This window comes from Streptomyces tagetis (assembly GCF_018069565.1).
GTDB classification, from domain to species: domain Bacteria; phylum Actinomycetota; class Actinomycetes; order Streptomycetales; family Streptomycetaceae; genus Streptomyces; species Streptomyces tagetis.
In genome coordinates, this window is record NZ_JAGPNL010000001.1 from 969,514 (window position 1) to 1,195,581 (window position 226,068).

The 226,068-nt window shown below is 73.7% G+C and carries 204 protein-coding genes, 2 tRNA genes, 2 pseudogenes and 1 riboswitch (2 of these 209 cut by a window edge); of the genes and pseudogenes, 105 read left to right on the forward strand and 103 right to left on the reverse strand.

Annotated features, from left to right (window positions below; translation table 11 throughout):
• The 4 genes from J5Y05_RS04125 to J5Y05_RS04140 all read right to left on the reverse strand — a co-directional run.
• Positions 1-178 carry the 5' end (the start) of an ATP-binding protein gene (locus J5Y05_RS04125; RefSeq protein ID WP_210868351.1) on the reverse strand. It extends 947 nt beyond the left edge of the window, so only the first 178 of its 1,125 coding nucleotides appear in the window; its start codon is at positions 176-178; its stop codon lies off the left edge, out of view.
• Between the two features lie 79 nt (positions 179-257).
• Positions 258-1,850 carry a VWA domain-containing protein gene (locus tag J5Y05_RS04130; protein ID WP_247614022.1) on the reverse strand — a complete coding sequence of 531 codons (1,593 nt, stop codon included), beginning with the start codon at positions 1,848-1,850 and terminating at the stop codon, positions 258-260.
• Positions 1,847-3,247, reverse strand: a complete 1,401-nt coding sequence (locus J5Y05_RS04135) for a hypothetical protein (protein WP_210868352.1) — start codon at positions 3,245-3,247, stop codon at positions 1,847-1,849. The genes J5Y05_RS04130 and J5Y05_RS04135 overlap by 4 nt, the downstream gene beginning before the upstream one ends.
• Positions 3,247-3,720, reverse strand: coding sequence for a hypothetical protein (locus tag J5Y05_RS04140; RefSeq protein WP_210869689.1), 474 nt, complete (start codon positions 3,718-3,720; stop codon positions 3,247-3,249). Before J5Y05_RS04140 ends, J5Y05_RS04135 begins: the two co-directional genes overlap by 1 nt.
• A 258-nt stretch (positions 3,721-3,978) precedes the next feature.
• Between J5Y05_RS04140 and J5Y05_RS04145 the strand changes: the two genes are divergently transcribed.
• Positions 3,979-4,767, forward strand: a complete 789-nt coding sequence (locus J5Y05_RS04145; RefSeq protein ID WP_210868353.1) for an SAM-dependent methyltransferase — start codon at positions 3,979-3,981, stop codon at positions 4,765-4,767.
• Between the two features lie 192 nt (positions 4,768-4,959).
• Complete coding sequence (locus J5Y05_RS04150) at positions 4,960-6,009, forward strand: alpha/beta hydrolase (protein ID WP_372450455.1); 1,050 nt, start codon at positions 4,960-4,962, stop codon at positions 6,007-6,009.
• Between the two features lie 48 nt (positions 6,010-6,057).
• Here J5Y05_RS04150 and J5Y05_RS04155 read toward each other — a convergent pair whose 3' ends face one another.
• Positions 6,058-6,618, reverse strand: coding sequence for a pyridoxamine 5'-phosphate oxidase family protein (locus J5Y05_RS04155; protein ID WP_210868354.1), 561 nt, complete (start codon positions 6,616-6,618; stop codon positions 6,058-6,060).
• 307 nt (positions 6,619-6,925) lie between these two features.
• On the opposite strand from J5Y05_RS04155, the gene J5Y05_RS04160 reads away from it, so the two are divergent.
• Entirely contained in the window at positions 6,926-8,815 is a 1,890-nt protein-coding gene (locus J5Y05_RS04160) for a DUF2075 domain-containing protein (RefSeq protein ID WP_210868355.1), read from the forward strand.
• A 198-nt stretch (positions 8,816-9,013) separates the two neighbouring features.
• Positions 9,014-11,128, forward strand: a complete 2,115-nt coding sequence (locus J5Y05_RS04165) for a DUF2075 domain-containing protein (protein ID WP_210869693.1) — start codon at positions 9,014-9,016, stop codon at positions 11,126-11,128.
• 55 nt (positions 11,129-11,183) lie between these two features.
• On the opposite strand, the gene J5Y05_RS31545 is transcribed toward J5Y05_RS04165, so the two are convergent.
• On the reverse strand, positions 11,184-11,312 hold the full coding sequence (locus J5Y05_RS31545) for a DUF6408 family protein (RefSeq protein ID WP_247614023.1): 129 nt from the start codon (positions 11,310-11,312) through the stop codon (positions 11,184-11,186).
• A 222-nt stretch (positions 11,313-11,534) separates the two neighbouring features.
• On the opposite strand from J5Y05_RS31545, the gene J5Y05_RS04170 reads away from it, so the two are divergent.
• A complete protein-coding gene (locus J5Y05_RS04170; RefSeq protein ID WP_210868356.1) occupies positions 11,535-11,822 on the forward strand; it encodes a L,D-transpeptidase in 288 nt (95 codons plus the stop codon).
• Complete coding sequence (locus tag J5Y05_RS04175; RefSeq protein WP_210868357.1) at positions 11,819-11,962, forward strand: hypothetical protein; 144 nt, start codon at positions 11,819-11,821, stop codon at positions 11,960-11,962. The genes J5Y05_RS04170 and J5Y05_RS04175 overlap by 4 nt, the downstream gene beginning before the upstream one ends.
• Before the next feature lie 178 nt (positions 11,963-12,140).
• On the opposite strand, the gene J5Y05_RS04180 is transcribed toward J5Y05_RS04175, so the two are convergent.
• Both J5Y05_RS04180 and J5Y05_RS04185 read right to left on the reverse strand, forming a co-directional pair.
• Entirely contained in the window at positions 12,141-12,647 is a 507-nt protein-coding gene (locus tag J5Y05_RS04180; RefSeq protein WP_247614024.1) for a hypothetical protein, read from the reverse strand.
• A gap of 171 nt (positions 12,648-12,818) precedes the next feature.
• Positions 12,819-14,645 (reverse strand): alpha/beta hydrolase, encoded by a 1,827-nt coding sequence (locus J5Y05_RS04185; RefSeq protein ID WP_210868359.1) that lies wholly within the window; start codon positions 14,643-14,645, stop codon positions 12,819-12,821.
• Between the two features lie 405 nt (positions 14,646-15,050).
• Between J5Y05_RS04185 and J5Y05_RS04190 the strand changes: the two genes are divergently transcribed.
• The 5 genes from J5Y05_RS04190 (at position 15,051) to J5Y05_RS04210 (ending at position 22,143) form a co-directional block, all read left to right on the forward strand.
• Positions 15,051-16,763 carry a PASTA domain-containing protein gene (locus J5Y05_RS04190; RefSeq protein ID WP_210868360.1) on the forward strand — a complete coding sequence of 571 codons (1,713 nt, stop codon included), beginning with the start codon at positions 15,051-15,053 and terminating at the stop codon, positions 16,761-16,763.
• Positions 16,764-16,865: 102 nt separating this feature from the next.
• Positions 16,866-17,402 carry a GNAT family N-acetyltransferase gene (locus J5Y05_RS04195; RefSeq protein ID WP_210868361.1) on the forward strand — a complete coding sequence of 179 codons (537 nt, stop codon included), beginning with the start codon at positions 16,866-16,868 and terminating at the stop codon, positions 17,400-17,402.
• 167 nt (positions 17,403-17,569) lie between these two features.
• Positions 17,570-19,075 (forward strand): ABC transporter substrate-binding protein, encoded by a 1,506-nt coding sequence (locus J5Y05_RS04200; RefSeq protein WP_210868362.1) that lies wholly within the window; start codon positions 17,570-17,572, stop codon positions 19,073-19,075.
• Positions 19,076-19,078: 3 nt separating this feature from the next.
• Positions 19,079-20,881 (forward strand): ABC transporter permease subunit, encoded by a 1,803-nt coding sequence (locus tag J5Y05_RS04205; RefSeq protein ID WP_210868363.1) that lies wholly within the window; start codon positions 19,079-19,081, stop codon positions 20,879-20,881.
• Positions 20,878-22,143 carry an MDR family MFS transporter gene (locus J5Y05_RS04210; protein ID WP_210868364.1) on the forward strand — a complete coding sequence of 422 codons (1,266 nt, stop codon included), beginning with the start codon at positions 20,878-20,880 and terminating at the stop codon, positions 22,141-22,143. Before J5Y05_RS04205 ends, J5Y05_RS04210 begins: the two co-directional genes overlap by 4 nt.
• Positions 22,144-22,159: 16 nt before the next feature.
• Here the strand turns inward: J5Y05_RS04210 and J5Y05_RS04215 are convergent, their stop codons facing one another.
• Positions 22,160-22,951 (reverse strand): CDP-alcohol phosphatidyltransferase family protein, encoded by a 792-nt coding sequence (locus J5Y05_RS04215; RefSeq protein WP_210868365.1) that lies wholly within the window; start codon positions 22,949-22,951, stop codon positions 22,160-22,162.
• A 107-nt stretch (positions 22,952-23,058) separates the two neighbouring features.
• On the opposite strand from J5Y05_RS04215, the gene J5Y05_RS04220 reads away from it, so the two are divergent.
• From J5Y05_RS04220 to J5Y05_RS04240, 5 genes are all read left to right on the forward strand, one after another.
• Complete coding sequence (locus tag J5Y05_RS04220) at positions 23,059-24,075, forward strand: zinc-dependent alcohol dehydrogenase (RefSeq protein WP_210868366.1); 1,017 nt, start codon at positions 23,059-23,061, stop codon at positions 24,073-24,075.
• A 149-nt stretch (positions 24,076-24,224) separates the two neighbouring features.
• Entirely contained in the window at positions 24,225-24,623 is a 399-nt protein-coding gene (locus J5Y05_RS04225; RefSeq protein WP_210868367.1) for a 6-pyruvoyl trahydropterin synthase family protein, read from the forward strand.
• Positions 24,620-25,840 (forward strand): glycosyltransferase family 4 protein, encoded by a 1,221-nt coding sequence (locus J5Y05_RS04230; protein ID WP_210868368.1) that lies wholly within the window; start codon positions 24,620-24,622, stop codon positions 25,838-25,840. The genes J5Y05_RS04225 and J5Y05_RS04230 overlap by 4 nt, the downstream gene beginning before the upstream one ends.
• The gene (locus J5Y05_RS04235) at positions 25,837-26,898 is read left to right on the forward strand and encodes a class I SAM-dependent methyltransferase (RefSeq protein WP_247614025.1); all 1,062 of its coding nucleotides are present in this window, start codon (positions 25,837-25,839) and stop codon (positions 26,896-26,898) included. The genes J5Y05_RS04230 and J5Y05_RS04235 overlap by 4 nt, the downstream gene beginning before the upstream one ends.
• Positions 26,895-28,241 (forward strand): lysylphosphatidylglycerol synthase transmembrane domain-containing protein, encoded by a 1,347-nt coding sequence (locus J5Y05_RS04240; protein WP_307853695.1) that lies wholly within the window; start codon positions 26,895-26,897, stop codon positions 28,239-28,241. Before J5Y05_RS04235 ends, J5Y05_RS04240 begins: the two co-directional genes overlap by 4 nt.
• On the opposite strand, the pseudogene J5Y05_RS04245 reads toward J5Y05_RS04240, so the two are convergent.
• Positions 28,127-28,849: pseudogene (locus tag J5Y05_RS04245) on the reverse strand (creatininase family protein); the annotation flags it as partial. The gene J5Y05_RS04240 and the pseudogene J5Y05_RS04245 overlap by 115 nt on opposite strands.
• A 41-nt stretch (positions 28,850-28,890) precedes the next feature.
• Here J5Y05_RS04245 and ribA point away from each other — a divergent pair.
• Positions 28,891-29,553 (forward strand): GTP cyclohydrolase II, encoded by a 663-nt coding sequence (gene ribA, locus J5Y05_RS04250; protein WP_210868370.1) that lies wholly within the window; start codon positions 28,891-28,893, stop codon positions 29,551-29,553.
• Positions 29,554-29,651: 98 nt separating this feature from the next.
• Here the strand turns inward: ribA and J5Y05_RS04255 are convergent, their stop codons facing one another.
• Entirely contained in the window at positions 29,652-31,016 is a 1,365-nt protein-coding gene (locus J5Y05_RS04255) for an MFS transporter (protein WP_210868371.1), read from the reverse strand.
• 289 nt (positions 31,017-31,305) lie between these two features.
• Positions 31,306-31,971 (reverse strand): TetR/AcrR family transcriptional regulator, encoded by a 666-nt coding sequence (locus J5Y05_RS04260; RefSeq protein WP_210868372.1) that lies wholly within the window; start codon positions 31,969-31,971, stop codon positions 31,306-31,308.
• Positions 31,972-32,179: 208 nt separating this feature from the next.
• On the opposite strand from J5Y05_RS04260, the gene J5Y05_RS04265 reads away from it, so the two are divergent.
• Together J5Y05_RS04265 and J5Y05_RS04270 are read left to right on the forward strand one after the other, a co-directional pair.
• Positions 32,180-33,055 carry a shikimate dehydrogenase gene (locus J5Y05_RS04265; protein ID WP_210868373.1) on the forward strand — a complete coding sequence of 292 codons (876 nt, stop codon included), beginning with the start codon at positions 32,180-32,182 and terminating at the stop codon, positions 33,053-33,055.
• Positions 33,056-33,095: 40 nt separating this feature from the next.
• Positions 33,096-34,892 carry a bifunctional sugar phosphate isomerase/epimerase/4-hydroxyphenylpyruvate dioxygenase family protein gene (locus tag J5Y05_RS04270; protein ID WP_210868374.1) on the forward strand — a complete coding sequence of 599 codons (1,797 nt, stop codon included), beginning with the start codon at positions 33,096-33,098 and terminating at the stop codon, positions 34,890-34,892.
• Positions 34,893-34,905: 13 nt separating this feature from the next.
• On the opposite strand, the gene gnd is transcribed toward J5Y05_RS04270, so the two are convergent.
• Genes gnd through zwf form a run of 4 tightly spaced genes read right to left on the reverse strand, consistent with a single transcriptional unit; the run spans position 34,906 to position 40,296 of the window.
• On the reverse strand, positions 34,906-35,778 hold the full coding sequence (gnd, locus tag J5Y05_RS04275; RefSeq protein WP_210868375.1) for a phosphogluconate dehydrogenase (NAD(+)-dependent, decarboxylating): 873 nt from the start codon (positions 35,776-35,778) through the stop codon (positions 34,906-34,908).
• A 6-nt stretch (positions 35,779-35,784) separates the two neighbouring features.
• On the reverse strand, positions 35,785-37,437 hold the full coding sequence (pgi, locus tag J5Y05_RS04280; RefSeq protein ID WP_210868376.1) for a glucose-6-phosphate isomerase: 1,653 nt from the start codon (positions 37,435-37,437) through the stop codon (positions 35,785-35,787).
• Positions 37,430-38,365 (reverse strand): glucose-6-phosphate dehydrogenase assembly protein OpcA, encoded by a 936-nt coding sequence (gene opcA, locus J5Y05_RS04285; RefSeq protein ID WP_210868377.1) that lies wholly within the window; start codon positions 38,363-38,365, stop codon positions 37,430-37,432. Before opcA ends, pgi begins: the two co-directional genes overlap by 8 nt.
• Positions 38,362-40,296 carry a glucose-6-phosphate dehydrogenase gene (zwf, locus tag J5Y05_RS04290; protein WP_247614026.1) on the reverse strand — a complete coding sequence of 645 codons (1,935 nt, stop codon included), beginning with the start codon at positions 40,294-40,296 and terminating at the stop codon, positions 38,362-38,364. Before zwf ends, opcA begins: the two co-directional genes overlap by 4 nt.
• A 628-nt stretch (positions 40,297-40,924) precedes the next feature.
• On the opposite strand from zwf, the gene J5Y05_RS04295 reads away from it, so the two are divergent.
• Positions 40,925-44,119, forward strand: coding sequence for an alpha-L-rhamnosidase (locus J5Y05_RS04295; RefSeq protein WP_210868378.1), 3,195 nt, complete (start codon positions 40,925-40,927; stop codon positions 44,117-44,119).
• Between the two features lie 70 nt (positions 44,120-44,189).
• Here J5Y05_RS04295 and J5Y05_RS04300 read toward each other — a convergent pair whose 3' ends face one another.
• Both J5Y05_RS04300 and J5Y05_RS04305 read right to left on the reverse strand, forming a co-directional pair.
• The gene (locus J5Y05_RS04300) at positions 44,190-45,587 is read right to left on the reverse strand and encodes a glycoside hydrolase family 16 protein (protein WP_210868379.1); all 1,398 of its coding nucleotides are present in this window, start codon (positions 45,585-45,587) and stop codon (positions 44,190-44,192) included.
• 463 nt (positions 45,588-46,050) lie between these two features.
• The gene (locus J5Y05_RS04305; RefSeq protein WP_210868380.1) at positions 46,051-46,836 is read right to left on the reverse strand and encodes an IclR family transcriptional regulator; all 786 of its coding nucleotides are present in this window, start codon (positions 46,834-46,836) and stop codon (positions 46,051-46,053) included.
• Between the two features lie 283 nt (positions 46,837-47,119).
• Here J5Y05_RS04305 and J5Y05_RS04310 point away from each other — a divergent pair, with 283 nt between their 5' ends.
• Positions 47,120-48,457, forward strand: coding sequence for a 6-phospho-beta-glucosidase (locus J5Y05_RS04310; RefSeq protein ID WP_210868381.1), 1,338 nt, complete (start codon positions 47,120-47,122; stop codon positions 48,455-48,457).
• Positions 48,458-48,478: 21 nt separating this feature from the next.
• Here the strand turns inward: J5Y05_RS04310 and J5Y05_RS04315 are convergent, their stop codons facing one another.
• Positions 48,479-49,600, reverse strand: a complete 1,122-nt coding sequence (locus J5Y05_RS04315; RefSeq protein ID WP_210868382.1) for an ATP-grasp domain-containing protein — start codon at positions 49,598-49,600, stop codon at positions 48,479-48,481.
• A gap of 285 nt (positions 49,601-49,885) precedes the next feature.
• Here J5Y05_RS04315 and J5Y05_RS04320 point away from each other — a divergent pair, with 285 nt between their 5' ends.
• Positions 49,886-50,746, forward strand: coding sequence for a metallophosphoesterase family protein (locus J5Y05_RS04320; protein ID WP_210868383.1), 861 nt, complete (start codon positions 49,886-49,888; stop codon positions 50,744-50,746).
• Positions 50,743-51,429, forward strand: a complete 687-nt coding sequence (locus tag J5Y05_RS04325; RefSeq protein ID WP_210868384.1) for a 4'-phosphopantetheinyl transferase family protein — start codon at positions 50,743-50,745, stop codon at positions 51,427-51,429. Before J5Y05_RS04320 ends, J5Y05_RS04325 begins: the two co-directional genes overlap by 4 nt.
• 59 nt (positions 51,430-51,488) lie before the next feature.
• Here J5Y05_RS04325 and J5Y05_RS04330 read toward each other — a convergent pair whose 3' ends face one another.
• Positions 51,489-52,028 (reverse strand): toxin-antitoxin system, toxin component, encoded by a 540-nt coding sequence (locus tag J5Y05_RS04330; RefSeq protein ID WP_210869697.1) that lies wholly within the window; start codon positions 52,026-52,028, stop codon positions 51,489-51,491.
• Between the two features lie 32 nt (positions 52,029-52,060).
• On the reverse strand, positions 52,061-52,717 hold the full coding sequence (locus J5Y05_RS04335; protein ID WP_210868385.1) for a helix-turn-helix domain-containing protein: 657 nt from the start codon (positions 52,715-52,717) through the stop codon (positions 52,061-52,063).
• Between the two features lie 233 nt (positions 52,718-52,950).
• Here J5Y05_RS04335 and J5Y05_RS04340 point away from each other — a divergent pair, with 233 nt between their 5' ends.
• The 7 genes from J5Y05_RS04340 to J5Y05_RS04370 all read left to right on the forward strand — a co-directional run bounded on the left by J5Y05_RS04340 (position 52,951) and on the right by J5Y05_RS04370 (position 62,148).
• A complete protein-coding gene (locus J5Y05_RS04340) occupies positions 52,951-53,610 on the forward strand; it encodes an MmyB family transcriptional regulator (RefSeq protein ID WP_210868386.1) in 660 nt (219 codons plus the stop codon).
• A gap of 406 nt (positions 53,611-54,016) precedes the next feature.
• Positions 54,017-55,012, forward strand: a complete 996-nt coding sequence (locus J5Y05_RS04345) for a LacI family DNA-binding transcriptional regulator (protein WP_210868387.1) — start codon at positions 54,017-54,019, stop codon at positions 55,010-55,012.
• Between the two features lie 110 nt (positions 55,013-55,122).
• Entirely contained in the window at positions 55,123-56,469 is a 1,347-nt protein-coding gene (locus J5Y05_RS04350; protein ID WP_210868388.1) for an ABC transporter substrate-binding protein, read from the forward strand.
• A 6-nt stretch (positions 56,470-56,475) separates the two neighbouring features.
• The gene (locus tag J5Y05_RS04355) at positions 56,476-57,429 is read left to right on the forward strand and encodes a carbohydrate ABC transporter permease (RefSeq protein WP_210868389.1); all 954 of its coding nucleotides are present in this window, start codon (positions 56,476-56,478) and stop codon (positions 57,427-57,429) included.
• Positions 57,426-58,307 (forward strand): carbohydrate ABC transporter permease, encoded by an 882-nt coding sequence (locus J5Y05_RS04360; RefSeq protein WP_210868390.1) that lies wholly within the window; start codon positions 57,426-57,428, stop codon positions 58,305-58,307. The genes J5Y05_RS04355 and J5Y05_RS04360 overlap by 4 nt, the downstream gene beginning before the upstream one ends.
• Positions 58,308-58,338: 31 nt before the next feature.
• A complete protein-coding gene (locus J5Y05_RS04365) occupies positions 58,339-59,919 on the forward strand; it encodes a glycoside hydrolase family 13 protein (protein WP_210868391.1) in 1,581 nt (526 codons plus the stop codon).
• 54 nt (positions 59,920-59,973) lie between these two features.
• The gene (locus J5Y05_RS04370) at positions 59,974-62,148 is read left to right on the forward strand and encodes a discoidin domain-containing protein (protein WP_210868392.1); all 2,175 of its coding nucleotides are present in this window, start codon (positions 59,974-59,976) and stop codon (positions 62,146-62,148) included.
• A 42-nt stretch (positions 62,149-62,190) separates the two neighbouring features.
• On the opposite strand, the gene J5Y05_RS04375 is transcribed toward J5Y05_RS04370, so the two are convergent.
• The 3 genes from J5Y05_RS04375 to J5Y05_RS04385 are packed head-to-tail and all read right to left on the reverse strand — an operon-like array spanning position 62,191 to position 64,372.
• Entirely contained in the window at positions 62,191-63,126 is a 936-nt protein-coding gene (locus tag J5Y05_RS04375) for a PDR/VanB family oxidoreductase (RefSeq protein WP_210868393.1), read from the reverse strand.
• Entirely contained in the window at positions 63,123-63,305 is a 183-nt protein-coding gene (locus J5Y05_RS04380) for a hypothetical protein (RefSeq protein ID WP_210868394.1), read from the reverse strand. Before J5Y05_RS04380 ends, J5Y05_RS04375 begins: the two co-directional genes overlap by 4 nt.
• Complete coding sequence (locus J5Y05_RS04385; RefSeq protein WP_210868395.1) at positions 63,302-64,372, reverse strand: Rieske 2Fe-2S domain-containing protein; 1,071 nt, start codon at positions 64,370-64,372, stop codon at positions 63,302-63,304. Before J5Y05_RS04385 ends, J5Y05_RS04380 begins: the two co-directional genes overlap by 4 nt.
• Before the next feature lie 275 nt (positions 64,373-64,647).
• Here J5Y05_RS04385 and J5Y05_RS04390 point away from each other — a divergent pair, with 275 nt between their 5' ends.
• Positions 64,648-65,259, forward strand: a complete 612-nt coding sequence (locus J5Y05_RS04390) for a TetR/AcrR family transcriptional regulator (protein WP_210868396.1) — start codon at positions 64,648-64,650, stop codon at positions 65,257-65,259.
• 133 nt (positions 65,260-65,392) lie between these two features.
• Here the strand turns inward: J5Y05_RS04390 and J5Y05_RS04395 are convergent, their stop codons facing one another.
• Genes J5Y05_RS04395 through J5Y05_RS04405 form a run of 3 tightly spaced genes read right to left on the reverse strand, consistent with a single transcriptional unit; the run spans position 65,393 to position 66,694 of the window.
• Complete coding sequence (locus tag J5Y05_RS04395) at positions 65,393-65,656, reverse strand: hypothetical protein (RefSeq protein WP_210868397.1); 264 nt, start codon at positions 65,654-65,656, stop codon at positions 65,393-65,395.
• Positions 65,640-65,837, reverse strand: a complete 198-nt coding sequence (locus J5Y05_RS04400) for a DUF397 domain-containing protein (protein ID WP_372450456.1) — start codon at positions 65,835-65,837, stop codon at positions 65,640-65,642. The genes J5Y05_RS04395 and J5Y05_RS04400 overlap by 17 nt, the downstream gene beginning before the upstream one ends.
• A gap of 2 nt (positions 65,838-65,839) precedes the next feature.
• The gene (locus J5Y05_RS04405; protein WP_210868399.1) at positions 65,840-66,694 is read right to left on the reverse strand and encodes a helix-turn-helix domain-containing protein; all 855 of its coding nucleotides are present in this window, start codon (positions 66,692-66,694) and stop codon (positions 65,840-65,842) included.
• Between the two features lie 157 nt (positions 66,695-66,851).
• Between J5Y05_RS04405 and J5Y05_RS04410 the strand changes: the two genes are divergently transcribed.
• Entirely contained in the window at positions 66,852-67,307 is a 456-nt protein-coding gene (locus J5Y05_RS04410) for an ATP-binding protein (RefSeq protein WP_210868400.1), read from the forward strand.
• A gap of 7 nt (positions 67,308-67,314) precedes the next feature.
• On the opposite strand, the gene J5Y05_RS04415 is transcribed toward J5Y05_RS04410, so the two are convergent.
• Positions 67,315-68,256, reverse strand: a complete 942-nt coding sequence (locus J5Y05_RS04415; RefSeq protein WP_210868401.1) for a DUF2510 domain-containing protein — start codon at positions 68,254-68,256, stop codon at positions 67,315-67,317.
• A 383-nt stretch (positions 68,257-68,639) separates the two neighbouring features.
• Between J5Y05_RS04415 and J5Y05_RS04420 the strand changes: the two genes are divergently transcribed.
• The gene (locus J5Y05_RS04420; RefSeq protein ID WP_210868402.1) at positions 68,640-71,321 is read left to right on the forward strand and encodes an ATP-binding protein; all 2,682 of its coding nucleotides are present in this window, start codon (positions 68,640-68,642) and stop codon (positions 71,319-71,321) included.
• 1 nt (position 71,322) lies between these two features.
• Here J5Y05_RS04420 and pcaDC read toward each other — a convergent pair whose 3' ends face one another.
• Genes pcaDC through J5Y05_RS04455 form a run of 7 tightly spaced genes read right to left on the reverse strand, consistent with a single transcriptional unit; the run spans position 71,323 to position 77,816 of the window.
• Positions 71,323-72,450 carry a bifunctional 3-oxoadipate enol-lactonase/4-carboxymuconolactone decarboxylase PcaDC gene (gene pcaDC / locus J5Y05_RS04425; protein WP_210868403.1) on the reverse strand — a complete coding sequence of 376 codons (1,128 nt, stop codon included), beginning with the start codon at positions 72,448-72,450 and terminating at the stop codon, positions 71,323-71,325.
• A complete protein-coding gene (pcaB, locus tag J5Y05_RS04430) occupies positions 72,447-73,778 on the reverse strand; it encodes a 3-carboxy-cis,cis-muconate cycloisomerase (RefSeq protein WP_210868404.1) in 1,332 nt (443 codons plus the stop codon). Before pcaB ends, pcaDC begins: the two co-directional genes overlap by 4 nt.
• Positions 73,775-74,380 carry a protocatechuate 3,4-dioxygenase subunit alpha gene (gene pcaG, locus J5Y05_RS04435; RefSeq protein WP_210868405.1) on the reverse strand — a complete coding sequence of 202 codons (606 nt, stop codon included), beginning with the start codon at positions 74,378-74,380 and terminating at the stop codon, positions 73,775-73,777. The genes pcaB and pcaG overlap by 4 nt, the downstream gene beginning before the upstream one ends.
• Before the next feature lie 5 nt (positions 74,381-74,385).
• Complete coding sequence (gene pcaH, locus J5Y05_RS04440) at positions 74,386-75,159, reverse strand: protocatechuate 3,4-dioxygenase subunit beta (protein WP_210868406.1); 774 nt, start codon at positions 75,157-75,159, stop codon at positions 74,386-74,388.
• 40 nt (positions 75,160-75,199) lie between these two features.
• Entirely contained in the window at positions 75,200-76,402 is a 1,203-nt protein-coding gene (locus tag J5Y05_RS04445; protein ID WP_210868407.1) for a thiolase family protein, read from the reverse strand.
• On the reverse strand, positions 76,399-77,043 hold the full coding sequence (locus J5Y05_RS04450; RefSeq protein ID WP_210868408.1) for a CoA transferase subunit B: 645 nt from the start codon (positions 77,041-77,043) through the stop codon (positions 76,399-76,401). Before J5Y05_RS04450 ends, J5Y05_RS04445 begins: the two co-directional genes overlap by 4 nt.
• Entirely contained in the window at positions 77,043-77,816 is a 774-nt protein-coding gene (locus tag J5Y05_RS04455) for a CoA transferase subunit A (RefSeq protein WP_210868409.1), read from the reverse strand. The genes J5Y05_RS04450 and J5Y05_RS04455 overlap by 1 nt, the downstream gene beginning before the upstream one ends.
• A 204-nt stretch (positions 77,817-78,020) precedes the next feature.
• Between J5Y05_RS04455 and J5Y05_RS04460 the strand changes: the two genes are divergently transcribed.
• Positions 78,021-78,485, forward strand: a complete 465-nt coding sequence (locus J5Y05_RS04460; protein ID WP_210868410.1) for a MarR family winged helix-turn-helix transcriptional regulator — start codon at positions 78,021-78,023, stop codon at positions 78,483-78,485.
• On the opposite strand, the gene J5Y05_RS04465 is transcribed toward J5Y05_RS04460, so the two are convergent.
• The 4 genes from J5Y05_RS04465 to J5Y05_RS04480 form a co-directional block, all read right to left on the reverse strand.
• The gene (locus tag J5Y05_RS04465; protein WP_210868411.1) at positions 78,486-79,463 is read right to left on the reverse strand and encodes a DUF3048 domain-containing protein; all 978 of its coding nucleotides are present in this window, start codon (positions 79,461-79,463) and stop codon (positions 78,486-78,488) included.
• Between the two features lie 398 nt (positions 79,464-79,861).
• Positions 79,862-80,929, reverse strand: a complete 1,068-nt coding sequence (locus tag J5Y05_RS04470) for an ATP-dependent DNA ligase (RefSeq protein ID WP_210868412.1) — start codon at positions 80,927-80,929, stop codon at positions 79,862-79,864.
• Between the two features lie 397 nt (positions 80,930-81,326).
• Positions 81,327-82,178, reverse strand: a complete 852-nt coding sequence (locus J5Y05_RS04475; RefSeq protein ID WP_210868413.1) for a helix-turn-helix domain-containing protein — start codon at positions 82,176-82,178, stop codon at positions 81,327-81,329.
• An 11-nt stretch (positions 82,179-82,189) separates the two neighbouring features.
• Positions 82,190-82,714 (reverse strand): DUF6879 family protein, encoded by a 525-nt coding sequence (locus tag J5Y05_RS04480; protein WP_210868414.1) that lies wholly within the window; start codon positions 82,712-82,714, stop codon positions 82,190-82,192.
• Positions 82,715-83,107: 393 nt separating this feature from the next.
• Between J5Y05_RS04480 and J5Y05_RS04485 the strand changes: the two genes are divergently transcribed.
• From J5Y05_RS04485 to ligD, 3 genes are all read left to right on the forward strand, one after another.
• Positions 83,108-83,314 (forward strand): hypothetical protein, encoded by a 207-nt coding sequence (locus J5Y05_RS04485; protein ID WP_210868415.1) that lies wholly within the window; start codon positions 83,108-83,110, stop codon positions 83,312-83,314.
• Between the two features lie 8 nt (positions 83,315-83,322).
• Positions 83,323-83,544 carry a hypothetical protein gene (locus J5Y05_RS04490; protein ID WP_247614028.1) on the forward strand — a complete coding sequence of 74 codons (222 nt, stop codon included), beginning with the start codon at positions 83,323-83,325 and terminating at the stop codon, positions 83,542-83,544.
• A gap of 469 nt (positions 83,545-84,013) precedes the next feature.
• The gene (gene ligD / locus J5Y05_RS04495; RefSeq protein WP_210868417.1) at positions 84,014-85,039 is read left to right on the forward strand and encodes a non-homologous end-joining DNA ligase; all 1,026 of its coding nucleotides are present in this window, start codon (positions 84,014-84,016) and stop codon (positions 85,037-85,039) included.
• Between the two features lie 13 nt (positions 85,040-85,052).
• Here ligD and J5Y05_RS04500 read toward each other — a convergent pair whose 3' ends face one another.
• Both J5Y05_RS04500 and J5Y05_RS04505 read right to left on the reverse strand, forming a co-directional pair.
• Positions 85,053-87,233 carry an OmpL47-type beta-barrel domain-containing protein gene (locus J5Y05_RS04500; RefSeq protein ID WP_210869699.1) on the reverse strand — a complete coding sequence of 727 codons (2,181 nt, stop codon included), beginning with the start codon at positions 87,231-87,233 and terminating at the stop codon, positions 85,053-85,055.
• 29 nt (positions 87,234-87,262) lie between these two features.
• A complete protein-coding gene (locus J5Y05_RS04505; RefSeq protein ID WP_210868418.1) occupies positions 87,263-89,788 on the reverse strand; it encodes a ThuA domain-containing protein in 2,526 nt (841 codons plus the stop codon).
• A gap of 216 nt (positions 89,789-90,004) precedes the next feature.
• Between J5Y05_RS04505 and J5Y05_RS04510 the strand changes: the two genes are divergently transcribed.
• Positions 90,005-91,123 carry a multicopper oxidase domain-containing protein gene (locus J5Y05_RS04510; protein WP_247614030.1) on the forward strand — a complete coding sequence of 373 codons (1,119 nt, stop codon included), beginning with the start codon at positions 90,005-90,007 and terminating at the stop codon, positions 91,121-91,123.
• A 66-nt stretch (positions 91,124-91,189) separates the two neighbouring features.
• Positions 91,190-92,260, forward strand: a complete 1,071-nt coding sequence (locus J5Y05_RS04515; RefSeq protein ID WP_210868419.1) for a LacI family DNA-binding transcriptional regulator — start codon at positions 91,190-91,192, stop codon at positions 92,258-92,260.
• A 32-nt stretch (positions 92,261-92,292) separates the two neighbouring features.
• Here J5Y05_RS04515 and J5Y05_RS04520 read toward each other — a convergent pair whose 3' ends face one another.
• Positions 92,293-93,081, reverse strand: a complete 789-nt coding sequence (locus J5Y05_RS04520; RefSeq protein WP_210868420.1) for a VOC family protein — start codon at positions 93,079-93,081, stop codon at positions 92,293-92,295.
• A 280-nt stretch (positions 93,082-93,361) separates the two neighbouring features.
• Here J5Y05_RS04520 and J5Y05_RS04525 point away from each other — a divergent pair, with 280 nt between their 5' ends.
• Positions 93,362-93,607 (forward strand): WhiB family transcriptional regulator, encoded by a 246-nt coding sequence (locus J5Y05_RS04525; protein ID WP_210868421.1) that lies wholly within the window; start codon positions 93,362-93,364, stop codon positions 93,605-93,607.
• A gap of 55 nt (positions 93,608-93,662) precedes the next feature.
• Here J5Y05_RS04525 and J5Y05_RS04530 read toward each other — a convergent pair whose 3' ends face one another.
• A complete protein-coding gene (locus J5Y05_RS04530) occupies positions 93,663-94,637 on the reverse strand; it encodes an acyl-ACP desaturase (RefSeq protein ID WP_210868422.1) in 975 nt (324 codons plus the stop codon).
• Positions 94,638-95,071: 434 nt separating this feature from the next.
• Between J5Y05_RS04530 and J5Y05_RS04535 the strand changes: the two genes are divergently transcribed.
• On the forward strand, positions 95,072-95,776 hold the full coding sequence (locus J5Y05_RS04535) for a GOLPH3/VPS74 family protein (protein ID WP_307853699.1): 705 nt from the start codon (positions 95,072-95,074) through the stop codon (positions 95,774-95,776).
• An 87-nt stretch (positions 95,777-95,863) separates the two neighbouring features.
• Here the strand turns inward: J5Y05_RS04535 and ssgD are convergent, their stop codons facing one another.
• Positions 95,864-96,286, reverse strand: a complete 423-nt coding sequence (ssgD, locus tag J5Y05_RS04540) for a spore wall synthesis regulator SsgD (protein ID WP_210868423.1) — start codon at positions 96,284-96,286, stop codon at positions 95,864-95,866.
• 214 nt (positions 96,287-96,500) lie between these two features.
• Here ssgD and J5Y05_RS04545 point away from each other — a divergent pair, with 214 nt between their 5' ends.
• A complete protein-coding gene (locus J5Y05_RS04545) occupies positions 96,501-96,830 on the forward strand; it encodes a plasmid stabilization protein (protein ID WP_210868424.1) in 330 nt (109 codons plus the stop codon).
• 137 nt (positions 96,831-96,967) lie between these two features.
• Complete coding sequence (locus J5Y05_RS04550; RefSeq protein ID WP_210868425.1) at positions 96,968-97,696, forward strand: endonuclease V; 729 nt, start codon at positions 96,968-96,970, stop codon at positions 97,694-97,696.
• Between the two features lie 5 nt (positions 97,697-97,701).
• Here the strand turns inward: J5Y05_RS04550 and J5Y05_RS04555 are convergent, their stop codons facing one another.
• Both J5Y05_RS04555 and J5Y05_RS04560 read right to left on the reverse strand, forming a co-directional pair.
• Positions 97,702-97,890, reverse strand: coding sequence for a hypothetical protein (locus J5Y05_RS04555; protein ID WP_210868426.1), 189 nt, complete (start codon positions 97,888-97,890; stop codon positions 97,702-97,704).
• Positions 97,891-97,998: 108 nt separating this feature from the next.
• Positions 97,999-99,177 (reverse strand): saccharopine dehydrogenase family protein, encoded by a 1,179-nt coding sequence (locus J5Y05_RS04560; RefSeq protein WP_210868427.1) that lies wholly within the window; start codon positions 99,175-99,177, stop codon positions 97,999-98,001.
• Between the two features lie 409 nt (positions 99,178-99,586).
• Here J5Y05_RS04560 and J5Y05_RS04565 point away from each other — a divergent pair, with 409 nt between their 5' ends.
• The 3 genes from J5Y05_RS04565 to J5Y05_RS04575 are packed head-to-tail and all read left to right on the forward strand — an operon-like array spanning position 99,587 to position 104,135.
• Positions 99,587-100,675, forward strand: a complete 1,089-nt coding sequence (locus tag J5Y05_RS04565; RefSeq protein ID WP_247614265.1) for a CaiB/BaiF CoA transferase family protein — start codon at positions 99,587-99,589, stop codon at positions 100,673-100,675.
• A gap of 11 nt (positions 100,676-100,686) precedes the next feature.
• The gene (locus J5Y05_RS04570) at positions 100,687-101,901 is read left to right on the forward strand and encodes an acetyl-CoA C-acetyltransferase (protein ID WP_210868429.1); all 1,215 of its coding nucleotides are present in this window, start codon (positions 100,687-100,689) and stop codon (positions 101,899-101,901) included.
• 56 nt (positions 101,902-101,957) lie between these two features.
• Positions 101,958-104,135 carry a 3-hydroxyacyl-CoA dehydrogenase NAD-binding domain-containing protein gene (locus J5Y05_RS04575; protein ID WP_210868430.1) on the forward strand — a complete coding sequence of 726 codons (2,178 nt, stop codon included), beginning with the start codon at positions 101,958-101,960 and terminating at the stop codon, positions 104,133-104,135.
• A 71-nt stretch (positions 104,136-104,206) separates the two neighbouring features.
• Here the strand turns inward: J5Y05_RS04575 and J5Y05_RS04580 are convergent, their stop codons facing one another.
• Both J5Y05_RS04580 and J5Y05_RS04585 read right to left on the reverse strand, forming a co-directional pair.
• Positions 104,207-104,917 carry a MerR family transcriptional regulator gene (locus J5Y05_RS04580; protein WP_210868431.1) on the reverse strand — a complete coding sequence of 237 codons (711 nt, stop codon included), beginning with the start codon at positions 104,915-104,917 and terminating at the stop codon, positions 104,207-104,209.
• A 114-nt stretch (positions 104,918-105,031) separates the two neighbouring features.
• Entirely contained in the window at positions 105,032-106,519 is a 1,488-nt protein-coding gene (locus J5Y05_RS04585; RefSeq protein WP_210868432.1) for a M1 family metallopeptidase, read from the reverse strand.
• A 343-nt stretch (positions 106,520-106,862) separates the two neighbouring features.
• On the opposite strand from J5Y05_RS04585, the gene J5Y05_RS04590 reads away from it, so the two are divergent.
• Positions 106,863-107,945 (forward strand): oxidoreductase, encoded by a 1,083-nt coding sequence (locus J5Y05_RS04590; RefSeq protein WP_247614031.1) that lies wholly within the window; start codon positions 106,863-106,865, stop codon positions 107,943-107,945.
• A complete protein-coding gene (locus tag J5Y05_RS04595) occupies positions 107,945-109,588 on the forward strand; it encodes an ABC-F family ATP-binding cassette domain-containing protein (protein ID WP_210868433.1) in 1,644 nt (547 codons plus the stop codon). Before J5Y05_RS04590 ends, J5Y05_RS04595 begins: the two co-directional genes overlap by 1 nt.
• A gap of 61 nt (positions 109,589-109,649) precedes the next feature.
• On the opposite strand, the gene J5Y05_RS04600 is transcribed toward J5Y05_RS04595, so the two are convergent.
• The 3 genes from J5Y05_RS04600 to J5Y05_RS04610 form a co-directional block, all read right to left on the reverse strand.
• The gene (locus J5Y05_RS04600) at positions 109,650-112,001 is read right to left on the reverse strand and encodes a Tex family protein (protein ID WP_210868434.1); all 2,352 of its coding nucleotides are present in this window, start codon (positions 111,999-112,001) and stop codon (positions 109,650-109,652) included.
• 238 nt (positions 112,002-112,239) lie between these two features.
• Positions 112,240-113,109, reverse strand: a complete 870-nt coding sequence (locus J5Y05_RS04605) for an SCO6745 family protein (protein WP_210868435.1) — start codon at positions 113,107-113,109, stop codon at positions 112,240-112,242.
• 106 nt (positions 113,110-113,215) lie between these two features.
• Positions 113,216-113,971, reverse strand: a complete 756-nt coding sequence (locus J5Y05_RS04610; RefSeq protein WP_210868436.1) for an enoyl-CoA hydratase/isomerase family protein — start codon at positions 113,969-113,971, stop codon at positions 113,216-113,218.
• A 278-nt stretch (positions 113,972-114,249) separates the two neighbouring features.
• Between J5Y05_RS04610 and J5Y05_RS04615 the strand changes: the two genes are divergently transcribed.
• Positions 114,250-114,714 carry an ATP-binding protein gene (locus J5Y05_RS04615; protein WP_247614267.1) on the forward strand — a complete coding sequence of 155 codons (465 nt, stop codon included), beginning with the start codon at positions 114,250-114,252 and terminating at the stop codon, positions 114,712-114,714.
• Positions 114,715-114,818: 104 nt separating this feature from the next.
• Here the strand turns inward: J5Y05_RS04615 and idi are convergent, their stop codons facing one another.
• Positions 114,819-115,412 (reverse strand): isopentenyl-diphosphate Delta-isomerase, encoded by a 594-nt coding sequence (gene idi, locus J5Y05_RS04620; RefSeq protein WP_210868438.1) that lies wholly within the window; start codon positions 115,410-115,412, stop codon positions 114,819-114,821.
• A gap of 340 nt (positions 115,413-115,752) precedes the next feature.
• Positions 115,753-116,685 carry a cation diffusion facilitator family transporter gene (locus tag J5Y05_RS04625; RefSeq protein ID WP_210868439.1) on the reverse strand — a complete coding sequence of 311 codons (933 nt, stop codon included), beginning with the start codon at positions 116,683-116,685 and terminating at the stop codon, positions 115,753-115,755.
• A gap of 449 nt (positions 116,686-117,134) precedes the next feature.
• Between J5Y05_RS04625 and J5Y05_RS04630 the strand changes: the two genes are divergently transcribed.
• The 20 genes from J5Y05_RS04630 (at position 117,135) to J5Y05_RS04720 (ending at position 138,404) form a co-directional block, all read left to right on the forward strand.
• Entirely contained in the window at positions 117,135-119,033 is a 1,899-nt protein-coding gene (locus tag J5Y05_RS04630) for a DUF5941 domain-containing protein (protein ID WP_210868440.1), read from the forward strand.
• Complete coding sequence (locus J5Y05_RS04635) at positions 119,030-119,782, forward strand: phosphocholine cytidylyltransferase family protein (RefSeq protein WP_210868441.1); 753 nt, start codon at positions 119,030-119,032, stop codon at positions 119,780-119,782. The genes J5Y05_RS04630 and J5Y05_RS04635 overlap by 4 nt, the downstream gene beginning before the upstream one ends.
• A complete protein-coding gene (locus J5Y05_RS04640) occupies positions 119,770-120,831 on the forward strand; it encodes an iron-containing alcohol dehydrogenase family protein (protein WP_210868442.1) in 1,062 nt (353 codons plus the stop codon). Before J5Y05_RS04635 ends, J5Y05_RS04640 begins: the two co-directional genes overlap by 13 nt.
• Entirely contained in the window at positions 120,809-121,588 is a 780-nt protein-coding gene (locus J5Y05_RS04645; protein ID WP_210868443.1) for a CDP-alcohol phosphatidyltransferase family protein, read from the forward strand. Before J5Y05_RS04640 ends, J5Y05_RS04645 begins: the two co-directional genes overlap by 23 nt.
• A 17-nt stretch (positions 121,589-121,605) precedes the next feature.
• Positions 121,606-122,478, forward strand: a complete 873-nt coding sequence (locus tag J5Y05_RS04650; RefSeq protein WP_210869703.1) for a glycosyltransferase family 2 protein — start codon at positions 121,606-121,608, stop codon at positions 122,476-122,478.
• Positions 122,479-122,578: 100 nt separating this feature from the next.
• Positions 122,579-123,508: an ABC transporter permease gene (locus J5Y05_RS04655; protein WP_210868444.1), complete on the forward strand. Its 930-nt coding sequence runs from the start codon at positions 122,579-122,581 to the stop codon at positions 123,506-123,508.
• The gene (locus J5Y05_RS04660) at positions 123,501-124,280 is read left to right on the forward strand and encodes an ABC transporter ATP-binding protein (protein WP_210868445.1); all 780 of its coding nucleotides are present in this window, start codon (positions 123,501-123,503) and stop codon (positions 124,278-124,280) included. The genes J5Y05_RS04655 and J5Y05_RS04660 overlap by 8 nt, the downstream gene beginning before the upstream one ends.
• Positions 124,281-124,642: 362 nt before the next feature.
• Positions 124,643-125,545, forward strand: coding sequence for a squalene synthase HpnC (gene hpnC, locus J5Y05_RS04665; protein WP_210868446.1), 903 nt, complete (start codon positions 124,643-124,645; stop codon positions 125,543-125,545).
• The gene (hpnD, locus tag J5Y05_RS04670) at positions 125,542-126,495 is read left to right on the forward strand and encodes a presqualene diphosphate synthase HpnD (RefSeq protein WP_210868447.1); all 954 of its coding nucleotides are present in this window, start codon (positions 125,542-125,544) and stop codon (positions 126,493-126,495) included. The genes hpnC and hpnD overlap by 4 nt, the downstream gene beginning before the upstream one ends.
• The gene (locus J5Y05_RS32570; RefSeq protein WP_372450457.1) at positions 126,495-126,632 is read left to right on the forward strand and encodes a DUF6380 family protein; all 138 of its coding nucleotides are present in this window, start codon (positions 126,495-126,497) and stop codon (positions 126,630-126,632) included. Before hpnD ends, J5Y05_RS32570 begins: the two co-directional genes overlap by 1 nt.
• Positions 126,629-128,065: a hydroxysqualene dehydroxylase HpnE gene (hpnE, locus tag J5Y05_RS04675; protein ID WP_210868448.1), complete on the forward strand. Its 1,437-nt coding sequence runs from the start codon at positions 126,629-126,631 to the stop codon at positions 128,063-128,065. Before J5Y05_RS32570 ends, hpnE begins: the two co-directional genes overlap by 4 nt.
• Positions 128,062-129,189 (forward strand): polyprenyl synthetase family protein, encoded by a 1,128-nt coding sequence (locus tag J5Y05_RS04680; protein WP_210868449.1) that lies wholly within the window; start codon positions 128,062-128,064, stop codon positions 129,187-129,189. The genes hpnE and J5Y05_RS04680 overlap by 4 nt, the downstream gene beginning before the upstream one ends.
• 125 nt (positions 129,190-129,314) lie before the next feature.
• Entirely contained in the window at positions 129,315-131,402 is a 2,088-nt protein-coding gene (shc, locus tag J5Y05_RS04685; protein ID WP_247614032.1) for a squalene--hopene cyclase, read from the forward strand.
• Entirely contained in the window at positions 131,402-132,043 is a 642-nt protein-coding gene (locus J5Y05_RS04690) for a phosphorylase family protein (protein ID WP_210868450.1), read from the forward strand. The genes shc and J5Y05_RS04690 overlap by 1 nt, the downstream gene beginning before the upstream one ends.
• 6 nt (positions 132,044-132,049) lie before the next feature.
• The gene (gene hpnH, locus J5Y05_RS04695) at positions 132,050-133,072 is read left to right on the forward strand and encodes an adenosyl-hopene transferase HpnH (protein WP_210868451.1); all 1,023 of its coding nucleotides are present in this window, start codon (positions 132,050-132,052) and stop codon (positions 133,070-133,072) included.
• Between the two features lie 4 nt (positions 133,073-133,076).
• Positions 133,077-134,231 carry a flavodoxin-dependent (E)-4-hydroxy-3-methylbut-2-enyl-diphosphate synthase gene (gene ispG, locus J5Y05_RS04700; RefSeq protein WP_210868452.1) on the forward strand — a complete coding sequence of 385 codons (1,155 nt, stop codon included), beginning with the start codon at positions 133,077-133,079 and terminating at the stop codon, positions 134,229-134,231.
• A gap of 27 nt (positions 134,232-134,258) precedes the next feature.
• On the forward strand, positions 134,259-136,172 hold the full coding sequence (gene dxs, locus J5Y05_RS04705) for a 1-deoxy-D-xylulose-5-phosphate synthase (RefSeq protein WP_210868453.1): 1,914 nt from the start codon (positions 134,259-134,261) through the stop codon (positions 136,170-136,172).
• A complete protein-coding gene (locus tag J5Y05_RS04710) occupies positions 136,173-137,558 on the forward strand; it encodes an aspartate aminotransferase family protein (RefSeq protein WP_210868454.1) in 1,386 nt (461 codons plus the stop codon).
• A gap of 88 nt (positions 137,559-137,646) precedes the next feature.
• Complete coding sequence (locus J5Y05_RS04715) at positions 137,647-138,291, forward strand: helix-turn-helix domain-containing protein (protein ID WP_210868455.1); 645 nt, start codon at positions 137,647-137,649, stop codon at positions 138,289-138,291.
• Entirely contained in the window at positions 138,288-138,404 is a 117-nt protein-coding gene (locus J5Y05_RS04720) for a DUF6126 family protein (RefSeq protein WP_078856281.1), read from the forward strand. Before J5Y05_RS04715 ends, J5Y05_RS04720 begins: the two co-directional genes overlap by 4 nt.
• 22 nt (positions 138,405-138,426) lie before the next feature.
• Here J5Y05_RS04720 and J5Y05_RS04725 read toward each other — a convergent pair whose 3' ends face one another.
• Positions 138,427-139,224, reverse strand: a complete 798-nt coding sequence (locus J5Y05_RS04725; RefSeq protein WP_210868456.1) for a tyrosine-protein phosphatase — start codon at positions 139,222-139,224, stop codon at positions 138,427-138,429.
• Between the two features lie 559 nt (positions 139,225-139,783).
• Positions 139,784-139,941: riboswitch (cyclic di-AMP (ydaO/yuaA leader) on the forward strand.
• Positions 139,942-139,945: 4 nt separating this feature from the next.
• Between J5Y05_RS04725 and J5Y05_RS04730 the strand changes: the two genes are divergently transcribed.
• Entirely contained in the window at positions 139,946-140,875 is a 930-nt protein-coding gene (locus tag J5Y05_RS04730) for a M23 family metallopeptidase (protein WP_210868457.1), read from the forward strand.
• Positions 140,876-141,112: 237 nt separating this feature from the next.
• Positions 141,113-141,898 (forward strand): SGNH/GDSL hydrolase family protein, encoded by a 786-nt coding sequence (locus J5Y05_RS04735; protein WP_210868458.1) that lies wholly within the window; start codon positions 141,113-141,115, stop codon positions 141,896-141,898.
• A gap of 60 nt (positions 141,899-141,958) precedes the next feature.
• On the opposite strand, the gene J5Y05_RS04740 is transcribed toward J5Y05_RS04735, so the two are convergent.
• A complete protein-coding gene (locus J5Y05_RS04740; RefSeq protein ID WP_210868459.1) occupies positions 141,959-142,537 on the reverse strand; it encodes a carboxymuconolactone decarboxylase family protein in 579 nt (192 codons plus the stop codon).
• Positions 142,538-142,740: 203 nt separating this feature from the next.
• Between J5Y05_RS04740 and J5Y05_RS04745 the strand changes: the two genes are divergently transcribed.
• On the forward strand, positions 142,741-143,928 hold the full coding sequence (locus J5Y05_RS04745; RefSeq protein ID WP_210868460.1) for an MBL fold metallo-hydrolase: 1,188 nt from the start codon (positions 142,741-142,743) through the stop codon (positions 143,926-143,928).
• 40 nt (positions 143,929-143,968) lie between these two features.
• Here the strand turns inward: J5Y05_RS04745 and J5Y05_RS04750 are convergent, their stop codons facing one another.
• Genes J5Y05_RS04750 through J5Y05_RS04760 form a run of 3 tightly spaced genes read right to left on the reverse strand, consistent with a single transcriptional unit; the run spans position 143,969 to position 147,543 of the window.
• Positions 143,969-145,012 carry a C45 family autoproteolytic acyltransferase/hydrolase gene (locus tag J5Y05_RS04750; protein WP_210868461.1) on the reverse strand — a complete coding sequence of 348 codons (1,044 nt, stop codon included), beginning with the start codon at positions 145,010-145,012 and terminating at the stop codon, positions 143,969-143,971.
• Entirely contained in the window at positions 145,009-146,151 is a 1,143-nt protein-coding gene (locus J5Y05_RS04755) for a RidA family protein (protein ID WP_210868462.1), read from the reverse strand. Before J5Y05_RS04755 ends, J5Y05_RS04750 begins: the two co-directional genes overlap by 4 nt.
• A 21-nt stretch (positions 146,152-146,172) precedes the next feature.
• Positions 146,173-147,543, reverse strand: coding sequence for an MFS transporter (locus tag J5Y05_RS04760; protein WP_210868463.1), 1,371 nt, complete (start codon positions 147,541-147,543; stop codon positions 146,173-146,175).
• Between the two features lie 200 nt (positions 147,544-147,743).
• Here J5Y05_RS04760 and J5Y05_RS04765 point away from each other — a divergent pair.
• Positions 147,744-148,586 (forward strand): annotated as a pseudogene (locus tag J5Y05_RS04765) (LysR family transcriptional regulator); the annotation flags it as partial.
• Here the strand turns inward: J5Y05_RS04765 and J5Y05_RS32575 are convergent.
• Genes J5Y05_RS32575 through J5Y05_RS04775 form a run of 3 tightly spaced genes read right to left on the reverse strand, consistent with a single transcriptional unit; the run spans position 148,489 to position 150,189 of the window.
• Positions 148,489-148,923 (reverse strand): hypothetical protein, encoded by a 435-nt coding sequence (locus tag J5Y05_RS32575; RefSeq protein WP_372450474.1) that lies wholly within the window; start codon positions 148,921-148,923, stop codon positions 148,489-148,491. The pseudogene J5Y05_RS04765 and the gene J5Y05_RS32575 overlap by 98 nt on opposite strands.
• Positions 148,869-149,165: a hypothetical protein gene (locus J5Y05_RS04770; RefSeq protein ID WP_210868465.1), complete on the reverse strand. Its 297-nt coding sequence runs from the start codon at positions 149,163-149,165 to the stop codon at positions 148,869-148,871. Before J5Y05_RS04770 ends, J5Y05_RS32575 begins: the two co-directional genes overlap by 55 nt.
• Before the next feature lie 13 nt (positions 149,166-149,178).
• Positions 149,179-150,189, reverse strand: a complete 1,011-nt coding sequence (locus J5Y05_RS04775; RefSeq protein WP_210868466.1) for a LacI family DNA-binding transcriptional regulator — start codon at positions 150,187-150,189, stop codon at positions 149,179-149,181.
• A 145-nt stretch (positions 150,190-150,334) separates the two neighbouring features.
• Here J5Y05_RS04775 and J5Y05_RS04780 point away from each other — a divergent pair, with 145 nt between their 5' ends.
• From J5Y05_RS04780 to J5Y05_RS04840, 13 genes are all read left to right on the forward strand, one after another.
• Positions 150,335-151,087 (forward strand): glutamine amidotransferase, encoded by a 753-nt coding sequence (locus J5Y05_RS04780; RefSeq protein ID WP_210868467.1) that lies wholly within the window; start codon positions 150,335-150,337, stop codon positions 151,085-151,087.
• A gap of 391 nt (positions 151,088-151,478) precedes the next feature.
• The gene (locus J5Y05_RS04785) at positions 151,479-152,495 is read left to right on the forward strand and encodes a DMT family transporter (RefSeq protein ID WP_210868468.1); all 1,017 of its coding nucleotides are present in this window, start codon (positions 151,479-151,481) and stop codon (positions 152,493-152,495) included.
• Positions 152,492-153,553 (forward strand): phosphotriesterase family protein, encoded by a 1,062-nt coding sequence (locus J5Y05_RS04790; RefSeq protein WP_210868469.1) that lies wholly within the window; start codon positions 152,492-152,494, stop codon positions 153,551-153,553. Before J5Y05_RS04785 ends, J5Y05_RS04790 begins: the two co-directional genes overlap by 4 nt.
• A gap of 445 nt (positions 153,554-153,998) precedes the next feature.
• A complete protein-coding gene (locus J5Y05_RS04795) occupies positions 153,999-156,029 on the forward strand; it encodes an ATP-binding protein (RefSeq protein WP_247614035.1) in 2,031 nt (676 codons plus the stop codon).
• Between the two features lie 116 nt (positions 156,030-156,145).
• Positions 156,146-156,580 carry a roadblock/LC7 domain-containing protein gene (locus J5Y05_RS04800; protein ID WP_210868470.1) on the forward strand — a complete coding sequence of 145 codons (435 nt, stop codon included), beginning with the start codon at positions 156,146-156,148 and terminating at the stop codon, positions 156,578-156,580.
• Positions 156,577-156,957 (forward strand): DUF742 domain-containing protein, encoded by a 381-nt coding sequence (locus J5Y05_RS04805; RefSeq protein ID WP_210868471.1) that lies wholly within the window; start codon positions 156,577-156,579, stop codon positions 156,955-156,957. The genes J5Y05_RS04800 and J5Y05_RS04805 overlap by 4 nt, the downstream gene beginning before the upstream one ends.
• A complete protein-coding gene (locus tag J5Y05_RS04810; protein ID WP_210868472.1) occupies positions 156,935-157,552 on the forward strand; it encodes a GTP-binding protein in 618 nt (205 codons plus the stop codon). The genes J5Y05_RS04805 and J5Y05_RS04810 overlap by 23 nt, the downstream gene beginning before the upstream one ends.
• A gap of 58 nt (positions 157,553-157,610) precedes the next feature.
• Complete coding sequence (locus tag J5Y05_RS04815) at positions 157,611-158,174, forward strand: GAF domain-containing protein (RefSeq protein WP_210868473.1); 564 nt, start codon at positions 157,611-157,613, stop codon at positions 158,172-158,174.
• Positions 158,175-158,426: 252 nt separating this feature from the next.
• Complete coding sequence (gene tdh / locus J5Y05_RS04820) at positions 158,427-159,455, forward strand: L-threonine 3-dehydrogenase (protein ID WP_210868474.1); 1,029 nt, start codon at positions 158,427-158,429, stop codon at positions 159,453-159,455.
• A gap of 69 nt (positions 159,456-159,524) precedes the next feature.
• Positions 159,525-160,736 (forward strand): glycine C-acetyltransferase, encoded by a 1,212-nt coding sequence (locus J5Y05_RS04825; RefSeq protein WP_210868475.1) that lies wholly within the window; start codon positions 159,525-159,527, stop codon positions 160,734-160,736.
• A 116-nt stretch (positions 160,737-160,852) separates the two neighbouring features.
• The gene (locus tag J5Y05_RS04830) at positions 160,853-161,755 is read left to right on the forward strand and encodes a LysR family transcriptional regulator (protein WP_210868476.1); all 903 of its coding nucleotides are present in this window, start codon (positions 160,853-160,855) and stop codon (positions 161,753-161,755) included.
• Positions 161,756-161,936: 181 nt separating this feature from the next.
• Positions 161,937-162,296 (forward strand): MmcQ/YjbR family DNA-binding protein, encoded by a 360-nt coding sequence (locus tag J5Y05_RS04835; protein ID WP_210868477.1) that lies wholly within the window; start codon positions 161,937-161,939, stop codon positions 162,294-162,296.
• Positions 162,297-162,329: 33 nt separating this feature from the next.
• The gene (locus tag J5Y05_RS04840) at positions 162,330-163,703 is read left to right on the forward strand and encodes an MFS transporter (RefSeq protein ID WP_210868478.1); all 1,374 of its coding nucleotides are present in this window, start codon (positions 162,330-162,332) and stop codon (positions 163,701-163,703) included.
• A 10-nt stretch (positions 163,704-163,713) separates the two neighbouring features.
• On the opposite strand, the gene J5Y05_RS04845 is transcribed toward J5Y05_RS04840, so the two are convergent.
• Positions 163,714-164,619 carry a transketolase family protein gene (locus tag J5Y05_RS04845; RefSeq protein ID WP_210868479.1) on the reverse strand — a complete coding sequence of 302 codons (906 nt, stop codon included), beginning with the start codon at positions 164,617-164,619 and terminating at the stop codon, positions 163,714-163,716.
• A 40-nt stretch (positions 164,620-164,659) separates the two neighbouring features.
• On the reverse strand, positions 164,660-165,367 hold the full coding sequence (locus J5Y05_RS04850; RefSeq protein WP_210868480.1) for a thiamine pyrophosphate-binding protein: 708 nt from the start codon (positions 165,365-165,367) through the stop codon (positions 164,660-164,662).
• 136 nt (positions 165,368-165,503) lie between these two features.
• Between J5Y05_RS04850 and J5Y05_RS04855 the strand changes: the two genes are divergently transcribed.
• Positions 165,504-165,577: transfer RNA gene (locus tag J5Y05_RS04855), tRNA-Pro, on the forward strand.
• Between the two features lie 65 nt (positions 165,578-165,642).
• On the opposite strand, the gene J5Y05_RS04860 is transcribed toward J5Y05_RS04855, so the two are convergent.
• Entirely contained in the window at positions 165,643-166,116 is a 474-nt protein-coding gene (locus J5Y05_RS04860) for a GNAT family N-acetyltransferase (protein ID WP_210868481.1), read from the reverse strand.
• A gap of 88 nt (positions 166,117-166,204) precedes the next feature.
• Positions 166,205-167,182, reverse strand: a complete 978-nt coding sequence (locus J5Y05_RS04865; protein WP_210868482.1) for a LysR family transcriptional regulator — start codon at positions 167,180-167,182, stop codon at positions 166,205-166,207.
• Between the two features lie 314 nt (positions 167,183-167,496).
• Here J5Y05_RS04865 and J5Y05_RS04870 point away from each other — a divergent pair, with 314 nt between their 5' ends.
• From J5Y05_RS04870 to J5Y05_RS04885, 4 genes are all read left to right on the forward strand, one after another.
• Positions 167,497-168,030, forward strand: a complete 534-nt coding sequence (locus J5Y05_RS04870) for an ATP-binding protein (RefSeq protein ID WP_210868483.1) — start codon at positions 167,497-167,499, stop codon at positions 168,028-168,030.
• Between the two features lie 152 nt (positions 168,031-168,182).
• Positions 168,183-169,610, forward strand: coding sequence for an aminopeptidase P family protein (locus J5Y05_RS04875; protein WP_210868484.1), 1,428 nt, complete (start codon positions 168,183-168,185; stop codon positions 169,608-169,610).
• 144 nt (positions 169,611-169,754) lie between these two features.
• Positions 169,755-170,462: a GntR family transcriptional regulator gene (locus J5Y05_RS04880; protein ID WP_210868485.1), complete on the forward strand. Its 708-nt coding sequence runs from the start codon at positions 169,755-169,757 to the stop codon at positions 170,460-170,462.
• Positions 170,463-170,929: 467 nt separating this feature from the next.
• Entirely contained in the window at positions 170,930-173,251 is a 2,322-nt protein-coding gene (locus tag J5Y05_RS04885; protein WP_210868486.1) for a M9 family metallopeptidase, read from the forward strand.
• A 112-nt stretch (positions 173,252-173,363) separates the two neighbouring features.
• Here J5Y05_RS04885 and J5Y05_RS04890 read toward each other — a convergent pair whose 3' ends face one another.
• The 6 genes from J5Y05_RS04890 to J5Y05_RS04915 all read right to left on the reverse strand — a co-directional run bounded on the left by J5Y05_RS04890 (position 173,364) and on the right by J5Y05_RS04915 (position 179,587).
• Complete coding sequence (locus J5Y05_RS04890) at positions 173,364-174,365, reverse strand: proline racemase family protein (RefSeq protein WP_210868487.1); 1,002 nt, start codon at positions 174,363-174,365, stop codon at positions 173,364-173,366.
• A 2-nt stretch (positions 174,366-174,367) separates the two neighbouring features.
• On the reverse strand, positions 174,368-175,264 hold the full coding sequence (locus tag J5Y05_RS04895) for a dihydrodipicolinate synthase family protein (RefSeq protein WP_210868488.1): 897 nt from the start codon (positions 175,262-175,264) through the stop codon (positions 174,368-174,370).
• Positions 175,261-176,727 (reverse strand): FAD/NAD(P)-dependent oxidoreductase, encoded by a 1,467-nt coding sequence (locus tag J5Y05_RS04900; protein WP_210868489.1) that lies wholly within the window; start codon positions 176,725-176,727, stop codon positions 175,261-175,263. Before J5Y05_RS04900 ends, J5Y05_RS04895 begins: the two co-directional genes overlap by 4 nt.
• Positions 176,720-176,974, reverse strand: coding sequence for a (2Fe-2S)-binding protein (locus tag J5Y05_RS04905; protein ID WP_210868490.1), 255 nt, complete (start codon positions 176,972-176,974; stop codon positions 176,720-176,722). Before J5Y05_RS04905 ends, J5Y05_RS04900 begins: the two co-directional genes overlap by 8 nt.
• A complete protein-coding gene (locus tag J5Y05_RS04910; protein WP_307853703.1) occupies positions 176,971-178,137 on the reverse strand; it encodes an NAD(P)/FAD-dependent oxidoreductase in 1,167 nt (388 codons plus the stop codon). The genes J5Y05_RS04905 and J5Y05_RS04910 overlap by 4 nt, the downstream gene beginning before the upstream one ends.
• A gap of 193 nt (positions 178,138-178,330) precedes the next feature.
• A complete protein-coding gene (locus J5Y05_RS04915) occupies positions 178,331-179,587 on the reverse strand; it encodes a choice-of-anchor A family protein (RefSeq protein ID WP_210868491.1) in 1,257 nt (418 codons plus the stop codon).
• A gap of 420 nt (positions 179,588-180,007) precedes the next feature.
• Here J5Y05_RS04915 and J5Y05_RS04920 point away from each other — a divergent pair, with 420 nt between their 5' ends.
• From J5Y05_RS04920 to J5Y05_RS04935, 4 genes are all read left to right on the forward strand, one after another.
• On the forward strand, positions 180,008-181,147 hold the full coding sequence (locus J5Y05_RS04920) for an LLM class flavin-dependent oxidoreductase (RefSeq protein WP_210868492.1): 1,140 nt from the start codon (positions 180,008-180,010) through the stop codon (positions 181,145-181,147).
• Positions 181,148-181,173: 26 nt separating this feature from the next.
• Complete coding sequence (locus J5Y05_RS04925; protein ID WP_210868493.1) at positions 181,174-181,680, forward strand: flavin reductase family protein; 507 nt, start codon at positions 181,174-181,176, stop codon at positions 181,678-181,680.
• Positions 181,677-182,240, forward strand: a complete 564-nt coding sequence (locus J5Y05_RS04930; RefSeq protein ID WP_210868494.1) for an NADPH-dependent FMN reductase — start codon at positions 181,677-181,679, stop codon at positions 182,238-182,240. Before J5Y05_RS04925 ends, J5Y05_RS04930 begins: the two co-directional genes overlap by 4 nt.
• 84 nt (positions 182,241-182,324) lie before the next feature.
• Positions 182,325-183,800, forward strand: coding sequence for an aldehyde dehydrogenase family protein (locus J5Y05_RS04935; RefSeq protein ID WP_210868495.1), 1,476 nt, complete (start codon positions 182,325-182,327; stop codon positions 183,798-183,800).
• A 136-nt stretch (positions 183,801-183,936) separates the two neighbouring features.
• On the opposite strand, the gene J5Y05_RS04940 is transcribed toward J5Y05_RS04935, so the two are convergent.
• The 11 genes from J5Y05_RS04940 to J5Y05_RS04990 form a co-directional block, all read right to left on the reverse strand.
• Positions 183,937-184,944, reverse strand: a complete 1,008-nt coding sequence (locus J5Y05_RS04940; protein ID WP_210868496.1) for an AraC family transcriptional regulator — start codon at positions 184,942-184,944, stop codon at positions 183,937-183,939.
• Between the two features lie 230 nt (positions 184,945-185,174).
• Positions 185,175-185,969 (reverse strand): IclR family transcriptional regulator, encoded by a 795-nt coding sequence (locus tag J5Y05_RS04945; protein ID WP_210868497.1) that lies wholly within the window; start codon positions 185,967-185,969, stop codon positions 185,175-185,177.
• A 197-nt stretch (positions 185,970-186,166) separates the two neighbouring features.
• Positions 186,167-186,694, reverse strand: a complete 528-nt coding sequence (locus J5Y05_RS04950) for an NUDIX hydrolase family protein (protein WP_210869707.1) — start codon at positions 186,692-186,694, stop codon at positions 186,167-186,169.
• An 80-nt stretch (positions 186,695-186,774) separates the two neighbouring features.
• Positions 186,775-187,920: an amidohydrolase family protein gene (locus J5Y05_RS04955; RefSeq protein ID WP_210868498.1), complete on the reverse strand. Its 1,146-nt coding sequence runs from the start codon at positions 187,918-187,920 to the stop codon at positions 186,775-186,777.
• Position 187,921: 1 nt separating this feature from the next.
• Positions 187,922-189,325 (reverse strand): type I glutamate--ammonia ligase, encoded by a 1,404-nt coding sequence (locus J5Y05_RS04960; RefSeq protein WP_210868499.1) that lies wholly within the window; start codon positions 189,323-189,325, stop codon positions 187,922-187,924.
• A 55-nt stretch (positions 189,326-189,380) separates the two neighbouring features.
• Entirely contained in the window at positions 189,381-189,839 is a 459-nt protein-coding gene (locus J5Y05_RS04965; RefSeq protein WP_210868500.1) for a hypothetical protein, read from the reverse strand.
• A gap of 153 nt (positions 189,840-189,992) precedes the next feature.
• Entirely contained in the window at positions 189,993-190,835 is an 843-nt protein-coding gene (locus J5Y05_RS04970) for a hypothetical protein (RefSeq protein ID WP_210868501.1), read from the reverse strand.
• A gap of 301 nt (positions 190,836-191,136) precedes the next feature.
• Complete coding sequence (locus J5Y05_RS04975) at positions 191,137-191,766, reverse strand: HhH-GDP family DNA glycosylase (protein WP_210869709.1); 630 nt, start codon at positions 191,764-191,766, stop codon at positions 191,137-191,139.
• 17 nt (positions 191,767-191,783) lie between these two features.
• Positions 191,784-192,122, reverse strand: a complete 339-nt coding sequence (locus tag J5Y05_RS04980; protein ID WP_210868502.1) for a DUF3140 domain-containing protein — start codon at positions 192,120-192,122, stop codon at positions 191,784-191,786.
• On the reverse strand, positions 192,119-192,604 hold the full coding sequence (locus J5Y05_RS04985) for a Dps family protein (RefSeq protein ID WP_210868503.1): 486 nt from the start codon (positions 192,602-192,604) through the stop codon (positions 192,119-192,121). The genes J5Y05_RS04980 and J5Y05_RS04985 overlap by 4 nt, the downstream gene beginning before the upstream one ends.
• 266 nt (positions 192,605-192,870) lie before the next feature.
• Positions 192,871-193,704, reverse strand: a complete 834-nt coding sequence (locus J5Y05_RS04990) for an alpha/beta fold hydrolase (RefSeq protein ID WP_210868504.1) — start codon at positions 193,702-193,704, stop codon at positions 192,871-192,873.
• Positions 193,705-193,908: 204 nt separating this feature from the next.
• Here J5Y05_RS04990 and J5Y05_RS04995 point away from each other — a divergent pair, with 204 nt between their 5' ends.
• The 3 genes from J5Y05_RS04995 to J5Y05_RS05005 all read left to right on the forward strand — a co-directional run bounded on the left by J5Y05_RS04995 (position 193,909) and on the right by J5Y05_RS05005 (position 197,063).
• On the forward strand, positions 193,909-195,096 hold the full coding sequence (locus J5Y05_RS04995; protein WP_210868505.1) for a thiolase family protein: 1,188 nt from the start codon (positions 193,909-193,911) through the stop codon (positions 195,094-195,096).
• Between the two features lie 378 nt (positions 195,097-195,474).
• Positions 195,475-196,290, forward strand: coding sequence for a sulfite exporter TauE/SafE family protein (locus J5Y05_RS05000; RefSeq protein ID WP_210868506.1), 816 nt, complete (start codon positions 195,475-195,477; stop codon positions 196,288-196,290).
• A 20-nt stretch (positions 196,291-196,310) separates the two neighbouring features.
• Positions 196,311-197,063 carry a cobalt-precorrin-6A reductase gene (locus tag J5Y05_RS05005; RefSeq protein ID WP_210868507.1) on the forward strand — a complete coding sequence of 251 codons (753 nt, stop codon included), beginning with the start codon at positions 196,311-196,313 and terminating at the stop codon, positions 197,061-197,063.
• A gap of 20 nt (positions 197,064-197,083) precedes the next feature.
• On the opposite strand, the gene cobF is transcribed toward J5Y05_RS05005, so the two are convergent.
• Both cobF and J5Y05_RS05015 read right to left on the reverse strand, forming a co-directional pair.
• Positions 197,084-197,857, reverse strand: a complete 774-nt coding sequence (cobF, locus tag J5Y05_RS05010) for a precorrin-6A synthase (deacetylating) (RefSeq protein WP_210868508.1) — start codon at positions 197,855-197,857, stop codon at positions 197,084-197,086.
• Positions 197,858-197,914: 57 nt separating this feature from the next.
• Positions 197,915-198,430 carry a DUF309 domain-containing protein gene (locus J5Y05_RS05015; RefSeq protein ID WP_210868509.1) on the reverse strand — a complete coding sequence of 172 codons (516 nt, stop codon included), beginning with the start codon at positions 198,428-198,430 and terminating at the stop codon, positions 197,915-197,917.
• A gap of 98 nt (positions 198,431-198,528) precedes the next feature.
• On the opposite strand from J5Y05_RS05015, the gene J5Y05_RS05020 reads away from it, so the two are divergent.
• Both J5Y05_RS05020 and J5Y05_RS05025 read left to right on the forward strand, forming a co-directional pair.
• Positions 198,529-198,602 (forward strand) — tRNA-Pro (locus J5Y05_RS05020).
• Between the two features lie 258 nt (positions 198,603-198,860).
• The gene (locus J5Y05_RS05025) at positions 198,861-200,984 is read left to right on the forward strand and encodes a HEAT repeat domain-containing protein (RefSeq protein WP_247614036.1); all 2,124 of its coding nucleotides are present in this window, start codon (positions 198,861-198,863) and stop codon (positions 200,982-200,984) included.
• Positions 200,985-201,104: 120 nt separating this feature from the next.
• On the opposite strand, the gene J5Y05_RS05030 is transcribed toward J5Y05_RS05025, so the two are convergent.
• The 15 genes from J5Y05_RS05030 to iolC form a co-directional block, all read right to left on the reverse strand.
• Entirely contained in the window at positions 201,105-202,052 is a 948-nt protein-coding gene (locus J5Y05_RS05030) for an arsenic resistance protein (RefSeq protein WP_210868511.1), read from the reverse strand.
• A 233-nt stretch (positions 202,053-202,285) separates the two neighbouring features.
• A complete protein-coding gene (locus J5Y05_RS05035; protein ID WP_210868512.1) occupies positions 202,286-203,452 on the reverse strand; it encodes a helix-turn-helix domain-containing protein in 1,167 nt (388 codons plus the stop codon).
• Positions 203,453-203,524: 72 nt separating this feature from the next.
• Positions 203,525-204,469: a PDR/VanB family oxidoreductase gene (locus J5Y05_RS05040; protein ID WP_210868513.1), complete on the reverse strand. Its 945-nt coding sequence runs from the start codon at positions 204,467-204,469 to the stop codon at positions 203,525-203,527.
• Positions 204,466-205,482, reverse strand: a complete 1,017-nt coding sequence (locus tag J5Y05_RS05045; protein ID WP_210868514.1) for a Rieske 2Fe-2S domain-containing protein — start codon at positions 205,480-205,482, stop codon at positions 204,466-204,468. Before J5Y05_RS05045 ends, J5Y05_RS05040 begins: the two co-directional genes overlap by 4 nt.
• A 17-nt stretch (positions 205,483-205,499) precedes the next feature.
• A complete protein-coding gene (locus tag J5Y05_RS05050; protein ID WP_210868515.1) occupies positions 205,500-206,390 on the reverse strand; it encodes a polysaccharide deacetylase family protein in 891 nt (296 codons plus the stop codon).
• Positions 206,387-207,340, reverse strand: coding sequence for an agmatinase (speB, locus tag J5Y05_RS05055; protein WP_210868516.1), 954 nt, complete (start codon positions 207,338-207,340; stop codon positions 206,387-206,389). The genes J5Y05_RS05050 and speB overlap by 4 nt, the downstream gene beginning before the upstream one ends.
• An 11-nt stretch (positions 207,341-207,351) precedes the next feature.
• Positions 207,352-208,095 (reverse strand): SDR family NAD(P)-dependent oxidoreductase, encoded by a 744-nt coding sequence (locus J5Y05_RS05060; RefSeq protein WP_210868517.1) that lies wholly within the window; start codon positions 208,093-208,095, stop codon positions 207,352-207,354.
• 2 nt (positions 208,096-208,097) lie between these two features.
• Entirely contained in the window at positions 208,098-208,793 is a 696-nt protein-coding gene (locus J5Y05_RS05065) for an SDR family NAD(P)-dependent oxidoreductase (RefSeq protein WP_210868518.1), read from the reverse strand.
• Positions 208,790-210,211: an APC family permease gene (locus tag J5Y05_RS05070; protein WP_210868519.1), complete on the reverse strand. Its 1,422-nt coding sequence runs from the start codon at positions 210,209-210,211 to the stop codon at positions 208,790-208,792. Before J5Y05_RS05070 ends, J5Y05_RS05065 begins: the two co-directional genes overlap by 4 nt.
• A gap of 326 nt (positions 210,212-210,537) precedes the next feature.
• Positions 210,538-210,966, reverse strand: coding sequence for an ankyrin repeat domain-containing protein (locus J5Y05_RS05075; protein ID WP_210868520.1), 429 nt, complete (start codon positions 210,964-210,966; stop codon positions 210,538-210,540).
• Positions 210,967-211,040: 74 nt separating this feature from the next.
• Positions 211,041-211,826 carry a GntR family transcriptional regulator gene (locus tag J5Y05_RS05080; RefSeq protein WP_210868521.1) on the reverse strand — a complete coding sequence of 262 codons (786 nt, stop codon included), beginning with the start codon at positions 211,824-211,826 and terminating at the stop codon, positions 211,041-211,043.
• Positions 211,827-211,858: 32 nt separating this feature from the next.
• Positions 211,859-213,730, reverse strand: a complete 1,872-nt coding sequence (iolD, locus tag J5Y05_RS05085; protein WP_210868522.1) for a 3D-(3,5/4)-trihydroxycyclohexane-1,2-dione acylhydrolase (decyclizing) — start codon at positions 213,728-213,730, stop codon at positions 211,859-211,861.
• A gap of 8 nt (positions 213,731-213,738) precedes the next feature.
• Complete coding sequence (gene iolB, locus J5Y05_RS05090) at positions 213,739-214,626, reverse strand: 5-deoxy-glucuronate isomerase (RefSeq protein ID WP_210868523.1); 888 nt, start codon at positions 214,624-214,626, stop codon at positions 213,739-213,741.
• 148 nt (positions 214,627-214,774) lie between these two features.
• The gene (locus tag J5Y05_RS05095) at positions 214,775-215,662 is read right to left on the reverse strand and encodes a Cgl0159 family (beta/alpha)8-fold protein (protein ID WP_210868524.1); all 888 of its coding nucleotides are present in this window, start codon (positions 215,660-215,662) and stop codon (positions 214,775-214,777) included.
• A gap of 13 nt (positions 215,663-215,675) precedes the next feature.
• The gene (iolC, locus tag J5Y05_RS05100; RefSeq protein WP_210868525.1) at positions 215,676-216,638 is read right to left on the reverse strand and encodes a 5-dehydro-2-deoxygluconokinase; all 963 of its coding nucleotides are present in this window, start codon (positions 216,636-216,638) and stop codon (positions 215,676-215,678) included.
• A gap of 222 nt (positions 216,639-216,860) precedes the next feature.
• Here iolC and J5Y05_RS05105 point away from each other — a divergent pair, with 222 nt between their 5' ends.
• Genes J5Y05_RS05105 through J5Y05_RS05120 form a run of 4 tightly spaced genes read left to right on the forward strand, consistent with a single transcriptional unit; the run spans position 216,861 to position 220,826 of the window.
• On the forward strand, positions 216,861-217,880 hold the full coding sequence (locus J5Y05_RS05105) for a sugar ABC transporter substrate-binding protein (RefSeq protein WP_210868526.1): 1,020 nt from the start codon (positions 216,861-216,863) through the stop codon (positions 217,878-217,880).
• On the forward strand, positions 217,880-218,956 hold the full coding sequence (locus J5Y05_RS05110) for an ABC transporter permease (protein ID WP_210868527.1): 1,077 nt from the start codon (positions 217,880-217,882) through the stop codon (positions 218,954-218,956). The genes J5Y05_RS05105 and J5Y05_RS05110 overlap by 1 nt, the downstream gene beginning before the upstream one ends.
• 6 nt (positions 218,957-218,962) lie before the next feature.
• Positions 218,963-219,922, forward strand: a complete 960-nt coding sequence (locus tag J5Y05_RS05115; protein WP_210868528.1) for an ATP-binding cassette domain-containing protein — start codon at positions 218,963-218,965, stop codon at positions 219,920-219,922.
• Position 219,923: 1 nt separating this feature from the next.
• Positions 219,924-220,826: a sugar phosphate isomerase/epimerase family protein gene (locus J5Y05_RS05120; protein ID WP_210868529.1), complete on the forward strand. Its 903-nt coding sequence runs from the start codon at positions 219,924-219,926 to the stop codon at positions 220,824-220,826.
• An 82-nt stretch (positions 220,827-220,908) separates the two neighbouring features.
• On the opposite strand, the gene J5Y05_RS05125 is transcribed toward J5Y05_RS05120, so the two are convergent.
• Genes J5Y05_RS05125 through J5Y05_RS05135 form a run of 3 tightly spaced genes read right to left on the reverse strand, consistent with a single transcriptional unit; the run spans position 220,909 to position 223,915 of the window.
• On the reverse strand, positions 220,909-221,913 hold the full coding sequence (locus tag J5Y05_RS05125; protein ID WP_210868530.1) for a Gfo/Idh/MocA family protein: 1,005 nt from the start codon (positions 221,911-221,913) through the stop codon (positions 220,909-220,911).
• A 58-nt stretch (positions 221,914-221,971) separates the two neighbouring features.
• Positions 221,972-222,748: an SDR family oxidoreductase gene (locus J5Y05_RS05130; protein WP_210868531.1), complete on the reverse strand. Its 777-nt coding sequence runs from the start codon at positions 222,746-222,748 to the stop codon at positions 221,972-221,974.
• 9 nt (positions 222,749-222,757) lie between these two features.
• Positions 222,758-223,915 carry a phytanoyl-CoA dioxygenase family protein gene (locus J5Y05_RS05135; RefSeq protein ID WP_210868532.1) on the reverse strand — a complete coding sequence of 386 codons (1,158 nt, stop codon included), beginning with the start codon at positions 223,913-223,915 and terminating at the stop codon, positions 222,758-222,760.
• Between the two features lie 126 nt (positions 223,916-224,041).
• Between J5Y05_RS05135 and J5Y05_RS05140 the strand changes: the two genes are divergently transcribed.
• Complete coding sequence (locus tag J5Y05_RS05140) at positions 224,042-225,073, forward strand: LacI family DNA-binding transcriptional regulator (protein ID WP_210868533.1); 1,032 nt, start codon at positions 224,042-224,044, stop codon at positions 225,071-225,073.
• A gap of 38 nt (positions 225,074-225,111) precedes the next feature.
• On the opposite strand, the gene J5Y05_RS05145 is transcribed toward J5Y05_RS05140, so the two are convergent.
• Positions 225,112-226,068: the 3' portion of a Gfo/Idh/MocA family protein gene (locus J5Y05_RS05145; protein ID WP_210868534.1), read on the reverse strand. The gene runs 201 nt beyond the window's last position; 957 of the gene's 1,158 nt are visible here — the last part of the coding sequence; its start codon lies beyond the right edge, outside the window; its stop codon occupies positions 225,112-225,114.

Consider the following 226,068-nt stretch of genomic DNA (forward strand, 5'->3'; position numbering starts at 1 on the left):
ACTTCTGCGCGATCTCCCGGTCCAGGCCGTCGGCGCGCTCGGAGCCGAGGATGAACAGGCGCACCATCTTGGGGGACAGGCGCCAGGAGAAGGGCTTGGGGTTGTCGTCGATCGACTCCAGCCAGTCGAGCTCCTCCGCGTACTTGATCTCGGCGGGGGCACGCAGCAGGTCGGACATGAGGGGCCTTTCCGTTCGCTGATCACCCGTCGGGGTCCGTGGGTGATCCGTGGGTGATGGGTGGGTGATCGATGGGTGATCAGGTGAGAAACGTCTTGAGTTCGTGTACGAGCTTTTTGATGTGTCCGGAGATCACCGGCGTGCCCTGGTCCTTGAACCGCTCCCGGAACCACGGGTTGACGCTGCCGCGCCCCGAACTGGTCACCGAGCCGACCGGGATGAACTTCGCCCCCGAGCGGTGGACGGCGGCCATGGAGTCGAACAGCTCCTGGCCCCGCCATTCGTAGAAGTCGGAGATCCACACCACGACCGTGTTGCGCGGCTCGGCGATCTTCGGCTGGGCGAGGGCCATGGCGACCGTGCCGTCGGTGCCGCCGCCGAGCTTGGTGCGCAGCAGCGTCTCGAACGGGTCGTGCGCCCAGGGCGTGAGGTCCAGCGCCTGCGTGTCATACGCGATCAGGTGGACGTCGACCTTGGGCAGACCGGCGAAGATCGACGCCAGGATGGTGCAGTTGACCATCGAGTCCACCATCGAGCCCGACTGGTCCACGACGACGATCAGCCGCTGGGGCGTGGTCTTGCGGCTGGTGTGCCGGTAGTAGAGGCGGTCGACGTAGAGCCGCTCCTCCTCCGGGCTCCAGTTGGTGAGGTTCTTCCAGATGGTGCGGTCCAGGTCCAGGTTGCGGAAGACCCGCTTGGGCGGCACGGACCGGTCGATCTCGCCGACCGTGGCCTTCTCCACCTGGGTGCGCAGCACCGCGCCGACCTCGTCGACATAACGGCGGATCAGCGCCTTGGCGTTGGCGAGGGCGACGCCGGAGAGGTTGTCCTTGTCGCGCAGCAACTGCTCGATCAGGGACATGCTCGGCGTCAGCCGCGAGGCCAGGTGCGGATCGGCCAGCACCTCGCGCAGGCGCATGCGCCGGACGAGGTCGCCCTCGATGGAGCCCAGCTCCGGGCCGATCGCCGGGATCAGCCGGCCGAGGTCGGGCAGCGGGCCGCCCACACCGGTGCCGGTCGGGCCGGCTCCGCCGGCGGCCCTGGGGCCCCGGCCGCCGCGCAGCTCGCCGGGCCGGCAGCCCAGCGCCCGCTCCAGCCAGCCCGCGTCCGCCTGCCAGCGGGCCAGTTGACCGGCGGTGACAGTGCCGGGCCGGGCGGCGAACACGTTGAGCAGGACCTTGGAGGCGAGCGCCGCGTGCCGCACCTCGGCGGCCCGGTCGCGGTGGCCGTCCTCCTCCGGCTCGGGCGTCATCAACCCGTCCAGCTCGGCGGCCAGCTCCGGATGCCGCTGCACGACGGAGTCGACGGAGGCGTCCGGGTCGAGCAGCGCGGGCGGCAGGCCGATGTCCTCGACCACGGCGAGGCTCGCCGACTCCAGTGCGGCCTGCTCCTCGCCGTCGAAGAGGCGGGCCAGCAGCCGCCAGTAGAGCACTTGGCGCCGGTTGTCGTGGGGGTCGGGTGTGGGGTTCGTGCCGTTCGGGGTGTTGGGCGTGGGGTCCGCGCCGGTCGGGGGTTTGGGCGTGGGGTCCGTACTGCTCGGGGTCTCGGGCGTGGGGCCCGTGCCGTTCGGGGTGTTGGGCGTGGAGCCCGCACCGCTCGGTGTCTCCGGCGTGGAGCCCGCGCCGCTCGGGCTCTCGGGCGCGGGGCCGGCGCTGTTCGGGGTCTCGGTCATTTCCGCAGCAGCTTTCCGGCGCGCTCGCGCAGTACGGTGACGGCGTCGGTGGCGGCCTTCTCCGCCCGCGCCCCCGCCTTGTCGGCGGTGCCCCCGGCCCAGGCTCCGGCGTGGACGGCGACGGGCTTCTTGCGCACGGTCCGCTCGACGGCCAGCGGCTGGAGGCGGAACTCCCCGGCGTCCCAGCGCAGCAGCCCGAGGCAGGCGGCGGACCCCGCGACCGCCTCCGGCGTGAGCGGGCCGGCCGCCGGCACCCGGTCGGCGTCCACGGCCAGCCGCTCCCCGGCGACCAGGAACGCGAGCCCGTCCTCGTCCTCCTGGACTCCGTACCCCTCCAGCAGCACCGGTACGGCGATGCGCGCCGGATGCCGGTCCAGCGGCGCCGTCACGCAACCGGAGGCGGCTGGCAGCGCCACCCGGGCCGTGACGAACGCGTCGGCGCTCTCGCCCGCCCGCGCCCGCGCGTCGTCCCAGAGCAGATCGCCCTCGGCGGTGACGGGCATCGCGTCCAGCTCCATGGCGCGGCCCTCGCCCAGGGCGCCCAGCAGGGACATACGGGGCCGCAGCACCTGCCACAACCCGGCCCCGACCACCGTGTCGGGCTTCGGCGCGGACACCGAGGCCCGCACCAGCCGCGACGCGGTCCCGTCCGCCGGCTCGAACACCGCGTGCACCTGCGCCTGTACGGCGGTGGCGTGCTCCTGGACGTCCACGCCGAGGGGCAGCAGACGGCCGCTCACCTCGGTGACGGGGGTGAGACGGGCCGCCCCCGGCAGCGTCAGCAGCATCCCCCGCGTCCACAGATCGGCCCAGCGGCGCACCGGAACGCGCTCCAGGGTCGCCCCCGGACAGGAGGCGGCCAGCTCGGCCGCGAACCCGTCGAGCAGCGTGGCCAGTCGGCGCAGCGCCGGATCGGACAGCATCGCGGAGACGACGGGCGCGGCCCCGGCCACCGTCTCGTGATCCATGCCCCGCCACCCGACGCGCGCCAGATCACAGAGCCAACCCCGTGCGGCACCAAGCAGGTTGACCCCGAGCGCGTCATCGCCACCGCCGCCCGGCACGGCTTCCCGCTCCGGGGCGACCGGCCGTCCGACGACCTCGGCCACCCGGGCCGACAGCGCGTCGTGGACGGACCCGAGCAGCGCCGTACGAGCCCCGGCGAGCGCGGTGAAGTGGTCCTCGCCCGCGACCCCGGCGGCCGTCTTCTCGGCGGCCTCCGCGACCCGCGCGGCCAGGGGCGACGCGGCGAGGGCGTCCGCGAGCCCGGTCAGCCCCGCGGCCTGCCGCGGCTGCGGGCGCAGCAGCCCGTCCACGAGGGCGTCGTCGAAACCGTCCACCGCGGCGAGGGCCTCGTCCAGGCCGTCGACGGCGTCGGTGAGCAGATCGGCACGCATCAGGCCACCGCCCTCGTCGTCGGGAACCAGTGCATCTCGGGCAACGGGGCCGTGACCGGCTCCAGTTCGAGGTAGGAGAGATGCCGCAAGAAGCGGCTGAACACCTGCGCCGCCGCCGACCGGTCGCCCGGCGAGGGCAGCGCGGCCGTCATCACGGAGGTGATCGCCTGCGCGTCCGGCTCGCCGCCCTCGGCCACCTCGGCCTTCAGATACCGGGCCACGCGCCCGGCCCCGTACTGCAGCACGGCCTCGCCGATCAGCGCCCGTATGTGGTTGCAGAACGTGCCCCGGGCGCCCCCGCACGGCCGGTTGTTGTTGGTGCTGCACGAGAACGCATACGTCCCGGCCTCCACGGAGGACACGTACACCCGCCCGATGTCCGACCCGCTGGACACCACCCCCTGCAAGCGCCCGTCGGCCAGCTCGACGAACGGCACCTTGGCCAGCTTCCGCGCCCTCGCGGGCGGCACCATCCGCACCCCGCTCGACCTCTCCCACCCCGACACGACACACCACTCCCAAGCACACCAAAGGGGATGTTCCCGCCACTTCGGCGGAACGAGATCGAACTTATCGGCGACCACTGACAACGAGTCCGCGACCGCCCCCGACCGGCCTCGATAGGCTGACGGACGCCGGGCCCGACACGCGGGGTCCGGCGGTTCCGCAGACGTGTTCCCGCGGCCGGCCGAGACCCGGTTGCCCGTGATTCCGTGTACGGAGGAGTGCTCGTGACCGCTGCCGGCATACCCAGGCCCCCCATCGACACCCGCAGGCCCCACCCCGCACGCGTCTACGACTGGCTGCTCGGCGGGAAGGACAACTACCCCGTCGACCAGCAGGTCGGGGAGAGACTCCCGGTGGAGGCACGGGGCAACGCGGCCCGGAACCGGGCGTTCATGCACCGCGCCGCGGCCTGGCTGGCGCAGAACGGAGCCGACCAGTTCCTCGACATCGGCACCGGCATCCCCACCGAGCCCAACCTGCACCAGATCGTCCAGGCGATCACACCGGGCGCCCGGATCGTCTACGTGGACAACGACCCGATCGTCCTGCGGCACGCGGAGGCCCTGCTGACGAGCAGCCCGCAAGGAGCCACCGACTTCCTCCTCGCCGACGTGCGAGAGCCCGCGAAGATCCTCGAACGCGCCGGCGCACTCCTCGACTTACGCCGGCCCGTCGCCCTCTCCCTGATCGCGCTCCTGCACTTCCTGCCCGACGAGGAGAACCCGCACGCCCTCGTGCGCACCCTGGTCGAGGCCCTGCCCTCCGGCAGCCACCTGCTCCTCTCCCACGGCACGGCCGACCAGCACCCCGAGCTGAAACACCAGACCGAGGCCGCCTACAAGAAGGGCGAGATCCCCCTGAGAATGCGCACCCGCGCCGAAGTCGAACCCTTCTTCACCGACCTAGACCTCCTCCCCCCGGGCCTGGTCTTCGCCACAGAGTGGTACCAGGAGCCCCCAGCGCCGACGCGGGAACGCAGCGGCTTCTACGTGGGCGTCGCCAGGGTCCCCTGAGCCCCGGAGAACGATGGTGGCCGACGGCGCCGTACTCACCGCCCCGTCAGACGTCACGGGTGAACGCCCGTGAGAAGGAGAGGCTGTTGACGCTGCCAGGCAGGCATGGCACCTGACCCGCCCCCACCACCGGCAGCCGCACGAACCCCGCACCACCGCGCGACGTACAGCAACCCACCCCAGGGAGCCGCCGTGTTCGCGAACGTGCCCCACACCGCCCCGAGTCCACTCCTGAGCCCAGTCCCGAGCCCGCTGCGAGCCAGAGTCCTCCTGGTCCTGGCCGTACTGCTGGCCACCCTCACGCCGACCGCTCCGACGGTGGCCGCCGGGAATCAGAAGACCGCGCGCCCCGGCGCGGAAGTCGTCGCCGTCACCCAGGTCGCGGACCGGCAGGTCGACCTGTCGGTGCGGTCGACGGCCCTGGGCGGCCGTACGGTCACCGTCCGCCTCCTCACCCCGGACGGCTGGAACCCGTACGACCGACACCACCGGCAGCACTGGCCCACCCTGTGGCTCCTCCACGGCTGCTGCGGCGACTACACGTCGTGGACGAGCATGACGGACGTCGCGGAAACGGACAGTCTGCGCGACGTCCTGGTCGTCATGCCCGAGGCAGGCTGGAACGGCTGGTACAGCGACTGGTGGAACCACGGCGAGGGCGGCGACCCGGCGTGGGAGACCTTCCACACCAAGGAACTGCGCCATCTCCTGGAACGCGACTGGGGCGCCGGCACCGACCGCGTGGTCGCGGGCCTGTCCATGGGAGGCCAGGGCGCCCTCCTCTACGCCGCACGGCACCCCGGCATGTTCAGGGCGACGGCGGCGTATTCCGGTTCCGCCCACCCGCTCCTGAACGACGAGTCGACCGACCGCATCATGGGCTTCTTCGCAGGCCAGGGCAACGACCCCCTGCGCGTCTGGGGCGACCCGGTCGTCCAACGCCGCATCTGGCAGGCCCACGACCCCTTCCACCTCGCCGAGCGACTGAGGCCGATCCCGGTCTACCTGTCCTGCGGCGACGGCACCACCGGGCCCCTGGACCCGCCGGGCGCCACGAGCGCCCTGGAAGCCGACTTCAACCGCCAGAACCACGCGCTCGCGGCCGAACTGAAACGCGTGGGCGCGCGTCATGTGACCACGAACTTCTACGGCCCGGGGACCCACGGCTGGGCCTACTGGGAGCGGGAGTTGCACGCGTCGCTGCCGATGCTGCTGGAGGCGCTGGGCACGGAGGGCGACTGACTTCCCCGGGGCCTCGGGGAGCGGCCCGTCGGCCGGCGGCCCGATGACTCAGAAGACCCACCGCGTATGGCTGTAGACCCCGTCGTCCCGGCCGAACCCGTACGCGGTGGTCGGCGTCACCCCGAACAGCATGGCGTCGCCGTTCCGCATGGCGTCACCGATCCCGTGGAAGGTGCCTTCGGGGGACGTGATGTGCGCGCCGTACTTCGCCTCGTACGCCGCGATCACGTCCTCCAGCACCGCCGCATCGCCGACCGGTTCCGCCTCGCCCTCGACGACCAGGTCGAACCCCTCGGTGAGCGAGTTCCCGCCCGTGATCAGCGAGCAGTGCGGGTCGTGCGCCAGGTTCCGGGCCTTCTGCTCGCCCGGTCCGGTGGAGAAGTACAGCACACCGTCGTGCCACGCGGCGATCACCGGCGTAACGTGCGGCCGGCCGTCGGCGCGCACCGTGACGACCCAGAAGATCTCGGCGGCCTCCAGGTGCCGCCGGGCCTCCGGCCAGGGGGTGGCGGTGACGTCCGCGGCGCCAGGAAGGGGATGGAGCGCCGAGCTGTAACGGGCATCGAGCTCGGTCGCGGGCTGCTTCTCGGACGGTCGTTTCATGGACATGCGGTACCTCCTCGCTCTCGTCCCTCTAACGACCCTTGTCCGCCCCGGAAATCACCGATACACCCATTGGAGGCACCTCCCCCTCGCCACGGCGACGGGCAACGGCAGCTCACGGGAAGCGACGCAGTGCGTCCGGCGCCGAGAGCGCCAAGCACGACGGACGTCTGGAAGGCGAGACGGGCATCCTGAGAGGTAGTCTCGCCAGCACAGTCAACGCGGCCCGACGGGCTTCCGCTCCACCCCGGTGGAGTCTCGAAGGACATGCCCCCACCCGCACGAGTCACTTCGTGCTGCCTGGGGGAAGTTCTTGCTGTTCCGCGCGTCCGCGAAAACGGTCGCCGTCATGGCGCTCGACCGTTCGCTTTTCCTGCACCTCACCGAACAGTTCGTCCACATGCACGGCTACCCGCCCGGTACCTCGGAGGCGCGCTCGTGGGAGCGCAGTATCCCCGTCCTGGCCGCCGCGCTCAACGACGCGGGTCTGGGCGACGTGGAGGTCATGCTGGAATACGCGCTCCCGCTGAACAGCAAGCGCGCCGACGTCGTGCTCGCAGGAGTGCACCCGTCCACCGGGGAGCCTTCCTACGTCGTGGTGGAACTGAAGCAGTGGAGCGACGTCCTGCCTCACGAGGACGACTCCACGCTGTGCCACGTCGAGCGCTACGCCCACCCCGTTCTCAACCCCATTGAGCAGGTGCGCCGCTACTGCGACTACCTGGTCAACTTCAACGGAGCGCTGGCCGGACACGGACACCGGATCGGCGGAGTGGCCTTCCTGCACAACGCCACCGAGTTCGGCGTCGCCGGACTGCGGGAGATCGAACGCGACGACCGCGGACTGCTTTTCACGGGACAACGCCGTGGTGACTTCCTCGACCACCTCCGTTCGAAGCTGAGCGACAGGCATTCCGGCGCCCGCGCGGCGGACGAACTGCTCTCCGGTGCGACGGTGCCGTCACGGCAGTTGATGACCGTTGCCGCACAGGAGGTGCGCGAACGACAGCAGTTCGTCCTCCTCGACGAGCAGCAAGTCGCCTATCGCATGGTCCTCAACGCGGTGGAGCGGGCCAAGCGCGCGGACCGGAAGGAGATCGTCGTCGTCACCGGCGGTCCCGGCACCGGCAAGAGCGTGATCGCTCTCCAACTGCTCGGCGAGCTGTACCGACGCGGGACGCCGGCCCTGCATGCCACCGGCTCCCAGTCGTTCACCAAGACGATGAGGAAGGTCACCGGCTCGCGCAAGCGGGAGGTGCAGGACCTCTTCAAGTACTTCAACAGCTTCATGACCGTCGAGAAGAACAGCCTGGACGTCCTGATCTGCGACGAGGCCCACCGTATCCGGGAGACGTCGGCCAACCGCTACACGCGTGCCGAACACCGCACCGGCAAGGCCCAGATCGACGAACTCATCGACGTCGCCCGCGTGCCGGTCTTCCTCCTCGACGAGCATCAGGTCGTGCGTCCCGGCGAGATGGGCACCGTGGCCGACATCAAGGCGGCGGCGGCCAAGCGCGACATCCCGTGTCACGTCGTTCCCCTGGACAGCCAGTTCCGCTGCGGAGGCAGCGACGCCTACCTGCGCTGGGTCGTCCGGCTCCTCGGCCTCGAACCCGGAGGCCCGGTCGTCTGGGAACCCGACGACCGCATGCAGTTGTTGGTCGCGGAGAGCCCGCAGGAGATGGAGGCGTTCCTCGAAGCACGCCGAGCCCAGGGATACGGAGCCCGCATGTCCGCCGGCTACTGCTGGCGCTGGTCTCCGGAGCCCAAGCCCGGCGACCCCCTTGCTCCCGACGTCGTCATCGGTGACTGGGCCCGCCCCTGGAACCTGCGCGGCGACCGCTCCGTCTCCGGTGCACCGCCGTCCGCTCTGTGGGCGACCGACCCGGCAGGCTTCGGCCAGGTCGGCTGCGTCTACACCGCCCAGGGCTTCGAGTACGACTGGTCCGGCGTCATCATCGGCCCCGACCTGCTGTGGCGCGGCGACCGCTGGGTCACGGACCGCACGGCGTCGAAGGACCCGGTCTTCAAGAAGGCGACGCCGGACGCGGACGTCGACCGGCTCATCCGCAACACCTACAAGGTGCTGCTGACACGGGGCATGGTCGGCACGGTGGTGTACTCCACGGACCCGGAGACGCGGGAGAAACTGCGGGAGCTGGCCAGTGGCCGGCTCGGTCAGCCGGCTGCCACTGCGTGACAAGGGCGCGTCCTGGCCAAGGGATACGTGATCCGGCCATGATGGCGATGTTTCTCCCGGTCACGGTGTCGTCTTCGTCCGCAGGTCGGCCGGCCTACCTAAGATCCCGAATACCGATTGCGGCCCGACGGGCTTTCTTACGAGGACATGCCCCCACCCGCACGAGTCACTCGTGCTCTGGGGGATCACCTCGTGTCCATGCTCCTGCTGCGGCTGGCAGCGCAGGATCTGCTGACCTTGAATTCGAGGCGCCGCATGGTGCCGCACCTGGCCGCAAGATGGCGCCACTTCCGAGGCGCCGACGCCTCGCTGTCGGAACGCTCCGCCTGGGCCGAGAGCCTCGTACACCTGGCGGAAGACCTGGTTGCCGCCGGACGCGGAAACGTCGAGATGATCGTCGAGTGCGCCGCCACCCTCGACGAGGCCGACCGGCCCGGCGCGCCCAGGCTCATCGATGTCGTTCTCGTGGGCCATCATCCGGAAGAGAAGGGGCTGTCCGTCCAACTGGTCGAGCTGAAGCGCTGGTCGACGGTGACCAGGGTGGAACGAGCCACCGCGGAACTGGTCCACGTACCGGGGATGGGCAGGAAGAAGCACCCCGCCCTGCAGTTGCGCGAGTACTACGAGGCGTTCACGGGCGCCAGGGGACCGCTGCGAGGACTGGACTTCGCTTGCGGTGGTTTCGCCTACCTGCACAACGCCACCGACGCCTCCGTCCGGCCCTTGGTCGACCTGGACGCTCCGACCGGTGTCTACGCCGGTGTCTACACGAACGACCGGCGGGAACAACTGATCTCCGACCTCCGCAAGAACTTCGCCGACGAAGGCGGCGCCTCCGCGGCCGAGATACTGCTGCAGAACATGGGCTTGAGGAATACGCCCCTGCTCGATGCCATGATCCGCTCCCGGGGAGAGGACACGGTCTTCACCCTGCGCGGTCGGCAGAAGAAGGTCGCCGACCAGATCCTGGACACCGCGGCCAAGGTACTCCCGGATGCGCAGCGACCCGCCCTCGTGCCGGACGAGCGGCGCGTGGTTTTCCTGATCAAGGGCGGTGCCGGCACGGGGAAGAGCGCCATCGGCCTTCAGATCAAGGCGGAGCTGGAGGCCGGCGGCCACACGGTCAAGTACGCCAGCGGCAGCCGAGCCTTCAACGGCGCGATCCAGGAGCACGTCGGGTACGGGGATCGGGAGTTCAGGGAGAGCTTCACCTACTTCAGCAACTTCGTCACCCCGCCGGACCCGCCCCTGGACGTGCTGATCTGCGACGAGGCACACCGACTGCGCGAACGGTCGACCAACCGGTTCTGGAAACCCGAAGACCAGGGAACCAAGCCCCAGGTCGACGAGTTGTTGGATGCGTCCCGCCTGACCGTGTTCTTCCTCGACGAGGGCCAGACCGTGCGACCGCACGAGGTCGGCACCATCCAACTGATCGAGGACGCGGCCCGACGCTACGGCGCCACACTTGTCCCGTACGAGCTCCGGGAGCAGTTCCGCTGCGGTGGCAGCGACTCCTACATCCGCTGGGTGCGTGCCGTACTCGGGGTGACGGACGAGGAAGAGCCGGAGCCATGGACGCCGGACGGCCTGATGCACGTCGAGGTGGCGGACAGCCCGGAGGAACTCGAACGGATCATCCGGACCGAAGCGCTCGCCGGAGCGTCCGCCCGCCTCGTCGCGGGGTACTGCTGGCCGTGGACGAAGCCGGTCGGCAAGGAGAGGCGACTGGAGGCCGACGTACGGATCGGCTCCTGGCACAGGTCCTGGAACGCGGACAGCGATGCCTTTTGCGAGGACGGCGTGCCGCCCTGCAGGATCTGGTCCGTGCACGAGAAAGGGCTTGATCAGATCGGCTGCGTGTACACGGCCCAGGGCCTCGAGCGGGACTGGTGCGGCGTGATCATGGGCGAGGACATGGTGCGCCGGGACGGCCGGTGGGTGTTCCGGCGGGGCAAGGAACGGAAGGACCCGGACACGGGTGTCAAGCGGGTGGCCGTTCCGGGTTCGTTCGACCCCAAGGTCAGAGCCGGCAGCGTCGACGACCATGAGTTCGCCCGGTTGGTCCGTCATGCCTACCACGTGCTGATGACCCGAGCGAGCCGGGCGACGGTGCTCTACTCCACGGATGAGGAGACTCGAAGCTACTTGACGGAGATGGTGGGCGAGGTCCAGGTCCACGGGCTCCGCCCCACCTGGGAGAACCTGCCGGAGGTGGCACGGCTACCACATCTGCCCAGGCCACGCCGGGGGCGCCGCCGCCGAGGGCGCCAGAGCACGGGCCCACAGTCGCCCGACATGTACCTCTTCTGAGGCGCACCACCCGCATGTGGAGTGGCGGGCTCTCCGGGCCCGCCACAAGCCTGCGTCAGAAGAGCAGGCGCGCTGCCGCCGCCAGGGCCATCACCACGAGCTGGGTGACGACACCCGCGGCGACGTCGACCAGGATCTCGCGAAGCCGGTGACGACGTGCAGGCTTGTACTCGACGGGGTTCATGGATTCCACTCCTTGGCGTGAGCTGGGAATGGCGGGACCGCCCTTCCGGGCATCCGCAGTCACGCCGCGTGCGAGACGCAGCGGAAACCACTCGTCAGTCACAGCCGAGAACCGGCACCTGACCACTGCCGACGTACCCTCCGGGAAGGTGCGCAGCGGGAGCAACGGTAGTGGACCACCGATGCGGGCTCATGATTTTCGGCCACTCCTGGGGCAGTTCGAGTGAAGTTCACCAAGAACTGGTCGCGGACGGACAACTCGAAGCTCGCCCTGTACCGCGACGGCCGACTGGTGAAGAGCTACCGTGCCGGGTCCGGTCTGGGCAGCACGGACGAATGCGCCAAGAAGCGCGGCTGGCTGCCCAGCGGCACCTACAAGGTCCTCGGGCACCAGACCAACCGCGACACCAAGATCAAGGGGTACGCGATCCACCTCGACGACAAGGCGTGCAACCCGAAGAAGGGGAGAAGCGCGTCGCCCGCCGTGAGCTGTTCATCCACAGCAACATGACCAAGGACGGTGCCAGCCGCTGGCGCGGCAACTACAAGTCCGAGGGGTGCGTCAAGCTCTCCCCGACCGACATCAAGAACCTGTTCGGCCACCTGAACAAGGCCCACTGGCCCAAGAACCTGACTCTCCAGGTGGGCTGACACTTCCACGGTGGGCGGCAGGGGTCTGCCGGGCAGAGGTTGCCCGGCAGGCCCCTCCTCATTCAGTTCCACCGCTCCCCGGCCCCCGACCTGGGCGAGGGGCCCGAGCGCTCCCCGGCGACCCGGATGACAGAACAGCGTTGCTGCTCTGTTACCTGGGTAGGCGATTCCTGCTCTCTCAGAAGTGGTCGACCGTATGGCCTTCGGGCACTCTGTAGCAGCCGGACGTGACGTTGATGCCCAGGCTCGGCGTCGTGTCTTCGGAGTACTGGACGATCCAGACGCTGACCTTCTTCGCGTCGTTGTCGGCGACGAGGTTGAGGGCTTTGTTGGGACTGTTGTCGTGGTACAGCCCCTTGGTGACCCAGCCTCCCGAGTTCAGCTTCTTCTTCAGGTTCTCCATTGCCACGTCGATGTCGCCGGGCTTCGCCGGAGCCAGGTTCCAGGGGTGGTAGACGGTGAAGTACGTGTCGGGGTCCTTGCCTTCGCACTCCTTGACCCCGGGACCGGGCTCGGAGGCATTGCCGGGAACGCCGGCGAATCTGTAGAGCTCGCTGGACACCTCCTTCACCGCCGCGACCGCCTCTTCGGTCGTCGCCGTGCCCGCGTCGGGAAGGTTCACAGGGATCTCCTCGGTGCTGTCGGTCGGGTTGCCGGGGGAGCCGGTGCTGTCGTTCTCGGTCATGCCGCATCCACTGAGCAGGAGTCCGGTCAGGACGAGAACCAGGGGGAGGGAGCGGAGTGAACCACCCCGGTGACGCGGGGCGAGGCCGGAGCGTGGTCCGTAGAACATGAAAGTCCAAGATTTCGTGGGGTGGGCCGGCGGCGGGACGGCTCTCGACACCGTCCTGCCGTCCTACTCGGGAGCGGTCACGTAGCCGTACTTGCCGACCACGACCAGCGCCTGGTTCTTCAGTGACGTCGTGCCCCGGTTCCAGTACTCGCTGTGGCCCGTGGCTCCTGTGGTTCCCATGGCGCCGGTACCCTCCGGACCCGTGTTCATCTGGTTCGCGCCGAAGGCCTCTTCGTCACTGGGGATGAGGAAGACGCCCCCGCCCGGTCTCCAACTGCTGCCGCCGTGGCCCCAGCGGCCGAGGTCGGGCACGGGGTCGCCGTCGGCCTCCTGGTTCCAGACGTGCCCCTTCGGGACGTCCATCTCGTCGGCGTGGCCGACCTTGACACCGGGGCTTCCAGCGAAGATCACGTCGTCGGCGTTGAGGGTGCCGGTCTCGGCGGCGGCTCCGATCAGGGTGGTGCCGTACGAGTGCCCGATGGCGGTACGGTGCGGTTCCCCGACGCCGGAGTGGGAAGCGTCGAGGCCGTCCAGGAACTGCCGGTAGGCGGGTGCGCCGTCGTAGGCGTAATGCTCGAAGGGGGCGTCCTTGACGACGGACTGGGGCGCGTCGTAGCCGAGCCAGGTGATGGTCGAGACGGAGGCGTCCGGTGACGTCTGGTTGGTCTGGCGCCACAGTTCGGTCATCCGGTTGATGTCGCCCCCGATCTTCTCCAGCTTGGACGTGGTGCCCGGCACGTACACCGCCTGGTGCTGAGCAGTGTCGGGGTTGCCGGTCGCGATGACGGCCCTGCCGTTCCCGTCCGGGCTGAAGTCGAGCAGGTATGCCTCGGGAAGACCCTCTTTGCCTGTGTCGTCGAAGCGGTTCTGGATGGCGTTCATGCCCTTGACGGAGGCTGTGAGCCGGCGGTACTCGTCACCGTACTTCCTGTCCCATACCATCCATTCGTCCGTGTGGACCCTGGTCGGATACATGCCTGCCGTGATCCATGTCCACTCGTCGGCGGGCGGCCTCGGGAGCGCGTCGAGCCTGAGCCGGTACTCGGAGAGTTTCTCTTCGAGCACCACCCGATTCGCCTCGTCCCTGACCTCGGCGGGCAGGCCGTCCAGCCTTCCTACGACCTCGGGATGGGCGGCGAGGTACGCATCGCGCTCTTCGGGGGCCAGTCCCTCCCACCAGTCCGCGTTCTCCTGAGGGGTCGCGTCCGTCGGAGGCCCGCCGATCGACGCCAGATACCCCTTGCCCGCCTCGCGGACTCCGCCCATGTCCGACTGGGCGTCCCTGAGGTCCTCGTCGGACACGGTCAGGTCGTCGTCAGCCTGCAGGGCACGGATCTTCGGCGCCCACTTAGCGTCCACCTCGCTCGCCTCCCTGAGGGCGTGGGCGATGCGGTCCGCGATGGCCAGAGCCTCGGCGTGGTGGGGGTTGGGATCGAAGCTCGCGGCCTGGCGTGCCACGGCCTGGGCTGTCGGATCGGTGAGGCCGCCGATGGTGCCGCCCTTGGCCGGCGACTCGGAACCGTTCTGAGGCTGTCCCTCCGGATAGGTGACGCTGCCGTCCGCATGGACGGTGAACTGCGATGCCTCCGCTGCGTCGAGCGCCGACAGGAGTCTCTTCCGGGCGGCGTCCATGTCGTATGCGAAGCCGTTGAGCGCTGTGCCGACCAGGCCGCATTGGATCTGTGTGTAGTGGAAGTCGGCCGAGAGCTTCTTCAGTTCTCCGACAGCCGCCTCCAGGGCCTTGCCGTTGAGCGATTTACGCATGCCCGCGACGACGACATTGTCGATGTGGTCCTTGGCCGTGCCGGCCATGTCAGCGGTAGAGCGATAGTCGTCGGCAGCCTGTTCGAACTCTGTGAGTTTCAGCCTTCTCAGAGTCGCGAGGTCCATGACAGGCCGTCACCGCCCCGAGCCCTGGCCGTCGAGGGGATGTGCGTCCGCGCACCGGGTGTCGATGGGGTCCCGAGCGCCGACCAAACAGCCCCGCCCGTCATCAGCAAGTCGTACCCGAACCGCTCGTGTGCGCACCGTGCCGCTGAGCGGCGTCCTGCTTGAGCTTTTCCCATGCGTCCCACGCCATGCGTCGTCCTTCCCCGTTGCGTCGGCGGCAGCTTACTCAGGAGTCGACCCGCCACCGTCGAGGCCGGGAATGGGCGCGTTCCGGGGTGCTGGGAGAGGCGTGGTGTCCTCCGCGTGCCGCGTCGCCCGGTCTCCGGGGTCGGTGCAGGTCGGGGGGGTGTCGTGGGGGTTTGGGCTGGTGGTGGGGTGGGGAGTGGGGGCCGTTAACATCCCCGTATGTCCCAGACTGCCGCGCAGCGTCTCCTGCGGAACGATCCGCGTACCACGGAGGCGGCCTCAAGTGAGCCTGATCTTCTTCCGCTTCGGGTGGCGGAGGCGTTGCTCGCCGTTCTCGGGTCCCGGGAGAAGGTGCTGGCCTTCTATAGGAGCGGGGCCGGTCACGCCGTTCTGACCGGGGAGGCCCTCATCCTGCTCGGGGGTCGGGGGCCGCAGCGCGTGCCCAGGCCGCTCACCATCGTCAAGCCCGCGCACGGGGCCCGGCGGCGCGTGGACGTGTCCGTCGAGGGGCGGAGTGTCGGTCTCTGGGGTTCCCGGGTCGACGCGTCCGGTGAGCTTCTCGAGCGGGCCGGGAAACCGGCGCCCGACGCCCTCGCCGAGGACCCGCGTACGGCCGCGGTGGCCGGGGGCGAGGCCATCACCCTGCCCGCCGAGCACCGGCGGCTGTTGCTCGACGTGCTCGGGCCCGACGAGGTCGTCCGGTCCGTCTACCACAGCGGTTGGGGCTACGCCGTGCTCACGGGTGAGGGGCTCGTCCTGCTCCGGAACCTCGTGACCCCCACGGCCGCCCGCGCCCCGCTGCCGCTGCGCATCGTGCGGCGCGCTCACGGCCTGCTCGCCACCGTCGACGTCCTCGTCGACGGGCGTACGTACAAGCTGCACGGCTCGAAGCTCGATCCCCGGGGAGAGGCGCTGGAGTCCGTCGGTGAGGTGGTGGTCCCGGGCCCCGCGGCTCCACGGCCCGGAGTGCGAAGACCTGAGGCGGCCTGGATACGCAGGCACCCCGTCCTCACCTCCGCGGCCGTCGTCGGGGTGCTCGTCGCCGGAGTGAACGCGGGCCGCGGTGGCGAACCTGCCGTGCGGGCGGCCTCGCCCGGTCCCACCGCCGAAGCCTCCGTGGTCGTCCCCGACTTCGAGGGGAGCGGCCTCCGCGCGGCGGCCACGCGGGCCGGCCTCTCGCCGTGGCGTGCCGTGTCCGTGGCCGACGCCTCCTCCGCGCACCGGCCCGTCGAGGCCACCGCGACCGGCTGGCAGGTCTGCTTCCAGAGCCCCTCCCGTGAGGAGAGGGTGCGTCCGTCGGGCGTGACCCTGACGCTGTACGCGGTCCCGGAGCGGGAGGAGTGCCCGGCGCGGCTGCGCGGTCCCCGCCTGGTGGTCATGCCGGACCTGGTGGGGGAGCGGTACCGTCACGTGGCTCGCGCGCTGGACGACCTCGGTCTTCATCGCACCGATCTCTTCCACACGTATACGGGCAAGCCGCTCGGCGACTCCGGTCGGGAGCCGGCCGACTGGACGGTGTGCCGGCAGACCCCGCAGCCCGACACCCGGGTCGAGGCCGGGGCGCAGATCGACCTCTGGCTGATCGGCCCCGGCGATCCGTGCGAGAAGCCCAGCCCCCAGCCCGATCCGACCCCTGATCCGACCCCCAAGCCCAAGCCCAAGTCCAAGCCCAGGCCCACGCCGGGAGCGCAGTCCGACGCCAAGCCTGTTCCCCGGCCCCAGCCGTCGTACGGCGGCGGAGGGGGCTCCGGCGGGTCCGGTACCGGCGGCTCGTCCGGTACCGGCGGTACGACCGGCGGAGGCCCGGCCGGGGTCGGGTTCGGGCAGGCGTGCGCCCCCGTCGGCGCCACCGCGACGACCGCCGACGGGCGGCCCGCGAAGTGCTTCATGGGCAAGGACGGCCGCGCCAGGTGGGGTTACAACTCAGGGTGACGGCTGGGCAGGACACCCCGGCGCCCAGGCTGACGGTTCGCCGGACACCCCGGCATCAAGGGGGTCGATCGACGTAAACGGCTTAATGCATATGATGTGCAAGTGCGTACTCCCGACTACACCCTCCGCACCGCCGGCCCCGTCGATCTGGATGGGGCGCGTGCCGTCATGCTCGATACCGTCTACCGGGACTTCGGGACCGGGTACGTGCCCCGGTGGCACGGGGACGTCATCGATCTGGACGGTGCGTATCTGAGGCCGGAGCGGCACACGCTGATCGTCGCCGTGGACGGGGATGGCGTGGTCGTCGCCACCGGGGCGCTGGACTCGCGTGGGCCCGCGCATCCGCCGAACCCGGTCCACGTCGCCGAGCGCTACCCCTCCGGCGAGACCGCGCAGTTGCGCCGGGTGTACGTGCGGCCCGAGCACCGGCGGCGCGGGCTGGCGCGGCGGCTCGTCGACGAGTTGCTGGCGTTCGCCGCCGCCGACGGTGGGTATCGGTCGGTGTATCTGCACACCGACCCCGCCGTGACCGGCGCCGAGCCCTTCTGGAGGTCCCTCGCCAAGGTCGTGCACGACGAACGGGAGGACCCGGGCGGCGGTCAGGGCATCGTGCACTTCGAGGTGCCCTTCGGGTGAGCGGTGCGGGCGCTGCCCCGGCTGCCCCAGGGGGCTCGGGGCCGGAGTGGGAATGGTTTTCATGTAGAGTCCCGCTCGGTGCCGCCAAGCCCCCGACACCGTGCCCCGCGCCGTACGTACACCTCCCACCCCGACCTCCGCCCCACCCCGACCCCACCCCGAGGATCATGCGCTCCCCTCTCCGCCCCCGGCTGCTCGCCCCGCTTCTCCTGCTGCCGCTCATAGCCGGCTGTTTCGCCTCCGGTGGTGGTGAGGCGTCGGGTTCCGGTGACGGGGGCTCCGGTGGGGCCCGGCTCCGGGTCGCCCTCGCCTTCCCGCCCGCCGAGAACCTGTCGCCGTACGGCGCCGACGCCACCCTCCTCAGTCGGCTCGGCGTCACCGAGGGGCTCACCGCGCTCGACGCCAACGGTGCCGCCGCCCCCGCGCTCGCCGAGTCCTGGCGGCGTGAGAACGACCGGACCTGGACCTTCAGCCTGCGCGAGGCCACCTTCCAGGACGGCAGCGACGTGACCCCCGCCGCCGTCGCCGACTCCCTCACCCGCGCCGGTGCCGCCGAGCCCGCGCCGGCCGCCCTCGCCGGTGTCACCCTCACCGCCGAGGCCGCCGGCGACCGCGTGGTCCGGGTCACCACCGCCGAGCCCGACCCCGTCCTGCCGCTGCGGCTGTCCAGCCCGAGCCTCGCCGTGCTCTCCGCGAAGGCGTACGGCAAGGACGGGCGCGTCGACCCGGTCGGCACCGCCACCGGGCCCTTCGAGCTGACCAAGGTGAACGGGGCCGCCTCCGCCTCCCTCGACCGGTTCGACGACTACTGGGGCGGACGCGCCCAGGCCGCCGGTGTCGACGCCCGCTTCATCGCCGACGGCACCGCCCGCGCCAACGCCCTGCGCACCGGCGAACTCGACATCGCCGAGGCCGTTCCGGTCGCCCAGGCCGCGACCCTGGACAAGGACACCCGGCGCGACACCGCCACCACCCGCACCACCAGCCTCCTCCTCAACGCCTCCTCCGGCCCGTTCAAGGACGCCGGACTGCGCGCCGCCGCCCGTGCCGCGCTGGACACCTCCGTTTTCGCCAAGGACGTGTACGAGGGGCACGCCGACCCGGGCGCCGGCATCTACGGACCCGCCGTGAGCTGGGCCGAGGGCAAGCGGAAGGCCCCCGTCGGACGCGCCGAGGCGAAGCGGCCCGGCGGCGCGTCGATCACCCTGGCCACCTACGACAACCGGCCCGAACTGCCCGAGGTCGCCCAGGTGGTCAAGGACCAACTGGAGAAGGCCGGCTTCACGGTGAAGCTCACCGTCCGCGAGTACTCCCGGCTGGAGAGCGACGCCCTGGACGGGAAGTTCGACGCCTTCGTCCTCGCCCGCAACACACTCCTCGACACCGGGGACCCGGTGGGCATCCTCGCCGCCGACTACACCTGCGACGGTGGTTACGCCATCGCCCAGCTCTGCGACAAGGACGTCGACAAGGCCGTGGCCGAGGCCGAGAAGACCGCCGACACCGAGAAGCGGCGGGACGCGGCCATGGCCGCCGAGGCCCGCATCCTCGGCTCCGACGCGGTCGTGCCCCTGGTGCACCAGCGGATCATCACCGGCGTCGCCGCCTCCGTCCAGGGCGTCGTCCTCGACCCGTACGAGCGCACCCTCGTCGGTACCGGCACGCGGCGCTGACCCGTGCGCCGGCAGGTGACCGCCCTGGTGTGGCGGGTCGTGCTCGCCGCCGCCCTGGTGTGCGGCGTCGGCCTGCTGCCCTGGCTCTCGCGTACCGACCCGGCGCTGACCGTCCTCAAGGCCCGCTCCGCCGACCGCGATCCGGACCCCGAGGTGCTCGCCGCCATCCGCGAGCAACTCGGTCTCGACGCAGGCCCGCTGCACCTGCTCACCCGCTGGCTCGGCGGGCTCGGCCGCGGGGACGCCGGGGACTCCTGGATCTCCGGCACCCCCGTCCTGCCCGACGTGGCGCGGGCGCTCGGTGCCTCCCTGCTCCTCATGGCGTCGGCGCTGGCCGTCGCCGCGCTCACCGCCGCCCTCGTCTGCGCCCGCACCCTGCGCCTCGGCGCGCGGCGGGGGCTCGGCGGGCGGCGCCGGGGCGGCACCGGCTCCGCGATGGCCGCCGCGCTGCCCGAGTTCCTGCTCGCCTCCGTCCTTTCCACCGTCGTCGGTGTCCAGCTCGGCTGGCTGCCCGCCCTCGGCTGGTACGGACCCGCGTGGACGGTGCTGCCCGCGCTCGCCCTCGGCCTGCCCGCCGGGGCCCTGCTCGGGCGGCTTCTCGACGACCTCCTGCCCGGTGCCTTCGGTGAACCGTGGGCGCTGGCCGCCGCCGCCCGCGGACTGCCCGGCCGGCGCGTCGCCCGCCAGGCGCTGCGCCGCTGCGTGCCCGCGCTCCTGCCCAACCTCGGCCTCTTCGTCGTCGGACTGACCGGCGGCGCGGTCGCCGTCGAGCAGGTCTTCGACATCCCCGGCCTCGGCCGCGCCACCCTCCAGGCCGCCCTCGCCCAGGACCTGCCCGTGCTCCAGGCGGGCACCCTCGCCCTGGTCCTGCTCGCCGCCCTAGCCACCGGCGCCACCCGCCTCGCGGCCCGCCTGCTCACCGGGCCCGCCCTGCGCGACGGCGCCCTCTTCTCCCTGCACCGGCCCGCCCCGCCCGGCCGCGCCCTGCCGCCGCTGCTGTGCGGCGCCGCCCTGCTCGCCGTGACCGGCGCCGGGCTCGTCCGCGACCCGCTCGCCGTCGCCACCGGGCAGCGGCTCCAGGCGCCCTCCGCCGCACACCCCTTCGGCACCGACGCCCTCGGCCGCGACCTGCTCGCCCGGGTCGGCCACGGCGCCCTCGACACCCTGCTCCTCGCCGGTGCCATCAGCGCCGCCGCGCTCCTCGCCGGCGTCCTGCTGGGCCTCGTACCGCGCCTGTCCGGGCCGCTCGTCGACACGGTCAACGCCGTCCCGCCGGTCCTCGTCGCGCTCCTGGTCACCGCCGTAGCCGGGAGCGGCACGGCCACCCCGGCCCTCGCCGTGGCCGCCGTCGCCTGGGCGCCGCTCGCCGCGCACACCGCCTCCCTCCTGGCCCAGGAACGCGCCACCCTGCACATCACCGCCACCCGCGGACTGGGCGCCGGACGCTGGTACCTGCTCCGCCGCGAACTGCTCCCCGCCGTCCTGCCGTCCGTGCTCCGCCACGCCCTGCTGCGGCTGCCCGGCGTCGCCCTCGCCCTCGCCTCCCTCGGCTTCCTCGGCCTGGGCGCCCAGCCGCCGTCCCCCGAGTGGGGCCTGCTCCTCGCCGAGAACCAGCCCTACGCCGAACGCGCCCCCTGGGCCGTCCTCGCCCCCGCCGCCGTCCTCGCCCTGCTCGGCGCGGTGGCCGTCACCGCCGCGGGCGCCCTGCGCCGGCCGCCGCGGCGGCACCGTACCCCCGTACCCGGCACACCCCCGACCGGCCGGGGGGACAGGGCGGGGCGAAAGACGCTCGCGGGGGTCGGATGACCGCCCTGTCCGACGGCCGGGCCGCGCGGGCGGCGTCCGGGCGCACCCCGCGCACCCCGCTCTCGCCGCTGCTGAGGCTGCTCGTCCTCACCCAACTCGCCTTCAACATCGGCTTCTTCGCCGTGCTGCCCTTCCTCGCCGACCATCTGGGGCGGGGCATCGGCATGGCCGGCTGGCTGGTCGGGCTCGTCCTCGGCCTGCGTACCTTCAGCCAGCAGGGCCTCTTCGTGGTCGGCGGCGCGCTCGCCGACCGGTACGGCATCCGGCCGGTCGTGCTCGCCGGCTGCGTGCTGCGGATCGCCGGTTTCGGCTGGCTCGGGTACGCCGAGAGCACCGGGGCGGTCGTCTCGGCGGTGCTGCTCATCGGGTTCGCCGCCGCGCTGTTCTCCCCGGCGGTCGAGTCCGAGGTCGCCCGGCAGGCCGTGCTGTGGGAACGGGAGGGCGGCGGGGACCGGACCCGGGTGCTCGCGCTGTTCACCGTCGCCGGACAAGTGGGCGCCTTCGCCGGTCCGTTGCTGGGCGCCCTGCTGCTCGCCGTCGACTTCCGCACCGCGTGCCTGGCCGGGGCCGGCGTCTTCGTCCTGGTCCTCGCGGGGCACGCCCGGCTGCTGCCGCAGCACCTGCCCGGCCGGGAGCGCACCCGCGTGCGGGGCGGGGCCCGGCTGCTCCTGCGCAACCGGCGCTTCCTCGCGCTGTGCGCCGCCTACGGTGCCTGTCTGCTCGCCTACAACCAGCTCTACCTGGCCCTGCCCGCCGAGGTGACGCGGGCCGCCGGGTCCCAGGCGCCGCTGGCCTGGCTCTTCGCCCTCTCCTCGCTGCTGGTGGTGACCGCGCAACTGCCGGTCACGCGGTGGGCGGGGGAGCGGCTGACGATGCGCCGGTCGATGGCGGCGGGGCTGGTGACGGTGGCGGCCGGCTTCGCCGTCGTGGCCTGCGCCCGGCCGGCCGGCTGGACGGGTACGGCAGGTCTGCTGCCCGCCGCCGCCTTCGTGGTCCTGCTGACCGTCGGCCAGATGCTCGTGGCGCCGGTCGCCCGCGCCTGGGTGCCCGACCTCGCCGAGGACGGCCGTCTCGGTCTCTACACGGGGGCGCTGTCGTCCGTGTCCGGACTCGTCGTCCTGGCAGGCAGCTCCGCGACCGGACTCTTGCTGGACAGCGGTCTGCCGGGGTCCGTGCCCTGGCTGGTCCTCGCCGCGGTGCCGCTGGCCGCGGCGGCCCTGCTGCCCCGTACGGAACGGAGCGGGGCGGCGGGTGCGGGGTGAGGGGCGTCCCGCACCCTCACCGCGCCACGAGTTCCCGCACCGCGCCCGTCGGCTCCACCGTCGCCGACCCCGTCCGCGCCGGGGCCTGCGTCCGCCGCGGCGAGGTGCGCCACAGCCACAGCACGTCCCGGCCGAAGGACCACACCAGCAGGCCCAGCGCCAGCAGCGCCACCCCGGTGTTGACCGCCTCCGGCAGCAGCCGGGCCCCCGCCACCAGCAGCAGCACCCCCTGGAGCGCCGCCACCGTCTTGCGCGCGGTGCTCGGCGGCAGCGGCGCGGTCAGCCACGGCCACACGCGGGCGGCGGCGACGAACACGTACCGCATGCCGCCGATCAGGAGCACCCACGGGCCCAGGTCGGCCGCCACGTAGACGCTGAGCACCAGGATGAGGAAGGCGTCCACCTCCATGTCGAAGCGCGCCCCCAGTTCGGTCGAGGTGCCCGTGCGGCGGGCGACCTTGCCGTCGACGCCGTCGAGGATCAGCGCCACCGCCGTGAGGCCGACGAGCAGCGAGACCGGCGGCGCGCTGCGGAAGGAGTCCGCGACCAGCGCGGTCACGCCGCCGACCAGGGTGGCCCGGCCGAGCGTGACCCGGTTGGCCGGGCCGAAGGAGGGCGGCCGGGTCCGGCCGAGCGCCCGCGTGAGCACGGCCCAGGTGGCGAACGCGAACGCCAGGCCGGTCAGCCAGCCCGCCGTGCCCATGCCGATCGCGGTGCCGAGCAGCACCAGCAGCAGCACCTGAAGGGCCGCCCCCACCGCGGTCTCCTGCTGGGCGGGCCTCGCGTCGTACGTGTTGTTCAGGGCCACCGAACACCCTCCGGCCGTGTGACAGAGTCGATCAACGCCGCTACCTTGTGCGCGGCCTGTGCTCCCTCGGTACGTGGCAGGCTTCCCGATCGTTCAGGAGGACGACGATGACCCCGACCATCCCGGCGGGCCCGACGACCCGTACGGCCCACGCGTTCTGGCTCGACGCGCCCGGCCGGGGCACCGTCCGCGAGGTGGAGCTGCCCGCGCCCGGCCCCGACGAGGTGCTGGTGCGCGCCCTCTACTCCGGCGTGAGCCGGGGCACCGAGACGCTGGTCTTCCAGGGCCGCGTGCCCGAGAACCAGTACGCGGCGATGCGCGCCCCCTTCCAGGAGGGCGACTTCCCCGGCCCGGTGAAGTACGGCTACCTCAGCGTGGGCGTCGTCGAGGAGGGGCCCGCGGAGCTGACCGGCCGCACCGTCTTCTGCCTCCACCCGCACCAGACCCGCTACGTCGTCCCCGCCGCCGCCGTCACGCCCGTGCCGGCGTCGGTGCCCGCCGCGCGGGCCGTGCTGGCCGGCACGGTGGAGACCGCGGTCAACGCCCTGTGGGACGCGGCGCCCCTGATCGGCGACCGGATCAGCGTGGTCGGCGGCGGCATGGTGGGCTGCTCGGTCGCGGCTCTGCTGGCCCGGTTCCCGGGCGTCCGCGTCCAGTTGGTCGACGCGGACCCGGCCCGCGCGGCGGTCGCCGAGGCGCTGGGCGTCGGCTTCGCCGCGCCCGCCGACGCCGAGGGCGAGCGCGACCTCGTCGTGCACGCCTCCGCCACCGAGGCCGGGCTCGCCCGCTGCCTCGAACTCCTGCGCCCCGAGGGCACGGTCGTCGAGCTGAGCTGGTACGGGGACCGGCGCGTCGCCCTCCCGCTCGGCGAGGCGTTCCACTCCCGGCGCCTGACGCTGCGCGGCAGCCAGGTCGGCACCGTCTCCCCGGCCCGTGCCGCGACCCGCGGTCACGCCGACCGGCTGGCCCTCGCCCTCGACCTGCTCGCGGACCCGGCGCTGGACGCCCTCGTCACCGGCGAGTCGGATTTCACCGAACTCCCCGTCGTCCTCGCGAAGATCGCCTCCGGAGAGCTGCCCGCCCTGTGCCACCGCGTCCGTTACGACGCCCCCGGCCGGTCCTGACCCTCCGCCACGCCCGGGACGGCCCCCTGCCTGACCTTGAGAAAAGAGGTGCGGCACGCTGAACACGGCACGGCACGCGGCCGTAATAGACGGCACCCCGCGCAGCGACCGGCGGGGGATCAGACGCGCCACACCTGGAGGGTCGTCCGTTGTTCAGCATCACCGTCCGCGATCACATCATGATCGCCCACAGTTTCCGCGGCGACGTCTTCGGGCCCGCGCAGGCCCTGCACGGTGCCACGTTCCTGGTGGACGCCACGTTCCGGCGCGAGCAGCTCGACGACGACAACATCGTGGTCGACATCGGCCTGGCCACCCAGGAACTGAGTGCCGTGGCCGGAGAGTTGAACTACCGCAACCTCGACGACGAACCCGACTTCGCCGGGATCAACACCTCCACGGAGTTCCTGGCCAAGGTCATCGCCGACCGGCTCGCCGAGCGCGTCCACAAGGGCGCGCTGGGCGAGGGCGCCAAGGGCCTGGCCGGCCTCACCGTCACCCTGCACGAGTCGCACGTCGCCTGGGCGAGTTACGAGCGTGCGCTGTGAACCACACCACCACCGCGGCCGGTTCGGCCGGTACGGTCCCCGGCCGCGCCGGCCGGCTCGCCTACGTACCCGCACAGGCGTCCGTCCGGACCGCCCCGAGGAACGGCGGGATCATCCCCATGTCCCTGCGCTCCGTGCACTTCGTCATGCCGGGCGGGGTCGACGACCCGTCCGCGCCGAGCGGCGGCAACGCCTACGACCGGCGCATCGGCCTCGACCTGCCCGGCTTCGGCTGGCGGGTGCGGCCCCTCGCCGTGGCCGGCACCTGGCCCCGCCCCGACGAGACGGCCCGCGCCGAACTCGCCCGCGCCCTGCGCCGGTTGCCGGACGGCGCCGTGGTCCTGCTGGACGGGCTGGTGGCCTGCGGTGTCCCGGAGATCGTCGTCCCGGAGGCCGAGCGGCTGCGCATGGTGGTCCTCGTCCACCTCCCGCTCGGCGACGAGACCGGCCTCGACCCCGCCGTCGCCGCCGACCTGGACGCCCGGGAGCGGGCCGTGCTGCGCGCGGTGCCGGCGGTCGTCGCCACCAGCGACTGGGCGGTGCGGCGCCTCGTCTCCCACCACGGCCTCGCCCCCGAACGCGTCCACGTCGCCGCCCCCGGCGCCGACATCGCCCCGCTCGCCCCCGGCACCGACGGCGTCTCGCGGCTGCTGTGCGTCGCCGCCGTGACCCCGCGCAAGGGCCAGCACCGGCTGGTGGAGGCGCTGGCCGCGGTGACCGACCTGCCGTGGAGCTGCGTGTGCGTCGGCGGGCTCGGCCACGACCCGGCCTACGTCGACCGGCTGCGCGCGATGATCCGTGACCACGGGCTGGAGGACCGGCTGGAACTGGCCGGACCCGCTTCCGGCACCGACCTCGACGCCCGCTACGCCACCGCCGACCTGATGGTCCTCACCTCGTACGCCGAGACGTACGGCATGGCGGTGACCGAGGCGCTGGCCCGGGGCATCCCCGTGCTGGCCACGGACGTCGGCGGGCTGCCGGAGGCCGTCGGACGCGCCCCCGACGGCGGGGTGCCCGGCATCCTGGTGCGGCCGGAGGACCCCGGCGCGCTCGCCGCCGAACTGCGCGGCTGGTTCGGCGAGGCCGACGTACGGCGCCGGCTGAAGTCCGCCGCGCGCAACCGCCGCGCCGCCCTCAACGGCTGGGCGTCCACGGCCCAGAGCCTGGCCGGCGTGCTGCGCCGGCTGCCGAGCGAACCCCGGAGGGCGGCATGACCAGCCCCACGGCCCCCGCCGGTCCCACCGGCCTGGCCCCCGCCGCGCCCGCCGACGCCCCTGCCGCGCCCGCCGCCTCCACCGGAGCGGCGCCCGGCGCGACCGGCCCGGACGGTGTGATTCCCGGCGCCGGACCCGCCGGCCGCCCCGCACCGCGCCCCGGCGAACGCCCCGCCCCGCCCATCCCCGGGGAACCGGCGGGAGAGGAAGGGCCCGAGGGGGAGGAGGCACCGCGCTACGCGCCCGAGTGGCTGCGGCTGCGCGAGGGCGCCGACGCCGCCGCGCGCGCCCACGACCTGCTCGACCCGCTCCGCATCCGCCTCGCCAACCTGCCCGGACGCGCGGGCGGCCGGGTCGTGCACGACCTGGGCTGCGGCACCGGCTCCATGGGACGCTGGCTCGCCCCGCGCCTGGACGGCGCCCAGCACTGGGTCCTGCACGACCGCGACCCCTACCTGCTGCACTTCGCCGCCGTCGGCGCCCCCCGCTCCGCCGCCGACGGCAGCCGCGTCACCGTCGAGACCCGCCGCGGCGACGTCGCCCGCCTCACCCCGGACGCGCTGGTCGGCGCCTCGCTGGTCACGGCCTCCGCGCTGCTCGACGTGCTCACCGCCGAGGAGGTCGGCGCCCTCGCCGCCGCCTGCGCCGGGGCGGGCTGCGCCGCGCTGCTGACCCTCTCCGTCGCCGGACGCGTGGACCTGACCCCCGCGCACCCCCTGGACGGCGAGATCGCCGAGGCGTTCAACGACCACCAGCGGCGCGGCGGACTGCTCGGCCCGGACGCCGTCTCCGTCGCCGCCGACGCCTTCGCCGCGCACGGCGCGACCGTACGCCTGCACGCCAGCCCCTGGCACCTGGGCCCCGGCGACGCCGAACTGACCGCGCAGTGGCTGCGCGGCTGGGTCGGCGCGGCCGTCGAACAACGCCCCGGGCTGCGGGAACCGGCCGCACGGTACCTCGCGGCGCGGCTCGCCGAGTGCGCGACCGGGGAACTGCGCGTCACCGTCCACCACAGCGACCTGCTCGCCCTGTGCCGTCCGGCGGGCGGCGCCCCGTGAGCACCGGGGCGGCCGGCGCGCGGAGCGTACGGGGCGAGGGCACCGCCCGCGCGTCCCGGTGGCGCCGCGCCCTGCGGACCGTACGCCCCCACCTGGGGACCCTCGCCGGAGTCGTCCTCCTCGCCGTGCTGCTGTGGCGGCTGGGCACCGGCGCCTTCCTGGACGGACTGCGCCGGATCGACGGGCCGACGCTGCTGGCGGCGCTCGGCATCGGCCTGGTGACCACGGTCTGCTCCGCCTGGCGCTGGTCCCTGGTCGCCCGGGGACTGGGCATCCGGCTGCCGCTGCGCCCGGCCGTGGCCGACTACTACCGGGCCCTGTTCCTCAATGCGGCCCTGCCCGGCGGCGTCCTCGGCGACGTGCACCGCGCGGTGCGGCACGGGCGCGACGCCGGGGACCTGCGGCGCGGAGTGCGGGCCGTCGTCCTCGAACGGGCCGCCGGACAACTGGCGTTGATGGGGGTCGGGGCGGTGGTGCTGCTCACGATGGCATCGCCGGTACTGGCCCCGGCCCGTCAGCTCGCCCCGCTCGCTGGCCTGGCGGTCCTGGGCACGCTCGCCGTCGTCCTCGCCGTACGGATGAACCGGCCGGCCTCGCACCGGCCGGGGCGCCGGGGCCGGGCCGTGCGGGCGGTGCTCGGCGAGGCCCGGCGGACGCTGCTGTCCCGGAGTACCGGGCCGGGGATCGCGCTGTCGTCCGCCGTCGTCCTCGCCGGCCACCTGGTCATGTTCGTGCTCGCCGCGCGGGTCGCCGGGAGCGCCGCCCCGGTCGCGGTGCTGGTGCCGCTGGCCGTCCTCGCGCTGCTCGCCATGGGGCTGCCGCTGAACGTCGGCGGCTGGGGGCCCCGGGAGGGCGTCACCGCCTGGGCGTTCGGCGCGGCCGGACTGGGCGCCGGAAGCGGACTGGGCGTCGCCGTGGTCTACGGGGTGCTCGGCTTCGCGGCGAGCCTGCCGGGCGCCGCCGTCCTCGTGGCCCGCCGCCGCGCCGCCGCGCCCGCCGTGGAGGAGGCCGAGGTGGCCGGTGCCGTGGGCGAGACGATCCTCGCCGGCGGCCCGGCGCAACCGCGTCCGCCGCTGCGGGACACCGTACGGCAGGCCCCGGGCCGCCCCGGTGAGCGGGCCGTCGTGGGGCGGGCCGGGGAACCGGCCGGGGCGGTGGGCGGCGCCGAGCCGCACCACGCGCCCCGCGTCGCCTATCCCCGCTCGCCCCCCTGGACGGGAATGTCCGCCGACGTGAGCAGCGAGAAATACGCGCCGAAGGAATCCGTGAGACTCGCCAGGATTTCCTTCCCCTTTTCCGCGGAACCGAGTGAAGGCCGCCCGACGACACCGGAATCGGTATAGGCGGACATACCGAGGGAGAGCAGATGACGCCGGTCGTCGGAGATGACATCGGCGGCCTCGTAACCGGGCCGGACGAATTCGGGATGGGTGTGCAGAAGGACGGAGGTCTCGATTTCCCCCGCGTGCATGTCGGTGAGGAGCGAGGTGGCCACCCCCGCCCGCTCCCGCGCCGTCTCCCAGTCCTCCACGGCCGGGAACAGCGCCATCCGCTCACCGCGCGCGGACGACTCCTGAACGACGTTGCCCAGCACGTAGTTGCCGCCGTGTCCGTTGACCACCACCAGGGCGTCGACGCCCGAGCGGCGCAGCGATTCCGCTATGTCCCGTACCACCGCGTGCAGGGTGACCGCGGAGATGCTGACGGTGCCCGGCCAGGCGGCGTGCTCGTGCGAGCAGCCGATCGTCACCGGCGGCAGCAGGTGCACCGGATAGGCGGCGGCGATCCGGCGGGCGACGGCGCAGGCGACGAGCGTGTCGGTCGCCAGCGGCAGATACGGCCCGTGCTGCTCGAAACTCCCCACCGGCAGGACGGCGACCTGCCGCGCCACCCCCGCGGCCCGGCCGCGTACATCCTCCGTGGTGTCCGCCGGCACCAGTGAAACATCCATTCCCGCACGGCCTTTCGTCTCTGTTGAGGAACGTGAGAATCATGACAGACAACATTGGCATACTCGGCAAGAAAGCAGCGCAGCGCACCGGTGTGGAACGGGTCGTGGTGACGCCGCTTCCCACCGTGTACGGGGAATTCCGGGCGTTCGGATATGTGGACCACGACCGCGGTGACGAGCATGTGGCGCTGGTCCACGGCGACCTGGGCAGCGACGGGGTGCTCGCCCGGCTGCACTCGGAGTGCCTGACCGGGGACGCCTTCGGCTCGCAGCACTGCGAGTGCGGAGACCAACTCGACTCGGCGCTGCGCGCGGTGGTCGCGGCGGGCAGCGGGGTCGTCCTCTATCTGCGCGGTCACGAGGGGCGCGGCATCGGGCTGCTGGCCAAGCTGCGGGCGATGGCGTTGCAGGCGGAGGGCCTGGACACGGTGGAGGCGAACCTCGCCCTGGGCCTGCCGGTGGACGCCCGGGACTACGGGGCCGCCGCCGGGATGCTGGCGGACCTCGGGGTGGAGTCGGTGCGGCTGATGTCCAACAACCCGCGCAAGCGGGAGGCGTTGGCGCTGCACGGCATCCGGGTCGAGGAGCAGGTGCCGCTGCTGATCCCGCCGTGCGAGAGCAACATCACCTATCTGCGCACGAAGCGGGAGCGCCTGGACCACCACCTGCCCCACCTGGACGCGATGGTCCACGCCTCGTCCTGACTCTGGCCGGGAACGGCCGGGAACGGCCGGGAACGACGAGAGGGGCGGTGCGGGCCCGGCACACCGGGCCCCGCCCGCCCCTTCGGCGTACGGGCGCGTCAGGCGTCCACCGTCTCCCGCGGGGCCGGCTCCCGGGCCGTCCGCTCGCCCAGCTCCTCCGTCGGGACCCGGTGGGTCTCGCGGGCGGTGAGCGCGGCGACCACCGGCGGGACGCACAGGGCGGCCGTGAAGAGGGCGACCGCGAACCAGTCGTCGCCGCCCGGACCGGCGATCCGCGCCGCGAAGGTCACCGCGAACCCGGCGACGGCGAACCCGATCTGGGTGCCGATGGCCACGCCGGAGAGCCGGACCCGGGTCGAGAACATCTCGCCGTAGAAGGCGGGCCAGACCCCGTTCGCGGCGCTGTAGACGATGCCGAAGGCGACGATGCCGAGCAGGAACGTCAGCGCGTAGGAGCCGGTCGAGATCGACCACAGGTACAGGAACATGGCGCCCGCGCTGCCGGCCGCGCCGATCAGGAACACCGGGCGGCGTCCGACGCGGTCGGAGAGCATGGCCCACAGCGGGATCGCGCCGAGCGCGACGACGTTGGCGAGCGCCCCCACCCACAGCATGGCGGTACGGGACATGCCGACCGCGTCGCTCGTGGCGTACGCCAGCGCCCACACCGTGAAGATGGTGCTGACCGAGGCGATGAGCGCGGCGGCGACCACCCGCAGCACGTCCGCCCAGTGGTCACGGGCGAGCACGGCCAGCGGCATCTTCACGACGCCCTCGCCGGCCGCCCGCTGGGCGACGAAGGCCGGGGTCTCGTCCAGCTTGCGCCGGATCACGAAGCCGACGACGGCGACCGCGACGCTCATCCAGAAGGGAACCCGCCAGCCCCAGGAGAGCAGGTGCTCCTCGGGCAGCGCGGCGACCGGCAGGAAGACCAGGGTGGCGAGCAACTGGCCGCCCTGCGTGCCGCTGAGGGTGAAACTGGTGAAGAAGCCGCGCCGGTGGGGCGGCGCGTGTTCCAGCGTCATGGAGTTGGCGCTCGCCTGTTCGCCCGCGGCCGAGATGCCCTGGAGCACGCGGCAGAGCACCAGCAGGGTCGGGGCGAGCGTGCCCACCTGGTCACGGGTGGGCAGACAGCCGATCAGGAAGGTCGACACGCCCATCAGCATCAGCGTGAACACCATGATCTTCTTGCGGCCGAGGCGGTCGCCCACGTGGCCGAGGAAGAGGGCGCCGACCGGACGGGCCGCGTACGCCACGCCGAACGTGGCCAGCGACAGCAGGGTCGCGGTGGCCGGGTCGGACTCGTCGAAGAAGACCTGCGGGAAGATCAGCGCGGCGGCGCTGCCGTAGATGAAGAAGTCGTAGTACTCCAGGGCGCTGCCGATCCACGCGGCGGCTGCGGCCTTCCTCGGCTGGCCGGGCGGTGCGGCGTCGGCGGGGGTCGGGGCGGCGGGGACGGACACGGCGTGCTCCTTCGGGAAACTCCACCGTAGGCGGCGTACGGGGAGGGTACGGGGGCGTGCGGGGTGTGGGGGAGGGGGCCGGTCGGCTAATTAACCCACTGGGTAGTTAGTCGCGGTGGGAGGGATGTTGCGCGCACGTGTCCCGTGTGTCAAGAGGTGTCGTCGCGCGGACCGTCCCGCCGCGCCCGCCCGCGTCGTCCCGGGCACCGTCCCGCCGCGTCCGCCCGCGCCCGCCCGGGAACCGCCCCGCCCCGCACCCCCCGCGTCGCCCCGCCGCGCCCGCCCGCGCTCAGTCCTGGGCGCGTTCCGCCGTCAGGTAGGCGATCACCATGTCGCCGAGCATGGTCCGGTAGTGCGCGCGCCGGGCCGGGTCGACCAGGTCGCGGCCGAACAGGGCGCCGAAGGTGTGCCGGTTGGCGACCCGGAAGAAGCAGAAGGAGCTGATCATCGCGTGCAGGTCGACGGCGTCGGCGTCGGCCGTGAACAGCCCGGAGCGCCGCCCCTCGGCGAGGATGCGGCGGATCACGTCCAGGGTGGGGGAGCCCATGCGGGCGAGCGTCTCGGAGGAGGCGATGTGCTCCGCCTCGTGGATGTTCTCGATGCTCACCAGGCGGATGAAGTCCGGATGTTCCTCGTGGTGGTCGAAGGTCAGCTCCGCGAGCCGGCGGATGGCCGCCACCGGGTCCAGGTGGTCGACGTCGAGCCGCTGCTCGGCCTCCCGGATCACGCCGTAGGCCCGCTCCAGCACGGCCGTGAAGAGCCGCTCCTTGCCGCCGAAGTAGTAGTAGATCATCCGCTTGGTGGTGCGGGTGCGGGCGGCGATCTCGTCGACGCGGGCCCCGTCGTAGCCGGCCCGCGCGAACTCGCGCGTCGCCACGTCGAGGATCTCGGCCCGGGTGCGGGCGGCGTCACGGGTGCGCGCGCCGGATCGTGCCGGTTCGTCGACGCTGGTCATCGGGTTCCTTCGGCTGCGGGCGGGCGAGGAGCTGAGGGGCCCGGGAGGTCCAGGGGCCGGTGCCGGTGATTGTAGAAGGCGCCCGTGGCGGCCGGTGCCGGAGCACGGGAGGGGCTTCCCCGCGGCCCTGCCCACCTGCTATGACTAACGTACTGGTTCGTACATTAGTCGCCCGGGTTCCGTGCCGGAGCCCCTCAGGAGGTCCCCGGTGGCCAAGGACGCGTATCTCGTCGGACTGATCGGTTCCGGCATCGGACCGTCGCTCAGCCCCGCGCTGCACGAGCGGGAGGCCGACCGGCAGGGCCTGCGCTACGTGTACCGGCTGATCGACATCGACACCCTCGGCGTGCCCCCCGGGGCGGTGGGCGATCTGCTGCGCTCCGCGCGCGACCTGGGCTTCGACGGACTGAACATCACCCACCCCTGCAAACAGCTCGTCATCGACCACCTCGACGGCCTCTCCCCGCAGGCCGAGGCCCTGGGCGCGGTCAACACCGTCGTCTTCGACGGGGGCCGCGCCGTCGGCCACAACACCGACGTCACCGGATTCGCCGCCTCCTTCGCCCGCGGGCTGCCGGACGCCGCGCTGGAGCGGGTCGTCCAGCTCGGCGCCGGCGGCGCGGGCGCGGCCGTCGCCCACGCCGTCCTGACCCTGGGCGCGGAACGGGTCACCGTCGTCGACGCCGTCCCCGAGCGGGCCGCCGCCCTCGCCGGCTCCCTCAACCGGCGCTTCGGCCCCGGCCGGGCCGCCGGCGCCGCCCCACGGCGGCTGCCCGGCCTCCTCGCCGACGCCGACGGCCTCGTGCACGCCACCCCGACCGGCATGGCCGCCCACCCCGGGCTGCCGCTCCCCGCCGGTCTGCTGCGCCCCGGGCTGTGGGTCGCCGAGGTGGTCTACCGGCCGCTGGAGACGGAGCTGCTGCGCACCGCCCGCGCCGCCGGCTGCGCCACGCTCGACGGCGGCGGGATGGCCGCCTTCCAGGCCGCCGACGCGTTCCGCCTCTTCACCGGGCGGGAACCCGACACCGGGCGGATGCTCGCCGACATCGCCCCCCTGGCGCAGGCCCTCGGGGCCCGACCGTAATCCCTGGACCGGAAGAGACCGGAAGAGAGAGGTGCCCCTCGTGCGGACGTCCATCGCCACCGTCTCCCTGAGCGGATCGCTCACTGAGAAGCTCACGGCCGCCTCCCGGGCCGGCTTCGACGGCGTGGAGATCTTCGAGACCGACCTGCTGGCCGCCCCCCTGACCCCGGAGGAGGTCCGCGCCCGCTGCGCCGACCTCGGCCTCACCGTCGACCTCTACCAGCCCCTGCGCGACCTGGAGGCCCTGCCGCCGGACGAGTTCGCCCGCGCGCTGCGCCGCGCCCGGCACAAGTTCGAGCTGGCCCGCAGGCTCGGCACCGACACCGTCCTGGTCTGCTCCAGCGTCTCCCCGCACGCGGTGGACGACGACGCGCTCGCCGCCGGGCAACTGAGCCGGATCGCCGACGCGGCCCGCGAGCACGGCGTCCGCGTCGCCTACGAGGCCCTCGCCTGGGGCCGGCACGTCAGCACCTACGACCACGCCTGGCGCATCGTCGAGGCCGCCGGGCACCCCGCCCTCGGCACCTGCCTGGACAGCTTCCACATCCTCTCGCGCGGCAGCGACCCCCGGGGCATCGAGGACATCCCCGGCGACAAGATCTTCTTCCTCCAGCTCGCGGACGCCCCGCTGCTCGCCATGGACGTCCTCCAGTGGAGCCGCCACCACCGCTGCTTCCCCGGCCAGGGCGGCTTCGACGTCGCCGGCCTCCTGCGGCACGTGCTGCGCACCGGATACGCCGGACCCCTCTCCCTGGAGGTCTTCAACGACGTCTTCCGCCAGTCCGAGGCCGGGCCGACGGCCGTGGACGCCCAGCGCTCGCTGCGGCTGCTGAAGGAGGCGGCCGGCCTCGACACGCCGCCCGCCCCCGTCGTGCCCACCGCGGTCGCCTTCGCCGAACTCGTCACGCCCGACGCCGCGCCCGTCACCGCCGTCCTGGACGCGCTCGGCTTCACCCGCGCCGCCCGCCACCGGGGCAAACCCGTGGACCTGTGGCAGCGGGGCGAGGCCCGCGTCCTGGTCAACACCGGCCCCGGCGAACGCCGCGACGGCACCCACCTCGCCGCCGTCGGACTGGAGTCGCCCGACCCGCACGGCGCCGCCCGCCGGGCCGAGGCCCTGCTCGCCCCGGTGCTGCCGCGCCGCCGCGCCCCCGGGGACGCCCCGCTGGAGGCGGTCGCCGCGCCCGACGGCACCGAGCTGTTCTTCTGCGCCACCCGGCGCCCCGGACTCCCCGACTGGCGGGCCGACTTCGAGGGCACCGGGCACGCCCCCGGCACCGGCGGCCACTGGCGCGTCGACCACCTGTCGCTCACCCAGCCCTGGCACCAGTTCGACGAGGCCGTCCTCTTCCACCGCGGCGTCCTCGGACTGCGCCCGCAGGAGAGCGTGGACGTCGCCGACCCGTACGGCCTGCTGCGCAGCCGCGCCGTCACCGGCGAGGACGGCGCCGTCCGCATCGTCCTGACGGTCGGCCCGGCCCCGGGCGACGCCACCGCGCACGCCCAGCACATCGCCCTCGGCACCGACGACGTGGTCGCCGCCGCCCGCCGCTACCGCGAGGCCGGCGGCCGGCTGCTGCCGATCCCCGCCAACTACCACGACGACCTCGCCGCCCGCCACACCTTCGCCGACGGGGAACTGGAGACCTACCGGGAACTGGGCATCCTCTACGACCGCGACGAGTACGGCACCTTCCGGCACTGCTACACGCACACCGTGGGCCGCGTCTTCTTCGAACTCCTCCAGCGCGACGGCGGCTACCGGGGCTACGGCGCGGTGAACGCGCCCGTCCGCCTCGCGGCGCAGCACGCGGTACGGAAGAACGCCGTCGCCTGACCCGGTCCGGCGGCTACTTCTTCACGGCGTGGCCGCCGAACTGGTTGCGCAGCGCGGCGACCATCCGCATCTGCGGCGAGTTCTCCTGGCGGGAGGCGAACCGGGCGTAGAGCGAGGCGGTGATCGCGGGCAGCGGCACCGCGTTGTCCACGGCCGCCTCCACGGTCCAGCGGCCCTCGCCCGAGTCGTCGGCCCAGCCGCGCAGCTTCTCCAGGTGGTGGTCGTCGTCGAGGGCGTTGACGGCGAGGTCGAGGAGCCAGGACCGGATGACGGTGCCCTGCTGCCAGGAGCGGAAGACCTCGCGGACGTTGTCCACGGAGTCGGCCTTCTCCAGCAGCTCCCAGCCCTCGGCGTACGCCTGCATGATGGCGTACTCGATGCCGTTGTGGACCATCTTGGCGAAGTGCCCGGCGCCGACCTTGCCGGCGTGGACGTACCCGTAGGGGCCGTCCGGCTTGAGCGCCTCGAAGACGGGCTTGAGCGCGTCGATGTGCTCGTCGTCGCCGCCGACCATGAGCGCGTAGCCGTTCTGGAGCCCCCACACGCCGCCGGAGACGCCGGCGTCGACGAAGCCGATGCCGCGGGCGTGCAGTTCCTTGGCGTGCTTCTCGTCGTCGGTCCAGCGGGAGTTGCCGCCGTCGACCACGATGTCGCCCGGTTTGAGCAGGGTCGAGAGCTGGTCGATGACGTGCTGGGTGGCGCCGCCCGCCGGGACCATCACCCAGACCGCGCGCGGCCGGTCCAGCCCCTGGACGAGGTCGACCAGGCCGGGCACGTCGGACAGCGCGGGGTTGGTGTCGTAGCCGATGACGGTGTGGCCGGCGCCGCGCAGCCGCTCGCGCATGCTGCCGCCCATCTTGCCGAGTCCAACGAGGCCGATCTGCATGTCAGTTCACTTCCCGATGTCGCGGTAGGCGGCCACCAGCGCGGCCGTGGAGGGGTCGAGGCCGGGGACGTGGGCGCCCTTTGAGAGGGCGGGTTCGACACGGCGGGCGAGGATCTTGCCGAGTTCGACGCCCCACTGGTCGAAGGAGTCGATGTTCCAGACGGCGCCCTGGACGAAGACCTTGTGCTCGTAGAGGGCGACGAGCTGGCCGAGGACGGAGGGCGTCAGCTCGGGGGCGAGGATGGTGGTGGTCGGGTGGTCGCCCCGGAACGACTTGTGCGGCACCAGCTCCTCCGGCACACCCTCCTCCCGCACCTCGTCCGGCGTCTTGCCGAAGGCGAGGGCCTGGGTCTGCGCGAAGAAGTTGGCCATCAGCAGGTCGTGCTGCGCCCCCAGCCGGCCCCCGAGCCCCCGTACGGGCCGGGCGAAGCCGATGAAGTCGGCCGGGATCAGCTTGGTGCCCTGGTGGATCAACTGGTAGTAGGCGTGCTGCCCGTTGGTGCCCGGCGTCCCCCACACCACCGGCCCGGTCTGCCAGCCCACCTCCTGCCCGTCGCGGTCCACCGACTTCCCGTTGGACTCCATGTCGAGCTGCTGGAGGTAGGCCGGGAAGCGGGAGAGGTAGTGCGAGTACGGCAGCACCGCGTGCGACTGCGCGCCCAGGAAGTCGCCGTACCAGACGCCCAGCAGCCCCATCAGCAGCGGTACGTTGGACTCGGCGGGCGCGGTGCGGAAGTGCTCGTCGACCAGGTGGAAGCCGTCCAGCATCTCGCGGAACCGGTCCGGGCCGATCGCGGCCATCAACGACAGGCCGATCGCCGAATCGAAGGAGTACCGGCCGCCGACCCAGTCCCAGAACTCGAACATGTTCGCCGTGTCGATGCCGAACGCGGCGACTTTCTCCGCGTTGGTCGACACGGCGACGAAGTGCCGGGCGACGGCGGCCTCGTCGCCGAGCGCGTCCACCAGCCAGTCCCGCGCGGAGGCGGCGTTGGTGAGGGTCTCGACCGTCGTGAACGTCTTGGAGGCGACGATGAACAGCGTCTCCGCCGGGTCCAGGTCGCGGGTCGCCTCGTACAGGTCCGCCCCGTCCACGTTCGACACGAAGCGGAACACCAGGGAGCGGTCGCCGTACGCCCGCAGCGCCTCGTACGCCATGGCCGGGCCGAGGTCGGAGCCGCCGATGCCGATGTTCACCACGTTCCGGACGCGCCGCCCGGTGTGGCCCGTCCACTCCCCGGAGCGCACCCGCTGCGCGAAGGCCGCCATCCGGTCCAGCACGGCGTGCACCCCGGGGACCACGTTCTCCCCGTCCACCTCGACCACCGCGCCCCGTGGGGCGCGCAGCGCGGTGTGCAGGACGGCGCGGTCCTCGGTCGTGTTGATCCGCTCCCCGCGGAACATCGCGTCCCGCAGCTCGAACACGCCGGTGGCCACCGCCAGTTCGCGCAGCAGCGCCAGTGTCTCGTCGGTCACCAGGTGCTTGGAGTAGTCGACGTACAGGTCGCCGACGCGGGCCGTGTACCGCTCGGCGCGGCCGGGGTCCTCGGCGAAGAGCCGGCGCAGGCTCGGGCGGGGCAGGGCGTCCGCGCGGTGGTCCTCCAGCGCGGTCCACTCCGGCCGCAGGGTGAGCACGGCGGGGGCGGGGCTCTCAGACATGGGCGCGCTCCCCCTCGGGGGACTCGCCGCGCAGGGCGATGGCGTACATCTCGTCCGCGTCCAGCCGCCGCAGTTCCTCGGCGAGGAGTTCGGAGGTGGGGCGGACCTTCAGCGCGAGGGAGCGCGGGGGCTGGCCGGGCAGGGTCATCGTGGCGAGCGGGCCCTCGGGCCGGTCCACGACGATCTCGCCGCCCGCGGTGCCGAGCCGGACGGCGGTGACGACCGGACCGTCGGTGATCACCCGCTCCACCCGCACCTTCAGCCGCGCCTCCAGCCAGCGGGCGAGCAGTTCGGCGGCCGGGTTCTCCGCCTCCGCCTCCACGGCCGCCGAGGTCACCTCGGTCCGGGCCTGGTCCAGCGCCGCCGCCAGCATCGAACGCCACAGCGTCAGCCGGGTCCAGGCGAGGTCGGTGTCGCCCGGCGTGTAGGAGCGGATGCGGCTCTCCAGCGCCTCCATCGGCCGCTCCACCGCGTACAGGTCGGTGATCCGGCGCTGGGCGAGGGCGCCGAGCGGGTCCTGCGCCGGATGCTCGGGCGCGTCGACGGGCCACCAGACGACGACCGGCGCGTCCGGCAGCAGCAGCGGCAGTACGACGGAGTCGGCGTGGTCGGAGACCTCGCCGTAGGTGCGCAGCACCACCGTCTCGCCGGCGCCCGACTCGGAGCCCACCCGGACCTCGGCGTCGAGATGGGAGAGGGTGCGCTCGCGCAGGTTGCGCGGGTGGCGCCGGATGACGACCAGGGTGCGGGCCGGGTGCTCGTGGGAGGCTTCCTCGGCCGCCTTGATCGAGTCGTAGGCGTTCTCCTCGTCGGTGACGACGACCAGGGTGAGCACCATGCCGACGGCGGGGGTGCCGATGGCACGGCGGCCACGCCTCAGCGCCTTGTTGACCTCGCTTGCCGTGGTGTCGGTCAGATCGATCCTCATGGCCTGCGCCAGCTCCGTCCGTCTCGTGCGAGCATCTCGTCGGCTTCCCGGGGCCCCCAGCTCCCCGAGGGGTACCGGGCGGGCCTGCCGTGCGCGGCCCAGTACTCCTCGACGGGATCGAGGATCCGCCAGGACTCTTCCACCTCCTGGTGCCGGGGGAACAGGTTGGCGTCGCCCAGAAGGACGTCGAGGATGAGCCGTTCGTACGCCTCGGGGCTGGACTCGGTGAAGGACTCGCCGTAGGCGAAGTCCATGGAGACGTCCCGGATCTCCATGGAGGTGCCGGGCACCTTGGAGCCGAAGCGGACGGTCATGCCCTCGTCGGGCTGGACGCGGATGACGATCGCGTTCTCGCCGAGTTCCTCGGTGGCGCTGGTGTCGAAGGGGGAGTGCGGGGCCCGCTGGAAGATCACGGCGATCTCCGTGACCCGGCGGCCGAGGTGTTTGCCGGTGCGCAGGTAGAAGGGGACGCCCGCCCAGCGGCGGTTGTCGATGGCCAGGCCGACGGCGGCGTAGGTGTCGGTGGTGGACTGCGGGTCGATGCCCTCTTCCTCCAGGTAGCCGGGGACCTGGGCGCCGCCCTGCCAGCCGCCCGCGTACTGGCCGCGCACCGTGTGCGCGCCGAGGTCCTCGGGCAGCCGGACGGCGCGCAGCACCTTCAGCTTCTCGGTGAGCAGGGAGGGGGCGTCGAAGGCGGCCGGTTCCTCCATCGCGGTGAGCGCGAGGAGTTGCAGCAGGTGGTTCTGGATGACGTCGCGGGCGGCGCCGATGCCGTCGTAGTAGCCGGCCCGGCCGCCGATGCCGATGTCCTCGGCCATGGTGATCTGCACGTGGTCGACGAAGGACCGGTTCCAGATCGGTTCGAACATGGTGTTGGCGAAGCGCAGCGCCAGGATGTTCTGGACGGTCTCCTTGCCCAGGTAGTGGTCGATGCGGAAGACCTGGTCGGGTTCGAACACCTCGTGCACGAGCGCGTTGAGTTCGCGGGCGCTGGCGAGGTCGTGGCCGAAGGGCTTCTCGATCACCGCGCGCCGCCAGGAGCCGTGCGGGGCGTCGGCCAGCCCGTGGTTCTTGAGCTGCTGGACGACCTTCGGGAAGAAGCGGGGCGGCACGGAGAGGTAGAAGGCGTGGTTGCCGCTGGTGCCCTGGGAGGCGTCCAGCTCCTCCACGGCCTCGCGCAGCCGTTCGAAGGCGGCGTCGTCGTCGAAGTCACCGGGCACGAAGCGCATGCCGGCGGCGAGCTGCTGCCAGACCTCCTCGCGGAAGGTGGTCCGCGCGTGTTCCTTGACGGCGTCGTGCACGACCTGCGCGAAGTCCTGGTCCGCCCAGTCCCGGCGGGCGAAGCCGACCAGGGAGAACCCCGGCGGCAGCAGGCCGCGGTTGGCGAGGTCGTAGACGGCGGGCATGAGCTTCTTGCGGGACAGGTCGCCGGTGACGCCGAAGATGACCAGCCCGGAGGGGCCGGCGATCCGGGGCAGGCGACGGTCGCGCGCATCGCGCAGGGGGTTGCTCCAGTCGAGTGGCGGTACGGGCGTGACGGCCTCGGCGGGCCGCCGCCGGCCGCCCTTCCTCGCCGCGCGGCCGGGGCCCTTTCCGGGGCCGGTGCGGGGGGCGGTGCCGGTGCCGTTTCCGGTGTCCTGGGTGCCGTGGGTGCCGTGGGCGCCTTGGGCGTCCTGGGCGTCCCGGGGGTCCCTAGCGTCCCGGGGGTCCCCAGCGTCCCGGGGGTCCCCAGCGTCCCGGGGGTCCCCGGGGTCCCGGGCGTCCCCGGCCGGGCCGGGGGCCTCGCCGCCCCGGCCTTCGCCGGTCCGCCGGTCCTCGGAGTCCGGTGGGGTGCCCTGGGGCTCCCGGGCCGTCCGGGCACCCCGGTGGCCCTCCGCTTCCTCCGCCGTCCCGGCCCCGTGGACCGTCGTCGCGGGAGGCTCCTCGCTCATTCCCCGTCAACTCCCTTGCCGTCGAGGGACTCCGTCGTCGCACCGCATCCGTACCCACCGCACCCGCCGGGGCCCGCCCGGCGGCGTACTTTTCCGCCGCCTCGCCACCGGGAGGACGGCCGCCGGCCGCGGTCGGCGCCGGGTCCACGAGCCGGGTGTGACCGGCTCCCTCCATACAGGGTGTCCCGATACGCCGCGACCTGCCTCCCCCGCGGCGACGGGCGGGCCGGCCCGGGTGCCCCGGCGCGGGGCGCGAGGGACGGTGCGGCGCCGCTCACCGTGGTGCGGGTACCGCGGAACGGCGTCGAGCATGCCGTCCGGTTTCGGGCCGCGGGCGGGGCCCGTGCCGGGCTGCGTGCCGGGCCTGCTCCGGGCCCGCGTCGGGACCCGACTCCGGACCCCCGCCGGGCAGCGCCCGCATCTGCCGATCACCCCCGGGGGTCACCCGTAGGCGCCATGTGAATGGATTCAACAGACCAGGCCAGGAGACGTTCCCGCCCCGACATCCCGGCCTCGCAGGACCACCCCCGTTCGTGGCCCACGGCACCCGCACCCCTTGACAGCGCGGTGGCCCATCCCTAGCTTCCGCCTGAATCGATTCATCGCCGAGTCGTAAACGGAGCCGATCGTGATCAGTAGAAGACGACTGCTCAGCACGACCAGCACGGCCGCCCTCGCCACCGCCCTCGCCGCTCCCGGGGCCCGCGCTGCCGGGGCCGCCGCCCCCGGGCCCGCCGCCGCCCCGGGAGCGCCCCCGCGCGTCGACGCGCTCACCGTGGAGTACGCCGAGAAGCCGCTCGGCACCGACGTCGCCCGCCCCCGGCTGAGCTGGCCCCTGAGCGGCGACGGCGCCCAGAGCGCCTATCAGGTCCGGGTCGCCACCTCGCCCGCCCGGCTCGCCCGGCCCGACGTCTGGGACAGCGGCAAGGTCGTCTCGCGCCACTCCGTCCTCGTGCCGTACGCCGGCCCCGCCCTCGGCCCGCGTACCCGCTACCACTGGCAGGTCCGCGTCTGGGGCGCCTCCGGGAAAGCCGGCCCCTGGAGCGCCCCGTCCTGGTGGGAGACGGGCATCGGCGACTGGTCGGCACGGTGGATCTCCGCCCCCGCGGCCCTGGTCGCCGCGCCCGACCTCACCGACGCCACCTGGGTCTGGTACCCCGAGGGCGACCCCGTCAGCGGTGCGCCGGCCGGCACCCGGTGGTTCCGGACCCGCGTCGAGATCCCCTCCGGCGTGACCCGCGCCCGCCTCGTCACGACCGCCGACGACGGCTACACGGCCCACCTGAACGGCGTACCGGTGGCCCACGCCGAGGCCGACGGCCCCGCGCAGAACTGGAGCCGCCCCGCCCTCACCGACGTCACCGCCCGGCTCGGCACCGGCACCGCCGTCCTCGCGGTCGAGGCCACCAACGCCTCCGAGAGCCCCGCCGGACTCCTCGCCGCCCTGGAGGTCACCCTCGCGGACGGCACCGTACGCGCCCTGTCCCTCGCCGGCTGGAAGGCCACCGACCGTGAACCGGCCCAGGGGTGGACCGCGCCCGGGTTCGACGACGCGGCCTGGCCCGCCGCGAAGGTGCTCGCCGCGTGGGGCGCCGGACCCTGGGGCAAGGTGACCCCCGCCCTGGCCCCCGCCGTCCAGTTGCGCCACGAGTTCCGGCTCCGGCGCGGCACGATCACGCGGGCCCGCCTCTACGCCACCGCCCTCGGCCTGTACGAGGCGTGGCTCGGCGGACGCCGGGTCGGCGACGACCGCCTCGCGCCCGGCTGGACGGACTACCGCCGGCGCGTCCAGTACCGGACGTACGACGTGACCGGGCTGGTCTCACCCGGCGACAACGCCATCGGCGTGACCCTCGCGGCCGGCTGGTACGCGGGCCGCATCGCCTGGCTCGGCCCCCACCAGTACGGCGAACACCCGGCGTTCCTCGGTCAGTTGGAGGTCACCTACGCCGACGGGTCGACGCAGACGGTCGGTTCAGGACCCGACTGGCGGGCCGCCACCGGCCCCGTCACCCACGCCGACCTGCTGGCGGGCGAGGAGTACGACGCCCGCCTGGAGACGCCCGGCTGGACCGCCCCCGGGTTCCGCGACGGAGCCTGGGCGCGCGCCGAGGCCACCGGGCCCGTCGACGCCGCCCTCGTCGCCCAGACCGACGCCCCGACCCGCCTCCAACGCACCCTGCCCGCACGGGCGATGACCGAGCCGCGGCCCGGCGTCTTCGTCTACGACCTGGGCCAGAACATGGTCGGCACCGTCCGCCTCACCGTCACCGCGAAGGCCGGCACCACCCTGCGGCTGCGCCACGCCGAGGTGCTGAACGAGGACGGCACCCTCTACACGGCGAACCTGCGCACCGCCGGCGCCACCGACACCTACGTCTGCAAGGGCGGGGGCCGGGAGACCCACGAACCCGCCTTCACCTTCCACGGGTTCCGCTACGTCGAGGTCACCGGATTCCCCGGCCGGCCCCCGCTCGACGCCGTCGCCGGCCGCGTACTGCACACCGATGCCCCCTTCACCATGGAGTTCGAGACCGACCAGCCGATGCTGGACCGGCTGCACACCAACATCACCTGGGGCCAGCGCGGCAACTTCCTCTCCGTACCCACCGACACCCCCGCCCGCGACGAACGGCTCGGCTGGACCGGCGACATCAACGTCTTCGCGCCGACCGCCGCCTACACCATGGAGTCCGCCCGGTTCCTGACCAAGTGGCTGACCGACCTGCGCGACGCGCAGACGGCCGACGGTGCCTTCACCGACGTCGCCCCGCACGTCGGCGACCTCGGGCACGGCACCGCCGGCTGGGGCGACGCCGGGGTCACCGTCCCCTGGGCGCTGTACGAGGCGTACGGAGACCGCCGGGTGCTGGAGGAGTCCTGGACCTCGATGGTGCGGTGGCTCGACTACCTGGAGGCGCACAGCAAGGGCTACCTGCGGCCCGCCGAGGGGTACGGCGACTGGCTGAACGTGCAGGACGAGACGCCCAAGGACGTCCTCGGCACCGCCTGGTTCGCGCACTCGGCCGACCTGGTCGCGCGCACCGCCGAGGCGCTGGGGAAGGACCCCGGACCGTACACCGCCCTGTTCCGCGCCGTACGGGACGCCTTCCGCGCCGCCTACGTCGGCGACGGCGGGCGCGTGAAGGGCGACACCCAGACCGCCTACGTCCTGGCGCTCTCCATGGACCTGCTGGCCGACGCCGACCGGCGGCCCGCCGCCGAACGCCTGGTCGAGCTGATCCGGGCCCGGGACTGGCACCTGTCCACCGGCTTCCTCGGCACCCCCCGGCTCCTGCCCGTGCTCACCGACACCGGCCACACGGACGTCGCCTGGCGGCTGCTCACCCAGCGCTCCTTCCCCAGTTGGGGCTACCAGATCGACCGGGGCGCGACCACCATGTGGGAACGCTGGGACTCCATCCGGCCCGACGGCACCTTCCAGGACGCCGGCATGAACTCCTTCAACCACTACGCGTACGGCTCCGTCGGCGCCTGGATGTACGCCACCGTCGCCGGGATCGCCCCGGCCGCGCCGGGCTTCCGCGAGATCCTGGTCCGGCCGCGCCCCGGCGGCGGGGTCACCCGGGCCCGCGGCCGGTTCACTTCGGTGTACGGCCCCATCGAGACGCGCTGGAGCACCGGCCGGGACGGCTTCCGCCTGGCGCTGACCGTCCCGGCCAACACCACCGCCGAGGTCTGGCTGCCCGTCACCGCCGGACGCGCCCACCACGCGGCGCGCGGCACGGCCGCGTTCGTACGCACCGAGGACGGCTGCGCCGTCTACGCCGCGCCGCCCGGACGGCACGACTTCACCGCCTGAGCGGCGCGGGCGCACGGCCGAGGGGGCCCCACGGTGTGGAGCCCCCTCGGTGTGTGGTGTTGCCGCCGGGTCAGTGCCCGAAGGTGAACCAGTTCACGTTCACGAAGTCCGCGGGCTGGCCGCTGGTGAACGTCAGGAACACGTCGTGGGTGCCCGTCACCGAGCTGATGTTGGCCGGGACGGACCGCCACGACTGCCAGCCGCCCGTGTTGCCCACCGAGAAGCTGCCGATGGGGGCGTTGGCGCGGCTGTCGAGGCGCACCTCCACCAGTCCGCTGACCCCGGTCGCGGCTCCGCTCGCCACCCGCGCCGTGAACTGCCGGGCCGGCGTCGAGCCGAACTGCACGCCCTTGTACTGCGCCCAGTCGCCGTTGGCGAGGGCGGCCAGGTTCTGGCCGCCGCCGGAGTCCGTAGTGGCCTCGGTCAGCACGCCGGACTGGGCGTCGTACGACTCGGCCTGGATGGTGCCGTAGGCGTCACGGCTGCCGGTGGGCGGGGGAGTGGTGCCGCCCCCGCCGCTCGACAGCACCTGCACGTAGTCCACGACCATCGAGTGGCCGGGCTGGGTGCCGCCGTCCGGGCCGCCGCCGAAGGCGTCCGGGAAGCCGCCGCCCATGGCCACGTTGAGGATGAGGAAGTAGCCGTGGTTCGTGGCGTTGGCCCAGGTCGCCGCGTCGACCTGGTTGGCGCGCACCGTGTGGTAGTTGTTCCCGTCGACGAGGAAGCGGATCTCCTCGACGCTCTTGGAGCGGTCCCACTCCACGCCGTAGGTGTGGAAGGCGGCCTGGCAGGTGGCGCCGGGGCAGGTGGTGCTGCCGCCGATGCCGGTGGTCTCGTTGCACGGGCCGCCCGGCGAGGTGCCGCAGTGCATCGTGGCCCACACCGTGTTGATGCCCTGGGTGTTCTCCATGATGTCGATCTCGCCGACACCGGGCCAGTTCCAGTAGTTGCCCCGGTAGGGGCTGCCGAGCATCCAGAACGCGGGCCAGTAGCCCTTCGCGGCTGCCCCGGTGACGTTCGGGACCTGGATGCGGGCCTCGACGCGCAGGGTGCCGCCGGCCGGGGGCTGGAAGTCGGTGCGCTTGGTCTCGATCCGGCCGGACGTCCAGTTGCCGGCGGCGTCGCGGCGCGGGGTGATGCGGAGGTTGCCGTTGCCGTCGAGGGAGACGTTGTCCGTGCTGGACGTCATCGTCTCGATCTCGCCGGTGCCGAAGTTGGCGGGGCCGCCCGGGTACGACGTCCCGGTCGTGTACTGCCAGTTGCTCGTGTTCACGCCGGAGCCGGCCGGGCCGTCGAAGTCGTCGACGAAGACCTGCGTCCAGCCGGACGGGGGCGGCGGGGCGGCGGCGCTCGCGGACGGGCCGGTGACGGCGGTCGCGCCGGCGGCGAGGCCGAGCGTGCCGACGACGGCCACCAGCGCCCGGTGCCAGGGGCGCCGTCTGGGCGGGTTGCCGGAGGTCTCACTCATGTGGGGGTCGCCTCTCGGGTGCGGGAGTGTGAGGGGTGGATCGCCCCGGAGCGCGCGGGCGGTCGCGGACCGCGTTTGAGAGCGCTCTCAGGATGTGGTCAATGTGCTCTGAGACGTATCCGCCGTCAAGAGGTGAAGCCGAGAAAGTCCTTACGGAGTAAGGGAGTTCACTCCGTGAATCAGGCCAATGCGCCCAAGCGGGAGGGCCGGGGTCACCGGGCCGGCGGCACGACCGGCGCGGCCCGCCGCCGTCGTCCCCCGGCCGTCACCACTGCGTCGCGGTCCCCCGTACGTCACCACTGCCTTGCGGTCCCCCGTCCGTCACCACTGCCTTGCGGTCCCCCGTCCGTCACCACTGCCTTGCGGTCCCCCGTCCGTCACCACTGCCATGCGGTGCGCCGTCCGTCACCAGTGCCTCGCGGCCCCCCCCGTCCGTCACCACTGCCTCGCGGCCCCCCGTCCGTCACCCGCCGACCGGGTACCGCACCCCCGGCCGTACCGAGGGCGCGGGCCGCCAGCCGAGCGCCCGCGAGATCCCCCGCGCCGCCAGCCGCACCGCCGGGACCAGCGTGGGCACGGCCGCCCCCTCGCGCGGCACCACCACCGACACGGCGGCGGCCACCGCGCCGTCCCCGCCGCGCACCGGCGCCGCCACCGACAGCGCGTCGCCGGTCACCTGCCGGTCGCTCACCGCCGCCCCGGTGCGCCGCACCTCCGCCAGCACCCGGCGCAGCCGCACCGGATCGGTGATCGTGAACGGGGTGAACGCGGCCAGCGGCCCCGAACAGTAGGCGCCCTGGTACTCCGGCGTGCCGTGCGCCAGCAGCGCCAGGCCGACCCCGGTCGCGTGCAGCGGCCAGCGCCCGCCGACCCGGATGTGCACGTCCACCGCCGAGCGGCCCGAGAGCCACTCCACGTAGACCACGTCGTCCCCGTCGCGCACCGCCAACTGCACGTTCTCGTGCGTCGCCTCGTACAGGTCCTCCAGGTACGGCAGCGCGGCCTGCCGCAGCGCCAGTCCGCGCGGGGCGAGCACGGCGATCTCCCACAGCCGCAGCCCCACGTGGTAGAGCCCCTCCCCGTCCCGCTCCAGCGCGCCCCACTCGGTGAGCGCGCCCACCAGGCGGTGCGCGGTGGTCAGGCTCAGTCCGGCCCGCCGGCTGATGTCCGTGAGGCTCAGGGCCGGGTGCGCGAGGTCGAACGCGGCGAGCACGGCCAGCAGCCGCTCGGGCGCGGAACGGGCGGTCATGCCGGGCGTCCCTTCGGGGGTCGGTGGAGTGGAGGAGGAGGCGGAACGGGAAGGTCGGGGCAGGTCGGGGGCGGTACGGCGGCCGGGCCGGCCGCCGGATGCGGGTGTCGCGCAGAGGGTACGTCTCCGCAGCCTTCCGGCACAGGGGGTGGACGCACTCATTCCGGACGCGCCGCGGCCCCGCGCGGCCGTCCGGACCGGCCGCCGGCCATGCCATGATCGGCGCCGGGCCGGAAGCGGAGGCCCCCGGGGCGAGCGGGAGAGCGGGAGAGGGGACGCGGGCATGAGGCTGACGATCGTGGGGGGCGGCGGATTCCGGGTGCCGCTGGTGTACGGGGCGCTCCTCGGGGACCGCGCCGAGGGCCGGGTGAGCGAGGTGGTGCTGTACGACCCCGACCCGGACCGGCTGTCGGCGGTCACCCGGGTCCTGGCCGAACAGGCCGCCGACGTGCCCGACGCGCCCGCGGTGACCGCCACGACCGACCTGGACACGGCGCTGCGCGGCGCCCGGTTCGTGTTCTCCGCGATCCGCGTCGGGGGCCTGGAGGGCAGGGCGCGGGACGAGCGGGTCGCCTTCGCCGAGGGCGTCCTCGGCCAGGAGACGGTCGGCGCGGGCGGCATCGCCTACGGGCTGCGCACCGTGCCGGTCGCCGTCGACCTCGCCCGCCGGGTGGCCCGGCTCGCCCCGGACGCCTGGGTCATCAACTTCACCAACCCGGCCGGACTGGTCACCGAGGCCATGTCCCGTCACCTCGGCGACCGCGTCATCGGCATCTGCGATTCACCGGTCGGCCTCGGCCGCCGCGTCGCCCGCGCGCTCGGCGCCGACCCCGGCCGGGCGGCGATCGACTACGCGGGCCTCAACCACCTCGGCTGGGTCCGCGCGGTCCGGATCGACGGCCGCGACCAACTGCCGCGCCTGCTCGCCGACCCCGAGCTGCTCGGCACCGTCGAGGAGGGCCGGCTCTTCGGCGCCGACTGGCTGCGCGAACTCGGCGCCGTCCCCAACGAGTACCTGCACTACTACTACTTCCACCGCGAGGCCGTCCGCGCCGGCGCGGGACCCGGCCCGACCCGCGGCGCCTTCCTCCACCGGCAGCAGGGCCGCTTCTACGAGGAGGCACGCCGCCCCGGCACCGGTGCCCTCGCCGCCTGGGAGCGCACCCGCGCCGAACGCGAGGCCACCTACATGGCGGAGAACCGGGAGAGCGCGGGCGCGGGCGACCGCGAGCCCGAGGACCTCTCCGGCGGCTACGAGAAGGTCGCCCTCGCCCTGATGCGGGCCATCGCCCGCGACGAGCGCGCCACCCTGATCCTCAACGTCCGCAACCGCGGCACCCTGGCCGCGCTCGACGCCGAGGCCGTCGTCGAGGTGCCCTGCCTGGTCGGCGCGAACGGCGCCCGGCCGATGGCCGCCGATCCGCTGCCCGCGCACGCCACCGCCCTGGTCTGTGCGGTCAAGGCCGTCGAGCGGGAGGTGCTGGCGGCGGCGGAGACCGGCTCGCGCGCCACGGCCGTCAAGGCGTTCGCCCTGCACCCGCTCATCGACTCGGTGGACGTCGCCCGCCGCCTCGTCGACGGCTACACCGCCGTCCACCCGGGCCTCGCCTACCTGCGCTGACCGGCCCCCCCCGGGCACGCCCTAGGCAGGCGCCCCGGCGGCCGGGCCCGGGGCCTGCGCGGCCGGGGGAGCGGCCGGACCCGTCGCCCCGGACCCCTCCGTGCGCTGCTGGGGCAGGGACACCGGCCGCAGCGCGCGCGGCCCCGACACCACCGCGTAGTCCTGCCCCAGGTACGGCGGCACCAGCTCGCCGGGATCGTCCCCGAGCGCCAGCCGCAGAGCCGCCCACGGCGCGTTGAGCCCGCACAGCGACAACTGGTGCAGCCCGCCCGCCGGGCGGGTGTTGACGTCCATCAGCACCGGCCGGTCGCCGTACATCCGGAACTGGAGGTTGGAGAGGTGGTGCAGCCGGAACGCCTCGGCGATGTGCCGGGCCGGGCCGAGCCACCGCTCGTGCAGGGTGAAGCCCCGGCGCCGGCCGCGCTTGGTGCGGCCCACCGCCATCCGTGCCCGGTCGTCCGGACCGGTGAGGCAGTCCACCGAGACCTCCGGCTCCTCCAGCCGCGGCATCACCAGCCAGTCGACCGGCTCCTCGGCCGCCCGCAGCGCCGCCACGACCAGATGCAGCGGCACGTGGGAGCTCGGGAAGCCGCTGAGGTGACCGAGGGAGAAGGGGGAGCGGGTGACCGTACGGAAGCCCACCCCGCCCGCGCCCGCCGCCGGTTTGAAACAGGCCCGGTCGCCACCCGCCTCCAACTCCTCGACGGCCGCCACGAGTTCGTCGGCGGTACGGACCCGCCACCACGGCGGCACCGGCACCCCGATGGACCGCACCGCCTCGTAGGCGACGACCTTGTCCCGGAAGACCGCCACCGACTCCGGCGGCGGGGCGAGCAGCGCCGTGCCGATCTCCGCGAACTCGGCGCGGTGCGCGGCGAGCACCTCCTGATGCAGCCGCGGTACGAAGACGTCGATGCCGCGCCGCGCGCACTGGTCGAGCGCGTACTCCACGTACCCCGCCGGGGAGAGCCCCTCCGGCTCCGGCTCGGCGGTGTCCGCCGCCGCCAGCACGGGGGAGTCCGGGTCGCCGTGCGTCGCGTGGATCTCCACGGGCCGGCCGTCCGGGTTGCGCCGGAGCTGGTCCATGAAGAACACGTTCTCCGCGTACGTGCGGTTGAGCCAGACGCGTACCCGAGAGTTCATGGCGGCGCCGCCTTTCACAGGACGCGGGCAGGCCCGAGGAGGCCGTGCCCGGCCGGGGGAGATGGAGGGACGCCGGGCCGCCCTGCGCTGAGGGGAGGTCGCAACGGTGGCGTCGGGGCGATCATAGGGCTTCGCGGGCCGCCCGGCGCAACGCGTGCCGAGGGGGCCTCGCCACGCCGGTGCGGGGGTGGCGGGATTGCGCCGTCCGGCCGCGTCGGGGCGGTCTTGTGGCGCCGAGGGCGGATGTGATCCCCTACCGTCGCAGGGGTGCGCGAAGGAGTGGGGATGACGGGGAGGCCCGGTGGTCCGGGGCGGCTGTGGGCCATCAGCGACCTGCACGTCGGCCACGAGGAGAACCGCGCCCTGGTCGAGGGGATGCGGCCCTCCTCCGACGAGGACTGGCTGCTGGTCGCCGGCGATGTGGCCGAGACCGTCCCCGACATCCGCTGGGCCCTCGCCACCCTGGCCGGCCGTTTCCGCCGGGTCGTCTGGACCCCCGGCAACCACGAGCTGTGGACCCACCCCCGGGACACCACCGGGCTGCGCGGCGAGGCCCGTTACCGGCACCTCGTCGAGGTGTGCCGCTCCCTCGGCGTGACGACGCCCGAGGACCCCTATCCGGTGTGGGAGGGCGAGGGCGGCCCCGCGGTCGTCGCCCCGCTCTTCCTGCTCTACGACTACTCGTTCCTGCCCGAGGGCACCTCGACCAAGGACGAGGGACTGGCCTACGCCCAGGGCACCGGCGTGATCTGCACCGACGAGTACCTGCTCCACCCCGACCCGTACCCCAGCCGCGACGCGTGGTGCCGGGCCCGGGTCGCCGAGACCGAGCGCCGGCTCGCCGAGCTGCCGATCGACCTGCCGACGGTCCTGGTCGGCCACTACCCGCTGGACCGCCACCCCACCGAGGTGCTGCGGTACCCGGAGTTCGCCATGTGGTGCGGCACCACCCTGACCGCCGACTGGCACCGCCGCTTCCGGGTCGACACGATGGTCTACGGACACCTCCACATCCCCCGGACCACCTGGCACGAGGGCGTCCGCTTCGAGGAGGTGTCGGTGGGCTACCCCCGGGAGTGGCGCGAGCGGAACCGGCCGCCCGGCCGGCTGCGGCACATCCTGCCGAGGAAGGACACGGCGCGTTGATCGAGGAGCTGCTGCCGGAGCCGGTCGTCGCGGTGGAGGCCCACGGCCTCGACGACGCCGCCCACACCCCGCTCTACCCCGAGGAGGAGGCCCTCGTGGCGCGGGCCGTCGCCAAACGGCGCCGCGAGTTCACCGCGGTGCGCTCCTGCGCCCGGCGCGCGATGGAGAAGCTGGGCGTGGCCCCGCAGGCCGTGCTCAGCGGCGAGCGGGGGGCGCCGCGCTGGCCCGCCGGGCTGATCGGCAGCATGACCCACTGCGACGGCTACTGCGCCGCCGCGCTGGTCCGCGCCACGGAGCTGGTCTCCCTCGGCATCGACGCAGAGCCCGACGGCCCGCTGCCCGACGGGGTGCTGTCCGCCGTGGCCCTGCCCGACGAGGCGCGGCGGCTGCGGACGCTGGCCGCCGAGGCGCCGGGCGTCCACTGGGAGCGGCTGCTGTTCAGCGCCAAGGAGTCGGTCTACAAGGCGTGGTTCCCGCTCACCGGGGCGTGGCTGGACTTCATGGAGGCCGACATCGAGATCTCCGTGGACCCCGGCGGACACCGAGGCGGCCTGCGCGCCACCCTCCTCGTCCCGGGCCCCTCGGTGGCCGGCCGCCCCGTGACCCACTTCGAGGGCCGCTGGACAACCGCCCGCGGCCTCCTCGCCACCGCGATCACGATCCCCCACCCACCCCACACCTGACCACCGGGGGCCGCGTCCGCCGACGCCCCTCGGCGAGCGCGGGCCGGGGCGATCGCCCGTCAGCCCAGGTAGCCGAGGGACGTCTCGATGCGGCCCGCCAGGTGGTCCCGCTGGACCGGTCCCCGCAGGGACGAACCGGCCAGCCATGTGCGGCACTTGCTGGCGAGGAGCAGGCCGAAGCCCTCGGCCTCGCGTTCGTCGGCGAGGTCGAAGCGGGAGCGGGCGGCGACCGCGCGTACCGTGGCCCGCAGCGCCTCCCCGTCGATCTCGCCCAGGCCCCCGTCCAGCAGCCGGGCGGCGACCGGGACGCCCTCCACCCGGTGGCCTCGGTGCCCGGCCCGCATATGCCACAGTTCGTGACCCAGGATCACCAACTGGTGGTCGGGAGCGGTGTGTTCCTCGACCACCACGAGGTCCTGGTCGGCCATGTCGAGCCACAGACCGCTCGCCGTGCCCGGCGGGAACGCGGAGAGGCAGAAGCGGACCGGACGGCCCCGGCGCCGGCTCATCGCCTCGCACAACTGGGTGCACAGGTCCAACGGCCGCGCGGGGGCCGGCAGCGTCAGCTCGCCGACCAGCTCGCCGCAGAGGCGGCGCATCTGCCTGCCGATGCCCACGCTTCTCCCCCGGATCACGACTCGGGCCGCTTGACGCTCTCCAGGAGCATGTCCAGCCACTCGGCGACCTTGTCGCGGTGCTGGTCGGTGGGGAGTTGGGCGGCCCGCCAGGCGATGCCGCGCACTCCGTGGTCCTGGAGCAGCCGCTCCAGCGGGTCCTCGGCGACCGCGTCGGCCGCCCGCTCCCGGTCGGCGAGCTGCTGGAGGAGTTCCTGCTCGGTGTGGTGCAGGGCGTGCACCAGGGCCTCGGGGTCCTCGGCGGTCAGGAAGCCCGCGTGCACGCGGAAGAAGCGCTGGATGGCGTCGCAGTGCTCCATGGTGGGCCGCCGGTCGCCGTTGATGAGGGCGCCGGCCTGCTGCCGGGACATCCCGGCGCCGTCGGCTATCTCCTGCTGGGTGTATTTGCGGCCGTTGGGCTTGAGCCGGGTGCGCCGCAGCAGGTCCAGCCGCTGCACGAAGCGGGCCTGGACGTCGGGTTCACCCGCCGCACACCCTCCCAGCAGGGCCTTGACCACCGGTTCGGGGACACCGGAGGCGACGGAGAGCCGGCCGGGGTCGACGACCTGCGCGTGTGCCACGCCGAGCCGGTCCGCGAGTGCGGTGACCCGGGCGAGGACGGCCGGCAGTGCCGCCGTCGGCTTGGCGTCCGGACCCTCGAAGCCACCCGTCACCGACAGATCTCCTACGTCTCTCCCAGGCCACACAGGATTCTCACATACGCGAAGCCGTGAACTTCCCGGAGAGTAGCCTGCCGCTCGAACCCACCTCCAGGTCTCGCCACAACTGTGGCCAATTTCAGCCGTCAACCGGCATGAAATGCCACGATAGTTGACACGCCTCGCGTCGGGGCATCAGGATCGGGACGCCGCGAGAAGGCCGCATAGGCAAGAGGGGTGACCTCCCGATGGCATTTCAGGCAGGAGGGCAGCGGCCGGCACCGCGGCCCGCACCCGCGAATCCCGAAGCCCAGGCGTATCTCCAGGACTACGCCGCCCTCCTGGACGCCGTCCCCCATCCGTCCCTCGTCGTCGACCACCGCTGGGACGTGGTCCTCGTCAACGGGGCCTTCCGGTCGCTCTTCGGGGGCGCCGGGCCGCACCCGACGGCCATGCCCGCCGACAACTTCCTCCGCTTCGTCCTCTTCCACCCCGACGCCTCCGCCGTCCTCGGCGAACACGAGTCGAGCTGGTGCCTGCCGATGCTGGCGCACTTCGCCGCCGCCGTGGAGCGCCACGGCCACGACCACGGACTCCAGGCCATCCGCCGCGACATCGCCGAGGACCCGATCATGGAGGCCGCCTACCGGCAGGGCCTGCCGCACTGGGTCCGCGCCGTCGGCCGCAAGGCCGTCGAGCACGACGGGGCGGTACGGCCGCTGCGCCACCCCGACCCGCGGTGGGGCGCCACCGAATGCCGCATCGTCGTCGAGACCCCCAGCTCGCTCGCCGAACTCGGCTACACGCGGCTGACCTTGGTGCTGCGCGAGACGCGCCGCGCCCCGCACCGGCGCGGACGGCCCCGGCGCACCGGCTCCCACCTGCGCGTGGTCGCCGCGTCCGACTGACCCGGCGGGCACCCCGCGCGGGGCGAGGTGCCCGAGCCGGGCCGCCCGCAGCCGACCCGGAGCGACCCGGAGGCCCCGGTGTTCCGTACGCCGGCCTTCCGGGAGGTCCCCGTCCGCCACGGCGAGCCCGACGGGCCCCGAGCCCGACGGGCCCCGAGCCGCCGAACCCGAGCCACCGAGCCCGAGCCGTCGGGCCCGCCGCCGGACGCCGCCCGCCTCACGGTGGAAGCCTCCCGCTCGCCGACGCCCTGCCGCTGCTCGGCGCCCGGGAGGTGACCTCCCCGATGCCGCTCCCCTTCGAGGAACCCGGCATCCGACCCGTACCCCGCCCGCCCACGCACCCCCGGCGCAACCCGCCCCGCCCCTGACGCAAGCCGTTTGCATTCCTTGCGCTATTCTTGCGCTCATGACGCGACGACTTGCTGAGGTGGCGAAGAAGGTCGGGGTCAGCGAGGCCACGGTCAGCCGGGTGCTGAACAACAAGCCCGGGGTCTCCCAGGCCACCCGGCAGTCGGTCCTCTCCGCCCTCGACGTCCTCGGCTACGAACGGCCCACCCTGCTGCGCGGCGAACGCGCCCGGCTGGTCGGACTGGTCCTGCCCGAACTGCAGAACCCGATCTTCCCGGCCTTCGCCGAGGTCATCGGCGGCGCCCTCGCCCAACTGGGCCTGACCCCGGTGCTGTGCACCCAGACCAAGGGCGGCGTCTCCGAGGCCGACTACGTCGACCTGCTCCTGCAACAGCAGGTCTCCGGCGTGGTCTTCGCCGGCGGGCTGTACGCGCAGGCCGACGCGCCCCACGGCCACTACGAGCGCCTGGCCGACCGCAACATCCCGGTCGTGCTGGTCAACGCGGCCATCGAGCACCTCGGCTTCCCCGGCGTCTCCTGCGACGACGCCGTCGCCGTGGAACAGGCGTGGCGGCACCTGTCCTCCCTCGGCCACGAGCGCATCGGCCTCGTCCTCGGCCCCGGCGACCACCAGCCCTCCGCGCGCAAGCTGGCCGCCGCCCGCGCCGTCGGCGACGTGCCGGACGCCTACGTCGCGCGCACGATGTTCTCCATCGAGGGCGGCCACGCCGCCGCCACCGGCCTCATCGAGGCGGGCGTCACCGGCTTCGTCTGCGCCAGCGACCCGCTCGCCCTCGGCGTCGTTCGCGCCGCCCGCCGCAAGGGCCTCGACGTGCCGGGCCGGATCTCCGTCGTCGGCTACGACGACTCCGCGCTGATGAACTGCACCGAGCCGCCCCTGACCACCGTCCGCCAGCCCATCGAGGCCATGGGCCGGGCCGTCGTCGACCTGCTGAGCGCCCAGATCGACGGCAGCGCCGTGGCCCCCCGGGAACTGCTCTTCGAACCCGAGCTGGTGGTGCGGGGGTCGACCGCGCAAGCGCCCCGTCCCTGAGATCCCTTCACCTGTCGAGAAATTTCTCATCCTGCGCGATATCTTGCGCGGTCCCGTCACCGGTGCTTGAGTGTGCGACGCCCACCGCTCCTGTCCCTAAGGGGTCACCGATGTCACGCACCGGGTTCCGCCGTACCTTCGCCGTGCTGAGCGTGTGCTCGCTCGCCTTCACCGCCGCCGCGTGCGGGTCGGACGACGACACCGCGAGCGGCAAGACCCGCATCACGGTCAACTGCATGCCGCCCAAGAGCGCCAAGGTCGACCGGCGGTTCTTCCAGGAGGACATCGCCGCGTTCGAGAAGGCCCACCCGGACATCGACGTCGTCCCGCACGACGCGTTCCCCTGCCAGGACCCCAAGACCTTCGACGCCAAACTGGCCGGCGGCCAGATGGAGGACGTCTTCTACACGTACTTCACCGACGCCCGGCACGTCGTCGACATCGGCCAGGCCGCCGACCTCACCGAGTACGTCGCCGAGCTGGAGAGCTACGACACGCTCCAGCCGCAACTGCGGGACATCTACACCGTCGACGGCAAGGTCTACGGCATCCCCCGCACCGGCTACTCGATGGGCCTGATCTACAACAAGGCCCTCTTCCGCAAGGCCGGACTCGACCCCGACCGGCCCCCCGCCACCTGGGACGAGGTCCGCACCGCCGCGAAGCGCATCGCCGGCCTCGGCGGCGGCACCGTCGGATACGCCGACTACAGCGCCCAGAACCAGGGCGGCTGGCACTTCACCGCCGAGCTGTACTCGCGCGGCGGGAGCGTCGTCGGCGACGACGGCAAGAAGGCCACCGTCGACACCGCCGAGGGCCGCGCCGTCCTGCGCACCCTGCACGACATGCGCTGGACCGACCGCTCCATGGGCAGCAAGCAGCTCCTCGTCATCAACGACGCCCAGCAGATGATGGGCTCGGGCAAGCTCGGCATGTACCTCGCCGCCCCCGACAACATCCCGATCCTCGTCAAGGAGAAGGGCGGCGACTACCAGGACCTCGCCCTCGCCCCCATGCCCGGCGGCCGGGCCACCCTCATCGGCGGCGACGGCTACATGATCAACAAGAAGGCGAGCCCCGAGCAGATCCGGGCCGCCCTGAAGTGGCTCGACCACATGTTCCTCACCCCCGGCTCCGGCTTCCTCGGCGACTACGCCCGCGCCGAGAAGGGCGACGCCCCCGTCGGCCTGCCCGAACCCCGCCTCTTCACCGGCGCCGCCGACGCCGAGGACCAGCGGGTCAAGCAGGCCCACGCCAACGTCCCGGTGGAGAACTACCAGCCCTTCCTGGAGGGCAACCACAAGCTCGACATGCGGATCGAACCGCCGCACGCCCAGCAGATCTACTCCGTCCTCGACGGGGTCGTCTCCGCCGTCCTCACCAAGGAGGACGCCGACATCGACACCCTCCTCAAGGACGCCTCCGGCAAGATCGACGGCATCCTGGCCCGGGGCTGACCGACGATGAGGACCGCCGAACACCGGCCGGCCCCACCGCTCCCGCCGCCCCCCGTCACCGCACCCGGCCCGGCCCGGGACCGCCGCCGGCGCCGCCTCGCCGAACAGACCCGTGCCTACGCCTTCCTCGCCGGCGGCCTGCTCTGCTTCGCCCTCTTCTCCTGGTACCCGGCGATCCGCGCCGTCGTCATCGCCTTCCAGACCTACACGCCGGGCTCACCGCCCGAGTGGGCCGGCACCGCCAACTTCACCCGCGTCCTGCACGACCCCGAGTTCGCCGCCGCCTGGCGCAACACCTTCACCTTCACCGGCCTCGCCCTGCTGATCGGCTTCGCCGTCCCGTTCGTCCTCGCCCTCGTCCTCAACGAACTGCGCCACGCCAGAGCCTTCTTCCGCGTCGTCGTCTACCTGCCGGTGATGATCCCGCCGGTGGTCAGCGCCCTGCTGTGGAAGTGGTTCTACGACCCCGGCACCGGCCTCGCCAACCAGGCGCTGCGCCTGCTCCACCTGCCCACCTCGAACTGGTCCAACGGCGCCGACACCGCCCTGCTCTCCCTGGTCGTCGTCGCCACCTGGGCCACGATGGGCGGCACCGTCCTCATCTACCTCGCCGCCCTCCAGTCCATCCCCGGCGAGCTGTACGAGGCCGCCGAACTGGACGGCGCCGGGCTGTTCCAGCGCATCCGGCACGTGACGATCCCGCAGACCCGGTTCGTCATCCTCATGCTGATGCTCCTTCAGATCATCGCCACCATGCAGGTGTTCACGGAACCCTTCGTCATCACCGGCGGCGGCCCCGAGAACGCCACCGTCACCGTCCTCTACCTCATCTACAAGTACGCCTTCCTCTACAACGACTTCGGCGGCGCCTGCGCGCTGAGCGTCCTGCTCCTGCTGCTGCTCGGCCTCTTCTCCGCCGTCTACCTCCGGCTCACCCGCACCGACGGGGAGGACGCGTGAGCACCGCCCCCCGCACCCTCGTCTCCCCCGCCGCCCTCGCCCGGCCCCGCGGCAAGGCCGTGTACTGGACCGTCTTCACCGGCACCCTCCTGCTCTTCACGCTCGCCTTCCTCTTCCCCGTCTACTGGATGGCGACCGGCGCCATGAAGTCGCCCGACGAGGTGGCCCGCACCCCGCCCACCCTCGTCCCCGACTCCTGGCGGCTCGACGGCTACACCGACGCCTGGGAGCTGATGGACCTCCCGGTCCACCTGGGCAACACCGTGATCCAGGCGGCCGGCGCCTGGCTGCTCCAACTGGTCCTGTGCACGGCCGCCGCCTACGCCCTGTCCCGGCTCCGGCCGGCCTTCGGCAAGGTGATCCTCGGCGGCATCCTCGCCACCCTCATGGTGCCCGCCCAGGCCCTCGTCGTCCCGAAGTACCTCACCGTCGCCGACCTGCCCCTGATCCACACCAGCCTGCTCAACGACCCCCTCGGCATCTGGCTCCCGGCCGTCGCCAACGCCTTCAACCTCTACCTGCTCAAGCGGTTCTTCGACCGCGTCCCGCGCGATGTGCTGGAGGCCGCCGAGATCGACGGCGCAGGCCCCCTGCGCATCCTGTGGTCGGTCGTCCTGCCCATGTCCCGGCCGGTCCTCGGCGTGGTGTCGATCTTCGCCCTGGTCGCCGTCTGGCAGGACTTCCTCTGGCCGCTCATGGTCTTCTCCGACACCGACAAGCAGCCGATCAGCGTGGCACTGGTACAGCTCTCGCAGAACATCCCGCTGACCGTGCTCATCGCCGCCATGGTCATCGCCAGCATCCCCATGGTCGTGATGTTCCTCGTCTTCCAGCGGCACATCATCGCCGGGATCAGCGCGGGCAGCACCAAGGGCTGACGCCCTCCCCCCGACAGAAAGGCACCCGACCGTGGGACAGCCCACCCCCCACACCTGCGACTGGTGGCGCTCCGCCGTCATCTACCAGGTCTACGTCCGCAGCTTCGCCGACGCCGACGGCGACGGCACCGGCGACCTCGCCGGCGTCCGCGCCCGCCTCCCGTACCTCGCCGAACTCGGCGTCGACGCCCTGTGGTTCAACCCCTGGTACCTCTCCCCGATGAAGGACGGCGGCTACGACGTCGCCGACTACCGCGCCGTCGACCCGGCCTTCGGCACCCTCGCCGAGGCCGAGAAGCTCATCGGCGAGGCCCGCGAACTCGGCATCCGCACCCTCGTCGACATCGTCCCCAACCACGTATCCGACCAGCACCCCTGGTTCCGCGCCGCGCTCGCCGGCGGACCCGGGCGCGACCTGTTCCACTTCCGCGCGGGCCGCGGTGCCGACGGCGAACTCCCGCCCAACGACTGGCGGTCGGAGTTCGGCGGACCCGCCTGGACCCGGCTGCCCGACGGCGACTGGTACCTCCACCTCTTCGCCCCCGAGCAGCCCGACCTCAACTGGGCCCACCCCGCCGTCCGGCGGGAACACGAGGACATCCTCCGCTTCTGGTTCGAACGGGGCGTCGCCGGCGTCCGCATCGACTCCGCCGCCCTGCCCGCCAAGGACCCCCGGCTCCCCGACCTCGCCGACGGCACCGGCCCCCACCCCTACGTCGACCGCGACGAACTCCACGAGATCTACCGCTCCTGGCGTGCCGTCGCCGACGAGTACGGAGCCGTCTTCGTCGGCGAGGTCTGGCTCCCCGACGCCGAACGCTTCGCCCGCTACCTGCGCCCCGACGAACTCCACACCGCCTTCAACTTCGCCTTCATGACCTGCCCCTGGGACCCCGCCCGGCTGCGCGCCGCCATCGACGCCACCCTCGCCGAACACGCCCCCGTCGGCGCCCCCGCCACCTGGGTGCTCTGCAACCACGACGTCACCCGCACCGTCACCCGCTACGGCCGCGCCGAGACCGGCTTCGACTTCGCCGCCAAGCGGTTCGGCACCCCCACCGACCTCGCCCTCGGCACCCGCCGCGCCCGCGCCGCCGCCCTGCTCTCCCTCGCCCTGCCCGGCTCCGTCTACCTCTACCAGGGCGAGGAACTGGGCCTGCCCGAGGCCGACATCCCCCTCGACCGCATCGAGGACCCCATGCACGCCCGCTCCGGCGGCACCGACCCCGGCCGCGACGGCTGCCGGGTGCCGCTGCCGTGGACCGCCGACGCCCCCCACGCCGGCTTCGGCGGCGCACCCTGGCTGCCCCAGCCCCCGGGCTGGGCGGCGTACGCGGCCGACCGGCAGGCGGCCGACCCCGGCTCCCTCCTCAGCCTCTACCGCGAGGCGATCCGGCGCCGTCCGGTCTTCGGCACCGGACCCCTGACCTGGCTCCCCGCCCCCGACGGCGTCCTCGCCCTCGGCCGCGCGGACACCGCCGCCGTCTGCGTCGTCAACCTCGCGGACGGGCCCGTGGACCTCCCCGCACACACCGAACTCCTCCTCGCCAGCGGCCCGCTCACCCCCGACGGGAAGCTGCCGAAGGACACCGCGGTCTGGCTCGGCACCTGACCCGTCCCGACCGCGCCCCGCTGTCCCCGCACCCCCACACGAAGGGATCGGCACATGCACACGCACGGTTCAGGAACACTCCGGCGGGGCCCCGCGGCCCTCGCCACCGCGGTGGCCCTCGCCGCCGGCACCCTCGTCGCCCTCGCCCCCGCCCCGGCCCACGCCGCCGCGGGCGCCACCCTCCCCTTCACCTCCGTCGAGGCCGAGTCCGCCACCACCACCGGCACCCGCATCGGCCCCGACACCACCCAGGGCACCCTCGCCTCCGAGGCGTCCGGACGCCAGGCCGTCCGCCTCAACGCCGGACAGCGCGTCGAGTTCACCGCGCCGCGCGCCGCCAACGCCCTCACCGTCGCCTACAGCGTCCCCGACGGCCAGTCCGGCACCCTGGCCGTCTACGTCAACGGCCAGAGACTGGCCAGGACGCTCCCGGTCACCTCCAAGTACTCGTACGTCGACACCCCCTGGATCGCCGGCTCCCGCACCCACCACCTCTACGACAACACCCGCGCGCTGCTCGGGCAGGACGTCCGTGCCGGCGACACCGTCGCCCTGGAGGCCACCGGCGTCCAGGTCACCGTGGACGTCGCCGACTTCGAGCAGGTCGCCGCGGCCACCGGCAAGCCCTCCGGCGCCGTCTCCGTCACCGACAAGGGCGCCGACCCCAGCGGCCAGGGCGACTCCACCCAGGCGTTCCGGGAGGCCATCGCCGCCGCCCGGGGCGGCACGGTGTGGATACCGCCCGGCGAGTTCCGCATCACCTCCTCGCTCAGCGGCGTGGAGAACGTCACCGTCCGGGGCGCCGGCGCCTGGCACTCCGTGGTGCGCGGCTCCCGCTTCATCGACCAGTCCGCCTCCTCCGGCAACGTCCACCTGCGGGACTTCGCCGTCATCGGCGAGGTCACCGAACGCGTCGACTCCAGCCCGGACAACTTCGTCAACGGCACCCTGGGCCCGAACTCCTCCGTCTCCGGCATGTGGCTCCAGCACCTCAAGGTCGGCCTCTGGCTCACCGGGAACAACGACAACCTCGTCGTCGAGGACAACCGCATCCTCGACACCACCGCCGACGGCCTCAACCTCAACGGCAACGCCCGCGGCGTGAAGGTCCGCAACAACTTCCTGCGCAACCAGGGCGACGACGCGCTCGCCATGTGGTCCCTGTACGCGCCGGACACCGCCAGCAGCTTCGAGAACAACACCATCAGCCAGCCCAACCTGGCCAACGGCATCGCCATCTACGGCGGCACCGACATCACCGTGCGCGGCAACCTGATCTCCGACACCAACGCGCTCGGCAGCGGTATCGCCATCTCCAACCAGAAGTTCCTGGACCCGTTCTCGCCGCTGGCCGGCACCATCACCGTCGACGGCAACACCCTCGTGCGCACCGGGGCGATGAACCCCAACTGGAGCCACCCCATGGGCGCGCTGCGCGTCGACTCCTACGACAGCGCCATCGAGGCGCAGGTCCGCATCTCCAACACGACGATCACCGACAGCCCGTACAGCGCCTTCGAGTTCGTCTCCGGCGGCGGGCGCGGGTACGCCGCGAAGAACATCACCGTGGACGGGGCGACCGTGCGCGCCACCGGCACCGTCGTCGTCCAGGCCGAGTCCCCGGGCGCCGCCACCCTGCGCAACGTCACCGCGACCGGCGTCGGCGCCGCCGGGATCTACAACTGCCCCTACCCGTCAGGCTCGGGCGCCTTCGTCCTCACCGACGGCGGCGGCAACTCCGGCTGGAACAGCACCTGGTCGGACTGCTCCACCTGGCCCCAGCCCGGCCAGGGCAACCCCGACCCGGGCCCCGACCGCAACCTCGCCCTCGGCCGGCCGGCCACCGCCACCGGCTCCCAGGACGTCTACACCCCGGGCAAGGCGGTCGACGGGGACGCCAACAGCTACTGGGAGTCGGCCAACAACGCCTTCCCGCAGGCCCTCACCGTCGACCTCGGCTCCGCCCAGCCGGTACGGCGGCTGGTGCTGAAGCTGCCCCCGCAGTCGGTGTGGCAGGCCCGCACCCAGACCCTCTCCGTGCAGGGCAGCACGGACGGGTCGGCGTACTCGACGCTGGTCGCCTCGAAGGAGTACCGCTTCGACCCGGCGAGCGGGAACACCGTCACCATCCCGGTGAACGGCACCGTCCGTCACCTGCGGCTCCACGTCACCGGCAACACCGGGTGGCCGGCGGCCCAGTTCAGTGAGGTGGAGGCGTACCTGTCCTGATCCGGGACCGGGCCGGCGCCGTCGCGGGCGCCGGCCCGGGGGTCACAGGTCCAGTACGAGCCGCGGGCCGCGGCAGCGGGAGACGCAGATCAGCATCGTCTCCCCGGCGGCCCGCTCCTCCTCGTTCAGGACCGAGTCACGGTGGTCGATCTCGCCCTCGACCACCTCGGTCTCGCAGGTGCCGCAGGTGCCCTCCGCGCAGGAGTACAGCACCTCGGTGCCCGCGGACCGGACCGCGTCCAGCACGGAGACGCCGGGCGCGACGGTGACGGTCGTCCCGCTGCGGGCGAGGACGACCTCGAACGCGGTGTCCGCCCCGGTCTCCACCGCCTTCGGCCGGAACCGCTCGGTGCGCAGCACCCCGGCCGGGCACCGCTCCTCGACCGCGTCCAGCAGCGGCCCCGGGCCGCAGCAGTAGACGAGGGTGCCCTCCGGCACGTCGTCCAGGACGCGGGCGAGGTCGAGTCGCCCGCTCTCGTCCTCGGGCGCCACGGTGACCCGCTCGCCCCACCGCTCCAGTTCGCCGGTGAAGGCCATGGAGCCCCGGCTGCGCCCGCCGTAGAGCAGGCTCCACTCGGCGCCCGCCGCCTCCGCGGCGGCCACCATCGGCAGGAGCGGGGTGATGCCGATGCCGCCGGCGACGAACCGGTAGCGGGCGGCGGGCTCCAGCCGGAAGTGGTTGCGTGGCCCCCGGACCCGGACCTTGTCCCCGGGGCGCAGCCGCTCGTGCACGAACCGCGAGCCGCCGCGCCCGTCCCGCTCGCGCAGGACGGCGATCCGCCAGCTTCGCCGGTCGGCGGGGTCGCCGCAGAGCGAGTACTGCCGCTCCAGGTCCGGGCCGAGCAGCAGGTCGACGTGGGCGCCGGGCTCCCAGGCGGGCAGCGGCTCGTCCAGCACCCCGCGCAGGGTGAGGGCGAGTACGCCGTCGGCCGCGGTCTCCCGGTCCGCGACGACGAGTTCGGTCTCGTCCCCGCTCATGAGCCCTCTCCCCGGGGGCGGTGTCCGTCCGGGTGGGAGAGCATCCATTCCCACATCACGACCGGGTCGTCGGCGCTGTGCTCGGCGCCGCAGTGGCAGGTGCCGTGCAGTACGTCGGTGCCCGGGAGCCAGTCGATCCGGTAGATCTCCCCGGGGGAGGGACGCGACGGCGCGGTCACCGGGCCGCCTCCACGGGCCGGGCGCCCTCCTCGATCAGACGGGTGAGGATACGGCGCGCGGCGAGTCCGCCGGTGTCGATGTTGATGCTCAGCTCCTGGTAGCCGGCGCGCTCGGTGCGCAGGGTGCGCTGGAGCAGGTTGAGGGCGACCACGTCCTGCATGACGACCGTGTGGTTGTTCTTGCGGAGGTACTCGGTGACCTCCTCGTCCTCGGTCGCCCAGTCGCGGGAGACCGCCCAGAAGTCGTAGACCTTGCCGGGCTCGGACGGCGTGATGGCGTACGTGATCTCGGTGTGGAAGCCGTTCGGGTCGCTGCCGTCGGCCTCGGGCAGCACGCCGACCGGGGCGACCCGGCTGTGCAGCAGGTACAGGCAGGGGGCGTGGTACTCGATGTCCTGCCAGCGCGAGATGCGGCCCTCGATGCCGGTGGTCCTGGCGTAGAAGGGCGGGCACTCCGCGTCTTCCATGTGCCGGCTCACCCGGACGATGCCGGCGCCCTCGTCGACCTCCGTGGTGATCGGCGTCTCGGCGACCTCCGGGGTGCCGATGTAGCCGCCGTGCAGGTACGTCTCGTGGGAGAGGTCGAGCAGGTTGTCGACGAGCAGCCCGTAGTCGGCGTCGATCGGCTCCATGCCGCGGACGGTGACCCAGCCGGGGGAGCCCAGGTGCCGGGCGCGCGGGACGGCCTCCGGGTCGGCGAGGGCCGGGTCGCCGATCCAGACCCACACCAGCGAGTCCCGCTCGACGACGGGGTAGGAGGCCAGCCGCGCGGTGCGCGGGACCCGTTTCTGGCCGGGCACGTACACACAGGCGCCGCTCGTGTCGTACGTGAACCCGTGGTAGCCGCAGACGACGCGGTCGCCGTCGAGGCGGGTGGGCGCCTCGGAGAGCGGGAAGCGGCGGTGCACGCACCGGTCGTGCAGGACCACCGGGTCCCCGGTCTCCTCGGAGCGGTAGAGGATCAGGGGCTCTCCGAGGATCGTCCGCCCCAGCAGTTCCCGTCCCACCTCTTCCGCGTACGCGGCGACGTACCAGTGGTTGCGGGCGAATTCCGTGATGTGCGCCATGGTGACGGCTCCCGTCTCTTCGTGGTGGCGCCATGCTGGTGACGCGGCTCATACCGGCGCAATGCGGCTTCCGCCGGGCGGAAGTGAGCGTGGACAAGGTTGCGGAGGAGCCTCCACACGGGACGGCCGCGCGGGCGGGGGCGAAGCCGACGCGCGGCCGGTTATCGATACGACCTCGTTCCGATACGCTCGTGTACCGGTACACTGGCGTATCGATGGGTGGCCCGCCGGGGAGCGGGCGCCGGAGCCGGGCGAGGACGTGAGGAGCACAGCGGATGGCGCCGCAAGCCGTGGACCGACCGGAGACGGCCGGCACCGCACGGCGCACCAAGCTCACGCCCGAGCGCGAGCAGGAGTTCTTCGACGCCGTGCTCGAACAGATCCGCCGCCGCGGGTACGACGCCGTCACCATGGAGGGCATCGCCGCCAGCACCCGGTGCAGCAAGTCCACGCTCTACCGGCAGTGGAAGACCAAGCCCCGCTTCGTCGCGGCGGCGCTGCGCTCGCACCGGCCGGTGCGGTTCGCGGGCATCGACACCGGTTCGCTCGCCGACGACCTGCGCCAGGCGGCCCGGGTCGCGGGGGAGTGGTCCGCCGAGGACACCCTCCTCCAGGGACTGGGCCACGCCGTCACGCGGGACCAGGAGCTGAAGGGCGCGCTGCGCGAGGCGTTCGTCGACCCGGAGATCGCCGCGCTGCGGGAGATCCTGCGGCGCGGGGTCGAGCGGGGCGAGGTGCCGGCCGGCCATCCGGCGCTGGAGTTCGTGCCCTCGCAGCTCTTCGGCGTGCTGCGGATGCGGCCCGTCGTCGAGGGGGAGTACGCCGACGCGGACTACCTGGTCCGCTTCGTGGAGGCCGTCGTCCTGCCGGCGCTCGGCCTCCCCTGAGAACGGGGCCGCCGTCCCCGGGATGACCGGACGGTGGCCCTTTCGCGCCGCACCGTGGGGACGGGGGCGGCGCGCACCGGCCGGGTGGGGCGCCTTGAGCGGAGGCACCCCGCCCGGCCGCCCGGCACGCCGGTCAGCGCTCGAAGGTGAGGATCGTCCCGACGACGAAGACGACGAGGAACACCAGCCCGACCAGGAACCCGGCGACGGCGGAGGAGTCGGACCGGGCCCGGTGATCCCGGTCCAGCTCGGCGTTCTCCCGGTCCCGGACCCGCCGGCGCAGCTCCGCCGCGGCGGGATCACCGGCAAGCTCCGCCTCCCCGCGCCGCACCAGCCGGGCGACGTCCCGGTCACTTACCCTCCGGCGCCGGGAGCCGGGTTCAGGAACGGACGGCATGGCCGAGAAAGGCGTGCCAGGCGGCGGGGGTGAGGGCGAGCCGGGGGCCGTGCTGGTGCTTGGAGTCGCGGACGTGGACGGCCTGTGCGGTGTCCGCGTCCGCCCGCGAGACGGCGACCTCGACGCAACTGTCGCCCTGCGAGCCGCTGTAGCTGCTCTTGAACCAAGCCAGTTCGGACATGCTCATAGCGCCCCTCGCATTCGCTCCAGCAGGCTCCTTGTGTCCTCGGGGGTGAGGGCCTGCGAACGCAGTTTCGCATACCGCTGATGGAGGATGCTGATCTCCTTCCGGCCGGTCAGGAGACGGCCGTTTTCCTGTCCTTCGGAGTACGCGAACCACTGGTTCTCCGGCGTTTCCAGCAGTTGCAACGGCCCGTCCAGCCCCGCGTGGACCGGTTGTCGGAGCGGCATCACCTGGACCTCCACGTTCCAGTGGCGGTCCAGCAGGCCGAGCAGGTGGTCCAGCAGGTCCCGCGTGACCTCGTCGCCGCCGGTGTGCCGTTCCAGTACCGCCTGTTCCAGGATGAAGCTGAACGCCGTCGGCGGTTTCCGGCCGGTCGACAGGAGTTCCTGCCGGGCCAGTCGCGCCGCGATCCGCGCGTTCATCTCGTCCTCGGCCGGAAGCGGCGGCACGCTGAACGAGACCGCCCGCGCGTACGCCTCCGTCTGCAACAGGCCCGGCACCACCCGGCATTCGTACGTGCACAGGCTGATCGCCGCCGCCTCCAACCGGGCCCACTGGCGGAACCACGCGGCCAGTCCCGGCTGCCGGGCGAGGAAGCCCGCCGCCCGGCGGAGCGCGCCCGTGTTGCCGAGGGCCTGTTCCGCGCGCTCCACGAAGGCCGGGTCCGGCATGCGGCGGCCCAACTCCACGGAAGCCACCGTGTGGTGGGAGTAGCGCACCAGCTCGCCCAGTTCCACCCGGCTCAGCCCCGCGTGCTCGCGTAACGCCTGGACCACCGCCCCGAAGGTCCGCAGACTGTCCGAGCAGACGGGCTCGCCGCCCGTCCCCGTCCCCACTGTGCCGTCCGCCGTCATCGAAGAACCTCCCGCGCGCCCGCCTCGCCGTACGCATCGACCAGGACCATGCTCACGCACCGTTACCGGTACCGTCCAGTCCGTGGCCGCGTACGCTGCTTCGGCGTACGCGGTGCCTGCCTGGTCAGGAGGTGCCCGAGGGCGTCAGATTGGCCACATGACCGCACCTTCCGCGCCCCGACCGCCGGTTACCGTACGTATGTTCAGGCAGCGCTTCAGCTCCACCCCGTTCGGCGCCCGGCTCGCCCGGCACCTCGTCGCCGTCCAACTCGACGTGTGGGGCATCCCGCACGGCAGCGCGCTCTCGGACACCGCCGCGGTGATCGTCGGCGAGCTGGCCGCCAACGCCGTGACCCACGGCCGGGTACCCGGACGGGACTTCGAGGTGTGCCTGGTCCACACCCCGGACGTCCCGCTGCGTATCGAGGTCTCCGACAGCAGGGGCGAGTGCCGGCCGCCCGGGGTCGACCGTCTCGTGCCCCCGGCGCCGCTCGGGGAGGCGGGCCGGGGGTTGGTGCTCGTCGCGGCGCTGGCCGACCGGTGGGGGGTGCGGGACCGGCCGGCCGGGCCCGGCAAGACGGTGTGGGCCGAGGTCGGGCCGGACGCCGGTTAGGCCGGGGTCAGATGTCCTGGCCGTCTCCTCCGCCGGAGGCCGCGCGGATGCCCTTGGCGATGTCGTCGAAGACGGCCTGGCCCTGGTCGACGTCGACGCCGACGCGGACCACCACGATGCGCTGCGGCGCGCTCGGCGAGGGGAACGCGAGGGATTCCACGTAACCGTCGGAGCCCTTCCCGGTGACCGCCTTCCAGCGGACCCGCCAGCCCTTCTGGCCGGCCACCGTCACCGCCTCGGAGGCCAGTTCCTCGTGCGAGCCGATCCCGCCGTAGGCGGACCCGTAGGACTCCTCGGCGTTCTCCTCGATGTCCGCCTTGGCGATCTCCTCGGCCGTCTCGCCCCGGGTGCCCAGCACCAGCGCGGGCGCCGAGTACGCGCCGCCCTTGACGCAGGTCTTGGAGGTGTCGCCGGGGCAGTCGTAGGAGTCGTCGGCCGTCACCTGCGCGCCGACCGCCATCGACTCGCCGTGCCAGCCGTCCGGGACGGGCAGACTGATGCCGCTGACCCGGTCCGTCACCGAGCCGCTGTCCACCGTGGGCGGCGCCGAGTCGGGCGCGTCCGGGGAGCCGCCGCCCCCGCCCGGCCCGCCGAACGGGTCCTCGCGGCCGGGGCCCCGCCCGTCCTGCGTGGCGGAGGCACGGTCCTCGCCGGGGCGGGTCAGCACGTACACGCCGGTGCCGAGGCCGGCGAGGACGGCCACCGCCACCGCGACCGCTATCCCGGCCCGCACCCCGCGCCGCCGCGCCGGGGGCGTGGGATACGCCGGGTAGGCCGGGTACGCCGCGCCGCCCGCCGGGGGCTGCCCCGGCGGGACCCACGCCGCGCCCTGGCCCGCGGGGCGGACCCGGTCCGTCCACGCCTCGCCGTCCCACCAGCGCTCGGTGGCGGGGCCGTCACTTTTCTGCCCGGGGTCCGGGTACCACCCGGGAGGAGTCGCCTGCGTCATGGGCCCACCGTATGAGGCGTCGGTGAAAGCCGTATGAGAGGCCCGGCCGTGTCGCGGCCCTCCGGCCACCCGCGGAGCCCGCCCGCCGTGCCCGCCGTCCGGGGCGCGCGGAGGGGAGGCTTCCGCACATCGTGGGCCGGTCGCGCGGCCGGCCCGCCGGCGGCGGCGCGCACGCCCCGGACCGTACGAACCCCTGTTGACTGGATGTCAGGTGACGACACGTCAGATAAAGCCGTCCGCACCCCTCGTCCGGCCCCGCCAACCCCGCTTTACCGCATGTCATCCGCCATGGCAACTGCTCGCGGGTCAGTCCACCACGCGGGCCGCCGGGCGGCTAGGCTCACTCCCTGTACGTCGTTCGGGCGACTTGGGGAGGTAGCGGGATGACGGAGGTAGGGCCCACGGCAACCCCCTCGGGCTCGCTGTTGGAGCGTGACGCGGAGGTCGCCGCCATCACCGAGGCGGTCGACTCCCTGCGCGCGGGCCGATCGTCCTCCGGCAGTCTCCTGGTGTGGCGCGGCGCCGCCGGACTCGGCAAGACCGCCCTGCTCACCGAGACCCGCCGCATCGCCCTCGACCGCGGCTGCACCGTCTGGTGGGCCCGCGGCGGCGAGACCCTGCGCTCGGTCCCCTTCAACGTCGTCCGCCAACTGCTCCAGCCCGCCCTGGTGTCGATGCTGCCGGAGGAGGCCCGCGAGTACCTCGGCGACTGGTACGACCTCGCCGGCCCCGCCCTCGGCATAGTGGACCCCGGCGACCGGCAGGCCGACCCGCAGGGCGTCTGCGCCGGCCTCGTCGCCGTCGTCCGCCGTCTCGCGGCCCGCGAGTTCCCCCTCGTGCTGATCATCGACGACGTCCACTGGGCCGACCAGGAGACCCTCCAGTGGCTCGCCGCCCTCGCCGAGCGCATCGAGGAGACCTCCGTCCTCGTGGTCCTCGCCCGCCGCTCGGAGAAGACCGGCGGCGACAGCGCCCGCCTGCTCGACGCCGTCGCCGACGCCGGCCGGGCCCTCGACACGCTCAGCGCCCTCACGCCCCGCGCGACCGCCGACCTCACCCGCGCCACCCTCGGCGCCCACGCCGACGACCCCTTCTGCCGCGAGGTGTGGGCCGTCACGGGCGGCAACCCGTACGAGACCGTCGAACTGCTCGCCAAGGTCCAGGACAGCGAACTCGACCCCGTCGAGGCCCACGCCGCCGAACTGCGCGCCCTCAACCGCTCCTCCCGGGGCGGCGGAATCGTCGCCCGGCTGGAACAACTCGGCATCGACGCCACCCGGTTCGCCTGGGCCGCCGCCATACTCGGCACCGGCATCACCATCGACATGGTCGCCTCGCTCGCCACCCTCCGCCGCGACGACGCCGTGCGCTGCGCCGAACTCCTGCGCACCGCCCGCATCATGACCGGCCCCGACCCCGCCACCGGACGGCCCGCCGAGGGGGAGATGGAGTTCGTCCACCCCCTGATCGCCACCGCCGTCTACAACTCCATCCCCGAGGCGCTGTGCCGAGCCATGCACGGCATCGCCGCCCAACTCGTCGCGGACCGGGGCCTCGGCGCCGCTGCGGCCTCCCGCCACCTCGTCCAGGTCCACCCCGAGGACGACCAGGACGTCGTCGCCCAACTGCGCGCCGCCGCCCGCGAACACCTCGCCGTCGGCGCCCCGGACGCGGCCCGCCGCTGCCTCGAACGCGCCCTCCAGGAACCGCCCACGGCCATCCTGCACGCGCCCGTCCTCTACGAACTCGGCTGCGCCACCCTGCTCACCGCGCCCGCCACCACCATCGAGCACCTGCGCACCGCCCTCGGCATGCCCGGCCTCGACGCGGACCAGCGCGTCGACGCCGTCTTCCGCCTCTCGCAGGCCCTGCTCCACAACGACCAGCTCGAAGAGGCCGTCCGCACCGTCGAGGCCGAGGCCGCCCGCAACACGGACCCGGCCAAGCGGCTGTGGCTCCAGGCCGTCCAGTACATGTGGGAGGGCATCCACGCGGGCGAGACCTCCTCGCCCGACCGCTCCGCCCGCCTCGCCGACCTCGCCGCCACCTGCACCGGCCGCGACAACTCCGAACGCGCCCTGCTCATCCTGCGCGGCTTCGACGCCATGAGCCACGGCGAGAACGCCGAGGAGGTCGTCGAAGTCTGCGACCGCGCCCTCGTCAACGGCCGCCTCGCGCCCGGCCTCGGCTGGACCGACTCCGAGTGGGGCATCGAACTGCCCCTGATGCTCGCCAGCGCCTACGCCTACAGCGACCGCCTCGACCGCGCCGAGGCCCTCTTCACCGAGGGGCTGCGCGCCTACGAGAACGCCGGATGGAACGGCGGCCACCTGGCCCTCGCCCACGCCTACGTCGGTCTCGGCCACCGCCGCCGCGGACGGCTCGTGGAGGCCGAGGCCGCCCTGCGCGAATCGCTGCGCATCGCCGAACTGGTCGGCCGCGGGCTCCCGTTGTACTGGTCGGCCATCTGCAACCTGATCGACACGCTGCTCGCCCGGGGCCACGTCGACGAGGCGTGGTCGCTCGCCGGCCGGTACGGCTTCGCCCCGCCCTACCCGTCCACCATCGTGCTCCCCGACCCCCGCTCCATACGCGGCCGGCTGCTGCTGGCCACCGGCCGCACCCGGGAGGGCATCGCGGAACTGGAGGCCGCCGAGAAGGCCGCCGCCTCCCGGGGCCGGCACAACCCCGTCGTCGTCCCCTGGGCCACCGACCTCGCCAGGGCCCTCGCCGCCGAGGACCCCGAGCGCGCCGCCCGGCTCGCCTCCGACGCCCGCCGCCAGGCCGAACGCTTCGGCACCGACACCGCCATAGGAGAGGCCCTGCGCTGCGCCGCCGCCCTGGAGACGGGCGAGCGCGCGGCCCGGCTCGCCGCCCAGGCGGTGACCTACCTCGAAGCCTCCCCCTGCCAGTACGAGCACGCCGCCGCGCGCGTCGAGTACGGCATCGCCACCCGCTCCGCCTCCGAACTGGAGCGCGGACTGGCGCTGGCCCGCTCCTGCGGGGCGGACGGGCTGGCCGCGCGTGCCGCCGAGGCACTGGCGGCCGGCCGCGTCCCCGGCTGAGTCAGCCGCCCTGGCCATCCTCCTCGGCCAGCACCCGCTGGGCCGTGGCGAACGCCGAGTTCGCCGCCGGGACCCCGCAGTAGACGGCCGTCTGGAGCAGTACGGCGCCGATCTCGTCGGGCGTGAGCCCGTTGCGCCGGGCCGCCCGCACGTGCATCGCCAGCTCCTCGTAGTGGCCGTGGGCGACCAGCGCGGTCAGCGTGACCATGCTGCGCTCGCGGCGCGAGAGCGTCGTGTCGGTCCAGATCTCCCCCCAGGCGTAGCGGGAGATGAAGTCCTGGAAGCGGGCGGTGAAGGGCGTCTGCCGGGCCTGCGCCCGGTCCACGTGGGCATCGCCGAGGACCTCGCGCCGTACCTCCATGCCCCGCTTGGCGCCCCCGTCGAAGTGGTTGCGCAGCGCGGTCAGCACCGCCCCGGGGCGTTCGGCGACCGCCAGATGGGAGGCGCCCGGGATCTCCACCAGCGCGGCACCGGGCACCGCGTCGGCGATCTCCCGCAGGTGGGCGGGGGGCGTGGCCGGGTCCTCGCGGCCGGCGACCAGCAGCGTGGGCGCCGCGATCGAGGGCAGCTCCGCGCGCAGGTCGAAGGCGGCGAGCGCGTCGCAGCACGCGGCGTACCCCTCCGGGTCGGCCTCGCGGTGGTCCCGGACCAGGCGGGGCACGCTGAACCCGGGGGTGAACCAGCGGGCGTCCGCGCTCTCCGCGAGCCCCGACAGCCCCTCCCGGCGCACCAGTTCGGCCCGCTCCCGCCAGGCCGAGGCGCCGTTGAAGTGGGCCGAGGAACAGAGCACCGCCAGCGAGGAGACCCGCTCGGGGTGGTGCGCCGCCAGGTGCAGGCCGACGGCGCCGCCCAGCGACACCCCGGCGTAGGCGAAGCGGTCCACGCCGAGGGAGTCGGCGAGGCCGAGGACCAGGCGGGCCAGGTCGCCGACGGTGGCCCCGGCCCCGATCAGCGAGGCGGGCGAGCCGCCGTGGCCGGGCAGGTCCCAGCGGATCACCCGGTGGGTGAGGGAGAGTTCGGGGGCCACCTGGTCCCACAGGGCGAGGGAGGTGCCGAGCGAGGGCCCGAGCAGCAGGGGGGCAGCCGAACCGGGCCCCTCGGTACGGTGGTTGAGCGTGGTGCTGGTCAACGTCGCTCCAGAGCGCGGTCGGTGAGTTCTGCGGCAGAGCCGGTGTAGCGGGCGGGGTCGGCCGCCGCGGTGAGGTCCGCCTCGCGCAGCTCCGGCACCTCGGCGAGCAGTTCGCCCAGGGGGCGGTCCTCGGCGTAGGCGCGGGCGGCGAGTTCGGTCAGCAGCGCCTTGGCACGGGAGCGGCCGAGCAGCGGCGCCAGCTCGGCGGAGAGCCGCTCGGACACGATCAGCCCGTGGGTCAGGCCCAGGTGGGCCCGCATCGCCTCGGGGAGCACCCGCAGGTGCTCGGTGAGGTCGGCGGCGTCGCGCGCGGCCCCGCCGGTCAGCCGCAGCAGATCGCGCAGCGGCTCCCATTCGGCGTGCCAGGCCCCGGCCGGCCGCTCGTCCTCGGCCGCGAGGGACCCGTAGAGGGTGGCCGCGAGGTGCGGCGCGCGCCGGGCCGCCGCCGCGATCAGGGTGGCCCGTACGGGGTTGGCCTTGTGCGGCATCGCCGAGGAACCGCCGCCGGTGCCCTCCGCGACCTCGCCGATCTCGGTGCGGGCCAGGGTCAGCACGTCCACGGCGAGCTTCCCGAGCGCCCCGGCGGTGAAGGCCAGGCAGCCGGCCAGGTCGGCGACCGGGGTGCGCAGCGTGTGCCAGGGCAGCGGCGGCGCGCTGAGCCCCAGTTCGCGGGCGTAGGCGGCGGGCAGCGCGGCCGGGTCGGGTGCGCCGTAGGCCCCGAAGGCCGCCAGGGTGCCGGCCGCGCCGCCGAGCTGGACGGGCAGGCAGTCGCGGACGGCGGTGATCCGGTCCCGGGCGTCGAGCACCAGGGAGCGCCAGCCGGCCGCCTTCAGCCCGAAGGTGGTCGGCACCGCGTGCTGGGTCAGCGTCCGGCCCGGCATCGCCGTGTCCCGGTGGGCGGCGGCCAGGGCGGCCAGCGCCCGCTCGGTGCGGGCGAGGTCGGCGAGGACCAGGTCCAGGGCGCGGTCGGCGACCAGCATCGTCGCCGTGTCCAGGATGTCCTGGCTGGTCGCGCCCCGGTGCACGTAAGGGCCGTACTCCTCGCCGGCTGCCCGGGTCAGGTCGGCGACGAGCGGGATCACGGGGTTGCCGCCGCTGCGGGCGCGTTCGGCCAGCGAGGGCAGGTCGAAGCGGTCCGGGTCGGCGGCGTCGGCGACCGCCGACGCGGCCCCGGCGGGGGCGAGGCCCAGCGCGGCCTGGGCCCGGGTGAGGGCGGTCTCGGCCTCCAGCAGGGCCCGCAGATAGGCGGCGTCGCCGGTGGCGGCGGAGACGGGCGAGCCCGCCCACCCGGGGGCGAGCAGGCTCGTGTCGGCGTCGGCAGGGGTCACGGGAACTCCAGGAAGACCGTTTCGCCTTCGCCCTGAAGGCGGATGTCGAAACGGTACGTGCCGTTGCCCTCCTCCGCCGCGATCAGCGTGCCGCGGCGCTCCTCGTCCACCCGGGTAAGCAGCGGGTCGGCGGCCAGCGCCGCGTCGTCGCCCGGCAGGTAGATCCGGGTGAACAGGTGGGTGAGGAGCCCGCGCGCGAACACGCAGACGCTGACGTAGGGGGCGTTGTCGCCGCGCGCGCCCGGCCGCAGGGTACGGGCGTACCAGTGGCCGTCGGTGTCGGTCTGGATGCGGCCGAAGCCGGTGAACTCCACGCCGTTGCGGCCCAGGTACCCGCCGGAGGCCGGGTCGCGGCGCATCGAGCCGTCGACGGAGGGCAGCCTGCCGTCCGGGTCCGGTCCCCACAGCTCCACCAGGGCGTCGGGCAGCGGGGCGCCCTCGCCGTCGTACACGTACCCGTGCACGGTGACGGTGTCGGGGTGGCCGAGGGGCGCGATGTCCTCGCCGCCGCGGAAGGGCAGCGCGTAGCCGTAGAACGGGCCGACCGTGTGCGACGGGGTGGGGAGCACGTTCTCCGGCCGGCTGGTGTCGATCTTCGTCATGGAGGTCAGCGTCCTTCTTCGATCCAGGTGGCGTTCGGGCCGTCGAGCACGATGTCCCAGTGGTAGCCGAGGGAGAACTCGGGCACGGAGAGGCTGTGGTCGTAGGTGGCGACGAGCCGCTGCCGGGCGGCGTCGTCGGTGACGGACTGGAGGATCGGGTCGTAGGCGAACAGCGGGTCGTTGGGGAAGTACATCTGGGTCACGAGCCGCTGGGTGAACGCCGAGCCGAACAGCGAGAAGTGGATGTGGGCCGGCCGCCAGGCGTTGAGGTGGTTGCGCCACGGGTAGGGGCCCGGCTGGATGGTGGTGAAGCGGTAGAAGCCGTCGTCGTCGCTGAGCGTGCGGCCCGCGCCGGTGAAGTTCGGGTCCAGCGGCGCGTCGTGCTGCTCGCGCTGGTGGGCGTAGCGGCCCGCCGAGTTGGCCTGCCAGATCTCCACGAGCTGGCCGCGCACCGGGCGCCCGTCGCGGTCCAGCAGGCGGCCGGAGACGGTGATGCGCTCGCCGATGGGCTCGCCGGTGTGCTGGCGGGTCAGGTCGTTGTCGATGCCGGTGAGGTCGCGTTCGCCGAAGGCGGGGGAGCCCAGCTCCACCAGCTCCGGGTCCTTGGTGACGTCGATGGCTATCGGGGGCTGCTTCGGGTGGCGCAGCGTCGAGGAGCGGTAGGGGGCGTAGTCGCGGCGCGGGTGGTGCTCGACGGGCGCCCCTTCGGCGACCCGCTTCTCGTACGCGGCGTGTTCGGCCGCGATCTCCGCGTCGATGTCGTGCTGGGTGAGAGTCATGGCGGTTCCCTGGGGTCCTGGGGCCTTTACGGGGGCGGCGCTAGCGGTCGAGGACGAGGGCGAGGCCCTGGCCGACGCCGATGCACAGGGTGGCGACACCGGTGCCGCCGCCCTTGCGGGCGAGCTGGTGGGCGAGGGAGCCGGCGAGGCGTGCCCCGGAGGCGCCCAGCGGGTGGCCGAGGGCGATGGCGCCGCCCTGCGGGTTGAGGATGGCGGGGTCGAACTCGGGCCATTCGGCGACGCACCCGAGGACCTGCGCGGCGAACGCCTCGTTGAGTTCGAGGACGTCCAGGTCGGCGAAGCCCCGGCCGGCCTTGGCCAGGGCGCGTTCGACGGCCTGGACGGGCGCGAGGCCGAAGTAGTGCGGGTCGGTGGCGCTGACGCCGGTCGCGGAGACCCGGGCGAGGGGTTCGCGGCCGGTCGCCCTCAGCCCCTCCTCGTCGACGAGGAGCAGGGCGGCGGCGCCGTCGTTGAGCGGCGAGGCGTTGCCGGCGGTCACGGTGCCGCCCTCGCGCCGGAAGGACGGCTTCAGGCGCCCCATGGCCTCCAGCGAGGCGTCCGGCCGGAGGCACTCGTCGGCGGTGTACGGGACCGGGTCGCCCTTGCGCCGGGGCACCGGGACGGGGACCAGTTCCGCGTCGAAGAGGCCCTCGGTCTGGGCGCGGGCGGCCTTCTGGTGCGAGGCGAGGGCGAAGGCGTCCTGCCGCTCGCGGGTGAGGGCGTGCTTGTCGGCGATGAGTTCCGCGGACTCGCCGAGCGGGATGGTCCACTGCGGGTCCATGCGCGGGTTGACCATGCGCCAGCCGAGCGTGGTCGAGTACAGCTCGGTGTGCCCGGCCGGGAAGGGCCGGTCGCTCTTGGGCAGCACGTAGGGCGCGCGGGTCATCGACTCGACGCCGCCGGCGACGGCGATGTGGGCGTCGCCGCAGGCGATGGCGCGGGCGGCCTGGATCACGGCTTCGAGGCCGGAGGCGCACAGGCGGTTGAGGGTCACGCCGGGCACGCTGGTGGGCAGTCCGGCCAGGAGGGCGGCCATGCGGGCGACGTTGCGGTTCTCCTCGCCGGCGCCGTTGGCGTTGCCGAGGTAGACGTCGTCGATGCGGGCCGGGTCGAGGTCCGGGGTGCGGGCGAGGAGTTCGCGCAGGGCGTGGGCGGCCAGGTCGTCCGGCCGGATGCCGGCCAGGGAGCCGTTGTACTTGCCGAACGGGGTGCGGACGGCGTCGACGATGTAGACGTCCTTCACCGCACTCCCTCCGCGACGACGAGCTTGGCGTCGGTCTTGGCGGTGATCTCCTCGACGGTGACGCCGGGGGCGGTCTCGACGAGGACCAGGCCCTCGGGGGTGATGTCGAGGACGCCGAGGTCGGTGATGACCCGGTTCACACACGCCTTGCCTGTGAGCGGCAGCGCGCACTCCTCCAGGATCTTCGGGGAGCCGTCCTTGGCGGTGTGGGTCATGACGACGATGACGGTGCGGGCCCCGTGGACGAGGTCCATCGCCCCGCCGATGCCGGTGATCATCTTCCCGGGAATGGCCCAGTTGGCGAGGTCGCCGCCGGCCGAGACCTGCATCGCGCCGAGCACGGCGACGTCGATGTGCCCGCCCCGGATCATCCCGAAGGAGAGCGCGGAGTCGAAGAAGGAGGCGCCCGGCAGGACGGTGACCGTCTCCTTGCCCGCGTTGATCAGGTCGGGGTCGACCCGGTCGCGGGTCGGGTAGGGGCCGGTGCCCAGGATGCCGTTCTCGGATTCGAGGACGACCTCGACACCGGGCGGCAGGTGGTTGGGGATGAGGGTGGGCAGGCCGATGCCCAGGTTGACGTACTGGCCGTCGCGCAGTTCGCGGGCGGCGCGGGCGGCCATCTCCTCACGGTTCCAGGCCATCAGGCACGCTCCTCTTCCGGCTCGCTCACGGTGATCTGCTCGATCTTCTTGTCCGCCGCCTGCTCCGGGGTGAGGGCGATGACGCGCTGGACGAAGATGCCCGGCAGGTGCACGGCGTCGGGGTCGATCTCGCCGGGCTCGACCAGTTCCTCGACCTCGGCGATGGTCACCTTGCCCGCCATCGCGGCCAGCGGGTTGAAGTTCCGGGAGGACTTGGCGAACACGAGGTTCCCGTGCCGGTCGCCCTTGGCGGCCCGGACCAGGGCGAAGTCGGTACGGATACCGCGCTCCAGCACGTACTCCGTCCCGTCGAACTCCCGCACCTCCTTCGGCGGCGACGCGAGCGCCACCCCGCCGGAGCCGTCGTAACGCCACGGCAGCCCGCCGTCCGCGACCTGGGTGCCGACACCGGCCGGGGTGTAGAAGGCGGGTATGCCCGCGCCGCCCGCGCGCAGCCGCTCGGCGAGGGTGCCCTGCGGGATGAGCTCCACCTCCAGCTCCCCGGCGAGGTACTGGCGGGCGAACTCCTTGTTGGCGCCGATGTAGGAGCCGGTCACCCGGGCGATCCGCCCGGCCGCCAGCAGCACCGCGAGCCCGGACTCCATCGCCCCGCAGTTGTTCGAGACCACCGCCAGGCCGCCCGTACCGCGTTCGTACAGCGCCTGGATCAGTACGTTGGGCACACCGCTCAGCCCGAAACCGCCCACCGCGAGCGACGCGCCCTCGGGCACATCGGCCACCGCCTCACCGGCCGTGGCCACCACCTTGTCCATCGAAGCCCCATCTCTTCGAAGCGCCCCGACGGAGATAGTCAGGGCACTGAGTATTTCAGCGAGGTTCCCCACACGCTGCCATCGGAGCGCGCGGGCGTCAAGACCTGGAGAAATGGGACGCCACGCGCAGGTGAGTCGGCCAGCGGGGTCCGCCTGGCCAAGGTATCGTCAGTGCACAAACAAATGTGACCTTGGGGAGCGCACATGGCCGCGGTCGATCTGACCACCCATCCCGGGCACCTGGCCCGGCGGCTTCAGCAGGCGCACCACCTGCTGTGGAACACGATGGTCTCCGAGGAGATCACCTCGCCGCAGTTCGCGGTCCTCAACGCGCTCGTCGCCGAGCCCGGACTCGACCAGCGCACCGTGGGGGAGCGGGTGGGGCTCGACCGGTCCACCATCGCCGAGGTGATCAGCCGGCTCGGCCGGCGCGAACTGGTCGACAAGGTCCGCGACCCGCAGGACGGCCGCCGCTTCCTGCTGCGCGTGACCGACGACGGCGCGCGCGTGCACCGCAAGCTGACCGTGCGCACCGCCCGCATGAACCAGGTCTTCCTGGCCCCGCTCACCCCCGCCGAGCAGGCGGTGTTCTTCGATCTGATCCGCCGGGTCGCGGACGGTGCCGAAGGGCTGCGCAACCCGGCGGAACCCACCGCCGCGCAGGGCTGATCAGGAGCCGGTGAACACCACCCACACCGGGCCCTCGGCGAAGTTCACCGGGGTGCCGTCCGCGGCGGTGAAGGAGGTGCCGTCCTCGGCAGCGCCCCGCTTCCAGGCCGCCTCGTGGACCCGGCCGTCGCGCAGCACCTCGGCCCGCCCGGAGCCGACCGACTCCACGTAGGGCGAGTTGTTGCCCCGGAAGTCGCCGAAGCCGGACGCGCGCACCTTCACGTGCTGGACGACGACGGTCGGCGGGGCCAGGCGCTCGCCGCCCGGGGTGGAGGCCGGGCGCCCGTCCAGGTCCACCAGCCAGCCGCCCCGGCTCGCCGACCAGGTGAAGGTGAAGCTCGCCGAGGGGTAGCGCACCGTGCGCGAGGACTCGGGCCGGCCGCCGGGCGGGGCCTCGCCGTACCGGAAGCCGGTGGTCAGCGCGTGTTCGCCGGCCGGTTTCGGCAGCAGCCGGTCCGGCCGTACGTACAGGTTGTGCGGGGCGGGCCGGCCCTTCTCGCGGACGTAGGCGCCGGTCGCCTTCTCCGGGGGCTCGGCCCGCAGCGGGGCCCGGTCGATGAGGGGGAGCAGCCTGGTCTGGGCGCCGGAGAAGGCGAGCGTCGGCCGGTCGAACTGGCGCAGCAGCTCCAGGTCCGACTCGCGGGCGCTGCGCACGGGGCCCACCGAGTCCGGCAGCCGGGTCGAGTAGAGGGCCATGAGGCGGCTCAGCCCGGCCTCCACCGGTTCGGCGTAGACCACGTCGGCCGTGTCCAGGCCGGTCTGCGGGCGGGCCGCGGGGGCGTTGTCGATCTTGACGGCGAGTACGGAGCCGCCCGGCGGTTCCGGACGCGGGGGACGCCCGTCGTCGACCCCGGCGGTGCACCCGGCGGCCAGGGCGAGGGCCGCGAGCGCGAGGGGCAACGCCCGCCCGATGCCGCCCCGGCGCCGTACCGCACCCGCCCCGGTGCTCTCCTGCCGCCCGTGTGTCGTCCGTCGCATGCCGACCACCCGTCCGCCCGTCCTCGTCTCGATTGTGCGCTTTCGTGGGTCGGGAGTGCCATACCCGGTCGCACGCGCGCGGGCCCGGCCGGCTGGGCCGCCCGGACGACCGCCGAACGGTTGGCCGTCGGGGCCCCGCCGGTACCCGGCTGTCCGCGCCCCGCCGCGACACGCCGACGCACTGCGGTGACACGCCGTCGCGTGCTGCGGCACGCGGACACGCCGCCACGACACGCCGACGCGTGCTGCGACATGCCGACACGCCGTCGCGACACGCCGACACGCCGACACGCCGACACGGCGCGGCCCGGCGACGCGCGGCCCCCGCGTGACCGGGACCCGCCAATGCCGCCGGTGACGTCCGTGAGCGCCCCCGGCGACCCCGCCGGCGGCGCCGGTCACGGCTCGCCCAGGATCTCCGCCAGGTCGTAGCGCACCGGCTCCTCCAGTTGCGCGTACGTGCAGCTCTCCGGCGTGCGGTCCGGGCGCCAGCGGCGGAAGCGGGCCGTGTGCCGGAAGCGGGCCCCGTTCTCCATGTGGTCGTACGCCACCTCCGCGACCCGCTCCGGGCGCAGCGGCGTCCAGGACAGGTCCTTCTTGCCCGACCAGCGGCTCGGGGCGCCCGGCAGCCGCGCCGACTCGTGCGCCTCGGCCTGCGCCCAGGCCGCCCACGGATGCCCCCGGACGTCCTCCATGAGCAGCGGCTCCAGCTCCGTCACCAGTTCGGCCCGGCGCTTCATGGTGAAGGCCGCGCTCACCCCGACGTGCTGGAGGGCGCCCCGGTCGTCGTAGAGGCCGAGCAGCAGGGAGCCGACCACCGGACCGCTCTTGTGGAGGCGGTAGCCCGCGACCACCACGTCGGCCGTCCGCTCGTGCTTGACCTTGAACATGGCCCGCTCGTCCTGCCGGTAGCCGAGGTCCGGCGGCTTGGCGACCACCCCGTCCAGACCGGCGCCCTCGTACTGCTCGAACCACCCCCGCGCCACCTCGACGTCGGTCGTCGCCGGCGCCACGTGCACCGGCGGGGTGACCCCCGAGAGCGCCTCGACGAGCAGCGCCCGCCGGGCGGAGAGCGCCACGTCGAGCAGCGACTCGCCGTCCAGAGCCAGCAGGTCGAAGACGACCAGCGAGGCCGGGGTCCGCTCGGCGAGCATCCGCACCCGGGAGTCGGCCGGGTGGATGCGTTCGGTGAGCGCGTCGAAGTCCAGCCGCCCCTCCCGCGCGATCACGATCTCCCCGTCCACCACACACCGCTGCGGCAGCCGCTCCCGCACCGCCGTCACCAGCTCGGGGAAGTACCTGGTCAGCGTCTTGCCGGTACGGCTGCCGAACTCGACCTCCAACCCGTCGCGGAACACGATCGCCCGGAAGCCGTCCCACTTCGCCTCGTACTGCATGCCCGGCGGGATACGGGCCACGGACTTGGCGAGCATCGGCTTCACGGGGGGCATGACCGGCAGATCCATGGTGTTTCACCTGTGTCTGTCATTTTCAGTGATCGGGAATGTCCTGCCCGTCACTTTCCGTTCGTTCCGTGGATTCCGGCCGGCCTGTGTGCTCTGCGCTGTGCCCTGGCTCCGGCGTACGCGTCGTGGAGCGGGTGCGGCGTCTCGTCCCCGCCGGGGTCCGTTCCTCACCCCGGTCGGCAAGGATCTTGTTCGTGCCGGTCACCATCTTCCGCCACATGCGCGCCCACGGCGACCGCTGCACGGGCTCGCCGGCCGCCGTTCTGGCCCCGTCCACCCAGGAGGTCGTGTACGGAACGCTCGGGGCCGTGTTCGAGTGGGCGGTCGGGGGAGACATACCGGTGAGCCCCCGCGACTCCCGTGGGCGGGCCGAGCGGCTGGGGGTGTCGTGCGAAGGCTACGCAAGAGCGCAATCGAGGGCCCTGGTGAGACGATCCCGTGCGCCTGCTCCGTATACGGCCGTACGAGACAAGTCAGCGAACGCTCGTAGGTACGTGTGGACTTCGCCGGGCGCGGTGATGTTGACCTCTGCCGTCAGGGTTTCCACGGCCACCTGGGCGTCATCGAACGCGTAGAAGGCTTCGAGCGGCCAGGCCGTACGCCGGGCCGTGAACGGGATGATCCCCAGCGAGACGTTCGGCCGGCCCATGACCTCTTGCAGGTGCCGAAGCTGGGCGGCCAGCTCGGGCCCTTCGCACACCCGGTAGTAGAGAACGGCCTCTTCGAGCAGCAGCGCGAAGCGGTGGTTTCCCCCGTAGACGACTCGGGACCGGTTGAGGCGTGCCTGTACGGCGTCGGCCACGTCGTCAGGGGTGCCCTGGAAGGCCGTGATGGACCGCAGGAGCCCTGTCGCGTAGTCGGCGGTCTGGAGCATCCCCGGCACCACGTTGGAGGCGTACACGCGGAAGTGGGTGGTCCGCTCGTACAGCGGGACGGTCTTCTCGTGGACCCTCCGCATCCCGTCCCGGTGGATCTGCCGCCAGTGGACGTACATGGACTCGGCGGTACGGGACGCGGCGATCAGGTCGGCCGCCTGATCCTCGGCCCTGCAGGCCCGGCACCAGGCCCGAATGTCGGCGTCCGAGGGGGCCGTCCTGGCCCGTGCGATGCGGGAGGCTTTCGACTTGTGCCACCCGCAGCGCAGGGCCAGTTCATGCCCGGTGAGCCCGGCGTCCCGCCGTATGCCGTCCAGTTGGGCAGCGATGGCGGCACGGGCAGCCTGGGCGGTGGAGAGTGGCGACGTGGGCATGAACGGGCTTCTCAGATGGTGTACTTGTCGTGCGGCACGGCCAGGTCCCAGACCGCTTCGAAGGCGTCAGCGCAGAGGCCGGCTGTTGCTTGATCTTCGGTCTGGTCGGTGTGAACCCAGCGTCCGTCACCGTCGAACACGTTGAACTGGACGAGTCGGCCGTCGAACAGCCAGAAGTCATTTCCCGGCAGGGCGAGTTCGGACGCCAACCGGCGGGGCAGCCAGCGGATCTCCTCGCCCGCCGCGATGTTGGTGAAGGCGAACGAGTGCTCGTAGCGGATGTACTCGCTGGGCGGCTCCCCCACGATGCGGGCCCGTCGCACGCGCACCCCCTTGGCGGTGACTTCCTGTACGAGGTCGAGCCAGGGCCGCCACCACGACTCACGGTTGTCCGGGTCGAGCCGGTGTCCCCGCCGCCACGCCGCGAAGCCCTCATCCTCGTTGTCGACGGCGTACACGTCGCGCATCTCCAGATGGACGGCGGACCGCTCAGCCGACCGGATCAAGTCTGCAAAGCTACTCAGGCTTTGCGCCATCAAGTGCCTCCCTCAGCAGCGGAATCATGCGCTGCGGCAGCCGTACGACGCTCTCGTGAGCCGGAAGCGGACTGTCGTGGACGGTCCGGGCGGTCGTGTCGGAGTCGGCCGTCACGCCCTGAATAACGAGATCCTGCGTCTCCTCGTCCACCCACACGGCCGGGCAGCCGTGATCTCCGGACTCCGGGTCTTTCCCCACGAACCGTAGACGCATAGCCCCTCCTCAAGTCGAGCCGGCTTGGTGTTGGTTGCACGCAGCCTCACGGCTCCCAGAGCTGGGCGTCAAGGCTGCTCAGGGCCTGTGCAACCGCATGCAACTTCATGGACCGGTGAAGCCTTCGCTCTCTACCGTCTGGTGATCGTTGTGCTACAACTCCCTGGGAGAGAACGCGGATGCCGCCACACCAGACCACGCAAGAACCGCCCATCGACCTCCCCGTGGGCCTCAACGCCCGGTTGCTGGACCGCACCCCGGCTCCGGGCTGCGAGGCGTGTGCGGCCGAGTGGCGGAGCCTCAAGGCCGCCGAGACGGCCGGGAACATCGGACAGGCCGCCAAGCACGCTACGGCTGTCCGCGACCACGCCGGGGGCCACCAGTGACGATGGACATGCAGACGTACCGGGACGGCCGCAAAGAGGCCACGGACGCGGCGGAAGCCATCCGTGCCGCCCTCGCCGCGCTGGGCCTGCCGGAACGCGTGTGGGGCAGCGTTCGCCCGATGGTCACCCACAGCGGCAAGCCGTACGTCCACCTGGGCATGGTCCGCGCCGAGGCCGCCGCGAGGATCGCGGAAGCTATCCGCTCGGGCCGCTCATCCGAACTCCCATAAGCGGGACGACCCCGATTGTCAGTGCCGGGTGCGACTATCATTCGCATGCCCGATGCTACGCCCATGCACCCCATCTGACCAGGGATTTTGGCGCAAACCTCGCCAGTAGCTTGTGCCGTCGCAAGGGTCGTCCGGATTTGTGAGGGGGTACGCCATCCGGTTGGCGCACGGGGGTCAGGGTTCACGTACTCGGCCGTCCGGCCGTGCCTCTCGCCGCCGCCCTCGTTGCGGCCTACGCGTGCCCTGGAAGTGCCCTGGGGTGGGATTCGCAGCGCGGACATCGCAGGTCACAGCGCAATAGCGGTCACTTCGCCTCGTACTGCATGCCCGGCGGGATACGGGCCACGGGCTTGGCGAGCATCGGCTTGACGGGGGGCATGACGGGAAGGTCCATGGTGCCGATTCTGCGCGCCCGCCGCCCCGTACGCCTGATATGCGAAGTCCGTGCGGTGCGCCTACCGTGGCTCGCATGGCGGACGCGGTGGAACTGGAGGCGGGCGGCCGGACGGTACGGCTGTCCAGCCCCGGCAAGCTCTTCTTCCCGGAGCGTGGCTACACCAAGCTGGACGTCGCCCGCTACTACCAGGCGGTCGCCCCCGGCATCCTGCGCGCCCTGCGCGACCGGCCCACCACCCTGGAGCGCTACCCCGAGGGCGTCGGCGGCGAGTGGTTCTACCAGAAGCGCGCGCCCAAGAACATGCCCGACTGGATTCCGACCGCGCACATCACCTTCCCCAGCGGACGCAGCGCCGACGAGATGTGCCCCACCGAGGAGGCCGCGGTGCTGTGGGCCGCCCAGTACGGCACCCTCACCTTCCACCCCTGGCCGGTGCGCCGCGCCGACGTCGACCACCCGGACGAACTCCGTATCGACCTCGACCCGCAGCCCGGCACCGACTACTCCGACGCGGTCCGCGCCGCCCACGAACTCCGGGAGGTCTTGGAGGAGTTCGGCGGCCTGCGCGGCTGGCCCAAGACCTCCGGCGGCCGGGGGCTTCACGTCTTCGTGCCCATCGAGGCGCGCTGGACCTTCACCCAGGTGCGGCGCGCGGCGATCGCCGCCGGGCGGGAACTGGAGCGGCGGATGCCGGAGCGGGTGACCACCAAGTGGTGGAAGGAGGAGCGCGGCGAGAAGATCTTCGTCGACTACAACCAGACCGCCCGCGACCGCACCATCGCCTCCGCCTACTCGGTCCGCCCGAGGCCGAACGCCCCGGTCTCCGCGCCGCTGCGCTGGGACGAGGTGGGCGTCGCCGAGCCCGCCGACTTCGACATCACGACCATGCCCGCGCGCTTCGCCGAACTCGGCGACGTGCACGCGGACATGGACGCCGAGCGGCACTCCCTGGAGGCCCTGCTTGACCTGGCGGCCCAGGACGAACGCGACCACGGCCTCGGCGATCTGCCGTACCCGCCGGAGTACCCGAAGATGCCGGGCGAACCGAGCCGGGTGCAGCCCAGCCGGGCCAGGAGGCAGAGCCCCCCGGCCCGGTGAACCGCGAGCCGGACTACAGCTCCTTGATCCGGATGTCCCGGTAGGAGACCACGTCCGAGGTGCTGTGCACCTGGAGCCCGAGGTAGCCGGAGGCGAACCGCCGCCCGTCGGTGCCCGGGTCGTCCGAGCGCGGCGGCGAGAACTCCTGGCCGCCGGTGTTGTCGAACTCGTTGATCAGCACGCCGTTGCGGTAGACCGAGTAGTGCTGGTCGACCACCCGGATCTCGTAGTCGTTCCAGGTGCCCTTCTCCGTCACGCCCGCGCCGGCCAGGCCCACGCGGTCGAAGCCGTAGACGGACCCCGTCTTGTACATGTCGCCGCTGGGCGAGTCGAACACCTGGACCTCGTGCCCGTACTTGATGGCGACCCACTCCGGGCGCGGCTCCTCCGGGTGGTCGTGCACCTGCGGGAACCGCACGAAGACACCGGAGTTGGCGTTGCCGGTGCCCGGGGCGTCGTCACGCCACTGGAGCTTCAGCGAGAAGTCGCCGTAGGTGCGCTGGGGGAACCAGAGCATGCCGAGCCCGTCCCGGGTGGTGCCCGAGATGATGGTCCCGTCCGGCTTCAGCGCGAACGAACCGCCGCCGACGTGCTGCCACTTGGCGAGGGATTCGGCCGTGCCGTCGAAGAGGCTGCGGTAGCCCTCGGTCTGTCCGGGCCGGCCGATGCCGGACTGGCCGGCCGCGTCGGTGATGGCCCGGTGCTCCCGCTGGTCGATGACGCCGTCCTTGCGGAGCTGGTCCAGGACGGTCTTCACGTGCTTGAGGAAGAGCGCGTGGGAGGTCCACTCCTTCTCGTCCTCGATCAGTTCGCCGATCCGGCACCGGTTGTCGGTGACCCGGTTGGGCACCCCCGAGTCGACGGTGCCGACGAACACGGTGCGCCGCTCGTCGTACTCCGGGCAGGGCGGCGCGGGCACCGTGCCGGCCACGACGGTGAAGCTCACCGTGAGCGGCTGGGAGGTGTTGCCCGCCTTGTCGCTCGCCCGGTAGGCCACCGTGTGCCGGCCCGCCCGGTCGACGACCACCGGCTGCGAGTAGGCCAGATACGGTCCGGCGTCGAGGGAGTACTCGATGCCGGCCACGCCGCTGCCGCCCTCGTCGGTGGCGCTGACGGTGACCTTGGCGCTGCCGACGTAGGCCCCGTCGGAGTTCTTCGAGCCCGTCACGCTCACCCCGGTCACGGGCGGGGTGGTGTCCTGCGGGGGAGCGGCGACGACCGTGAACCCGACGCTCTTCTCCGGCGCGACGTTGCCCGCCTTGTCGGTGGCCCGGTAGCGCACGGTGTGCGTGCCGGTCTGGTGCACCATCACCGGCCCGGTGTACGTCTGCCAGGTGCCCGAACCGAGCGCGTACTCGATGGTGTTGACGCCGGAGCCGGTGTCCGAGGCGGTGATGGTGACGGTCGCCATGTCGATGTAGGCGCCGTCGGCGTTCCGCTCCCCGGCGACGGTCGCCGAGGTCTCGGGCGGGGCGGTGTCGTCGGTCGGCGGGGCCGCCACGGTGAACTCGACGACGGCGACGTCGGAGACGTTGCCCGCCTTGTCCAGCGCGCGGTAGCGCAGGGTGTGGGTGCCGACCTGGTCGACGACGACCGGCGTGGTGTACGGCTGCCACGCCTCGTCGTCACCGAGGGCGTACTCGATCCGGTCGACGCCGGAGCCCTCGTCGGTGGCGGAGAGGACCACGGTCGCGGAGCCGACGAAGGCGCCGTCGGCGTTCTTGGCGCCGGTCACCTCGGCGCTCGGCTTCGGCGCGGTGGTGTCCTCGCCGGAGCCCTCGGTCACCACCAGGACACCGCGCATGTCCCCGTGGCCGGGGATGGTGCAGTGGTAGGAGTAGCGGCCCGGGGTGAGGGTGACCTCGGCGGTGTGCCGGCCGCCCTGGGCGTCGCTCGGGTTGGCGAGGATGTTGAGCTGGACGTCGCTGTTGAACTCCGGGTCGGAGGTCACGAACGTCAGCGTGTGCGGCATGCTCGTGGTGTTGCCGGTCGCCTCGCTGTTCTCGAAGACGATGGTCGCCGGGCCCGCCACGGCGGTGGCCGGCGCGGTCAGGTAGCGGTCGATGTCGTTGCCCGCGGTCCAGGTCAGCACCTGCTCCGCCGCCGCGGCGGCCGGGCCCTCGCCCGGTCCGGCCGCGGACGGCGTCTGGAGGCCGAGGACGACGAGCAGGGCGGCCAGCAGACCGGCCCACACGGCTCTGGGGCGCATTCTTCGGTACCGGATCATTCGGCCCCCCTGACCAGTTGGCCGGCGGCCGGGGTCGGCCCGCCGCCCGTGTAAGTGACCCGCCACAGCGCGGACTTGGCGTCCGAGGTGAAGAAGCCGCGGCCGTAGTCGAGGACGTACAGCGCGCCGTCGGGACCGAACTTCCAGTCCATCAGGTTCTGGATGTGGTCGTTGCCCACCGGCACGATCTTCTTCAGCGACTCCGAGTGCACCGGCAGCCCGCCGTCCCCGTGGGTCCTCGGGTCCGTCAGGACCGCGTTGCGCGGCTGGTCGGCGTCGTAGAAGTCGCCGACGAACCACTTGCCGTCCCAGTACGCGGGCCACTTGGCCTCGTTCGGGTTGGCGGCGTCGTAGCGGTAGACCGGGCCGTTCATCGCGGCCTGGCCGCCGCCCTTGAGCCAGGGCAGCTTGTAGGTGGACTCGCTCTGCTTGTAGGAGGGCACCCCGCCCGCGTCACGCGGGAAGTCCGGTCCGCCGCCCTGGGGGGAGTACCAGATGTTGTTGCCGGTGACCGGGGGCAGGTTGACCAGCCCGTCGTTGTTCGGCGACTCGTTCTTCGGGTGGTCGCAGTCGTACCAGCCCAGCGGCTTCGACGGGTCCGGCAGGTTCCGGTCCCGGTAGGGCTGCTTGTTGCCCATGCAGTAGGGCCAGCCCCGGTTGCTCGCCTTGGTGATCACGGCGAACGTGTCGTACTTCGCCGGGCCCCAGGTCGTCGACGGGGCGCCCGCGTCCGGCCCGACCCAGCCCGCGTACAGCACGTCGGTCGACTTGTCGACGGAGATGCGCGCCGGGTTGCGCACGCCCATCACGTAGATCTCGCCGCGCGTCTTGCCGCCGCCCTCGGCGGTCTCCTTGCCGGTGAAGAGGTTGCCCTCGGGGAGGGTGTAGCTCCCGTCCGGCTCGGGGTGGACGCGCAGGATCTTGCCGTTGAGGTTGTTGGTGTTGCCGGCGGTGCGGCGCGCGTCGGCGAAGGAGACGCCCTTGTAGTTGGGCTGCGGGTTGTTGCCCGAGTAACCGTCGCTGAAGCCGCTGGAGTTGTTGTCACCGGTGGCGATGTACAGGTTGCCCTTGGAGTCCCAGGCCATCCCGCCGCCCGCGTGGCAGCAACTGTGCACCTGCACCGGCCACTTCAGCAGCACCTTCTCGCTGCCGAGGTCCAGCCGGCCGGTGGCCTCGTCGAAGGTGAAGCGGGAGACCTGCCGCTGCGCGATACGGGTGTTCCGGTCGACCCCGGAGTGCGGCGTGTAGTGCAGGTAGACCCAGCCGTTGCGGGCGAAGCCCGGGTCCAGCTCGATGCCGAGCAGGCCCTCCTCCACCTTGACCAGTTCCTCGCCGCCGCCCTTGTTGCCGAAGACGGTCAGCTCCCCGGCGAGGGAGACCTTCTTCGTCCTCGGGTCGTAGACGTGGACCTGCCCGGTGCCCTTGCCGACGTTCGGGTCGTTCCAGTCGGTCACCACGGGCCGGGAGGAGTCGGCGCCGCCCCGGCCGATGTAGAAGACCCGGCCGTCGGGGGCGGTGACCAGCCCGTGCGGCTCGCCGATCTGGTCGTTCTGGCCGGCCTGGTTGGCCGGGGTGAGGCGCTCGGCACGGTAGTTCCCGGTGATCGTCGCCTTGCAGTCGGCGCGCGCCAGCCGTGTCGTCCACAGCAGGGCGCCGCGCAGGTGGGAGCGGAAGTCCGTCTCGTCGTACGAGGAGGCGGTGCCGCCCATGGCGGTGTAGAAGGAGCGTCCGCCGGAGTAGTCCCGGCACCAGCTCACCGGGTGGTCCCAGCCGGCCGCGCCCTGGCCCGGCTGGTAGGTGGACTCGCGCACCCGGGCGACGGTGTGCACCTCGCCGGACGGGTTCTTCGCCCAGTTCAGCCACTTGTCGGGCCGCTTCCACTCCACCGGCAGGTCCTTGGTGGCCGGATGGGCGCGGTCGCCGACCTCGACGGTGGCCCGCTGGACGGACGACGGGCTCGACGCCGCCGGGCGGGCGCCGATCAGACCGGTGAACCAGTCGGAGTAGGGCTCGGCGCGGGCCGCGTCGTGGATGCCGACGAAACCGCCGCCGGCCTTCATGTACGCCTCCAGCCCGCTCTCCTGCTCCGGGTCGAGGACGTCGCCGCCGCCGGTCAGGAACACGACGGAGTTGAAGCGGCTCAGTCGGCGCTCGCTGGTGAAGACCGAGGCGTCGTCCGTGGCCTCGACCGTGAAGCGCTGGGCGGCGGGGCCGGACAGGCCGATCCGCTCGATGGCCGCGATCCCGGCGTCGACCACCGGTGACTCCTCGCCGGGCGCGGCGGACCCGTAGAAGACCAGGACGCGCACGTCGGCGCTGCCCGGTGGGGACGTGATCGACATCGTTGTCGGGGGTTCGGGCGCCGGGAGCGCGCCGGCCGCGGGACTCGACAGCAGTCCCGCGGTGACCAGAGCCGCGGTCAGGGACGCGGCCCAGACCCGTCTTCTGCCTCGTGTGGCGCTCGGTCCTCGTGGATGAACGGGCTTGTGGTGCGAAGGATCGTGGTGCGAAGTGAACCGCATGGGGTCACTCACCCCTCCTCGGTCGCGGCGACAGCGCCATGGAAGCTAGACCTCTTTGCGCGGTTCGCCAAGAGGTATGACCGCAAGGGGACTAACTTTGTCCTGAGTGTGGATAAACAAGGCGCGAGCCGGTACCGTCCCACAGGTTCCCCCGGCTCCTCGCCGGCCCATCACGCTCCGACTTGGCAAATCCCGTACCCGAGTGGGGAGTTGAGCATGGACAGACGTGGCTTCAACCGACGCGTGCTGCTGGGCGGCGCGGCCGTGGCGACATCGTTGTCCCTGGCGCCGGAGCGCGCCGGGGCCGCCCCCGACGCCACCGCTCCGGCCCGCACCGCGCCGGCCGGCGGCGAGGTGCGCCACCTCAGGATGTACGCCGAGAAGCTGCCCGACGGCCAGATGGGCTACGGCCTGGAGAAGGGCAAGGCGAGCATCCCCGGCCCGCTGATCGAGATCAACGAGGGCGACACGCTGCACATCGAGTTCCAGAACACGATGGACGTCACCGCGAGCCTGCACGTCCACGGCCTGGACTACGAGATCTCCAGCGACGGCACCACCATGAACCGCAGCGCCGTCGAGCCCGGCGGCACCCGCACCTACACCTGGCGCACCCACACCCCCGGCCGGCGCAAGGACGGCACCTGGCGGCCGGGCAGCGCGGGCTACTGGCACTACCACGACCACGTCGTCGGCACCGAGCACGGCACCGGCGGCATCCGGCGGGGGCTGTACGGGCCGGTGATCGTCCGGCGCAAGGGCGACGTCCTGCCCGACGCCACGCACACGATCGTCTTCAACGACATGCTCGTCAACAACCGCCCCACCGGCCCCGACTTCGAGGCCACCGTGGGGGACCGGGTCGAGATCGTGATGATCACGCACGGCGAGTACTACCACACCTTCCACATGCACGGTCACCGCTGGGCGGACAACCGCACCGGCCTGCTGACCGGTCCCGACGACCCCAGCCGCGTCGTCGACAACAAGATCGTCGGCCCGGCCGACTCCTTCGGCTTCCAGGTGATCGCGGGCGAGGGCGTCGGGGCCGGGGCGTGGATGTACCACTGCCATGTGCAGAGCCACTCCGACATGGGGATGGTCGGCCTGTTCCTGGTGAAGAAGGAGGACGGGACCATCCCGGGGTACGACCAGCACGCCCACGCGTCTGGGTCGGGGACGGGCAAGGGGGCCGCGTCGGGGTCGGGGTCCGGATCGGCGTCCGGAACGGGGGCGGGGACGGGCACGGACACGGCGTCCGGAGCCGGTACGGAGACCGACGACGGGTCCGGTTCCCGGGCCGGGTCCGGGCACCCGCCCGGTCACGCGCACTGACGGGGCCCCAGGTCCGCGGGGCGCCGGCGGTTATTCTGATCCGCAGCCGCCGACGAGGAGCCCCAAGTGAGCGAGACAGCCCCGCGCCCCACGCTGGAGGCCGTGGCCGCGCGGGCCGGGGTCTCGCGCGCCACCGTGTCCCGGGTGGTCAACGGCGCGCACGGGGTGCGGGACGCGCTCGCCGAACGGGTCCGGCACGCCGTGGACGAACTCGGCTACGTCCCCAACCAGGCCGCCCGCAGCCTCGTGACCCGGCGGCACGACGCGATCGCCGTCGTCGCCGCCGAACCGGAGACCCGGGTCTTCGCCGACCCCTACTTCGCCCAGCAGCTCCGCGGCATCAGCAAGGAACTCACCGCCCACGACAACCAGTTGGTCCTGCTGCTCACCGAGGGCCGCGAGGACCACGCCCGCGTCGGCCGCTACCTGGCGGGCGGACACGTCGACGGCGCCCTCGTCTTCTCCCTGCACCTGGACGACCCGCTGCCCGGACTGGTCCGCCGCGCCGGGGTGCCCACCGTCTTCGGCGGCCGGCCCGACTGGGACGACGGCCAGGGCGGCGTGGTCTACGTCGACAGCGACAACCGCGGCGGCGCCCGCGAGGCCGTACGGTACCTCGCCGCGCTCGGCCGCACCCGCGTCGCCCACATCACCGGCCCGCTCGACCAGACCTCCGCGGCCGACCGGCTCGCCGGGTTCCGGGACGCGGCCGGCGAACACGCGCCGGGGCCCGTCGCCCGCGGTGACTTCACCCCGGCCGGCGGCGAACGGGCGATGCGCGAACTGCTCGACCGGTGCCCCGAGGTGGACGCCGTCTTCGCCGCCAACGACCTCACCGCCGCCGGCGCCCTGCGGGTGCTGCGGGAGAGCGGGCGCCGGGTGCCGGACGACGTGGCCGTGGTCGGCTTCGACGACATGCTGCCGGTCGCCGAGCAGACCGACCCGCCGCTCACCACGGTCCGTCAGGACATCGAGGGCATGGGCCGGCTGATGGCCCGCCTGCTGCTGCGCGACCTCGACCACGCGGCCGACGACGGAGACGTCGGTGGCGTCGGGGACGTCGAGGCCGGCAGCGCGCCGGATGGCTCCCGGAGCGTCGTCCTGCCCACCACCCTGGTCCGCCGCGCCAGCGCCTGAACGGGCCCTGCCCTACGGCGAGGCTCTGCCGCTCACGCCTGCCGGGGCGCGGGGGTGAGTACCGCGAACCGGGCGCCCCACGGGTCGGCGAGCCGGGCCAGCCGGCCGACGCCCTCGACGTCCGTCGCCGGCAGCGGCACCTCGCCGCCCAGCTCCAGCGTCCGGGCGACCACCGCGTCGGTGTCCGGGACCGCGAAGTACGGCAGCCAGCGCGGCACCGTCTCCACCGGATCGTCGGCGAGCGCGGCCAAGCCGCCGAACATCGCCTCCTCCTCCGCCCCGCCCGGCTCGACGCAGGTGTAGACGCCGCCCGGGAAGGTCACGCCCGAGGTGTCCAGTCCGAGCACCGCGCGGTAGTACGCCGCCGCCGCGGCCACGTCCGCCGTGTACAGCTCGGTCCAGCACAGCGCGCCGGGCACGCCGGCCGCCTCCACCCCGGCCCGCCGGCCCGGCCGCCGTACGCCGAACACCGCGCCGGTACGGTCCCGGAGCAGCGCCGTGACGGCCCCCTCGGCATCCCGCGCCGCCGCCCGCAGCACCTCGCCGCGCGACCGGCGGGAGATCTCGGCGGCGGCCTCGGGGTCCGGGCTGCGGAAGTACACCGTCCAGGCCGACGGCTCTGCGGTGGTGGCCTGCGCGGTCCGCCGCCCGCCGGCCACCACCGCGCCCTCCCGTTCGAAGAGACCCCCGTCCGCCGGGCCGGCCCCCGGACGGAACCGCCAGCCGAACAGTGCCCGGTAGAAGGAGGCGGCGCCGTCCGGGTCCGCGACGCCCACCTCGATCCAGTCGGGGGCGCCGGTGACGAAACGGGTGGTGAGCATCTTGGCCCTCCTCGCACGGGTCCCGCGGCACGCTCCGTACGAGTCTCGCCCCTGGCCCGCGCTCGCGCGCGCCGTCGTGCTCCGCGAGGCGGCGTGGGGGAGCATGCCGTGGGGGACCGGCGGGAGCGGCCGGCCGGGCCCGGGGGACCGCGCCCGGCCCGCGCGACCTCCGTACCGGCGCCCCGGGCCGCGTGGCAGCGGGCGCGGCGGCGATCCTGGGCGCGGCGGCGTTGATCCGGCGTTGAGCGAACGTTTTTCGGCGCGGTGAACACTCCAGGACATGCACACCGAGACGACCATCGCGCCCGTCCCCGTCTGGACGAACGAGGCGCTGTGCGCGCAGACCGGGGCGGAGTTCTTCTTCCCCGAGCCCGGAAGCTCCGTACGGGACGCCAAGCGCATCTGCGCCCTGTGCCCGATACGCCCCGCCTGCCTGGAGTACGCCCTCGCCAACGACGAGCGCTTCGGCGTGTGGGGCGGGCTGTCGGAGAAGGAACGCCTCGCCCTGCGCCGCGGCACGCGCTGACCCGCGCGCGCCGCGGCACCGGACCACCGGGCTCCCGGCGTCCGGCAGGGTGGCGTCAGATCTTGCCGCGGGCCGCCATACGGGCCTTGCGCGCCGCCAGCCGCTCGTCGAACTTGGATGCCTCGGCGTCCAGACCGCCCATGAACAGCCCCAGCTCCTCCTGCGCCTGACAGCCCTCGGGGCCGAGCCCGTCGATCTCCATGATCTTCAGGAAGCGCAGCACCGGCTGGATCACGTCGTCGTGGTGGATGCGCAGGTTGTAGACCTCGCCGATGGCCATCTGCGCGGCGGCCCGCTCGAAGCCGGGGATGCCGTGGCCGGGCATCCGGAAGTTCACGACCACGTCCCGCACCGCCATCATCGTCGGGTCGGGGGCGATCTCGAAGGCGGCCCGCAGCAGGTTCCGGTAGAAGACCATGTGCAGGTTCTCGTCGGTGGCGATGCGGGCCAGCATGCGGTCGCAGACCGGGTCGCCGGACTGGTGGCCCGTGTTGCGGTGCGAGATGCGGGTCGCCAGCTCCTGGAAGGCGACGTACGCGACCGAGTGCAGCATCGAGTGCCGGTTGTCCGACTCGAAGCCCTCGCTCATGTGGGCCATCCGGAACTGCTCCAGCTTGTCCGGGTCGACCGCGCGCGAGGCCAGCAGGTAGTCGCGCATGACGATGCCGTGCCGGCCCTCCTCCGCGGTCCAGCGGTGCACCCAGGTGCCCCAGGCGCCGTCGCGGCCGAAGAGGGTGGCGATCTCGTGGTGGTAGCTGGGGAGGTTGTCCTCCGTCAGGAGGTTCACCACCAGGGCGATCCGGCCGACCTCGGTGACCTTGGACTGCTCCTTCTCCCAGGGCTCGCCGTCCTCGAACAGGCCCGGGAAGTTGCGCCCGTCGCTCCACGGCACGTACTCGTGGGGCATCCAGTCCTTGGCGACCTTCAGATGGCGGTTCAGCTCCTTCTCGACCACTTCCTCCAGCGCGTACAGCAGGCGGGCATCGGTCCACTCGGCGGAATTGCCGAGGTGCGGGGAGGTGAGCGTCACGGGTACTCCAGTGGGGACGTGCGACAGAGCGGAAAGGACCGGCGAGCGGTGCCGGGAAACCTACGGGATCGTAGGCTACGAGACCGTAGGTTACGAGACCGTAGGTTAAACGCGCGGTAAGGGAGGCTGAGCAGCGGGGCTCCCTTTCGGCGCGGTGGGGCGGGGAGCCGCAGGCCCGGGGGCCGGACGGGTGACACGGCCACCCGGGAGGCGTAGAAGGCGGGGCGCCGTGGGAGAGGCACCTCACACCCCCGCGCGCCCCACGGCGGGCCGGGGCGGACCGGCGCCCGCCCGGGGCGGTACGCGTGCCGGGCCCGGCCGGGGGCACACGCGCAGAGACGCCGGGAGCCGGTGCCCGCACCGCAGGAGTCCGACGGGGGCGCCGGAGCGGACCGTCCGGCCGCCCGCGCGTCCCCGGCCCCGAGGAGGCCCCCGTGCCCGACGGCCCGCGCTCCGCGCCGAAACCGCCCCGCCTGCCCCCGCCCTCCGTGCCGGCCCGGCTCTCCCTGCTCGCCTGGGACGACACGGCGCCGGAGCCGGGCGACACGCCCGGAGGGCACCGCCTCGTGCGCGCCGGCGCCCTCGCCGACCTCGCCCGGCGCGGCCTGCTCACCGACGCGGACGGCATCGCCACCCCCGCCGACCTGGACACGCGCACCGGGGACATCGCCCTGGACGGACTCCTGGACCTGGTCCGCGAGTCCCCGCCGCACCGCTGGCGGACCTGGGTACGGCTCTACGCCCGGGTCACCTACGACGCCGTCCGCGAGCAGTTGACGGCAGGGGGCTGCCTGAGGGCCGAGAAACGGCGTGTCCTCGGCGTGTTCCCTTCCGTGGAGCACGTGCTGGCGTGTCCGGGCGTGGCGCGGGCGCTCGCCGAGGAGACGCGGCACGTCCTGGACGGACCCGTCCCGTGCGCCGCCGTACCCGAGCGGGACGCGGTCGTCGCCGTCCTCGCGGAGGCCGCCCGGCTGCGCGTCCTCGGCGTGTCGGGGGACCCGGTGGAGCGGCGGCGGCGTGTCGAGGGGCTGACCGCGCTCGGCGCGGCGTCCGCCCCCGGGCTGCCCGGTGTCCTCCGCGGCCTCCGGGAGGCGGTGGGCGCCCGCCCCGCCCACGAGGCGGCCCCGGCGGACGGCTGAGGGGCGGCCCCGGCGGCCGGTGGAGGGCGCGCGCGGTGCGGGCCGGGGTGCCGTGGCCCGGCCCGCACCGTCAGCCGCGGGACACCGTCAGCAGGTCCCGGTGCCCCCCATCAGCTCGGCCAACTCGTGGTCCAGGGCCAGGTGGAGGTGTTCGGCGCCGGCCGGCACCAGTTCGCCGGTGGCCCGCAGGAAGCGGCGCAGCTCGCCGGAGCGGACGTGCACGACGGCGGTCCCCTCGGGCGCGTGGAACTCCAGGACCGTCCGGTCGTACCCGTACGGCCGCACCCGTACGTCGCCCAGACCGCCGGGCTCGCGCATCCCGGTGGTGAGCAGTTCGCGGGAGAAGGTCCAGCAGACCTCCACGCCCTCCAGGGTGGCCGGAGCCGGGAACGTCATCCGTACGGCGAACGGGTCGTTCCGGTCGTAGCGCAGCGTGGCGGGGATGTTCGGCATACGGGGGGCGGCGGCGACGAGTCGCGCCTCGACGGACTGCTCAATGACGGTGGACAACGCCTGGCTCCCTCGGGACGGCTGGACGGCTGACGGGGGGTGGTGCGGTCCGGGCACTGGAGGAGACGTCGGAATCCGCCGGTCCGTGCACACCCTGTCCGGGTGACCTCTGTCACCGCGTTCATGCGCCCGCGCCGCCACGTACCGCGCGGGGTGTCGTGTTCGTCCGGAAGGTGGGTATCCGGTCCCCAGGGACGAGAGGAAAGGACCGGACATGCCACGCGGATCGAGCCCCAAACGGGAGCGTCAGTACGAGCACATCAAGCAGAGCGCGCGCGACCGGGGCGAGAGCGCGTCCCGGGCCGAGGAGATCGCGGCGCGGACCGTGAACAAGGAGCGCGCCCGCTCCGGCGAGTCCCGGACCGCGAGCCGCGTCTCGACCGAGGACATGTCCTCCGGCGAGCGGGGCGGCCGGCGCGCGGGCAGGCGCCAGGGCCCCCAGGGGCCCACCTACGACCAGCTCTACGAGGAGGCCAAACGCCGCGACGTGCACGGCCGTTCGGCCATGAACAAGAAGGAGCTGCGCAAGGCCCTCGACAAGTAGACCCCGACGGGCAGGACCCGGGCGGACAGGCCCCGGGCAAGCAGGCCCCCGGCGGGCAGGCCCCGGGCAAGCAGGCCCCCGGCGGGCGGCCCCCCTCGTACGGCCGCCCCGGGCCGCCCCGTACGCTCGGCCTCACCATGGCGACCGCGGAGATCCCCGAAGGCTGGCCCGCGACCGAGCGGGAGGCACGCGCCGCGCAGGACGCGCTGCGGACCCGCGTCGTGCGCGACGAGGCGGGGCCGCCGCCCGGCACGGTCCGCGTCGCCGGGGTGGACGTCGCCTACGACGACGAACGGGACGTCGTCGCCGCGGCGGCCGTCGTCCTGGACGCGGCGACCCTGGAGGTCGTCGAGGAGGCCACCGCCGTCGGGCGGGTCGCCTTCCCGTACGTGCCGGGACTGCTCGCCTTCCGGGAACTGCCCGCCGTCCTCGCCGCGCTCGACGCCCTGGCCCGGCCGCCCGGACTGATCGTCTGCGACGGCTACGGGCTGGCCCACCCGCGCCGCTTCGGCCTGGCGAGCCACCTGGGCGTGCTCACGGGACTGCCCGCCATCGGCGTCGCCAAGAACCCGTTCACCTTCGCCCACGCCGCCCCGGCCGCCCCGCGCGGCAGCGCCTCCGCGCTCCTCGACGGGGGCGAGGAGGTCGGGCGCGCGCTGCGCACCCGGGACGCCGTCAAGCCGGTCTTCGTCTCCGTCGGCCACCGCGTGGACCTCGACAACGCCTGCGCGCACACCCTGGCGCTGACCCCGGCCCACCGCCTTCCGGAAACCACCCGCAAGGCCGACGCCCTCTGCCGCGCGGCCCTGCGGGAGGCCCTCGGCCCGCCCGGCGCCCAGCCCTCGCCCCGCCCCTCGGCCAGGTGAGAGGCTCAGCCCTCCTCGATGCTCCAGCGGCCCACCTCCCGGTAGGCGGAGTCGTAGACCGGGGAGCCGTCGCCGGGGTTAAGGGCGTAGTGGTGGAGGTTGCCGCCCCAGTAGCGCAGGATGCGTTGCAGTTCGCCGGCCGGGTCCTCGGCGAGCGCGCCCTCGTCCAGGGTGATGTCGAGCAGGAATCTCATGCCGTCGATGGTTTCATCGAACTCCGTCCCGGGACACCGGATTCGGCCGGAGCCAGGTCACCGCCCCGGGCGGCGGCGGGGCTCCCAGCCGGGCCGCCGCCCGGTGGGTCAGCGGTCGGCCGCGACCCGGAAGCGGATGCCCGACGCGATCAGGCGCTCGGTCAGGGCGTCGCCCATCGCCACCGCCGTCGTGACCTGGCCGGAGGTCGGCGGCAGGTCGTCGAGGGCGAGGGCGAGGGCCGCCTCCGCGAACATCACGGCCGTCTCCTCGTAGCCCGGGTCACCGCCCGGCACCTCGGTGAACACCCGCCGGCCGCCGCCCTCGCCCACGAAGCGGAGCCGGAACCAGCTCCGGGCCCGCCGCTCCTCGCCGGGCCCCTCGCCCGGCGCCAGCCGCTCCGACAGCAGCTTCCGCACCGCCGGGACCTGCGCCGCCGCCAGCAGCGCCCCCGCGGCCACCGGTGCGCCGAGGGCCACGGGGAGTGTCCGTACGGCGGCGAAGTGCCGGTAGCGGAAGTCGGGGCCGTAGCGGTCCAGGGCCTTCGCCGAACGCCGCACGATCTGCGGGTCGATGGTCGGCAGCGGCAGCGCCCACGCCCCCACCTCCCCGGCGTAGTGCGGGGCGCCGGAGGGCGTCGTCACGCGCCGCCCCACCAGGCGGGGTTCGTGGCGCCGGCGGTCCCGGGCGGCGTCCCGCAGGTGCCGCCCGCGCGAGAACTGGCCCAGCGCCGAGGCGAGCGTGCCGCCGGAGAAGCGGGCGTCGGCGGTGACGAAACCGTCCACGGTCAGCGGCACGCCCTCCGGGAGCCGACGGACCGTGAAGTACACGCCCAGGTCGTGCGGTACGGAGTCGAAACCGCAGGCGTGCAGCAGCCGGGCGCCCGTCTCGCGCGCCCGCGCGTCGTGCCGTACGTACATCAGGTCGACGAACTCCGGCTCCCCGGACAGGTCCAGGTAATCCGTGCCGGCGTCCGCGCAGGCCGCGACCAGCGCCTCGCCGTGCCTGAGGTAGGGACCCACCGTCGTGGCCACCACGCGGGCCGCCCCGGCGAGCGCCCGCACCGAGTCCGGGTCGGAGGAGTCCGCCCGCAGCACCCCCGGCTCCGACGGTCCCGGCAGCCCCTCGACGAGCCGCCGCAACCGCGTCTCGTCGCGCCCCGCGACCGCCCAGCGCACTCCCTCGGGCGCGTGTGCGGCGAGGTACCGCGCGGTGAGTTCGCCGACGAAGCCCGTCGCCCCGAAGAGCACGACGTCGTACGGCCGATCCGCCCTGTTTAGCCTGTCCATGACACCCCTTTTCGGCCCGCGGCGGCGCCCGGCTGCGTACCACGCGCCGTTCTCGGTGGCTGAGGCTAGCGTGAGCGGCGCGGGAGCCGTGGGACGGGTCCGGCATCGGCCGGCGCGGCGCCCGTCCCGGCCATAATGGGCTAAGCGCTTGCTCGGCCGGCTCTTGTGCCGGTCCGGGCACGTTCCTAGCATCACCGGTGTTACATCAGTTGTGTCACGGACTGGGGGCTGGATGGCCACGGCAAGGCGCACGACACCGCAGACGGACGCGACGGCGCACGACGCCGCGGGCCCAGGGGACGCGCGCGCCCCCGACCCCGCCCCTACCCCACAAGCCACACCGGCCCCACAGACCTCCCACGCCCCCCACGGTCCCCTCACCGGCGTCCGTGTCGTCGAACTGGCCGGCATGGGCCCCGGGCCGTTCGCCGGGATGCTCCTCGGGGACCTCGGCGCCGACGTCGTCCGCGTCGACCGGCCCGGCGGCGTCGGCCTCGCCATCGACCCCGCCCACGACGTCACCAACCGCAACAAGCGCTCGGTCCTCGTCGACCTCAAGGCCCCCGACGGCCCCGCCCGCGTCCTCGCCCTCGCCGCCCGCGCCGACGTGCTGATCGAGGGATGGCGCCCCGGCGTCGCCGAACGCCTCGGCGTCGGCCCCGAGCCCTGCCTCGCCCGCAACCCCCGCCTCGTCTACGGCCGGATGACCGGCTGGGGCCAGCACGGCCCCCTCGCCCCACGCGCCGGACACGACGTCACCTACCTCGCGCCCACCGGCGCCCTCGGCACGATCGGCGCCCCCGGCACCCCGCCGCCCTTCCCGGCCAACCTCCTCGGCGACTTCGCCGGCGGCTCCCTCTACCTCGTCGTCGGCGTCCTCGCCGCCCTGCACCACGCCCGCGCCACCGGCACCGGACAGGTCGTCGACGCCGCCATCGTGGACGGCACCGCCCACCTGACCGCCCTGCTCCACGGCATGCTCTCGGCCGGCGCCTGGCAGGACCGGCGCGGCGCCAACCTCCTGGACGGCGGCTCCCCCTTCTACGGCACCTACGAGACCGCCGACGGCCGGTACATGGCGGTCGGCGCCCTGGAACCGCGGTTCTACGCCGAGTTCACCCGGCTCCTCGGCCTCCCGGCGGACGCCCCCGGCCGCGACGACCCGGCCCGCTGGGACGACCTGCGCGAGGCGATCGCCGCCCGCTTCCGCTCCCGTACCCGCGAGGAGTGGACGGCCGTCTTCCAGGACTCGGACGCCTGCGTGGCACCCGTCCTCTCGCTCGGCGAGGCCCCGCACCACCCGCACCTCGCCGCCCGCGGCACCTTCACCGACCACGGCGGCCTCACCCAGCCCGCCCCCGCCCCCCGCTTCACCGCGACCCCCACCGCCGTCCGCACCGGCCCCGCCCGGCCCGGCGCCGACACCGCGGCCGTGGCCCGCGACTGGGACCTCCCCGGGCTCACCGGTCCGGACCCCGCCCGAGACACCCCTCAGTGAAAGGCCAGCCAGTGACCACCGAAGCGTATGTGTACGACGCGATCCGCACCCCGCGCGGGCGCGGCAAGGCGAACGGCGCCCTGCACGGCACCAAGCCCGTCGACCTGGTCGTCGGCCTCATCCACGAGATCCGCGCCCGGTTCCCCGGCCTCGACCCGGCCGCCGTCGACGACATCGTGCTCGGCGTCGTCGGCCCCGTCGGCGACCAGGGCTCCGACATCGCCCGGATCGCCGCCCTCGCCGCCGGACTCCCCGACACCGTCGCCGGCGTACAGGAGAACCGCTTCTGTGCCTCGGGTCTGGAGGCCGTCAACCTGGCCGCCGCCAAGGTCCGTTCGGGCTGGGAGGACCTCGTCCTCGCGGGCGGCGTCGAGTCCATGTCCCGGGTGCCGATGGCCTCCGACGGCGGCGCCTGGTTCAACGACCCGATGACCAACCTCGCCACCAACTTCGTCCCGCAGGGCATCGGCGCCGACCTCATCGCCACCATCGAGGGGTTCAGCCGCCGCGACGTCGACGAGTACGCGGCCCTCTCCCAGGAGCGCGCCGCCACCGCCTGGAAGGAGGGCCGCTTCGACCGGTCCGTCGTCCCGGTCCGCGACCGCGCCGGCCTCACCGTCCTCGACCGCGACGAGCACCCCCGTCCCGGCACCACCGCCGACTCCCTCGCCGCGCTCAAGCCCTCCTTCGCCGACATCGGCGAACTCGGCGGCTTCGACGCCGTCGCGCTCCAGACGTACCACTGGGTCGAGAGGATCGACCACGTCCACCACGCGGGCAACTCCTCCGGCATCGTGGACGGTGCCTCGCTGGTCGCCATCGGCTCCCGGGAGACCGGCGAGCGCCACGGGCTGCGCCCCCGCGCGCGGATCGTCTCCGCCGCCGTGTCCGGCTCCGAGCCCACCATCATGCTCACCGGGCCCGCCCCGGCCACCCGCAAGGCGCTCGCCAAGGCCGGGCTGACCATCGACGACATCGACCTCGTCGAGATCAACGAGGCGTTCGCGGCGGTCGTCCTGCGCTTCGTGAAGGACATGGGCCTCTCCCTGGACAAGGTCAACGTCAACGGCGGCGCCATCGCGCTCGGCCACCCCCTCGGCGCCACCGGCGCGATGATCCTCGGCACCCTCGTCGACGAACTGGAGCGCCGGGACAAGCGGTACGGCCTGGCCACGCTGTGCGTGGGCGGCGGCATGGGCATCGCCACCATCGTCGAGCGCCTCTGACCTCCCCGCGGCATCCGCGCGCCCCGCACCCGCCAGACTTCTACGGAGACCCCGCCATGACCGTGAGCACCGCCATCCGCTGGGAGCAGGACGACACCGGCGTCGTCACCCTCGTCCTCGACGACCCGGACCAGTCCGCCAACACCATGAACGAGGCGTTCCGCGCCTCCCTCGCCACCGTCGCCGACCGCCTGGAGGCCGAGCGGGACACGATCCGCGGCGTCATCGTCACCTCCGCCAAGAAGACCTTCTTCGCCGGGGGCGACCTGCGCGACCTGATCCGCGTCACCCCGGAGACCGCCCAGGAGCTGTTCGACGGCGGCATGGCCCTCAAGGGCGCGCTGCGCCGCATCGAGACCCTCGGCAAGCCGGTCGTCGCCGCCCTCAACGGCGCTGCCCTCGGCGGCGGTTACGAGATCGCCCTCGCCTGCCACCACCGCGTCGCCCTCGACGCGCCCGGCTCCCGGATCGGCCTGCCGGAGGTGACCCTCGGCCTGCTGCCCGGAGGCGGCGGCGTGGTGCGCTCCGTGCGGCTGCTCGGCATCGCCGACGCCCTGCTCAAGGTGCTGCTCCAGGGCACCCGGTACAGCCCCCGCCGCGCCCTGGACAACGGACTGGTCGACGAGGTCGCCGACAGCCCCGAGGACATGCTCGCCAGGGCCCGCGCCTTCATCGACGCCCACCCCGAGTCCGCCCAGCCCTGGGACCGGCCCGGCCACCGCATCCCCGGCGGCACCCCGGCCCACCCGAAGTTCGCGGCCAACCTCCCCGCCTTCCCGGCCACCCTGCGCAAGCAGACCAACGGCGCCCCCTACCCGGCCCCGCGGCGCATCCTGGCCGCCGCCGTCGAGGGCGCCCAGGTCGACTTCGCCACCGCCCAGGAGATCGAGGCCCGCTACTTCGTCGAACTGGCCGCCGGGCAGACCGCGAAGAACATGATCCAGGCGTTCTTCTTCGACCTCCAGGCCGTCAACTCCGGAGCGAGCCGCCCCCAGGGCGTCGAGCCCCGCCAGGTGCGCAGGGCGGCCGTCCTCGGCGCCGGCATGATGGGCGCCGGCATCGCCTACGCCTGCGCCCGCGCCGGCATCGACGTCGTCCTCAAGGACGTCACCGAGGAGGCCGCCACCCGGGGCAAGGGCTACTCGCGGGCCCTGTGCGACAAGGCGGTCGCCAAGGGCCGTACCAGCCGCGAGGAGGCCGACGCGCTGCTGGCCCGCATCACGCCCACCGCCGAGGTCTCCGACCTGGCCGGCTGCGACGCGGTCATCGAGGCCGTCTTCGAGGACACCGCCCTCAAGCACAAGGTGTTCCAGGAGATCGAGGACGTCGTCGCCCCCGACGCCCTGCTCTGCTCCAACACCTCCACCCTGCCCATCACCGCCCTCGCCGAAGGCGTCGGACGCCAGGGCGACTTCATCGGACTGCACTTCTTCTCGCCGGTCGACAAGATGCCGCTGGTGGAGATCATCAAGGGCGAGCGCACCGGCGACGAGGCGCTGGCCCGCGCCTTCGACCTGGTCCGGCAGATCCGCAAGACGCCGATCGTCGTCAACGACTCGCGCGGCTTCTTCACCTCCCGCGTCATCGGCCACTTCCTCAACGAGGGCGTCGCCATGGTCGGCGAGGGCGTCGAGCCCGCCTCCGTCGAACAGGCCGCGGCCCAGGCCGGGTACCCGGCCAAGGTGCTCTCCCTGATGGACGAGCTGACCCTCACCCTGCCGCGGAAGATCCGCGCCGAGACCCGGCGGGCGGTCGAGGAGTCCGGCGGCACCTGGACCCCGCACCCGGCCGACGCCGTGGTGGACCGCATGGTGGACGAGTTCGGCCGCCCCGGCCGCAGCGGCGGCGCCGGCTTCTACGAGTACGGCGAGGACGGCCGGCGCACCCGCCTGTGGCCCGGACTGCGGGAGCACTTCACCCGGCCCGGCCACGAGATCCCCTTCCGCGACCTCCAGGAGCGGATGCTCTTCGCCGAGGCGCTGGACACCGTCCGGCTGCTGGAGGAGGGCGTGCTGACCTCCGTCGCCGACGCCAACATCGGCTCCCTCCTCGGTATCGGCTTCCCCGGCTGGACAGGCGGCGTCCTCCAGTACGTCAACGGCTACGAGGGCGGCCTGCCCGGCTTCGTGGCCCGCGCCCGGGAACTCGCCGAGCGCTACGGCGAGCGGTTCACGCCGCCCGCGCTGCTGGTGGAGAAGGCGGAGAAGGGCGAGACCTTCACCGACGGGCGCTGACCCGGCCCCGACGGGGGCCGAAGAGGGGCTCACCGCCTCCTGGGCCCCGACGGGGGCCGAAGAGGCGGCTCTCACTCCTCCTCGCGGCCCCCGTCGAGCCACTGGGCCAGTTCCTCGCGGAGCGAGCGCTGAAAAGCCGTCAGCAGTGCCTGTACCACGATCGGATGCATGTGCGCGGAGAGCGACCGCACGTCGGCCGCGTCCCGTTCGGCGACCGCCTCGCGCAACAGCCGCGACAGGTCCCGCGCGGCGGCCCGCGAGTGCTCCAGGAGCGCGGCGCGGGCGGCGAGGACCGTCTCGGGGGAGAGCGGCACGTCCAGCAGCTCGACGCCGAGCCGCAGCAGCCCCGCGTCGACGAGGTGGCCGTCCCCGTCCGGGGTGACGACGCCCAGCGCCGCCAGCCGCGCCACCTCCTCGTTGCCCAGCGGCCGTCCGGCCCGCCGCCCCAGCTCCTCCCGGTCCAGGCGCTCCGTGCCCGGGGGCGCCCAGGACGCCACCACCGCCCGCTGGAGGGCGAGGTCACGGGCGGTGAGGCCGGGCGGCAGCCGGCCGAGGTACCGCTCGATCGCCGCCAGGGTCATGCCCTGGGCGCGCAGCTCCTCGATCAGGGCGAGCCGGGCCAGGTGCGCCCGCCCGTAGCGGCCGACCCGGCGCGGGCCGAGCACCGGCGGCGGCAGCAGGCCCCGGGTGCCGTAGAAGCGGACCGTGCGCACCGTGACGCCGGAGCGCGCGGCCAGTTCGTCGATCGTGAGGGCCGGCTCCTCGGCGTCGGTCGTCGTCATGCGCAGCAGTATCGCCGCCCGGCCCCGGCCGCGGAACCGCCGGTACGCCGCCGGGGCGGGGGCGGGAGCGCCGGGTGCCTCGGCGCGGAGGCACCCGGCACGACCCCGGGCGCGTCAGTGCGCGTGCACGCCGTTGGTCGCGGCGATCTTCTTCCACGAGGCCGGCTCCGCCGTCGCGGCGGACGCCACGGACGCGGACCGCGCGGCGGACGCGGCCGGCTTCACCGGCTCGTACAGCCAGGTGTCGAAGAGCGCGGCCAGCGGCTTGCCGGAGACCTCCTCGGCGTAGCGCCGGAAGTCGGCGACGGAGGCGTTGCCGTGCGCGTACTTCGCGGGCCAGCCCTTCAGCACGGTGAAGAAGTCCTCGTCGCCGATGGCTTCGCGCAGCGCCTGCACGGCCAGCGCACCCCGGTCGTAGACCGCGAGGTGGAACTGGTCGTCGGGGCCGGGGTCACCGGGCCGCACCGTCCAGAACGGGTCGTCCGCCGGGTGCGAGGCGTAGGTGTAGTCGGCCAGTTCCCGCGCCGTGCCCTCGCCCTCGTGCTCGGACCAGAGCCACTGCGCGTACCGGGCGAAGCCCTCGTTGATCCAGATGTCCTGCCAGCCGCGCACCGACACCAGGTCGCCGTACCACTGGTGGGCCAACTCGTGTACGACGACGGAGACGTTGGAGCCGTTCGTGAACTGCCGGGGGCTGTAGAAGGGGCGCGTCTGCGTCTCCAGGGCGTACCCGGTACCGGTGTTGGGCACGTACCCGCCGAGCGCGTTGTACGGGTAGGGCCCGAAGTACCCGGCCAGCCAGTCGGCGACCTCGCCGGTCCGCTCCACGCTGGCCCGCGCCGCGCCGGCGTGGGCGCCGAGGTCCTTGCTGTAGGCGTTGACGACGGGGATGCCGCTCTCGGTGGTGCCGGTGGTGAGGTCGAAGCGGCCGATCGCCAGGGTGGCCAGATAGGTGGCCTGCGGCTTGTCGCTCCGCCAGTTCCAGCGGGTCCAGCCCAGCCGCGAACTCGTCGACTGGAGCGTGCCGTTGGAGATGACCTGGGTGCCGTCGGGGACCTGCACGGAGACGTCGAAGGTGGCCTTGTCCAGCGGGTGGTCGTTGCTGGGGAACCACCACCAGGCCGCCTCGGGCTCGTTGGCGCCGATCCCGCCGTCCGGGGTGCGGTGCCAACTGGTGAAGCCGTACGCCTTTTTCGAGGAGGGCACCCCGCTGTAGCGGACCACGACGGTGACCGGGGTGTCCTTGGCCAGCGGCGTCTTCGGGGTGATCTCCAGCTCGTGTTCGCCGGAGGTGGCGAAGGCGGCGGGGGCGCCGTTCACCCGGACCTCGCCGACGTCCAGCAGGAAGTCCAGGTTGAACCGGGAGAGGTCCTGGGTGGTGCGGGCCAGGAGGGTCGCCGTGCCCTCCAGGCGGTCGGTGGCCGGCTGGTAGGTCAGGCGCAGGTCGTAGTGGGAGACGTCGTAGCCGCCGTTGCCGTACGCCGGGTAGTAGGGGTCGCCGATGCCCGGGGCGCCGGGGGAGTGGCCCGCCGCCGACGCCGGGATCGCCAGCATCAGCACGGCGGCGCCCAGTGCGCCCGGCACGATCAGTCTGCGGTGCACGATTTGCTCCAAGTGGTAGGAGAGCGGGGTCCGTTCGGAGCCTATTGAGTCCCCTGGTGCTCGCCGTGTCCATGCCCACCCCTGTCACACGATCGCCATTCGGCCGTCATCCCCCCGGCGGTACGGGCCCCGGTCCGGGCCCCGGTCCGGGCCCCACCCGCGTCCAGCCCGCTCCCGCCCGGCACCCCTTCGACCGTACGTACGCCCACCGCCCCGCTCCGGGCCCCCGGCCCCCCGTCCACCCCGGCGGGCGCGGCGCCCGCCGCACCGCCCGCACCCCTCCGCCACCCCCGGCGGCGACCACCGCGCCGCCCGCCGCGCCGGCCACGGGAATACTCGCCGCATGGCTGCCGAGTACGCGACCTTCGGCCTCGCCCCGGCGACCCGGGCCGGAGGGGTCCTCGCCGGCGGTGACCACCAGGCGCACCGCGACTTCACCGACTTCCTCGTCGACGGGGACCCCCTCCTGCACCGCCTCGCCGACCTCGACGCGGTCTCCCCGCTGGCCGCCGACGTCCCGCCCGCGATCTTCACCGAGCAGGTGCGCGCCCTGCTCCTGGAGACCCCCGCACCCCTGCCCGGCGGCCGGTACGTCCTCTACGGCTGCCCCGAGTGCGAGGACCTGGCCTGCGGCGCCGTCACCGCCGTGATCCTGCGCGAGGGGGACGACGTCATCTGGCGCGACTTCGCCTGGCAGACCTCCCCGCACGCCGACCTCGACCGCGACGGCTACCACGGCATCGGCCCCTACCGCTTCTCCGGCGCCGAGTACCGCACCGCCCTCACCGCCCTGCTCGACGGCGCCGGGCGCCCCCGCCGCCGGGTGCTGCTGATCGGCCCCCGCGTCGCCCTGGTCGCCCGGCTGGCCGCCGCGCTGCGCACCACCGGCATCGGCGCCGACACCGCCCCCGACACCGACGCCGTCCCCGCCGGGGAACTGCGCGCCTACGGCGCCGTCGCCTTCGCCCCCACCGTCCCCGAGGCCGAACGGGCCGCCGTGCGCGCCGCGTTCGCGCGGGCCGGGGCCGAGACCGCCTTCGTCGAGGACCTGCCCCCCGTCGTCCCGCTGCTCGTCGCCCGCGTCGAACACGCCCTGCGGCGCGGCCCCGCCGAGCGGCACCGGCTGGTCCGGCTCTCGGCCACCGGCACCACCGCCGAGATCGAGGTCGCCTCCCCCTGCCGGGTCCGGCTCACCGCGTACCGCCTCGACAGGCTGCGCCGCACCCGCGTGAGCGAGGTCTTCGACGGCCTCCTCACCACCGGCGCCCACCGCCTCGACCTGCCCCCGGAAACGGTCCGCGGACGCTCCTACCTGGTCGCCCGCACCCCGGACGCCGTCCTGGTCGCACCGGTGGAGCACCCGGCGGAGCGGGCCGGGAGCCGGGGCCGGACGCACGGGCCGCCGAGGCTAGGATCGGGGCCCTGATGACTGCCACCCTCGTCGCCAAGAACCTCGCCGCCGGACACGGTGACCGCTCCCTGTTCGCCGGGCTCGACCTCGTCGTCGCGCCCGGCGACGTCATCGGCCTGGTCGGGGCCAACGGCGCGGGCAAGTCCACCCTGCTGCGCCTGCTCGCCGGTCTGACCGCCCCCGAGGAGGGCGAGGTGCGCCTCTCCCCGCCCGGCGCCACCGTCGGCCACCTGCCGCAGGAGCCCGAGCGGCGGCCCGGCGAGTCCGTCCGCGCCTTCCTCGCCCGCCGCACCGGCGTCAGCGCCGCCCAGCACGCCATGGACGAGGCCACCCAGGCACTGGTCGACGGGGCCCCCGGCGCCGACGACGCCTACGCGGGCGCCCTGGAGCGCTGGCTCGCCCTCGGCGGCGCCGACCTCGACGAACGCGCCGAGGAGACCGCCCAGGGCCTCGGCCTCGCGGTGGACCTGGACCAGCCGATGACCTCCCTCTCCGGCGGCCAGGCCGCCCGCGCCGGGCTCGCCTCCCTCCTGCTCTCCCGGTACGACGTCTTCCTGCTCGACGAGCCCACCAACGACCTCGACCTGGACGGACTGGAGAAGCTGGAGCGCTTCGTGCGCGGACTGCGCGCCGGCACCGTCCTGGTCAGCCACGACCGCGAGTTCCTCACCCGCACCGTCACCAAGGTCCTCGAACTCGACCTGGCCCAGCGGCAGATCAACCTCTACGGCGGCGGCTACACGGCCTACCTGGAGGAGCGCGAGGTCGCCCGCCGGCACGCCCGCGACGAGTACGAGGAGTACGCGGGCAAGCGCTCCCAGCTCCAGGACCGCGCCCGCGTCCAGCGCTCCTGGATGGACAAGGGCGTCAAGAACGCCCGGCGCAAGGCCGGGGACAACGACAAGATCGGGCGCAAGTTCCGCAGCGAGGCCAGCGAGAAGCAGGCCGCCAAGGCCCGCCAGACCGAACGGCTGCTGGAGCGCCTGGAGGTCGTGGAGGAGCCGCGCAAGGAGTGGGAGCTGCGCATGGAGATCGCCTCCGCGCCCCGCTCCGGCGCCGTCGTCGCCACCCTGCGCGACGCCGAGGTCCGGCGCGGCGGCTTCACCCTCGGCCCGGTCTCCCTCCAGATCGACTGGGCGGACCGGGTGGCGGTCACCGGGGCCAACGGCGCGGGCAAGTCCACCCTGCTCGCCGCGCTGCTCGGCCGCGTCCCGCTCGACGCCGGGCACGGGGCGCTCGGCTCCGGCGTGCTGAGCGGCGAGGTCGACCAGGCCCGCCGCCTGTTCCACGGCACCGAGACCCTGCTCGACGCCTTCCAGGCGGCCACCCCGGACACCGAACCGGCCGAGGTCCGCACCCTGCTCGCCAAGTTCGGCCTCGGCGCGGACCACGTCCTGCGCCCGGCGTCCACGCTCTCCCCGGGCGAACGCACCCGGGCGGCCCTCGCCCTCCTCCAGGGCCGGGGCGTCAACCTGCTGGTCCTGGACGAGCCCACCAACCACCTCGACCTGCCCGCCATCGAGCAACTGGAGGCGGCCCTCGACTCCTACGAGGGCACCCTGCTCCTGGTCACCCACGACCGGCGGATGCTGGACGCGGTGCGCGTGACCCGGCGCCTGGAGGTGGCCGACGGCAAGGTGACGGAACACCCGTCCTGAACGCGGAGCGCCGGGCACCCCCGAGACCGGGGGCACCCGGCGCGCGGCCGGCATCCGGGAACTAGGCCAGACCGGCCCGGCGCAGCGCGTCGGCCATCGCGCCGCTCGCGGGCGGCGCGGACGGACGGCCGCCCTTGCCGCCGCCGGACCGGCCCTGCTGCTGCCGCTGGCGCGGCGGACGGCCGTCCCGCTGCTGCCGGCCCTGGCCCTGCCGCTGTTCCTGCGGGGCCGTGGCCTCGTTGTCCAGGCGGAGCGTCAGCGAGATCCGCTTGCGCGGGATGTCGATGTCGAGGACCTTCACCTTCACGATGTCGCCGGGCTTGACCACGTCCCGGGGGTCCTTCACGAAGGTCTTCGACATCGCGGACACGTGCACCAGACCGTCCTGGTGCACCCCGACGTCCACGAACGCGCCGAAGGCCGCCACATTGGTGACGACGCCCTCCAGCACCATCCCGGACTCCAGGTCGGAGATCTTCTCCACGCCCTCCTTGAAGGCGGCCGTCCTGAAGGCGGGCCGCGGGTCGCGCCCCGGCTTCTCCAGCTCCCGCAGGATGTCGGTGACGGTCGGCAGGCCGAAGGTCTCGTCGACGAAGTCGGCGGGCCGCATCGACCGCAGCACCGCCGTGTCGCCGATGAGCGCGGCCACCTCCCGCCCGGCGGTCTTCACCATCCGGCGCACCACCGGGTACGCCTCGGGGTGCACGCTGGAGGCGTCCAGCGGATCGCTGCCGCCCCGGATGCGCAGGAAGCCCGCGCACTGCTCGTACGCCTTCGGGCCGAGCCGCGAGACCTTCTTCAGCTCGGTCCGGGAGGTGAACGGCCCGTTGGCGTCGCGGTGGGCGACGATGTTCTCGGCGAGCCCGGAGGAGATGCCGGAGACCCGGGCGAGCAGTGGCGCCGACGCGGTGTTGACGTCCACGCCCACGCCGTTCACACAGTCCTCCACCACCGCGTCCAGCGAGCGCGACAGCTTCACCTCCGACAGGTCGTGCTGGTACTGGCCGACGCCGATCGACTTCGGGTCGATCTTCACCAGCTCGGCCAGCGGGTCCTGGAGCCGGCGCGCGATCGAGACCGCGCCGCGCAGCGACACGTCCAGCTCGGGCAGCTCCTGGGAGGCGAAGGCGGAGGCCGAGTAGACGGAGGCACCCGCCTCGGAGACCATCACCTTGGTCAGCTTCAGCTCCGGGTGCCGGGTGATGAGGTCCCCGGCGAGCCGGTCGGTCTCGCGGGAGGCGGTGCCGTTGCCGATCGCCACCAGGTCGACGGCGTGCTGCCTGGCCAGCCCGGCCAGCTTGGCGACCGACTCGTCCCAGCGGTTGGCCGGGACGTGCGGGTGGATCACGTCCGTGGCGACGACCTTGCCGGTCGCGTCGACCACGGCGACCTTCACGCCGGTACGGAAACCGGGGTCGAGGCCGAGCGTGGCGCGGGTGCCCGCCGGGGCGGCCAGCAGCAGATCGCGCAGGTTGGCGGCGAAGACGTTCACCGCCTCGTCCTCGGCGGCGGTGCGCAGCCGCAGCCGCAGGTCGATGCCGAGGTGCACCAGGAGGCGGGTGCGCCAGGCCCAGCGGACCGTGTCCGTCAGCCACTTGTCGCCCGGCCGGCCCCGGTCGGCGATGCCGAACCGGCTCGCCACGATCCCCTCGTACGAGGACGGGCCGTCGGTGGGCTCCTCCGGCTCCAGGACGAGGTCGAGGACGTCCTCCTTCTCGCCGCGCAGCATGGCGAGGACCCGGTGCGAGGGCAGCGCGGTGAACGGCTCGGAGAAGTCGAAGTAGTCGGCGAACTTGGCGCCGGCCTCCTCCTTGCCCTCCTTCACCTTGGCGGTGAGCCGGCCGCGCGTCCACATCCGCTCGCGCAGCTCGCCGATGAGGTCGGCGTCCTCCGAGAACTTCTCGGTGAGGATGGACCGGGCGCCGTCCAGCGCCGCCTGCGCGTCGGCCACGCCCTTGTCCGCGTCGACGAAGGCGGCTGCCGCGGCGAGCGGGTCGGTGCCCGGGTCGCCGAGCAGCGCCTCGGCCAGCGGCGCGAGGCCGGCCTCGCGCGCGATCTGCGCCTTGGTGCGCCGCTTGGGCTTGAAGGGCAGGTAGATGTCCTCCAGGCGGGCCTTGGTCTCGGCCGCGCGGATGCGGGCCTCCAGCTCCTCGGTGAGCTTGCCCTGCTCACGCACCGAGTCGAGGATCGCCGCCCGACGGTCCTCCAGTTCCCGCAGATAGCGCAACCGCTCCTCGAGGACGCGAAGCTGCGCGTCGTCGAGCATCTCGGTCGCCTCCTTGCGGTAGCGGGCGATGAAGGGCACCGTCGAGCCGCCGTCCAGCAGCTCCACGGCGGCCGTCACCTGCCGCTCCCGTACGCCGAGCTCCTCGGCGATCCTGCCTTCGATGGACCCTGGGAGGGGTGTCGTCACGATCCCGTACCGCCTTCTCACTGAGGTTGCGCGGCAATTGTGGCAGGTGGAGGCGGCACTCGCGGACCAGGGCGCGAGGCGTGCCGCCCCGGGAGCCCGCCCCGGAGGACCCCGCGAAGCCGGTCGGGGCCCGGTGGACCGGGGGCGTTCCGGGGGCGTTCCGGGGGCGTCGGGCGGCGCGCGGGGCGGGCGCCGGCACGGGCGTGGCGGACCCCGTGCCGGTCACCCGGCGCGCGGGTCAGCCCCTGCCGAACACGCTCGCCGGGTAGGCGCCCGCGGCGAGGGCGGCCCGCGCGAACCCGGTCCCCAGCTCCGTCAGCCGGGCCACGCCCTCGGCGCCGAGGCGCGCGTAGGGGCCCGCGTCCAGCCGGTCCGTCTCCGCCTCGATCTCCGCGCGCAGCGCGGTGCCCCGCTCGGTCAGCTCCCCGGTGTCGTCGAGCAGCCCGCGCTCGCGCAGCCGGAGCGCCGCCGCGTCCCAGTGCTCCCGGGTCCAGCTCCGGGTGGTCAGGAGCCAGTCCCGGTTCATGCCCCGGCCGGTGGCGGTGTGCGTCACCAGCGCCTCGGGCCCGTCCAGCTCCGCGGCGAGCAGCGCGGCCACGTGCCCGTCGCCGCGGTGCTCGCGCAGCAGGGTCGCCGCGTGCCAGTAGGCCAGGTGCGGGGCGTCGGGCACGGGCAGGTCGGCGTGGGCCGCGTACAGCGGGCGGGCACCGCGCGAGCAGCCCTCGGTGGCCCGCAGCGCCAGTTCGGCCGCCTCGGCCATCTCCGGGGAGGCCACGGTCTCTTCGCCCAGTTGGCGGCGCAGGGTCGCGTCGACGGCGCGCAGGCGGGCGGCGAGGGCCTGCTCGGGGGAGACGGTCTCCCACAGCGCGGGCAGGTGCCGGGCGACCAGCTCGTGCCGGTAGTTGTAGAAGGCCGCCGTCACCGGACCGGCGCCGACCCGTCCGAGCGCGGCGGCACGGGCCGCGAAGTTCACGGCGCGCGGATCGCGCACGCCGAGCGCGGCGAGTTCCCGGTCCAGGTCGGGGGAGAAGAAGTGCGTCGAGTGCAGCGTGTTCAGCGCGTTGTGGCAACGGCGCGCGGCACGCGCTTCCAGGGCGGCAGACGTCATGCCGGGGACGTTACCAACCGCTCAGTACGTCCTCCAGGGGGAGGGGGCGTCGCCCCCGCCACGTCCTTGGGGGGTACGGAGCCTTTCCCCCCGGCCGCCGGGCCGGTCACTCGGGGGCGGGCACGCTCCAGCCGAAGCGCGGGGCCCGGCGTTCCAGGAAGGCGGCGACGCCCTCGGCCGTCTCGCCGCAGGCGAGGGCCTGCCGCGTCCAGTACGCCTCCCGGCCGTCCAGGCCCGCCGTGAACTCCTTCGCCGCGGCCTGCGTGAGCTGCGACCGGGAGACCAGCGTGCGGGCGAACGCGTCCACCCGCGCGGCCAGTTCGCCCCGCGGCAGCACCTCGTCGACCAGGCCGGTGCGCAGCGCCCGCCCCGCGTCGATCAACTCGCCGGAGAACAGGAGGTACTTGGCGGTGGCGGGGCCCACCAGGGAGACCAGCCGCCGGGTCGCGGAGGCCGGGTAGACCACGCCGAGCTTCGCCGGGGTCACGCCGAACAGCGCGCCCTCCTCGGCGAAGCGCAGATCGCAGGCGGCGGCCAGTTGCGCACCGCCGCCCACGCAGTGCCCGCGGACCGCCGCCAGCGTCGGCTTGGGGAAGGCGGCGAGGGCCTCCTCGGCGCGCACGGAGAGGCGCCGCGCCTCCTCGGCGCCGTCGCGCAGGGTCGTGATGTCGGCCCCGGCGCAGAAGGTGGCGCCCTCCCCGGTGAGCACCAGGGCGCGTACGCCGGGGTCCGCCGCCAGCGCGGCGAGCAGGACGGGCAGCTCCCGCCACATCCGCGTCGTCATGGCGTTGCGCCGGGCCGGATGACTGACGACGACGGTGGCGACCGAGTCGTCGACCCGGTGCCTCAGCTCGGGCTCCATGCGCGGATGGTATCGAGCGGCCTCACGGCGGCCCCCGGCGGAGGGCGGGCGCGGGCACCGGGAGCGGGAGAGGGCCGGACCCAAACCCGTACAACCCGAAGAGTTCGCCAAGGCGGTGCGATGACGACAGGAACAGTCCCATGACTGACCACGTCATACCGTAACGATCAGAATCGCTCGATAATCGCTGACTTCTGTTCAGTCCTCCGGTCGGGAGGGGCGCGTTACCAACACTTCGGGGTGTGGTGACAATCGAGCGCGAGGACGGCGACCTGACGATGGACAACGAGGCGCGGCCACTGCCGTACGAGGGCGTCTGGCGCTTCACCGCCCCGGCCGTCGACGCCTCGGTCCCGCAGGCCCGGCACGCCGTACGGGACCTGCTGCTGCGCCAGGGCGTGCCGGTCGCCGACGAGGTGGTGCAGGGGCTGCTCCTGATCGTCTCGGAGCTGGTCACCAACGCCGTCCGGCACGCCGCGGTGCTCTCCCCGATGCTCGCCGTGGAGGTCGCCGTCGGCGCCGAGTGGGTCCGGGTCTCCGTCGAGGACAGCCACCCCTACCGGCCGACCGCGCTGGAGACCGACCACGGCCGCACCGGCGGACGCGGGCTGCTCCTGGTGCGGGAGATCACGACGGAGGCGGGCGGCGCGTGCGACGTGGCGCACACGGCGAGCGGCGGCAAGGTGATCTGGGCCGCCCTGCCGCTCAAACCGCTCCTGCCCCCGCCCGCCCCTTCACTCTGAACGGACCGCCTCGCCCGACCTGAAAGGACCGCTCCACTCCGAACGGACGCCGTCCTGACGGACCGCCTCGTCCTGAACGGACGCCGCCCTGGCCGGGCCGTGGCTCACCAGCCGGCGGACGGCCCCGTCAGCTCGCGGATCGCGGGCCGGGCCGCGTCCAGCACGGTCCCGAACCACACCGAGAAGGTGTCCTTCTCCCGCCGCTCGGCCAGCTCGGCCGGGGTGGCGAAGGCGGTCTCGGCCACCTCCTCCGGATCGGGCCGCGGCTCGGCCTGCACCAGGCCGACGAAGAGGTGGTTGTACTCCTGCTCGACGAGGCCGGAGGCGGGGTCGGGGTGGTTGTAGCGCACGGTGCCCGCCTCGGCGATCAGCGTCGGCGAGACCCGCAGCTCCTCGTGGGTGCGCCGGGCCGCGGCGGCGAGGGGACCCTCGTCGGGGTAGGGGTGGCCGCAGCAGGTGTTGGACCAGACCCCGGGGGAGTGGTACTTGCCCAGCGCCCGCTGCTGGAGCAGCAGCCGGCCCCGCTCGTCGAAGAGGAACACGGAGAAGGCGCGGTGCAGCCGTCCGGGCGGCTGGTGCGCGGAGAGCTTCTCCGCCGTACCGATCGTCACACCGTTCTCGTCGACCAGTTCCAGCAAAATCGCGTCTGCGGTGCCGTTCGACGAACTGTGCGTCGCGGTGGCAGGAGTGATCGGCATACCCATCCTTCGCTTCGGTCCTCGCGCCCCCAGTGTGCCGCACGAAACCGGCACTCTCGGCACTTCCCGGCGTACCCGCATGTCCCACGCGGTGGCGCGGGTCACGTCCGTCACCGGTCGGGCGCCGAGGAGGGGCTTGAAGGAAGATCGTGCCCTCCCCGCGCCGCCGGGAACCGTCCCGGTCCGACCGGCGGAATCCGGACGCGGCCGGAGGGCGGACGGACGCGCCGGGCGGCGCGTTCCACACCGCGCGCCCCCTTCGCCACCGGCACTCCCGCCGGCCCGCCCCCCGCGCCGGGCACCGCCTCCGCCGAGACGTCCCCGTGCCGGGCGTCCCCCCTCAGTGGCAGAGCCGCGCCTCGTGCTGCGCGTGTCCGCTCGGCTCCAACTGGAAGGTGCAGTGCTCCACGTCGAAGTGGTCGCCGAGGCAGCCCTGCAACTCGTGCAGCATCTTCTCGTGGCCGATCGCGTTCAGGGCCTCGCCGCTCACCACCACGTGCGCGGAGAGCACCGGCATCCCGGAGGTGATCGTCCAGGCGTGCAGGTCGTGTACGTCCTCCACGCCGTCCAGCGCCAGGATGTGCGCCCGCACCTCGGCCATGTCCACGCCCTTCGGCGCCGACTCCAGCAGCACGTCCAGCGTCTCGCGCAGCAGCCGCAGCGTGCGCGGCACGATCATCAGGCCGATCACCAGCGAGGCGATCGGGTCGGCGGGCTGCCAGCCGGTGGCGATGATCACCAGCGCCGAGACGATCACGGCGACGGAGCCCAGCGCGTCGGCGGCGACCTCCAGGAACGCGCCGCGCACGTTGAGGCTCTCCTTCTGCCCCTTCATCAGCAGGGACAGCGAGATCATGTTGGCCACCAGGCCGAACGCGCCGAAGGCCACGGTCAGCCCGCCCGCGGTCTCGGCGGGCGTGATGAACCGGTCGATCGCCTCGTACAGCACGTACCCGCCGACCCCGAGCAGCAGCAGGCAGTTGGCCAGGGCGGCCAGGATCTCGGCGCGGGCGTAGCCGAAGGTGCGCCGGTCGCTCGGGGGCCGGGCGGCGAAGTGGATGGCGAGCAGCGCCATCCCCAGTCCCAGGGCGTCGGTCGCCATGTGCGCCGCGTCGGCGACCAGCGCCAGCGAGTCCGCGACCACCCCGCCGACGATCTCGACGACCATGACGCTCAGCGTGATGCCCAGCGCCACGCGCAGCCGGCCCCGGTGCGCGGCGGTCACCGTGCCGCCGGCCCCGTGGGTGTGTCCGTGATCGTGCCCAGCCCCCATGAAAGCAGCCTCCCTGTGTGGGTCCGGACCACAGTCAACTACGGGTGGGGGGTATGGGGCAAAACGGGACTGAACACCGTTGTCATTCCCCTGACCTGCGGAAATGTCCTCGCAGATCAGCGCGTTGCGGGCGGGCCCCCGGGCAGGGCCGGGCCGGTGCCGCGGACGGCCCCGTTCCGGCGTACCTGACACCGTGTGAGCGGGTGGCGACCCTGTGCGATGTCCTCGATGCCCGATCTGCGCGGACGGTTTGTGGGCCGGGCCCCCGATCCCCGATGATGATCGCGGCGAAGGCGGGCGCACACCGTGTCGACCAGCCGTCGAACGGGCGGTGAACACGCTGTTCCGAGCATCCGATAGCCTCTGCCGACATGTCGCCCGGGTGCCCCCGGCACGGGCGCCCACCATGCACAGGCCCGGCCCCGCCGGTACCCAGGGAGTGAGTTCGGTTGCCGACCGCCATCCTCACCGGTCAGCCGGTGCCCGGTTCGTCGATCGAGAGCGAACTGCGGTCCCTCGGCTTCGACGTGCGCTCCGCCCCCGACACCGCCGGCGCCGAGACCCTGCTGGCCCGGGTGCCGGCCGGTGACCGCGTCGCCGTGGTCGACGCCCGCTTCGTCGGCCACCCGCACGCCCTGCGCCTCGGCCTGACCGACCCCCGCTTCCCGCTCGCCGCGATCCCCGGTGCCGTCACCGCGCGCCCCGAGGCCCGCCAGGACCTCACCCGCGCCATGGCCCGCGAGAACTCCGCCTGCGGCGCGGCCCCGGCCACCCCCGCCACGCCCGTCTCGCCGGCCACCCCGGCCGCCCCCGCCCCGGCCGGCCAGGGCGCCGGCGACGGAGCGGGAGCCGGAGCCGAGGGGCTCGCCGACCGCATCGCCACCGCCCTGGACGCCGACGGCGCCGAGGTGTACCGGCCCGACCTCGGCAGCCTCGTCGCCGCCGTCCCCGCCGACCCGCAGTCCCGCAACGAGGCCCGGCAGGCGGTGGCCGGCGTCGACGACGAGGCCGTCCGCCTCAAGTCCGCGGTCAAGGCCCGCGACGGCTTCTTCACCACCTTCTGCATCAGCCCGTACTCCCGCTACCTCGCCCGCTGGTGCGCCCACCGGGGGCTGACCCCCAACCAGGTCACCACCGCCTCCCTCGTCACCGCGCTGATAGCGGCGGGCTGCGCGGCCACCGGGACCCGGGGCGGTTTCGTCGCCGCCGGCGTCCTGCTGATCGCCTCCTTCGTCCTGGACTGCACCGACGGGCAGCTCGCCCGCTACTCCCTCCAGTACTCCACCCTCGGCGCCTGGCTGGACGCCACCTTCGACCGCGCCAAGGAGTACGCCTACTACGCGGGCCTCGCCCTCGGCGCGGCCCGGGGCGGCGACGACGTCTGGGCGCTCGCCCTCGGCGCGATGGTCCTGCAGACCTGCCGGCACGTCGTGGACTTCTCCTTCAACGAGGCCAACCACGACGCCACCGGCAACACCAGCCCCACCGCCGCCCTCTCCGGCCGGCTCGACAGCGTCGGCTGGACGGTCTGGGTGCGCCGCATGATCGTCCTGCCCATCGGCGAACGCTGGGCCATGATCGCGGTCCTCACCGCGGTCACCACCCCCCGGATCACCCTCGTCGTGCTGCTCGTCGGCTGCGCCTTCGCCGCCACGTACACCACCGCCGGCCGCGTCCTGCGCTCGCTGACCCGCAAGGCCACCCGCACCGACCGCGCGGCGACCGCGCTGGCCGACCTCGCGGACTCCGGCCCGCTCGCCGGCGCCGTCGCCCGGCCGCTGCGGGAGCGCGCCCGCCGGCTGCCCGGATTCACCGCCCCCGCCGCCGCGCTGCTCGGCGCCGCGGCCGTGGTCGCCACCGCCGCGCTCACCGGCTTCGGCGGCCCCTGGCCGCTGCTCGCCGCGCTCCTGTACACCGCGGCCTCCGGACTCGCCGTCGCCCGCCCCCTCAAGGGCTCCCTCGACTGGCTCGTCCCCCCCTTCTTCCGCGCCGCCGAGTACGGCACCGTCCTCGCCCTGGCCGTCCGCGCGGACGTGCCCGGAGCGCTGCCGGCGGCATTCGGGCTGGTCGCGGCGGTCGCCTACCATCACTACGACACGGTCTACCGCATCCGCGGCAACGCGGGTGCGCCGCCGCACTGGCTGGTGCGGGCGATCGGGGGGCACGAGGGCCGCACGCTGCTGATCACCGCGCTCGCCGCGCTGCTCACCGCCTCCCAGTTCACGGACGCGCTCACGGTCCTCGCCGTGGCCGTCGCCCTCGTGGTGCTCGCCGAGAGCATCCGCTTCTGGGTCGCCGCCCACCGGGCCGGCGCACCCGCCGTACACGACGAAGGAGAACCCGCATGATCGGCCTTGTGCTGGCGGCCGGCGCCGGCCGGCGTCTGCGCCCCTACACCGACACCCTGCCCAAGGCACTGGTGCCGGTCGGCCCCGCGGGCGACGAGGAGGGCATCACCGTCCTCGACCTGACCCTGGGCAACTTCGCCGAGGTCGGGCTCACCGAGGTCGGGATCATCGTCGGCTACCGCAAGGAGGCCGTCTACGAGCGCCGGGAGGCCCTGGAGCGCAAGTACGGCCTCAAGATCACGCTGATCGACAACGACAAGGCCGAGGAGTGGAACAACGCCTACTCCCTGTGGTGCGGCCGCGACGCCCTCAAGGACGGCGTGATCCTCGCCAACGGCGACACCGTCCACCCGGTCTCCGTCGAGAAGACGCTGCTGGCCGCCCGCGGTGACGGCAAGAAGATCATCCTCGCGCTGGACACCGTGAAGTCCCTGGCCGACGAGGAGATGAAGGTCGTCGTCGAGCCCGGCAAGGGCGTCCGGCGGATCACCAAGCTGATGGACCCGGCCGAGGCGAGCGGCGAGTACATCGGCGTCACCCTCATCGAGGGCGAGGCCGCGGCCGACCTGGCCGACGCGCTGAAGACCACCTTCGAGCGCGACCCGCAGCTCTACTACGAGGACGGCTACCAGGAGCTGGTCGACCGCGGCTTCACCATCGACGTGGCCCCCATCGGCGACATCAAGTGGGTCGAGATCGACAACCACGACGACCTCGCCAAGGGCAGGGAGATCGCGTGCCTGTACTGACCCGGCTCATCCCCTCGCCGGTCGTCGTGGACATCCGCGCGGGTGCCATCGACGACCTGGGCTGCGTCCTCGCCGACGAGCGGATCTCCCACTCGGGCAAGCTCGCCGTCGCCGTCAGCGGCGGCTCCGGGGCTCGGCTGCGCGAGCGGGTCGCCCCGTCCCTGCCCGGCGCCGACTGGTTCGAGGTCGGCGGCGGCACCCTGGACGACGCGATCCGGCTGGCCGGCGACATGAAGCGCGGTCACTACGACGCGGTCGTCGGCCTCGGCGGCGGCAAGATCATCGACTGTGCCAAGTTCGCCGCCGCCCGGGTCGGGCTGCCGCTGGTCGCCGTGCCGACCAACCTGGCGCACGACGGGCTCTGCTCGCCGGTCGCCACCCTGGACAACGACGCGGGCCGTGGCTCCTACGGCGTGCCCAACCCGATCGCGGTCGTCATCGACCTGGACGTCATCCGCCAGGCCCCGGTGCGCTACGTCCGGGCCGGCATCGGCGACGCCGTCTCCAACATCTCCGCCATCGCCGACTGGGAACTGGCCAACCGGGTCAAGGGCGAGCGCATCGACGGCCTCGCCGCCGCGATGGCCCGCCAGGCCGGCGAGGCGGTCCTCCGCCACCCCGGCACCGTCGAGGACAACGACTTCCTCCAGGTGCTCGCCGAGGGCCTGGTGCTCACCGGCATCGCCATGTCGGTCTCCGGGGACTCCCGGCCCGCCTCCGGCGCCTGCCACGAGATCAACCACGCCTTCGACCTGCTCTTCCCGCAGCGCGCGGCGGCCCACGGCGAACAGTGCGGACTGGGGGCGGCCTTCGCCATGTACCTGCGCGGAGCCCACGAGGAGTCGGCGTACATGGCCACCGTGCTGCGCCGCCACGGGCTCCCGGTGCTGCCGCAGGACATCGGCTTCAGCACGGAGGAGTTCGTCCGGGCCGTCGAGTTCGCCCCGCAGACCCGGCCCGGCCGCTACACGATCCTCGAACACCTCGACCTCAAGACCGACCAGATCAAGGACCTGTACGCGGACTATGTCAAGGCCATCGGTAGCTGAACTACGCCCGGTCGTCCATCCCCCGGGGATCAAGGACCGGCGCAGCGGTGAGCACTGGGCGGGGCGCCTCTACATGCGCGAGGTCTCGCTGCGGATCGACCGCTACCTGGTGAACACCCGGGTCACGCCCAACCAGCTCACGTACCTGATGACCGTCTGCGGCGTGCTGGCGTGCCCGGCGCTGCTGGTGCCGGGCATCCCGGGCGCCGTGCTCGGTGTCGTGGCCGTCCAGCTCTACCTGCTGCTGGACTGCGTCGACGGCGAGGTCGCGCGCTGGAAGAAGCAGTACTCGCTCGGCGGCGTCTACCTGGACCGGGTCGGCGCCTACCTGACCGACGCCGCGGTCCTGGTCGGGCTCGGCCTGCGCGCCGCCGACCTCTGGGGCGGCGGGCGGATCGACTGGCTGTGGGCCTTCCTCGGGACCCTGGCCGCGCTCGGGGCGATCCTGATCAAGGCGGAGACGGACCTGGTCGGCGTCGCCCGGCACCAGGCGGGGCTCGCCCCGGTGCAGGAGGCCGCCTCCGTGCCGCGGTCCTCCGGGATGGCGCTGGCCCGCAGGGCCGCCGCCGCGCTCCGCTTCCACCGGCTGATCCTCGGCATCGAGGCGTCCCTGCTGATCCTGCTCCTCGCGGTCGTGGACGCGAGCCGCGGCGACCTGTTCTTCACCCGCCTCGGCACCGCCGTCCTCGCCGGCATCGCGGTGGTGCAGACCCTGCTGCACCTGGTGTCCGTACTGGCGTCGAGCAGGCTGCGGTGACCGGCGTGGCGGAGTCCCTGACGGTCGGGGCGGTGATCATCACCATGGGCAACCGCCCCGAGGAACTGCGCGCCCTGCTCGACTCGGTCGCCAAGCAGGACGGCGGCCACATCGAGGTGGTGGTGGTCGGCAACGGCTCGCCCGTCCCGGAGGTGCCGGCCGGCGTGCGCACCGTCGAGCTGCCCGAGAACCTGGGCATCCCCGGGGGGCGCAACGTCGGCATCGAGGCGTTCGGCCCCGGCGGCACCGAGGCCGACATCCTGCTCTTCCTCGACGACGACGGCCTGCTCGCCCGCACCGACACGGCCGACCTGTGCCGCCGGGCGTTCGCCGAGGACCCGGAGCTGGGCATCATCAGCTTCCGCATCGCCGACCCGGAGACCGGCGAGACCCAGCGCCGGCACGTGCCGCGGCTGCGCGCCTCCGACCCGATGCGCTCCTCGCGGGTGACCACGTTCCTCGGCGGCGCCAACGCGGTGCGCACCCGGGTCCTCGCGGAGGTCGGCGGCCTGCCGGACGCCTTCTTCTACGCGCACGAGGAGACCGACCTCGCCTGGCGGGCCCTCGACGCCGGCTGGATGATCGACTACCGGTCGGACATGGTGCTGTACCACCCCACGACCGCGCCCTCGCGGCACGCGGTGTACCACCGCATGGTGGCCCGCAACCGGGTGTGGCTGGCCCGCCGCAACCTGCCCCTGCCGCTCATCCCGGTCTACCTCGGGGTGTGGCTGCTGCTCACGCTCGTACGGCGTCCCTCCCGCCCGGCGCTCAAGGCGTGGTTCGGCGGCTTCCGCGAGGGCTGGACCGCCCCCTGCGGCCCGCGTCGGCCGATGAGGTGGCGTACGGTGTGGCGGCTGACCCGGCTGGGCCGGCCCCCCGTGATCTGACAAGCTCGTACCCGAGGGCGTCCGGGCCCGTCCCGGGTCCGCCGGCTTCCGCCGTGCCCCTCCCCGGCCCCCGCATCGACGAAGACGAGAGTTTCCACTAGTGAGTGAGACAACGCACGACGGCACGGTCGCGGTGACCACGCCCGTGTCGCCCGACGAGGGCCTCACGGCGGCACGGCTCGCCGCCACGTACGGACTGTCCGTGAGCGGAGCCAGGCCGTCCCTCGTCGGGTACGTCCGTCAGCTCTGGGGACGGCGGCACTTCATCCTCGCCTTCAGCCAGGCGAAGCTGACCGCCCAGTACAGCCAGGCCAAGCTGGGCCAGCTCTGGCAGGTGGCCACCCCGCTGCTGAACGCGCTCGTCTACTACCTCATCTTCGGCCTGATCCTCAAGGCGGACCGGGGCATGGGCCGGAGCGTCTACATCCCGTTCCTGGTGACCGGCATCTTCGTCTTCACCTTCACCCAGTCCTCCGCCATGGCGGGCGTGCGGGCCATCTCCGGCAACCTCGGGCTGGTACGGGCCCTGCACTTCCCGCGCGCCTCGCTGCCGATCTCGTTCTCCCTCCAGCAGCTCCAGCAACTGCTGTTCTCGATGATCGTGCTGTTCGCGGTGGCCATCGCCTTCGGCAGCTACCCCTCGCCGTCCTGGCTGCTGATCATCCCGATCCTGGCCCTCCAGTTCCTCTTCAACACCGGTCTCGCGCTGATCGTGGCGCGGATGGGCGCGAAGACGCCGGACCTGGCACAGCTCATGCCGTTCATCATGCGGACCTGGATGTACGCGTCCGGCGTGATGTTCTCCATCCCGATCATGCTGGAGGACCGGCCGGGGTGGATCTCCGACGTCCTCCAGTGGAACCCGGCGGCGGTCTACATGGACCTGATGCGCTTCGCGCTGATCGACGGGTACGGCGGCGGCAACCTGCCGCCGCACGTCTGGGCGCTGGCGCTCGGCTGGGCCGTGCTCGTCGCCGTGGGCGGCTTCGTGTACTTCTGGAAGGCTGAGGAGAGGTACGGCCGTGGCTGAGCAGCAGCAGGGCGAGCGGGTGCCGACCGTCATCGCGGACGGCGTGCACATCGTCTACCGCGTCAACGGCGCCAAGACCGGCAAGGGCAGCGCGACCGCCGCGCTCAGCCGCATCCTCAAGCGGGGCGAGGAGCGGGGCGTGCGCAAGGTGCACGCCGTGCGGGGCGTCTCCTTCATCGCCTACCGGGGCGAGGCGATCGGCCTGATCGGCTCCAACGGGTCCGGCAAGTCGACGCTGCTGCGGGCCATCGCCGGCCTGCTGCCGGCCGAGAAGGGCCGGGTCTACACCGACGGCCAGCCCTCCCTGCTCGGCGTGAACGCGGCGCTGATGAACGACCTCACCGGCGAGCGCAACGTCATCCTCGGCGGACTCGCCATGGGCATGTCCCGCGAGCAGATCAAGGAGCGCTACCAGGGCATCGTCGACTTCTCGGGCATCAACGAGAAGGGCGACTTCATCACCCTGCCGATGCGCACGTACTCCTCCGGCATGGCGGCCCGGCTGCGGTTCTCCATCGCCGCCGCGAAGGACCACGACGTCCTCATGATCGACGAGGCGCTCGCCACCGGCGACCGCAAGTTCCAGACGCGCTCGGAGCGGCGCATCCGCGAACTGCGCGAGGAGGCCGGCACCGTCTTCCTGGTGAGCCACAACAACAAGTCCATCCGCGACACCTGCAACCGCGTCCTGTGGCTGGAGCGCGGTGAACTGCGCATGGACGGCCCCACGGACGAGGTGCTCAAGGAGTACGAGAAGTTCACGGGCAAGTAGTCTGACGACTCCAGGGCCCCGCCGGCCGGCACCGGCGGGGCCGCTCGTCTGCAAAGGAAGCGTCAACTCCTCGCGTACCGGGGAATCTTGGGGCCGAACGGTGTGTTGTGGTGGGGTGCGGCGCACCCCGGCGGCCCCCCGCGGGCCGCACACCGTAAGCTGGACCGGTCCCCAAACGCGGCACATGGGGCGATAACGCCCGGTACCCCCGACCGGGCCCGCTGTGCGGGCAGTCGGGCGGCGTGTCCGAAATAGTGTGTATTGGGTAGGCAGTGTAGAACGGGAGATGTGACGGCAATGGCTACGGAAACTCCCCACCTCCGCGAAGCGTGCGCCGTCCCCGTCGTCCCGGGCAGCCGGCGATGACGGCGGCCAGGACGGCACGGGCCGTCGATCCGGAGCGTGGCACCCTCGACAAGGCCGCGGGAGAGAACTTCCCCGTGGCCCCCTTCTTCCTGCCCCGCGCCTGGCGCACCGACCTGATGGCCGTCTACGGCTTCGCCCGTCTCGTCGACGACATCGGCGACGGCGACCTCGCCCCCGGCGGCGCCGACGCCCGCCTCCTCGGCGTCGCCCCCGACCGCGCCGAGGACCGCCTCGCCCTGCTCGACGCCTTCGAGGCCGACCTGCGCCGGGTCTTCGACGCCACCCCGCACCACCCCCTGCTGCGCCGCCTCCAGCCCACCGTGCGCCGCCACGCGCTCACCCCCGGGCCCTTCCTCGGCCTGATCGCCGCCAACCGCCAGGACCAGCTCGTCAAGCGGTACGAGACCTACGACGACCTGCTCGCCTACTGCGAGCTGTCCGCCAACCCGGTCGGCCGCCTCGTCCTCGCCGTCACCGGCACCTCGACGCCCGAACGAGTCCGCCGCTCCGACGCCGTGTGCACCGCGCTCCAGATCGTCGAGCACCTCCAGGACGTCGCCGAGGACCTGGGGCGCGACCGCGTCTACCTTCCCGCAGAGGACATGAAGCGCTTCCACGTCCAGGAGGACGACCTCGCCGCACCCACCGCCAACGCCTCGGTCCGCGCCCTGATCGCCTTCGAGGCACAGCGCGCGAGCGACCTGCTGGACGAGGGCACCGCCCTGGTGGCCGGCGTCCGGGGCCGGCTGCGCCTGCTGCTCGCCGGCTTCGTGGCCGGCGGACGCGCGGCCGTCCGGGCGATCACCGCCGCCGACCACGACGTGCTTCCCGGCCCGCCCAAGCCCGGCAAGGTCCAGTTGCTGCGCGAGGCGGGCGTGATCCTGCGAGGAGAGGGGTGATCCGGACCGTGGAGTCGTCAGCACCCGCCACCGCGCCGGTACTCGCCGCCTACAGCTACTGCGAGACCGTCACCGGCCAGCAGGCCAGGAACTTCGCCTACGGCATCAGACTGCTGCCGACGCCGAAGCGCCGGGCCATGTCGGCCCTGTACGCGCTCTCGCGGCGGGTCGACGACATCGGCGACGGCACCCTCGCCGACGATGTCAAGGTCGCCCGGCTGGAGGACACCCGGACGCTGCTCGCCCGGGTCCGCGAGGGCCACGTCGAGGAGGACGACACCGACCCGGTGGCCGTCGCCCTCGCCGACGCCGCCCGGCGCTTCCCCATCCCCCTCGGCGGCCTCGACGAACTCATCGACGGCGTGCAGATGGACGTCCGCGGCGAGACCTACGAGACCTGGGACGACCTCAAGGCGTACTGCCGCTGCGTCGCCGGCGCCATCGGCCGCCTCTCCCTCGGCGTGTTCGGCACCGCACCCGGCGCCCCCGGCGCCGAACGCGCCCCCGAGTACGCCGACACGCTGGGCCTCGCCCTCCAGCTCACCAACATCCTGCGCGACGTGCGCGAGGACGCCGAGGGCGGACGCACCTACCTGCCCTCCGACGACCTCGCCAAATTCGGCTGCGCGGCCGGTTTCGGCGGTGGGCCCACACCACCGGACGGCTCCGACTTCGCGGGCCTCGTGCACTACGAAGTGCGTCGGGCCCGCGCTCTTTTCGCCGAGGGCTACCGGCTGCTTCCCCTGCTCGACCGGCGCAGCGGCGCCTGCGTCGCCGCCATGGCCGGCATCTACCGGCGCCTGCTGGACCGCATCGAGCGCGACCCGTACGCCGTGCTGCGCGGCCGGGTCTCGCTGCCCGGCCGGGAGAAGGCGTACGTCGCGGTCCGCGGACTGTCCGGACTGGACACCCGCCACGTCGTCCGCCGCACCGTCAGGAGGCGGCCCTGATGCCGACCGCGCCCCGCGCCACCACCCGGGTGCCACGGCGGGCAACCCCCGGGTGGCGGACCGCGTCCCAGACTGAGACGGTCGTCCGTACTCCGTTCAAGCACCACGGCCACGGCGCACGGGAGGGTGCACGATGACCCACGGCAACGGCACGCAGGACGACGGCCCGCGCACGGACGCCGCCGGCGTCCGCCCCGGCCGGCACGCCGTCGTGGTCGGCGGCGGGCTCGCCGGCGTCACCGCCGCGCTCGCGCTCGCCGACGCCGGGGTACGCGTCACCCTGCTGGAGAGCCGCCCCCGCCTGGGCGGACTCGCCTGCTCCTTCCAGCGCGGCGACCTCACCGTCGACAACGGCCAGCACGTCTACCTGCGCTGCTGCACCGCCTACCGCTGGTTCCTCGACCGGATCGGCGGCGCCCACCTCGCCCCCGTGCAGGACCGGCTCGACGTGCCCGTCGTCGACCTGGACCGCCCCGAGGGACGGCGGCTCGGCCGGCTGCGGCGCGACGCCCTGCCCGTCCCGCTCCACCTGGGCCGCAGCCTCGCCGCCTACCCGCACCTCTCGCTCGCCGAGCGCGCCTCCGTCGGCCGGGCGGCGCTCGCCCTCAAGCGGCTCGACCTCGGCGATCCGGCCCTGGACACCCAGGACTTCGCCACCTGGTTGACCGCGCACGGTCAGTCCGCGCGCACCGTCGAGGCCCTCTGGGACCTGGTCGGCGTCGCCACCCTCAACGCCGTCGCGGCCGACGCCTCCCTGGCGCTCGCCGCGATGGTCTTCAAGACCGGGCTGCTCTCCGACCCCGGCGCCGCCGACATCGGCTGGGCCCGCGTCCCGCTGGGCGAACTCCACGACCGGCTCGCCCGCCAGGCGCTCACCGCGGCCGGCGTCCGCACCGAGGTCCGGGCCCGCGTCGGCTCCGTCCGCGCCGAACCCGGCGGCGGCTGGAGCGTCCACGTCCCCGGCGAGACCCTGGCCGCGGACGCCGTCGTCCTCGCCGTACCCCAGCGCGAGGCACACGCGCTGCTGCCCGACGGCGCCCTCGACCGGCCCGGACGGCTGCTGGAGATCGGCACCGCCCCCATCCTCAACGTCCACGTGATCTACGACCGGACCGTGCTCAACGCCCCCTTCCTCACCGCCCTCGGCACCCCGTTGCAGTGGGTGTTCGACCGCACCGAGGCCGCCGGGGTCAAGGAGGGCCAGTACCTCGCCGTGTCGCAGTCGACGGCGCAGGACGAGATCGACACGCCCGTGGCCACCCTGCGCGAGCGCTACCTGCCCGAGCTGGAGCGGCTGCTGCCCCGCGCCCGGGGCGCCGGGGTGAAGGACTTCTTCGTGACCAGGGAGCGCACGGCGACCTTCGTCCCGGCCCCCGGCGTCGGACGGCTCAGGCCCGGCGCCCGTACCAAGGCACCCGGCCTGTACCTGGCCGGAGCGTGGACCGCCACCGGGTGGCCCGCGACCATGGAGAGTGCGGTCCGCAGTGGCGTCGGCGCGGCGGGAGCCGCCCTCGACGCCCTCGGCCGGTCCCGCGGTCTCCTCCCCGACTTCTTCGAGGAGGCCGCATGAGGACCGACCCGCGGGGGAGCGCCCGCACTCCCGGTACCGCAACTGGAGGAGAGACTGTGCCCACTGTGCCCCCGGCCTCGAAGGCTGCCGACGCGGTGGACGTGACCGCGCTCCTGGAGCGCGGCCGGACCCTGGCCACGCCGGTCCTGCGGGCGGCCGTCGACCGACTGGCTCCTCCCATGGACACCGTCGCCGCCTACCACTTCGGCTGGATCGACGCCCAGGGCAACCCCGCCGACGGCGACGGCGGCAAGGCCGTCCGCCCCGCGCTCGCCGTGCTCTCCGCCGAGGTCACCGGAGCCGCCCCCGAGGTCGGCGTCCCCGGCGCGGTCGCCGTCGAACTGGTGCACAACTTCTCCCTGCTCCACGACGACCTGATGGACGGCGACGAACAGCGCCGGCACCGCGACACCGTCTGGAAGGTGCACGGCCCGGCCCAGGCGATCCTCGTCGGCGACGCCCTCTTCGCCCTCGCCAACGAGGTCCTGCTCGAACTCGGCACCGTCGAGGCCGGCCGCGCCACCCGCCGCCTCACCGCCGCCACCCGCGCCCTGATCGACGGTCAGGCGCAGGACATCTCCTACGAGCACCGCGACCGGGTCAGCGTCGCCGAGTGCCTGGAGATGGAGGGCAACAAGACCGGCGCCCTGATCGCCTCCGCCAGCTCCATCGGCGCGGTGCTGGGCGGCGCCGACGAGCGCACGGCCGACACGCTGGAGACGTACGGCCACCACCTCGGCCTGGCCTTCCAGGCCGTCGACGACCTCCTCGGCATCTGGGGCGACCCGGAGTCCACCGGCAAGCAGACCTGGAGCGACCTGCGCCAGCGCAAGAAGTCCCTCCCGGTCGTCGCGGCGCTCGCGGCGGGCGGACCCGCCTCCGAGCGGCTCGGCGAGATCCTCGCCGCCGACGCCAAGAGCAGCGACTTCGAGAACTTCTCCGAGGAGGAGTTCGCGGCCCGCGCCGCCCTCATCGAGGAGGCGGGAGGCCGCGAGTGGACCGCCGAGGAGGCACGCCGGCAGCACACCATCGCCATCGAAGCCCTCGACACCGTGGACATGCCCGACCGGGTGCGGGACCGGTTCGCGGCGCTCGCGGACTTCGTCGTCGTACGAAAGAGATGATCATTATCGGCCGAATAGCCCTCGCTTAGTCGCCGGCCGGTGCCTCCCCAGGGACGGCACCGGCCGACGGCGGACCCGTACAGCAGACGCACTGCACCGCTTGCACACTGCACGAAGGGGAAGCCATGACAGCGACGACCGACGGAAGCACCGGGGCCGCTCCGCCGCCCCCCGCAACCGCGGCCAGCGAAGACGCCCTCACCATCCCCGCCGCGGCGGCCGGGGTACCAGAAGCCGCCGTCCGCGCCACCCGGCGTGCCACCGACTTCCTGCTCTCCCGGCAGGACGCCGAGGGCTGGTGGAAGGGCGACCTGGAGACCAACGTCACCATGGACGCCGAGGACCTGCTCCTGCGCCGGTTCCTCGGCATCTCGGACGAGGAGACCACGCGGGCCGCCGCCCTGTTCATCCGCGGCGAGCAGCGCCCGGACGGCACCTGGGCCACCTTCCACGGCGGCCCCGGCGAACTCTCCACCACCATCGAGGCGTACGTCGCCCTCCGCCTGGCCGGGGACGCGGTCGAGGCACCGCACATGGCCAGGGCCGCCGCCTGGGTCCGCGCCCAGGGCGGCATCGCCGCCTCCCGGGTCTTCACCCGGATCTGGCTGGCCCTGTTCGGCTGGTGGAAATGGGACGACCTGCCCGAACTCCCGCCGGAGCTGATCTACTTCCCGAGCTGGGTGCCGCTGAACATCTACGACTTCGGCTGCTGGGCCCGCCAGACCATCGTGCCGCTCACCATCGTCTCGGCGAAGCGCCCGGTCCGCCCGGCGCCCTTCCCGCTCGACGAGCTGCACACCGACCCGGAGCAGCCCCAGCCGCCCCGGCCGCTCGCCCCCGCGGCGAGCTGGGACGGCGTCTTCCAGCGGCTCGACAAGGCCCTGCACGCCTACCGCCGGGTCGCCCCGCGCCCGCTGCGCCGGGCCGCGATCAACACCGCCGCCCGCTGGATCATCGAGCGGCAGGAGAACGACGGCTGCTGGGGCGGCATCCAGCCGCCCGCCGTCTACTCCGTCATCGCGCTCCACCTGCTCGGCTACGACCTCGAACACCCCGTGATGCGCGCGGGGCTGGAGTCGCTGGACCGCTTCGCCGTCTGGCGCGCGGACGGCTCCCGGATGATCGAGGCGTGCCAGTCCCCCGTGTGGGACACCTGCCTGGCCACCATCGCCCTGGCCGACGCCGGGGTGCCCAGCGACCACCCGCAGCTCGTCAAGGCGGCGGACTGGATGCTCGGCGAGCAGATCGTGCGCCCCGGCGACTGGTCGGTGCGCAGACCCGGACTGCCGCCCGGCGGCTGGGCCTTCGAGTTCCACAACGACAACTACCCCGACATCGACGACACCGCCGAGGTGGTCCTCGCCCTGCGCCGGGTCGCCCACCACGACCCGGAACGCCTGGAGCGGGCCATCGGGCGCGGGGTGCGCTGGAACCTCGGCATGCAGTCGAAGAACGGCGCCTGGGGCGCCTTCGACGTCGACAACACCAGCACCCTGCCCAACCGGCTGCCCTTCTGCGACTTCGGCGAGGTCGTCGACCCGCCGTCCGCGGACGTCACCGGGCACGTCGTCGAGATGCTCGCCGTCGAGGGCCTCGCCCACGACCCGCGCACCCGGCGCGGCATCCGGTGGCTGCTGGACGAACAGGAGCCGGACGGCTCCTGGTTCGGCCGCTGGGGCGTCAACTACCTCTACGGCACCGGCTCCGTCGTCCCCGCGCTGACCGCGGCCGGGCTGCCCGCCTCGCACCCGGCGATCCGGCGCGCGGTGCGCTGGCTGGAGTCCGTGCAGAACGAGGACGGCGGCTGGGGCGAGGACCTGCGCTCCTACCGGTACGTCAGGGAGTGGAGCGGGCGGGGCACCTCGACCGCCTCGCAGACGGCCTGGGCCCTGATGGCCCTGCTGGCGGCGGGGGAGCGGGAGTCCCGCGCGGTCGAGCGGGGCATCGCCTGGCTCGCCGCCACCCAGCGGGAGGACGGCTCCTGGGACGAGCCGCACTTCACCGGCACCGGCTTCCCCTGGGACTTCTCCATCAACTACCACCTGTACCGGCAGGTGTTCCCGCTCACCGCGCTCGGCCGCTACGTCCACGGCGACCCGTTCGCCGGGCCGCAGCCGGCCGGTCGGTCCCGTACGGCGCAGCCCACCGGCGACACCCCGCGCCCCGGGCCGGCCCGCACCGGGCAGCCGCTCGTCGAGGTCAAGGGGGGCTGATGGCCCCCCAGCCCGCCCCGGCGCCGCTGCTGATCGCCTGCGCGCTCGGCATCGAGCACCTCGCCCTGCGCGCCGGCGACCGCGGCGGCGCCGGCGGGCCCGTCACCGTGCTGCGCACCGGCATGGGACCCCGGGCCGCCGAACGCTCCGTCGCCCGGGTCCTGGCCGACCCGGCCCTGGACGGCGCCGCCGTGCTCGCCACGGGCTTCTGCGCCGGACTCGCCCCCGGCATGCACCCCGGCGACCTCGTCGTCGCCGAGGAGACCCGGGACCCGCGCGGCACGGTCGGCTGCGTGGGCACCGAGCGCCTCGTCGCGGAACTGGTGCGGGCGGTGCCCGGCCGCACCGTCCACACCGGCCCGCTCACCGGCTCCGACCACGTGGTCCGCGGTGTGGAGCGCGCCGACCTCCTCGCCACCGGTGCCATCGCCGTGGACATGGAGTCCGCGGCCACCCTGCTGTGCGCGGTCCGCGCGGGCGCCCGGCCGGTTGCGGCCGTCCGGGTGGTCGTGGACGCCCCGGAACACGAACTGGTCCGGATCGGCACCCTGCGCGGTGGAATATCGGCGTTCCGAGTCCTTCGATCCGTACTCCCCGCTTTCTTCGAATGGCACCGATCCCTGCTGCTCCCCAGGAGGTGAGCCCAGATGGCCATGCCGCTGCGCCAGTCCATCAAGGTCGCTACGTATCTGGCCGAACAGAAGCTCCGCAGGCGGGACAAGTTTCCGCTCATCGTCGAGCTGGAGCCGCTGTACGCCTGCAACCTGAGCTGCGAGGGATGCGGGAAGATCCAGCACCCGGCGGGCGTGCTCAAGCAGCGCATGCCGGTCGCCCAGGCCGTCGGCGCGGTCCTGGAGTCCGGGGCGCCGATGGTCTCCATCGCCGGCGGCGAACCCCTGATGCACCCCCAGATCGACGAGATCGCCCGCCAGCTCGTGGCCAAACGCAAGTACGTGTTCCTCTGCACCAACGCCCTGCTCATGCGCAAGAAGATGGACAAGTTCACCCCCTCCCCGTACTTCGCCTTCGCGGTGCACATCGACGGGCTGCGCGAGCGGCACGACGAGTCCGTGGCGAAGGAGGGCGTGTTCGACGAGGCGGTGGCGGCGATCAAGGAGGCCAAGCGGCGCGGCTTCCGGGTCACCACCAACTCGACCTTCTTCAACACCGACACCCCGCAGACCATCGTCGAGGTCCTCGACTACCTCAACGACGACCTCCAGGTCGACGAGATGATGATCTCGCCCGCGTACGCCTACGAGAAGGCCCCCGACCAGGAGCACTTCCTCGGCGTGGAGCAGACCCGCGAGCTGTTCAAGAAGGCGTTCGCCGGCGGCAACCGGCGCCGCTGGCGGCTCAACCACTCCCCGCTCTTCCTGGACTTCCTGGAGGGCAAGGTCGACTTCCCCTGCACGGCCTGGGCGATCCCCAACTACTCGCTCTTCGGCTGGCAGCGACCCTGCTACCTGATGAGCGACGGCTACGTGCCGACCTACCGCGAGCTGGTCGAGGAGACCGACTGGGACAAGTACGGCCGCGGCAAGGACCCGCGCTGCGCCAACTGCATGGCGCACTGCGGCTACGAGCCCACCGCCGTCCTCGCCACCATGGGCTCGCTCAAGGAGTCCCTGCGCGCGCTGCGCGAGACCGTCTCGGGGAACCGGGAGTGACGGTATGACCGCCACGGACCTGGGCATCCCCGAGGTGCCGGCCCGGCCGTCCGCCGCGCGGCGAGAGTCGCGGCGGATCGAGGTCGGGCCGGTGCCCGTCGGGGGCGGCGCCCCGGTGTCGGTGCAGTCGATGACGACGACGCGGACGTCGGACATCGGTGCGACGTTGCAGCAGATCGCGGAGTTGACGGCGTCGGGGTGCCAGATCGTGCGGGTGGCGTGTCCGACGCAGGACGACGCGGACGCGTTGTCGGTGATCGCGCGGAAGTCGCAGATCCCGGTGATCGCGGACATTCATTTCCAGCCGAAGTACGTGTTCGCCGCGATCGAGGCGGGGTGCGCGGCGGTGCGGGTGAACCCGGGGAACATCAAGAAGTTCGACGACCAGGTGCGGGAGATCTCCAAGGCGGCCCGGGACCACGGCACCCCGATCCGGATCGGGGTGAACGCGGGCTCGCTGGACCGGCGGCTGATGCGGAAGTACGGCAAGGCGACGCCGGAGGCGCTGGTGGAGTCGGCGCTGTGGGAGGCGTCGCTCTTCGAGGAGCACGGTTTCCGGGACATCAAGATCTCGGTGAAGCACAACGACCCGGTCGTGATGGTCGAGGCGTACCGGCAGCTCGCGGAGCAGTGCGACTACCCGCTCCACCTGGGTGTGACGGAGGCGGGCCCGGCGTTCCAGGGGACGATCAAGTCGGCGGTGGCCTTCGGCGCGCTGCTCTCGCGGGGGATCGGGGACACGATCCGGGTGTCGCTGTCGGCGCCTCCGGTGGAGGAGATCAAGGTCGGCATCCAGATCCTGGAGTCGCTGAACCTGCGGCAGCGGGGGCTGGAGATCGTGTCGTGCCCGTCGTGCGGGCGGGCGCAGGTGGACGTGTACAAGCTGGCGGAGGAGGTCACCGCGGGTCTGACCGGGATGGACGTGCCGCTGCGGGTCGCGGTGATGGGCTGTGTCGTCAACGGTCCGGGCGAGGCCCGCGAGGCCGACCTCGGTGTGGCCTCGGGCAACGGCAAGGGGCAGATCTTCGTGAAGGGCGAGGTCATCAAGACCGTCCCCGAGTCGAAGATCGTGGAGACGCTGATCGAGGAGGCCATGAAGATCGCCGAACAGATGGGGCAGGACGGTGTGTCGGGGGAGCCGGCCGTCACCGTGAGCTGAACACCGCGGACCGAAGGGGGCCCGAGCGTGACGATTCTGGAGACCATCAAGGGACCACACGACCTGAAGGCGCTGCCCGAAGCGGATCTCGCCCGACTGCCGGGCGAGATACGGGAGTTCCTGGTGCACGCCGTCGCCCGGACCGGCGGGCACCTCGGACCCAACCTGGGCGTGGTGGAACTCACCGTCGCCCTGCACCGGGTCTTCGACTCACCCACCGACCGCATCGTGTGGGACACCGGCCACCAGTCGTACGTGCACAAGCTTCTGACCGGACGTCAGGACTTCTCCAAGCTGCGCGGCAAGGGCGGTCTGTCCGGCTACCCCTGCCGCGAGGAGTCCGAGCACGACATCGTCGAGAACAGCCACGCCTCCACCGCGCTCGGCTGGGCCGACGGCCTCGCCAAGGCCCGCCGGGTGCGCGGCGAGGACGGCCACGTCGTCGCGGTCATCGGCGACGGCGCCCTCACCGGCGGCATGGCCTGGGAGGCGCTGAACAACATCGCCGCCGCCAAGGACCGGCCGCTGATCATCGTCGTCAACGACAACGAGCGCTCCTACGCCCCCACCATCGGCGGCCTCGCCCACCACCTCGCCGCCCTGCGCACGACCGACGGCTACGAACGGATGCTGGCCTGGGGCAAGGACGTCCTCCAGCGCACCCCCGTGGTCGGCGGCACCGTCTACGACGCCCTGCACGGCGCCAAGAAGGGCTTCAAGGACGCCTTCGCCCCCCAGGGCCTCTTCGAGGACCTCGGACTGAAGTACCTCGGCCCCATCGACGGCCACGACCTGGGAGCCGTCGACTCCGCGCTGCGGCGCGCGAAGCGCTTCGGCGGGCCGGTCCTCGTGCACTGCCTCACGGAGAAGGGCCGCGGCTACGCACCCGCCCTCGACCACGAGGAGGACCACTTCCACAGCGTCGGCGTGATGGACCCGCTCACCTGCGCCCCGCTCACCCCCGCCGCACCCTCCTGGACCTCGGTCTTCGGCGACGAGATGGTCCGCATCGGCGAGGAGCGCGAGGACGTCGTCGCCCTCACCGCCGCCATGCTCCACCCGGTCGGCCTCGGCCGCTTCGCCGAACGCTTCCCCGACCGCGTCTGGGACGTCGGCATCGCCGAACAGCACGCGGCCGTCTGCGCGGCCGGCCTCGCCACCGGCGGACTCCACCCGGTCGTCGCCGTCTACGCGACCTTCCTCAACCGCGCCTTCGACCAGCTCCTGATGGACGTCGCCCTCCACCGCTGCGGCGTCACCTTCGTCCTGGACCGCGCCGGGGTCACCGGCACCGACGGCCCCTCCCACAACGGCATGTGGGACCTGTCGGTCCTCCAGGTCGTCCCGGGCCTGCGCATCGCCGCCCCGCGCGACGCCGGCCAACTGCGCGCCCAGCTCCGCGAGGCCGTCGCCGTCGACGACGCGCCGACGCTGCTGCGCTTCCCCAAGGAGGCGGCGGGGCCGGAGGTGCCCGCCGTCGGCCGGGCCGGCGCGATGGACGTCCTGCGCGCCGACGACCGCCCCGAGGTGCTCCTCGTCTCCGTCGGCGTGATGGCCCCCGTCTGCCTCCGGGCGGCGGAGCTGCTCGAAGCCCGCGGCATCGGCTGCACGGTCGTCGACCCCCGCTGGGTCAAACCCGTCGACCCGGAGCTGGCGCCGCTCGCCGCCCGGCACCGGCTGGTGGCCGTCGTCGAGGACAACAGCCGCGCCGCCGGGGTCGGCTCCGCGGTGGCCCTCGCCCTCGGCGACGCCGAAGTCGACGTACCGGTACGGCGGTTCGGCATCCCCGAGCAGTTCCTCGCGCACGCCAAGCGCGCCGAGGTGCTCGCGGACATCGGCCTGACGCCCGTGGAGATCGCCGGCCGGATCGGCGCGAGCCTGGCCGCCGCGGAGCGGTCCGGGGCCGGCCCCACCGCCCCGTCAGTCCAAGGAGAGAGCTGAATGACCAAGGAGTTCGACCTCGGCGCCCTCCTCGCCGAGCGCGGAGGCGAGCGCTACGAGCTGCACGACCGCCACCTCAACCACCAGCTCCCGCGCATGCTGCGCACCATCGGCTTCGACAAGGTCTACGAGCGGGCCGAGGGCGCCCACTTCTGGGACGCGGACGGCAACGACTACCTCGACATGCTCGCCGGGTTCGGCGTGATGGGCCTCGGACGCCACCACCCCGTCGTCCGCAAGGCGCTCCACGACGTCCTCGACGCCTCGCTGCCCGATCTGACCCGCTTCGACTGCGCGCCGCTGCCCGGACTGCTGGCCGAGCGGCTGCTCTCCTCCAGCCCGCACCTGGACCGGGTCTTCTTCGGCAACAGCGGGACGGAGGCGGTGGAGACCGCGCTGAAGTTCGCCCGGTGCGCGACCGGACGGCCCAGGGTCCTGTTCTGCTCGCACTCCTTCCACGGGCTGACCACCGGCTCGCTCTCCGTCAACGGCGAGGCCGGCTTCCGCGACGGCTTCGCCCCGCTGCTGCCCGACACCGCCGTCCCGCTCGGCGACCTGGACGCCCTCGCCCGGGAACTGCGCGAGGGCGACGTCGCCGCGCTGATCGTGGAGCCGATCCAGGGCAAGGGCGTGCACGAGGCGCCGCCCGGGTACCTGCGCGGCGCGCAGGAACTGCTGCGCCGGCACAAGGCGCTGCTCATCGCCGACGAGGTGCAGACCGGCCTCGGCCGCACCGGGAAGTTCTACGCCTACCAGCACGAGGAGGGCGTGGAACCGGATCTGGTGTGCGTGGCCAAGGCGCTCTCCGGCGGCTATGTGCCGGTGGGCGCCACGCTGGGCCGGGACTGGATCTTCCGGAAGGTGTACTCGTCGATGGACCGGGTGCTGGTCCACTCGGCCAGCTTCGGGTCCAACGCCCAGGCGATGGCGGCCGGCCTCGCCGTCCTCGCGGTGATGGAGAACGAGGAGATCGTCGCCAACGCCGCCGCCGTCGGCGAACGGCTGACCTCCCGGCTCACGGCGCTGGTGGACCGGTACGAGCTGCTGGCCGAGGTGCGCGGGCGGGGGCTGATGATCGGCATCGAGTTCGGCCGGCCCCGCTCGCTGCGGCTGCGCAGCCGCTGGACGATGCTCCAGGCCGCCCGCAAGGGGCTCTTCGCGCAGATGGTCGTGGTCCCGCTGCTCCAGCGGCACCGCATCCTGACCCAGGTCTCCGGCGACCACCTGGAAGTGATCAAATTGATCCCGCCGCTGATCATCGACGCCGCGGACGCGGACCGCTTCGTCGACGCCTTCACCGAGGTGATGGACGACGCGCACGAGGGCGGCGGGCTGATGTGGGACTTCGGCAAGACCCTGGTCAGGCAGGCGGTGGCCAACCGGTAGCGCCGAGCGGGCTGGGGCCCCTGCCGCCGGAGCTTGTCTGTGAGGCAAGAAAATTGCCTCGCGGGCAAGTTTCCGGCTGAATGGAGGCATGACCTCCGACACCGATCCGCCGGGAGGACCGCCGGGCGCGGTCCCCTCCGTGGTGGCGCCACGGCTGCGCGCCCTGCGCCGCCGGGCCGCCCTCACCCTGGAGGCCGCCGCCCGTGCCGCCGGACTGTCGCCCGCCCACCTCTCCCGACTGGAGACCGGGCAGCGCCAGCCCTCCCTGCCGATGCTGCTGTCCCTCGCCCGCGTTTATGGTACGACCGTCTCGGACGTGCTCGGCGAGACGACCGCGGAGCGCCAGGCGGTGGTACGCGCCGGGGACCACGAGCCGACGGTCGCCGGCGGCTGGACGTACTGGCAGGCCGGCGGGCCCGGCCGGGGGATGCAGGCGCTGCGCGTCCGGGTGCCGCACGGCGCCCAGGGCGACATCGTCCGGGTGCACCCCGGCGAGGAGTGGCTCTACGTCCTGCGCGGACGGCTGCGGCTGCGGCTGGGGGAGGCCGTGCACCGGCTCGGGCCGGGCGACAGCGCGCACTTCGACTCGCTGACCCCGCACCGGATCGCGGCCGAGGACAGCGACGGGGTGGACATCCTCTTCGTCCACACCCTCTTGCAGAGCCCGACGGCCGCGCTGTGCCTGGGGCCCGCCACCACGCTGATACACCACACCTTGGGAGAGACGTCATGAGCATGCAGGAGAGGTTCCCGCGCGCGCTGTGGGTCCGGCTCGTCATCTACATCGCCGTCGGGCACGTCTTCGGCGGGTTCCTCTACCTGCTGTTCGAGGTGGGCGGCAAGTAGCCGCGCGCGTGGGGCGGGTGGCTCAGTCCAGCATCCGCTCGCGCAGCCGTTCCCGGGTCTGCGGTGTGAGCCGCAGGCCCTTCTCCAGATACGTGTCGACGCCGCCCCAGGTCTCCTCGACGGTCTCGAACGCCGCCGCCAGGTACTCGGCGCGGGCGTCGAAGAGCGGGCTGAGCAGCTCCATCACCTCGGGGGAGTAGGCCGAGGCGGAGTCCCCGTTGCGGTGCACCTTGTAGCGGCGGTGGGTCGCGTTGGACTTCAGGTAGTCGTCGAGGACCGCCTCGCGCTCCACGCCGACGGCCAGCAGCGTGATCGCCACCGACAGGCCCGCCCGGTCCTTGCCCGCCGCGCAGTGCATCAGCGCGGGCACGCTGTCCTGCGCGAGCGCGTGCAGCACCCGGGAGTGCTCCGCCGTCCGCTCCCGGACGATCGACCGGTACGAGGCGACCATCCGGCCGGCCGCCTTGCCCTCGTCGAGGATGGAGCGGAGCTGGTCCAGGTCCCCGTCGCGCACCATCGTCCAGAACTCGGCCCCGTCGGCCGGGTCGCTCAGCGGCAGGTTCACATTGCGCACGCCGGGCAGCGCGACGTCCGGGCCCTCCAGCCGCTGGTCGGCCGCGTTGCGGAAGTCGAAGATCGTGTGCAGGCCCAGCGAGGTGAGGAAGGCGGTGTCCTCGCCGGTCGCGTGCGCGAGGTGCCCGCTGCGGAACAGCACACCGTGGCGCACCCGTCGTCCGTCCACCGTCGGCAGTCCGCCCACGTCACGGAAGTTGCGCACGCCTGCCAGCTCGGGTTCGGTCGACGGCACCTGCTGCGTCACGGGGGCTCCTCCCACTCCCGCCCGCCGGCGCTGCTCGACGGCGGACACGAGTCGACGATACGACATGCCCCGCCTGCGGGGACGAGTTGTCCACAGGGCACGGGGAGCGTGCCGCGCGTGCCCCGGCGGCCCGGACGCAACGCCCGGCGCGCGCCTGGCGCCCGGGGTGTGCCGGGGGGCGCGAAAGCGCTCCGGAGCGGCCGGGAGGGCGAGGAGCGGAGACGGTTCGCCCGACCTGGAGAGGTGATGGGCGGATTATCCCGATTGGCGCCTTGCTCCCAACTCGCCCTGGAGTAAAAGGTGCTGGAGCGGCGCCGCGTGAGCAGGCTCATACCCGTGACGGTGCGTTGTTCAGCATGCTCACGTAATCCGCCTGTGCCGCCGGGGGCTTGAGGGGATTCCCCCTCCCGCGATCCACGCAGGGTGACCGCTCCTACCCACATTGGATCATCCGAAACGCCCGCCCGGGGAACCGCTCGCTTGTTCCCCCGCGTCCCGGTCCCTTACGTTCACCACCGATCCGGGCGGACGCCTAATCCTGCCGCCGACCGGAGCCCGCACCCATCCACCACCCGTACCCGGCAGGAGCGGGGGACCCACAGGTATCACCGCCTGTTCCGGTTCCCGGAACGGCTAGGGGTCAAGCCGCGCCACGGCGCGGCCGGGCATCTCCAGCCCGCACCCGACAGCTCACCTCGCAGGCGCCGGAGAGGAATTCGTCATGCCCGCCAAGGGTAAGCACCGTCGTACCAAGGCCCAGCGCCTCACCCGTACCCTCGCCTTCGCCGGCACCGGCGGCGCCGCGCTCGCGCTTCCGCTGATGGGTGCCGCCGGCGCCCACGCCGCCCCCGCGCACTCCGTCGCGGAGCAGTCCGTGCGCTCCGTGCCGGCCGCCGTCAAGCCGTCCGCCGAGAAGGACTCCGCCCCCCGCACCTACACCGTGAAGCGGGGCGACCACCTCTCGAAGATCGCCGTCGAGCAGCACGTCAGCGGCGGCTGGAAGAAGCTCTACGCCGACAACCGCGAGGCCGTCGGCTCCGACCCGTCGCTGATCCACCCCGGTCTGAAGCTCTCGCTCACCGGCAAGCCCGCGGCGGCGCAGTCCTCGTCCTCCTCCGAGGGGTCGGCCTCCGCGAAGCCGGCCGCGCCGAAGCCGGCCGCCAAGCCCGCCGAGGCGCCGAAGCCGGCCGCCCCGGCGGCCACGACCACCACCGCGACGCCGACCCAGTCCACCGGCACCACCGGCGGCTACGTCTCGCCCGTGCCCGGCGGCGCGGTCGGCACCCCGTACCACCAGACCGGCAGCATGTGGTCGAGCGGCTACCACACCGGCACCGACTTCGTGGTGCCGACCGGCACCTCGCTGAAGGCCGTCGGCTCCGGCACCGTGGTCTCCGCCGGCTGGGGCGGCGCGTACGGCAACCAGGTCGTCATCAAGCTCGCCGACGGCCACTACGCCCAGTACGCCCACCTGTCCTCGATCTCCGTCTCCGCCGGCCAGAGCGTCACCGCCGGCCAGCAGATCGGCCTGTCCGGCGCCACCGGCAACGTGACCGGCCCGCACCTGCACTTCGAGATCCGCACCACCCCGAACTACGGCTCGGACATCGACCCCGTCGCCTACCTGCGCTCGCACGGCGTCTCCCTCTGACGGACGCGCTCCGGCGCACGCGCACCGCACCGCCGAAGGCCGGACCCCGCACCCCGGGGCCCGGCCTTCGGGTGTCCTGCCGCCGTAGGACACCCGGTCGCTTATTCCGGATCGGACGGCTCTCGTGGCGTGGTGTTTCTCACCGACCGTCAACCCCTTCCTACGGTCGCGTAGGTCACAATCCACCGTGAATCATGGGCCGGTGTGGCAGACGATTCGAAGAATGAGCACAGAGCGGTGATCGGGTCGTACGTGGCGGTGGGGGACAGCTTCACCGAGGGCGTCGGCGACCCCGGACCCGACGGGGCGTTCGTCGGCTGGGCGGACCGGGTCGCCGTCCTGCTCGCGGACCGCCGCCCCGAGGGCGACTTCACCTACACCAACCTCGCCGTGCGCGGCAGACTGCTCGACCAGATCGCGGAGGAACAGGTCCCCCGGGCCGTGGAACTCGCCCCGGACCTGGTCTCCGTCTGCGCGGGCGGCAACGACATCATCCGTCCCGGCACCGACCCCGACGAGGTCGCCGAACGGTTCGAGCGGGCGGTCGCCGACCTCGCCGCAGCGGCCGGCACCGTCCTGGTGGCGACCGGCTTCGACACCCGCGGCGTCCCCCTCCTCAAGCACCTGCGCGGCAAGATCGCCACCTACAACGGGCATGTCCGGGCCATCGCCGACCGGTACGGCTGCCCGGTCCTCGACCTCTGGTCGCTGCGCGGAGTCCAGGACCGCCGGGCCTGGGACGCCGACCGGCTGCACCTCTCGCCCGAGGGCCACACCCGGGTGGCGCTCCGCGCGGGCCAGGCGCTCGGCCTGCCGGTGCCGGCCGACCCCGACCAGTCGTGGCCGCCGCTGCCGCCGCGCGGCACCCTCGACGTCCGGCGCGACGACGTGCACTGGGCGCGCGAGTACCTGGTGCCGTGGATCGGCCGCCGGCTGCGCGGCGAGTCCTCCGGGGACCACGTCACCGCCAAGGGGACGCTGTCGCCGGACGACATCAAGACGCGGATCGCCTCGGTGGCGTGAGAGCGCGCCCGGCGGCGGGACCGCCGGCCGCCCGCGTCGCTCACCGGCCGCCCGCGTCGCTCACCGGCCGCCGGTGCCGGCGGCGGGCGGCGCGTCGGCCAGGTCGCAGGAGTCGCGGAACCCCTGGCTGGTCAGACCGAGCGCCGAGTTGAGGCGGGAGCGCAGGTTCTCCACGGCGACGACGGCCGTCAGCTCGACGAAGGCCGGTTCGCCCAGCCGGGTCCGCAGCCGCCCGGCGAGGTCGTCGCCGACGGCCGGCGGGGTCGCCGTCATCGCCTCGGCGTACTCCAGCACATCGCGTTCGAGCGGCGAGTACAGGTCGCTCTCCCGCCACACCGGCACCGCCTGGAGCCGGGCGCGGTCCACGCCGTGGCCGACGCTCTGCCAGTAGCCGAAGTCCATGCACCACGAGCAGCCGATCGAGCCCGCCGCGGCCAGCTCCGCGAGCGCCTTCAGCCCGGGATCGAGCCGGTTCCAGCGGGCCACCGACTGCTCGAAGCGCAGATCGCTCCAGAGCACCCGCGGGTTGTGCGCGAGCGCCTTGCCGGGATCGAGGACCTTTCCGTACGTACGCCGGGAGTACCACTCCATCGCCCGGAAGAAGAGCGTCCGGGGCGGGGTCAGGGATACGCGGGCCATGGTGACCACCCTCCAGTGCGTCGCTGGTGCTGCCTTCCGTCGTCCGGGGACACCCGGGGGGCGCCCCGCCGGTACGACGAGGGAGACCGGGGCGTGTGTGACATCCGGCCCCGCCCGGCCGGGCCCGCGCCCGCCCGTCCTTACGAAACGATCACCTCGTCATACCCATAATGAAAGTCTGACCTACTTTTCCTGGAGGTGCCGTGGCCGACTTCCGTCCCCCGCGTTCCGGACTCGGCGTGCTGCGGCCGGCGTCCTTCGGAGTAGACCCCGACGGTGAGCGCATGGACCGTATCCGCAGGTCACCGCATTACCGCGACGGCGTCTTCCTGAACCCCGGCGGTCCCGCCCGCACCCGGCCCTCCGGATCGGCGCGGGACGCCGCCAAGGTCTTCCTCGGCCGCGAGTCACGGCTCGCCCGCGCGCCCCGGGGCACCGTGCCGGTGCACGCCACCACCGTCGCCGACCTGGCCCGGCCGCCCGCCGGCGGGCTCCGGCTGACCTGGATGGGCCACTCCAGCGTGCTCGCCGAGATCGACGGACACCGGGTGCTGTTCGACCCGGTGTGGGGCGAGCGCTGCTCCCCGTTCCCCTTCGCCGGGCCCCGGCGGCTGCACCCGGTCCCGCTGCCGCTGGCCGCCCTCGGCCCCGTCGACGTCGTCGTCATCTCGCACGACCACTACGACCACCTGGACCTGCCCACCATCAAGGCGCTGGCCCGCACCGACACCCTCTTCGCGGTGCCCCTCGGCGTCGGCGCCCACCTCGAACACTGGGGGGTCCGGGCCGACCGGCTGCGCGAACTGGACTGGCACGAGTCGGCACGGGTCGGCGACCTCACCCTCACCGCCACCCCGGCCCGCCACTTCTGCGGTCGCGGACTGCGCAACACCCAGCACACCCTGTGGGCCTCCTGGGTCGTCGCCGGGCCGGACCACCGCGTCCACCACAGCGGCGACACCGGCTACTTCGACGGCTTCCGGGAGATCGGCGCCGCGCACGGCCCCTTCGACGCCACCATGATCCAGATCGGGGCGTACGCGCCGTTCTGGCCCGACATCCACATGACGCCCGAGGAGGGGGTCCGCGCCCACCTCGACCTCCAGGGCGGGGGACCGGCGGGCGTCCTGCTGCCGATCCACTGGGGCACCTTCAACCTGGCCCCCCACCCGTGGGCGGAGCCCGGCGCGTGGACCCTCGCGGCGGCGCAGGCGGTCGGACAGCGGGTGGCCCTGCCGGTGCCGGGCCTGCCCTTCGAGCCCGGCGGCGACGTGCCCCGCGACCCCTGGTGGACCGGCCTGGAACGCCTCCCCCACCACGACTGGCCCGTCCCCCGCCTCACCCCCGGCCCGACGGCCACCCCGGGCCTGGACCTGGTGGGCGAGGACTGACCCGCCCGGCGCCGGTCGGTCCTCGCCCACCGCGCCGCGGTCAGGCGGCGGGCGCGGTGGTCCAGCCCGGTTCGATCCAGGCCGCCCGGCCGGGCAGCCCCAGCCGGAACCGGGCGCGCACCTGGGCCCCCAGCTCGTAGGCGACCGTGCCGAAGGTGCGCATGGGCCAGCCCGGACGGCCGCTCATGCACACGGGCACGGTGTCGTCCTCCAGCAGCCGTTCCAGTCCGGCCGTGCCCTCCGAGGGCCCCATCGCCCGCTCCAGGAAGTCCAGCCGGGCCCGCGAATCGCCGATCCGGCCCTCCGCCCGCAGCTCCTCCAGTGCGACGGGGTCGACGTCCGTATTGGCCAGCGGGTGGTTGGTGTGCACCAGCCGCCCGGCTCCCGGGGCGAGCCAGGGGACCACGCCGCCCGCCGAGCACTCGACGCTGTCCAGCCCGCCCGCGTCCGCCACCGCGTAGTGCTGGCCGCTGGCGTGCGGCACCGAGGAGAGGAAGGCCAGCGCCTCCTGACGCGTGCGGCCGGCCAGCGCACCCCGGATCACCGCCGCCACGGGCAGCCCGCGCGGCCCGCCGTGCAGCATGCCGAGGGTGTTGACGCAGACGGCGACCCCCGCCGCGTTCACCCCCGTCAGCCCGATCAGCCCGGCCGCGCTGAGCACCAGTTGCTCGGGCCCGTCCGCCGGCCGCAGCCGCAGCACGATCTGCGTGCCGTCCATGGAGGGCGGCAGGTCCATGTTCTGCGCCAGCCGCGTGCCGTCGGCGGCGCGTTCGCCGAGCACGCTGCATCCCGCCCGGCGCCGGTGCCGCCGCCCCAGCCACCACTGCTCGTCCATGCAGTTGTAGGCGACGACGTCCTCGAAGGGCACCGCCGCGCCCTCGGCGATCCCCCGCAGCTCGTCGGCGAGGTCCGGCACCAGACGCCGCAGCGTCCCGGGCAGGGGCGAGGTGTGCACCAGCCCGGCGGCCCCGCCGCCGACGTCCGCGCGCCAGCGGTCGAGCGCCGCGCGCACGGCTTCCCGTGCCTGCTCCCCGTGGGCCCGGCCCCGCTCCCGGCCGGTGCCCGCGCAGTCGACGACCGTCATCGCAGCTCGGCCTCGATCTCGACGACCATGCGCTCGTAGGCGAGGTACGGCAGTCCGACGAGGGTGAGCGCGCAGGAGTGGTCCCCGAGCCGCTCCCGGACGACCCGGCGCACCGTGGCCGCGTCGGCCGCGTCCGTGTGCCGGTAGAACGCGACGAGCCGCAGCACGGAGCGGGCGCCCAGGCCGAGTTCGGCCGCCACCTTGAGGATGTTGTCCACGCTCGTGGCGGTCTGTGTCGCGAGGTCGTCCGGGTCGATGACCGAGGCGTCGGGCGCCAGCGAGACCTGTCCGCCGACGAAGACCGTGCCGGCCGCGCCGATGCCGTGCTTGTAGGGCAGGTGGAACGGCCAGTCCCAGTGCCCGGCCGGCCACGACTCGCTGCGCAGGCCCAGACCGCGGGCGCCCCGGACGGCCAGCGCGCGCAGCAGGATTCTGGCCCGGCCCGGCAGGGAACCGACCGGGATGCCGGTGGTGGCCGGACCCGGCTCCGTGAACCGGCGGGCGCGCTCGCGGGCGTTGACCGCCCAGCCCTCCGCGGTGCCCTCCGCCCGGTAGAACACGTCGAAGCGGACGGCGTCGTCCCACCCGGCGCCGTGGGCGGCCAGCAGCCCGGCGACCCGGTCCATGACCTCGTCGGTCTGCGTCACCATGTCGTCGTCCGTGTCGGCGCACTGGCCCGCCACCGCGACCAGCACCCCGGCCTCGGCCGAGTGCGGGAAGCGCCCCGCGTCCCCGGCGACGACCGGCTCGGCCGCCGACACCCCCTGGAGCACGAACGGGTTCCCCTCGTCCAGGGCGCCGGGCAGGACCGGGACCGCCGTCAGGCAGGGCCGCGCCCCGGACGGCAGGACGTCGGCGAGCACCGCGCGGACCTCCTCGGCGCCGATCAGGACGGGATCGTGGACGACGTCGAGGACGAGCAGGCTGTCGAGGCCCCTGCCGTGCGCGGCGAGCGCGTCGGCGAGGCGGTCGGCCTCGCGGCGGGCGTGGTCCGCCGGTCCGAGGCCGGCGGACCCCGCGGTGTCCCGGCCGGTCGCGGGAACGTGCGGTCCGGTGGACTCCGCGCCGAGGAAGACCAGGCCGTCCATGGCCCGGCGTACGGACTCGGAGGCCGGCTCGGTCGATCGGGGGTCTGTCATGGGAGGGGACTCCTTCGGGGATCAGCGGGTACGGGATGCGGTGCCGGTCCCGGGAACGGGACCGGAGGCCGGGGCGGCGGCGGACGTGCCGCCGGCGGGATCGGCGTCCGGCGCCCCGGCGCGGCGGCGCAGCGCGAGCACGCACCACAGCGACAGCGCGCAGAGCGCGGCGAGGAACAGCAGCGCCAGGTACGGGCGTTCGCCGCCCGCCGCGTACAGCACGGGGACGATGACCGGGGTCAGCGCGCCGGAGGTGAGCGCCGCCAACTGGCAGGCCATGGAGACGCCGCTGTAGCGGACGCGGCGCGGGAACAGGTCGACCAGCAGCCGGGCCATCGGCCCGTAGTGGGCGCCGGTCGGCACGGCCATCAACGCGGCGGCCAGCACCACCAGGACGAGCACGTCGCTGCGGGCGGCCAGGAACCACAGGGGCGCCACCACCGCCGCCGACGCCAGCCCCACGACGACGACCCGCGAGGTGCCCAGGCGGTCGGCGACCCGGCCCGCGGCGAGCGTGCAGGCGATCTCGAAGGCCGCCGCGACGCTGAGCAGGTTGAGCGCCCGCCCCTCGTCCATGCCGCCGGCCGCGGTCGCGTGGACCAGCCAGAACGAGGAGGTGACGTAGTAGCCGCCGGTGGCGACCACCATCGCGCCGGCCGCCAGGAGGATGGTGCCGCGGTGCCGGCGCAGGGCCTCCACCAGCGGGGCCGAGGAGATCTCGTCGTCACGCCGCATCTCCTGGAAGGCGGGCGACTCGTCCACCGTGGAGCGGATCAGCAGCCCGATCACCACGAGCGCCGCGGAGAAGAGGAACGGATAGCGCCAACTGCCCCCGCTCAGCGGCCCGCCCACGGAACCGGCGGCGACGAACATCAGCGACGACAGCAGCGCGCCGATCGACGAGCCGACCTGGGTGAAGGCCCCGTAGAAGCTGCGCCGGCCGGCGGGGGCGTGCTCGACCGCCATCAGCGCGGCACCGCCCCACTCGCCGCCGACGGCGATGCCCTGCACCAGGCGCAGCAGCACCAGCAGGACGGGCGCGGCGGCACCGACGGTCGCGTACCCCGGCAGCAGGCCGATCCCCGTGGTGGCGACGCCCATCACCAGGATGGTGACGACCAGGGTCGCCTTGCGCCCGACGCGGTCGCCGAAGTGGCCGAAGAGGAGCGCTCCGATCGGCCGTCCCACGTAGCCGAAGGACGTGGTGCCGAAGGAGACGACCGTGGCCAGCAGCGGGTCCATGTCGTCGGGGAAGAACACGGCGGGGAAGACCAGCGCGGCGGCCGTGGCGTAGATGAAGAAGTCGTACCACTCGACGGTCGTGCCGATCAGCGAGGCGGCGGCGGCTCTGCGCGACGCGTCGTCGCCGCGGGCCCGGGGGGAACTGTTCACGCGGGAACCTTCTGTGGGAGCGAAGCGGCGCCACCGCTGGGCACGCGCCGGGAGGCGCGCGCCGCGGCGACCGGGACAGGAGGGCCCCCGGCTCAGGTGGTGCCGGGGCCCGTCCGCTGGGAACACTTTCGGCCATGGCCCGCTATGCGGACCAGTGCCAATTACTTTGACGATGTATGCCGTGGCGGCATACTCGCAGGATGGAGCTGCGGACCCTCAGATACTTCGTCGCCGTCGCCGAGGCCGAATCGGTCAGTGCCGCGGCCGAACGGATCAGCATCACGCAGCCGGCGCTCTCCCGGCAGATGAGGGAACTGGAGCGTGAGCTGAAGGTCGTCCTCTTCGACCGGCGGACCGGACGGCTGCGCCTGTCGGCGGCGGGGAGGCAGTTCCTCGACCACGCCCGGGACGTCCTGCACAGCGCCGACGTGGCCGTCGGGGCGGCCGAGACGATCTCCGCCGGACGGCTGGTACGGGTCACCATCGCGGCACCCAGCACCACCCTCACCGACGTGGTCGCGCCCTTCATCGCCACCTTCGGGCCCGGCGACCCGCTGCCCTCCGTGGTGGAGACCGACGGACCCAAGGCCCTGGAGACCCTCTACCAGGGCACCGACCTGGCCCTGGTCACCCACGCCCCGCCCGCGCAGTGGCGTTCGCTCGCCGTGGCCGTCTTCCCGATGTTCGCCTACGTGCCGCCGGACCACCCGAAGGCGGCACACCGGGTGCTGGACCTGCCGGAGCTGCTGGCGGACCGGCTGATCCTGCTCGACCACTCCTTCCGCCCGAGGCTGGTGCTCCAGGAGGCGCTGACCGCGCGGGGGCTGATGCCGCGGGACGTGGTGGAGTGCGGGAATGCCCAGGTCGCCCAGGCGCTCGCCGCGGCCGGCCGGGGGGTGGCCGTGGTCTCCGACGACCCCCGCTTCGGGCTGGTGGGCGTCCCGCTCACCGCGGGCGGGGCCCCGCTCGGCATCCGCCTCTTCGCCGCCTGGGACCCGGCCCACCACGCCGCCGGGCTGCTGGCCGACATGGCCCGCAGGCTCCAGGACCACTGCGTGGCGCGGTACGGGACCGGCGTCCTGCCCTGACCGCTGCCGGGGCCCGCGTCAGCACCCCGGGGCCGGGTGGGCGCCCTTGTGGCCGAGGACGATCCGGTTGGCGGTGGGCTCGGCGACCGGCAGGACCGGGCTCGGCGCCAGGTCGTCCAGGCCGGCCGCGCCCTCGCAGCCGGTCCTCGCCGAAGGTGAGGACCACCTGGAGGCCGGCCCCGGGGAAGCGGGCGGCGTGCTCGGTGGCGGCGGCGACGATCGCGGCGAGCCCGGCCTTCATGTCGCTGCTGCCGCGCCCGCGCGGCTCGCCCTCGTGGATGTCGCCGCCCAGCGGGTCGAAGGACCGGCCGCAGGCGTCCGCGGGGACCGTGCCGAGGTGGCCGGTGAGGTGAGGGGCGTACCGGTGCCCGTCCGGGCGGACGGGTTGGCCCGGCCCGGCCGGCCCTCCCGGACGGTGACCGCGAAGCCCGCCTCGCGCAGGAGCGGGGCGAGGAGGTCGGCGGCGCGCTTCTCGTGGCCGGCCCGGGTGTCCGTACGCGCGAGCCGCTGCCCGAGGGTCACGGGGTCGAGCACGCGGGGTCTCCTGTCAGGCGTGCGGCGGTATGGCGGAGCCCCGGATGACCAGGTGCAGGGGGAGGACCTTCTCCACCCGCGCCGCGTCGGGGGCGTCGATGCGGGCCTGGACGACCTCCAGCGCGGTGCGCGCCAGTTCCGCGACGGGCTGCTGGACGGTGGTCAGCTTGGGCCGCAGCCACTCGCCGACGCGGATGCCGTCGCAGCCCACCACGGACAGGTCCTCGGGGATGCGCAGTCCGTGGAGTTCGGCGCCGGCGAGCATGCCGACGGCGACGATGTCGGAACCGGCGAAGACCGCGGTCGGCCGCCGCTCGGCCCGGGTGAGGTAGGGGAAGACGCTGGCGCCGAAGTGCTCGGTGTACGGGCCGTGCAGGACCAGGTTCTCGTCGACGGCGAGCCCGGCGTGCTCCATGGCGTCGCGGTAGCCGCGGTGGCGGTCGCGGGTGGTGGACAGCTCCGGGGGGCCCGCGACGTGCGCGATGTGCCGGTGGCCGAGCTGGGCGAGGTAGGACGTGGCCTGGTAGGCGCCGCTGTAGTTGTCGACCGAGATGGCGTCCGCCTGGGAGGTGCCCGCGATCTCCTCGTCCAGGACGACCACCGGCAGCCCGTCCTCGATCGCCTCGATCAGCCGCGGGTTGCTCCGGTGGATGCCGACGTAGATCATCCCGTCGATCGCGTCGGAGCCGGCGACCAGATCGCTCAGGCTCCGCTCGCGCCGGGCCTGCTGGCCCGTGACGCCCACGACGAGTTCGACGTCGCTGGCCGCCGCCGCGTCGGCGATGGCCTCGGCCAGCTCCGCGAAGAACGGGTTGAGCAGGTCGGGGACGACCAGCGCGATGATCGGGTTCCGGGTGCGGCGGGAAGCCGCCTGGGCGGCGGCCGGGACCACGTACTCCAGCTCGCGTACCGCGGAGTCGATCCGCGCGGCGGTCTCGGGGTTCACCTTCAACTGGCCGCGCAGATAACGCGAGGCCGTCGAGACCGAAACTTGCGCACGTTGCGCAACGCTCGTCAACGTCACCGGATTGCCCCTCTCCCGCTCGCGGCCCTCAGTGTAACGAGAAAATTCCCCTCCTTTCCCCATTGACGTGAGCGAAACGTGAACCTAGCGTTTGCGCAACAGCAAGCACAACGTTGCGCAAAGTGCGCCGACTAGGAGCCCCCACATGGCACGCGTTCTCATCGCAGGCGAGTCGTGGATCAACGCCTCGACCGACTTCAAGGGCTACGACGCCTTCCCCCACGCCCAGCTCGAAGTGGGGGCGACCCCCCTGATCGAGGCGCTGGAGGCCGAGGGCCACGAGGTCACCCACCTGCCCTCGCACGCGGTGGCGACCGACTTCCCCGAGACCCTGGAGAAGCTCGGCGCGTACGACGTCGTGATCCTCTCCGACATCGGCGCCAACTCCCTGCTGCTGCACCCGCAGGTCTTCGCCCAGGGCCGCCCGTTCCCGAACCGGATCAAGCTCCTGGCCGAGTGGGTCCGCCAGGGCGGCGGCCTCGCCATGGCCGGCGGCTACCTCAGCTTCCAGGGCTTCCAGGCCAAGGCCAACTACCACGGCACCGCCGTCGAGGACGTCCTGCCCGTCGACATCCTTCCCTACGACGACCGCGAGGAGTGCCCCGAAGGCGTCAGCGGCGAACTGACCGGCGAGGCCCACGAGGTCACCGCCGGGCTCGACGCCCGCTGGCCGGTCCTCCTCGGCTACCAGCGCCTCACCGCCAAGCCCGACGCCACCGTCCTCGCCACCGTCGAGTCCCGCCCGCTGCTCGCCGTACGGACGGAGGGCGCCGGCCGCACCCTGGCCTTCGCCTCGGACATCTCGCCGCACTGGGCCCCCGCCGAGTTCGTCGAGTGGAAGGGCTACCGCCGGCTGTTCCACCAGGCCGTCACCTGGCTCGCGGGTTCCGCGGAGTAGCCGGCATGGCCCCCGCGCACCCGGCCGGCGCCCGCCCCGGGCGCCGGCCGGCCCCGGCCGGCACGGCGCCGGCCCCCCTGATCGGCGACGCGTTTCCGCGCCCGGCCCGTAGCCTTGCTGCGGGAGGCAGAACCGTCGTCACCCCCGGCACCGGCCCACGCGTCGTCGTCGCCGTACCGGGCCCCCGCGCACGCGCGCACCCGGCGCCCGTGGCCCCGGCCGCGGCGCCCGGCACCGCCTCCGGCGGTGTCACCCCCGCCGCGACCGTCCTCGGGACGGCGCGGGGGACCGCCGCCCCGGCGGCCGGCCGCGACGCGCAGGACGCGTCGCCCCTTCGTTCGCACACCCCGCGGACCCACCGCGGCACACACAGAGAGATGGCGGACCTACGATGACGTACGTTCCTCCCCCCGCCCCGCCCGCCGTGCGGGCCGAGCCGCAGGCCGCCGGCCGCAGCGTCCGCCCCGCGACCACCGCCCTCCTGGTCGTCGCCACCGTCCTGGCGGGCACGCTCAGCCCCCTCCAGGCGACCGTCAACGGCGCCCTCGGCAAGACCGTCGACGACGGCAACGCCGCGGCGGTGATCTCCTTCGGGACCGGCCTGATCCTCATGGCCGTCATCGTCTTCGCCCGGCCCACCACCCGGCGCCAGGCCCTCGGCATCCCCGAGCAGATCCGCTCCGGCCGCCTGGGCTGGTGGAACTGGCTGGCCGGCCTCTGCGGCGGCGCCGTCGTCCTCTCCGAGGGCATCACCGTCGGCGCGCTCGGCGTCGCCGTCTTCCAGATCTCCCTGGTCTCCGGTCTGATCATCTCCGGCGTGATCTGCGACCGCCTCGGCGTCACCTCCGGCGTCAAGCAGCCCCTCTCGCCGCCCCGCCTGCTGGGCGCCCTGCTCGCCATCGCCGCCACCGCGCTCGCCATCGCCCCCACCTTCCACGTGCCGGGCACGGTCGCGCTCGCCCTGCTGCCCTTCGCCGCGGGCCTGCTCGCCGGCTGGCAGCCCGCCGGCAACGCCGCCGTCGCCGACTCCACCGGCTCCATGCTGGTCTCGATCGGCTTCAACTTCCTCGTCGGCTTCACCGTCCTGCTCGCCGGGCTCCTCGTCCGCCTGGCACTGGGCGGCGCCCACTTCGCCCTCCCCGGCACCTGGTGGATGTACACCGGCGGTGCGCTCGGCCTGCTCTCCATCGGCCTCATGGCACTGCTCGTCCGCGGCCTCGGCCTGCTGCTCCTCGGCCTCTCCTCGGTCGCCGGCCAGCTCCTGGGATCGCTCATCCTGGACGGCGTCAGCACCTCCGTCGGCCAGACCGTCCACCTGGTGACCGTGATCGGCACGGTGCTCGCCATCGTCGCCGCGGGCATCGCCATGATCCCCTCCCGCTCCACGCCCGCCGTGAGCCGGTCATGACCGGCCCCGCGCCCCACGTCCAGACCGTCACCGGTCCGGTGGCCGCCGACCGGCTCGGCCTCGTCCTGCCGCACGAGCACCTGTTCAACGACCTCTCCGGCGTGCTGGACGCCCCCAGCCACGACTTCAGCCGCTTCCTGGCCGACCGGCCGGTCACCGCGTCGGACGCCTGGGCGCTGCGCCACGACCCGTACTGCTGTCCCGACAACCTCGCCGCCAAGCCGGTCGAGGACGTGCTCGGCGAGGTCGAGGCGTTCCGGGCGGCCGGCGGCGGCACCATCGTCGACGCCACCTCCAGCGCCGTGATCGGCCGCGACCCGGCCCGGCTGCGCGAGGCGGCCCTGCGCAGCGGCGTCCACGTCGTCATGGGCTGCGGCGCCTACCTGGAGAAGTTCGAGGGCGACCGCATCGCGGCCACCGCCGTCGACGCCCAGGCGCGGGCCATCGACGACGAGCTGGCCCACGGCGTCACCGAGGACCGCGTCCGGCCCGGACTCATCGGCGAGATCGGGGTCTCCCCGTACTTCACCGCCGGGGAGCGGCTCTCGCTGCGCGCCTCCGCCCTCGCCCAGCTCAACCATCCGCACGTGCCGCTCATGATCCACCTTCCCGGGTGGCAGCGGCGGGCCCACGACGTCCTCGACATCGTCCTCGGCGAGGTGGGCGTCGCCCCGGACCGGGTGGTCCTCGCGCACATGGACCCCTCCGGCGAGGACACCGCCTACCAGGACTCCCTCGCCGCCCGGGGCGTGTGGCTGGAGTTCGACATGATCGGCATGGACGTCACCTTCCCGTACGAGGGTGCCGCCCCGCGGGCGGAGCGCACCGCCGACGCGGTCGCCGGGCTCGTCTCCCGAGGCCACGGCGGACAGCTCCTGCTCAGCCACGACCTGTTCCTCAAGCAGATGTGGACCCGCCACGGCGGCAACGGGCTGACCTTCGTCCCCACGGTCTTCGGCACGCTGCTCACCGCGCGCGGCGTCGACCCGGACCGGGTCCGGGCCCTGACCCACGACAACCCCGTACGGATGCTCACGGGGGCGGGGCCGCGCGGCTGAGCCGGCCTCCCCGCCCGACGGGCGGCACGCCGGCCGGGTCCTCCGGCGCGGGTGCCGCCCGTCGGCGTGTCCGGGGTGCGGGACCCGGTGCCGGCGGCCGTCCGCCCCGCCTTCCCCGATGCCTGGCCGTGATCACCGACAGTGACCGATTCTGATCACATGAGACCGCTCTACGGCCCTTCCGGAACGGATGCTTCGCCCGGTTATCGGTCTGTCGTACGACGCCTCATACCAGAGCGGGACCCCTACCGGGGGACTTTGTCCACAGCGCTCCGAACCGGTTCCCCGTCCGACTACTGTGAGTGTCCGTCGGACGACGCAGGGCCGGTACGCCGGTCCCGTCCGACACCGCGACGACGCCTGCCCACCGGGGCGTCGCGGGCCCGCGCGGCGTCCGGCACCCCGCGCGAGCGCCCAGGCCCGACGGACCAGGACGAGGACACCGATGTCGCACCTCCGCGCCCCGGCCGCGCGTGCGGACCGCCGTGAGGGCGGACGGCACGGCCGGCCCGCCCCCCGCACCGCCCCCGCGCTCCCCGAGACCCACATACGGCCCCACCTGCTGCGCATGGCCGTCTTGCCGCCCGTCGCGGTCGCCCTCAGCGCCTGCGCGGCCGTTCTGTTCACCGTCCGCTCCACCGGCGCCCGGACCACCCTCGTCCTGTGGGGCGTGCTCGGCGGCGCCGTCTGCGTCGCCGTGGCCGCTGTCGTCATCGCCGCCATCGCCGCCGACCGGGTCGCCCGCACCGTCCAGGAGCGGGTCGGCGCCCTGCGCGCCGGCACCGCCCGCGGCGAGGAGGAACTGCGCTCGCTCGTCGAGGCCCTGCGCCGCGGCGAGGCCCCGCCCCGGCGCAAGAGCCGCGGCGGCCCGCCGCACGACGCCGACGAGTTCGAACTGCTCGCCGCCGACCTCTCCCGCGCCCACGAGGGCGCCGTGACCGCCGTCGTCGAGGCCGCCCGGCTCTCCAGCCGGACCGGCAGCGAACAGAAGCTGGAGGTCTTCGTCAACCTCGCCCGGCGCCTTCAGTCCCTGGTGCACCGCGAGATCTCCCTCCTCGACGAGCTGGAGAACGAGATCGAGGACCCCGACCTGCTCAAGGGCCTCTTCCACGTCGACCACCTCGCCACCCGCATCCGCCGCCACTCCGAGAACCTGGCCGTGCTCGGCGGCGCCGTCTCCCGCCGGCAGTGGAGCAATCCCGTCGACATGACCGAGGTGCTGCGCTCGGCCATCGCCGAGGTCGAGCAGTACTCCCGGGTCCGCCTCGTCCCGCCCATCGACGGCACCCTGCGCGGCCACGCCGTCGCCGACGTCATCCACCTGCTCGCCGAACTCGTCGAGAACGCCACCCTGTTCTCCGCCCCGCACACCCAGGTCCTGCTGCGCGCCGCCACCGTCACCTCCGGACTCGCCGTCGAGGTCGAGGACCGCGGCCTCGGCATGCCGGCCGCCGAACAGACCCGCATGAACGACCTGCTGGCCGACCCCGACCAGGTCAACGTGGCCCGCCTGCTCGCCGACGGCCGCATCGGCCTCTACGTCGTCTCCCAACTGGCCCGCCGCCACGGCATCTCGGTCCGCCTCCAGAGCAACATCTACGGCGGGGTCCAGGCCGTCCTGGTCCTCCCGCGCGACCTGCTCGGCCCGGCCCCCGCCCTCCCCGCCGCCGGCACCGCGGGCGCGGCCCCCGGCCCGGTCGCCCACCCCGCGCCGGTCCCGGAGGCGCCCGCCCCGTCCCCCGGCACCCCCGCGCCGCCCGCCTCCGGCCCCGACGCCACCGGCCCCGTACCGCTGCCCCTGCGCCGTGAGCGCCGGGACCGGACCACCCCGGCCGCCGCCGTCCCCGGCATCCGCCCCGCCGACCGGGGCGTCCTCGCCGAACACGCGGCCACCCCGCCGGTACCCCGGCACGCCGCGGTCCGGGCCACCCCGGACAAGCCCGACCTGCCCCGCCGCCGCGCCCAGGAACACCTCGTCCCGCAACTGCGCGGCGGCCCCGCCCCGCGCCAGGACCCGGACCCCGGGGAGCACGCCGTCCACGACCCCGGCCTGATGGCCGCCTTCCGGCGCGGCATCGGCCTCGCCGAGGCGGCACCGCTCGCCGATGCGCCCCACCCGGACACCCATCCGGGCACCCATCCGGGCACCCATCCGGACACCCATCCGGACACCCACCCGGACACCCACCCCGGCGGCCTCGCCGGAGCGGACGGCACGGGAGGGGACGGCAGCGGCCCGGGGGCCGTGGGCCTGAGCCCCACGGGTCTTGAGACCACGGACCTGGACGCCACGGGTTCGAACACCACGGGCTTGGAGGCAACGGACTTGGAGACAACGGGCCTGGAGGCCACCGCACCGGACGGCACCGCGCCCCAGGACGCCTCCGCCCTCACCCTCTTCACCGAGGGGAGCGGCCCCTCCGCGCCCCGCCCCCGCCTCCCCGCCCGGCACGACGGGAGCGCGCCCGCCGGATGACCGCCCCGACCTCCCGCACCCCCGCCTCCCGCACCCCCGCCTCCCGTACCCCCACCCCCGGCGCACCCACCCCCAGCGCCCCCGCAGACCTTCGCACCTCAAGGAGTCGATCCACCATGGCGAGCGACGCGCCGACCGGCCCCACATCCGACCTGGACTGGCTGATGAGCGGCCTCGTACAGCGCGTACCGCACACCACCAGCGCGGTACTCCTGTCCTGCGACGGGCTGGTCAAGTCCGTCCACGGCCTGGACGCGGACAGTGCCGACCACATGGCCGCCCTGGCCTCCGGCCTCTACTCCCTGGGCCGCAGCGCCGGCGTGCGCTTCGGCGACGGCGGGGACGTCCGCCAGGTCGTCGTCGAACTCGACTCGGCCCTCCTCTTCGTGACCACCGCCGGCTCCGGCACCTGCCTGGCCGTCATGGCAGGCCGCGAGGCCGACGCCGCCGTGCTCGGCTACGAGATGGCGATGCTCGTCAAGAGCGTCCGCCCCTACCTGGTCACCGCCCCCCGCCGCCCGGCAGCCGCACCCCCGGCGACGAGGTCTTGAGGGCGGCAGCGGCGGGTGACGGGCCCTGGCTCGACGAGGCCGCCGGACGACTGGTGCGCCCCTTCACCGTCAGCAACGGCCGCACCCGGCCCACCGTGGCCCTCGACCTGATGTCCCAGGTGATGGCCACCGGAGTCACCCCCTTCGGCTACCTCGGCCCCGAGCACACCCACGCGCTCGACCTGTGCCGGGCTCCGGTCCCGGTCGCCGAACTCGCCGCCCACCTGCGACTGCCCGTGGTGGTCACCAAGGTGCTGCTCGCGGACCTCGTCGACTGCGGGGCGCTGACCACCAAGCCCCCCGCCGCGTTCCACCACCACCCCACGGACCGGGCCCTTCTGGAGGCAGTGCTCGATGGACTACGACGCCAGCTCTGACCACGGCGACCGCGCCGACCCGTTCCCCACCGCCCTCAAGATCCTCGTGGCCGGCGGATTCGGGGTGGGCAAGACGACCTTCGTCGGCGCGGTCAGCGAGATCGCGCCGCTCAGCACGGAGGAACTGCTCACCACCGCCGGCGCCGCCACCGACAGCCTCGACGGCATCGAGAACAAGGCCGAGACCACCGTCGCCATGGACTTCGGCCGCATCACCCTCGACGAGGAACACGTCCTCTACCTCTTCGGCACCCCCGGCCAGGAACGCTTCTGGTTCATGTGGGACGAACTGTGCGAGGGCGCCCTCGGCGCGGTCGTCCTCGCCGACACCCGGCGCCTGGAGGAGTCCTTCGCCGCCGTCGACTTCTTCGAGGAGCGCGGGGTCGGATTCGTGGTCGCCGTCAACGAGTTCGACGGCTCCCACCGCTACGACCCCGAGGAGGTCCGCGCCGCCATCGACCTCCACCCCGCCATCCCCATCGTCCGCTGCGACGCCCGGATCTCCAGCTCCGGCGTCCAGACCCTGCTGACCCTCGTACGCCACCTCCTCACCCACACCCCGGCCCCCGCGACGGGGCCCGGCGCCCACCGGTGACACCCCCCACCCGCCAGGAGCCGCCCATGACCCCCGACCCCAGCGACGGAGCCCGCCGATGAGCTACGACCCGCCGCGCCCGGCCGGACGGCTGCTGCTCACCCCCGAGGACCCGGACGGCCCCGCCCGGATGGGGCGGCTGCGCCTCCTCGGCCTGGCAGAGCGCCCCGACCCCGCCCTCGACGCCTTCGCCGACGGACTCGCCGTCCTCGCCGAAGCGCCGTACGCGATGGTCAACTTCCTCGTGGAGAACGGGCAGTTCTTCGCCGGACTGCACGCGCCCGACCCGCCGGGCGAGGGCACCGGCGCCGCCCTCGGCCGCTTCCTCGCCCGCGACCACGGCTTCTGCCCCCATGTCGTGGCCCGGCGCAAGGCCCTCGTCCTGGAGGACGTGCGCGACTACCCGCGCTTCGCCGGCAACCCCGTCGTCGACGGCTTCGGCATCCGCTCCTACCTCGGCGCCCCGCTCATCGACGGCACCGGCACCGTCCTGGGCACCGTCGCCGCCTGCGACGTCCGCACCCGCGCCTGGGGGACGGCCGGACTGGAGGCCATCAAGGCCGCGGCGGCCGACCTCGTCCGGCGCATCGAACGCAGCGCGGAGGACGGACTGCCCTTGTGAGCAGGGCCCCGGCCGGGGCGGTGCCGCCCCTGTGAACGGGGCCGTGGCCGCAGGCGGGTGGCTCCCGCGGGCGGGGCCCCGGCCGGGGCGGGCGGGGGTGGTGTGAAGGAAAGCTGCGGCCGTGGTTAAGAAAAGCTCGATGGACCCGGGCCCGGGTCGTACGGCAGATTGCTGTCCGATCCCCTCGCCGCCCCGGACCCGGGCTCCTTCGTCGTGCCCGGCGCCGGGACCTCACCCTCAGGAGCCGTAGCGTTGAAGGCGCTGGTCAAGGAGAAGGCCGAGCCCGGCCTGTGGCTCGCGGACGTGCCCGAGCCCGCCGTCGGGCCCGGCGACGTCCTCATCAAGGTGCTGCGCACCGGCATCTGCGGTACCGACCTGCACATCCACGCCTGGGACGGCTGGGCGCGGCAGGCCATCCGCACCCCGCTCGTCCTCGGACACGAGTTCGTCGGCGAGGTCGTCGGCACCGGCCGCGACGTCACCGACATCAAGCCCGGCGACCGGGTCAGCGGCGAGGGCCACCTCGTCTGCGGCCGGTGCCGCAACTGCCTCGCCGGCCGCCGCCACCTCTGCCGCGCCACCGTCGGCCTCGGCGTCGGACGCGACGGTGCCTTCGCCGAGTACGTCGCCCTGCCCGCCGCCAACGTCTGGGTGCACCGCGTCCCCGTCGACCTCGACGTCGCCGCGATCTTCGACCCCTTCGGCAACGCCGTGCACACCGCCCTCTCCTTCCCGCTCGTCGGCGAGGACGTCCTCGTCACCGGCGCCGGACCCATCGGGCTCATGGCCGCCGCCGTGGCCCGGCACGCCGGTGCCCGGCACGTCGTCATCACCGACGTCAGCGAGGAACGCCTCCGGCTCGCCCGCGAGATCGGCGTCAGCCTCGCCCTCGACGTCACCCGGAACACCATCGCCGACGGACAGCGCGAACTCGGCCTGCGCGAGGGCTTCGACATCGGCCTGGAGATGTCCGGCCGCCCCGAGGCCCTGCGCGACATGATCGGCAACATGACGCACGGCGGCCGGATCGCCATGCTCGGCCTGCCCGCCGAGGAGTTCCCCGTCGACTGGGCCCGCGTCGTCACCTCCATGATCACCATCAAGGGCATCTACGGACGCGAGATGTTCGAGACCTGGTACGCCATGTCGGTGCTGCTGGAGGGCGGCCTCGACCTCGCCCCCGTGATCACCGGCCGGTACGCGCACCACGAGTTCGAGGCCGCCTTCGCCGACGCCGCGAGCGGCAGGGGCGGCAAGGTCATCCTCGACTGGACCGCCTGAGCCGTCCGGCCGCGCCCTCCCCGCCGGACCGCCCGAGCCGCCCGGCCCTCCCACCCCCCAGGAGCTGTCATGTTCGACTCCGTGCGCGACGATCTGCGCGCCACCCTCGACGAGATCCGCGCCGCCGGGCTGCACAAGCCCGAGCGGGTCATCGGCACCCCGCAGTCCGCGACCGTCGAGGTCACCGCCGGCGGCCGTCCCGGCGAGGTGCTCAACTTCTGCGCCAACAACTACCTCGGCCTCGCCGACCACCCCGAGGTCCTCGCCGCCGCCCACACCGCGCTGGACCGCTGGGGCTACGGCATGGCCTCCGTACGCTTCATCTGCGGCACCCAGGAGGTGCACAAGGAGCTGGAGGCCCGGCTGTCGGCCTTCCTCGGGCAGGAGGACACGATCCTCTACTCCTCCTGCTTCGACGCCAACGGCGGCGTCTTCGAAACCCTCCTCGGCCCCGAGGACGCCGTCATCTCCGACGCCCTCAACCACGCCTCCATCATCGACGGCATCCGCCTCTCCAAGGCCCGCCGCCTGCGCTACGCCAACCGCGACCTGACCGAGCTGGAGGAGCGCCTCAAGGAGTCGGCCGACGCCCGGCGCCGCCTCATCGTCACCGACGGCGTCTTTTCCATGGACGGCTACGTGGCGCCGCTCGCGGAGATCTGCGATCTGGCCGACCGCTACGACGCCATGGTGATGGTCGACGACTCGCACGCCGTCGGCTTCGTCGGCCCCGGCGGACGCGGCACCCCCGAGCTGCACGGCGTCATGGACCGGGTCGACATCCTCACCGGCACCCTCGGCAAGGCCCTCGGCGGCGCCTCCGGCGGCTACGTCGCCGCCCGTGCCGAGATCGTCGCCCTGCTGCGCCAGCGCTCGCGCCCCTACCTCTTCTCCAACACCCTCGCCCCGGTGATCGCCGCGGCCTCGCTCAAGGTCCTCGACCTGCTGGAGTCCGCCGACGACCTGCGCGTACGGCTCGCCGGGAACACCGAGCGGTTCCGCCGCCGGATGACCGAGGAGGGCTTCGACATCCTCCCCGGCGACCACCCCATCGCGCCGGTGATGATCGGCGACGCCTCGGTGGCGGGCCGCATGGCGGAGCTGCTGCTGGAGCGCGGCGTGTACGTGATCGGGTTCTCCTACCCGGTCGTGCCGCAGGGCGAGGCCCGTATCCGCGTCCAGCTCTCCGCCGCCCACTCCGAGGCCGACGTGGACCGCGCCGTCGACGCCTTCGTCGCCGCCCGGACGGAACTCGACGCGGAGCGCGCGCCTGCGGCCTGAGGTCCGCCGCGTGGGGGTGCGTCCACGGCGTGAGGCGGCCGGTCCGCGCGATCGAGCGCGCCTCGGCGCGGTCTCAGGTCGGGGGGCGCACCCTCCGACCTGAGACAATCGGTCCCGTGATCGAAGCACGGCGGCTGCACATCCTCCGTGCGGTGGCGGACCACCGCACGGTGACGGCGGCTGCCGCCGCGCTCTACCTCACCCCCTCGGCCGTCTCCCAGCAGCTCAGCGCCCTGGAGCAGGAGACCGGCCACCGCCTGGTCGAGCGCGGCGCCAAGGGCGTCCGGCTGACCCCCGCCGGGGAGATCCTCCTCACCCACACCAACGCGGTCCTCGCCCAACTGGAACGGGCCGAGGCGGAACTCGCCGCCTACGGCTCCGGCGCGGCCGGCACGGTCACCGTCGCCTCCTTCGCCACCGGCATCGCCTTCGTCGTCGCGCCCGCGCTGACCCGCCTCGCCTCCTCGGCACCCGGTATCCGCATCCGGGTCCGCGACGCCGAGGGCGACGCCAGCCTCCCGATGGTCCTGGACCGGCAGGTCGACGTCGCCGTCGCCGTCGAGTACCGGGGGGCGCCGCCCGCCGACGACCCCCGGCTGACCCACGTGGCGCTCTACGCCGAGCCGTTCGACGCGGTCGTCCCGGTCGCCCACCGGCTGGCCGGCGCCGGGCGGGTGCCGCTCGCCGAACTGGCGAAGGACCCGTGGATCGGCCCCTACCCCGGCAATCCCTGCCACGACGTGGTGGTGCTGGCCTGCGAGAACGCCGGTTTCCAGCCCCGCCTGGAACACTCCTCCGACGACTTCCGCGCCGTGGTCTCCCTCGCCGCCGCCGACGCCGGGGTGGCCCTCGTACCGCGCTCGGCGCTGCGCGGGATGGACCTGACCGGCGTGGTGGTCCGCCCGGTCGACGGGACGGCCCCCACCCGCCGCGTCTTCGCCGCCGTCCGCCGCGGGGCGGAGGGGCATCCGCTGATCCGGCCGGTCCTGGAGGCGCTGGAGTCGGCGGCGGACCGCTGAACACCGTCGGCTGACGGGCCGGGCGGGGTGCGCGCCGCAGTGCCCCGCCGGGCTCGCCGCGCCCCGCCGCCGCCCCGCAGGCCCAAGCCGTGCTCGCTCGCCCGGTGCGTCCCGCCCCGCCGTGCCCCGTACGCACCGCACCCCGCCGCCGTTGTCGGTGGTGGCGGATACCGTGCGGGACATGCCCGATGCCGACGCCGTACGCCGTATCGCCCTGTCCCTGCCCGACACGGCGGAGAAGACCGCCTGGAGCATGCCCACCTTCCGGGTCGCGGGCAAGATGTTCGCCACCCTGCCCGAGGACGAGACGTCCATCGCGGTGCGCTGCCCCAAGGAGGAACGGGACGAACTCGCCCTCGCCGAGCCGGAGAAGTTCTGGATCGCCGGGCACGAGGCCGGCTTCGCCTGGGTGCGGGTGCGGCTCGCCGCCCTCGACGGCGAGGGCGAGTTGCGCGACATCCTCGCCGACTCCTGGCGCCAGGCCGCCCCGCCCCGACTGCTGGAGGTCCATCCTCGCCTGGGCCTGCCCGCCGACGAGTAGGAAACCCCTTCGGGAGGCGCGGCGGGCCGTGGCATGATCCCAGGGCGCGGGGGCCGGGGGAGCGACGGGGGGAAGCGGAGGACGAAGGTGAGCGGGACCTCGGGGGTGGGGGAGGGGCAGCGTGAACGCCCCGTCTGGTCACGGGACTTCGGCCTGTTCTTCGCGGCCCGCGCGATCGCCCGGCTCGGCGACACCATGCTGCCCGTGGCGCTCGCCGCCGGCCTGCTCCAGCACGGGTACGGTGCGGGCGCCGTCGGCCTCGCCATGGCCGCGACGGCCGCCGCCTTCGCCGGGCTCGTCGTCTTCGGCGGTGTCATCGCCGACCGGTTCAGCACCCGCCGGCTGATGATCGGCGCCGACCTGGCGCGGCTCGGCACCCAGTCCCTGGCGGCCGGGCTGTTCTTCTCCGGCCACGTGGTGCTGTGGGAGATCTGCGCCATCGGCTTCGTCAACGGCATCGCCGGCGCCGTCTTCCAGCCCGGTGTCGCCGGCACCGTGACCCGCCTCGCCTCCGACGTCCAGGGCGCCAACGGCGCCATCCGCGTCGCCGAGTCCGCCGCCCAGCTCGCCGGTCCCGCCACCGCCGGGCTCCTGGTCGGCTTCGCCTCGCCCGGCGGTGTCTTCGCCGCCCACGCCGCCACGTACGGCATCAGCGCCCTGTGCCTGCTCCTGCTCCGCCTCCCCGGGCCCCCGCCCGCGCCCCAGGGAGGCACCGTGGGGCTCGGTGCGCGCACCAGGGAGTTCCGGGCCGATCTCGCCGAAGGCTGGCGGGAGTTCACCGCGCGCCCGTGGCTCTGGGGCGTGATCGCGGTCTGGGGTGTCTACATGATCGCGGTCTGGGGGCCGACCGTGCCGCTGGTGGCGGCCGAGGTGGTGCAGCGGCACGGCCCGCGCGCCTACGGCCTGGTCAACTCGGCGCTGGGCGCGGGCACCGTCGTCGGCGGGCTCCTCGCCCTGCGGCTGCGCCCGCGCCGGATGCTGCGCGCCGGTGCCCTGGCCCTGTTCGGCTTCGCCGCCTTCCCGGCGAGCGTCGGCGCGGGGCTCGGCGTACCGGCCATGGCCGCCGGTGCCGCCGTCGCCGGGGCCGGCATGTCCTTCTGGGGCGTGATGTGGGCGACCAGCGTGCAGACCCAGGTGCCGCCCGACGTGCTCAACCGCGTCCACGCCTACGACGTCGCCGGCTCCCTGGCGATGATGCCGGTCGGCCAGGCCCTCGCCGGCCCCGCCGCCTCCGTCCTCGGCGCCGGCGAGGTCCTCTTGGTCTCCGGTGCGATGAGCCTCGTCGTCTGCACCGGCCTGCTCCTGATACCGGCGGTGCGCTCACTGGTGCGGGCCGACGCGCCCCCGCCCGCCCCGGCCCGCACGGCGGAACCCGGCCGGGGGGCGGCCCCGGCCGGGAAGCACTGACCCGGGCGGCTCAGCGCCCCGGGCCGAGGAAGGCGCCGATACGCCGCCGCAGCGACCCGGCGTCCAGCCCGTGGGCGGCGACGTGCTCCTCCAGCCGCCCGTAACGCCGCAGCTCGCGGCGGCCGACGCCGAGCCCGAGCACCCGGTGCGGTACGTGGGACAGGGCGTCGTTCACCACCGCCGTGGAGGTGCCCGCGAGGTACGGCTCCACCAGGACGACGTCGGTCCCGGCCGCCCGCGTGGCCCGCTCCAGCGCCGCCGTGTCGAAGGGCCGTACGGTCGTCGCGTACAGGACGGTCACATCGAGGCCGGAGGTGGCCTCCAGCACCTCGTCGAGGACCGGTCCGACGGCGAGGACGACCCCGGAGCGGCCCTCGCGCAGGGTGCGGAAGCGCTGCCCGTCGACCGGGCGCCCGGCGGCGTTCGACTGCGCCGACAGCCGTACGTACACCTTGTCGTCGCCGGCGGCGACCGCGTGCCGCAGCAGTGTCTCGGCCTCGTCGGGGTGGCCCGGCACGTGCACGGTCCAGCCGTCCAGGGTGTCCAGCAGTGCCACGTCGCCGGGGGCCATGTGGGTGAAGCCGCCGGCCGGCCAGTCGAAGGACGCGGCGGCGCTGACCAGGACGGCGCCCGCGTCCTGGTGGCCGAGGTCCAGCTTGAGCTGCTCGAAGGGCCGCTCGACGAGGAAGCTGGCGAAGGTGTGCACGACGGGCCGCATCCCGGTCAGGGCCAGTCCCGCACCGGCCCCGACGAGCAGTTGCTCCCGGATGCCGACGTTGACGACCCGGTCGGGGTGGCGGCGCGCGGCGTCGGTGAAGGCGTCGGCGCCGATCTCGGCGAGGACGACGGCGACGCGGGGGTCCTCGTCCAGCAGCCGGGTGACGACCGGCCCGAAACGGTCACGCATGGTGTCCATGAGGTTCCTTCCTGGGGCGGGGGAGCCCGCCCGCGGCGGCTCAGACGGCCTTGGGCTCCACCCGGGCCACCACGGCGTGCGGGCGTCCGGGGTGCGGGGCGGTGAAGGCGGCGTACAGCGCCTCGTGGTCCCGCCCGTCGACCGTGACCACGGACCAGCCCGCGGCCTCGAAGCGGGCGGCGAGTCCGCCGGGCCGGGCGTGGCGGGCGGAGGCGTTGTCGACGACGACGGTGTGCAGCCCCTCCAGTCCGGCGGGCCCGGCGAAGGCGATCGCCTCGTGGTTGCTGCCCTCGTCCAGCTCGGCGTCGCCCACCAGCACCCACACCTTGGCGTCGTCGTACCCCTGGGCCCGCAGTCCCAGCGCCGACCCGACCGCGATCGGCAGCCCGTGTCCGAGGGAGCCGCTGCCGATCTCCACCCCGGGCACCAGCGTGCGGTCGGGGTGGTGGCCGAGCGGCGAGTCGAAGGAGCCGAAGCCCGGCAGCCACTCCTCGGGCACGAACCCCTTGGCGGCCAGCACCGCGTAGTACGCCATCGGGCCGTGCCCCTTGGACAGCAGGAACCGGTCCCGCCCCGGATCGTCCGGCCGCCCCGGCGCCACCCTCAGCACCCGGTCGTAGAGCACCCACAGCACGTCCAGCGTGGACGTTGCCGCGGGGCCGTGCTTCTCGTCGCCGGTCATCAGCGACATCAGCGCGGGCAGGTCGGCGTACCCGTACGTCCGCCCGCGTTCCTCGGTGGTCGTCATGGTGACGATCGTGCAACCTCGACCGAAGTCGAGGTCAAGCGCCACACGCCGGGAAAGCGGTGCGCGACCACCTGCCCGAGTGCGGTATGGTTTTCCTGCACGTAAGGCCAGGGGAAACCCCAGGTCACACGGGCAACGGGACGTGGCGCAGCTTGGTAGCGCACTTGACTGGGGGTCAAGGGGTCGCAGGTTCAAATCCTGTCGTCCCGACGGGAAAGCTCCGGTGAGACGGCAGATCTCACCGGAGCTTCGTCGTTCCCGCCCGGCGCGGGGGCCTACCGTGCGGTGTCCGGGGTCCAGCGCAGGGTCATGTCGGGCAGGTTCTCCATGTTGCGTCGGCCGTCGTCGGTGTCGACGACGGTGAAACCGTGGTGCGCGTAGAACGCGCGGGCGTCGGTGTTCTGCTGGAAGACGTGCAGGGTCACCCCGTCGGGGCTGTGCCGCCTGACCTCGTCGAGCAGGAGCGTGCCGATGCCCTGCCGGCGGAGGTCCGGGCGCAGATAGAGGTGGTCGAGCAGGTCGCCGTCGAGGGCCGCGTAGCCGGCGATCTCCGCATCACGTACGGCGACCCAGACGCGGCACCGCTTGAGCAGGACGTCCCGGACCCACCGGGTCACCTCCTCGTGGCCGCGTTTTGGCGGGGGCAGGTAGGGCATGGTCGCCGCCCGGGAGTCCAGGTGGATGCGCGCGATCACCGCCGCGTCCGCCCGGTCCGCGCATCGGGTCCGCGTCCCGCCGTCATCACTCACGCCGGGAACCTACAAGGCGGACGGCGCCCCGATCCAGCGGTTTGCGGTACACGGTGCCGTTCGGCGGGGGTTTCGGGGCCGGCCGGGGTCAGCTCGGGCCGGTGGCTTCCGGGGTGCGTACGCCCGTGTAGGCGCGGGCCAGCCAGCGTTGGAGGTGGGGGGCCTGGGCCAGCAGGCCGCGGTGGACGCGGACGGCGTGGTGGTGCAGGGCCTCGGCCACCGGCGCCTCGACGGCCTCGCGCCGCCAGACCAGCAGGTGCCGCTGCCACAGGGGGTCACCGGCCAGCGGCTTGACCAGCACCCCGTCGATGGGGCACACGGTGGGCTGGACGGCGGTCACCCCGAGGCCCTGGGCGATCATCGACTGCAACTGGTCGAGTACGTGGAACTCGTGCGTGTCCGCCGGTGTGAACCCCGCGGCCCGGCAGGCGTCGTAGAAGGCGCCGGGCCACCCCACCCCGTCGTCCGGGGAGACGAACCAGGTGTCCTCCGACAGCTCCTCCAGCGGCACCTCGACCCGGTGCGCCAGCGGATGCCCGGAGTGCAGGGCCACGAAGACCGGGACGGTGCTGAGGGCGCGGTGGGCCAGGGCGGGGGAGCAGCGCACCGGCAGCCCGGGGTAGTCGACGCCCAGCGCGGCGTCGATCTCGCCGGACTCCACCATCCTGAGCAGCTCGCCCGTGGCGTACACGCTGCACACGGAGACGGTGAGGTCCGGGCGGGCCTCGCGGAGGGCGTTGAGCAGCGCGGGCACCACCGGGGTGTTGGTGACGCCGAGCCGGAGCCGTCCGGCCTCCGCCGTCGGGCCGCCCTTGCGCCCCCGGCCGAGGGCGTCGGCGCGGAGCAGGATCTCCCGGGCCTCGCTCACCACCTCCGCGCCGTAGGCGGTCAGCTCCACGCCCCTGCTGCCGCGCAGGAAGAGCCCCTCGCCGAGCAGCCGCTCGATGCGCCGCAACTGGGTGCTCAACGCGGGCTGCGTGTAGCCGAGCGCCGACGCCGCCCGGCCCACGCTCCCGGAATCCGCGATCGCGCACAGCACCCGCAGGTGCCGCAGTTCCAGTTCCATCGGTACACCTCGTCGGGGGCGGAAGGCACAAGGCATCGGGCGGTGGGCGTCGGGCGGTGGGCGTCCCGCGGGCGCGGGCGGGCGGTGACGGGGGTCCATTATGCGGGTGGGGCGGTGCCGCGCGGCCCGTGGCGGTCCCGTCCCGCCGGGCCGGCGGGGGTACCCGCCGGCCGCGGGCCCGGACGTTATGACCGGGCCCCTCCCTCTCCTATGGCCCCGCCCGTTGTCCCGGTGGTCCGGTCGTGGAAACCTCCACACCGCGCCCTGTCCGCCCCGGCGGACGTCGAAGCGCCTCACCGCCGAGGAGAGACACCATGCCCCACACCCGGGTCGGCTTCACCGTCGAAGCGACCGCGGCAGCCGTTCACCGTGCCCGGCACCGTGTCTCCGCGGCGGTGCGGGCGTGGGGCGGACCGCCCGACGACGATCTGGTCTTCCGCCTGGAACTGGTGGCGTCGGAACTCCTCACCAACGGTCTCCGGCACGCGGACGGCGGCCCCATGACCGTCGAGCTGACGCCGGAGGAGGACCACGTCGTCGTCGGCGTCTTCGACGGCTGCCCGGTCCTGCCGGGGCCCTCCGTCATGGAGACCGACGACGACCGGGGGCGGGGCCTGGCCCTCGTCGAGGCCCTCTGCCTCTTCCAGGGCGCGGAGCGCACCGCCCTCGGCAAACGCTGCTGGGCGGTCCTCCCCCGGGCCACGGCGCCCACCCCGGCCGGGCGTTCACCCCACGCCGGGCGAAGCCGCGCCGCCCCCGAGGACGCGGCGCGCTGGTCGGTGACCCCCGCCGGCCGGCGGCTGCTGGCGACCCTGTTCCCGGCGACGTCCCCGGCCGAACCCCGGTGAGCGCGGCCCGCGTGCCTCGCCGCCGTCCCCCGAAGACACGGCCCACGGCGGCGACCGCCCCACCCGGCAGCGGCCGGCCGCACCCCGCGCGGCTCACGACAGCGCGCGCACCACGACTCATGGCGAAAGCGCCGACGGAAGGGCAGGACCGCATGCGCGATACGGACCAGGACCACGGTGAAGTGCCGGCCGGGCCGGCCGGCCCCTTCGAGGGCGGCTGGGCGGAGACGGAGCTGAGGCCGCCCCTCGCGCCGGGGGCGGCGTACGCGGCCAAGCGGCGCGCGGCGCTCTCCGAGCGGTTCCCCGGCGAACGGATCGTCGTCCCCTCGGGCGGGCTCAAGGTCCGGAGCAACGACTTCGACCACACGTTCCGGCCCCACTCCGCCTTCGTCCACCTCACCGCCGACCAGGGGACGCGGGCGGTCCCCGACAGCGTCCTCGTCTTCGAGCCCACCGGACGCGGGCACGAGGTCACCCTCTTCACCCGGCCGCGGTCACCGCGCGACGGGGGGCCGGACGGCACGGAGTTCCACCGCGACCGGCGGCACGGCGAGTTCTGGGTGGGCCGCCGCCGGACCCTCGCGGAGACCGCGGAAGAACTCGGCGTCGAGGCCGCCGCACGGGACGCGCTGGAGCGGGCCCTGCGCGAGAACGCGCCCACCCGCGTCCTGCGCGGAGAGGACGCCCACGTCGACGCGCTGATCCCGCCGGCCCCCGAGGCCGACGCCGAACTGGGCGCCTTCCTCTCGGAGTCGCGCCTGGTCAAGGACGACTGGGAAGTCGGGCAGATGCGCGTGGCCGTGGACTGCACGGTCGCCGGTTTCCACGACGTCGTCGGCGAACTGCGCCACGCCACCCGCCTCGCCCGCGGCGAGCGCTGGATCGAGGGCACCTTCAACCGCCTTGCCCGGCTGGGCGGTTACGGGCTGGGCTTCGAGACCATCGCGGCGGCCGGGGCCCACGCCTGCGTCCTGCACTGGCAGCGCAACGACGGCCCGGTGCGCGACGGGGACCTGCTCCTGCTGGACGCGGGAGTGGAGGCCGACTCCTTCTACACCGGGGACATCACCCGGACCCTGCCGGTCGGCGGACGCTTCACCGATGTCCAACGCCGGGTCTACGACTTGGTGTTCGCCGCCCAGTCGGCCGGTATCGCGGCGCTGCGGCCCGGCGCCCGGTACGGAGCCTTCCACGACGCCGCGATGCGCGTCATCGCCGAAGGGCTCGACGCCTGGGGCCTGCGGCCGTACGGCAGCACCGCCTCGACCTCCCCCTCCGAGCTGTACCGCAGGTACACCGTCTGCGGCTCCGGCCACATGCTCGGGCTGGACTGCCACGACTGCTCCGGTGCCCGCGAGGAGACCTACCCGGGAGGTGCGCTGGAGGCCGGCCATGTCCTCACCGTCGAACCGGGCCTGTACTTCCAGCCCGACGACCTGACGGTGCCCGAGGAACTGCGCGGTATCGGCGTACGGATCGAGGACGACTTCCTCATCACGGCCGACGGAGCCGTGTGCCTGTCCTCGGACCTGCCGCGCGGCGCCGACGAGGTGGAGGAGTGGATGGCGTCGCTGCGCTGACGCCGACGGCCCGACCGGGCCCGTACCGATGGCGGTTGCGCGGGCGTGGAGGCCAAGAGGCGAGGAAGCAAGGGCCGTACCGACAGCGAAACGTGACATTGTATAGTGGGGAGGTCATCGGGCTGGACGGACGGAGGAGCGGGGATGTCTCATCTCGAACCGCAGATGATCTCCGTCCAGACCCATCTGCGCGACCAGGTCGCCAACGCGCTCCGGGCGGCCCTCATCGCGGGCGAACTCCGCCCGGGTGTCATCTACTCCGCTCCCACCCTGGCGTCGAAGCTGGGCGTCTCCGCCACCCCCGTACGCGAAGCCATGCTGGACCTTGCCCGGGAGGGCCTGGTCGAGGCGGTGCGCAACAAGGGGTTCCGGGTCACGGAGATGACCGAGCAGGACCTCGACGAGTTCACCGAGATCCGCACCATGCTCGAAGTCCCGGTCGTGGGCCGCGTCACCGCGACCGCCACCGTCGAGCAACTGGAGGCTCTGCGCGCCCCGGCGCAGCAGATCGTGGCGGCGGCGCGGGCCCACGACGTCCTCGCGTACGTGGAGGCCGACCACCGCTTCCACCTGGAGCTGCTGGCCCTCGCGGGCAATCGGCACCTGGTGACGGTCGTGTCCGACCTGCGCAAGCGGTCCCGTCTGTTCGGTCTGGCCCGTCTGGACGAGGCGGGGCGGCTGGTCGCCTCCGCCCAGGAGCACGTCGAGTTGCTCGATCTGATGGTGGCCGGCCGGGTGCGGGAGGCGGAGGAGTGCATGCGCCGTCACCTCGCCCACGTCCGCACCCTGTGGGCCGACGGCCGAGCGCACGCCGAGGACCGGGAACCGGCCCTGCGCGCGGGCGGCCGGTAGCCCGTCGGGCCCTGCCCCTGGGCGGCGTACCGCCACCCGCGTACGCGATGACGCCCTGACGGCCCGCCTCTTCCCCCTCACCGCCCGTGCCGTACGGCGGTGTCGCCCGCCCGTGCCCGGACGCCGGGCGGCGTGACGGCCGGGCCGTCCTCGCTCTTCCCCGCACCACCCGTGAAGGCCCCGACGCCCGTCGGCTCCGGCCGACTCCCCGCGCGGACCAGGCACTTCGTGCTGCCGCGCCGCCAACTCCAGACGCTCACCGACGGATTGGCAACCCCAGCTCCATCCGGATGTCTTCCCTGAGCCATGTCACCTGTGCAATGGTACATGGCACAGGTCGTGGGCATGCCAAGCAAGGCATCGGCTCCGTGCTCCCGTCGGTCGACGGCACGGGCCCTCCCCGCTCCACGGCCCCCTCCACCCCCGGAGACCGCGCGTCGCGTGGTCCGACCCCTCATGGAGGCACAGTGAGAACGACACTTCTGCGCAGAGGTCTGGGCGCGGTGCTACCGCTGGCCCTCGCCCTCTCCCTCGGCGCCGGCCTGCCGGCGCAGCCGGCCGGCGCCGTCACCGGGGACGCCCCGGCACCCACGGCCGGGAGCGAGCGGCACGACGGTCCCCCGCCCGTCGCCGGCTCCGCCACCGCCGAGGGCGAGCACGTCGGCGCGGGCCGCCGGAAGGTGTCCCAGCTCCCGCCGCTGGCGGCGAGCAAGGACGCGCTGAAGGAGTCCTACGGCCGCCACGACGAACTGCCCGCCCGCCCCTCCGAGTCGGCCGGGTCCACCGCCCGGGGCACCGACGGCGGGAAGGCCGCGGCAGCCGCCTCGTGCGACGTCTCCGACTTCACCGGCCGCACCGGCAGCGCCCTGGTGCGGCAGATCAAGGCGTCCACGACCGACTGCGTCAACACCCTCTTCGGCCTGACCGGCGGTGACGCCCGCCAGGCGTTCCGCGAAGAGCAGATGACCACCGTCGCCTACGCCCTGCGCGACGGCTCCGCGTCCTATCCCGGCAACGCCACCACCGGCATGCCGCAGCTCGTGCTCTACCTGCGCGCGGGCTACTACGTCCAGTACTACGACGCGGACGCCGTCGGCCCCTACGGCGCCTCCCTGCGGACCGCGATCCGTTCGGGTCTGGACGCCTTCTTCGCCGGCGCCCACTCCCGGGACGTCAGCGACGCCAACGGCGAGACGCTGGCCGAGGCCGTCATCCTCATCGACAGCGCCGAGGAGAACGCCCGCTACCTGTACGTCGTCAAGCGGCTGCTGGCGGAGTACGACGCCTCCTGGAACTCCTCCTGGTGGATGCTGAACGCGGTCAACAACGTGTACACCGTGACCTTCCGCGGCCACCAGGTGCCCGAGTTCGTGTCCGCCGTCCAGGCCGACCCCGGCCTGATCGACGCGCTGTACGGCTTCGCCAAGGGCCACCTCGGGCTGCTCGGCACCGACCAGTCCTACCTGACCTCCAACGCCGGACGCGAACTCGGCCGGTTCCTCCAGCACTCCGCGCTGCGCTCCACGGTCCGCCCGCTCGCCACCGGCCTGCTCGACTCCAGCTCCCTCAAGGGCGTCACGGCCCCGCTCTGGGTCGGCGTGGCCGAGATGACCGACTACTACGACAAGGCCAACTGCTCGGCCTACGGCACCTGTGACCTCCAGGGACAGCTCGCCCGGGAGGTGCTGCCGGTGACCCACTCGTGCGGCTCCGGCATCACCATCCGGGCCCAGCAGATGACCTCGGGCGACCTGGACTCCACCTGCGCCGGCCTGCGGAACCAGGACGCCTACTTCCACGGCATCGTCCGCGACAGCGGCCCGGTGGCCGACGACGACAACACCACCATCGAGGTCGTGGTGTTCGACTCCAGCACCGACTACCAGACCTACGCCGGGGCGATGTACGGCATCGACACCAACAACGGCGGCATGTACCTGGAGGGCGACCCGGCCGCCGCCGGCAACCAGCCCCGCTTCATCGCCTACGAGGCCGAGTGGCTGCGGCCCGACTTCCGGATCTGGAACCTCAACCACGAGTACACGCACTACCTCGACGGCCGCTTCGACATGTACGGCGACTTCGCCGCCAACATCACCACCCCCACCGTCTGGTGGATCGAGGGCTTCGCGGAGTACGTCTCCTACTCCTACCGCGGCGTCCCCTACACGGAGGCGATGACCGAGGCCGGGCGCCGCACCTACGCCCTGAGCACCCTCTTCGACACCACGTACAGCCACGACACCACCCGCGTCTACCGCTGGGGCTACCTCGCCACGCGGTACATGCTGGAGAACCACCGGTCCGACATGGACACCGTGCTCGGCCACTACCGGTCCGGGAACTGGGCCGCCGCCCGCACCCACCTCAAGAACACCATCGGCACCCGCTACGACGACGACTGGTACACCTGGCTCGCCGGCTGCGCGGCCGGCACCTGCGGCGAGGGCACCACCCTCACCGAGTGCACCGGCACCGACACCAGGGAACTGGGCCGGAACTGCCGGCGCGGCGGCCAGAAGGCCACCACCGGGAACTACGCCTACCTCTACCTCCACGTCCCCGCCGGCACGGGCAAGCTGGAGATCACCACCTCCGGCGGCACCGGTGACGCCGACCTGTACTACGGCCGCGACGGCTGGCCCGGCACCGGCAGCCACACGCAGCGCGCCACGGGGGCCGGCAACAGCCACACCCTCACCGTCGACGCCCCGCACGCGGGCGCGCACTACATCAGCCTCCACGCGGTGAGCGGCTTCGACGGGGTCACCGTGACCACCCGCTACTGACCCGCACACCGGAACGACGGCACGGCCTCGGCCCGGGGCGGCGGCAGGAACACCACCGCCGCCCCGGGCCGGGGGCGTGCCGCACCGCGGACGGCACGGCACACGCGTCGGATCAGAGGGTGAAGCCCGCCGGGTAGGGGTCCGACGGATCGAGCAGGTACTGCGCGGTGCCGGTGATCCAGGCCCGGCCGGTGACCGACGGCAGCACGGCCGGCCGGCCCCCGACCGTCGTCTCGCCCAGGACCCGCCCCACGAACCGGGACCCGATGAACGACTCGTTGACGAAGTCGCCGCCCACCGACAGCCGCCCGCGCGCGTGGAGTTGGGCCATCCGGGCGCTGGTGCCGGTGCCGCAGGGCGACCGGTCGAACCAGCCCGGGTGGATCGCCATGGCGTGCCGCGAGTGCTCCGCGGTCGATCCGGGGGCCTCCAGGTAGACGTGGTGGCACACGTCGATCTCGGGACGCTCCGGATGGGACACCGGGTTCTGCCGGTTGATCGCGTCCATGACGGCCAGCCCGGCGTCGAGCAGCCGCCGCTTCTCCGCCCGGTCGAAGGGGATGCCGAGGTCCTCGGTACGGACGAAGGCGTAGAAGTTGCCGCCGTAGGCGATGTCGTAGGGCACCGCGCCGTGCCCGGGGACGTCGACGACCTGGTCGAGGGCGTGGCAGTACGACGGCACGTTCTCCAGGGTGACCGACTCGGCGCGGCCGTCCCGCACCCGTACCCGGGCCGTGACCAGCCCCGCCGGGGTGTCGAGCCGGACCAGGGTCTCCGGCTCGACGGGCTCGACCATCCCGGTCTCGACCAGGACCGTCGCCACGCCGATGGTGCCGTGCCCACACATCGGCAGGCAGCCGGAGACCTCGATGAAGAGCACCCCGAAGTCGGCGTCCGGCCGGGTCGGCGGCTGGAGGACGGCCCCGGACATCGAGGCGTGGCCGCGCGGTTCGCACATGAGCAGGGTCCGCAGGTGGTCGCGTTCCGCGACGAACCGCCGCCGCCGCTCGGCCATGGTCGCCCCGGGCAGGACGCCCACGCCTGACGTGATCACCCGGGTCGGCATGCCCTCGGTGTGCGAGTCGACGGCCTGGAAGCACACGGTCGAGCGCATCCTCAGCTCACCCCGGCGTCGACGAGGGCCTGGGTGGCGGCGCGTACGATCGCCTCCGTCTCCAGGCCGAGCGGGGTGCGCGGCGGGCGGCAGACGCCCCCGCGGCGGCCGGTCATCTCCTGGCCGATCTTGATGGCCTGGACGAACTCCGTCCTGCTGTCCCAGCGCAGCACCGGGTGCAGACGGCGGTAGAGCGGCAGCGCCGTCTCCAGGTCACCCCGGACCGACGCCTCGTACAGCGCGAGGCAGTCCCGGGGGAAGACCTGCGCGTAGCCGGCGACCCAGCCCTTGGCGCCCGCGAGGCCGACCTCCAGCACCGTGTCGTCGGTGCCGATCATCAGGTCGAGGCCGGGGGCCAGTTCGGAGATCGCGTAGCAGCGCCGGACGTCGCCGGAGAACTCCTTGACCCCGACGACGAACCCCTCGGCGTACAGCTTCGCCAGCAGTTCGGGGCGCAGGTCGACCTTGGTGTCGATCGGGTTGTTGTACGCGGTGACGGGCAGGCCCGCCGAGGCCACCGCGGCGAAGTGCTCCAGGACGGCCCGGTCGTCGGCGCGGTACGCGTTGGGCGGCAGGCACATCACGGCCTGGCAGCCCGCGTCTCTGGCGAACAGGGCGTGCCGCCGGGCCTCGACGGCACCGTAGGCACCGACGCCCGGCATGACGGTGAACCCCTCCGGGGCGTGGGCGACGGCCGTCTCGACGACCCGGTCGCGCTCCTCGTCCGTCAGGGTCTGGTACTCGCCCAGCGAACCGTTGGGGGCGACGCCGTGCATGCCCTCGGCGGCGAGCCGGGCGACGCTCTCCCCGTAGGCGCCGAAGTCGACGGTGAGGTCGTCGTGGAACGGCAGGCTGGTGGCGACGATGACGCCGTGCCAGGGCTTGCGGGTCTCGCTCATGAGCACTCCTTGTCGGTTCCACCGGTGTCCGTCGCCGCCGACGGACGGTCATCGAGATCGGCGAGCGCGCCGAGGGTCAGGGGCGTGGCGACCAGGCGTTCCGCGGGGGTGTAGGCGCCCTCACCGGCCGCGAGGCAGTGCACGGCCGGGCCGCACATCCGCCCCTGGCACCAGCCCATGCCGGCCCGGGTGAGGTGTTTGACCTGGCGGTGGTCACGGGCGTCGTCGTCGGCGCGGGCGGCGCGGACCGTGCCCGCGCTCACCTCCTCGCAGCGGCACACGACGGTCTCGTCGGTCAGCCACGACGACCACGCGGGAGGGACGGGGTGGGCGAGGGCCAGCGCACGGGCGAAGGCACGGCCACGGGCCACCGCTGCCCGCACCCCGGCCCGGCGCGCGGGCCCGAGGACGGAGGCGGCGCCGGAGTCGGCGAGCACCGACTCGGCCGCGAGCCGCCCCTCGGCCAGCGCGAGCGCCGCCCCGCCCACCCCGCACGTCTCGCCCGCGGCGTAGAGGCCGGGGACGCTGGTGCGCCGGCCGTCGTCGACGGCGACGACCGCGTTGCCGTCCGCCGTCTCCGTGAGCCGGCAGCCGAAGGGCAGGAGCAGGTCCAGTTGGGGCACGAACCCCCAGCCCACGCCGACGGCGTCGACCGCGGCCCGTCGCTCCGTCCCCGGGCGGGGGCTGCCGTCGGCGGCGAGCGCGGCGATACGGACCGACGTCACCCGGTCGTCCCCCTCGGCGGCGACGATCGCCGTGCGCGGGCGGACCCGGACGCGGTGACGCGCGAGCGCGGCGGCGTACCCCGCCCCCTCGGCCCACTTGCCCGGATTGCGCAGCAGCGCCCCCGGGTGCCGCAGCCAGGCCCCGGGGTGGGCCGCCTCGCAGACCGCGACCACCTCGGCCCCGCGCGCCGCGAGGGCGGCGGCCACCGGCAGCAGGAACGGGCCCGTACCGCCGAGCGCCACGCGGCTCCCGGCCACGACCCCGCCGCCCTTGAGCAGCGCCTGGAGGCCGCCGACGGTGAGCACGCCCGGCAGGTCCCAGCCGGGGAAGGGCAGTTGACGGTCATAGGCCCCGGTCGCCACGAGCAGCCTCGGGGCGCGCAGCACCACGGTCCTCTCGCGCGGCGGTGTCCGCCGGTCGACCGCGTGGACCGCGAATCCGCCGTCCTCGTGGACCGCCGACCACACGTGGTGCGCGAGGCGCGCATCGAGCCGGCCCGCCTCCCGGCCCGCCGACAACGCACCGCACAGGGCGCGGTGTTCACGCAGCCGGTGGTGCAGGTCGTCGGTCGGGATCGCCGCACGCGCGTGCTCCGGCGGGTGGCGCCAGAACTGGCCGCCGACCGTGGTGCCGGAGTCCACCAGGGCGACGCGTAGCCCCCCGGCCAGGGCCGTGACCGCGGCGGCCATCCCGGCGGGACCCGCGCCCACGACGACGAGGTCCGCCGGCTCAGTCATCGTCGCCCTCCCCGGTCGTGACGGCCATCCCCGCGCGCGCCGGCACCAGGCAGGCGCGCTGCCCGGGGACGCCGTCGACCGCCACGAGGCAGTCGAAGCAGACGCCGATCCCGCAGAAGACGCCGCGCGGACGGCGCCCGGTCCGGGTGGTGCGCCAGGCGACCCGGCCCGTGGCCACCAGGGCCGCGGCGACGGTCTGTCCCTCGACGAACCGCACCGGCTCGCCGTCGACGCTGAACTCGCTCATCCGGAGCCACCTCCCGAGCGGAGGAAACGGCCGGGGAGAAGGCCGGTGTGCGCGGCCGGATCGGCGCCGTGCCAGGGCCGGCCCAGCAGGTGGGCGGTGACGAGCGCGCCGGTCCCCGGGGCGAGGCCGATGCCGGCCCCCTCGTGACCGCACGCGTGGACGACCCCCGGCGCCCGTGGGTCGGGGCCGACGACCGGCAGGTGGTCCGGGCAGTACGGCCGGAAGCCGCGGTACGCGCGGAGCAGGTGCACGTCGCGCAGGAAGGGGAAGAGCCGGCACGCCCGCGCCGCCAGTTCGGCGACCACCGCGGTGCTCATCGTCGAGTCGAAGCCGACGCGTTCCCGGCTGGCGCCGATGAGGAGGGTGCCGCCGCGCGTGCCCTCCACGACGCAGGAGGTCTCCAGCCCGGCGTCGCGGGAGGCGACGGCGGCCACGTAGTCGGCGGAGTAGACCTTGTGCCGGACCATCGGCGGCAGCGGCTCGGTCACCAGGACGAAGCCCCTGCGCGGATGCACCGCGACGGGGGCGCCGAGCCGGCGGCCCACCTCGCCGCCCCAGGTGCCGGCCGCGTTGACCACGGCGTCGGCGGGCAGGACCGCACCGGCCGAGGTGCGGACGCCGGTGACGCGGCCGGCCCCGCCGGTCACCGCGCCGGTGACCTCGCCCCGGTGGACGCGCGCGCCGCGCCGGACGGCGGCGCGCAGCAGCGCGACCGCCGCCACCACCGGTTCCACCTGGGCGTCCTGCGGGTAGTGGACGCCGCCGGGGATGCCGGGGGCGAGGTGGGGTTCGAGGTCCCGCACCCGGTCGACCGGCTCGGCGCGGACCCCGGCCGCCTGCTGCCGCAGGGCGAACTCCCCGAGCGCCGCGAGACCTCGGGCGTCGCTCGCCACGACCAGTCCGCCCTTGGGCTCCAGCCCGAGCGAGGCCGCTCCCAGCTCCCGGCCGGCCTCGTCCCACAGGGTGCGGCTGAGCCGCGCCAGGACGAGTTCGGGGCCGGGTTCCTTGTCGGAGAGGAGGACGTTGCCCTCGCCGCGGCTCGTCGTTCCGGCCCCGGTGGGAGCGCGGTCGACGACCGTGACGTCCAGACCGGCCGACGCGGCGTGGAAGGCACAGGCGGTGCCGACGATGCCCGCGCCCACGATGACGACCTTCAGGGCCACCAACTCCCCCCTGCGCCCTGTGCAATGTCACATGACATGACTGAGGGTATACACGCGGTCGCCGACAGGACAACGCCTGCCGCACGGTGACCTTGAGCGGCGTGCGCGAGGGGGCGAGCCGGTGTCCGCGGTCCCGGCCGGGGGAGCGGCGGCCTGCCGTACGGTGGCGGTCGCCGTACGGCAGGCCCCCGGATCAGCTCCGGTTGGCGCGGCGCCGGGCCGCCAGGACGAGGCCGGTGCCGCCGGCGAGCACCGCGGCGGCGCCGATGGCCAGCGGCACCATGCCGTCGCTGCCGGTCGAGGCCAGGTCGCCGCCCGCGACGGGGGTCGAACTCGCCTCAGGCGCCGGGGAGTCCGGCGCGGCGGAGTGCGAGGGGGTGCCGGCGGAGGGGGCCGCGGCGGGCGTGGTCTCGGCGGGGGTGCTCGGGGGCGTGTCCGCCGCCGGAGGCGTCGTGCCGGGGGCGCCGCTCGGCACCTTGGGGGCGGGCGGGGTCACACCGGTCTCGGGGAGGCAGCCGCTGAAGGGGAAGTGGTGCGTCTCCGCGCCGCCCGATCCGTGCAGCGAGGCGACCCAGACCGAGCCGTTGACCGGCGCGGCGGTGCCCAGCTCCAGGTGGGCCCGGGGCGCGAGGACGCTGCCCGGCCAGGCCGCCTTGCTGCTCTTGGTGACGGTGCGGGCCTCGGGGAAGTTCCACAGCAGCCGGGCGCGCACAGCCCCGTCGGCGGCGCTCTGGAGCTTGTCGTCCAGGACGTAGGAGCCGCCGCCGGAGAGGAGGAAGCCGGTGGTGCCGGCCTTCGCCATGTCGTAGTCGGTGCCGCTGACGTTGACGACGGTGGTCGCTCCGGCGGGCACCTTCAGGTAGATCTCCTTCGCCGCCTCCAGTCGGCCCGCCGTCACGGAGAAGACGTTGCGCGTGGTGTCGCTGCCCGTGAGGGTGAGCTTGGACCCCTCCGTGGTGACCGTGGTGCCCTCGGTGGCCGGCTCCTCGGCGAGGGCCGCGGAGTAGGCCCGGAGCTTGGCGAACTCGCCGTCGAAGTCGATCAGGTCGGCCTTCTTCCGGAAGGTGCCGGCGTGCAGCTCGACGGCCCGGCCCTTGACCTCGCCGCCGACCACGGCGTCGCCCTTCATCACCGCGGTGACGGCGCTGCCGCTGACCAGGTCGCCCCGGACCACCAGTGCCGCCCGGCCGGGCAGGGCGGCGACCTCGCTCTCGGTGAGTTCGTTGCCGACGCTGAAACCGCGGCCGAAGTCGGCGTTGCCCCCGACGGCGACCGCGCCCTCCGCGTCGGGTGCGTGGACGTCGTCGCCGAGGACGAACTCGCCGTACCCGCCGGCGACGCCGAAGACGTCGGTGCAGACGGCCGGTGCGGTGGGGGTCGCGTGGGCGACGGGGGCCGCGAGGCCGAGGACGAGGGACCCGCCGAGCACGGCGGCAGCGGACATGCGCATGGGTGGACTTCTCTCGCAACGGTGGATGTGAACGTTTTGTGAGGGCTGCACCCATGCTTGCCTGACCGAAAAACATTGGTCAAGACCAATGACCGACAAGGGAAGTACGCCCGGAGAAAGGGGAGTTTGTCCGCGTGTCGTTCCGATGGGTAGTCAGCCGACAGCCGTGCGTGGGTTCCTGACGGGAAGTCAATGGAACGCCTTCCCCGCATTCCTGGAGCCCGACGCCCGAGGCGGTCCGCGCGCGGGTGCGCGAAACGCGCGCCGGTGCCCGAGGTGACCGTTTCCCCGTGTTTCGTTTGTCGGCCTTCGGCCCTTCGCCAGGTGGATAGCCGTGTCCGCGCATCCCCGCCTACTTTGGCGTCACGAATTCCGCACCCGCCGCAAGACGGTGGCGCGGCGACGCACACAGGAGAAGACATGACCACAACCGCCCCCGGGCTTTCCTACGAGGAACTCGTCGCGGCACGCCGTGCCAGCGGTGTCGCCATGTTCAACGACAACAAGATGAAGCTCGGGGTCTTCGGCTCGAACTGTAGCCACGGCCTCATGGCGACCCATGCCGAGTCGACCTACGAGCTTTCCTGGCAGCACACCCAGAAGATCGCCCAGATCGCCGACCGGCTCGGTTTCGAGGCGATGCTTCCGGTCGCCCGCTACCGGGGAATGGGCGGCGAGACCAACTTCAACGGCTCGAACTTCGAGACCCACACCTGGGCCGCCGGACTGGCGCAGGCGACCGAGAACATCATGGTGTTCTCGACCACCCACGTGCCGACCAAGAACCCCATCGTCGCGGCGAAGGAATCGGTCACCGTCGACCACATCTCCAACGGGCGTTTCGGCCTCAACATGACCATGGGCTGGTACAAGGCCGAGATGGAGATGTTCGGCGGCACCCAGCGCGAGCACGACGCGCGCTACCGCTACGGCTCCGAGTGGATCACCATCGCCAAGCGCATGTGGACCGAGGGCGAAGGCGTCGACTTCCAGGGTGAGTTCTTCGACATCAAGGACGCCTTCTCCGACCCCAAGCCGATCCAGCAGCCGTACCCGGTGCTCGTGAACGCCGGCAACTCGCCGCAGGGCCTGGAATTCTGCGCACGCGAATGCGACTTCAACTTCATCGCCTTCGCCGACCCGGAAGAGGCGAGGGACACCGCCGCCCGGGTGCGTTCCATCGCCCATTCCCACAAGCGGGACCTCGGAATCCTCGGCTACGGCAACATCATCTGCCGCGACACCGAGAAGGAGACCAAGGCACTCCTCGACCACATCCTCGAAAAGGGTGACTGGGAGGTGGCCAAGATGGTCTCCAGCGGACTCGGCTCCGAAAGCGGTTCGTTCGACAAGATCAAGGCGCTCCAGGAGCGCTTCATCCTCGGCTACGGCGGATATCCGCTGATCGGTACGCCGGAGCAGATCGTCGAGCAGATGGCCGGCCTTTCGGAGGCCGGGATCGACGGCATGATGATCGGTTTCCTCGACTACGTGGAGGAACTCCAGTACTTCGGCGAGCGCGTCCTGCCCCTGATGAAGGAAGCGGGCCTGCGGAGCTGACCGCGGCAGGGACAGGGAGGTCTGGAATGACGCATTCTTCCGGCACGGACGTGCGGGAATACAAGGCCGTTCTCGGCCACTTCTGCACCGGGGTCACCGTGGTGACGTCGATCGATCGCGGGACTCCTGCCGGATTCACCTGCCAATCGTTCTCGGCGCTCTCCCTGGACCCGCCCCTGGTGCTGGTCTGCGTACGGAAGGAGTCCGCCACCTGGCCGGGGATCAGGCGCTCGGGGCGGTTCGCGGTGAGCGTCCTCGCCGCCGGTCAGCAGGCGGTCGGCGACCGCTTCGCCCGCTCGGGCGTCGACCGGTTCGCCGGCGTCGACTGGCGGCCGTCACCGGCCGGGATGCCGTTCATCGACGGCGCCCTGGCCTGGGTCGAGTGCTCCGTGTCCGAGGAGATCGACGCCGGTGACCACACCGTCGTGGTCGCCGCGGTCACCGCGCTGGAAGCCGGCACGGCACGCGACCCGCTGCTCTTCTACCGGGGCAGGTACCTCGAACACGAGCCGAGAGAAGCGGTGACCCGATGAGACTCGCAACCGTCTACGGAAGCCCCACCCCGCCCGGGAAGATGGCACGCGCCCTCGGGCTGATCGAGCGGGAGGCCAGGGAGCGGCACCCCGGCTGGAGCGTGGAGCGCGTCGCGCCCCGGGACTCCGCCGGCCCGGTGGTCGCCACCTGGGACGACGAGGCGGTACGGCGGATCGGCGAGGCCGACGCCGTCGTCCTGGCCTCGCCGGTCTACCGCGGATCGCTCACCGGCACCCTCAAGCTCCTGATCGACATGCTGCCCAACGAGGCACTGCGCTCGAAGCCGGTGGGAATCCTCACCGTCGCCGCCGCGCCGCACCACTTCCTGTCGGCCGAGCGCCACCTGCGGGACATCCTCGGCTGGTTCGGCGCCCTCACCGCGCCCAACAGCGCCTTCTTCGTGGACACGGAGTTCCGCACGGACGACGTGACCGACGACGTACGCGCCGCCCTGGGCGAGTTCACCGCACAGGTGGTGACGCTCGCGGAGCGCCTGGACGGCCGGGAGTTCGGCCCGGACCCGCTGACGGTCCGCTACGCGAAGAAGACCGCCGGATGAGGCGGCCGGGTGGTGCGGCACGGCTCGCCGCACCACCCGGTGACCGCCCTCGGCCCCTCTCGACCTGGAGAAAGAAGGAACGTCGTGACCAGTAACGTCGCCGAGGGCACCCCCCTCGGCCAGGAGACGGGCCCCGCCCGGCACTACATCGGCGGCGAGTGGGTCGCCTCGGCCACGACCGGCGTCTCGGTCTCGCCCGCCGACGGACGGACCCTCGGCACCTACTACGAGGTGGAGGAGTCCCAGGTACAGGACGCCATCAGGATCGCCCGGGACACCTTCGCCACCCACGCGTGGCGGACCGACCGCCAGTTGCGCGCCCGTGTGCTCAACGAGATGGCCGACCGCGTCGAGGCCGCGACCGACGAACTCGCGCACCTGCTCGCCGTGGAGAACGGGAAGATCCTCCCCGAGGCCGGCTTCGAACTGAGCCTGACCCCGTCCAAGCTGCGCTACTACGCGGCGCAGGCCCTCACCGACTCCGGGAGCGGCGGCCGGGTCCGCCCGGGGGTCTACTCCATCCTGCTCTCGGAGCCGGTGGGCGTCGCCGGGGTCATCGTCCCCTGGAACTCCCCGGTGGTGCTGTCCGTGCGCTCCTTCGCCCCGGCCCTCGCGGCCGGCTGCACTGTGGTCATGAAGATGGCCGCGCAGACGGCGCTGGTCAACACCCGGCTCACCGAACTGCTCGCGGACTGCCCGTCGCTGCCCGCCGGCGTGCTCAACGTGTTCAACGAATCCGGAAGCGTGGGCGCCAAGACCCTGGTCGCCTCGCCCGACGTGGCCGCGCTCAGCTACACGGGCAGCACCGGAGTGGGCCGGCAGATCATGACGGACGCCGGACCGACCCTGAAGCGGCTCTCCCTCGAACTGGGCGGCAAGACCCCCATGATCGTCTTCGAGGACGCCGACCTCGACGCGGCCGTGGGCACGATCGTCGCCGGGATCACCACCTTCAGCGGCCAGTTCTGCATGACCGGCAGCCGCGTCCTCGTGCAGTCCTCGGTCGCCGACGAGGTGCGCGGCCGGCTCGCGGAGGCCCTGCGCGCGGTCAAGGTGGGGCCGGGCGACGCCCCGGACTCGCAGATGGGTCCGCTGATCGACATCCCGAGCCGGGACCGGCTGGAGGCGCTGATCGAGCAGTCGCTCGGCGACGCCGAGGTCATCGTGCCCGGTGGCCGCCCCGACGACGAGAGCCTCGCCCAGGGGGCGTACTTCCGTCCGGCGCTGCTCGGGGTGCGGGACACCGACTCGCCCCTTGTCCAGAAGGAACTCTTCGGTCCGGTCGCCACCTTCGAGACCTTCGACTCGGAGGAGGAGGCGGTCCGCAAGGCCAACGCCACGGAGTACGGCCTCGCGGCCTCGGTCTGGACCGCCGACGGGGCGCGCGGGCTGCGGCTCGCCGACGCCCTGGAGGCGGGCACGGTGTGGACCAACGGCTGGGCCGTCGTCGTCGACCAGTTCGAGGAGGGCGGCTGCAAGCAGAGCGGCCTGGGCCGGCTGAACGGCAACCGGGCCGTGGCGGAGTTCCAGGAGTTCAAGCACATCGTCCAGGTGGTGTGATCCCGCCGCTCCCGCCTGACCTGCCGGACCGCACACGAGGGCGCCCGGCCCCGGACCCGCCGACCGCGGTCCGGGGCCGGGCGCCCTCATGCGTACGGTGCGCGCCGGGCGGGCCCGCGCGGTGTGCGGCCGGCCTTCAGGAGGCCCGGCTCCTGCGCAGGGTCTCCGACGGGGACTCCGCGTACACCGACTTGTAGAGCGAGGAGAACCGGCCCAGGTTGTGGAATCCGTGGGCGGAGGCGACCTCGGTGACCGTCGTCCCGGCCGAGCGCGGGTGCAGCAGCTCGTCGCGGACCCCGCGCAGCCTGAGGTCGCGCAGGTACTGCGAGGGGGTGCGGCCCAGGTGGTTGAGGAAGTGCAGTTGCAGGGTCCGGGCGCTCACCCCGGTCGCGGCGGCCACGTCGGCCGGGGTGGGGAGGTCCCCGGCGTGGTCGTGGATGTAGTCGAGGGCGCTCTTCAGCGTGCTCGGGCCGGGGGCGGGGTCGGTCCGCTGGAGCAGCGCCTGGTGCGGACCGGAGGCGGCCACCAGGAGGTTCGTCAGGATCATGGATTCGAGCTGGCGGCGGGAGTCGGCGTTGCGCGCGAGGACCCCGTCCTCGTCCCACTCCGTCCGGACGAACTCGATACAGCGCAGCAGCCCCCTGCCCGCCCGCGAGTCCAGGTCGACCACGAGGTCGAAGTCGATGGGACCCCCGACCCGGGCGCGGGTCAGGGTGGCGAGGTGCCCCTCCAGGTCGGCCCGCGGAATCCGCAGGGCGAACTGGGCGGCGTCCGCGGCCCAGGCGATCGTCTGGGCGCGGTGCGGCAGCAGCATCGCCGCGTGGGCCATGCCCCGGGTCATGCCCCGGTCCCCGTTCTCCCGGGTGACCAGGCTGCTGCCGGCGAGCGTGATGTTGATGTGGTACCAGTGCTCGCTGGCGGGGAGGGCGATGTGCGCCTCGGTGCCGTAGGTGAGGTACCCGAGGGTCACGCCACCGAGCTGCACGGCGTTGAGGCGGGCGTCGAGCCCCTTGCGGTCCACCGGGGTCAGCGTGTGCGGCTCGTACACCTCGGCCACCACGTGCTGGGCGACCTCCACGTCACGCGTACGGAGCCGACCGTGCTGCCGGAGCGGTTCGGACGATGGTGAGAACGACACGGACATCGGGACTCCCGGGCAGACGATCGAGCATCCGGCAGGCGGACTGCTGGTGGTGACTCCTGAACGCGTGGTCGCTCGCCCGGCGGCGCGGGCGACTCCTCGGACGAACCCGCCGCGCGACCGACGGACCCTTGCCCCCTATAACGTGCTCCTCGCGCGAATCGATCCCTTTCGCCCGCCCCTCCTGCCTCGGGCCGGTCCGTTCCGCTTTGTCCCCCGCTTTGTCCCCCTGATCAGCCCACGTCGGCCGGGGAGCCGCGCCGCCGGGCGCCGTCGCTCCCCACGAGGTCCCGGCGTGCCTCCCGGCAGGTCCGCAGTAACCCGTCGGCCAGCGCCTTCGCGCCGTCCGCTCCGGCGCGGACCGTGGGCAGGGCGACGGCCAGGGCGACATGCTGCCCGTCGACGAGGCCGACCGAGGCGCCGAGGGCGGTCACCCCGGGCTCGCTCTCGTCCTGGTTGAGGCCGAACCCGTCACGGCGGACGGCGTCCAGTTCGCGGCGCAGCGCCGCCAGGTCGCGGAGCCGCTCGCCGGGCAGGGGCGGCAGCCCGCCCGAGTGGAGCGCGTCGACGGCGTCCGGGTCCAGGTCGGCGAGCATGGCCTTGCCGCCGGAGGTGCGGTAGGCGGGCATGCGCACGCCGATGCGCAGCCCCACGCGCAACGACCGGACGCCCTCGATGCCGTCCAGGAACAGCACCTCGGTGCCGGAGCGCACCATGAGGTGGACCGTCTCGTTCGTCGCTCCATAGAGGCTCTCCAGGTACGGACGCATCCGGTCGGGCAGCGGTGGCGCCTGGCGCGTACCGGCGGCGAGCCACTGGGGGCCCGGCCGGTACACCCGGTCCTCGCCGCGCACGGCGAAGTCCCGGTGGCACAGCGTGGCCAGCAGCCGGTGCGCCGTGGACGGCGCCACGCCCAGTTCCCGCCCGGCCTCGGTCACGCTGAGCCGGCCGCGCTCCGCCAGCAGCGCCAGCAGGATCAGCGCGCGGTCCACCGCTTCGACGCGGTAGGAGTTCGTATTCTGCTCCACAGAAGCAGAATATGGAACCTTTCCGTCACACGCAAAGATCTGCCGGACGCGGTGCGGCGGGGCGCGACGCGCCCTCGGGGCGGAGCGGGAACGGAGCGGGAACGGAGGACGCCGTACCGGCCGCGGACACGACGGAGCCCCGGCCGCGGGAGGTCCGCCGACCGGGGCTCCACCGGCACGGGCACGCGCCCGCCGGGTCAGATCACATTGCCCACGTGGGCCAGGGCCTGCTTGAGCAGGACACCGTGGCCACCCGGCATCTCGCTCTGCACCGCCGGGGACAGCGCCTCCCGCGGGGTGAACCAGACCAGGTCCAGCGCGTCCTGGCGGGGACGGCAGTCACCGCTCACCGGTACGACGTAGGCCAGCGACACCGCGTGCTGCCGCGGATCGTGGAACGGGGTGACGCCGAGGGTGGGGAAGTATTCGGCCACCGTGAACGGCTGGAGCGAGGACGGTACCCGGGGCAGCGCCACCGGTCCGAGGTCCTTCTCCAGATGGCGCAGGAGCGCGTCCCGGACCCGCTCGTGGTGCAGGACCCGGCCGGAGACCAGCGTCCGGCTGACCGTCCCGTCGGGGCCGATCCGCAGCAGCAGGCCCACGCTGGTGACCTCGCCGCTGTCGTCCACGCGTACGGGCACCGCCTCGACGTACAGGATCGGCATGCGGGCGCGGGCCATCTCGAGCTCGTCGGTCGGCAGCCAGCCAGGCGTGGTTTCGGTCATGTCAGCCATCGCTTGATCATACTTTCAGCGTCTCGTTCTTCCTGGGCGCCGCCACGGGACTGTGACCGTCCCCACGTCGCTCAGCCGTCGTCGGTGCTCTCGCCGGGCAGGCGGTAGACCCGGCGCGCGTTGTCCCGTCCCGTCCAGCGCGCGATGCGCACCGCGTCCGCCGGGGACAGGTCGTCGGCCTCCACCCGCTCGCGCAGCAGACCGGCCAGCCCGCGCCGGAACGCCAGCGCGCCGAGGTGGTGGAACTCGGCCGGACCGTAGGCGTCGGAACTGTAGAGCAGCTTGCGGAACGGGGTGATCTCCAGCGCCTCCGCGAGGACCGCGCCCGCCCGCGCCGGCCCCACGTGGTGCAGGGTGAGGCCGACGTCGAGGTAGACCCGCTCGAAGACCACCGACAGGTACGCGGCCTGGCGCTGGTAGGGCCAGCAGTGCAGCAGCAGCACCGGGACCGTCCCCGCCGTCAGCCGCAGCCAGTCGGTCAGCAGCGCCGGGTCGGACCGGTGCAGGCGCAGGTCCCCGTCGCCGAACCCGGTGTGCAACTGGAGCGGCAGCCCCAGGTCCACCGCGGTCCACAGCAGGTGCCGTACCAGGACCGGGTCGTCCAGCCGGCCGCCGCGCGCCAGCCAGCGCCCGGCCGCCTCGGTCACCTCGGCCTGCCCCGGCCAGGACGGGTCCAGATCGAGGCCGGTGCGGTACGCGGCGACCGACTTCACGCCCACCACGCCCGGCCGCCGCACCGCCTTCCACACCGCCGCGCGGAACGCCTCGCCGTACGCGTCCGCCTCCACGCCCCCGGCGGCCACCGCCTCCGCGACCGCCTCCAGCCGCACCACCTCGTACGTCTCCGCGCCCGACGCCGCGGCCAGCTCCGCGGGCGTGGTCACGCGGTGCGGGGCGTGCCCGGTGTCCACGCAGAACGTGCCCACGCGCGAGGCGCGCAGGAACCGCCGGTTCACCTCGGCCGGCCCCAGCTCGGCCCGCCGCGCCAGGTACACGGCGGCCGGGGCGTGGCGCGGCAGGTCCAGCAGCGGGGCGCAGTGCCGGCGCACCGCGATCCCGGCGGGGGTGTCGAACGGGGACGCGTCCGGCCACGCCTCGCCCTCGGTCAGCAGGGACGCGAAGCCCTCCGGGTCCAGCGCGCGGGTGGCGGCCCCGTGGCAGTGGTGGTCCACCAGCCCCAGGCCGTCCAGCGTCTCCTCCACGGCGTCGGCGGCCATCTCAGTACACCCACCGGTACGCCGCCGCCACCCGGTCCTCGTCCAGGCCCTCGACCGCCCGGCACTCGCCCCGCCGCACGGCGATCACGGCGTCGGCCAGCACCGGCCCGAGCGCCGTGCGCAGCACCGGGTCCGCGCGGAACGCCTCCACGGACGCGGCCAGCGACCCCGGCAGCCGGCGCACGCCCCGCGCCTCCGCCTCGGCCGCGTCGAGGAGCGCCGGGTCCCCGGTCACCTCCGCCGGCAGCGGCGCCGCGCGGGCCATCCCGTCCAGCCCGGCGGCGATCACGCAGGCCAGCGCGAGGTACGGATTGGCGGCCAGGTCCACCGGCTTCACCTCCAGGTTGGCGGCCTGCTCCCGCACCCCGGCGGTCCCGGTGATCACCCGCAGCGCCGCCTCGCGGGCCTCCCGGCCCCACGCCGTGAACGCCCCGGCCCACCGGGACGGGCGCAGCCGCAGATGGCTGGCCGGGCTCGGCGCGGTCACCGCCGTCAGCGCCGGCAGCCGGGCCAGCACCCCGGCCGTGAACGACTCCGCCTCCGCGCTCATGCCGTACCGGCCCGTCCCGCCCGCGTGCAGGCTGGCGCCGTCGCGCCAGACGGACAGGTGCAGGTGGCCGCCGTTGCCGACCTCGCCCGCGGTGACCGCCGGGGCGAAGGAGACCCGCATCCCGTGGCGCCGGCCCACCGCCCGGATCGTCTGGCGCACCAGCACGCTCCGGTCGGCCGCCGCCACCGGGTCCAGCGCGCCCACCGACACCTCGAACTGGCCCGCCGCGTACTCCGGGTGGAACTGGTCCACCTCCACCCCCTGCGCCGCCAGCGCGGCCAGCAACTCGGCGGCGCAGTCGCTCAGCTCGACCTGGCGCGTCGCGCCGTACGCCGGTCCCGAGACGGCGGGCACGAAGGCCCCGTCGGGCGCGTCGTCCCGGCCCACCGCCCACTCGACCTCGATCGCGGCCTTGAACGTGACGCCGTACCGCTCGGCCGCCTCCGCCGTGATCCGGCGCAGCACGGTCCGCCCGCACGCCGGGTGCGGTGCGCCCTCCTGCGTGATCCGGTCCACCGGGGCCCACGCCCAGCCGGGCTGGGCCGCCAGGACGGCCAGGTGGTCGAGGTCGGGGTAGAGGCGCAGGTCGCCGTCGGGGGAGCCGAGCACGTCCGTCGTGACGATCGCGTCGTGGGCGAGGAAGGTGTCGAACACGGGGGACATGCCGACGCCCCAGGCCGCGGCGGCCGGGAGCTTCGCCGTGGGCACGGTCTTGACCCGGCCGATGCCGGCCGTGTCCACGTAGGCGAGGACGACGCCGTGCACGCCGTGTCCCGAGAGTTCGCCGCCGAGCGCGGTGGCCCGCTCGACGTCGCCGGGGCGCCCGCCCGGCACGGGATCGGCAAGGGTGGTCATGTCGTCCTCCTGGACGAGGTGCGGCCGGGGCGGGTGCGGCCCGGCGCGGCACGGGTCAGTGCTTCGCGGCCGGCGTGCCGCACCGCGGTACGGACGGCGGGGCGTCGGCCCGCGGACGCCGCGGCGAGCGGGGGAGGTGCCCAGGGGCGAGCGGGCGGAGCCGGTCGGGGACCGCGGCGGCCTCGTCACGGCCGCGGGAGACGGTCGGGGGCGTGGCGCGCGCGGTCGCGTACGCCGTCGCCGGTATCCGCCCGGCGCCGCCCGCGTCGGCGTGGTGCGGGGGGTGGGCCGGGGCGCGGAACCTGCCCGGGGGCCGTGCGCCCCGTTCGCCGGCGCGGCGGCGCACCGGCGGGGCCGGGCGGCCGGGGTCGGCGACCCGGTGATCGACCTCGTGGGCGGCAGCGCCGGTCCCGTGCCGCCCCCCGCGCGTGTCGTGGGCGACACGCGGGCCGTCCGCCGGGGCCCGGCTCCCGCTGCTCGCGGGCCGGTGCGCCGGGGTGCGGCTCTCGCTCACGTGTCGGCTCCTTCGCGCGCCAGTGGTCTCGACGCGCTCATTGTGCCGCCGGGTGACCGGGCTGTCCGGGTTTCGGCGCAGCTCCACCCGACGGGGTGGGGCGGGGGAGCGGTGCGGAGCGGAGGGGAGGGGCTGGGTTGCTGGGTGGCTGGGCTAGTCGGTGGGGGGATGCGGGGACGGGGTGCGGCCGGCCAGGACGGTCTGGAGACGTTCGGTGCCCTGCTGGGCGGCCTGGTGGACGGCGTCGGTCTCGCCGCCGCTGAGGCCGCCGCCGGTGACGGTGAGGGCGTCCGTGCCGACCCGGACGACGGCGACGTCCAGGGTGAGGGTGGTCGGCGTGCCCGCGGACGTGCCCCGCACACTGACGTGCACGCCCTGGCGGGCGTCGCCGACGTCCGGCACGGAGGACTCGGTCACCTGGACGGTCCGCTTCCCGCCGGAGGAGTCGGTCGCGGTGAACTGGTCGCAGGCGTCCGGCAGGGAGCCGAGCCACTTCAGCGCGTCGTCCAGCTTCCCGCGGTCGTAGGCGGCGACCTGTTCGAGCAGCCGGGACTCGCCCTGCTCGAAGCCGGTCACCGCGGACGGCCCGGACGGCTTGCCCAGCAGGTCCTCCGTGTAGAGGCCGTCGAGCAGCCGTTGGCAGTCGGCCGCCTGGGACTTGGCGGTGAGGAAGTCGGCCACGTCGACCTTGCCGACGAGCATGGTGTCCCGCCACTTGCCCGCGTCCGGCACCTGGTTCCACTGGTCCTCGATGTCGCCCTCGGTGATGAGGGCCGCCTTCGCCCCGGCCTCGGTGAGCGCCGCGGGGCTCGGGGAGGTGCCGGTGACCGGCTCGGCGGCCTCCCGCGCGGCGGCGGAGGCGGAGCCGGCGCGTTCGGCGGCGGTGTCCGCGGCGGACGGGCCGCCGTCGTCCGAACAGGCCGCCGTGGTCAGCAGCGCGCCCGCCGCCAGCGTGGAGGCGAACAGGCGGACGGGGTGGGTCGGACGACGGCTCATCGCGGGTGCCTCCCGGGAATGCGACACGGTCTTCCCAGCGCACCATCGGCCGGGGGAGGTCACCAGTGCGGCCGGGTGATCGGGTGACGGGGTGACGGGGTGGCGAGGTGGCGAGGTGGCGGGGACGGGTGGCGGGTGATGGGTGCCGGTCGTGCGACACGCCGGGAGTACGTCGGCGAGCCGGCGACACGCCGAGCCGGTGTGTCGCCGGGCCGTGTGCCGACACGCCGAGCCGACGTGTCGCCGGGCCGTATGCCGACACACCGTCCCCGCACCCCCGTGACGCCCCGCCCGCGCTCGCTCAGCGCGTGGCGCCCGCCAGGGACTCCCGCGCGACCTCCTTGTCCACCGCCGCCCGCACCAGCGCGGCGGCGAGGACGGCCGGGTCGGTCTCCCCGGCCAGGGCGACGAGGCGGTCGGGGTCCTCCGGCAGGTCCAGGCGGCCGGCGCCCTGGAGGGCCTTGCGGTCCAGGTACGGCGCCACGTCCGGCCAGACGCCCTGGGCCTCGCGCAGGAAGATGTCCGCGCCGGTCGGCCCCACGCCGGGGAACTCCTGGAGCAGCCGGCGGAGCGCGGAGACGTCGCCGTCCGCCTCCTCGCGCAGCCGGCGCAGGTCGCCGCCCCAGCGGTCGTCGAGGAGCCGGGCGGCGTCGCCGAGCTGGGTGGCGGTGCGCTCGTCGTAGCGCCGGTAGCCACCGCGGCCCAGCGCGTCGACCCGCTCCTGCCAGTCGGCGTCCGCCATGCGGTGCGGGTCGCTCAGCCCGGCCTCGTGCAGGGCGCGCGCGGTGGCCAGGGCGATCGAGCCGCGGATGCGGGCGCTGAGCAGATGGGCGAGGACCAGCAGCCGGTACAGCGGCTGCGGGGTGTCCTTGAGCCGGATGCCCGCCTCCTCGGCGTACGTCCGGCCGTGCGTACGCAGGAGTTCCCGCATGACGTTCTCGGCGCGGGTCACGGCTGCGGCTTCAGCGGGTCGTGGCCGATGGTCATCAGCCGGTGCCTGCGGCGGGTGTCCTCGGACTCCGGTTCGTTCTCCAGGTCGGCCTGGGTGGTGATCGTGTCCACGACCCGGCGCATCACGCGCAGGTCGTCCTCGGTCAGGTCCATGCGCCGCTTCTGGAGGATGGCCAGGACGTGCTGCCCGGTGGGCGAACCGGCCTCGTCGGGCAGCGGCTCCACCTCTTCCCGGGAGTCGCGTACCCGCAGCCAGGAGGCGAGTTCCGCCGAGGTCATGTTGACCACGTGGTGGAAGTCCTCCCACAGCGCGTCGAGTTCGAGGGCGTCGGTCATGCGCTGCCTCCCGGACCGTTCTCGGCGACGAACATCCAGCGGTGCTTCTCCAGCTCCGCCGTGATGGTGATCAGCAGGTCCTGGGTGACCGGGTCGGGCTCCCCGGTGGCGTCGATCCGCTTGCGCAGCCGGGCGATCGCCGTGTCCAGGGCCTCGACCATGGCCTGGACGACCTCGTCGTCGCGCACCCAGCCGTCCTTGGGGCCGCCCAGCGTGTACGCCGACGCGATGGTCTCCGGCCGGCCGTCCGGCGGTATGCCCAGCGCGGAGGAGCGCTCGGCGACCGTGTCGGCGTGGGACCGTGCCGCGGCGACCACCTCGTCCAACTGGAGGTGGATCGAACGGAAGCGCGGGCCCACGATGTTCCAGTGCGCCTGCTTCCCGATCAGGGAGAGCCCGAGAAGATCCACGAGCGTGCTCTGCAACGCGTCTCCGGTGACCTGGCGGGCCGACTCGGGAATCGTGCTCTTCACGACAGTCATACGGTGCTGCTCCTCGCGGCGGTGGGTTGCTCGGTCGGCTGCGGAGCGGCGGCGCGGTGCGGCACGTCCCCTCCACGGTGCGGCGGGTGCCCTCACCGCCACCCGGCAAACACGGGACGCGACCCGGCGGCCCCTGCCGACACCGGCCACCACCGACCCCGCCCGGGGCCTGCTGCCCGGGGCCCGCTGCCCGCTGCCCGGTGGCGGAGACGGTGCCCGGCGGCGATCTCCGCCCGGCGGCGGCGGGCGGCGATCCCCGGCGAGGATCAGCGGCCGTCGCCCCCACGGTCCGCCCCGCCGAGGACGGCGTCCAGGAACCGCGTCAGCTCCGCGAACGCCGCCGCCTTCTCCCACTCCTGGAACACCTCGTGCCGGGCGCCCGGCACGATCCGCTCGGTGACGGCGGCGCCGAGCGCTTCGACGCCTCTCCGGCTGCCGGAGAGCGGCACCAGGCGGTCGTCCTCGCCGTGGAACCAGAGCAGCGGGAGCCCGCCGAGGCCGGGACCGTTCGCCACGGCGTCCAGCGTCCGGACGAACGCCTCCAGCGTCGGCCGCTTCATCGGACCGTGCCACACCAGCGGGTCCGCCGCGTACGCCGCGCCGACCCCGGGATCACGGGACAGGGCGGCCGGGCTGACCGGCGTGTCGGGGATCTCCTCCAGGGCGAGCAGCCGGCGCGGCAGCGCCCAGTCGCCGAGGACCGGCCCGGACAGCACCAGCGCCGCGGCCTCGCCCGGGTGGAGCTGGGCGTACCGGGAGGCGATCAGCCCGCCCATCGAGTGCCCGACCAGCACCAGCGGCAGCCCCGGGTGGGCGGCGCGCGCGAGCAGCGCCACGGCGTGCACGTCGGCGACCACCTCCTCGAAGTCCTCGATCAGCACCCGCTCGCCCGCCGACCTGCCGTGCCCGAGGTGGTCGGGGGCGTGGACGGCCGCGCCGTGCGCCGCGAGGACCCGGGCGAGTCCGGCGTGCCGGGCGGCGTGCTCGCCGTAGCCGTGCATCAGCAGGGCCACGTACCGGGGCGGGGCGGCGGCGGGCCACTCGCGGACGGAGAGCCGCCCGCGGGTTCCGTCGAGGACGTGCTCGCGGGCGTCGGCCATGGGGGTGTCCTCCGGCGGGGTCGGGCGGGTCGTCCGGGATCTTCCGAGTCGTCCGGGGATCTTCCCAGGGGGCGGCCCGGCGGTCTATAGTCCAAAACTAGCAGTGCTAGTTAGGGGTCGGGGCAGACCGGCCCCGCCTCGCGGAGCCCGGTCGGGCGGCGGTGTGCCGCCCGCAGGCCCAGCGACGACGGTCAGGAGTCCCTCGTGCGTCCCGTCCATTTCGCAGCCGCCCGCCGCACCCCGATCGGCAAGCTCCGCGGCGCCCTCTCCACCGTGCGGCCCGACGACCTCGCCGCCGCCGTCGTCCGGGATCTGGTCGCCGGCGTGCCCGCGCTCGACCCGGCCCGGATCGACGACGTGTACTGGGGCGCCGCCAACCAGTCCGGCGAGGACAACCGCAACGTCGCCCGCATGGCCGCGCTCCTCGCCGGCCTGCCCGACTCCGTGCCCGGCGCCACCGTCAACCGGCTCTGCGCCTCGGGCCTGGAGGCCGTGACCACCGCCGCCCGCACCATCGCCGCCGGCGAGGCCGACATCGTGCTCGCGGGCGGCTCCGAGTCCATGAGCCGCGCCCCCTTCGTGCTGCCCCGCCCGGACGAGGCCCTGCCGCACCGCATGGAGACCGCCGACACCCGGCTCGGCTGGCGGCTGGTCAACCCGGCGATGAAGGACCTCCACGGCGTGCTCTCCATGGGCGAGACCGCCGAGGAGGTCGCCGAGCGGTACGGCATCACCCGCGAACGCCAGGACGAGTTCGCCCTGCGCAGCCACCAGCGCGCCGCCGAGGCGCGCAAGAACGGCCACTTCGACGCCGAGATCCTGCCCGTGGAACGGCCCGACGGGGTGGTCGTCGACGCCGACGAGTGCGTCCGCGAGGACACCTCCCTGGAGAAGCTGGCCCGGCTGAAGCCCGTCTTCCGCGCCGGCGGCACGGTCACCGCGGGCAACGCCTCCCCGATGAACGACGGCGCCGCCGGTCTGCTCCTCGTCAGCGAGGACGCCCTCGAAGAACTCGGCCTGGAGTCTCTGGGCCGCTACGTCGCCGGCGGCTCGGCCGGGGTCCACCCGGACGTGATGGGCATCGGTCCCGTCCCCGCCACCCGCAAGGTGCTCGCCCGCGCCGGCTGGAGCGTCGAGGACGTCGCGGAGGCGGAGTTCAACGAGGCGTTCGCCGCCCAGGCCCTGGCCTGCGTCGACCAGTTGGGCTTCGACCCGGAGCTGGTCAACCCGACCGGCGGCGCGATCGCGCTGGGCCACCCCCTCGGCGGCTCGGGCGCCCGCATCCTCACCACCCTGCTCCACCGCATGCGGCGTACGGGCGGCGCCCGCGGGCTCGCCACGATGTGCGTCGGCGTGGGCCAGGGGAGCGCGGTGCTCGTCGAGCGGGTGTAGGCGGGGCCACAGGCCGTACGGTCCCGGCGTGGCGGGATGCCACGGGGCGGGTCGGCCCGCGTGCCGGGCGTGTCGGGTGGGTTGCGCGTGCCGGGCGTGCCGGGCGTGTGCGGTGTGGGGGCGTGCCGGGCGTGTCGGGCCGGCGTCGGCGTGCGCCCCGCTCGGCGACACGGCCGCACGCCGGGCATGTCGCCGGGCATGTCGCCGGGCGTGGTGAGCGGCGGCCGGAGCAGTGAGCGGCGCCGGGAAGGGGTGAGCCGGAGGCGGGGTGCCGGCGCCGTCTCCGGACCGTCGCGGGCCCCGTCGCCGTCGGGCCAGGGCCATCAGGCGAGACGGTCCTGACGCGTCGCGTCCCATGTGCCTACGATCAGCCTCCGCATGGACACGATGACACTCTGGCACCTCACCCACTGGGAGTTCGCCGCCCTCGCCTTCGCCGCCCTCCTCGTCGGCTTCTCCAAGACCGCCGTGAGCGGCGCCAACACGGTGAGCCTGGCGATCTTCGCGGCGGTACTCCCGGCCCGCGCCTCCACCGGCATCCTGCTGCCGGTCCTGATCGCGGGCGACCTCCTGGCCGTCGCCACCTACCGGCGGCACGCGCACTGGCCCACCCTGTGGCGGCTCTTCCCGGCGGTCGGCGCCGGTGTCGTCGTCGGCACCGTCTTCCTGGTGTGGGCGGACGACGCGGCCGTACGGACGTCGATCGGCGCGATCCTGCTGCTGATGGCGGGCGTCACGGTGTGGCGCCGCCGCCGGACGGAGACGGCCGCGCGCCCCACGGAAGAGCCCGCCACCGAGCCCGCCACCGAGGCTCCCGCCGACCCCGCGACCTCCCGTTCCGCCCGCCTCAAGGCCCGCTCGTACGGCGTCCTCGGCGGTTTCACCACCATGGTCGCCAACGCGGGCGGCCCGGTGATGTCGCTGTACCTGCTCTCCGCGGGCTTCCGGAAACTGGGCTTCCTCGGCACCTCCGCCTTCTTCTTCCTGATCGTCAACGTCTCCAAGCTGCCCTTCAGCGCGGGCCTCGGCCTGATCGACGGCAACTCGCTGCTCCTTGACGCCGCGCTCGTGGTGTTCGTCGTGCCCGGCGCGTTTCTCGGCAAATGGGCTGTGAACCGCATCAACCAGCGCCTTTTCGAACAACTCGTGATCGGGGCCACCGTGGTCGGGGGCTTCCAGCTCCTGCTGCGCTGACGGCCCGTACGCTCGACGCCATGCCCCCGCACGTGCTGATCCTCGGCGGCACCACCGAGGCCCGCCGCCTCGCCGCGGCGCTGGCGGAGCGGCCCGGCGTCCGCGTCACCACCTCCCTCGCGGGCCGCGTCGGCACACCGGCCCCCCTCCCGGGCGAGGTACGCGTCGGCGGCTTCGGCGGCGCGGACGGACTCGCCGCCTGGCTCCGCGACCGGCGCGTCGACGCCCTGGTCGACGCCACCCACCCCTTCGCCGCGTCCATCACCGCGCACGCGAGTGCCGCCGCGGCGGCCACCGGCGTCCCCGCGGTGATCCTGCGCCGCCCCGGCTGGCGCCCCGGCCCCGGCGACCACTGGCACCCCGCCGGCTCCCTGGCCGACGCCGCCGCGCTGCTGCCCGCACTGGGCCGCCGGATCTTCCTCACCACCGGCCGCCTGGGCCTCGCCGCCTTCGCCCACCTGGACGGAGCGCACTTCCTGGCCCGCTCGGTGGAACCCCCCGAACCGCCCCTGCCACCGGACACGGAGATCCTGCTCGCGCGCGGCCCCTTCGACGTGGCCGGCGAGACCGCGCTCCTGCGCGCCCACCGCATCGACGTCCTGGTCACCAAGGACAGCGGCGGGGACGCCACCGCGGCCAAACTCACCGCGGCCCGCGCCCTCGCCCTGCCGGTCGTCGTCGTCCGCAGACCCCCGCCGCCCCCGGGCGCCCACGTGGTCCGCGACGTCCCCGCCGCGCTGGAACACCTGGCCCCGGTCCTGGGCGGCCCCTGACCCGCCGCAGGCGTCAGCCGTCAGCCGTCGCCGGGATGACGGCGCAACAGGTACGTGTCCATGATCCAGCCCTTGCGCTCCCGCGCCTCGGCGCGCAGCCGCTCGATCCGGGGCGCCGCCTCCGCGATCGGGCCGGAGACGAGGATCTCGTCCGGGGTGCCCAGGTAGGCGCCCCAGTAGATGTCGATGTCCTGGTCCGCGTAGTGCCGGAACGCCTGGTGCGCGTCGAGCATCACCACCACGTCGTCCACGCCCTCCGGAAGCCCCTCGGCGAGCCGCCGCCCGGTGGTGATCTGCACCGGCCGCGCCACCCGGTTCAGCCCGGTCCGGTGCCGGGCGACCAGCGAGGAGACGCTGCTGATGCCGGGCACCACGTCGTACGCGAACTCCACCGCGCCCCGCTCCAGCACCTCCTCCAGGATGCCCAGCGTGCTGTCGTACAGCGCCGGGTCGCCCCACACCAGGAACGCCCCGCTGCCGTCCTCGCCCACCTCCCCGGTGATCAGCCGTTCGTAGAGGTCCGCCCGCGCGCTGCGCCAGTCGCCGACGGCCGGGGAGTACGCCGCGCCGCCCGCGCCCCGGTCCCGCTCGGGATCGCGCACCTCGACCACGCGGTACGTCCCCTCCGGCACGTGCGTCTCCAGCATCTCCCGGCGCAACCGCACCAGGTCCGCCTTGGCCTCGCCCTTGTCCAGGACGAAGAACACGTCCGTGCTCCGCAGCGCGCGTACCGCCTGGAGGGTCAGTTGCTCGGGGTCGCCCGCGCCGATACCGATGACATGAATCTTCCGCACGCCCCGAGTCTGCCGTACGCCTCCGACACCGCCCGGGGCGGGCCGACCCGCCGGCCGTCAGCCCCGCAGCCGGGGCGCCCGCGCGCCCGCGTCCACCGTCTCGCCGCCCTCGACGTCCCCCGCGAGGCCCCGGGCCCACCGCGCGACGCCGCCGAGGTCCATCCCGTACGGGCGCTGCCGCGCCGGACCGGAACCGGCCCACTCCGTCACGGCCCCCGCGCCGCGCCGCAGCAGCCGGGCCCCGCCGACCGCGTTGCCGCGCGCCGCGTGCGTGAGGCCGACGGCGAGCTGGGCGAGCCCCCGCCACAGCTCCCGTTCGTCCGGAGGCCCGGACTTCCAGGCGTCCTCGAAGACCTCGTGCGCGTGGAACGGCTTGCCCTCGTCCAGCAGCCGCTGCGCCTCGGCCACCGTCCGCTCGGGGGGCCGCACCACGCCCTCGGGCTGCCGGGCGACGCCGTCGGCGCCGTACGGAAGCGGGCGCCCGAGCCCGTCCCGGGGCCGCGCGTTGCGCGCCCGCCCCTCGTCGTCGCGGTCCCGCGGGTCCACCGGCCGGTTCGAGGATGAGCTGTCCATGCCCCGATTGTCCCGCGCCGGCGCCCGCTTAGGCGCCACGGGGGGTGTGGGGTAAAGTGCTGTTCGCGTGATCGCGCGGCCCACCGCGCCACACGCACCGGGACGTGGCGCAGCTTGGTAGCGCACTTGACTGGGGGTCAAGGGGTCGCAGGTTCAAATCCTGTCGTCCCGACTTGCGAAAGTCGCGGATCAGGGCCGGTTCGGAGTAATCCGGACCGGCCCTCGCCCGTTCCTGGAGACCAGTTGGGGGACCGGCTTCCCCGACCGGCGTCAGTGGGGTGCCGCAGGCGTGCCGCCTCGATGGCGGTCCGCCGCTCCAGCGCGGGTCCCGGCCCTCGCTTCGTCCTGGCCCGTGCCGACGGTGCCGTCACCGGCCCCGGCGCTCCCCGGGCCGCCTCCGTTGTCAGTGCCGTCTGCCATGGTTCTGAGCATGTTCGACGGACTGCGGGACATCGACTGGGCGTCGATGGAGCACGCGTACGGCTCGGCCGAGGAGGTGCCGGCGTTGCTGCGGGCGCTGCGTTCCCCGGTCGCCGAGGAACGCCGCAAGGCCCTCGACCGCTTCTACGGCGCGGTCCACCATCAGGGCAGCGTGTATCCGCCCACGGCGGCGAGCCTGCCCTTCCTGTTCGAGCTGGCCGTCGACGCCGCCACGCCCGACCGGGCCGCCGTCGTCGCGCTGCTGGTCAGCATCGGCCGGGAGTCCCTGGAGTCGGGCTTCGAGGACGACGGCACCGAGATCGAGTACGACCCCCCGATGGGTTGTGGGCAGGCCGTCGCCTTCCTGCGCGAGCGGGGCGCGGAGTTCGCCGAACTCGCCCGCGACCCCGACCCGGCCGTGCGCCTGGCCGCGATCGGCGGGCTCGGGCTCTTCCTCGACGACGCCGACCGGGCCATCGCGGTCCTGCGCGAGCGGCTGGCCGCCGAACGCGGCATGACGGCACGGCTGCGCATCGTGGAGGCGGCGGCCACCCTGACCCTGCGCCTTCCGGCGGCCTCGCGACAGGTGGGGGACTGGCTCGCCGGGCTCGCCGCCGACCCCGCCCAGGACCCGGCGACCCGGCTCGCGGCCCTTGTCCAGCGAGCCCGCCGCGCCCCGGACGAGATCGGCGAGAACATCGTGCCCGCTGCCGTCGGGCTGCTCCGCGAGACCGCCCGCGCCATACCCGCGCGGCCGATCGCACCAGCCCCGAGCCGCGCGACGGCGCACCCGCACGAGGTCGCGCCCCAGATCGCCGCCGCCTTCGAGGATCTCGACCGGCACGCGCGCGTGTACGCACCGACCACGGCCCTGCTGCGTACGTTCCACGAAGCCCTGGGGGCCCGGGTCACCGAACGCACCGTGGTGCTGGCCGAGCAGTTGAGCAGCCCCGATCCCGGCTCGCGCCTGGACGCGGTCCGGATGAGCGGTGAGCTGATGCGCACCTGGCGCGGGGACCACACCCGGCTCCTCCTGCTGGTCACGGGCCAACTCACCACGGACGACCAGGAGATCGCCGCCGAGGCCGCGGCCGTCCTGGAGTCCTGCCACCCGATCGCCGCCCCGGCCCGGGAGGCACTCGCCGCGCACGTCGACGCCCAACGCGCGGCGCACGGCCCCGACGTATGGGCCGCACCCGACGCGCGGCTCCGCAGAAGCCACCAGGTGGCCGTCCGGGCCCTGGCACGCCTCGGCGACGCACACGCGCTGCCGAGCCTGCTGGCCGCGCTGGACAACGACGCCGACGCATGGCGTGCGATCCAGGTCGCGGGGCATCTGCCGCAGGCGGCGGACCGGTTGGTGCCCCGGCTCTGCGACCACCTGCGCCGGGTCGACCTCTCCCGTCAGTGGACCGAGATGAGCGCCAACGCGACCCTGTCCGCCCTCGCCGCGCTGGGCGACCCGGCCGCGGTTCCCGTGGTGGCGGACACGCTCGACGCCGCGGTGCGCCACGAGCGGCACGGGGTCACGCGATCGGCGCTGAAGGCACTGGGGGCGTTCGGACCGGCGGCGACCGGCGCACGGGACACGATCCGGTCGTTCACCACCGCCACGGACGCGCACGTACGGCCGGCCGCCGTCGCCGCGCTGTGGGCCGTCGACGGCGACCTGGCCGAGGTCATGCCGCTCCTGCTCGACCTCCTCGACGACCGCATCACCTTCCGGATCAGCGACGCGGCCGATCTGCTCGGAGAGATAGGCCCGCCCGCCTCCGCGGCACTGCCGCGCCTGCGGGACCTCCTGACGCACGACTACGAATGGGTGGGGGTGCCCTGCGCCGCCGCGCTCTGGGAGATCGGCGGCGAGCCTGAGGCACCGGCCGTCCTCGACGCCCTGCTCCCGGCCATGGCCCGGAACCCCGCGACGGCGAACCACGTCGTGGCCTGCCTGGACCGCATGGGCCCCCTCGCGGCACCGGCCCTGCCCCTGCTCCGCGAGCAACTGGCCCTGCCCCGGCGCGGCGGCAGGTTTGAAAACATCGACCACGACGAGGAACTCCAGCGAGCCGCCCGCGCTCTCATCGCCCGACTCGATCCCCCAACACCACCGGCGCCCGCCCCGCCAACCACCTGAGACCGCGCACCTGCGTCTCTGTTTTCGTGGTCGGACCGTCGGCATCCCCGTTTTGGCGGATTTCGCCCCGTGCGAGGCGCCTGCTGCTCCGGGGAGCGTGACGTCCGCGGGCAGCGGCGCTCACTCCGGTGCCGGCACCAGCCTCGGTACCGCCCGGACGTAGAGCAGCATGCCGATGACCTCGACCAGGGTCTGGGTGATCACCACGACCGCCGCCACGGCCAGGTCGTCGGGGAGGGCCAGGGCGAGGGGGAGGACGACCAGGGAGTTGCGGGTCGCGCCGGTGAAGACGATCGCCCGGCCGTCGCGGGGGGCCAGCCGGAAGGCGCGGGCCACCGCGACCCCGGCGAACGCCATCACCACCAGGAAGGCCACGTAGAACGGCACGACCGCGCCCACGTCGGCCAGACCGCCGCCGGTGTCCAGCTTGGGCACCTGGGAGGCCACCACCGCGAACAGGGTCGCGCACATCAGCGGCACCATCGCCGTGCCCAGGGCGTCGGCGGTCCGCTGCCCCGCCCGGCGCCGGGCGGCCCACGCCTGGGTCAGCCAGGCGAGCGCCAGCGGGATGACGATGAGGACGACGAACGCCTCGACGAACGGGCCGGCCTCCACCACGTCCGACAGCCCCGAGCCGAGGAACAGCAGCAGGTAGAGCGGGAGCAGGACCATCTGGGTGAGGAGCAGCAGCGGTGTCGCGGCGATCAGCCGCCGGCTGCCCCCGGCGAGCCCGGAGAAGACGATCACGTAGTCGATGCACGGGGCCAGCAGCACCAGCAGCACCCCGACGCGGACGGCCGGGTCACCGGGGAGGAAGGGGAACATCGCCGCGACCACCAGCGGCACCACCGCGAAGTTCACCACCAGCGCGGCGGCCAGGAACCGCCCGGCCCGCAGCGAGCGGAACAGTTCCGCCGCCGGCACCTGGAGGAACGTCACGTACAGCAGCGCGGCCAGCACCGGGTTGATCGCGTACTCCAGGCCGGGTCCGCCACCGGGAGCGAGCCGGCCGACCAGGCCGCCGGCCGCCAGCGCCCCGACGTAGAGGGCGACCTGATGGCGCTCCATGGCCGCGACCGTGGCCGCGACCGGGGCTGGGACCGGGCCGGATGACGACGACAACGGATGGGCTCCTCGTACGGGTACGGGTGACGGCGGGCGGGTGAGGGTGGACGGCGGTGGGACGGTGACCCTCGGCGTCCGGGCCGGCCGGAGGAGCCCGCCCGGCCGCGTCGTGCTCACGCCGTCGACGGTAGACGGGGTCGCCCGGGGCGCCGCCCACGGGGGTGCCCGGAGCGCCGTCAGAGACCCGGGCGGGGGTCGAAGCCGGTGTGGCCCATGCGCTTGGCCGACCACAGGCCGATGCGGTAGCCGATCCGGTTCTCCTCCAGGTACGGGTCGGCGCCCGTGATCTCGCCGATCTTCAGCAGCCGGTTGCGGAGGGTGTTGACGTGGACGTACAGCGTCGAGGCGGCTGCCGCCGGATTGGCGTTGTGCTCCAGGAACGCGTCCAGCGTCGCCACGAGCTGCGTGCGGTGGGTTCCGTCGTACTCCACCAGCGGGACGACGAAGTGCTGGACGAACGGCACCAGCCGCAGGCTCGGGACGGAGGCGAGCAGGGCCTCCAGGGTGTTGATGTCCCGGGCGTGGACCAGCCGCGCGCCGCCCCGGGCCGCCCGCAGCGCCTCCAGCGCCTCGGGGACGGCGCGGCTGAGCGCGCCCGCGTCGGGGGCGACGGAGATGCCGCAGTTCAGGTCGGTGGCGCGGATACGGTGCACCGCCGTGTCGGTGTGCGCGGTGAGCGCCATGACGACGTCGTCGAAGACGCCGACCGCCGCGCCGGTCTCCAGGGCGTCCCGGTGCACCCGCTCGTGGGCCTCCCGGGAGAACGCGGCCACCAGGACCGCGGTGCCCTCCAGCCCGCCCCGGGCGAGCAGCTCCTCGGTGGGCCGGACGCCGAGGGTGCCCGAGGCGCACCACTTCAGCAGCGCGCCCAGCTCGCGTTCGCGCAGGTCCCGTTCGCGTTCGGCCTCCCGCCAGTTGCTCACCCAGTCCACCAGGGTGCGGAACGGCTTGCCGGCCTCGATCGTCACCAGCGGCAGGGACGCCCGCCGGCAGGCGTCGAGGAGGGCCGGGGGCGGCTCGGCGAAGTGCTCGCCCAGGCCGAGGCCGAGCGCGGTGACCCGGCTGCGGCGCAGCAGCCGTACGTAGCCGCCGATGTCGTCCGCGGCGAGGACGGGCATGCCGACGGTGAGGATCAGCTCGTGGCCCTGGAGGTACGGGCTCGGGTCGTGCAGCTCGGTCGGGTACAGGTAGTGGACGGGCCGGTCCAGGTCGGCGGGGCCGACGCTGGTGCGCATGCCGAGCGACCGTTCGCCGACCAGGTCCCGCAGCGTGACCAGTCCGGCATGGGCGGTGTCGGATACCGGAGGCGTGTTCCCGGCCCCCTCGGGTGGCGGCACAACCATGTTCGTTCTCCCTGGCCAGGGCCTCGACGACCCGTGGGGCCGACCAGTCTGGCACATGCCGCCGACCCGGGGTCAGAGGCGCAGGACGAGGCGCTCGCCGGGTCGGGCCCGGGAGACGCAGATCATCATGGACCGCTGGGCGTCGCGTTCCGCCTCCGTGAGGAGGTCGTCGCGGTGCTCGGCGGCCCCGGAGACCAGTCCGGTCTCGCAGGTGCCGCAGAACCCGCTCTCGCACGAGTAGGCGACGTCCGGCAGGACCTCGCGGACCACGTCGAGGACGCTGCGGTCCGCCGGCACCTTCAGCACCTGGCCGCTCTCGGCCAGCTCCACCTCGAAGGCGCCGTCCTCCGTCGCGGCCGGGCGGGCCGGCGCCGCCGCGAACCGCTCGGTGTGCAGCACCAGGTCCGGCCGGCGGGCGCACAGCCCCGTCGCGTTCTCGATCATCGGCGCGGGTCCGCAGCAGTAGACGTGCGCGCCGTCGGGCAGCTCCGCGACCGCGGTCTCCAGGTCGGGCAGCCCGCGCTCGTCCTGGCAGACCACCTCGGCCCGGCCCTCGGGGAGCCGGGCCACCCGGTCCCCGAAGGCCATGGCGTCCCGGCTGCGGCCCCCGTACACCAGCCGCCACGAGGGGTGGCCGCGCGCGGCGAGGTGTTCGGCCATGGTCAGGATCGGGGTGACGCCGATACCGCCCGCGATCAGCAGGTGGTGATCGGCCTCGGCCAGCGCGAAGGTGTCGCGCGGCGCGGACACCTCCAGCACCGTGCCCACCCGCAGGGTGTCGTGGATCTCGCGGGAGCCGCCGCGCCCGGCGGCCACCCGGAGGACGGCCACCCGGTAGCGGTCGGCGCGGGCCGGATCGCCGCACAGCGAGTAGTGCCGGATCAGACCGGACGGGAGCCGGATCTCCAGGTGGGCGCCGGGGCCCCACGGGGGCAGGGGCGCCCCCGTGGGATCGGCGAACTCCAGGGAGACGATCTGATCGGCCTCGTAGCGGACCGAGGTCAGACGCAGTCTCACGGGCCTGGCCTCCGGGTCTTGAGGATGGTGTCCACGGCGAACTTGGTGGCCCGCCGGTAGTTGAGCGTGTAGATGTCTGCCGGGCAGGACACCTCCATGGCCTGGTCCGCGAGCGGCACCTCGTGCGGGCGCAGCCCCTCCAGGATCGGGGTGTCCTCGTTGAAGACGACCGTCTCCAGGGCGAGGATCTCGTCCGCGCTGCCGCCGGTGAAGTCCTGGTCGGTGGCGACCGCCCAGTAGATCACGCACTCGTCGTAGGAGACGGGCGAGGGGAAGTCCATCAGGTACCGCTTGCCGATCTCCGGCCCGAAGTCGTACAGGATCGTGGCGATGCCGGGCGCGTAGGAGTGGTAGTGCATCCAGGAGTCGCCCGCGCTGGAGAAGTCGGCGCCGGGCACCCGCGGGTAGTGGTACGAGGCCCGCACCTCCCGGCCCTCGCGCTCGACGGTCAGGTCGGGCACGACCGGGTTCACCTCGCCCATCGACTCCTCGTGGACGAACGGGAAGTGGGCCATGTCGCGGAAGTTCTCCGTCGCCGCCATGAAGCCGCACTTGGCCGGGATGGGCTGGGCAGCCCGCCACTCCAGGGTGAGGTCGGCGATCTCCGGCGGGTGCGGCAGGTCGAAGACCGGGTCCCCGAGACAGGTCCACACATGGCCGAACCGCTCCACGGCCGGGTAGCTGCGCACCGCCGCCTTCGGCGGTATGCGGCTCTCGCCGGCCAGGGACGGGATGTGCGAGCAGCCGCCGCTCGCCCCGTCGAACCGCCAGCCGTGGTACGGGCACTGCACCGAGGAGCCGATGACCTTGCCCATGGACAGGTCCGCGCCGCGGTGGACGCAGCGCCGGTCCAGCACGTGCGGGGTGCCGTCCTCCGCCCGGAAGACGACGAGCGGCTGGTCGAGGAGCTGGGCCGGCTGCGGGGTGCCGATGTCCTCGGAACGGGCGACCACGAACCACACGTGCCGGTAGGCCTCGCGCAGCGTCTCGGGATCGTACGTGGTGGTGCTCATCTGGATGGCTCTCCTGTTCAGGCGTGGTCTTCGGCCGCGGGCCGCGGCCGGGTGAGCGAACGGGGGGCGAGCCCCTGGGCCCGGACGTGCCGGGCGATCTCGTCGAGTCCGGCGATCCATACGTCGTCGTGCTCGCGGACCCGGGCGATGAAGTCGCGCAGGGCCGCGGCGCGGCCGGGCCGGCCGCTGAGGAAGGGGTGGTTGGTGAGAATCCACAGGCCGCCGCAGGCGCGCATCGCGTCCAGTTCGGCCTCCCACAGCTCGATCGCCTTGGCCGGCGTCTCGATCAGGCCGGTGCCGGAGAAGCCGGGTACGAAGCAGTACTGCTGCCAGTCGTCCAGCGCCCAGCTCACCGGCAGCTCCACCAGGGACCGGCCGTCGGTACCGACCGCCAGTTCGTAGGGGTGGTCGGCGTCCATGAGCGTGGAGTCGTAGAGGAAGCCGTATTCGTGCAGCAGGCCCGGGGTGCGCCAGTTCATCTCCCACATCGGGGCCCGGTAGCCGGACGGGCGGCGGCCGGTCAGCGACTCCAGCGCTTCCAGCCCGCGTTCCAGGTAGTCGCGTTCGGTCCGCTCGTCCACCCCGACCAGCGATTCGTGCAGATAGCCGTGGTGGGCGATGTCGTGACCGCCGTCGGCGACCGCCCGTACCGCGCCGGGGTGGCGGTGCGCCGTGTACCCGGGCACGAAGAAGGTGGCGGGCACCTGGAGGCCGTCCAGGATGTCCAGCAGCCGGGGCACCCCGACCAGCGGCCCATACGCCTGGTGGGACATGACGCCCATCCGGTCGGCGAGGGACGGGTCGGTGGACAGCAGGGGGGACTCGGCGTCCACGTCGAACGTGAACGCCACCGCGCAGCGCGCGCCGCCCGGCCAGGTGACCGGAACCGCCGGGGTGATCTCCGTCATGAGCCGACCGCCTTCGCGTAGAGGGAGAGGAATTCCCAGGTGACGTTGGCCGCGGCCACCGCCGTGATCTCGGCGTGGTCGTAGGCCGGGGAGACCTCGACGACGTCGGCGCCGACGACGGTGAGACCGGACAGGCTGCGGATCACCTGGAGCAGCTCCCGGCTGGTCATGCCGCCGGCCTCGGGGGTGCCGGTGCCGGGGGCGTGGGCCGGGTCGAGGACGTCGATGTCGACCGAGACGTAGACCGGGGCGTCGCCGACCCTGCGGTGGACGCGCTCGATGACCGGGCCGATGCCGTGCGTCTCGATGTCCCGGCAGTGCACGGTGGTGAAACCGAGCCGTTCGTCGTCCGCGAAGTCGGCCGGGTCGTAGACCGAGCCGCGGATGCCGATGTGGCAACTGCGCTCCGGCAGCAGCAGGTTCTCCTCGAAGGCGCGGCGGAAGGGGGTGCCGTGGGTCAGCTCCGCGCCGTAGTACGCGTCCCAGGTGTCCAGGTGGGCGTCGAAGTGGACGAGGGCGACCGGCCCGTGCACCGCGTGCACCGCGCGCAGCGCCGGCAGGGCCACCGAGTGGTCGCCGCCGAGGACGACCAGCCGGGTCCCGGCCGTGGCCAGCCGGGTCAGCGACTCCTCGATCTGGCTGATCGCGGCCCCGATGTCGAACGGGTTGCACGGCACGTCGCCGGCGTCGGCGGCCTGGCACACCTCGAACGGCTTGACGTTCAGCGCCGGGTTGTAGCCGCGGATCAGCCGGGACGCCGAGCGGATGGCGGAGGGGCCGAACCGGGCGCCGGGACGGTAGGTGACGGCACTGTCGAAGGGCACCCCGACCACGGCGATGTCGGCGTGGCCGACGTCCTCCAGCCGGGGCAGGCGGGCGAAGGTGGACCAGCCGGCGTACCTGGGCAGGACGGTGGGGTCCTCGGGTGGGACGGGAGACGAGGTGGTCACGTGTCTGCTTCCTAGGTTCGGGTGCGGAGGTGTCCGCCGTTGACGTTGATGCTCTGGCCGACGGCCGCCGCGAGCCGCCCGTCGGCCAGGACCGCGACGGTGGCCGCGACCTGGTCGGGGGTGCCGAGCCGGCCGGTGGGCACGGACCGGCCCGGATGCTCGCGGAGCGTCGCGGTGTCCGTGCCGAGCCCGGCCGCGTCGCACTCCAGCCACTCCCCGTCGACCAGTCCGGGGATGACCGCGTTGACCCCGACGCCGAGCGGGCCGAGATCGCGGGTGAGGGTCTTGGTGAGCGCGACGATCCCCCCGGCTGCCGTGGCGACCGCCGCGAGTCCCGGCCCGCCCACGTGCCACATCGACGCGGTCAGCACGATCCGGCCGCCCCCGTCGCGGGCCAGGTACGGGGCGGCGGCACCGGCGAAGAGGAACGAACCGGTGAGGGTGTCGTCGACGTGCGCCCAGAACTCCTCGGGCCCGAGGGCGGTGAGCGGCGCCCGGTGCGGCCGGGCGTGGCAGACGGCGAGGACGTCCAGGCGGCCGAGGAGGCCGGCGGCCCGCCCGACGGCGTCCCGGACCGCGTCCGGGTCCGCGGGGGCGGCGGACACCGTCCCCTCCAGGGGCCCGGTGTCCCCGGGGGCGGACCCCGGGCGGTGGTGGCCGACGACCCGGACGCCGTCGGCGCCGAGCCGGCGGGCCACCGCCGCGCCCAGTTCCGTGTCGACGCCCGTGACGAGGGCGGCTCGTGTGGTGGACATCGTCAGATCACCGTCCCGCTGTTGACCGGCAGTACCTCGCCGTGGGTGTGGACGTCGTCCTCGACCAGGTGCCGGACCAGTTCGGCCACCTCGAAGGGCTGCGCGATCCGGCCGGCCGGCAGCCCGGACACGTACTCCTCCCGCCGCTCCCAGGAGTCGGCCGGCAGCAGCGGCGTGTCGCAGGGGCCGGGGGCCACGGCGTTGACCAGCACCCCCGTGCCGGCCACCTCGGCGGCGACGCTGCGCAGCAGGCTCAGCGCCGCCGCCTTCGCCGCCGCGTAGTGGGCGTCGTTGTGCCCGCCGCCGACGGCGCGCTCGGAGGCGATGCCGACGAAGCGGCCCGAACCGCGCTCCGTCATCCGGGGAAGCGTCCCCTGCGCCAGGTGGAGCAGCCCGCCGACGTGGACCCGGAGCATCCGGTGCCAGCGCTCGGGGCTGATCTCCAGGGCGGGGATCTCCTCGTAGTGGCCGGCGCAGGCCACCGCGGCGTGCACCGGGCCGAGGGCCCGATCGATCCCGGCGAGGGCGTCGGCCATGGCCCGCGGGTCGGACACGTCGGCGACCGCGGAGTGGTCGGCGTCGGCCGCGGGCTCCAGGGCGATGGAGGCGACGGTCCAGCCCCGTTCGCGCAGCCGGTGGGCGACGGCGGCGCCGATGCCGCTCGCGGCGCCGGTGACGATGGAGGTCCGGGTGCTCATACGGGCTGCCTCTCCGGGTCGGTGTCGTCCTGCTCGGCCTGTTCGGCGGGTCCGTCGTCGTCGCTGAGGGTCATCCGGTCCCGGCGCGAGCGCAGGACGAACACGCCGGCCACGACGAGGGCGCCCATCGCCACGAAGAAGGCCCAGTTGAGGTACCAGTGCTCGGAGACGGTGCGCGGCCAGACGATGTTGGTGAACTCGAAACCGGCCCAGAGCGCGGCGAGCACCGCCACCGGGGTGCCGAACCGGCCGAGGTTCCAGGGACCGGGCGTCCAGCGGCCGGTGAGCCGCGCGATGACGCTGCCGACCAGCGGGAAGAGGAAGGCCAGGTAGTAGCCGCCCGCGGTGAAGGTGACCAGGACCGAGTAGATGTCGGTCGCGGAGACCAGGTAGACGAACATGCCCACCACGGCGGTCACCAGGATGGCGACGACGGGCTGCGCCTGGGAGACGGTCAGCCGGGACAGGTGGCGCGAGGCGGGCAGCGCGTTGTCGCGGGCGAAGGACCAGATCACCCGGGACGCCGACGCCTGGAGCGCGAGGAAACTGGCGAGGAAGCCGATCACGAACATCAGCAGCACCGGCCGCACCGCCGCCGGGCCGAGCGCGCTCTCCAGCACGTAGTAGACCGGGTCGCCGACCTCACCGGAGGTGATGGCGTCGAAGTCGGGAACGGCCAGGGTCACCGAAAGGGAGGCGAAGGCGATGACGAAGGCGATGAACAGAATGGAGAAGATCATGGCCTTGGGAACGCTGCGCCTGGGGTCCTTGACCTCCTCGGCTATCGCGCCCGCGCTCTCGAATCCGAGCAGCGACCAGCCGGTGAACGCGAGCGCCGCGAGGAACGGCCCCACGAGGTACGACATCGACCAGCCCGAGGTGAGATCGGCGCCGTGGAACAGCACGCTGAAATCCTGGTGGCGGTGGAAGAGCAGCAGATAGACACCGAGGCCCACGGAACCGACGATCTCGGCGGCGATGCTCGCCATCATCAGCGCCTTGAGCAGCCCCCGGCCCCGCACGTTGGCGAACGAGCCGAGCATCAGCACCCCGGCCGCGATCAGGCTCTGCTGCACGGCCGTCGGCGAGTCCAGCCCGGCGGCCTGGGCCACGAAACCGGCCCCGGCGTAGGCGACCGTCGCCATGATGATGACCAGCGCCCACATGTAGACCCAGCCGGCCATCCAGCCGACCGCGTCGTTGAACAGCCGTCTGCTCCACTGGTACACGGACCCCTCCAGGGGCCAGCGGGAGACCAGTTCGGCGAAGGCGAGGGCGACGAGGAGCTGACCGCAGCCGACGGCCACGAACGTCCACCAGAATCCCGGGCCCGCCGTGGACAGCGACAGCCCGTAGATTCCGTACATGGCGACGATGGGTGAAATGAAGGCGAACGCGAACGCGAACGACGACCACATCGTGAATTCCCGGCGCAACGCTCTCGGAGCGTCGCTTCCGTTTCCTGGCATCTCCACCTCCGTGCAATTTCCGGGGATTATCAGCAGCCTTTTCCGGCCATAACAACGGCCGGGGCGGCAACCGGTGGGAACGCACAGCGGGGACGTGCCGGGGTTGTGGGCGGGCCCACTCTCGGGGGGCGACGTCTTGCGGAAAGCGGCGGGGCACGGGCCATCCGGAACCGACGGTTCAACCGCGGGCCGCGGGGCGGGGGCTCGCCGGGTGGGGGCGGGACAGCGGGTCCCGGCGTTCGGCGGGGGACGGTGCGGTGCGGTGGGTCCGGCCGTCAGCCTGCGCCGTGGGGGGCGCGCAGCGCCGCGCGCAGGAGGGCGGCGGTCTCCGGGTGGGGGCCCTTGTCGGCCCATTCGAGGGCGGTCAGCCCCGTGCCGTGGTCCTCCCGCCGGCGAGGGTCGGCGCCGTGGTCGAGCAGGGCGCGTACGGCCTCGGTGTACCCCCAGCAGGCGGCCCCGCACGGGGGGAGGCCCTCGGAGCCGGTGCCGCTCTCGGTGTCGGGCGAGGCGCCCGCCGCCAGCAGGAGCCGGACGGTCTCCGCGTCCCCCTGCACCGCCGCCTGGTAGAGCGGCGTCGTGCCGTCCGCGTCCGCCGTCTCGGCCGGGGCGCCGGACCGCAGCAGCGCGCGGACCCGGGCGGACTCGCCGAGCAGCGCGGCCGACACGAGCCGCGCCGACAGCTTCTCGCGCCGCCGTCTGTTCACGCGCCGAGACTACCGGTGCCCCGGTCAGCTCCGGACCGGACCGGACCGGAGCGGGCCGGGGCCAGGCCGCCGGGTCAGGGTCTGACGAGGAGTTCGAAGTCGAAGGAGTAGAGCGAGGCGCGGTAGACGTGGGTGCCGTACTCCACCGGACGGCCCGTGACGTCGTAGGCCGTGCGGCGCATCGTCAGCAGGGCCGCGCCCTCCTTCTCGTCGAGGCGTCTGCCCTCCTCGCGGGTGGCCGAGCGGGCGCCGACGGTCTGGCGGGCGCTGTGCAGGGTGATGCCGGCCGCGCGCAGCAGCCGGTAGAGACCGGTCGACTCCAGCCGGGTGTCTTCCGCGTCGAGCAGGCCGGACGGCAGGTAGTTGCAGAGCAGCGCCACCGGCCGGCCGTGGGTCAGGCGCAGCCGCTCCAGCACCGTCACCTCCGTGCCCTCCGCGAGCCCGAGGGCCGCCGCCGGCCCGGCCGGTGCCGGTACGGACTCCTGCCGCACCAGTCGCGTCGCCGGGGCCTGCCCGGCCGCCTCCAGGTCGTCGTAGAGGCTGCTCAGTTCCAGCGGGCGGCGGACCCGGCTGTGCACCACCTGGGTGCCCACCCCGCGGCGGCGCACCAGGAGCCCCTTGTCGACCAGGGACTGGATGGCCTGGCGGACGGTCGGCCGGGACAGGCCGAGCCGCACCGACAGGTCGACCTCGTTGCCCAGGAGGTTGCCCGGGGCGAGGATGCCGCGTTCGATGGCGTCCTCCAGTTGCCGGGCGAGCTGGTGGTAGAGCGGCACCGGGCTCGCCCGGTCCAGGGTGAAGTCGAGCGAGCCGAGCGCGGGGGCGGTCGCGGCGCGTGCGGAGCCGCCGTTCTTCGCCATGGACGTACCTCCCACTGGGAACGGACGGGGACTCAGAGGTGGCGGCGGCGGTCCGCGACCGCCCGCTCGTAGCGCGCGCGGGCCCCGGTCGCGGCCTCGCGGGCGGAGACCTCGGCCACCGGCACGTCCCACCACGCCTCGGCCGGCGGGGCCGTCGGCGCCGGGTCGGTCTCGACGTACACGCACACCGGACGGTCCATCGCTCGGGCCTCGCGCAGCGCCGCGCGCAGTTCGCCGGTGGTCCGGGCGCGCAGCACCGTCATCCCGAGGCTGGCCGCGTTGGCGGCGAGGTCGACGGGGAGCGGGGCTCCGGTGAAGCCGCCGTCGCCCGAGCGGTGGCGGTAGTCGGTGCCGAAGCGTTCGGCGCCGACCGCCTCGGAGAGGCCGCCGATGGAGGCGTAGCCGTGGTTCTGGATCAGGACCATCTTCACCGGCAGTTCCTCCTGGACCGCGGTGACGATCTCGGTCGGGTTCATCAGGTACGTGCCGTCGCCGACCAGCGCCCACACGGGGGTGCCGGGCGCGGCCTGCTGCACGCCGAGCGCGGCCGGGATCTCGTAGCCCATGCAGGAGTAGCCGTACTCCAGGTGGTACTGGCGCGGGGAGCGGGCCCGCCACAGCTTGTGCAGGTCGCCGGGGAGCGAGCCGGCCGCGTTGATCACCACGTCCTCGTCGCCGACCACCTCGTCCAGCGCGCCGAGCACCTGCGTCTGGGTCGGCACCGCGCCGTCGTCGCCGGCGCGCAGGGCGGCCTCGGCCACCGCGTCCCAGCGCTCCTTGCCGGCCCGGTACTCCTCGGCGTACGCGGGCGCCACCCGGTGCCCGGACAGCTCCCGGGCGAGCGCGGTCAGGCCCGCCCGCGCGTCGCAGACCAGGGTGCGGGCGGCGAGCTTGTGGGCGTCGAAGGCGGTGATGTTGAGGTTGAGGAACCGCACCCCGGGGTGCTGGAAGAGGGTGCCGGAGGCGGTGGTGAAGTCGGTGTACCGGGTGCCGACGCCGATCACGAGGTCGGCGGTGCGCGCCAGGTCGTCGCTGACGGCGGTGCCGGTGTGGCCGATGCCGCCCAGGTCGGCCGGGTGGTCGTGGCGCAGGGAGCCCTTGCCGGCCTGGGTGGAGGCGACCGGGATGCCGGTGGCGTCCACCAGCGCCCGCAGCGCCTCCTCCGCCTCGCTGTGGTGGACGCCGCCGCCCGCGACGATCAGGGGGCGCTCCGCGGCCCGGATCGCCCGGACCGCGTCGGCCAGTTCCGCCGGGTCCGGTTCGGGGCGCCGTACGCGCCAGACGCGCTCGGCGAAGAACTCCCGCGGCCAGTCGTACGCCTCGGCCTGCACGTCCTGCGGGAGGGCGAGGGTGACGGCGCCGGTCTCGGCCGGGTCGGTGAGGACCCGGACGGCCTGGAGCGCGGAGGCGATCAGCGCCTCGGGGCGGGTGACGCGGTCGAAGTACCGGGAGACCGGCCGCAGGGTGTCGTTGACGGAGACGTCGCCCGCGCCGGGGTGCTCCAGTTGCTGGAGGAGCGGGTCGGCGGCGTGGGAGGCGAAGTAGTCGCCGGGCAGCAGCAGGACCGGGAGGCGGTTGATGGTGGCGAGGGCGGCGCCGGTGACGAGGTTGGTGGCGCCGGGGCCGATGGACGTCGTGACCGCCTGCGCGGAGAGCCGGTTGAGCTGGCGGGCGTGGCCGACGGCCGCGTGCACCATGGCCTGTTCGTTGCGGCCCTGGTGGAACGGCATCAGGTCGGCGTACTCGACGAGGGCCTGGCCGAGTCCGGCCACGTTGCCGTGGCCGAAGATGCCCCAGGTGCCGGTGATCAGCCGGTGGCGTACGCCGTCGCGCTCGGTGTACTGGGCGGCGAGGAAGCGCACCAGGGCCTGGGCGGTGGTCAGCCGGTGGGTGGGCTCGGGCATGGGGGACCTCACGGGGACGGCGGGGAGTAGAGGGGGAGGCGGGGGTCGACCGGCTGCTCGGGCCACGTCTCGCGGACCCAGGCGTGGTCGGGGTGGTCGCAGATCAGCCAGGCGCGTTCGGTCTCGGGGCCGGCCATGACGTTGAGGTAGTACATGTGGTGGCCGGGTACGGCCATCGACGGCCCGTGCCAGCCGTCGGGGATGAGGACGACGTCCCCGTCGCGCACCTCGGCCAGCACGTCCGTGCCCCGGCCCTGGCCGGAGGGGGAGACCCGCTGGTAGCCGAGGCCGGGGATGCCGTCGTGGGCGGCGAACTCGAAGTAGTAGACCTCCTCCAGCACGGACTCCTCGCCGGGGCGGTGCTCGTCGTGCTTGTGCGGCGGGAAGGAGGACCAGTTGCCGCCCGGCGTGATCACCTCGACCGCGATGAGCTTGTCGCACTCGAAGACGCCGGCGGCGGCGAAGTTGTTGACCTGCCGGGAGCAGGAGCCGGTGCCGCGCAGCTCCACCGGTACGGCCCTGGCGGGCACGTACCGCGCGGGCAGGCGGCGGTCGCAGCGGGCCCCGGTGAGCGCGAACCGGCCGCCGTCGGCCGAGGTCACGGTGGTCCGGGCGTCGCGCGGCACGTACGCGAAGTCCGTGACGCCCTCGAACACGCTCGTCCGGCCGGTGAGTTCGAAGTCGGCGGGGCCGTCGACGCCGGTGGTGGCGACGGTGCAGCCGCCGGTCAGCGGGAGGACGATCCACTCGCTGTCGCCGCTGTGGAAGGTGTGTTCGCCGCCGGGCTCCAGATGGAGCACGCGCAGGCTGGAGTGGCTCCAGCCGGCCCGCTCCGGTGTCACGTCGACGGCGTAGGCGCCGCTCGCCGCCCGGCCCGCCGGAAGGTGGTGGGTCATCTCGCTCCGTCTTTCTCGTATGCCTGCGTGGTGTCTCTTCCCCGGCCGCGCCGCCGGGCCCGCCCGGCGGGCTCCGGCCGTACGCCGCTCCGGTGAACCCCGGCACCGGGCCGGACCGGGGCCGGGGCCCCCGCCCCGGGTACGTCCCTCACAGCAGCCCGACCGCCGTGTCCACCGCCTCCTCCACCGTGCCCTCGGCCGGGTAGAGCAGGGAGCGGCCGACGACCATGCCCTGCACGGTGGGCAGCCGCAGCGCCTTGCGCCAGCGTTCGTAGGCGGCGGCCTGCCCGCCGGGGCCGCCGCCTATGTCGCCGCCGAGCAGCACGGCCGGCAGCGTCGACGTCTCCAGGACCTCGCCCATGTCCTCCGGGTCCTCGGTGACGGGCAGTTTCAGCCAGGTGTAGGCGGAGGTGCCGCCGAGCCCGGAGGCGACGGCGATGGACCGGGTCACCGCCTCCGCGGACAGGTCGTTGCGGACCGCGCCCCCGGTGCGGCGGGCGATGAACGGCTCGACGAAGACCGGCAGTCGGCGCTCGGCCATCGCGTCGACCGCCCGCGCCGAGGACTCCAGCGTGGCGAGCGAGCCCGGGTCCTCGTAGTCGATGCGCAGCAGCAGCTTGCCCGCGTCGAAGCGGAGCCGGGCGATGTCCTCGGCGCGGTGGCCGGTGAAGCGGTCGTCCATCTCGAAGGCGGCGCCCGCGAGTCCGCCGCGGTTCATCGAGCCCATGACGACCTTGTTCTCCAGCGCCCCGAGCAGCAGCAGGTCCTCCAGCACGTCGGCGGTGGCGAGCACCCCGTCGACGCCGGGCCGCGACAGCGCGGTGCACAGGCGTTCCAGCAGGTCGGCCCGGTTGGCCATGGCGAGCCGGCGGTCGCCGACGCCGAGCGAGCCCCGCGCCGGGTGGTCGGCGGCGACGATCATCAGGCGGCCGGAGTCGCCGATCAGCGGGCGGCGCACCCGGCGGGCGGCGGCCTCGGCGATCGCCTCCGGATGCCGGACGCGGACCGCGGTGAGGTCGGGGATGCTGAGGGACACGAAGGGGCTCCGTTCAGGGAGTGGCACGCGCGAGGAGGTCGTCGATCTCGGCCGGTGTGGGCATGGCGGAGGAGCAGGCGAGGCGGGAGGCGACGAGCGCGCCGGCCGCGTTGGCGGAGCGCATGGTGCGCTCCAGGTCCCAGCCGGAGAGGAGTCCGTGGCAGAGCGAGCCGCCGAACGCGTCGCCCGCGCCGAGGCCGTTGACCACCTCGACCGGCACCGGCGGCACCTCGGCCGACGTCCCGTCGCGGTGCACGGCGAGGACGCCCCGGGGGCCCTGTTTGACGACGGCCAGTTCCACGCCGGCCGCGAGCAGGGCCTCGGCGCAGGCGCGGGGTTCGCGTACGCCGGTGGCGATCTCGCACTCGTCGAGGTTGCCGACCGCGACGGTCGCGTGGCGCAGCGCCTCGGCGTAGTACGGGCGGGCCTGGTCCGGGTCCTTCCAGAACATGGGCCGCCAGTCCAGGTCGAAGACGGTGGTGCCGGCGCGGGCGCGGTGGGCGAGGGCGGCGAGCGTCGCGCCGCGGCTCGGCTCCTCGCAGAGGCCGGTGCCGGTGATCCAGAAGACGCGGGCCGCGGCGATCGCGGCGAGGTCCAGCTCCTCGGCGTGGATCTCCAGGTCGGGGGCCTTGGGACGGCGGTAGAAGTAGAGCGGGAAGTCGTCCGGCGGGAAGATCTCGCAGAAGGTGACCGGGGTCGGCAGGCCGTCGACCGGGGTGACCCAGCGGTCGTCCACGCCGAACTCCTTGAGGGCCTGGTGGAGATACGTGCCGAAGGGGTCGTCGCCCGTCCGGGTGATGACGGCCGTGGTGCGGCCGAGGCGGGCGGCGGCCACGGCCACGTTCGCGGCCGAGCCGCCGAGGAACTTGCCGAAGGTCTCCACCTGGGAGAGGGGGACTCCTGTCTGCAAAGGGTAGAGATCAACCCCGATGCGACCCATCGTGATCAGATCGAAATGCTGCGCTGACTCGGTCATGTGCGACGCTCCTGAGGCTGGGCGGGGGCCTGCCGCCTCTCAGGTGTAGGACCCCGGGGCCGACCCTGTCAATAGTTTGTAGTTACATAAGGACATGCTAGTGAAGTGATGTCTTGACAAAGTATTGACAGCGGGCGCCTCAAGGGCTTGTATCCGGTCCCAGCGCAACAGCCTTTTTCCCCTGGCACACGGTCTCCCGTCGCACAGTGAGGTACAGGAAAGATGGTCCGCTCGTCGCACCCCCGCTCCCGCCGAATCGCCCCCGCAGTGGCCGTGTTCGCGGCCGCCGCACTGACCCTCGCGGGCTGCTCCAGCAGTTCGGGCGGGAAGAAGTCCGAGGAAGGAGGCTCCACTTCCGCCGCCGGCACGGCGGACACCCCCCGGATGACGGTCGCCCTCGTCACCCACCAGGGGCCGGGTGACACCTTCTGGGACATCGTCCGCAAGGGCGCCGAGGCCGCCGCCGCCAAGGACAACATCAAGCTGGTCTACTCCGCCGACCCCAACGCCGGCAACCAGGCCAACCTGGTGCAGAACGCCATCGACCAGAAGGTCGACGGCATAGCGGTGACCCTCGCCAAGCCGGACGCCCTCAAGGGGGTCCTCGCCAAGGCCGGCCAGGCCGGCATACCCGTGGTCGGCCTCAACTCCGGCCTCGGGGACTGGCAGGACCTCGGACTGCTGGAGTTCTTCGGCCAGGACGAGAGCGTGGCCGGCGAGGCGTTCGGCAAGAAGCTGAACGACGTCGGCTCCAAGAAGGCCGTCTGCGTCATCCACGAACAGGGCAACGTGGGTCTCACCCAGCGCTGTGACGGGGCGAAGAAGACCTTCCGCGGCACGCTCGACACCCTCTACGTCAACGGCACCGACATGCCGTCCGTGAAGTCGACGATCATCGCCAAGCTCAAGCAGGACAGCGGCATCGACCACGTCGTCACGCTCGGCGCCCCCTTCGCCATGACGGCCGTGCAGTCGGTCGCCGACGCCGGCAGCAAGGCGAAGATCGCCACCTTCGACCTCAACAAGGACCTGACCGGCGCCATCGAGAAGGACGAGATCGAGTTCGCCGTCGACCAGCAGCCCTACCTCCAGGGCTACCTGGCCGTCGACGGCCTGTGGCTGCACAAGAACAACGGCAACTACAGCGGCGGCGGCGAGCAGCCGGTGCTGACCGGTCCGGCCTTCGTCGACAAGTCCAACGTGAAGGCCGTCGCCGAGTTCGCCGCGAAGGGCACCCGGTGATGAGCGTGACCCGACAGGCCGAGCCGGCGGTGACCCCACCGCCGGCTCCCGGCCCGGGGCAGTCCGACGGACGCACCAGGCAGCGCTCGCTGCCGGTGCGTCTGCTCGCCCGGCCCGAGGTCGGGGTCTTCCTCGGCGCCGTCGCCGTCTTCGTCTTCTTCCTGTTCGCCGCGCCCGCGGTCCGCCAGGGCGGCTCGATGGCGACCGTGCTCTACCAGGCGTCGACCATCGGCATCATGGCGCTGCCGGTCGCGCTGCTGATGATCGGCGGCGAGTTCGACCTGTCGGCCGGCGTCGCCGTCGTCACCTCGGCCCTGACCGCGAGCATGCTCAGCTACCAACTGACCATGAACGTGTGGGCCGGGGTGATCGTCGCCCTCGCCGTCTCCCTCGGCGTCGGCGCCTTCAACGGCTGGGTGCTCGTACGCACCGGACTGCCCAGTTTCCTGGTGACGCTCGGGACCTTCCTGATCCTCCAGGGAGTGAACCTCGCGGTCACCAAACTGGTCACCGGCAACGTTGCCACCGACGACATCAGCGACATGGAGGGCTTCGCCCAGGCCAAGGCGTTCTTCGCCTCCTCCTTCGACCTCGGCGGCGTCCAGGTGAAGATCACCGTCGTGTGGTGGCTGGTCTTCGCCGCGCTCGCCACCTGGGTGCTGCTGCGCACCAAGTACGGCAACTGGATCTTCGCCGTCGGCGGCAGCCGCGAGTCCGCCCGCGCGGTCGGCGTCCCCGTCACCTTCACCAAGATCACGCTGTTCATGCTGGTCGGCTTCGGCGCCTGGTTCGTCGGCATGCACCAGCTCTTCTCCTTCAACACCGTGCAGTCCGGCGAGGGCGTCGGCCAGGAGCTGATCTACATCGCCGCGGCGGTGATCGGCGGCTGCCTGCTGACCGGCGGCTACGGCTCGGCCATCGGCCCGGTCTTCGGCGCCTTCATGTTCGGCATGGTGAACCAGGGCATCGTCTACGCCGGCTGGAACCCCGACTGGTTCAAGGCGTTCCTCGGTGTGATGCTCCTCGGAGCCGTCCTCATCAATCTGTGGGTCCGCCGCGCGGCGACCCGGAGGTGATCGGAAATGACCAGCACCACCCCCGGCGGCCGGACGGCCGTCCACCCGTCACCCGGGTCCGGGGAGGACGCCCCGCCCCTCGTCGAGCTGCGCGCCGCCGGCAAGTCCTACGGCAACGTCCGGGCCCTGCACGGGGTCGACCTCGCCGTCCACCCCTCCCGGGTGACCTGCGTCCTCGGCGACAACGGGGCCGGCAAGTCCACCCTCATCAAGATCATCTCCGGGCTCCACCAGCACACCGAGGGCGAGTTCCTCGTCGACGGCGAGCCGGTGCGCTTCTCCAGCCCCCGCGACGCCCTCGCCCGCGGCATCGCCACCGTCTACCAGGACCTGGCGACGGTGCCGCTGATGCCGGTGTGGCGCAACTTCTTCCTCGGCTCCGAGATGACCAAGGGCCCCTGGCCCGTACGCCGCCTCGACATCGCCCGCATGAAGCGGACGGCCGACGAGGAACTGCGCAACATGGGCATCGTCCTGGACGACCTGGAACAGCCCATCGGCACGCTCTCCGGCGGACAGCGCCAGTGCGTGGCCATCGCCCGCGCCGTCTACTTCGGCGCCCGCGTCCTCATCCTCGACGAGCCCACCGCCGCCCTCGGCGTCAAGCAGTCCGGCGTGGTCCTCAAGTACATCGCCGCCGCCCGTGAACGCGGACTCGGCGTCATCTTCATCACCCACAACCCGCACCACGCCTACCTGGTCGGCGACCACTTCAGCGTGCTGCGCCTGGGCACCCTCGAACTGAGCGCCCCCCGGGACCGCATCACTCTCGAAGAGCTGACCAACCACATGGCGGGCGGCGCCGAACTCGCCGCGCTCAAGCACGAACTGGCCCAGGTCGGCGGCGTCGACGTCGCCGCGCTCCCGGAAGCGGGGGAGGTGTCCGCGCCCGCCGGGGACGGTGCCCCCGAGTCCGCGGCCCCCGCCGCCTCCGCCGCGTCCACGAACGCCGAAGGGAAGCCCTGACATGCCCCCTGCCCTGGACCGCATCCGCGTCGGCTCGGCCCCCGACTCCTGGGGCGTCTGGTTCCCCGACGACCCCCGGCAAGTCCCCTGGGAACGCTTCCTGGACGAGGTCTCCGAGGCCGGCTACGAGTGGATCGAACTCGGCCCCTACGGCTACCTGCCCACCGACCCGGCCCGGCTCGCCGACGAGGTGGCCCGGCGCGGCCTGCGGGTCTCCGCCGGCACGATCTTCTGCGGACTGCACCGCGGCCCCTCCGAGTGGGACGCCACCTGGGAGCAGGTCTCCCGCGTCGCCTCCCTCACCCGGGCCATGGACGCCGGGTACCTCGTCGTCATCCCGTCCTTCTGGCGCGACGACAAGACCGCCGAGATCCTGGAGCCGCCGGAGCTGACCCGCGAGCAGTGGGGCGACCTGACCACGGGCATGGAACGGCTCGGCCGCCGGGTGAAGGAGACGTACGGGCTGGACATCGTCGTCCACCCGCACGCCGACACCCACATCGACACCGAGGAGCACGTCGAACGCTTCCTCGACTCCACCGACTCCGGCCTGGTCTCCCTCTGCCTGGACACCGGTCACTACGCCTACTGCGGCGGGGACAGCGTCAAGCTGATCGAGACCTACGGGGAGCGCATCGGCTACCTCCACCTCAAGCAGGTCGACCCGGAGATCCTCGCCGGCGTCCGCGCCGAGGGCGTGCCGTTCGGGCCCGCCGTGCAGCGCGGGGTGATGTGCGAACCCCCGGGCGGCGTACCGGAGCTGGGGCCGGTGCTCACGGCGGCGCAGCGGCTCGGCGTGGACCTGTTCGCCATCGTGGAGCAGGACATGTACCCCTGCGAGCCGGACAAGCCCCTCCCCATCGCCGTCCGCACCCGCCGCTTCCTGCGCTCCTGCGGCGCCTGAACCCGGCCCGGAGCGCACCCGGCACCGACACGGCCCCGGCGGAGGAACCGCCGGGGCCGTGTCGTGCGCGTGGGGGCGCCGGTCAGGCCGTGCGGACCTCCGCGAGGGCGACCGGGCGGTGCTCGCGCAGCGACAGCGCGCACGCCTCGGCGATCCACCCCGCCTCCAGGGCGTCCGCGACGGTGCACGGCGAGGGGCGGGTGCCGGCGGCGACCTCGGTGAACGCGGTCAGCTCGGCGCGGTAGGCGGCGGCGAAGCGGTCCATGAAGAAGTCGTGCGGCACCCCCGCCGGGAACCGCGCCCCGGGCTCCACCGAACGCAGCGGCAGCCGGTCCTCCAGCCCCACCGCGATGGAGTCCGCGAAGCCGTGCAGTTCCATCCGCACGTCGTAACCCCGGGCGTTGTGGCGGCTGTTGGAGACCACGGCGAGGGTGCCGTCGTCCAGGGTGAGCACCGCGCCCACGGTGTCCGCGTCCCCGGCCTGACGGATGTGGGCGGCGCCCCGGTTGCCGCCGACGGCGTACACCTCGCGCACCTCGCGGCCGGTCACCCAGCGGATGACGTCGAAGTCGTGCACCGAGCAGTCCCGGAAGATGCCGCCCGAGGCGGCGACGTACGCGGCCGGCGGCGGCGCCGGGTCGAGCGTGACCGCCCGTACGGTGTGCAGCGGGCCCAGCGTGCCCGCGCGCACCGCCTCCCGCGCCGCCGTGAAACCGGGGTCGAAACGGCGCTGGTAGCCGATCTGCACCGGCACCCCGCCGCCCTCGGTCACCCGGAGCACCTCGACGCCCTCCGCCATGGTGCGGGCGACGGGCTTCTCGCAGAAGACCGGCACCCCCGCCTCGACCGCGGCGCGGATCAGGCCCGGATGGGCGTCGGTCGCGGCGGCGATCACCACCGCGTCCACCCCGGCGGAGAGCACCGCCTCGGGCGAGTCCGCCACCTCGGCGCCGAACCGCTCCGCCGCGGCCTTGGCGGCGTCCATGAGCGGGTCGGCGACGACGAGCGAGCCGACGGTGTCGAGTGCGGAGAGGGTCTCGGCGTGGAAGGCGCCGATGCGGCCGAGGCCGAGAATGCCGATACGCATGCGGATGCTGCTCCTCGTGTGGAATCGCCGCCGGACGGTCCGGCGGGCGGCGGCGTGGTCAGTCGAGTCCTCCCAGGACGTTCTGGTCCCAGTCGATCACCGAGCCGGTGACGACTCCGGACCGGTCCGAGAGCAGCAGGACCACGAAGTCGGCGATCTCGTCGGGACGGCCCAGCCGGCCCATCGGCAGCCGCTCGGCGGCCCGCTCGCGCCAGTCGTCCCCGGCCCCGTGGAAGGCGCGCTGGGTCGCGTCCTCGCCCTCGGTCGCCGTCCAGCCGATGTTCAGGCCGTTGATCCGCACCCGGTCCCAGCGGTGCGCGTGCGCGGCGTTGCGGGTCAGCCCCGTGAGACCGGCCTTCGCGGCGACGTACGGGGCCAGGAACGGCTGCCCGCCGTGCGCCGAGGAGGTGATGACGTTGACGATCGTGCCCGGCGCCTCGCGGCGCACCATGTCCGCGACCGCCGCCTGCATGGCGAAGAACGGCGCCCGCAGGTTGACCGCGATGTGCCGGTCGAACAGCTCGGGGGTGGTGTCCAGCAGCGTGCCCCGAGAGGTCAGGCCGGCCGCGTTCACCAGGCAGTCGACGCGGCCGTGGACCGCCACGACCCGGGCCACGGCGTCCCGCGCCGCCTCGGCCCGCGCGAGGTCGGCGTGTACGTACACCGCCTCGCCGCCCGCTGCCGTCAGCTCGGCCACCAGCGCCTCGCCGGGCTCCGGGCGCCGGCCGGTGACGGCCACGGCCGCCCCCTCGCGTACCGCGGCCCGCGCGACGGCGGCGCCGACGCCCTGGGTGCCGCCGTTGACGAGGACGATCTTCCCGTCCAGGAGTCCCACGAGCGCCCCTCAGCCCCTGCGCCGTACGCCGCCGCGCAGCGCCTCGCGCAGGGCGTCCGGCGCCCACTCCTCGCGCAGCGCCCGCCGCACCAGGTCCGCCTGGGAGGCCGGGGCGAGCCCGTCGACCGGCGGGTCGGTGTCCAGATCGGTGGGGAAGGGATAGCCCTCGGCGCTCGCGGCGACCACGTTCTCCAGCGCGCGTGCGTCGGCGCCCTGGGCGCGGCGGCGCAGCAGCACCGGGTAGACGGCGTTCACCACCGCCTCCCGGTCCACGCGCTCCATCGCCCGGCCGAAGGCCGAGGAGACCTGGAGCAGGTTGGCCATGCGCCGCACGTCGGCGGACCGGTTGGTGCCGGCGCCGTGGAAGAGCGCCGGGTTGAAGAAGACCGCGTCGCCCTTGGCCAGCGGCAGTTGGACGTGGCGCTCCGCGAAGTACTCCCGGAACTCCGGCCGCCGCCAGGCCAGATAGCCCGCCTCGAACTTCTGCGAGTGCGGCAGGTACATCGTCGGACCCGACTCCACGGGCATGTCGCGGTGCGCGACCGCGCCCTGGAGGGTGAGCGCGGGGGAGAGGCGGTGCACGTGCGCCGGGTAGGCGGCGGCCACCTCGTCGGAGAGGAAACCGAGGTGGTAGTCGCGGTGCGGGGTCTGCGCGGCGCCGCCCGGGTTGACCACGTTGACCTGCGAGGTGACCTGGTAGCCGGGGCCGAGCCAGGCCGTGGAGACGAGGGCGAGGGCGTCGTTGGCGTAGTAGTCGGCGAACGCCTCCGGATCGTGCAGCGCCGCCTTCTCCAGCGCGTTCCACACCCGGTCGTTGGCGCCGGGCGCGGCGAAGTGGTCGCCGGCCGCGGTGCCCGAGGCGCGCTGGGCGGCGATCAGGGCGTCGAACACGGCGGTGGCCCGGTCGACGACGTCCGGGTCCGGGAAGGCGCCCCGCAGCACGACGATGCCGGGACCGTCGGCCAGGGCGTGGACCAGCTCGTCCGCCGCCCCGGGGCGCTCGCGCAGCCCGGCCGCCTCGTAGACGGGGACGTTCTGCTCGATGGACGAGGCGAGCGGGTGGGCGGCCGGGTCGGTGGGCCGCTCGACGAGGGCGCGGAAGGCGTCGAGGTCGCAGTCGCGGGCGCAGAGCCAGGCGCGGCGGGCGGAGACGGAAGGCGAGGACATCGTCGTCCTTTCGGTGACAGGGCCGACGGGATGCTGTCATTCTTGTCCGGACAAACGCTGCGAACAACCAGCAGGCATCCATCAAAAACCCCTCAGGAACACTCTGGGGAGCGGAAGGAGCCGGTGATGGGCCACCCCTTCCCGATCAGGGAGATCGCACGTCAGGCCGGGCTGAGCGAGGCCACCGTCGACCGGGTCCTCAACGGCCGCGGCGGAGTCCGCGAGAGCACCGCACACGAGGTCCGCCGGGCCATCACCGACCTCGACCGCCAGCGCACCCAGGTCCGGCTGGTCGGCCGCACCTTCATGATCGACATCGTGATGCAGGCGCCGGACCGCTTCTCCACCGCCGTACGCGCCGCCCTGGAGGCCGAACTCCCCGCGCTGCGCCCCGCCGTCCTCCGCTCCCGCTACCACTTCCGCGAGACCGGCCCCGTCCGGGAGCTGACCGCCGTCCTGGACCGGATCGCCCGGCGCGGTTCCCAGGGCGTGATCCTCAAGGCCCCGGACGTCCCCGAGGTGGCCGACGCGGTGGGCCGGCTGACGGCGGCGGGCGTCCCCGTGGTCACGCTCGCCACCGACCTGCCCGCCAGCACCCGCCTCGCCTACGTCGGCATCGACAACCGGGCGGCCGGCGCGACCGCCGCCTACCTCGTCGGGCAGTGGCTGGGGGAGCGGCCCGGCCATGTGCTGACCAGCCTCAGCAGCGGCTTCTTCCGCAACGAGGAGGAACGGGAGATGGGCTTCCGCGCCGTCATGCGGGCCCACCACCCCGAGCGCGCCCTCGTCGAGATCGCCGAGGGCCAGGGCCTGGACGCCACCCAGTACGACCTGGTGCGCTCGGCGCTGGAACGCGACCCGGAGATCCGCGCCGTCTACTCGATGGGCGGCGGGAACATCGCCACGCTCCGCGCCTTCGCGGACCTCGGGCGCCCGTGCGCCGTCTTCGTCGCGCACGACCTCGACCAGGACAACACCCGCCTGCTGCGCGAGCACCGGCTCTCCGCCGTCCTCCACCACGACCTGCGGCACGATCTGCGCGAGGCGTGCCACACGGTGATGCGGGCCCACGACGCCCTGCCGCCCGCCGGCCCCGCGCCGGCCTCCGCCATCCAGGTCGTCACGCCCCACAACCTGCCGCCCGCCCCGGCGGGGTGACGGACGCGGGGGCGGCGCTCCACCGTGCGCCGCCGCGGTCAGGGCAGTGGCCGCTCCCACGCGCCGCTGTCGGCCGAGCGCGCCATCGCGTCCAGGACGGCCGCGCTGCGCACGGCGTCCGCGAGCGTGGCCCCGTACGGGATGTCCTCGGCGACCGAGCGCAGGAAGCGGTACGCCTCCACCACCTTGAGGTCGTCGTAGCCCATGGCGTTGGCGGCGCCCGGCTGGAACGCGGCGAACTCGCCGTGCCCCGGGCCGACGTGGACGGTGCTGACGGGCTGGTCCTGGTAGTCGGTGCCGCGGCTGACGCCCAGTTCGTTCATCCGCCGGAAGTCCCAGAAGACCGCGCCCCGCGTGCCGTGCACCTCGAAGCCGTAGCTGTTCTGCTCGCCGACCGAGACCCGGCACGCCTCCAGGACCCCGCGGGCGCCGGAGGCGAAGCGCAGCAGGCAGGAGACGTAGTCCTCGTTCTCCACCGGGCCCGACACGCCGCCCGCCGCGCGGGCGTGACCGGCCGTCGCGGAGGCGGGGCGGGCCCGCTCGGGCACGAAGACGGCGGTGTCGGCGCAGAGGGAGGCGATGTCGCCGAGCAGGAACCAGGCCAGGTCGGCGCCGTGCGAGGCCAGATCGCCCAGGACTCCGCTGCCGCCGCGCTCGCGCTCGTAACGCCAGGTCAGGGCCCCCTCGGGGTGGGCCGCGTAATCGCTGAAGAAACGGAAGCGGGCGTGCGTGACGGTGCCGATGTCACCGGCGGCGATCAGCTCGCGGGCGGCCTCGACGGCGGGCGCGTTGCGGTAGTTGAAGCCGACCGCGCCCCGCACCCCGGCCGCGGCGACCGCGTCGGCGACCGCGTGGGCGTCGCCGGTGGTCAGGCCGACCGGCTTCTCGATCCACAGGTGCTTGCCGGCCTCGGCCATCGTGACGCCGATCTCGCGGTGCAGGAAGTTCGGGGCGGTGACGCTGACGGCCGCGATGCGCGGATCGGCGGCCACCTC

Coding starts and splice junctions, on each gene's coding strand:
- J5Y05_RS04130 (WP_247614022.1), bottom strand. CDS start 1,850: ATGACCGAGACCCCGAACAGCGCCGGCCCCGCGCCCGAGAGCCCGAGC.
- J5Y05_RS04135 (WP_210868352.1), bottom strand. CDS start 3,247: ATGCGTGCCGATCTGCTCACCGACGCCGTCGACGGCCTGGACGAGGCC.
- J5Y05_RS04140 (WP_210869689.1), bottom strand. CDS start 3,720: ATGGTGCCGCCCGCGAGGGCGCGGAAGCTGGCCAAGGTGCCGTTCGTC.
- J5Y05_RS04155 (WP_210868354.1), bottom strand. CDS start 6,618: ATGTCCATGAAACGACCGTCCGAGAAGCAGCCCGCGACCGAGCTCGAT.
- J5Y05_RS04165 (WP_210869693.1), top strand. CDS start 9,014: ATGCTCCTGCTGCGGCTGGCAGCGCAGGATCTGCTGACCTTGAATTCG.
- J5Y05_RS31545 (WP_247614023.1), bottom strand. CDS start 11,312: ATGAACCCCGTCGAGTACAAGCCTGCACGTCGTCACCGGCTTCGCGAG.
- J5Y05_RS04175 (WP_210868357.1), top strand. CDS start 11,819: ATGACCAAGGACGGTGCCAGCCGCTGGCGCGGCAACTACAAGTCCGAG.
- J5Y05_RS04180 (WP_247614024.1), bottom strand. CDS start 12,647: ATGACCGAGAACGACAGCACCGGCTCCCCCGGCAACCCGACCGACAGC.
- J5Y05_RS04185 (WP_210868359.1), bottom strand. CDS start 14,645: ATGGACCTCGCGACTCTGAGAAGGCTGAAACTCACAGAGTTCGAACAG.
- J5Y05_RS04190 (WP_210868360.1), top strand. CDS start 15,051: ATGTCCCAGACTGCCGCGCAGCGTCTCCTGCGGAACGATCCGCGTACC.
- J5Y05_RS04200 (WP_210868362.1), top strand. CDS start 17,570: ATGCGCTCCCCTCTCCGCCCCCGGCTGCTCGCCCCGCTTCTCCTGCTG.
- J5Y05_RS04210 (WP_210868364.1), top strand. CDS start 20,878: ATGACCGCCCTGTCCGACGGCCGGGCCGCGCGGGCGGCGTCCGGGCGC.
- J5Y05_RS04220 (WP_210868366.1), top strand. CDS start 23,059: ATGACCCCGACCATCCCGGCGGGCCCGACGACCCGTACGGCCCACGCG.
- J5Y05_RS04235 (WP_247614025.1), top strand. CDS start 25,837: ATGACCAGCCCCACGGCCCCCGCCGGTCCCACCGGCCTGGCCCCCGCC.
- ribA (WP_210868370.1), top strand. CDS start 28,891: ATGACAGACAACATTGGCATACTCGGCAAGAAAGCAGCGCAGCGCACC.
- J5Y05_RS04260 (WP_210868372.1), bottom strand. CDS start 31,971: ATGACCAGCGTCGACGAACCGGCACGATCCGGCGCGCGCACCCGTGAC.
- gnd (WP_210868375.1), bottom strand. CDS start 35,778: ATGCAGATCGGCCTCGTTGGACTCGGCAAGATGGGCGGCAGCATGCGC.
- pgi (WP_210868376.1), bottom strand. CDS start 37,437: ATGTCTGAGAGCCCCGCCCCCGCCGTGCTCACCCTGCGGCCGGAGTGG.
- opcA (WP_210868377.1), bottom strand. CDS start 38,365: ATGAGGATCGATCTGACCGACACCACGGCAAGCGAGGTCAACAAGGCG.
- zwf (WP_247614026.1), bottom strand. CDS start 40,296: ATGAGCGAGGAGCCTCCCGCGACGACGGTCCACGGGGCCGGGACGGCG.
- J5Y05_RS04300 (WP_210868379.1), bottom strand. CDS start 45,587: ATGAGTGAGACCTCCGGCAACCCGCCCAGACGGCGCCCCTGGCACCGG.
- J5Y05_RS04305 (WP_210868380.1), bottom strand. CDS start 46,836: ATGACCGCCCGTTCCGCGCCCGAGCGGCTGCTGGCCGTGCTCGCCGCG.
- J5Y05_RS04310 (WP_210868381.1), top strand. CDS start 47,120: ATGAGGCTGACGATCGTGGGGGGCGGCGGATTCCGGGTGCCGCTGGTG.
- J5Y05_RS04315 (WP_210868382.1), bottom strand. CDS start 49,600: ATGAACTCTCGGGTACGCGTCTGGCTCAACCGCACGTACGCGGAGAAC.
- J5Y05_RS04320 (WP_210868383.1), top strand. CDS start 49,886: ATGACGGGGAGGCCCGGTGGTCCGGGGCGGCTGTGGGCCATCAGCGAC.
- J5Y05_RS04330 (WP_210869697.1), bottom strand. CDS start 52,028: ATGCGCCGCCTCTGCGGCGAGCTGGTCGGCGAGCTGACGCTGCCGGCC.
- J5Y05_RS04340 (WP_210868386.1), top strand. CDS start 52,951: ATGGCATTTCAGGCAGGAGGGCAGCGGCCGGCACCGCGGCCCGCACCC.
- J5Y05_RS04345 (WP_210868387.1), top strand. CDS start 54,017: ATGACGCGACGACTTGCTGAGGTGGCGAAGAAGGTCGGGGTCAGCGAG.
- J5Y05_RS04350 (WP_210868388.1), top strand. CDS start 55,123: ATGTCACGCACCGGGTTCCGCCGTACCTTCGCCGTGCTGAGCGTGTGC.
- J5Y05_RS04355 (WP_210868389.1), top strand. CDS start 56,476: ATGAGGACCGCCGAACACCGGCCGGCCCCACCGCTCCCGCCGCCCCCC.
- J5Y05_RS04370 (WP_210868392.1), top strand. CDS start 59,974: ATGCACACGCACGGTTCAGGAACACTCCGGCGGGGCCCCGCGGCCCTC.
- J5Y05_RS04375 (WP_210868393.1), bottom strand. CDS start 63,126: ATGAGCGGGGACGAGACCGAACTCGTCGTCGCGGACCGGGAGACCGCG.
- J5Y05_RS04385 (WP_210868395.1), bottom strand. CDS start 64,372: ATGGCGCACATCACGGAATTCGCCCGCAACCACTGGTACGTCGCCGCG.
- J5Y05_RS04390 (WP_210868396.1), top strand. CDS start 64,648: ATGGCGCCGCAAGCCGTGGACCGACCGGAGACGGCCGGCACCGCACGG.
- J5Y05_RS04395 (WP_210868397.1), bottom strand. CDS start 65,656: ATGCCGTCCGTTCCTGAACCCGGCTCCCGGCGCCGGAGGGTAAGTGAC.
- J5Y05_RS04400 (WP_372450456.1), bottom strand. CDS start 65,837: ATGTCCGAACTGGCTTGGTTCAAGAGCAGCTACAGCGGCTCGCAGGGC.
- J5Y05_RS04405 (WP_210868399.1), bottom strand. CDS start 66,694: ATGACGGCGGACGGCACAGTGGGGACGGGGACGGGCGGCGAGCCCGTC.
- J5Y05_RS04410 (WP_210868400.1), top strand. CDS start 66,852: ATGACCGCACCTTCCGCGCCCCGACCGCCGGTTACCGTACGTATGTTC.
- J5Y05_RS04415 (WP_210868401.1), bottom strand. CDS start 68,256: ATGACGCAGGCGACTCCTCCCGGGTGGTACCCGGACCCCGGGCAGAAA.
- J5Y05_RS04420 (WP_210868402.1), top strand. CDS start 68,640: ATGACGGAGGTAGGGCCCACGGCAACCCCCTCGGGCTCGCTGTTGGAG.
- pcaG (WP_210868405.1), bottom strand. CDS start 74,380: ATGACGAAGATCGACACCAGCCGGCCGGAGAACGTGCTCCCCACCCCG.
- pcaH (WP_210868406.1), bottom strand. CDS start 75,159: ATGACTCTCACCCAGCACGACATCGACGCGGAGATCGCGGCCGAACAC.
- J5Y05_RS04450 (WP_210868408.1), bottom strand. CDS start 77,043: ATGGCCTGGAACCGTGAGGAGATGGCCGCCCGCGCCGCCCGCGAACTG.
- J5Y05_RS04455 (WP_210868409.1), bottom strand. CDS start 77,816: ATGGACAAGGTGGTGGCCACGGCCGGTGAGGCGGTGGCCGATGTGCCC.
- J5Y05_RS04460 (WP_210868410.1), top strand. CDS start 78,021: ATGGCCGCGGTCGATCTGACCACCCATCCCGGGCACCTGGCCCGGCGG.
- J5Y05_RS04465 (WP_210868411.1), bottom strand. CDS start 79,463: ATGCGACGGACGACACACGGGCGGCAGGAGAGCACCGGGGCGGGTGCG.
- J5Y05_RS04470 (WP_210868412.1), bottom strand. CDS start 80,929: ATGGATCTGCCGGTCATGCCCCCCGTGAAGCCGATGCTCGCCAAGTCC.
- J5Y05_RS04475 (WP_210868413.1), bottom strand. CDS start 82,178: ATGCCCACGTCGCCACTCTCCACCGCCCAGGCTGCCCGTGCCGCCATC.
- J5Y05_RS04480 (WP_210868414.1), bottom strand. CDS start 82,714: ATGGCGCAAAGCCTGAGTAGCTTTGCAGACTTGATCCGGTCGGCTGAG.
- J5Y05_RS04485 (WP_210868415.1), top strand. CDS start 83,108: ATGCCGCCACACCAGACCACGCAAGAACCGCCCATCGACCTCCCCGTG.
- J5Y05_RS04490 (WP_247614028.1), top strand. CDS start 83,323: ATGCAGACGTACCGGGACGGCCGCAAAGAGGCCACGGACGCGGCGGAA.
- ligD (WP_210868417.1), top strand. CDS start 84,014: ATGGCGGACGCGGTGGAACTGGAGGCGGGCGGCCGGACGGTACGGCTG.
- J5Y05_RS04505 (WP_210868418.1), bottom strand. CDS start 89,788: ATGCGGTTCACTTCGCACCACGATCCTTCGCACCACAAGCCCGTTCAT.
- J5Y05_RS04510 (WP_247614030.1), top strand. CDS start 90,005: ATGGACAGACGTGGCTTCAACCGACGCGTGCTGCTGGGCGGCGCGGCC.
- J5Y05_RS04520 (WP_210868420.1), bottom strand. CDS start 93,081: ATGCTCACCACCCGTTTCGTCACCGGCGCCCCCGACTGGATCGAGGTG.
- J5Y05_RS04525 (WP_210868421.1), top strand. CDS start 93,362: ATGCACACCGAGACGACCATCGCGCCCGTCCCCGTCTGGACGAACGAG.
- J5Y05_RS04545 (WP_210868424.1), top strand. CDS start 96,501: ATGCCACGCGGATCGAGCCCCAAACGGGAGCGTCAGTACGAGCACATC.
- J5Y05_RS04550 (WP_210868425.1), top strand. CDS start 96,968: ATGGCGACCGCGGAGATCCCCGAAGGCTGGCCCGCGACCGAGCGGGAG.
- J5Y05_RS04555 (WP_210868426.1), bottom strand. CDS start 97,890: ATGAGATTCCTGCTCGACATCACCCTGGACGAGGGCGCGCTCGCCGAG.
- J5Y05_RS04560 (WP_210868427.1), bottom strand. CDS start 99,177: ATGGACAGGCTAAACAGGGCGGATCGGCCGTACGACGTCGTGCTCTTC.
- J5Y05_RS04565 (WP_247614265.1), top strand. CDS start 99,587: ATGGGCCCCGGGCCGTTCGCCGGGATGCTCCTCGGGGACCTCGGCGCC.
- J5Y05_RS04575 (WP_210868430.1), top strand. CDS start 101,958: ATGACCGTGAGCACCGCCATCCGCTGGGAGCAGGACGACACCGGCGTC.
- J5Y05_RS04580 (WP_210868431.1), bottom strand. CDS start 104,917: ATGACGACGACCGACGCCGAGGAGCCGGCCCTCACGATCGACGAACTG.
- J5Y05_RS04590 (WP_247614031.1), top strand. CDS start 106,863: ATGGCTGCCGAGTACGCGACCTTCGGCCTCGCCCCGGCGACCCGGGCC.
- J5Y05_RS04595 (WP_210868433.1), top strand. CDS start 107,945: ATGACTGCCACCCTCGTCGCCAAGAACCTCGCCGCCGGACACGGTGAC.
- J5Y05_RS04605 (WP_210868435.1), bottom strand. CDS start 113,109: ATGACGTCTGCCGCCCTGGAAGCGCGTGCCGCGCGCCGTTGCCACAAC.
- J5Y05_RS04610 (WP_210868436.1), bottom strand. CDS start 113,971: ATGGAGCCCGAGCTGAGGCACCGGGTCGACGACTCGGTCGCCACCGTC.
- J5Y05_RS04615 (WP_247614267.1), top strand. CDS start 114,250: ATGGACAACGAGGCGCGGCCACTGCCGTACGAGGGCGTCTGGCGCTTC.
- idi (WP_210868438.1), bottom strand. CDS start 115,412: ATGCCGATCACTCCTGCCACCGCGACGCACAGTTCGTCGAACGGCACC.
- J5Y05_RS04625 (WP_210868439.1), bottom strand. CDS start 116,685: ATGGGGGCTGGGCACGATCACGGACACACCCACGGGGCCGGCGGCACG.
- J5Y05_RS04635 (WP_210868441.1), top strand. CDS start 119,030: ATGATCGGCCTTGTGCTGGCGGCCGGCGCCGGCCGGCGTCTGCGCCCC.
- J5Y05_RS04645 (WP_210868443.1), top strand. CDS start 120,809: ATGTCAAGGCCATCGGTAGCTGAACTACGCCCGGTCGTCCATCCCCCG.
- hpnC (WP_210868446.1), top strand. CDS start 124,643: ATGACGGCGGCCAGGACGGCACGGGCCGTCGATCCGGAGCGTGGCACC.
- J5Y05_RS32570 (WP_372450457.1), top strand. CDS start 126,495: ATGCCGACCGCGCCCCGCGCCACCACCCGGGTGCCACGGCGGGCAACC.
- hpnE (WP_210868448.1), top strand. CDS start 126,629: ATGACCCACGGCAACGGCACGCAGGACGACGGCCCGCGCACGGACGCC.
- J5Y05_RS04680 (WP_210868449.1), top strand. CDS start 128,062: ATGAGGACCGACCCGCGGGGGAGCGCCCGCACTCCCGGTACCGCAACT.
- shc (WP_247614032.1), top strand. CDS start 129,315: ATGACAGCGACGACCGACGGAAGCACCGGGGCCGCTCCGCCGCCCCCC.
- J5Y05_RS04690 (WP_210868450.1), top strand. CDS start 131,402: ATGGCCCCCCAGCCCGCCCCGGCGCCGCTGCTGATCGCCTGCGCGCTC.
- hpnH (WP_210868451.1), top strand. CDS start 132,050: ATGGCCATGCCGCTGCGCCAGTCCATCAAGGTCGCTACGTATCTGGCC.
- ispG (WP_210868452.1), top strand. CDS start 133,077: ATGACCGCCACGGACCTGGGCATCCCCGAGGTGCCGGCCCGGCCGTCC.
- J5Y05_RS04710 (WP_210868454.1), top strand. CDS start 136,173: ATGACCAAGGAGTTCGACCTCGGCGCCCTCCTCGCCGAGCGCGGAGGC.
- J5Y05_RS04715 (WP_210868455.1), top strand. CDS start 137,647: ATGACCTCCGACACCGATCCGCCGGGAGGACCGCCGGGCGCGGTCCCC.
- J5Y05_RS04720 (WP_078856281.1), top strand. CDS start 138,288: ATGAGCATGCAGGAGAGGTTCCCGCGCGCGCTGTGGGTCCGGCTCGTC.
- J5Y05_RS04730 (WP_210868457.1), top strand. CDS start 139,946: ATGCCCGCCAAGGGTAAGCACCGTCGTACCAAGGCCCAGCGCCTCACC.
- J5Y05_RS04740 (WP_210868459.1), bottom strand. CDS start 142,537: ATGGCCCGCGTATCCCTGACCCCGCCCCGGACGCTCTTCTTCCGGGCG.
- J5Y05_RS04750 (WP_210868461.1), bottom strand. CDS start 145,012: ATGACGGTCGTCGACTGCGCGGGCACCGGCCGGGAGCGGGGCCGGGCC.
- J5Y05_RS04755 (WP_210868462.1), bottom strand. CDS start 146,151: ATGACAGACCCCCGATCGACCGAGCCGGCCTCCGAGTCCGTACGCCGG.
- J5Y05_RS04780 (WP_210868467.1), top strand. CDS start 150,335: ATGGCACGCGTTCTCATCGCAGGCGAGTCGTGGATCAACGCCTCGACC.
- J5Y05_RS04785 (WP_210868468.1), top strand. CDS start 151,479: ATGACGTACGTTCCTCCCCCCGCCCCGCCCGCCGTGCGGGCCGAGCCG.
- J5Y05_RS04790 (WP_210868469.1), top strand. CDS start 152,492: ATGACCGGCCCCGCGCCCCACGTCCAGACCGTCACCGGTCCGGTGGCC.
- J5Y05_RS04795 (WP_247614035.1), top strand. CDS start 153,999: ATGTCGCACCTCCGCGCCCCGGCCGCGCGTGCGGACCGCCGTGAGGGC.
- J5Y05_RS04800 (WP_210868470.1), top strand. CDS start 156,146: ATGGCGAGCGACGCGCCGACCGGCCCCACATCCGACCTGGACTGGCTG.
- J5Y05_RS04810 (WP_210868472.1), top strand. CDS start 156,935: ATGGACTACGACGCCAGCTCTGACCACGGCGACCGCGCCGACCCGTTC.
- J5Y05_RS04815 (WP_210868473.1), top strand. CDS start 157,611: ATGAGCTACGACCCGCCGCGCCCGGCCGGACGGCTGCTGCTCACCCCC.
- J5Y05_RS04825 (WP_210868475.1), top strand. CDS start 159,525: ATGTTCGACTCCGTGCGCGACGATCTGCGCGCCACCCTCGACGAGATC.
- J5Y05_RS04835 (WP_210868477.1), top strand. CDS start 161,937: ATGCCCGATGCCGACGCCGTACGCCGTATCGCCCTGTCCCTGCCCGAC.
- J5Y05_RS04840 (WP_210868478.1), top strand. CDS start 162,330: ATGATCCCAGGGCGCGGGGGCCGGGGGAGCGACGGGGGGAAGCGGAGG.
- J5Y05_RS04845 (WP_210868479.1), bottom strand. CDS start 164,619: ATGGACACCATGCGTGACCGTTTCGGGCCGGTCGTCACCCGGCTGCTG.
- J5Y05_RS04850 (WP_210868480.1), bottom strand. CDS start 165,367: ATGACGACCACCGAGGAACGCGGGCGGACGTACGGGTACGCCGACCTG.
- J5Y05_RS04865 (WP_210868482.1), bottom strand. CDS start 167,182: ATGGAACTGGAACTGCGGCACCTGCGGGTGCTGTGCGCGATCGCGGAT.
- J5Y05_RS04870 (WP_210868483.1), top strand. CDS start 167,497: ATGCCCCACACCCGGGTCGGCTTCACCGTCGAAGCGACCGCGGCAGCC.
- J5Y05_RS04875 (WP_210868484.1), top strand. CDS start 168,183: ATGCGCGATACGGACCAGGACCACGGTGAAGTGCCGGCCGGGCCGGCC.
- J5Y05_RS04880 (WP_210868485.1), top strand. CDS start 169,755: ATGTCTCATCTCGAACCGCAGATGATCTCCGTCCAGACCCATCTGCGC.
- J5Y05_RS04890 (WP_210868487.1), bottom strand. CDS start 174,365: ATGCGCTCGACCGTGTGCTTCCAGGCCGTCGACTCGCACACCGAGGGC.
- J5Y05_RS04895 (WP_210868488.1), bottom strand. CDS start 175,264: ATGAGCGAGACCCGCAAGCCCTGGCACGGCGTCATCGTCGCCACCAGC.
- J5Y05_RS04900 (WP_210868489.1), bottom strand. CDS start 176,727: ATGACTGAGCCGGCGGACCTCGTCGTCGTGGGCGCGGGTCCCGCCGGG.
- J5Y05_RS04905 (WP_210868490.1), bottom strand. CDS start 176,974: ATGAGCGAGTTCAGCGTCGACGGCGAGCCGGTGCGGTTCGTCGAGGGA.
- J5Y05_RS04915 (WP_210868491.1), bottom strand. CDS start 179,587: ATGCGCATGTCCGCTGCCGCCGTGCTCGGCGGGTCCCTCGTCCTCGGC.
- J5Y05_RS04920 (WP_210868492.1), top strand. CDS start 180,008: ATGACCACAACCGCCCCCGGGCTTTCCTACGAGGAACTCGTCGCGGCA.
- J5Y05_RS04925 (WP_210868493.1), top strand. CDS start 181,174: ATGACGCATTCTTCCGGCACGGACGTGCGGGAATACAAGGCCGTTCTC.
- J5Y05_RS04930 (WP_210868494.1), top strand. CDS start 181,677: ATGAGACTCGCAACCGTCTACGGAAGCCCCACCCCGCCCGGGAAGATG.
- J5Y05_RS04940 (WP_210868496.1), bottom strand. CDS start 184,944: ATGTCCGTGTCGTTCTCACCATCGTCCGAACCGCTCCGGCAGCACGGT.
- J5Y05_RS04950 (WP_210869707.1), bottom strand. CDS start 186,694: ATGACCGAAACCACGCCTGGCTGGCTGCCGACCGACGAGCTCGAGATG.
- J5Y05_RS04955 (WP_210868498.1), bottom strand. CDS start 187,920: ATGGCCGCCGACGCCGTGGAGGAGACGCTGGACGGCCTGGGGCTGGTG.
- J5Y05_RS04960 (WP_210868499.1), bottom strand. CDS start 189,325: ATGACCACCCTTGCCGATCCCGTGCCGGGCGGGCGCCCCGGCGACGTC.
- J5Y05_RS04970 (WP_210868501.1), bottom strand. CDS start 190,835: ATGAGCCGTCGTCCGACCCACCCCGTCCGCCTGTTCGCCTCCACGCTG.
- J5Y05_RS04975 (WP_210869709.1), bottom strand. CDS start 191,766: ATGCGGGAACTCCTGCGTACGCACGGCCGGACGTACGCCGAGGAGGCG.
- J5Y05_RS04980 (WP_210868502.1), bottom strand. CDS start 192,122: ATGACCGACGCCCTCGAACTCGACGCGCTGTGGGAGGACTTCCACCAC.
- J5Y05_RS04985 (WP_210868503.1), bottom strand. CDS start 192,604: ATGACTGTCGTGAAGAGCACGATTCCCGAGTCGGCCCGCCAGGTCACC.
- J5Y05_RS04990 (WP_210868504.1), bottom strand. CDS start 193,704: ATGGCCGACGCCCGCGAGCACGTCCTCGACGGAACCCGCGGGCGGCTC.
- J5Y05_RS05000 (WP_210868506.1), top strand. CDS start 195,475: ATGGACACGATGACACTCTGGCACCTCACCCACTGGGAGTTCGCCGCC.
- J5Y05_RS05005 (WP_210868507.1), top strand. CDS start 196,311: ATGCCCCCGCACGTGCTGATCCTCGGCGGCACCACCGAGGCCCGCCGC.
- J5Y05_RS05015 (WP_210868509.1), bottom strand. CDS start 198,430: ATGGACAGCTCATCCTCGAACCGGCCGGTGGACCCGCGGGACCGCGAC.
- J5Y05_RS05025 (WP_247614036.1), top strand. CDS start 198,861: ATGTTCGACGGACTGCGGGACATCGACTGGGCGTCGATGGAGCACGCG.
- J5Y05_RS05030 (WP_210868511.1), bottom strand. CDS start 202,052: ATGGAGCGCCATCAGGTCGCCCTCTACGTCGGGGCGCTGGCGGCCGGC.
- J5Y05_RS05035 (WP_210868512.1), bottom strand. CDS start 203,452: ATGGTTGTGCCGCCACCCGAGGGGGCCGGGAACACGCCTCCGGTATCC.
- J5Y05_RS05045 (WP_210868514.1), bottom strand. CDS start 205,482: ATGAGCACCACCACGTACGATCCCGAGACGCTGCGCGAGGCCTACCGG.
- J5Y05_RS05050 (WP_210868515.1), bottom strand. CDS start 206,390: ATGACGGAGATCACCCCGGCGGTTCCGGTCACCTGGCCGGGCGGCGCG.
- J5Y05_RS05060 (WP_210868517.1), bottom strand. CDS start 208,095: ATGTCCACCACACGAGCCGCCCTCGTCACGGGCGTCGACACGGAACTG.
- J5Y05_RS05065 (WP_210868518.1), bottom strand. CDS start 208,793: ATGAGCACCCGGACCTCCATCGTCACCGGCGCCGCGAGCGGCATCGGC.
- J5Y05_RS05070 (WP_210868519.1), bottom strand. CDS start 210,211: ATGTGGTCGTCGTTCGCGTTCGCGTTCGCCTTCATTTCACCCATCGTC.
- J5Y05_RS05080 (WP_210868521.1), bottom strand. CDS start 211,826: ATGGCGAAGAACGGCGGCTCCGCACGCGCCGCGACCGCCCCCGCGCTC.
- iolD (WP_210868522.1), bottom strand. CDS start 213,730: ATGCCCGAGCCCACCCACCGGCTGACCACCGCCCAGGCCCTGGTGCGC.
- iolB (WP_210868523.1), bottom strand. CDS start 214,626: ATGACCCACCACCTTCCGGCGGGCCGGGCGGCGAGCGGCGCCTACGCC.
- iolC (WP_210868525.1), bottom strand. CDS start 216,638: ATGACCGAGTCAGCGCAGCATTTCGATCTGATCACGATGGGTCGCATC.
- J5Y05_RS05105 (WP_210868526.1), top strand. CDS start 216,861: ATGGTCCGCTCGTCGCACCCCCGCTCCCGCCGAATCGCCCCCGCAGTG.
- J5Y05_RS05110 (WP_210868527.1), top strand. CDS start 217,880: ATGAGCGTGACCCGACAGGCCGAGCCGGCGGTGACCCCACCGCCGGCT.
- J5Y05_RS05115 (WP_210868528.1), top strand. CDS start 218,963: ATGACCAGCACCACCCCCGGCGGCCGGACGGCCGTCCACCCGTCACCC.
- J5Y05_RS05120 (WP_210868529.1), top strand. CDS start 219,924: ATGCCCCCTGCCCTGGACCGCATCCGCGTCGGCTCGGCCCCCGACTCC.
- J5Y05_RS05125 (WP_210868530.1), bottom strand. CDS start 221,913: ATGCGTATCGGCATTCTCGGCCTCGGCCGCATCGGCGCCTTCCACGCC.
- J5Y05_RS05135 (WP_210868532.1), bottom strand. CDS start 223,915: ATGTCCTCGCCTTCCGTCTCCGCCCGCCGCGCCTGGCTCTGCGCCCGC.
- J5Y05_RS05140 (WP_210868533.1), top strand. CDS start 224,042: ATGGGCCACCCCTTCCCGATCAGGGAGATCGCACGTCAGGCCGGGCTG.